Annotated in this window: 204 protein-coding genes and 3 pseudogenes; 114 read left to right on the forward strand and 93 right to left on the reverse strand. The window is 62.3% G+C overall.

Annotated elements, in window-relative coordinates:
* Positions 1-708, forward strand: a pseudogene (locus tag HWY05_RS29035) (RHS repeat protein); the annotation flags it as partial.
* Positions 708-1,223, forward strand: a complete 516-nt coding sequence (locus tag HWY05_RS29040) for a hypothetical protein (RefSeq protein WP_035560366.1) — start codon at positions 708-710, stop codon at positions 1,221-1,223. The pseudogene HWY05_RS29035 and the gene HWY05_RS29040, both read left to right, overlap by 1 nt.
* 93 nt (positions 1,224-1,316) lie before the next feature.
* On the opposite strand, the gene HWY05_RS29045 is transcribed toward HWY05_RS29040, so the two are convergent.
* Positions 1,317-3,479 (reverse strand): phospholipase C, phosphocholine-specific, encoded by a 2,163-nt coding sequence (locus HWY05_RS29045; protein ID WP_035560363.1) that lies wholly within the window; start codon positions 3,477-3,479, stop codon positions 1,317-1,319.
* A gap of 141 nt (positions 3,480-3,620) precedes the next feature.
* Here HWY05_RS29045 and HWY05_RS29050 point away from each other — a divergent pair, with 141 nt between their 5' ends.
* From HWY05_RS29050 to HWY05_RS29075, 6 genes are all read left to right on the forward strand, one after another.
* A complete protein-coding gene (locus tag HWY05_RS29050; protein ID WP_176060481.1) occupies positions 3,621-3,950 on the forward strand; it encodes a hypothetical protein in 330 nt (109 codons plus the stop codon).
* Positions 3,951-4,105: 155 nt separating this feature from the next.
* A complete protein-coding gene (locus tag HWY05_RS29055; RefSeq protein ID WP_176060482.1) occupies positions 4,106-6,115 on the forward strand; it encodes an amylo-alpha-1,6-glucosidase in 2,010 nt (669 codons plus the stop codon).
* 51 nt (positions 6,116-6,166) lie between these two features.
* Complete coding sequence (locus HWY05_RS29060; RefSeq protein WP_035560354.1) at positions 6,167-8,992, forward strand: glucosidase; 2,826 nt, start codon at positions 6,167-6,169, stop codon at positions 8,990-8,992.
* 196 nt (positions 8,993-9,188) lie between these two features.
* The gene (gene zwf / locus HWY05_RS29065) at positions 9,189-10,811 is read left to right on the forward strand and encodes a glucose-6-phosphate dehydrogenase (RefSeq protein WP_176060483.1); all 1,623 of its coding nucleotides are present in this window, start codon (positions 9,189-9,191) and stop codon (positions 10,809-10,811) included.
* Between the two features lie 53 nt (positions 10,812-10,864).
* Positions 10,865-11,665: an ROK family protein gene (locus tag HWY05_RS29070; RefSeq protein WP_035560349.1), complete on the forward strand. Its 801-nt coding sequence runs from the start codon at positions 10,865-10,867 to the stop codon at positions 11,663-11,665.
* A gap of 39 nt (positions 11,666-11,704) precedes the next feature.
* Positions 11,705-12,274 (forward strand): YbhB/YbcL family Raf kinase inhibitor-like protein, encoded by a 570-nt coding sequence (locus HWY05_RS29075; protein WP_035560346.1) that lies wholly within the window; start codon positions 11,705-11,707, stop codon positions 12,272-12,274.
* Between the two features lie 15 nt (positions 12,275-12,289).
* On the opposite strand, the gene HWY05_RS29080 is transcribed toward HWY05_RS29075, so the two are convergent.
* Complete coding sequence (locus HWY05_RS29080) at positions 12,290-13,285, reverse strand: aldo/keto reductase (RefSeq protein ID WP_035560344.1); 996 nt, start codon at positions 13,283-13,285, stop codon at positions 12,290-12,292.
* 454 nt (positions 13,286-13,739) lie between these two features.
* Between HWY05_RS29080 and HWY05_RS29085 the strand changes: the two genes are divergently transcribed.
* The 5 genes from HWY05_RS29085 to HWY05_RS29105 all read left to right on the forward strand — a co-directional run bounded on the left by HWY05_RS29085 (position 13,740) and on the right by HWY05_RS29105 (position 23,118).
* Entirely contained in the window at positions 13,740-15,944 is a 2,205-nt protein-coding gene (locus HWY05_RS29085; protein WP_176060484.1) for a TonB-dependent siderophore receptor, read from the forward strand.
* A 72-nt stretch (positions 15,945-16,016) separates the two neighbouring features.
* Positions 16,017-16,700 carry a Fe2+-dependent dioxygenase gene (locus tag HWY05_RS29090; protein ID WP_035560337.1) on the forward strand — a complete coding sequence of 228 codons (684 nt, stop codon included), beginning with the start codon at positions 16,017-16,019 and terminating at the stop codon, positions 16,698-16,700.
* Entirely contained in the window at positions 16,697-17,419 is a 723-nt protein-coding gene (locus tag HWY05_RS29095; RefSeq protein WP_176060485.1) for a PepSY-associated TM helix domain-containing protein, read from the forward strand. Before HWY05_RS29090 ends, HWY05_RS29095 begins: the two co-directional genes overlap by 4 nt.
* Positions 17,420-17,781: 362 nt before the next feature.
* Positions 17,782-22,680, forward strand: coding sequence for a response regulator (locus HWY05_RS29100; RefSeq protein WP_176060635.1), 4,899 nt, complete (start codon positions 17,782-17,784; stop codon positions 22,678-22,680).
* Between the two features lie 123 nt (positions 22,681-22,803).
* Positions 22,804-23,118 (forward strand): high-potential iron-sulfur protein, encoded by a 315-nt coding sequence (locus tag HWY05_RS29105; RefSeq protein ID WP_035560331.1) that lies wholly within the window; start codon positions 22,804-22,806, stop codon positions 23,116-23,118.
* Between the two features lie 39 nt (positions 23,119-23,157).
* On the opposite strand, the gene HWY05_RS29110 is transcribed toward HWY05_RS29105, so the two are convergent.
* Complete coding sequence (locus tag HWY05_RS29110) at positions 23,158-23,508, reverse strand: DOPA 4,5-dioxygenase family protein (RefSeq protein WP_035560328.1); 351 nt, start codon at positions 23,506-23,508, stop codon at positions 23,158-23,160.
* 38 nt (positions 23,509-23,546) lie between these two features.
* Positions 23,547-24,020: a GNAT family N-acetyltransferase gene (locus tag HWY05_RS29115; RefSeq protein WP_176060486.1), complete on the reverse strand. Its 474-nt coding sequence runs from the start codon at positions 24,018-24,020 to the stop codon at positions 23,547-23,549.
* A gap of 566 nt (positions 24,021-24,586) precedes the next feature.
* Here HWY05_RS29115 and HWY05_RS29120 point away from each other — a divergent pair.
* Both HWY05_RS29120 and HWY05_RS29125 read left to right on the forward strand, forming a co-directional pair.
* Positions 24,587-24,859 (forward strand): DUF1488 domain-containing protein, encoded by a 273-nt coding sequence (locus tag HWY05_RS29120; protein ID WP_035560322.1) that lies wholly within the window; start codon positions 24,587-24,589, stop codon positions 24,857-24,859.
* Between the two features lie 867 nt (positions 24,860-25,726).
* The gene (locus tag HWY05_RS29125) at positions 25,727-26,200 is read left to right on the forward strand and encodes a hypothetical protein (RefSeq protein WP_176060487.1); all 474 of its coding nucleotides are present in this window, start codon (positions 25,727-25,729) and stop codon (positions 26,198-26,200) included.
* Between the two features lie 123 nt (positions 26,201-26,323).
* On the opposite strand, the pseudogene HWY05_RS38475 reads toward HWY05_RS29125, so the two are convergent.
* Positions 26,324-26,569, reverse strand: a pseudogene (locus HWY05_RS38475) (hypothetical protein); the annotation flags it as partial.
* On the opposite strand from HWY05_RS38475, the gene HWY05_RS38480 reads away from it, so the two are divergent.
* On the forward strand, positions 26,514-26,924 hold the full coding sequence (locus tag HWY05_RS38480; RefSeq protein WP_244146738.1) for a hypothetical protein: 411 nt from the start codon (positions 26,514-26,516) through the stop codon (positions 26,922-26,924). The pseudogene HWY05_RS38475 and the gene HWY05_RS38480 overlap by 56 nt on opposite strands.
* Positions 26,925-27,041: 117 nt before the next feature.
* On the opposite strand, the gene HWY05_RS29135 is transcribed toward HWY05_RS38480, so the two are convergent.
* Positions 27,042-30,251 carry an EAL domain-containing protein gene (locus tag HWY05_RS29135; protein WP_176060489.1) on the reverse strand — a complete coding sequence of 1,070 codons (3,210 nt, stop codon included), beginning with the start codon at positions 30,249-30,251 and terminating at the stop codon, positions 27,042-27,044.
* A 217-nt stretch (positions 30,252-30,468) separates the two neighbouring features.
* Positions 30,469-30,747, reverse strand: a complete 279-nt coding sequence (locus tag HWY05_RS29140) for a hypothetical protein (RefSeq protein ID WP_051981084.1) — start codon at positions 30,745-30,747, stop codon at positions 30,469-30,471.
* A gap of 153 nt (positions 30,748-30,900) precedes the next feature.
* Between HWY05_RS29140 and HWY05_RS29145 the strand changes: the two genes are divergently transcribed.
* Together HWY05_RS29145 and HWY05_RS29150 are read left to right on the forward strand one after the other, a co-directional pair.
* A complete protein-coding gene (locus tag HWY05_RS29145) occupies positions 30,901-31,455 on the forward strand; it encodes a fasciclin domain-containing protein (protein ID WP_035560312.1) in 555 nt (184 codons plus the stop codon).
* Positions 31,456-31,677: 222 nt separating this feature from the next.
* Positions 31,678-31,965 (forward strand): hypothetical protein, encoded by a 288-nt coding sequence (locus HWY05_RS29150; protein ID WP_244146727.1) that lies wholly within the window; start codon positions 31,678-31,680, stop codon positions 31,963-31,965.
* Between the two features lie 94 nt (positions 31,966-32,059).
* On the opposite strand, the gene HWY05_RS29155 is transcribed toward HWY05_RS29150, so the two are convergent.
* Positions 32,060-32,770: a lysophospholipid acyltransferase family protein gene (locus tag HWY05_RS29155; RefSeq protein WP_035560307.1), complete on the reverse strand. Its 711-nt coding sequence runs from the start codon at positions 32,768-32,770 to the stop codon at positions 32,060-32,062.
* A 500-nt stretch (positions 32,771-33,270) separates the two neighbouring features.
* Here HWY05_RS29155 and HWY05_RS29160 point away from each other — a divergent pair, with 500 nt between their 5' ends.
* On the forward strand, positions 33,271-33,615 hold the full coding sequence (locus HWY05_RS29160; RefSeq protein ID WP_035560304.1) for a hypothetical protein: 345 nt from the start codon (positions 33,271-33,273) through the stop codon (positions 33,613-33,615).
* Positions 33,616-33,657: 42 nt separating this feature from the next.
* On the opposite strand, the gene HWY05_RS29165 is transcribed toward HWY05_RS29160, so the two are convergent.
* Positions 33,658-33,945 carry a hypothetical protein gene (locus HWY05_RS29165; protein WP_176060490.1) on the reverse strand — a complete coding sequence of 96 codons (288 nt, stop codon included), beginning with the start codon at positions 33,943-33,945 and terminating at the stop codon, positions 33,658-33,660.
* Positions 33,946-33,982: 37 nt separating this feature from the next.
* Positions 33,983-34,912, reverse strand: coding sequence for a LysR substrate-binding domain-containing protein (locus tag HWY05_RS29170; RefSeq protein ID WP_035560297.1), 930 nt, complete (start codon positions 34,910-34,912; stop codon positions 33,983-33,985).
* Positions 34,913-34,993: 81 nt separating this feature from the next.
* Here HWY05_RS29170 and HWY05_RS29175 point away from each other — a divergent pair, with 81 nt between their 5' ends.
* Positions 34,994-35,932, forward strand: coding sequence for a carbon-nitrogen hydrolase family protein (locus HWY05_RS29175; protein WP_176060491.1), 939 nt, complete (start codon positions 34,994-34,996; stop codon positions 35,930-35,932).
* 116 nt (positions 35,933-36,048) lie between these two features.
* Here HWY05_RS29175 and HWY05_RS29180 read toward each other — a convergent pair whose 3' ends face one another.
* Positions 36,049-38,010 carry a carboxypeptidase-like regulatory domain-containing protein gene (locus HWY05_RS29180; protein WP_176060492.1) on the reverse strand — a complete coding sequence of 654 codons (1,962 nt, stop codon included), beginning with the start codon at positions 38,008-38,010 and terminating at the stop codon, positions 36,049-36,051.
* A gap of 410 nt (positions 38,011-38,420) precedes the next feature.
* Between HWY05_RS29180 and HWY05_RS29185 the strand changes: the two genes are divergently transcribed.
* The 4 genes from HWY05_RS29185 (at position 38,421) to HWY05_RS29200 (ending at position 41,068) form a co-directional block, all read left to right on the forward strand.
* Entirely contained in the window at positions 38,421-38,774 is a 354-nt protein-coding gene (locus HWY05_RS29185; protein WP_035560292.1) for a YciI family protein, read from the forward strand.
* A gap of 150 nt (positions 38,775-38,924) precedes the next feature.
* Positions 38,925-39,338, forward strand: coding sequence for a YciI family protein (locus HWY05_RS29190; RefSeq protein WP_035560289.1), 414 nt, complete (start codon positions 38,925-38,927; stop codon positions 39,336-39,338).
* 43 nt (positions 39,339-39,381) lie between these two features.
* Positions 39,382-39,789, forward strand: a complete 408-nt coding sequence (locus tag HWY05_RS29195; protein WP_035560286.1) for a VOC family protein — start codon at positions 39,382-39,384, stop codon at positions 39,787-39,789.
* A gap of 4 nt (positions 39,790-39,793) precedes the next feature.
* Positions 39,794-41,068: an RNA polymerase sigma factor gene (locus HWY05_RS29200; RefSeq protein WP_176060493.1), complete on the forward strand. Its 1,275-nt coding sequence runs from the start codon at positions 39,794-39,796 to the stop codon at positions 41,066-41,068.
* A gap of 45 nt (positions 41,069-41,113) precedes the next feature.
* On the opposite strand, the gene HWY05_RS29205 is transcribed toward HWY05_RS29200, so the two are convergent.
* The 6 genes from HWY05_RS29205 to HWY05_RS29230 all read right to left on the reverse strand — a co-directional run bounded on the left by HWY05_RS29205 (position 41,114) and on the right by HWY05_RS29230 (position 46,037).
* Positions 41,114-41,803 carry a class I SAM-dependent methyltransferase gene (locus tag HWY05_RS29205; protein ID WP_176060494.1) on the reverse strand — a complete coding sequence of 230 codons (690 nt, stop codon included), beginning with the start codon at positions 41,801-41,803 and terminating at the stop codon, positions 41,114-41,116.
* A 225-nt stretch (positions 41,804-42,028) separates the two neighbouring features.
* Positions 42,029-42,607 (reverse strand): DUF4337 domain-containing protein, encoded by a 579-nt coding sequence (locus tag HWY05_RS29210; protein ID WP_035560277.1) that lies wholly within the window; start codon positions 42,605-42,607, stop codon positions 42,029-42,031.
* A 150-nt stretch (positions 42,608-42,757) separates the two neighbouring features.
* Positions 42,758-42,934, reverse strand: coding sequence for a DUF1427 family protein (locus HWY05_RS29215; protein ID WP_035560274.1), 177 nt, complete (start codon positions 42,932-42,934; stop codon positions 42,758-42,760).
* Between the two features lie 67 nt (positions 42,935-43,001).
* Complete coding sequence (locus HWY05_RS29220; protein WP_176060495.1) at positions 43,002-43,967, reverse strand: zinc-binding alcohol dehydrogenase family protein; 966 nt, start codon at positions 43,965-43,967, stop codon at positions 43,002-43,004.
* Positions 43,968-44,156: 189 nt separating this feature from the next.
* Positions 44,157-44,999: a helix-turn-helix transcriptional regulator gene (locus tag HWY05_RS29225; RefSeq protein WP_176060496.1), complete on the reverse strand. Its 843-nt coding sequence runs from the start codon at positions 44,997-44,999 to the stop codon at positions 44,157-44,159.
* 93 nt (positions 45,000-45,092) lie between these two features.
* Positions 45,093-46,037, reverse strand: coding sequence for an AEC family transporter (locus HWY05_RS29230; RefSeq protein WP_176060497.1), 945 nt, complete (start codon positions 46,035-46,037; stop codon positions 45,093-45,095).
* A 123-nt stretch (positions 46,038-46,160) separates the two neighbouring features.
* Here HWY05_RS29230 and HWY05_RS29235 point away from each other — a divergent pair, with 123 nt between their 5' ends.
* Entirely contained in the window at positions 46,161-47,027 is an 867-nt protein-coding gene (locus HWY05_RS29235) for a LysR family transcriptional regulator (RefSeq protein ID WP_035560264.1), read from the forward strand.
* A 9-nt stretch (positions 47,028-47,036) separates the two neighbouring features.
* Here HWY05_RS29235 and HWY05_RS29240 read toward each other — a convergent pair whose 3' ends face one another.
* From HWY05_RS29240 to HWY05_RS29250, 3 genes are read right to left on the reverse strand one after another with little or no spacing between them, the layout of a single operon-like run.
* The gene (locus HWY05_RS29240; RefSeq protein ID WP_176060498.1) at positions 47,037-47,702 is read right to left on the reverse strand and encodes a VC0807 family protein; all 666 of its coding nucleotides are present in this window, start codon (positions 47,700-47,702) and stop codon (positions 47,037-47,039) included.
* A 27-nt stretch (positions 47,703-47,729) separates the two neighbouring features.
* Positions 47,730-48,167, reverse strand: coding sequence for a transcriptional regulator (locus tag HWY05_RS29245; RefSeq protein WP_035560258.1), 438 nt, complete (start codon positions 48,165-48,167; stop codon positions 47,730-47,732).
* The gene (locus tag HWY05_RS29250; RefSeq protein ID WP_176060499.1) at positions 48,133-50,325 is read right to left on the reverse strand and encodes a GNAT family N-acetyltransferase; all 2,193 of its coding nucleotides are present in this window, start codon (positions 50,323-50,325) and stop codon (positions 48,133-48,135) included. Before HWY05_RS29250 ends, HWY05_RS29245 begins: the two co-directional genes overlap by 35 nt.
* Before the next feature lie 315 nt (positions 50,326-50,640).
* On the opposite strand from HWY05_RS29250, the gene HWY05_RS29255 reads away from it, so the two are divergent.
* Positions 50,641-51,174, forward strand: coding sequence for a GNAT family N-acetyltransferase (locus tag HWY05_RS29255; RefSeq protein ID WP_176060500.1), 534 nt, complete (start codon positions 50,641-50,643; stop codon positions 51,172-51,174).
* Here the strand turns inward: HWY05_RS29255 and HWY05_RS29260 are convergent.
* Complete coding sequence (locus HWY05_RS29260; protein WP_176060501.1) at positions 51,171-51,893, reverse strand: GNAT family protein; 723 nt, start codon at positions 51,891-51,893, stop codon at positions 51,171-51,173. The two genes, HWY05_RS29255 and HWY05_RS29260, sit on opposite strands and share 4 nt — an antisense overlap.
* Positions 51,894-52,015: 122 nt before the next feature.
* Between HWY05_RS29260 and HWY05_RS29265 the strand changes: the two genes are divergently transcribed.
* Positions 52,016-53,626, forward strand: coding sequence for a PLP-dependent aminotransferase family protein (locus tag HWY05_RS29265; RefSeq protein ID WP_208459119.1), 1,611 nt, complete (start codon positions 52,016-52,018; stop codon positions 53,624-53,626).
* A gap of 225 nt (positions 53,627-53,851) precedes the next feature.
* Complete coding sequence (locus HWY05_RS29270) at positions 53,852-54,184, forward strand: hypothetical protein (protein ID WP_035563965.1); 333 nt, start codon at positions 53,852-53,854, stop codon at positions 54,182-54,184.
* 105 nt (positions 54,185-54,289) lie between these two features.
* On the opposite strand, the gene HWY05_RS29275 is transcribed toward HWY05_RS29270, so the two are convergent.
* On the reverse strand, positions 54,290-54,775 hold the full coding sequence (locus tag HWY05_RS29275; RefSeq protein ID WP_035560247.1) for a GNAT family N-acetyltransferase: 486 nt from the start codon (positions 54,773-54,775) through the stop codon (positions 54,290-54,292).
* A 370-nt stretch (positions 54,776-55,145) separates the two neighbouring features.
* On the opposite strand from HWY05_RS29275, the gene thrS reads away from it, so the two are divergent.
* Positions 55,146-56,360 (forward strand): threonine--tRNA ligase, encoded by a 1,215-nt coding sequence (thrS, locus tag HWY05_RS29280; RefSeq protein ID WP_176060502.1) that lies wholly within the window; start codon positions 55,146-55,148, stop codon positions 56,358-56,360.
* Positions 56,361-56,573: 213 nt separating this feature from the next.
* On the opposite strand, the gene HWY05_RS29285 is transcribed toward thrS, so the two are convergent.
* The 3 genes from HWY05_RS29285 to HWY05_RS29295 all read right to left on the reverse strand — a co-directional run bounded on the left by HWY05_RS29285 (position 56,574) and on the right by HWY05_RS29295 (position 60,358).
* On the reverse strand, positions 56,574-57,374 hold the full coding sequence (locus HWY05_RS29285) for an SDR family NAD(P)-dependent oxidoreductase (RefSeq protein WP_035560245.1): 801 nt from the start codon (positions 57,372-57,374) through the stop codon (positions 56,574-56,576).
* Between the two features lie 77 nt (positions 57,375-57,451).
* Positions 57,452-59,332: a TRAP transporter large permease subunit gene (locus HWY05_RS29290; protein ID WP_176060503.1), complete on the reverse strand. Its 1,881-nt coding sequence runs from the start codon at positions 59,330-59,332 to the stop codon at positions 57,452-57,454.
* A gap of 6 nt (positions 59,333-59,338) precedes the next feature.
* Positions 59,339-60,358, reverse strand: a complete 1,020-nt coding sequence (locus HWY05_RS29295) for a TRAP transporter substrate-binding protein (protein ID WP_035560242.1) — start codon at positions 60,356-60,358, stop codon at positions 59,339-59,341.
* Between the two features lie 377 nt (positions 60,359-60,735).
* On the opposite strand from HWY05_RS29295, the gene HWY05_RS29300 reads away from it, so the two are divergent.
* Genes HWY05_RS29300 through HWY05_RS29310 form a run of 3 tightly spaced genes read left to right on the forward strand, consistent with a single transcriptional unit; the run spans position 60,736 to position 64,543 of the window.
* Positions 60,736-61,902, forward strand: coding sequence for an acetyl-CoA acetyltransferase (locus HWY05_RS29300; protein ID WP_176060504.1), 1,167 nt, complete (start codon positions 60,736-60,738; stop codon positions 61,900-61,902).
* 40 nt (positions 61,903-61,942) lie between these two features.
* A complete protein-coding gene (locus HWY05_RS29305; protein WP_176060505.1) occupies positions 61,943-63,541 on the forward strand; it encodes an acyl-CoA synthetase in 1,599 nt (532 codons plus the stop codon).
* A gap of 12 nt (positions 63,542-63,553) precedes the next feature.
* Complete coding sequence (locus HWY05_RS29310) at positions 63,554-64,543, forward strand: aldo/keto reductase (RefSeq protein ID WP_176060506.1); 990 nt, start codon at positions 63,554-63,556, stop codon at positions 64,541-64,543.
* Between the two features lie 64 nt (positions 64,544-64,607).
* On the opposite strand, the gene HWY05_RS29315 is transcribed toward HWY05_RS29310, so the two are convergent.
* Positions 64,608-65,333, reverse strand: a complete 726-nt coding sequence (locus tag HWY05_RS29315) for a helix-turn-helix transcriptional regulator (RefSeq protein ID WP_035563959.1) — start codon at positions 65,331-65,333, stop codon at positions 64,608-64,610.
* A gap of 232 nt (positions 65,334-65,565) precedes the next feature.
* Here HWY05_RS29315 and HWY05_RS29320 point away from each other — a divergent pair, with 232 nt between their 5' ends.
* Both HWY05_RS29320 and HWY05_RS29325 read left to right on the forward strand, forming a co-directional pair.
* The gene (locus tag HWY05_RS29320) at positions 65,566-66,471 is read left to right on the forward strand and encodes a DMT family transporter (protein ID WP_176060508.1); all 906 of its coding nucleotides are present in this window, start codon (positions 65,566-65,568) and stop codon (positions 66,469-66,471) included.
* A gap of 9 nt (positions 66,472-66,480) precedes the next feature.
* Complete coding sequence (locus HWY05_RS29325; RefSeq protein ID WP_051981077.1) at positions 66,481-67,416, forward strand: ATP-binding protein; 936 nt, start codon at positions 66,481-66,483, stop codon at positions 67,414-67,416.
* A gap of 210 nt (positions 67,417-67,626) precedes the next feature.
* On the opposite strand, the gene HWY05_RS29330 is transcribed toward HWY05_RS29325, so the two are convergent.
* Positions 67,627-68,766, reverse strand: a complete 1,140-nt coding sequence (locus tag HWY05_RS29330; RefSeq protein WP_035560229.1) for a sigma 54-interacting transcriptional regulator — start codon at positions 68,764-68,766, stop codon at positions 67,627-67,629.
* A 197-nt stretch (positions 68,767-68,963) separates the two neighbouring features.
* Between HWY05_RS29330 and HWY05_RS29335 the strand changes: the two genes are divergently transcribed.
* From HWY05_RS29335 to HWY05_RS29345, 3 genes are all read left to right on the forward strand, one after another.
* The gene (locus tag HWY05_RS29335) at positions 68,964-69,863 is read left to right on the forward strand and encodes a LysR family transcriptional regulator (RefSeq protein WP_035560226.1); all 900 of its coding nucleotides are present in this window, start codon (positions 68,964-68,966) and stop codon (positions 69,861-69,863) included.
* A 171-nt stretch (positions 69,864-70,034) separates the two neighbouring features.
* On the forward strand, positions 70,035-70,559 hold the full coding sequence (locus tag HWY05_RS29340; protein ID WP_051981075.1) for a hypothetical protein: 525 nt from the start codon (positions 70,035-70,037) through the stop codon (positions 70,557-70,559).
* Positions 70,556-70,987, forward strand: coding sequence for a PPC domain-containing DNA-binding protein (locus tag HWY05_RS29345; RefSeq protein WP_035560223.1), 432 nt, complete (start codon positions 70,556-70,558; stop codon positions 70,985-70,987). The genes HWY05_RS29340 and HWY05_RS29345 overlap by 4 nt, the downstream gene beginning before the upstream one ends.
* Positions 70,988-71,022: 35 nt before the next feature.
* Here the strand turns inward: HWY05_RS29345 and HWY05_RS29350 are convergent, their stop codons facing one another.
* From HWY05_RS29350 to HWY05_RS29405, 12 genes are all read right to left on the reverse strand, one after another.
* Positions 71,023-72,222 carry a PLP-dependent aminotransferase family protein gene (locus HWY05_RS29350; protein ID WP_035560220.1) on the reverse strand — a complete coding sequence of 400 codons (1,200 nt, stop codon included), beginning with the start codon at positions 72,220-72,222 and terminating at the stop codon, positions 71,023-71,025.
* Between the two features lie 193 nt (positions 72,223-72,415).
* Positions 72,416-72,904, reverse strand: a complete 489-nt coding sequence (locus HWY05_RS29355; protein ID WP_035560216.1) for an SRPBCC family protein — start codon at positions 72,902-72,904, stop codon at positions 72,416-72,418.
* A 67-nt stretch (positions 72,905-72,971) separates the two neighbouring features.
* Positions 72,972-76,622: an amino acid adenylation domain-containing protein gene (locus HWY05_RS29360; protein ID WP_176060509.1), complete on the reverse strand. Its 3,651-nt coding sequence runs from the start codon at positions 76,620-76,622 to the stop codon at positions 72,972-72,974.
* Between the two features lie 10 nt (positions 76,623-76,632).
* Positions 76,633-77,559 carry a diiron oxygenase gene (locus HWY05_RS29365; RefSeq protein ID WP_035563951.1) on the reverse strand — a complete coding sequence of 309 codons (927 nt, stop codon included), beginning with the start codon at positions 77,557-77,559 and terminating at the stop codon, positions 76,633-76,635.
* Positions 77,560-77,643: 84 nt separating this feature from the next.
* A complete protein-coding gene (locus tag HWY05_RS29370; protein ID WP_035560210.1) occupies positions 77,644-78,426 on the reverse strand; it encodes a DUF3050 domain-containing protein in 783 nt (260 codons plus the stop codon).
* 537 nt (positions 78,427-78,963) lie between these two features.
* The gene (locus HWY05_RS29375) at positions 78,964-80,349 is read right to left on the reverse strand and encodes an amidohydrolase family protein (RefSeq protein ID WP_176060510.1); all 1,386 of its coding nucleotides are present in this window, start codon (positions 80,347-80,349) and stop codon (positions 78,964-78,966) included.
* Positions 80,350-80,438: 89 nt separating this feature from the next.
* A complete protein-coding gene (locus HWY05_RS29380) occupies positions 80,439-81,779 on the reverse strand; it encodes a nucleobase:cation symporter-2 family protein (RefSeq protein WP_035560204.1) in 1,341 nt (446 codons plus the stop codon).
* A gap of 115 nt (positions 81,780-81,894) precedes the next feature.
* Positions 81,895-82,995, reverse strand: coding sequence for a GTP-binding protein (locus tag HWY05_RS29385; RefSeq protein ID WP_176060511.1), 1,101 nt, complete (start codon positions 82,993-82,995; stop codon positions 81,895-81,897).
* A 40-nt stretch (positions 82,996-83,035) separates the two neighbouring features.
* Entirely contained in the window at positions 83,036-83,644 is a 609-nt protein-coding gene (locus HWY05_RS29390) for a UbiX family flavin prenyltransferase (RefSeq protein ID WP_176060512.1), read from the reverse strand.
* On the reverse strand, positions 83,641-85,035 hold the full coding sequence (locus HWY05_RS29395; protein ID WP_176060513.1) for a UbiD family decarboxylase: 1,395 nt from the start codon (positions 85,033-85,035) through the stop codon (positions 83,641-83,643). Before HWY05_RS29395 ends, HWY05_RS29390 begins: the two co-directional genes overlap by 4 nt.
* A 116-nt stretch (positions 85,036-85,151) precedes the next feature.
* Complete coding sequence (locus HWY05_RS29400; RefSeq protein WP_012428924.1) at positions 85,152-86,078, reverse strand: amidohydrolase family protein; 927 nt, start codon at positions 86,076-86,078, stop codon at positions 85,152-85,154.
* Entirely contained in the window at positions 86,078-87,034 is a 957-nt protein-coding gene (locus HWY05_RS29405; RefSeq protein WP_176060638.1) for an amidohydrolase family protein, read from the reverse strand. The genes HWY05_RS29400 and HWY05_RS29405 overlap by 1 nt, the downstream gene beginning before the upstream one ends.
* A 239-nt stretch (positions 87,035-87,273) precedes the next feature.
* Here HWY05_RS29405 and HWY05_RS29410 point away from each other — a divergent pair, with 239 nt between their 5' ends.
* Complete coding sequence (locus HWY05_RS29410) at positions 87,274-88,161, forward strand: LysR substrate-binding domain-containing protein (protein ID WP_176060514.1); 888 nt, start codon at positions 87,274-87,276, stop codon at positions 88,159-88,161.
* Here HWY05_RS29410 and HWY05_RS29415 read toward each other — a convergent pair.
* Complete coding sequence (locus tag HWY05_RS29415) at positions 88,148-89,044, reverse strand: LysR substrate-binding domain-containing protein (RefSeq protein WP_176060515.1); 897 nt, start codon at positions 89,042-89,044, stop codon at positions 88,148-88,150. The genes HWY05_RS29410 and HWY05_RS29415 overlap by 14 nt on opposite strands.
* 140 nt (positions 89,045-89,184) lie before the next feature.
* Here HWY05_RS29415 and HWY05_RS29420 point away from each other — a divergent pair, with 140 nt between their 5' ends.
* The 5 genes from HWY05_RS29420 to HWY05_RS29440 all read left to right on the forward strand — a co-directional run bounded on the left by HWY05_RS29420 (position 89,185) and on the right by HWY05_RS29440 (position 94,316).
* Positions 89,185-89,712, forward strand: coding sequence for a (2Fe-2S)-binding protein (locus HWY05_RS29420; RefSeq protein ID WP_035560188.1), 528 nt, complete (start codon positions 89,185-89,187; stop codon positions 89,710-89,712).
* On the forward strand, positions 89,713-91,986 hold the full coding sequence (locus HWY05_RS29425; protein ID WP_176060516.1) for a molybdopterin cofactor-binding domain-containing protein: 2,274 nt from the start codon (positions 89,713-89,715) through the stop codon (positions 91,984-91,986). It begins immediately after the preceding gene.
* A 96-nt stretch (positions 91,987-92,082) separates the two neighbouring features.
* Positions 92,083-92,649 carry a TetR/AcrR family transcriptional regulator gene (locus tag HWY05_RS29430; RefSeq protein WP_035560182.1) on the forward strand — a complete coding sequence of 189 codons (567 nt, stop codon included), beginning with the start codon at positions 92,083-92,085 and terminating at the stop codon, positions 92,647-92,649.
* Positions 92,650-92,808: 159 nt separating this feature from the next.
* A complete protein-coding gene (locus tag HWY05_RS29435) occupies positions 92,809-93,234 on the forward strand; it encodes an organic hydroperoxide resistance protein (protein WP_035560179.1) in 426 nt (141 codons plus the stop codon).
* Between the two features lie 59 nt (positions 93,235-93,293).
* Entirely contained in the window at positions 93,294-94,316 is a 1,023-nt protein-coding gene (locus tag HWY05_RS29440) for an alpha/beta hydrolase (RefSeq protein WP_035560176.1), read from the forward strand.
* A gap of 57 nt (positions 94,317-94,373) precedes the next feature.
* On the opposite strand, the gene HWY05_RS29445 is transcribed toward HWY05_RS29440, so the two are convergent.
* Positions 94,374-95,657 carry a methyl-accepting chemotaxis protein gene (locus HWY05_RS29445; protein ID WP_279614186.1) on the reverse strand — a complete coding sequence of 428 codons (1,284 nt, stop codon included), beginning with the start codon at positions 95,655-95,657 and terminating at the stop codon, positions 94,374-94,376.
* Here HWY05_RS29445 and HWY05_RS38485 point away from each other — a divergent pair.
* Complete coding sequence (locus HWY05_RS38485) at positions 95,551-95,922, forward strand: hypothetical protein (protein ID WP_244146729.1); 372 nt, start codon at positions 95,551-95,553, stop codon at positions 95,920-95,922. The two genes, HWY05_RS29445 and HWY05_RS38485, sit on opposite strands and share 107 nt — an antisense overlap.
* A gap of 13 nt (positions 95,923-95,935) precedes the next feature.
* Here the strand turns inward: HWY05_RS38485 and HWY05_RS29450 are convergent, their stop codons facing one another.
* Positions 95,936-96,832, reverse strand: a complete 897-nt coding sequence (locus HWY05_RS29450; protein ID WP_035560170.1) for a LysR substrate-binding domain-containing protein — start codon at positions 96,830-96,832, stop codon at positions 95,936-95,938.
* Positions 96,833-96,997: 165 nt separating this feature from the next.
* Between HWY05_RS29450 and HWY05_RS29455 the strand changes: the two genes are divergently transcribed.
* Genes HWY05_RS29455 through HWY05_RS29465 form a run of 3 tightly spaced genes read left to right on the forward strand, consistent with a single transcriptional unit; the run spans position 96,998 to position 98,743 of the window.
* Positions 96,998-97,543 (forward strand): hypothetical protein, encoded by a 546-nt coding sequence (locus HWY05_RS29455; protein ID WP_035560167.1) that lies wholly within the window; start codon positions 96,998-97,000, stop codon positions 97,541-97,543.
* Between the two features lie 7 nt (positions 97,544-97,550).
* Positions 97,551-97,877, forward strand: a complete 327-nt coding sequence (locus HWY05_RS29460; RefSeq protein WP_176060518.1) for a tautomerase family protein — start codon at positions 97,551-97,553, stop codon at positions 97,875-97,877.
* Positions 97,878-97,897: 20 nt separating this feature from the next.
* A complete protein-coding gene (locus HWY05_RS29465) occupies positions 97,898-98,743 on the forward strand; it encodes an MBL fold metallo-hydrolase (protein WP_176060519.1) in 846 nt (281 codons plus the stop codon).
* 60 nt (positions 98,744-98,803) lie between these two features.
* On the opposite strand, the gene HWY05_RS29470 is transcribed toward HWY05_RS29465, so the two are convergent.
* The 3 genes from HWY05_RS29470 to HWY05_RS29480 all read right to left on the reverse strand — a co-directional run bounded on the left by HWY05_RS29470 (position 98,804) and on the right by HWY05_RS29480 (position 102,299).
* Positions 98,804-100,744 (reverse strand): SMP-30/gluconolactonase/LRE family protein, encoded by a 1,941-nt coding sequence (locus tag HWY05_RS29470; protein ID WP_035560159.1) that lies wholly within the window; start codon positions 100,742-100,744, stop codon positions 98,804-98,806.
* Positions 100,745-101,004: 260 nt separating this feature from the next.
* The gene (locus HWY05_RS29475) at positions 101,005-101,505 is read right to left on the reverse strand and encodes a GNAT family N-acetyltransferase (protein ID WP_176060520.1); all 501 of its coding nucleotides are present in this window, start codon (positions 101,503-101,505) and stop codon (positions 101,005-101,007) included.
* A 53-nt stretch (positions 101,506-101,558) separates the two neighbouring features.
* Positions 101,559-102,299 carry a DUF429 domain-containing protein gene (locus HWY05_RS29480; protein ID WP_176060521.1) on the reverse strand — a complete coding sequence of 247 codons (741 nt, stop codon included), beginning with the start codon at positions 102,297-102,299 and terminating at the stop codon, positions 101,559-101,561.
* Positions 102,300-102,390: 91 nt separating this feature from the next.
* Here HWY05_RS29480 and HWY05_RS29485 point away from each other — a divergent pair, with 91 nt between their 5' ends.
* Both HWY05_RS29485 and HWY05_RS29490 read left to right on the forward strand, forming a co-directional pair.
* Positions 102,391-104,568, forward strand: coding sequence for an ATP-binding protein (locus HWY05_RS29485; RefSeq protein ID WP_176060522.1), 2,178 nt, complete (start codon positions 102,391-102,393; stop codon positions 104,566-104,568).
* Between the two features lie 317 nt (positions 104,569-104,885).
* A complete protein-coding gene (locus tag HWY05_RS29490; RefSeq protein WP_176060523.1) occupies positions 104,886-105,983 on the forward strand; it encodes a DUF4919 domain-containing protein in 1,098 nt (365 codons plus the stop codon).
* 33 nt (positions 105,984-106,016) lie between these two features.
* On the opposite strand, the gene HWY05_RS29495 is transcribed toward HWY05_RS29490, so the two are convergent.
* The 3 genes from HWY05_RS29495 to HWY05_RS29505 all read right to left on the reverse strand — a co-directional run bounded on the left by HWY05_RS29495 (position 106,017) and on the right by HWY05_RS29505 (position 108,237).
* Positions 106,017-106,604, reverse strand: a complete 588-nt coding sequence (locus HWY05_RS29495; protein WP_176060524.1) for a septal ring lytic transglycosylase RlpA family protein — start codon at positions 106,602-106,604, stop codon at positions 106,017-106,019.
* 68 nt (positions 106,605-106,672) lie between these two features.
* A complete protein-coding gene (locus HWY05_RS29500; RefSeq protein ID WP_176060525.1) occupies positions 106,673-107,431 on the reverse strand; it encodes an SDR family oxidoreductase in 759 nt (252 codons plus the stop codon).
* Positions 107,432-107,487: 56 nt separating this feature from the next.
* On the reverse strand, positions 107,488-108,237 hold the full coding sequence (locus tag HWY05_RS29505; RefSeq protein WP_035560143.1) for an SDR family oxidoreductase: 750 nt from the start codon (positions 108,235-108,237) through the stop codon (positions 107,488-107,490).
* Between the two features lie 101 nt (positions 108,238-108,338).
* Between HWY05_RS29505 and HWY05_RS29510 the strand changes: the two genes are divergently transcribed.
* The 6 genes from HWY05_RS29510 (at position 108,339) to HWY05_RS29535 (ending at position 114,241) form a co-directional block, all read left to right on the forward strand.
* The gene (locus tag HWY05_RS29510) at positions 108,339-109,256 is read left to right on the forward strand and encodes an AraC family transcriptional regulator (protein WP_176060526.1); all 918 of its coding nucleotides are present in this window, start codon (positions 108,339-108,341) and stop codon (positions 109,254-109,256) included.
* Between the two features lie 209 nt (positions 109,257-109,465).
* A complete protein-coding gene (locus tag HWY05_RS29515) occupies positions 109,466-111,052 on the forward strand; it encodes an FAD-dependent monooxygenase (protein WP_176060527.1) in 1,587 nt (528 codons plus the stop codon).
* Positions 111,053-111,370: 318 nt separating this feature from the next.
* Positions 111,371-112,486: a SpoIIE family protein phosphatase gene (locus HWY05_RS29520; protein ID WP_244146730.1), complete on the forward strand. Its 1,116-nt coding sequence runs from the start codon at positions 111,371-111,373 to the stop codon at positions 112,484-112,486.
* A 14-nt stretch (positions 112,487-112,500) separates the two neighbouring features.
* Positions 112,501-113,064 carry a SiaB family protein kinase gene (locus tag HWY05_RS29525; RefSeq protein WP_035563933.1) on the forward strand — a complete coding sequence of 188 codons (564 nt, stop codon included), beginning with the start codon at positions 112,501-112,503 and terminating at the stop codon, positions 113,062-113,064.
* Positions 113,065-113,084: 20 nt separating this feature from the next.
* Positions 113,085-113,471: a DUF1987 domain-containing protein gene (locus tag HWY05_RS29530; RefSeq protein ID WP_035560132.1), complete on the forward strand. Its 387-nt coding sequence runs from the start codon at positions 113,085-113,087 to the stop codon at positions 113,469-113,471.
* An 11-nt stretch (positions 113,472-113,482) separates the two neighbouring features.
* Positions 113,483-114,241, forward strand: a complete 759-nt coding sequence (locus HWY05_RS29535; protein WP_051981065.1) for a GGDEF domain-containing protein — start codon at positions 113,483-113,485, stop codon at positions 114,239-114,241.
* A gap of 6 nt (positions 114,242-114,247) precedes the next feature.
* Here HWY05_RS29535 and HWY05_RS29540 read toward each other — a convergent pair whose 3' ends face one another.
* A complete protein-coding gene (locus HWY05_RS29540; protein WP_035560131.1) occupies positions 114,248-114,922 on the reverse strand; it encodes a class I SAM-dependent methyltransferase in 675 nt (224 codons plus the stop codon).
* Between the two features lie 85 nt (positions 114,923-115,007).
* On the opposite strand from HWY05_RS29540, the gene HWY05_RS29545 reads away from it, so the two are divergent.
* The gene (locus HWY05_RS29545) at positions 115,008-115,772 is read left to right on the forward strand and encodes an AraC family transcriptional regulator (protein WP_176060529.1); all 765 of its coding nucleotides are present in this window, start codon (positions 115,008-115,010) and stop codon (positions 115,770-115,772) included.
* Between the two features lie 88 nt (positions 115,773-115,860).
* Positions 115,861-116,625, forward strand: a complete 765-nt coding sequence (locus HWY05_RS29550; RefSeq protein ID WP_035560127.1) for a ParA family protein — start codon at positions 115,861-115,863, stop codon at positions 116,623-116,625.
* A gap of 21 nt (positions 116,626-116,646) precedes the next feature.
* On the opposite strand, the gene HWY05_RS29555 is transcribed toward HWY05_RS29550, so the two are convergent.
* From HWY05_RS29555 to HWY05_RS29565, 3 genes are all read right to left on the reverse strand, one after another.
* Entirely contained in the window at positions 116,647-117,750 is a 1,104-nt protein-coding gene (locus tag HWY05_RS29555) for a serine hydrolase (protein WP_176060530.1), read from the reverse strand.
* Between the two features lie 225 nt (positions 117,751-117,975).
* A complete protein-coding gene (locus tag HWY05_RS29560; protein ID WP_176060531.1) occupies positions 117,976-118,767 on the reverse strand; it encodes an alpha/beta hydrolase in 792 nt (263 codons plus the stop codon).
* A gap of 120 nt (positions 118,768-118,887) precedes the next feature.
* Complete coding sequence (locus HWY05_RS29565; protein ID WP_176060532.1) at positions 118,888-119,868, reverse strand: amidohydrolase family protein; 981 nt, start codon at positions 119,866-119,868, stop codon at positions 118,888-118,890.
* 150 nt (positions 119,869-120,018) lie between these two features.
* Here HWY05_RS29565 and HWY05_RS29570 point away from each other — a divergent pair, with 150 nt between their 5' ends.
* Positions 120,019-120,966, forward strand: a complete 948-nt coding sequence (locus HWY05_RS29570; protein WP_176060533.1) for a LysR family transcriptional regulator — start codon at positions 120,019-120,021, stop codon at positions 120,964-120,966.
* A gap of 13 nt (positions 120,967-120,979) precedes the next feature.
* Here the strand turns inward: HWY05_RS29570 and HWY05_RS29575 are convergent, their stop codons facing one another.
* The 14 genes from HWY05_RS29575 to gltP all read right to left on the reverse strand — a co-directional run bounded on the left by HWY05_RS29575 (position 120,980) and on the right by gltP (position 137,588).
* Positions 120,980-123,016, reverse strand: a complete 2,037-nt coding sequence (locus HWY05_RS29575) for a M3 family metallopeptidase (protein WP_176060534.1) — start codon at positions 123,014-123,016, stop codon at positions 120,980-120,982.
* Between the two features lie 109 nt (positions 123,017-123,125).
* The gene (locus HWY05_RS29580; protein ID WP_176060535.1) at positions 123,126-123,959 is read right to left on the reverse strand and encodes an AraC family transcriptional regulator; all 834 of its coding nucleotides are present in this window, start codon (positions 123,957-123,959) and stop codon (positions 123,126-123,128) included.
* Between the two features lie 95 nt (positions 123,960-124,054).
* A complete protein-coding gene (locus tag HWY05_RS29585; protein ID WP_176060536.1) occupies positions 124,055-125,548 on the reverse strand; it encodes a DHA2 family efflux MFS transporter permease subunit in 1,494 nt (497 codons plus the stop codon).
* Between the two features lie 185 nt (positions 125,549-125,733).
* The gene (locus HWY05_RS29590; RefSeq protein ID WP_035560115.1) at positions 125,734-126,411 is read right to left on the reverse strand and encodes a glutathione S-transferase; all 678 of its coding nucleotides are present in this window, start codon (positions 126,409-126,411) and stop codon (positions 125,734-125,736) included.
* A gap of 100 nt (positions 126,412-126,511) precedes the next feature.
* Positions 126,512-128,152, reverse strand: a complete 1,641-nt coding sequence (locus HWY05_RS29595; RefSeq protein WP_176060639.1) for an AMP-binding protein — start codon at positions 128,150-128,152, stop codon at positions 126,512-126,514.
* Between the two features lie 101 nt (positions 128,153-128,253).
* Positions 128,254-128,649: a RidA family protein gene (locus HWY05_RS29600; protein ID WP_035560106.1), complete on the reverse strand. Its 396-nt coding sequence runs from the start codon at positions 128,647-128,649 to the stop codon at positions 128,254-128,256.
* A complete protein-coding gene (locus HWY05_RS29605) occupies positions 128,646-129,089 on the reverse strand; it encodes a thioesterase family protein (protein ID WP_176060537.1) in 444 nt (147 codons plus the stop codon). Before HWY05_RS29605 ends, HWY05_RS29600 begins: the two co-directional genes overlap by 4 nt.
* The gene (locus tag HWY05_RS29610) at positions 129,086-130,294 is read right to left on the reverse strand and encodes an acyl-CoA dehydrogenase family protein (RefSeq protein WP_035560100.1); all 1,209 of its coding nucleotides are present in this window, start codon (positions 130,292-130,294) and stop codon (positions 129,086-129,088) included. Before HWY05_RS29610 ends, HWY05_RS29605 begins: the two co-directional genes overlap by 4 nt.
* A 1-nt stretch (position 130,295) precedes the next feature.
* The gene (locus HWY05_RS29615; RefSeq protein ID WP_176060538.1) at positions 130,296-131,147 is read right to left on the reverse strand and encodes an enoyl-CoA hydratase family protein; all 852 of its coding nucleotides are present in this window, start codon (positions 131,145-131,147) and stop codon (positions 130,296-130,298) included.
* Positions 131,148-131,174: 27 nt separating this feature from the next.
* Positions 131,175-131,732, reverse strand: a complete 558-nt coding sequence (locus tag HWY05_RS29620; RefSeq protein WP_035560094.1) for a MarR family transcriptional regulator — start codon at positions 131,730-131,732, stop codon at positions 131,175-131,177.
* The gene (locus tag HWY05_RS29625; RefSeq protein ID WP_176060539.1) at positions 131,729-132,511 is read right to left on the reverse strand and encodes an SDR family NAD(P)-dependent oxidoreductase; all 783 of its coding nucleotides are present in this window, start codon (positions 132,509-132,511) and stop codon (positions 131,729-131,731) included. Before HWY05_RS29625 ends, HWY05_RS29620 begins: the two co-directional genes overlap by 4 nt.
* The gene (locus HWY05_RS29630; RefSeq protein WP_176060540.1) at positions 132,508-134,880 is read right to left on the reverse strand and encodes a bifunctional salicylyl-CoA 5-hydroxylase/oxidoreductase; all 2,373 of its coding nucleotides are present in this window, start codon (positions 134,878-134,880) and stop codon (positions 132,508-132,510) included. The genes HWY05_RS29625 and HWY05_RS29630 overlap by 4 nt, the downstream gene beginning before the upstream one ends.
* Positions 134,881-134,930: 50 nt before the next feature.
* Positions 134,931-136,232: an aminotransferase class V-fold PLP-dependent enzyme gene (locus tag HWY05_RS29635; RefSeq protein ID WP_176060541.1), complete on the reverse strand. Its 1,302-nt coding sequence runs from the start codon at positions 136,230-136,232 to the stop codon at positions 134,931-134,933.
* A 30-nt stretch (positions 136,233-136,262) separates the two neighbouring features.
* Positions 136,263-137,588, reverse strand: coding sequence for a glutamate/aspartate:proton symporter GltP (gene gltP, locus HWY05_RS29640; RefSeq protein WP_176060542.1), 1,326 nt, complete (start codon positions 137,586-137,588; stop codon positions 136,263-136,265).
* Positions 137,589-137,759: 171 nt separating this feature from the next.
* On the opposite strand from gltP, the gene HWY05_RS29645 reads away from it, so the two are divergent.
* Positions 137,760-138,683, forward strand: coding sequence for a LysR family transcriptional regulator (locus tag HWY05_RS29645; protein WP_176060543.1), 924 nt, complete (start codon positions 137,760-137,762; stop codon positions 138,681-138,683).
* 38 nt (positions 138,684-138,721) lie between these two features.
* Here HWY05_RS29645 and HWY05_RS29650 read toward each other — a convergent pair whose 3' ends face one another.
* The 3 genes from HWY05_RS29650 to HWY05_RS29660 are packed head-to-tail and all read right to left on the reverse strand — an operon-like array spanning position 138,722 to position 144,642.
* The gene (locus tag HWY05_RS29650; protein ID WP_176060544.1) at positions 138,722-139,495 is read right to left on the reverse strand and encodes a FecR domain-containing protein; all 774 of its coding nucleotides are present in this window, start codon (positions 139,493-139,495) and stop codon (positions 138,722-138,724) included.
* A 10-nt stretch (positions 139,496-139,505) separates the two neighbouring features.
* Positions 139,506-143,009, reverse strand: a complete 3,504-nt coding sequence (locus HWY05_RS29655; protein WP_176060545.1) for a filamentous hemagglutinin N-terminal domain-containing protein — start codon at positions 143,007-143,009, stop codon at positions 139,506-139,508.
* A gap of 1 nt (position 143,010) precedes the next feature.
* A complete protein-coding gene (locus HWY05_RS29660; RefSeq protein ID WP_244146731.1) occupies positions 143,011-144,642 on the reverse strand; it encodes a ShlB/FhaC/HecB family hemolysin secretion/activation protein in 1,632 nt (543 codons plus the stop codon).
* Positions 144,643-144,986: 344 nt separating this feature from the next.
* On the opposite strand from HWY05_RS29660, the gene HWY05_RS29665 reads away from it, so the two are divergent.
* The 7 genes from HWY05_RS29665 to HWY05_RS29695 all read left to right on the forward strand — a co-directional run bounded on the left by HWY05_RS29665 (position 144,987) and on the right by HWY05_RS29695 (position 153,023).
* Positions 144,987-145,424 carry a MarR family transcriptional regulator gene (locus tag HWY05_RS29665; protein ID WP_035560073.1) on the forward strand — a complete coding sequence of 146 codons (438 nt, stop codon included), beginning with the start codon at positions 144,987-144,989 and terminating at the stop codon, positions 145,422-145,424.
* Between the two features lie 38 nt (positions 145,425-145,462).
* Positions 145,463-146,965 carry an efflux transporter outer membrane subunit gene (locus HWY05_RS29670; RefSeq protein WP_176060546.1) on the forward strand — a complete coding sequence of 501 codons (1,503 nt, stop codon included), beginning with the start codon at positions 145,463-145,465 and terminating at the stop codon, positions 146,963-146,965.
* A 19-nt stretch (positions 146,966-146,984) separates the two neighbouring features.
* Positions 146,985-148,241 carry an HlyD family efflux transporter periplasmic adaptor subunit gene (locus HWY05_RS29675; protein WP_176060547.1) on the forward strand — a complete coding sequence of 419 codons (1,257 nt, stop codon included), beginning with the start codon at positions 146,985-146,987 and terminating at the stop codon, positions 148,239-148,241.
* Positions 148,242-148,331: 90 nt separating this feature from the next.
* A complete protein-coding gene (locus HWY05_RS29680; protein WP_176060548.1) occupies positions 148,332-149,894 on the forward strand; it encodes a DHA2 family efflux MFS transporter permease subunit in 1,563 nt (520 codons plus the stop codon).
* A 105-nt stretch (positions 149,895-149,999) separates the two neighbouring features.
* Positions 150,000-150,527: a G/U mismatch-specific DNA glycosylase gene (gene mug / locus HWY05_RS29685; protein ID WP_035560065.1), complete on the forward strand. Its 528-nt coding sequence runs from the start codon at positions 150,000-150,002 to the stop codon at positions 150,525-150,527.
* Positions 150,528-150,680: 153 nt separating this feature from the next.
* Positions 150,681-152,168, forward strand: a complete 1,488-nt coding sequence (locus tag HWY05_RS29690) for a SulP family inorganic anion transporter (protein ID WP_035560062.1) — start codon at positions 150,681-150,683, stop codon at positions 152,166-152,168.
* A 99-nt stretch (positions 152,169-152,267) separates the two neighbouring features.
* Positions 152,268-153,023: a glucose 1-dehydrogenase gene (locus HWY05_RS29695; RefSeq protein WP_176060641.1), complete on the forward strand. Its 756-nt coding sequence runs from the start codon at positions 152,268-152,270 to the stop codon at positions 153,021-153,023.
* Positions 153,024-153,030: 7 nt separating this feature from the next.
* Here the strand turns inward: HWY05_RS29695 and HWY05_RS29700 are convergent, their stop codons facing one another.
* Positions 153,031-153,903, reverse strand: a complete 873-nt coding sequence (locus HWY05_RS29700) for a LysR family transcriptional regulator (protein ID WP_035560059.1) — start codon at positions 153,901-153,903, stop codon at positions 153,031-153,033.
* A gap of 193 nt (positions 153,904-154,096) precedes the next feature.
* Here HWY05_RS29700 and HWY05_RS29705 point away from each other — a divergent pair, with 193 nt between their 5' ends.
* From HWY05_RS29705 to HWY05_RS29735, 7 genes are all read left to right on the forward strand, one after another.
* Positions 154,097-155,062, forward strand: coding sequence for a sugar ABC transporter substrate-binding protein (locus HWY05_RS29705; RefSeq protein ID WP_035560056.1), 966 nt, complete (start codon positions 154,097-154,099; stop codon positions 155,060-155,062).
* Positions 155,063-155,131: 69 nt separating this feature from the next.
* Entirely contained in the window at positions 155,132-156,745 is a 1,614-nt protein-coding gene (locus HWY05_RS29710; RefSeq protein ID WP_176060549.1) for a sugar ABC transporter ATP-binding protein, read from the forward strand.
* 2 nt (positions 156,746-156,747) lie between these two features.
* Positions 156,748-157,749, forward strand: a complete 1,002-nt coding sequence (locus HWY05_RS29715; RefSeq protein ID WP_176060550.1) for an ABC transporter permease — start codon at positions 156,748-156,750, stop codon at positions 157,747-157,749.
* 31 nt (positions 157,750-157,780) lie between these two features.
* On the forward strand, positions 157,781-158,719 hold the full coding sequence (rbsK, locus tag HWY05_RS29720; RefSeq protein ID WP_176060551.1) for a ribokinase: 939 nt from the start codon (positions 157,781-157,783) through the stop codon (positions 158,717-158,719).
* A gap of 130 nt (positions 158,720-158,849) precedes the next feature.
* Positions 158,850-159,953, forward strand: coding sequence for a nucleoside hydrolase (locus tag HWY05_RS29725; RefSeq protein ID WP_176060552.1), 1,104 nt, complete (start codon positions 158,850-158,852; stop codon positions 159,951-159,953).
* Positions 159,954-160,197: 244 nt separating this feature from the next.
* The gene (locus HWY05_RS29730) at positions 160,198-161,061 is read left to right on the forward strand and encodes an alpha/beta fold hydrolase (RefSeq protein WP_176060553.1); all 864 of its coding nucleotides are present in this window, start codon (positions 160,198-160,200) and stop codon (positions 161,059-161,061) included.
* Positions 161,062-161,125: 64 nt separating this feature from the next.
* Positions 161,126-161,437: a hypothetical protein gene (locus HWY05_RS29735; protein WP_035560047.1), complete on the forward strand. Its 312-nt coding sequence runs from the start codon at positions 161,126-161,128 to the stop codon at positions 161,435-161,437.
* 170 nt (positions 161,438-161,607) lie between these two features.
* Here the strand turns inward: HWY05_RS29735 and HWY05_RS38490 are convergent.
* Positions 161,608-161,727: pseudogene (locus tag HWY05_RS38490) on the reverse strand (transcriptional repressor); the annotation flags it as partial.
* A gap of 208 nt (positions 161,728-161,935) precedes the next feature.
* On the opposite strand from HWY05_RS38490, the gene HWY05_RS29745 reads away from it, so the two are divergent.
* From HWY05_RS29745 to HWY05_RS29800, 12 genes are all read left to right on the forward strand, one after another.
* Complete coding sequence (locus tag HWY05_RS29745) at positions 161,936-162,598, forward strand: TetR/AcrR family transcriptional regulator (RefSeq protein ID WP_347880823.1); 663 nt, start codon at positions 161,936-161,938, stop codon at positions 162,596-162,598.
* Positions 162,599-162,716: 118 nt separating this feature from the next.
* Positions 162,717-163,118 (forward strand): VOC family protein, encoded by a 402-nt coding sequence (locus HWY05_RS29750; protein WP_035560041.1) that lies wholly within the window; start codon positions 162,717-162,719, stop codon positions 163,116-163,118.
* 61 nt (positions 163,119-163,179) lie between these two features.
* On the forward strand, positions 163,180-164,052 hold the full coding sequence (locus HWY05_RS29755; RefSeq protein WP_176060555.1) for an SDR family oxidoreductase: 873 nt from the start codon (positions 163,180-163,182) through the stop codon (positions 164,050-164,052).
* Between the two features lie 122 nt (positions 164,053-164,174).
* Positions 164,175-164,756, forward strand: a complete 582-nt coding sequence (locus tag HWY05_RS29760; protein ID WP_035560039.1) for a sigma-70 family RNA polymerase sigma factor — start codon at positions 164,175-164,177, stop codon at positions 164,754-164,756.
* Between the two features lie 12 nt (positions 164,757-164,768).
* Positions 164,769-165,080 (forward strand): hypothetical protein, encoded by a 312-nt coding sequence (locus HWY05_RS29765; protein WP_035560036.1) that lies wholly within the window; start codon positions 164,769-164,771, stop codon positions 165,078-165,080.
* A gap of 2 nt (positions 165,081-165,082) precedes the next feature.
* Positions 165,083-165,379, forward strand: coding sequence for a ferredoxin family protein (locus HWY05_RS29770; RefSeq protein ID WP_035560033.1), 297 nt, complete (start codon positions 165,083-165,085; stop codon positions 165,377-165,379).
* Between the two features lie 409 nt (positions 165,380-165,788).
* Positions 165,789-167,723: an EAL domain-containing protein gene (locus HWY05_RS29775; protein ID WP_176060556.1), complete on the forward strand. Its 1,935-nt coding sequence runs from the start codon at positions 165,789-165,791 to the stop codon at positions 167,721-167,723.
* A 70-nt stretch (positions 167,724-167,793) separates the two neighbouring features.
* Positions 167,794-168,213, forward strand: a complete 420-nt coding sequence (locus HWY05_RS29780; RefSeq protein ID WP_035563906.1) for a hypothetical protein — start codon at positions 167,794-167,796, stop codon at positions 168,211-168,213.
* Positions 168,214-168,321: 108 nt separating this feature from the next.
* On the forward strand, positions 168,322-168,546 hold the full coding sequence (locus HWY05_RS29785; RefSeq protein ID WP_176060557.1) for a hypothetical protein: 225 nt from the start codon (positions 168,322-168,324) through the stop codon (positions 168,544-168,546).
* A gap of 403 nt (positions 168,547-168,949) precedes the next feature.
* A complete protein-coding gene (locus HWY05_RS29790; protein ID WP_176060558.1) occupies positions 168,950-170,641 on the forward strand; it encodes a metallophosphoesterase family protein in 1,692 nt (563 codons plus the stop codon).
* 122 nt (positions 170,642-170,763) lie between these two features.
* On the forward strand, positions 170,764-171,204 hold the full coding sequence (locus HWY05_RS29795) for a hypothetical protein (protein ID WP_035560022.1): 441 nt from the start codon (positions 170,764-170,766) through the stop codon (positions 171,202-171,204).
* Between the two features lie 187 nt (positions 171,205-171,391).
* Positions 171,392-171,976 (forward strand): nucleoside 2-deoxyribosyltransferase, encoded by a 585-nt coding sequence (locus HWY05_RS29800; protein WP_176060559.1) that lies wholly within the window; start codon positions 171,392-171,394, stop codon positions 171,974-171,976.
* A 96-nt stretch (positions 171,977-172,072) separates the two neighbouring features.
* On the opposite strand, the gene HWY05_RS29805 is transcribed toward HWY05_RS29800, so the two are convergent.
* Both HWY05_RS29805 and HWY05_RS29810 read right to left on the reverse strand, forming a co-directional pair.
* Complete coding sequence (locus HWY05_RS29805) at positions 172,073-172,630, reverse strand: cupin domain-containing protein (RefSeq protein WP_244146732.1); 558 nt, start codon at positions 172,628-172,630, stop codon at positions 172,073-172,075.
* The gene (locus HWY05_RS29810; RefSeq protein WP_176060560.1) at positions 172,627-173,364 is read right to left on the reverse strand and encodes an NAD-dependent epimerase/dehydratase family protein; all 738 of its coding nucleotides are present in this window, start codon (positions 173,362-173,364) and stop codon (positions 172,627-172,629) included. The genes HWY05_RS29805 and HWY05_RS29810 overlap by 4 nt, the downstream gene beginning before the upstream one ends.
* A 140-nt stretch (positions 173,365-173,504) precedes the next feature.
* Between HWY05_RS29810 and HWY05_RS29815 the strand changes: the two genes are divergently transcribed.
* On the forward strand, positions 173,505-175,058 hold the full coding sequence (locus HWY05_RS29815; RefSeq protein WP_176060561.1) for a PLP-dependent aminotransferase family protein: 1,554 nt from the start codon (positions 173,505-173,507) through the stop codon (positions 175,056-175,058).
* A 19-nt stretch (positions 175,059-175,077) separates the two neighbouring features.
* Here the strand turns inward: HWY05_RS29815 and HWY05_RS29820 are convergent, their stop codons facing one another.
* Positions 175,078-176,160 carry a zinc-binding dehydrogenase gene (locus tag HWY05_RS29820; RefSeq protein WP_176060562.1) on the reverse strand — a complete coding sequence of 361 codons (1,083 nt, stop codon included), beginning with the start codon at positions 176,158-176,160 and terminating at the stop codon, positions 175,078-175,080.
* Between the two features lie 126 nt (positions 176,161-176,286).
* Here HWY05_RS29820 and HWY05_RS29825 point away from each other — a divergent pair, with 126 nt between their 5' ends.
* Together HWY05_RS29825 and HWY05_RS29830 are read left to right on the forward strand one after the other, a co-directional pair.
* Positions 176,287-177,246: an AraC family transcriptional regulator gene (locus tag HWY05_RS29825; RefSeq protein ID WP_176060563.1), complete on the forward strand. Its 960-nt coding sequence runs from the start codon at positions 176,287-176,289 to the stop codon at positions 177,244-177,246.
* 121 nt (positions 177,247-177,367) lie between these two features.
* Positions 177,368-178,261: a DMT family transporter gene (locus HWY05_RS29830; protein ID WP_176060564.1), complete on the forward strand. Its 894-nt coding sequence runs from the start codon at positions 177,368-177,370 to the stop codon at positions 178,259-178,261.
* Here the strand turns inward: HWY05_RS29830 and HWY05_RS29835 are convergent.
* On the reverse strand, positions 178,221-179,201 hold the full coding sequence (locus HWY05_RS29835; RefSeq protein ID WP_176060565.1) for a LysR family transcriptional regulator: 981 nt from the start codon (positions 179,199-179,201) through the stop codon (positions 178,221-178,223). The genes HWY05_RS29830 and HWY05_RS29835 overlap by 41 nt on opposite strands.
* 113 nt (positions 179,202-179,314) lie before the next feature.
* Between HWY05_RS29835 and HWY05_RS29840 the strand changes: the two genes are divergently transcribed.
* Positions 179,315-180,580, forward strand: coding sequence for an MFS transporter (locus HWY05_RS29840; protein ID WP_176060566.1), 1,266 nt, complete (start codon positions 179,315-179,317; stop codon positions 180,578-180,580).
* Positions 180,581-180,623: 43 nt separating this feature from the next.
* On the opposite strand, the gene yfcF is transcribed toward HWY05_RS29840, so the two are convergent.
* The 4 genes from yfcF to HWY05_RS29860 form a co-directional block, all read right to left on the reverse strand.
* The gene (yfcF, locus tag HWY05_RS29845; protein ID WP_176060567.1) at positions 180,624-181,256 is read right to left on the reverse strand and encodes a glutathione transferase; all 633 of its coding nucleotides are present in this window, start codon (positions 181,254-181,256) and stop codon (positions 180,624-180,626) included.
* Positions 181,257-181,286: 30 nt separating this feature from the next.
* On the reverse strand, positions 181,287-181,826 hold the full coding sequence (locus tag HWY05_RS29850) for a DUF3455 domain-containing protein (RefSeq protein ID WP_176060568.1): 540 nt from the start codon (positions 181,824-181,826) through the stop codon (positions 181,287-181,289).
* A 231-nt stretch (positions 181,827-182,057) separates the two neighbouring features.
* Positions 182,058-182,561, reverse strand: coding sequence for an AidA/PixA family protein (locus HWY05_RS29855; protein ID WP_176060569.1), 504 nt, complete (start codon positions 182,559-182,561; stop codon positions 182,058-182,060).
* A 69-nt stretch (positions 182,562-182,630) separates the two neighbouring features.
* Positions 182,631-183,134, reverse strand: a complete 504-nt coding sequence (locus HWY05_RS29860) for an inclusion body family protein (protein WP_035559998.1) — start codon at positions 183,132-183,134, stop codon at positions 182,631-182,633.
* 630 nt (positions 183,135-183,764) lie between these two features.
* Between HWY05_RS29860 and HWY05_RS29865 the strand changes: the two genes are divergently transcribed.
* From HWY05_RS29865 to HWY05_RS29895, 6 genes are all read left to right on the forward strand, one after another.
* A complete protein-coding gene (locus HWY05_RS29865) occupies positions 183,765-184,844 on the forward strand; it encodes a histidine kinase (RefSeq protein WP_035559996.1) in 1,080 nt (359 codons plus the stop codon).
* Positions 184,845-184,850: 6 nt separating this feature from the next.
* Complete coding sequence (locus HWY05_RS29870) at positions 184,851-185,672, forward strand: LytTR family DNA-binding domain-containing protein (RefSeq protein ID WP_176060570.1); 822 nt, start codon at positions 184,851-184,853, stop codon at positions 185,670-185,672.
* 434 nt (positions 185,673-186,106) lie between these two features.
* The gene (locus tag HWY05_RS29880; protein WP_035559992.1) at positions 186,107-186,457 is read left to right on the forward strand and encodes a DUF4148 domain-containing protein; all 351 of its coding nucleotides are present in this window, start codon (positions 186,107-186,109) and stop codon (positions 186,455-186,457) included.
* 347 nt (positions 186,458-186,804) lie between these two features.
* A complete protein-coding gene (locus HWY05_RS29885; protein WP_244146733.1) occupies positions 186,805-188,247 on the forward strand; it encodes a hypothetical protein in 1,443 nt (480 codons plus the stop codon).
* Positions 188,248-188,487: 240 nt separating this feature from the next.
* The gene (locus tag HWY05_RS29890; RefSeq protein WP_176060572.1) at positions 188,488-189,930 is read left to right on the forward strand and encodes a metallophosphoesterase; all 1,443 of its coding nucleotides are present in this window, start codon (positions 188,488-188,490) and stop codon (positions 189,928-189,930) included.
* 83 nt (positions 189,931-190,013) lie between these two features.
* Positions 190,014-191,012: a flippase-like domain-containing protein gene (locus HWY05_RS29895; protein WP_035559987.1), complete on the forward strand. Its 999-nt coding sequence runs from the start codon at positions 190,014-190,016 to the stop codon at positions 191,010-191,012.
* A 49-nt stretch (positions 191,013-191,061) separates the two neighbouring features.
* Here the strand turns inward: HWY05_RS29895 and HWY05_RS29900 are convergent, their stop codons facing one another.
* From HWY05_RS29900 to HWY05_RS29910, 3 genes are all read right to left on the reverse strand, one after another.
* The gene (locus tag HWY05_RS29900) at positions 191,062-191,823 is read right to left on the reverse strand and encodes a glycosyltransferase (RefSeq protein WP_051981047.1); all 762 of its coding nucleotides are present in this window, start codon (positions 191,821-191,823) and stop codon (positions 191,062-191,064) included.
* Between the two features lie 232 nt (positions 191,824-192,055).
* The gene (gene sfnG, locus HWY05_RS29905; RefSeq protein WP_176060573.1) at positions 192,056-193,153 is read right to left on the reverse strand and encodes a dimethylsulfone monooxygenase SfnG; all 1,098 of its coding nucleotides are present in this window, start codon (positions 193,151-193,153) and stop codon (positions 192,056-192,058) included.
* Positions 193,154-193,428: 275 nt separating this feature from the next.
* Positions 193,429-194,607 carry an NAD(P)/FAD-dependent oxidoreductase gene (locus HWY05_RS29910; protein WP_176060574.1) on the reverse strand — a complete coding sequence of 393 codons (1,179 nt, stop codon included), beginning with the start codon at positions 194,605-194,607 and terminating at the stop codon, positions 193,429-193,431.
* 105 nt (positions 194,608-194,712) lie between these two features.
* Between HWY05_RS29910 and HWY05_RS29915 the strand changes: the two genes are divergently transcribed.
* Positions 194,713-195,138, forward strand: coding sequence for a MarR family transcriptional regulator (locus tag HWY05_RS29915; RefSeq protein WP_244146734.1), 426 nt, complete (start codon positions 194,713-194,715; stop codon positions 195,136-195,138).
* Between the two features lie 81 nt (positions 195,139-195,219).
* On the opposite strand, the gene HWY05_RS29920 is transcribed toward HWY05_RS29915, so the two are convergent.
* Positions 195,220-197,535 (reverse strand): hypothetical protein, encoded by a 2,316-nt coding sequence (locus HWY05_RS29920; protein WP_176060576.1) that lies wholly within the window; start codon positions 197,533-197,535, stop codon positions 195,220-195,222.
* A gap of 579 nt (positions 197,536-198,114) precedes the next feature.
* On the opposite strand from HWY05_RS29920, the gene HWY05_RS29925 reads away from it, so the two are divergent.
* The gene (locus HWY05_RS29925) at positions 198,115-198,405 is read left to right on the forward strand and encodes a hypothetical protein (protein ID WP_176060577.1); all 291 of its coding nucleotides are present in this window, start codon (positions 198,115-198,117) and stop codon (positions 198,403-198,405) included.
* Positions 198,406-198,717: 312 nt separating this feature from the next.
* On the opposite strand, the gene HWY05_RS29930 is transcribed toward HWY05_RS29925, so the two are convergent.
* The 3 genes from HWY05_RS29930 to HWY05_RS29940 form a co-directional block, all read right to left on the reverse strand.
* On the reverse strand, positions 198,718-199,569 hold the full coding sequence (locus HWY05_RS29930; protein WP_176060578.1) for a carbohydrate ABC transporter permease: 852 nt from the start codon (positions 199,567-199,569) through the stop codon (positions 198,718-198,720).
* Complete coding sequence (locus HWY05_RS29935) at positions 199,566-200,456, reverse strand: sugar ABC transporter permease (protein ID WP_176060579.1); 891 nt, start codon at positions 200,454-200,456, stop codon at positions 199,566-199,568. The genes HWY05_RS29930 and HWY05_RS29935 overlap by 4 nt, the downstream gene beginning before the upstream one ends.
* A 184-nt stretch (positions 200,457-200,640) precedes the next feature.
* Entirely contained in the window at positions 200,641-201,873 is a 1,233-nt protein-coding gene (locus HWY05_RS29940) for a sugar ABC transporter substrate-binding protein (RefSeq protein WP_035559964.1), read from the reverse strand.
* A gap of 334 nt (positions 201,874-202,207) precedes the next feature.
* Here HWY05_RS29940 and HWY05_RS29945 point away from each other — a divergent pair, with 334 nt between their 5' ends.
* The 6 genes from HWY05_RS29945 (at position 202,208) to HWY05_RS29970 (ending at position 210,142) form a co-directional block, all read left to right on the forward strand.
* Positions 202,208-202,981 carry an SDR family oxidoreductase gene (locus tag HWY05_RS29945; RefSeq protein WP_176060645.1) on the forward strand — a complete coding sequence of 258 codons (774 nt, stop codon included), beginning with the start codon at positions 202,208-202,210 and terminating at the stop codon, positions 202,979-202,981.
* Positions 202,982-203,050: 69 nt separating this feature from the next.
* Positions 203,051-204,133, forward strand: coding sequence for a sn-glycerol-3-phosphate ABC transporter ATP-binding protein UgpC (ugpC, locus tag HWY05_RS29950; RefSeq protein WP_176060580.1), 1,083 nt, complete (start codon positions 203,051-203,053; stop codon positions 204,131-204,133).
* A gap of 195 nt (positions 204,134-204,328) precedes the next feature.
* Positions 204,329-205,192 carry an SIS domain-containing protein gene (locus HWY05_RS29955; RefSeq protein WP_035559958.1) on the forward strand — a complete coding sequence of 288 codons (864 nt, stop codon included), beginning with the start codon at positions 204,329-204,331 and terminating at the stop codon, positions 205,190-205,192.
* A gap of 223 nt (positions 205,193-205,415) precedes the next feature.
* Complete coding sequence (locus tag HWY05_RS29960) at positions 205,416-206,174, forward strand: hypothetical protein (protein ID WP_176060581.1); 759 nt, start codon at positions 205,416-205,418, stop codon at positions 206,172-206,174.
* Positions 206,167-207,414 carry a DUF3142 domain-containing protein gene (locus HWY05_RS29965; RefSeq protein ID WP_176060582.1) on the forward strand — a complete coding sequence of 416 codons (1,248 nt, stop codon included), beginning with the start codon at positions 206,167-206,169 and terminating at the stop codon, positions 207,412-207,414. Before HWY05_RS29960 ends, HWY05_RS29965 begins: the two co-directional genes overlap by 8 nt.
* Positions 207,401-210,142 (forward strand): hypothetical protein, encoded by a 2,742-nt coding sequence (locus HWY05_RS29970; protein WP_176060583.1) that lies wholly within the window; start codon positions 207,401-207,403, stop codon positions 210,140-210,142. Before HWY05_RS29965 ends, HWY05_RS29970 begins: the two co-directional genes overlap by 14 nt.
* A gap of 40 nt (positions 210,143-210,182) precedes the next feature.
* Here the strand turns inward: HWY05_RS29970 and HWY05_RS29975 are convergent, their stop codons facing one another.
* Both HWY05_RS29975 and HWY05_RS29980 read right to left on the reverse strand, forming a co-directional pair.
* Positions 210,183-211,091, reverse strand: coding sequence for a helix-turn-helix domain-containing protein (locus HWY05_RS29975; RefSeq protein WP_176060584.1), 909 nt, complete (start codon positions 211,089-211,091; stop codon positions 210,183-210,185).
* The gene (locus tag HWY05_RS29980; RefSeq protein WP_176060585.1) at positions 211,088-212,002 is read right to left on the reverse strand and encodes an IclR family transcriptional regulator; all 915 of its coding nucleotides are present in this window, start codon (positions 212,000-212,002) and stop codon (positions 211,088-211,090) included. Before HWY05_RS29980 ends, HWY05_RS29975 begins: the two co-directional genes overlap by 4 nt.
* A gap of 259 nt (positions 212,003-212,261) precedes the next feature.
* Between HWY05_RS29980 and HWY05_RS29985 the strand changes: the two genes are divergently transcribed.
* The 5 genes from HWY05_RS29985 (at position 212,262) to HWY05_RS30005 (ending at position 217,712) form a co-directional block, all read left to right on the forward strand.
* Positions 212,262-213,221, forward strand: a complete 960-nt coding sequence (locus tag HWY05_RS29985; protein ID WP_035559951.1) for an MBL fold metallo-hydrolase — start codon at positions 212,262-212,264, stop codon at positions 213,219-213,221.
* Between the two features lie 49 nt (positions 213,222-213,270).
* Complete coding sequence (locus HWY05_RS29990; protein WP_176060586.1) at positions 213,271-215,010, forward strand: FAD-dependent oxidoreductase; 1,740 nt, start codon at positions 213,271-213,273, stop codon at positions 215,008-215,010.
* A gap of 85 nt (positions 215,011-215,095) precedes the next feature.
* Positions 215,096-215,332, forward strand: a complete 237-nt coding sequence (locus HWY05_RS29995; protein WP_035559938.1) for a DUF2783 domain-containing protein — start codon at positions 215,096-215,098, stop codon at positions 215,330-215,332.
* 254 nt (positions 215,333-215,586) lie between these two features.
* On the forward strand, positions 215,587-216,915 hold the full coding sequence (locus HWY05_RS30000) for an MFS transporter (protein WP_035559935.1): 1,329 nt from the start codon (positions 215,587-215,589) through the stop codon (positions 216,913-216,915).
* A 95-nt stretch (positions 216,916-217,010) separates the two neighbouring features.
* Positions 217,011-217,712, forward strand: coding sequence for a 4'-phosphopantetheinyl transferase superfamily protein (locus tag HWY05_RS30005; protein ID WP_176060587.1), 702 nt, complete (start codon positions 217,011-217,013; stop codon positions 217,710-217,712).
* 21 nt (positions 217,713-217,733) lie between these two features.
* Here the strand turns inward: HWY05_RS30005 and HWY05_RS30010 are convergent, their stop codons facing one another.
* The 3 genes from HWY05_RS30010 to HWY05_RS30020 form a co-directional block, all read right to left on the reverse strand.
* Positions 217,734-218,552, reverse strand: a complete 819-nt coding sequence (locus HWY05_RS30010; RefSeq protein WP_176060588.1) for a hypothetical protein — start codon at positions 218,550-218,552, stop codon at positions 217,734-217,736.
* Between the two features lie 11 nt (positions 218,553-218,563).
* On the reverse strand, positions 218,564-219,043 hold the full coding sequence (locus tag HWY05_RS30015; protein ID WP_035559925.1) for a hypothetical protein: 480 nt from the start codon (positions 219,041-219,043) through the stop codon (positions 218,564-218,566).
* Positions 219,044-219,170: 127 nt separating this feature from the next.
* The gene (locus tag HWY05_RS30020) at positions 219,171-219,830 is read right to left on the reverse strand and encodes a nitroreductase (RefSeq protein ID WP_176060589.1); all 660 of its coding nucleotides are present in this window, start codon (positions 219,828-219,830) and stop codon (positions 219,171-219,173) included.
* 284 nt (positions 219,831-220,114) lie between these two features.
* On the opposite strand from HWY05_RS30020, the gene HWY05_RS30025 reads away from it, so the two are divergent.
* Together HWY05_RS30025 and HWY05_RS30030 are read left to right on the forward strand one after the other, a co-directional pair.
* Positions 220,115-221,356, forward strand: coding sequence for a YbfB/YjiJ family MFS transporter (locus HWY05_RS30025; RefSeq protein ID WP_176060590.1), 1,242 nt, complete (start codon positions 220,115-220,117; stop codon positions 221,354-221,356).
* A 147-nt stretch (positions 221,357-221,503) separates the two neighbouring features.
* Positions 221,504-222,490, forward strand: a complete 987-nt coding sequence (locus HWY05_RS30030; RefSeq protein ID WP_176060591.1) for a TauD/TfdA family dioxygenase — start codon at positions 221,504-221,506, stop codon at positions 222,488-222,490.
* 70 nt (positions 222,491-222,560) lie between these two features.
* Here the strand turns inward: HWY05_RS30030 and HWY05_RS30035 are convergent, their stop codons facing one another.
* Both HWY05_RS30035 and HWY05_RS30040 read right to left on the reverse strand, forming a co-directional pair.
* Positions 222,561-223,034 carry an Lrp/AsnC family transcriptional regulator gene (locus tag HWY05_RS30035; RefSeq protein ID WP_035559916.1) on the reverse strand — a complete coding sequence of 158 codons (474 nt, stop codon included), beginning with the start codon at positions 223,032-223,034 and terminating at the stop codon, positions 222,561-222,563.
* Positions 223,035-223,679: 645 nt separating this feature from the next.
* Complete coding sequence (locus tag HWY05_RS30040) at positions 223,680-224,744, reverse strand: LacI family DNA-binding transcriptional regulator (protein WP_176060592.1); 1,065 nt, start codon at positions 224,742-224,744, stop codon at positions 223,680-223,682.
* 216 nt (positions 224,745-224,960) lie between these two features.
* Between HWY05_RS30040 and HWY05_RS30045 the strand changes: the two genes are divergently transcribed.
* From HWY05_RS30045 to HWY05_RS30060, 4 genes are all read left to right on the forward strand, one after another.
* Positions 224,961-225,986, forward strand: coding sequence for a TRAP transporter substrate-binding protein (locus HWY05_RS30045; RefSeq protein WP_176060593.1), 1,026 nt, complete (start codon positions 224,961-224,963; stop codon positions 225,984-225,986).
* A gap of 74 nt (positions 225,987-226,060) precedes the next feature.
* Positions 226,061-227,947, forward strand: coding sequence for a TRAP transporter large permease subunit (locus tag HWY05_RS30050; protein WP_176060594.1), 1,887 nt, complete (start codon positions 226,061-226,063; stop codon positions 227,945-227,947).
* 93 nt (positions 227,948-228,040) lie between these two features.
* Positions 228,041-228,580 carry a VOC family protein gene (locus tag HWY05_RS30055; protein WP_035559908.1) on the forward strand — a complete coding sequence of 180 codons (540 nt, stop codon included), beginning with the start codon at positions 228,041-228,043 and terminating at the stop codon, positions 228,578-228,580.
* On the forward strand, positions 228,577-229,872 hold the full coding sequence (locus HWY05_RS30060; RefSeq protein WP_035559905.1) for a ribulose-bisphosphate carboxylase large subunit family protein: 1,296 nt from the start codon (positions 228,577-228,579) through the stop codon (positions 229,870-229,872). The genes HWY05_RS30055 and HWY05_RS30060 overlap by 4 nt, the downstream gene beginning before the upstream one ends.
* The last annotated feature ends 30 nt before the right edge of the window (positions 229,873-229,902 follow it).

The raw sequence follows: 229,902 nt of genomic DNA on the forward strand, positions 1-229,902 counted from the left end.
CGGGTATTCAAGGCCCGGTGGGGCTACTCGCCGGATGGTGAGGTTGTTTCGCGAGTTGGGACGGTTGCAAGGAATGGCAGCGTTCTCGATCTGAATGACGGTACGGACATTCCGATCAGTAGCGAAGAGACTGACCAGTGGATCGATAACTACAACTATGGCGATTCGCCGGTTGGGCCGCCTGCGAATCTGCAGGGCGTGCGGCAGATGCTGCGGGCTGGAGGTTTTGCGGGGACGGGGATGGTTTGCGGCGATTGCCATTTCTCCGCGGGATTGATCGACGGGGCGGCGCGTGGGATTGCGTTTGTCTGGCGGCTCGCGCAGAACCCGGCGGTTCGATACGGGATCGGACAGGGTGCGAGAAAGGCGGCGGAGAACTGGGAGCGCATCAAGGCGTTGTGCAAGCCCGCTGCGGAGACGGAGGTCGATGGGATTCCGCCGGGTAGGATTACGTCGGAATACGTTGATATTACGGTGGGCTTCAGCAGGCGCAATATTCAGACCGATGTTGGCAAAGCTGAGTTTGAGGCAAACCTTGTCGAGAGCGGCTATGTACAGACGTTGAGTAAAGATGGTAAGACCGATATCTTCACCAAAGGCGATCTCAAGTACACCGTGCGTGAGAATTCGAAGTCCGGTGGACCTACGGCGGAGTACTTCCCTGTCGGTGCACAAAAACCAACCCTAAAAATTCGTTTGGGTAATTGATGAGTAACTTGGACTACATATACGATCGGGAAAAGTTCACGACGCTGTGGAGCCGAGCGACGGCTGGTGTTCAGTCTCTCGTGGGCAAATCTCGTGACGAACTGCTGTACTTCGATCCCATCGACATCGCGACGCAAAAGTTCTTCGAACTTATCCGGACGCTATTGACTTTCGAAGGAAAGACTGAATTCGCAACGGTGATTCTGAAGCCTGATCCTTTCAACTACTTCCACCATCATTTCGGTAAGTACCCAGGCTTCATTCATGGAAGCGAGAACACCGATGACGAGTACTTCAGTTTTTTGATGAAAAATCCGGGTGACAACATCGCAGACGCGCTGGGCGTGAACCACGAACACTACGTGATCATGCCGCTTGTGGGTAACTGGATAGCCTTCGGCGACAGGTCATGGGACACAGGCGTTTTCTACGGGCCGCCTGACATCATGGAATGTGCAAAGGATTTTTATCCCTTCTTTATTGCTCCTCTAGAGCAATTCCAGGTTGAGCCGTAGTCGATAGCAGATAGCCGCAAGAAAAAAGGCGCGAAAAATCCGCGCCTCTCTCATCGACTAAAGGGCTCCGTCCACCCACCAGGAGCCCACCCCTCAAATTCCCACTAAAACCGGCGCCACCGCCGCCGGATCGCTAATACTCGGCCGCCCATTCTCAACGTGCCCTGCCAGACGACGCGAGAAGCTGGCGTCGTCATTACTCGTCACCGTCAGGTCGTACCAGTGATGACTCGAAGCCAGCACCCACGCTTCTTCGATATGCGCCCCAGCCGGCACGAACACCGGACGCGTCCGCGCACCATACGCGTTGTCCGTCACCGTCAACCGCGCAACCCCACCCCCGCTATTGCTGAACTTCAAGAACACGTTCCCATTGGCCACGTCGTACTGCACCTTCACCTCGGGATGCGCCGGCTTCTCATGCCCACCCCAGCCCGCCACCTGCGAAGCTGTCGACGTTTGCGCAACTGCCAACTGCGTGTTCCCCGCAAACTTGCGCACAAAACCATTCGGCCCGAACACTTCGAACGCGTACACACCGCTCGTCGTCGTCAGATCGAAGGTCTCCTTCAGCGACTTACCCGCTTCAACCGTATAACGCCACGGACCATCCGTGCGATTCGTCCCGTAGACGTAGAAATGCGCGCCCTGGTCGCCGGTATTGCCGATCGAAATCTCGAACGTGTTCTGCTTCACGTCCGCATGGCCATTCACATGCAACTCATACGGCAACGCCCGCGCGAAACGAATGCCGCTTTCCTGCGGATCGATTGCACCCGGCGTTGCCGGCACCGTCGGCTTCGGCTGCGTCGCGCACTGGTTGTCCGCAACGCTCTTGTAGTTGCTCGTATCCGGCAACGGCGGCACTTTCGAATCGGGCGTGCGGAAGTCGAACGCGGTCGTCAGATCGCCGCACACCGCACGACGCCACGCCGTGATATTCGGCTCATACACCCCAAAACGCGCTTCAATAAAGCGAATCACCGACGTGTGATCGAACACCTGCGAGCATACAAAACCGCCCTTGCTCCACGGCGACACGATCGTCATCGGCACACGCGGGCCGAGGCCGTACGGCAGGCCATCCGCCGTATAGCTGCCGCCGCGCTGCGGATTGACCACGTTGTGAATCTCGCCGTCGGTGCTGACCGTCGACTGCCCTTGCGCAGGCGTCGTTGCCGGTTGCGGCGGCACGAGGTGATCGAAGAAGCCGTCGTTCTCGTCGTACATGATGAACAGCACGGTCTTGCTCCACACCTCGGGATTCGATGTCAGCGCATCCAGAATCTGCGACGTGTATTCGGCGCCATAGGCCGGCGTATAGCTCGGGTGCTCCGAGTACGCGGCCGGCGGGCACAACCACGACACTTGCGGCAACTGATTCGCCATCACGTCGGCCTTCAGATCGTCGATGGTACGCACGGTTTGCGCGCGCTCATACAACGGCGAACCCGGCTGTGCGTTGATGAAGTTCGTGAAATTCTGCAGGATGTTGGTGCCGTAATTGCCGTTCAACGGATCGGCACCGGTCAACCCTTGCTGATACACCTGCCACGAAATCCCCGCGGCTTGCAGGCGTTCCGGATACGTGGTCCACGACAGCAATTGGTAATTCGGCGGACCGTCGCCATCGACGAAATCGTTGTTGTCGAGCAGCGGGCCGCCCAGTGTGCCGCTCGGGTCGACCATGCCGCTCATCAGATACGCGCGGTTCGGGTGCGTCGGTCCCGGCAGCGAGCAGAAGTACGCGTCGCAAATGGTGAAGGCATCGGCCAGCGCGTAGTGAAACGGAATGTCGCTGCGCAGGTGATAACCCATCGTCATATCGGTCTTGTTGGCGGGCCACTGGTCGTAGCGGCCGCCGTCGATCGCGGCGTGAGTCTTGTACCAGGTGTGATCGAGATCGCCGACGCATTGCGCGCTGGTGGTCGCCGTGTTCAGATGGAACGGCAGCACCGGTTGCGTGGGGTCTTCCTTCGACGGTTGATACCACACCGGCTTGCCGCCCGGCAGCGGAATCGGGAAACGGTCGTTGTAGCCACGCACGCCGCGCAAATGGCCGAAATAGTGGTCGAACGAACGGTTCTCCTGCATGAACACGACGATGTGCTCGATATCGCGGATCGTGCCGGTGCGCGAAAACGCGGGCACGGCCAGCGCATTGCGAATCGACTCGGGCAGCGCGGTCAGCGCGGCAGCAGCGCCGGCGGAGGAAGCGACGGTCTGCAGGAAACGGCGACGGCTAGTTGATGTCATCGAATATCACCTTCTGCGGGGAGGAAGAATAGCGCGTCTGGCGCGCCGGTTGAATCGGGTTAGTTGCTGGTGGCGCTGTCGCCGGGTGCGTAATGCATCACCGGCGCGACCTGCTGGCTGTCGGCGGCGAGACTGGCCTGCATGTTTTGCGCGATCGGATCGGACGCGGCAGCGGCGGCGCTCGTGCTCGCGTTTGCATTTGCATTTGCATTCGCGCCGAGCGTTGAGGATGTGTTGAGGATTGGTGCCGCGGGCAAGGCGGCGCGTTGGGGCGCGTCGCCATTGGCGGCGGTCATGCCTTTGGAAGATGCTGAAGGCGCGGTGTTCGACGCGGAATCGTCGGCACCGCAACCGGTCAATACCCGTACTGCAATTGAAATTACAACGACGCTCGCGAAGCTTTTGTCTCTTCTCATGTCGGCATCCAGTTTCGTGAAAGCGGATGCAGTCTCTATTCCTTTCAAGAAATAATTGTGAAACGTTTGCGAGTGGTAAATCTTGCGTAGTTGCGTTGGATTTTAGAAAGGAAATGGAAAGTGATAAGAAGGACAATGGTCACCGAAGCGCCACATGCCGGCAGTCGAGGCATCCCTAACGATTGACGGCTGTGCGTAACCGATAACTTCATGACACGCATCGAACGACCTTTCGACATCACGCGTTTCGAAGACGAATGGCTGGAGGCGGATGGCTTCGGCGGCTTTGCCTCGGGCACTGTGGGCACGCTGCGCACGCGCCGTTATCACGCGCTGCTGCTGACGGCAACGCGCGCACCGGGCGGGCGAATGGTGCTCGTCAATGGTGTGGAGGCGTGGGTCGAGGCGAATGGACAGCGGTTTCCGCTGAGCATGCAGCGCTATGTGCCCGATGTGATCTATCCGGATCTCACAACGCGTCTTATCGCGTTCGATACATCGCCGTGGCCGACGTGGCGCTTTGAGCTCGATGCGCAGAGGGTGCTGATCGCAGAAGTGTTCGTTAGCAAAACGACGCGCGAAACGGTATTGCGTTGGCGGCTTGAGGACATAGGAGCGGCTTCTGAAGAAATGAATGCACCGACGCTCAAAGTCAGGCCGCTGCTTTCGGGCCGCGACTATCACGCGTTGCATCACGAGAATCCGGCATTCAACTTCAACGCGCAGACCAGCGACGATCGCGCATGCGTCAGTTGGCAACCCTATGGCGACGTGCCGGTGATCCATGCAGCGACAAATGGCGCGTACACGCACGCGCCCGATTGGTATCGCGACTTCTGCTACGTTCGCGAGCAGGAACGCGGTTTGGACTTCAGCGAAGATCTAGCGACGCCGGGCGTGTTCAGCTTCGATCTCGCGAAGGGTGAAGCGGTGCTGATTCTCACCGCGATCGTCGAAAGCGCCGCTAACGCAAGCACACCATCGCAGCAGCAGCCCACATCGAACGCACAACTCACCGCCACCCACGCGACCGAACTTGCCAGCATCGAACAACAACGCCGCGCCGCGCTCGGCACGCGCCTGCAGCGTTCCGCCGACGCCTACGTCGTCGCCCGCAACGAAGGTCGCACGATCCTTGCGGGCTTTCCATGGTTCACCGACTGGGGCCGCGATACGTTCATCGCAATGCGCGGCTTGCTGATCGCGTCGGGCCGTCTCGACGAGGCCGAAGCGATCCTGCTCGAATGGTCCGGCACCTTGTCCGAAGGCATGTTGCCCAATCGCTTCCCCGATTACGGCGACACGCCGGAATACAACTCGGTCGATGCCTCGCTGTGGTTCATCGTCGCCGTCCACGACTATCTGACCACGCAGCACGCCAGCGCTGCCACCGCGCAGCGCCTGCAACAGGCCGTCGAGGCCATCCTCGCAGGCTACACAAAAGGCACGCGCTTCGGCATTCAGGCTTCGGCAGAAGATGGCCTGCTGAGCGCCGGTGTCGCCGGCGTGCAGCTCACGTGGATGGATGCAAAAGTCGGCGACTGGGTGGTGACGCCACGCATCGGCAAACCAGTCGAAGTACACGCGCTCTGGATCAACGCGTTGCGCATTGCAGCAATCTGGAATCCGCAGTGGCAGGCATCCGCCGCCCGAGCGTTGCAAGCGTTTCATGAACGCTTTATCGATCCGTCGACGCAAGGGCTGTTCGACAACATCGACGTCGACCACGTGAACGGCACGGTCGACCACGCGATCCGGCCAAACCAGATTTTTGCGGTAGGCGGACTGCCGTTCCCGTTACTCGAGGGCGCCGCGGCCCGCGCCGTGCTCGATCAGGTCGAAGCGCAGCTGCTCACGCCGCTTGGCTTGCGAACGCTTGCACCGTCCGATCCCGCCTATTGCGGGCACTACGGCGGCCCGCCGCTCGCACGCGATGGCGCCTACCATCAGGGCACGGTTTGGCCATGGCTGCTCGGTCCATTCGTCGAAGCGTGGCTGCGGGTTCACGGCACTGCAACAGAAGCCCGCAGCGAAGCCAGAACGCGCTTTCTCGACCCGCTGGTCGCGCATCTCGATCACGCGGGGCTCGACCATCTATCGGAAATCGCCGACGGCGATGCACCGCATGCGCCGGCCGGCACCCCGTTTCAGGCCTGGTCGCTCGGCGAGTTGCTGCGCATTGACAATCTACTTGCCCGCCTGGAGCCCGTTGGCGTGTAAACCGCGCTACGATGTGTGTCCCGCTGCCAAGCCTGATGCAAGGACGGAGTCATGCCACCGCTGCGCGCTGCGAATCTGCTCGCCACTCTTGAAGGTTCACGCCTGCATTCGGCCGACTGTGCCCACTGGCAGCGCTGGGGGCCGTATCTCAGCGAGCGTCAGTGGGGCACGGTGCGGGAGGATTACAGCCCGGACGGCACCGCGTGGGATTCCTTTCCGCACGACCATGCGCGCAGCCGCGCATACCGTTGGGGCGAAGACGGCATTGCCGGTTTCGGCGACGACAAACTGAGCTGGTGTGTGTCGCTCGCGCTGTGGAACCGCAAGGATCCGATCCTGAAAGAGCGCCTGTTCGGCCTCACCAACGCGCAGGGCAACCATGGCGAGGACGTGAAAGAGTTGTACTTCTACGTCGACGGCACGCCCACGCATTCGTATATGCGGATGCTCTACAAGTACCCGATCGCGGCTTTTCCCTACGACGACCTGGTGCAGGAAAACGGCCGCCGTGGCGCCGACATGCCGGAGTATGAAATTCTCGACACCGGCGTGTTCGACGATTGCTGCTATTTCGATGTGCAGGTCGAATACGCGAAGCACGCGCCCGACGACATCCTGATGCGCGTGACGATCAATAATCGCGCGGACCAGGCCGCTTCGCTCGATGTGCTGCCGCAGATCTGGGCGCGCAATTCGTGGTCGTGGAAAGAGAACAAAGACAAACCGTCGTTGACGGCCGGCACGGATCACAACGGCAACGCGCAACTGGTTGGCCATCAGCATGGCCACGAGCCGATCGTGGTGACGGCCTGGTCGAAAGACGCGCCGCAGGTCGACTGGCTGTTCTGCGAGAACGACACCAACGTCAAGCGCCTGTTCAATATGGACGGCACAGGTCCGTTCAAAGACGGCTTCAACGACTACCTGGTCCATGGCGACGAACAGGCGGTGCGTCGCGACAAAGGCACGAAGGCCGCTGCGCATGCATCGATCGAACTCGGCCCGCACGGGCGCGCGGTGGTGTACATGCGCTGGCGTCCGCAATCGAGTCCCGACGACGTGCTGCTCGATGCCGACGCAGTATTCGCGCACCGCATTGCCGAAGCCGACGAATTCTATGGCGCGCTGCAACACGAAATCGCCGACCCCGACGCGCGTCTCGTGCAGCGTCAGGCGCTCGCCGGCATGCTGTGGTCGAAGCAGTACTACCAGTACGACGTGCAGCGCTGGCTCGACGGCGATCCGCTGCAACCCACCCCGCCCGCGAGCCGCAAAAAAGGCCGCAACACGGACTGGCGGCATCTGTGCAACGCGGACATCGTGTCGATGCCCGACAAGTGGGAGTACCCGTGGTACGCATCGTGGGACCTGGCGTTTCATGCCACCGCGTTCGCACTGATCGATCCCGCGTTTGCCAAACGTCAATTGCTGCTGCTGGTGAAGGACCGCTATCAGCATCCGAACGGTCAGATACCCGCTTACGAATGGGCGTTGGGCGACGCCAATCCGCCGGTCCATGCGTGGGCCGCGTGGCGCGTGTATGAAATCGACCGTGCGCTGACCGGCAAGGCGGATCGCGATTTTCTGGAACTCGTTTTTCACAAGCTGCTGCTGAACTTCTCGTGGTGGGTCAACCGCAAGGACGCCGACGGTCACAATATTTTCCAGGGCGGCTTTCTCGGCCTCGACAACGTCGGCATTTTCGATCGCTCTTCGCCGCTGCCCACCGGCGGTCATATCGATCAGGCCGACGGCACTGCGTGGATGGCCGCGTACGCGCTCGACCTGATGCGTATCGCGCTGGAACTCGCCTATGCGAACCATGTGTTCGTCGACATCGGCGTGAAGTTCTTCGAGCACTTCCTGTATATCGCCGAAGCCGTGAGTTGCGACGACGGCTGCGACACCGGCCTCTGGGACTCGGAAGACGAGTTCTTCTACGACAAGCTGCGCCTGCCCGACGGCAGCAACGTGCCCTTGCGGCTGCGGTCCATCGTTGGGCTGATTCCGCTGTTCGCCGTGCATGTGCTCGAACATCGTCTGCATGGCGGCTTGCCGGGGCTGCGCGAACGTCTGACCTGGTTCCTCGAACATCGGCCCGATCTGGCGCGGCTCGTCTCTCGCTGGAACGAACCCGGCAAGAGCAATGCGCTGCTGCTCTCGCTGTTGCGCGGGCATCGCATGAAAGCGCTGCTGCGCCGCGCGCTCGACGAAAGCGAATTTTTGTCCGATCACGGGGTGCGGGCGCTGTCGCGGGTTCATCGCGACCAGCCGTTCGTGTTCAATCACAACGGCGACAGCTTCACCGTCAAATACCTGCCGGCCGAATCGGACTCGCGCGTGTTCGGCGGCAATTCGAACTGGCGGGGTCCGGTGTGGATGCCGATGAACTATCTGCTGATCGAATCGCTGTACGAATTCCATCGCTATTACGGCGACGATTTTCGTGTGGAGTATCCGACTGGGTCGGGGCAGAAGTTCTCGCTCAGCGAAATCGCCGATGAACTCGCGCGCCGCTGCACGACACTGTTCCTCAAGAACAAAGATGGCGAGCGTCCGGTGATGGGCGCGTATCCGTTGCTGCAGGCCGACCCGCATTCGCGCGATCTGGTGTTGTTCCATGAGTACTTTCATGGCGACAACGGGCGTGGCGTGGGCGCTTCGCATCAGACCGGCTGGACCGGGCTGGTTGCGCTGCTGCTGCAGCCGCGTGCCATGGCTGCATCGGGCAATGTGCCGTTGACCGGCGAGGGCGACCAGGCGCCGATTCCGACCGGGCCCAATGCGCAGGCCGCGACGCCGGCGTGCCCGACGGAGGCTGCGTCTGCTGCAACACCCGAGCCGGCACCCGCACTCGTTACCGCAGTGACCAAATAACGAGCCGAGCAAACCGCGCACTAGCAAGAGTCGCAACGTAGCAAGCCGTGGGCCGCGACGCCCGGCGTGCAGGTTACATAAACCCTACACGCCAGCGTGCGAGCCCGATTGTGGAGTCGTTTTTGAACTGTGTGGCTTCAAGCGTGGTCTTTCATGTACCGCCACGTCCGTTCCATTGGCTTCCTGAGTGAATCCCATGTCGACTACACCGAATACTCCCGCTTCCAATCACCCCGCCACCGCTGCCGAACCGAGCTGCAAAGTCAGCGTGAGTCCGCACGACGCGCCGTCCGTACCCGCGTCGCCGGCCGGCAAGCGGCCCGCACCGCCTTGCACGCTGGTGATCTTCGGCGCCGGCGGCGACCTGACCAAACGACTGCTGATGCCGGCGCTCTACAACCTCGCCGTGGATGGCCTGCTCGACGACGGCATGAAAATCGTCGGCGTGAATCACGGCGAGCGCGAGACGAGCGCCTGGCGCGACGATCTGCACAAGTCGCTCGAACAGTTCGCCGCCGACAAAGCCAGCACCTTCCACGCCGGCAAGCTCGACGACAAAGCGTGGGACTGGGTCGGGCAACGCCTCGAATACATGGCCGGTGAATTCGAGACCGACGACGTCTTTACGAAGCTGAAGCAAAAGCTCGATCAGGCGAAGGGCGGCAACGTGATTTTCTATCTCGCCGTCACCTCGCGTTTCTTCAAACCGATTGTCGAACGCCTCGGCAAAGCGGGTCTGCTGAAAGAAGGCGAGGGCGAAGGCGGATTTTTCCGCCGCATCGTCGTGGAAAAACCGTTCGGCACCGATCTCGCGTCGGCGCGCGATCTGAACGCGCACATCCTTTCGTACGCGGACGAATCGCAGGTGTACCGCATCGATCACTTTCTCGGTAAAGACACCGTGCAGAGCATTCTCGCGGTGCGCTTCGCGAATGCGCTGTTCGAACCGATCTGGCGGCGCGAATACATCGACAGCGTGCAGATCACGGCGGCGGAAACGATCGGCGTGGAAGGGCGCGGCAAGTTCTACGAGCAGACCGGCGCGTTCCGCGACATGCTGCCGAACCACCTGTTCCAGTTGCTCGGCATGGTCGCGATGGAACCGCCCAATTCGTTCGACGCCGAAGCCGTGCGCGACAAGAAGGCCGACATCATGCATGCGATCCAGCCGCTGACCGCCGACGACGTCGTGTTCGGTCAATACGAAAAAGGTCCCCCGGGTGTCGGCTATCGCGAGGAACCGGACGTGGCGCCCGACAGCACGACGGAAACCTACGCGGCCGCGCGTGTGTTCGTCGAGAACTGGCGCTGGGCCGGCGTGCCGTTCTATCTGCGCACCGGCAAGCGGCTGGCCGCGCGGCGCACGGAAATCTCGGTGCAACTGAAGCCGGTGCCGTTCCGGTTGTTCCGCGACACGCCCGTCGACGCGCTCACACCGAACGTGCTGACCTTGCGTATCGATCCGGCGCACGGCACGAGCTTCGACTTCAACGTCAAGACGCCGGGACCGATCATGCAGGTGGGCGCGGTGCAGTCGTCGTTCGACTATGCGGACTTCTTCACCGAGCGCGCGAACGTCGGCTACGAGACCTTGCTCTATGACTGCATGCTCGGCGACGAGACGCTGTTCCAGCGCGCCGACAGCATCGAAACCAGCTGGGCCGCGGTAGAGGACGTGCTGCATCCGAAAGACGGCGGCGCGATGCCGGTGCATGGCTATGCGTCCGGCAGCGAAGGACCGGCGGAGGCGGACGCGCTGCTCGCGCGCGACGGCCACGCATGGCGGCCATTGAAACAGGCTCCAGTCGAAAAGAAGTGATTCCATCACGCGCATCAACATAATCGGGGGACACCGTGGCAACACGCAAAACCGTGGCAACGCGTAAGACGAAGGTGACGAGCAGCACTGAGCGGATTCTGGCGATCGACGTCGGCGGCACCGGTCTGAAGGCCGCGATCATCGACGCCGACGGTCAGATGAAAACCGAACGCGTGCGGGTCGCGACGCCGCATCCGTGTACGCCGGATCAACTGGTGGATGCATTGGCGAAGCTCGCCGGTCCGCTGATCGAACAGGAACCGCCTACGTTGATGTCGATCGGCTTTCCGGGTGTGGTGCGCAACAACCGCATCCTGACCGCGCCGCATTTCGGCGTGGAGGGTTGGCACGACATTCCGCTCGCGGATTCGTTGGCGCAGCGTTTGGGCGGTTTGCCGGTGCGCATGATCAACGACGCCGAGATGCAGGGCTTCGCCGCGATCGAAGGGCACGGCCTCGAATTCGTGCTGACGCTCGGCACGGGCGCGGGCACGGCTATGTTCCGCGACGGCGAGTTGATGCCGCATCTCGAACTGGCCCACCACCCGGTCAGCAAGAAAGGCGTCGCGTACGACGAATACATCGGCGACGCCGCGCGCGACAAGATCGGGAATAAAACGTGGAACCGGCGCGTTAAGAAGGTGATCGGGATTCTCAGCGCGCTCGTGAACTACGACAAGCTGTGGATCGGCGGCGGCAATGCGGCACGCCTCACGTTCGATTTGCCGGCCAACGTGGCGACCGTTTCGAACGACGCGGGTATCGAAGGCGGCGCGCGCCTGTGGCACCCGAAGTCGTTCCGCGAGACGCGGCAATTGCCGGAAGCGACGGCGCGGACGGGCCGATTCAAATGACCTTGAAGCCGTGAACGCATAAAAAAGGGGGAATTCACGATGATCCGCAACGGCCACTTTGACCTCGCACGACGTCTGCTTTCCGTGGGCGTGTGCGCGGCCTTAGCGCTGGCAGCAACCCATGGCCGCGCGGCCGAAGCGTTCGCGGTTTCGTCGCCGGGTCTGGCCGACGGCGGCACGCTGGATTCGAGCCACGCCGCGAGCGCGAACAATTGCGGCGGCGGCAACGTGTCGCCGGCGCTGCAATGGCGTAATGCCCCTGCGGGCACGAAGAGCTACGCGGTGACGATCTTCGATCCGGACGGCGCGAAGGGCCTGGGCATCGTGCATTGGATCGTGTATGGCGTCGCGGCTTCGACCACATCGCTCGGCGTCGGCGGCAGTTCGCCGCCCGGCAGCGTCTCCGGAACGAATCGCACGGGCGGCCCGGGATACTACGGTCCGTGTCCGCCCGTCGGCGAGGTGCCGCATCACTACGTCGCGCAGGTCTACGCGCTCGATCTGGCGCCTGACGCGTTACCCGCCGGGCTGACGCGCGACGCGTTGCTCGCGGCCATGAAGGATCATGTGCTCGCCGCGTCGAGCACCGTGCTGCGCTACGGGCGATAAATCAAATCGCTGCGCCTAGCGCGCCGCGTCGCCCCAGCGGTATTCCACGCTCGCCTCGTCGAGCTGCGTTTTGATCTGCGCGTCGAGCACCAGCTCCGAAGCCGCGAGCGTGTCGCTCAATTGCTCCGCACGGCTCGCGCCGATAATCGCCGACGTGATCTGCGGATTCGCCAACACCCACGCCAACGAAACGCGCGTCAACGATTCGCCGGTCGGCGCCACGATCGCCTGCAGGCGCTCGATCGTGTCGAACTCGCGCTGATGCCAGTAACGCGCCTGATACATCGCGCCGGCCTTGCCGACGGTCTCGGTGAAGCGCCCCGTGGTCGGCGTGGCTTCCAGCTTGTGCTTGCCGGTCAGCAAGCCCCCCGCGAGCGGGTTATACGGCATCACGGCGAGATGCTCTTCGGCGGCCAGCGGCAGCAACTCCCGCTCGATCTGGCGGAATAGCAGGTTGTACCGCGGCTGCACCGAAACGAAACGCGCCACGCGCAACACGTCGGCGCGGCCCAACGCGCGCGCCAGCCGGTACGCGAGGAAATTCGACACACCGACATAACGCGCTTTGCCGGATCGCACGATCACGTCTAGCGCTTCGAGCGTTTCGTCGAGCGGCGTGTTCGCGTCGTCGGAATGGAGCTGATAGAGGTCCACGTAGTCGGTGCCGAGGCGGCGCAGCGACGCGTCGATCGCATCCAGCAGATGTTTGCGCGATGCGCCTTGATCCCACGCCGAGGGCCCCATCTTGCCGACGGCTTTCGTCGCGAGAATGAAGCGGTCGCGCTTGCCCTTCAGCCAGCGCCCGACGATTTCCTCCGTGCGTCCGGCCAGACCCTCGCCGCCACCGAGCGGATACACGTTGGCCGTATCGATGAAGTTCACGCCGGCCTCCGCGGCCGTGTCGAGAATGCGCTGCGAGGCCTCTTCTTCAGTCTGCAGGCCGAAGGTCATCGTGCCGAGACAAAGTCGCGACACGTTCAGCCCTGTGCGGCCGAATTGGCGGTATTGCATGGTCAACTCCGAAGTGAACGGAACAGTGAGGACAGACGGTGTTGCAAAAAGGATAAACCGTGTCGTGATTTCGTGTCGGCGGTCGGGCTGGCAAACTGTTGTCTATTTGAAAGCTGGCTTATACCGAATGCCTTTCAATCGCATTGATCAGCTTTACTCCTGCCTTGTCTAACGTTTACAAACCAGTAATAAAACAAACTCTCTGCAACATTGAAAATTACGTTATCCCTACGTTCGTAACGTGCCGAAATAAACCGATTACACGAAGTAAGAGACGCCGACGTTGATGCAAATTTATGCGTATGGAATGATATCGATTCTCATTTAACCATCAGCCAGCCATCCCGTCGTCTCTGCGTCACTCAGGAGACCGGCAGCCAGCCAAATGCAGCTTTGTCATTGATCGCATGCGAAGACATGCGAATCCGGCAAGTGCACCTCCGACGGGATTTCCATGTTCAACCACACGCCGCTTGCGACCGCGTTAGCGCTAGCCTTTGCCATTCCTTTCGCGACCCCGGCCGTCGCGCAGACTGCCGCGCAAGCCACGACGCAGCCGTCGACCGGCAAAGCCGCAAACGCGAGCGCCCCCACTGCCGCCACCGACAGCGGCACGCTGCCGACCATCGGCGTCGCGGCGCAGGCTGAACAACAGGACTTCCAGGCGGAAAAATCGAATGTCGGCGCGAAGACGCCCACCGCGTTGCGCGACATTCCGCAGACGGTTGCCGTCATCAATAAAGACTTGCTCGCTTCGCAAGGCGCCACGTCGTTCCAGGACGCGCTGCGCAATGCGCCGGGCGTGACGATCGGCGGCGCCGAAGGCGGCCAGATCGGCAACAACATCAACCTGCGCGGCTTCACCGCGCAGAACGATATCTATCTCGACGGCTTCCGCGATCGCAACCAGTACTATCGCGACACCTTCGACCTCGAAGAACTCGAAGTGCTGTACGGTCCGTCGTCGATGTTGTTCGGCCGCGGCTCCACGGGCGGCGTGATCAACCAGGTCAGCAAGAAGGCGAACCTGAAGGATTCGGCGGAAGTCACGGGAATGATCGGCACCGACGACCGCTATCGCAGCACCGTCGACGTGAACCACAAGCTGACCGACACCGCGGCGATTCGCCTGAACGCGTTCGGCCAGAGCCTCGGCTCGACGCGCGACGAGATGAAGAACAAGGACTACGGCATCGCGCCGGAGGTGCGTTTCGGGATCGGCACGCCGACCGAAGTGACGCTGTCCGCGCTGATCCAGCACAACTACGATATGCCCGACTACGGCGTGCAAGCGTTGAACGGCCGTCCGTCGCCGGTGCCGAAGAACACGTTCTACGGCCTGACCACCGACCGCACGATCCAGGACGTGCAGACGTTCACCGCCGCGATCAAGCACAAGTTCTCCGACGCGCTCACGCTGACCAACCAGACGCAGTTCTCGCATTCCCTGACCGACGCGCGCGAAACCGCGCCGCAATCGGTGCTGACAGGTCCGCTTTCCAGCAGCACCGCGCTGGTCAACGGCAATTTCACGAGCTTGTCGCCGTCGCAACTGTTCATCAAGTTGCAAAGCCACGACCGCGTGATCGAGAACCACTCGCTGTACAACGACACCACGGTCGAATACAAATTCGACACCGGCCCGATCAAGCACGACCTGATCGCGGGCGTCGAACTCGGCCACGACAGCTACTCGAATCAGGCCTACACGCGTAACAACCTGCCGGTCGTGACGATGCTGAACCCGGCGTATCTGTCCTCGCCGGCGGGTGTCACCACGACAGTCGGCAACTACGCGAATTCCGGCTCGAATGAAATTGCCGGCTATGTGAACGACACCATTTCGCTCGGTCAGCACTGGAAGGTGATTGGCGGTTTGCGTTGGGATCGCTTCCAGGCGCAGATCCACAACTCAATCAGTCTGCCGGCTTACGCGAGTCAAACCAACTTCTTCACCAGCGTTCGCGCCGGCGTGATTTATCAGCCGACCGACTGGCAGTCGTACTACGTGTCCTACGGCACGTCGTTCGACCCGTCGCTCGAAGCGTTGACTGTCACCAACCTCACGCAGAATCTGGCGCCGGAGTCGACCAAGTCGTATGAAGTGGGCGGCAAGTGGGATCTGCTCGGCGGCAATCTGTCGGTGAATTCGGCGTTCTTCCGCGAGGAAATGACCAACGCCCGCACCCAGGTTTCGCCCACCGAATACGAACTCGACGGCGATATTCGCGTGGACGGTTTCCAGGCCGGCGTCACCGGTCACATCACCGACAAGTGGCAAATCTTCGGCGGCTATACGTACATGGACGCCGTGGTCCTGAAGGCGCTCGACGGGACGCAAGGGCACACGCCGGCCAATACACCGCGCAACACGCTGACGCTCTGGACCACCTACGCGATCACGCCGCATTGGGAAATTGGCGGTGGCCCGACGTATATGTCGCCGCGCTATGCGTCGAACACGAACTATGTTCAGGTGCCGGGCTACACGCGCTGGGATGCAACCGCCGCTTACCATGCGAAGAAATACGACGTGCGCCTGAACCTGCTGAACCTGACCAACAAGCAGTACTACGACGGTCTGATTCAATCGGACGGCGGCCGCTCCGTGCCGGGCATTGGACGTACGCTGCTGGCCACGTTCGACTACCGCTTCTGATGTAAGCCGAACGGTTGCGTTAGGCTTGCCGTTTTCGATCGAAAACGGCAAGCCCACGCCAAGGAAACACTTATGTTGCTGCAGATTCCGAATGTACTGAACGCCGAGCAATTGCGCTTCGTGCGCGAGCGGCTCGATCAGGCTGGCGACGCCTGGGTCGACGGTCGCGCGACCGCCGGCTATCAGGGCGCGCCGGTCAAGCGCAACCAGCAGATCGCCGAGCACACGCCGCTGGCGCGCGAACTCGGCGACGTGATTCTCGCGGCGGTCGAACGGCACCCGCTGTTTATCAGCGCGGTGCTGCCGAACCAGGCGTACCCGCCGCTCTTCAATCGTTACGAGAGCGGCATGACGTTCGGCAGTCACGTCGACGGCGCGGTGCGCGTGTTGCCCAACGGCGTGAAGCTGCGCACCGACGTCTCGGTGACGCTGTTCATTTCCGAGCCCGATGAATACGACGGCGGCGAACTGGTGATCGAAGACACCTACGGCGTGCAGCAGGTGAAGCTGCCGGCCGGCGACATGATCGTTTATCCGGCCACGAGTCTGCATCAGGTGACGCCGGTCACGCGTGGCGCGCGGCTCGCCAGTTTCTTCTGGGTGCAAAGCCTCGTGCGCAGCGACACGCAGCGCGCGTTGCTGTTCGACATGGACACCGCGATTCAACGTCTCAATGCCACCCATGCCGACGATGCCGCGCGCCGCAGCCTCGTCGGCTGTTATCACAACCTGTTGCGTACCTGGAGCGAAACGTGAGCGTACCCGAGGCAATCGACCTTCAACCGGCCACGGGCCTCGACCTTGCCGCGCGCGAGCCGCAGCGGCTCGGCGACAGCGAACTGAAGGCGCGGCAGCAGCGCTCGCGCCGCGCCACCTTCGTCAAATGGCTGCGCAAGGTGCACGGCTGGATCGGTTTGTGGGGCGCGGCGCTGGGGCTGCTGTTCGGCACCACGGGCTTTTTGCTGAATCATCGCGGCGGGCCGTTGAAGGTCTCGACCGGCGAGCCGCAAGTGTCGACGATGCAAGTGCCGTTGCCGCAACCCGTGCCGGAAACGCCGCGCGAGTTGGGCAAATGGCTGAAGCACGAATTGAAGCTGACCGGCACGCCGGGACGCGTGCAGAAAGAGCCGTCGCATCCGGTCGCGTGGGGCGATCGCAGCGTCGTGCAGCCGGAGCACTGGCAGCTCAATTTTGCGTCGCCGCATGAAAATACGTCGGCCGAGTACTGGGTCGGCAACGGCTACGTAACGGTCAGGCGCAGCGACAACACGTTTCTCGCGATGCTGACGAATCTGCACAAGGGCGTCGGCTTGAGCGTCGGCTGGGTACTGCTGATCGATACGCTGGCGGGCAGCATCATTCTGCTGTCGCTGACCGGCGTGCTGCTCTGGACCGAGCTGAACAAACGCAAGACGGTGGGCGCTGTGCTGGTGCTCGGATCGATCGTCGCGGCGGTTTGTGTGGGGCTGCTGTAGGCCTGATTTCACGACGCGGTGGGCAAGGATTCGGTCGGGAAGATCGCCTTGCCCGTGCGTGTTGTTGAAGTACGTTTTACCGGCAATTTGCCGCCAACCCTCCCTCTCTTTCGTCCTTGCGAAGTGTGCCGTCCGGCGGCCCGCGCCGGGACGCAAAAACCCCCGCTGCTTCAGGCGTTAAGGCGCCTCTCGACTTCCTCCGACGGCTCGCGACGTGCGAGAATCGCGCTAGCATAATTGCGCCGTTTTGCACCCGCCGTCCATCGTCTCGGGCACCCGCTCCGCAACGGGGCGCCGCACGATCGTGACACCGCAGTGTCGAGGAGATCACGTTGAAAGAGCCGGACAGTTTCACGTCGGATATGCCGTCGACTTCCCAGGCCGTACCGCCGTTTTTGTCCGGCGGCGGCGAACTCGGCGCGCTCATTCGCGCTTACGACTGGACGCAGACGGCGCTGGGCGCGCCGGAGAACTGGCCGCAAGGGCTCAAGCTCGCGATCCGCATCATGCTGACTTCGCGGCAACCCATCTGGATCGGCTGGGGCGACGAGCTCATCAAGTTTTACAACGACCCGTACAAGTCGATCATTGGCGGCAAGCATCCGGTGGCGCTCGGTCAGCCCGCGCGCGTGGTGTGGCGCGAAATCTGGACCGAGATCGAGCCGTTGCTGAACACCGCGATGACCGGCACCGAAGGCATTTTCGTCGAACAGCAGTTCCTCATCATGGAGCGCAACGGCTTCCCCGAGGAAACCTATTACACGTTCTCCTACAGCCCGATTCCCGGCGACGACGGCGAGCCCGGCGGCATTCTCTGCGCCAATAGCGACGACACGCTGCGCGTGGTCGGCGAACGCCAACTGGCGCTATTGAAGGAACTGGCGGCGGTCAGCCCCGACGGCCGCGACTGGCGCGAGGCGTGCGAACTGAGCGCGCGTGCGTTGAAGTCGAATCAGCAAGACATTCCTTTCGCGTTGCTGTACGCCGCCGAACCCGGCAGCGAGACGGCCACGCTCGTCGCGTCGAGCGGCGTCGAGCCGGGTCATCCGGTGGCGCCTGCATCGCTCAGTCTCGCGAATCAATCGGCGTGGCCCGTCGCCGACGTATTGAAGATCCAGGTTCCGCAAATGGTGCGGGGCTTGACGCAGCACTTCGGCACCGAGGCGCCGCGCGGTCCGTGGCATATCGCGCCCGAGCAGGCCGTGATTTTGCCGGTCTCGCCGGGCAGCGAAACGACACAAGCCGTGGTGCTGATCGCCGGTCTGAACCCTTGCCGCCTGTTCGACGACGCTTACCGCAGCTTTCTGAACCTGACCGCCGGCCAGATCGGCGCGGCGATCGGCTACGCGCAGGCCTATGCAGAAGAGCGGCGGCGCGCGGAGGCGCTGGCCGAAATCGACCGCGCGAAGACCACGTTCTTCTCCAACATCAGTCACGAATTCCGTACGCCGTTGACGCTGATGCTCGGTCCGCTCGAAGAATTGCTCGCCAAACCGCAACGGGAGGCAAGCGCGGCAAACGCAGCGCCCGGCGGCAGCAACGAGATCGACGACCGCGCGCTGATCGAGATCACGCATCGCAACGGCTTGCGTTTGCTGAAGCTGGTTAACGCGCTGCTGGATTTTTCGCGGATCGAGGCGGGGCGCATTCAGAGTCGCCCGCTGCCTACCGATGTCGCCGCCTTCACGGCTGAACTCGCGTCGCTGTTCCAGTCCGCGATCGAGGCGGCTGGCCTGCGGCTCGAGATGGAGATTCCTGCCGCGCCCGTGGTCGTGCAACTCGACCGCGAGATGTGGGAAAAGGTCGTGATGAACCTGCTGTCGAACGCGTACAAGTTCACGTTCTTCGGCACGATCCGGGTGACGGTGCGCGCGATCGAAGGCGAAGGCGTCGCGATCAGCGTGACGGATACCGGCATCGGCATTGCGGAAGAAGAGGTGCCGCGCCTGTTCGAGCGCTTTCACCGCGTGGCGGGCGCGCCGGGCCGTTCGGTCGAAGGCAGCGGCATTGGGCTCGCGATGGTGCAGGAGCTGGTCAAGCTGCATGGCGGCACGGTGCAAGTGGACAGCGTGCTCGGCGAAGGCGCGTGCTTCACGGTCACGCTGCCGCGCGGCGCCGTGCCGGCTCAGGCCGAAGACGAAGCCGTGCATGCCGCGATGAGCCAGCACGCGCGCACGTATGTCGACGCGGCTTTGCGCTGGAGTCCGGAGAACGAAATTCTCGCGGACGCGCCGGTTGCCGCCACCCAGTTTGGTGACACGACAGGTTCCGGCGCGGCGCCGGCGACTGCCGCGCGTCTGCTGGTGGTCGACGACAACGCGGATTTGCGCGAGTACATGAGCCGGATTCTGCGCGCGGCAGGCCACGACGTGCAGCTCGCCGCCGACGGCCAGGCCGCGCTCGACGCCGCGCGCGCGGCGCCGCCGGATCTGGTGCTGTCCGACGTGATGATGCCGCGCCTCGACGGTTTCGGTCTGCTGCGTGAATTGCGTGCCGATCCCGTGTTGCGCGATACGCCGGTGCTGATGCTGTCCGCCCGCGCGGGGGAAGAATCGCGCGTCGACGGTATCGAGCACGGCGCCGACGACTATCTGACCAAGCCGTTTTCCGCCCGTGAATTGCTGGCTCGCGTAGCCGGCAATTTGCAACTGGCCCGCTTGCGTCGCGAGACCGAGATGAAGCTGCGCGAGGAATCGCGCACGCTGGAAATTCTCAATCGCGTGGGCTCGACAGTCGCGGCTGAACTCGATCTGAGCCGCGCGGTGCAGATCGTGACCGACGCGGCCACCGAACTCACCGGCGCCGCGTTCGGCTCGTTTTTCTACAACGTGCTCGACGACCACGGCGGCAGCTACACGCTTGACACGCTGTCCGGCGTGCCGAAAGAAACCTTCGACCGCTTTCCGATGCCGCGCAACACGGCGGTGTTCGCGCCCACGTTCAGCGGCGCGGGGATCGTGCGCGTCGACGACATCACGCAGGACCCGCGCTACGGCCACAACGCGCCGCATAGCGGCACGCCGGAAGGCCATCTGAAGGTGCGCAGCTATCTGGCCGCACCGGTGCAGTCGCGTAGCGGCGAAGTGGTGGGCGGGTTGTTCTTCGGCCACCCGGAGCCCGGCGTGTTCACCGAACGCGCCGAGCGGATCGTCACCGGCATCGCCGCGCAGGCGGCGATTGCAATCGACAACGCGCGTCTCTATCAGGCCGCGCAAACCGAGATCGCCGAGCGCACCAAGGCGCAGGACGCGCTAAGCGATCTGAACGAGACGCTGGAACGCCGCGTGATCGAAACGGTGGCGGACCGCGATCGTCTGTGGGAGTTGAGCGAGGATCTGCTGGTGGTGGCCGATATAGAAGGCCGCTTGCAGCGCGTGAGTCCGTCGTGGAGCACGGCGCTCGGTCACAACAGGCACTGGCTGCTGTCACGCTCGTACGTCGATCTGGTGCATCCGGACGACGTCGACGTCGTCGCCGCGCATCTGGCCGAATTGCGTCGCACCGGCGTGCCGGTGCGCTACGAGAACCGCTTCAAGCGGATCGACGGCACCTGGCGCTGGGTCGCGTGGACGCTCGCGCTCGATCCCGATACCGCACGAATTCACGGCGTGGGTCGCGACGTCACCGCCGACAAGGAAACCACCGAGGCGCTGCGTCACGCCGAAGAAGCGTTGCGCATGGCGCAGAAGATGGAGGCGATCGGCAAGCTCACGGGCGGCGTCGCGCATGACTTCAACAATCTGCTGCAGGTGATCGGCGGCAATCTGCAACTGCTCGCGAAAGACGTCGCGGGCGCGGAGAAAGCCGAGCAACGCGTGCGCAATGCACTGGCGGGCGTGGCGCGTGGCGCTAATCTCTCGTCGCAATTGCTCGCGTTCGGACGGCGTCAGCCGCTCGCGCCGAAGGTCGTTAATCTCGGCCGTTTCGTGCGTGGACTCGACGATATGCTGCGGCGCGCGCTGGGCGACGGCGTCGAGATCGAGACCATCGTGTCGGGCGGCTTGTGGAATACGCTGGTCGATCCTTTCCAGGTCGAAAACGCGCTGCTCAATCTCGCGATCAATGCACGCGACGCGATGAGCGGCCACGGCAAGCTGACGATCGAGGCCGGCAACGCCGCGCTCGACGACGCGTACGCCAAGCGTAACGCCGAGGTCACGCCAGGCCAGTACGTGATGCTCGCGGTCACGGATACCGGCGCGGGGATGTCGGCGGAAATCCGCGAGCGCGTCTTCGAACCGTTCTTCACGACCAAGCCGGAAGGTCAGGGCACCGGTCTGGGCCTGAGCATGGTGTACGGCTTCGTCAAGCAGTCCGGCGGCCACGTGAAGATCTATAGCGAAGAAGGGCACGGCACGACCATTCGCGTTTATCTGCCGCGTGTGCGCCAGGAAGAGGATCTCGAAACCAATATCGACGCGGGCCCGGCAAAGGGCGGTACGGAAACGATCCTGGCGGTCGAGGACGACGAGGAAGTGCGTACCACCGTGGTTGAAATGCTGTCCGATCTCGGCTATCGCGTGCTGAAGGCGAAAGACGCGCAGAGCGCGCTGGCGATCGTCGAAAGCGGCGTGCCGATCGACATGTTGTTCACCGACGTGGTGATGCCCGGCGCGCTGCGCAGCACCGAACTCGCGCGCAAGGCGCGCGAGCGGCTGCCGGCGATCGCGGTGCTGTTCACGTCGGGCTATACGGATAACGCGATCGTGCATTCCGGGCGGCTCGACGAAGGCATCGAATTACTCAGCAAGCCGTACACGCACGAGGCATTGGCGCGCAAAGTCCGCTATGTACTGCAGACGCAGAATCCGCAAGCGGCCGAGATTGCGGAAGCGGAGCGGCATCTTCTGGAGGTCGACCCGCCGCTCGCGGCGGATAGCGCCGACAGTTTTGCGGCGAGCGCGCGGCTGCGGATTTTGCTGGTGGAAGACGACGAGCTGATCCGCGTGAGTACGGCCGAATTGCTGCGCACGTTTGATTTCGACATTCTGGAGGCCGAAGGCGAGCGTGAAGCGAAGCAACTGCTGCGCGACCACGCAATCGACGTGATGCTGACCGATGTGGGGCTGGTGGGCAAATCGGGCGTGGAGCTGGCGCTGGACGTGTGTCGCGAACGGCCCGATCTGCGGGTGATCTTTCTGACCGGTTACGACCTCGTGCTGACGCCGGAACAGCGCAAGGTGTTGCCGCACGCAATGCTGCTGCGCAAGCCCTACGAAATGCTGGATCTGATCGATGCGCTGAAAACGCCGCTGAGCTAGGCGGGTAACGCTGGGGGCCTGCTAGAAGAGCTTGCCAGCGTGCCGCCCTGCCAGCGGAAAAGCGGCGGCTCGCGCTAGAATCGTCGCGCTTGAAGTGAGTCCCCCACTTCCTATCGGATCATCATGAAAACATCGCGCCGCCAATTTCTGTTGAGGCTCAGCGTGGGCGTCGGCTCATCGCTCGTTCTGTCCGGCGTCGCGTTGGCCGACCCCGCGAACACGCTCAGCGAAACCGACCCGAAGGCGCAAGCCGTCGGCTATAAAGCAGACGCCTCGAAGGTCGACAAGGCGAAATATCCCGGCTACGCGGCGGGACAAAATTGCGGCAACTGTTCGCTGTTTCAGGGCAAAGCCACCGATACCTACGGCGGCTGCACGCTGTTCGGCGACAAGCAGGTCGCCGCACGCGGCTGGTGCGATTCGTATTCGAATATGTGACGGGCTTTGGGGCCGCGGTTTTGAGCCGCGGTTTAGCCGTTACCCCAACGCGCTCAATACCAGCTCATGCGAACGGCCGATCCATACCGCCGCGTCGCGATGATCGCTTAACGAATCACCCGTATTCGGGTGCAGGAACACGTCGAGCGCGCCGTGATTCAGCGTGAGCCAGCCGACCAGTTCCGCGAAATGCTCGGGCGCGAACGCGAGTTGGTACGACCACATAGGGTGCGGCCCAACCGGGCGCTCGTGAAAGCGGCCCAATTCCAGCTTGCCGTTCCAGTGCGCTTCCACGATCTCGCGAAAGGCCCACGCGGCGTCGCGGCTGCTCGCGTCGAAATAGATGTGGGCGTGCCAGCTCTCTATGGCTGAGGTGTCGCGAAGGTTCATGACAGGGTCCGTGGTGAGGTTCAGTCTTTATCCGACATTTATTCTGCTTCAGTTTCCGCCGACGCGCGTGGCGCGTATCGCATGTAAAACTGCATCTCATCTTCGCCGTCGATCTCGAAGCCGAGACGATCATACAGGCGCTTCGCCGGATTGCCTTTGAGCACCTTGAGCGTGACGGGCAGCGCATCGGTCTGCGCGATCCGCAAAACCGATTGCAGCGCGCGTTCGCCGATGCCACGCCCTTGCTGCGCCGGCGCGATTTGAACTTGCACGATGACCCACTCGGTGTCGGTGCGATACGCTTTCAGCAAGCCGGCCGGCGCGCCGTCGATGCAAATCACCTGCGCCGCGTCGTAGCGATGCAGCAGGCGCGCGCGATGGGCGGCGTCGTCCGTGGGTTCGCCGGCGCGGCTCAGATGCTCCGTCATCGTGGCTTTGCGCAGTTCGAATAGAAAGGCTTCGTCGGCGTGTGTCGCGGGACGCAAGGTGAGGACGGGTTCTTGAACAGACATGTGGAGAGCGTTGGCGGCGCACACGCCGCAGGTAAGAATGGCTGTGAATTGTCGCGTGTGCTGCGCTTTTTTACCATGCTGCGACGTTTCGGCTTTTCAACTTTCTGCTTCAGCGACGTTGTCGGCGCGATAAGCGTATGGTCGGCGCCGACATCCATCGGCGCGATTTACGGCGCGCGGCATCAGGCGCGGTCGGCATTTGCGGCTCGCGAGGCGGGTCGCACGCTCGGCCGGGCCCGTGTGAGTCGCGCTCGCCGGGTTCAGCACAGACGCTTTGGTGTTTATTGGCATGGGCTTTGCTTTTGCCTAAGCCGCGGATTGGTGTACGCGGGTTCGACACCGCGCGCGCCAAACGTCGAACCACCGACGCACGTCTTCACCCGACACGGATTCATTGACCACGGCATTGCGCGTGGGTGCCGGCGCGTGCGGCGATCGTGGCGACAGAACCGCGCGGATGGGATGAGTCGACATAACGGAACGCCGGGCCTGCGTTTCCATTCAGTTTTATGCGCTGTCATTCGTTCAAGACGGCGAACGGCTTAACGAACATTGCGAGGTGGGCTATGGAGATTATCGAGTTTGAACCCAGTGTCTCGGCAGATGGACGCGCGGTGATTTTCCAGCTTTCGACGCGAGGCCGGGACCTCGAGTGCGCCGTCACACGTGAAGCGTTGGAGCAGCATTTCTGGCTGCAACGCGGCGCGGGTGAGGCGCGCATTCTGAAGACGTTCGCGGACGGCCGTCAACGCATTACCGCAGTCGCGGAAAGAAAGATGCTCGCGCGGCCGGGCGAAAAAGTCCTGCTGACCATCGGCGATTTCGTCGCGCGCGGCTGACGGCTGTCGCGGTTCCGTCTGACGAATTTGCGCTCGAATCGGTGTTTGAATCTGTGTTACGCCGATTCGCCAAATTAGGCCGCCAATTCCCCTCGCTTCGCCCAATTGCATTCGCAACGGCTCACATAAACTGTTTTCCATGGCGCGACAAATCACCGAGCCCATCGACGCGGTCTCCCCCCGCGTTGTTTTGAACCGTACCGTTGATGGCAGTGTGCCGCGGTTGTCGAACGCGGCAGGGCAGTAACGCAGCAGGAAGTCGAAGCAATGGAAAACGGCGCGCAGCAGTGCGATAAGCGCGCGAAGTAGCAGGGGGTTGCGGCCAGGTGGTGTTGAAGGCGAGGGACCCGGCGGCGATTGAGTGGTAGGTCAGTAGCGACGGTTTTTGCAGCAGATGTTCACGTAGTGGCAGTTCCAGCAGTAAATGTTGATGTGATGCAGCAACCGCTTCTGCAGTAGCAGTTGAAGTAGCAACAGCGTTTTAGCTTTGATGGTTAGAGGTCCGCAAGCATCCACGCGCATGTGCGACTGTTCCATCCTGTCCGGCCCTGTTCCTTTGCGGGAACAGGGTTTTTTTTCGTCGACGGCGCGCGGCGTGACTTGTATTCCGCGAGTTCGAACCGATATGCGAGCGTTGAATTAATGCCGCGCCCGGTTGCCGGCAGCGAGCAGGTAGGGCGGCAGGATGCCGCAGCTCAACCCGCCGTTCGGGTGTTTAAGTCTGTCTTAATAGTCGCTTGCCATGATGGCTTCACAGACTCGCATTAAGGGCCTGTCAGGCCGCCGGAAAAATCGGCGGCGTTTGCCACCGGAGAGCACGATCATTCGGTGGCGAAGCCGAGAGTTAGTGATGGAGGTTGAACCGTTATGTCCAATAAGTCGCGAGTCCGCAAGCACCACCAATCGGCCATGTCGCCGCTGCTGCGTGCATTGACCTTCAGCCGCACGGCCCACGAGCCGGTGACGGCGGCGATGCTGATGCAGTGCTATACCGCCCTCGACGCGTTCCGGCGCGGTCAGGGTTCGCGGGATTTGCATCTCACGTTGAGCCGGCATTTGCTGGTGTCGCAAGAGTTGGCGCGGCTCGGCCTCGGCGAAGACCTTATCGCCGAAATTGAAAGCGCCCATGCGGCGATGGTGCGGCTCGACGCCCGCGAACACGAGACGGGTAGCTGGGCGCTCGAAGACAGCGACTACGCGCGTCTCTGCACGGCGCTGGCGATTCTCGACGGGCAACTGTCCGTGGCGTCGTTGAGCGAGATCGCGAGCGCGGAAGCGCGGATGATCGAAGGTCTGATGCGCTCCGCGCAGGTCCAGGCTATCGCGGAAGCCACGCTCTGAAACGATGCCGTGTTGCTGTTGCAGCGTTGTGCGATTGCATCTCGTAGGGCTGACGAAACAGCGGACTGAGTGAATGGTCGCGGTGTCCGAAAGCCCTACGTGGTTCGCGTGAGTCGCGGGCGCTTATTCGTTGACGGGCCGACCGGTCTTCACCGCTTCGACTGCCGCCACGGCGGCCAGCAAACGCTTGGGTGCGGCGGCTTCGAGCATCAACAGTCCGGCACGCAGCAACTCGCTCTTCTTGACGGAGACGCCGGCGTCGAGGCATTTCTGCTTCAGCGAAGCGATTTTTTCATAGTCCGATTTGGGCATCGTGAAGCTGTCGCGCACGACCTTGTCCTTCTTCGCACGCTTCGGTTTGGCTTCGACCGGCGCGGCGATTTTTTCCACCTTCGGCTCAACGGCGCGCTTGGCTTTGGCGGCTTTCTTCGTCGCGGCCGGTTTGGTGTCGGCCGGTTTTTCAGCCGTCGTTACCGGTGAGGCGCTGGCCGTAGCTGCCGCACGTTTTGCTTTGGGCGCCTTCTTTGCCGAAGCCGGCTTGGCCGACTTGGTGCTCGCCGGTTTTTCAGCGGCCGCTACCGGCGCCGCGCTCGCCGAAGCACGCTTGGTCTTCGCGGCCTTTCGTGCTGCAAACGGTTTGGTTGCTGCGGGTTTTGCCGCAACCGAAGCCTCTTCCGGCTCGGCGCTAACCGCGTCTTGCGTGTCCGGATTCTTCGGGAAATGAAAAGCTTTTCTGGTCGGCTTCGCGGTGATCGGTGCGTTCATAGGGCACTCCACGGTAATAATGGTATAAACAGTATATACGGTTATCTGGTGTGTCCCCAAGGCAAAGCGTTACCAGTCAGTCCGCATACTCCCCTTGCTGACTGAGATCGGCCTGGGCCGCCGCGGAGCGCAGCATGCCCGCGATAGCGTCGCCCGAAACCGCGGCGCTGTACAGAAAGCCCTGTCCTTCGCTGCAACCGTGCTCGACCAGAAAGCCGCGCTGCACATCGGTCTCGACGCCTTCGGCAATCACATCGAACTTCAGCGCTTCGGCAATCGCGATCACCGCGAGCGTCAGCGCTTCATATTCCGTCCCTCTGCCGATCTCCTGGACGAACACCTTGTCGATCTTGATCCGGTCCACGCTGAAGCGTTGCAGATAGCTCAGGCTGGAATAGCCGGTGCCGAAGTCGTCGATCGCGATCTTCACGCCGAGCTCGCGCAGATCGTGTAGCACGCGCGCGGCGTCGTCGGCGTTGCGCATCAGCGCGCCTTCCGTTACTTCGAGTTCGAGCATGTCCGCGTCGCAGCCGCTGTCGTGCAACGCGGCGCGCACCACGCCGACCAGATCGGAGCGCTCCAGCTGAACCGGCGAGACATTCACCGACACGCGGATCGGCGGCAGTCCCTGCGCCCGCCATTGGCTCGTCTGCTCGCAGGCGGTTCGCAGCACCCACTCGCCGATCCCTTGAATCAGGCCGGTTTCCTCGGCGATCGGAATGAACACCGCGGGCGAGACCACGCCCAGTTCCGCATCGTGCCAGCGCAGCAGCGCTTCGGCGCCGAAGATGCGTCCCGTCACCATGTCGATTTGCGGCTGGTAGGCGACCTGTAGCGACTTCGTTTTCGCGGCACGACGCAGCCGGGTGGACAGTTGCAGGCGTTCTGCGGCTGCCCGATTCAGTTCGGGCCGGTAAAACTGGTAGCCGTTGCGGCCGCGTGACTTCGCGAGGTACATCGCCGCGTCGGCATTGCGGATCAAGGTGTCGGCGTCCGCGCCGTCTTGCGGGAAGGTGCTGACGCCGACGCTGGCTTCCACGTACAGCTCCCGTTCGCCGACGTAGAACGGTTCCGTCATCGCGGCGATCAGGCGTTCGAGCATGGGCACCAGTTGCTCGCTGCTCGCGCGCGCGGCGACGATGATGAACTCGTCGCCGCCGTAGCGTGCCACCAGGTCGGTGGAGCGCACCAGCCGTTGCAGCCGCCTCGCCACGCTGGCGAGCAAGGTGTCGCCCACCCGGTGACCGAGCGAATCGTTGACCTCCTTGAAGCGATCGAGATCGAGGAACATGACCGAGACCTGACTGCCCGCGTCCGACGCGCGTTTGATCGCTTCACACAGACGCTCGTCGAGTAGCGTGCGATTGGGCAGTTCGGTCAATACATCGTATTTCGCCTGGTGTTCGAGACGAGCCTGATATTCGACGAGCGCGGTGACGTCGCTCATAACGCCCACGTGATGCGTGACCTGCCCCTGCTCGTCGCGCACCGGCGCCACCAGCACGTTGTTCCAGAACCGCTCGCCGTTCTTGCGGAAACAGGCCAGCGTGACGTTGGCCTCGGTGTGATGATCCAGCGCGGCGCGCACCTCGGCCCATTTCTGCGGATCGCCGGTTAGCTGGAACAACGAATCGCAATCCGAGCCGGTCACATCGGCGGACGAGTAACCGGTAATGCGCTCGAACGCCGCATTGGCGAACATCACGACATTGCGCTCGGGGCGGACTTCCGCGATCACGATGCCGTTGATGCTGGCGTCGATGGCGCGGCCCTGCAGGCGCAGCACGAGTTCCGCATTGCGTCGCGCGGTGATGTTGTCATAGGCGATCAGCACGCCGACGATGTTGCCGTTCTGGTCTTTGAGCGGCAGCTTGGTTTCCGAAATCCACACTTCGGAGCCGTTCACTGCAATGGCGCTGCGTTCGAAATGGCGGCGGGTCAATTGGCCGGACATGACGCGGACGTCTTCGTCCTGAGCGACATTGGCGTCGGTGCCCCACAGCAGATCGTGATCGCTGAGTCCGATCAGCGCTTCTCGCGACGGCAACCCTGCGTCGCGCGCGTAAATCTCGTTGCCGCCGACATAGCGATGTTTCGCGTTCTTCCACGCGATGCCTTGCGGAATATGGTCGAGTACGTACTCGAGTGTCTGCTTCGATTCGAACAGTTCGGCGCGCGCCACCAGTTCGAGCGTGACGTCCACCATGACGGCCATCGTGGACGCGCGGCCTTCGAATGCGACGTTCAGGTGATGAACCGCCATCGACTTTTGCTCGCCGGCGCGGGTCTGGTAGTGCCATACACCGGCTGCGCGAGTTTCACCGAAGGTCGCACCGGAATTCGATTCGAAGAACGTCTTGAGGCGGCCGAACTCATCCGCCGAATGGACGTCTTCGAGCGACATGTCGAGCAGTTCCTCTTCCTGATAACCGAAGCTGCGCTGCGCGGCGCCATTGGCCGCGACGAGCCTGAGCGACTCGTTGTCGTAGATCCAGATCGGCAACGGATGTTCGTCGAAGAAGCGCTGATAGCGTGCGCGCGCGGAATCAGCCAGGCGCAACGCAGCACGCAAGCGTCGCGCGATGCGGGCATTCCAGCGCAGCAGCACCAGCAACAACGCCGCGGCCGTGAAGCCGCTGACCAGCAGCGCGTTGGACACCCACTTCGAGTCCGACGACGATTTGCTGACGACGGAATCGAGCGTAGCGTCCGCTTCCATCCGCACATCGACCACATGTTCGAGCACGCTGTAGAAATACGCGTCGATTTCGCTGAGTTCCGGATCGCCGAGGCTGACGCTGCCCGGCCGTTCGTTGACGCGTATCGCCAACGCCTGGCTGTGCTCGCCGAGCTTGCGCATCAGATCGTCGAGCTCGTCCAGCCGTGACAGGCAGTCCTGACTACTATGGCAGCCTGAACGGGCGTCGTTGGTCAGATCGAGCAACGTCGCCATGGGAAAGAAGTACGGCGCGCGCTTATAAAACGCGCGGGTGCCGATCAACGTGTTCAGTTCGCCGTGATCGTCCAGCATGGTCTGCTGAACCTGATCGAGGTCGCGCTTCAGGCGACCCCACTCATGCAGCGTGCCGACGGAATTCTCCTGCTCGTGCGTCTGCCGGCGCGCCAGAAAGGTATTCAGGCCGATCGCGGAGAGAATGAACGCGACGACAATGGCCGTAAAAGCCTTGCCGATGAGATCGCGATGCAATGCCAGCCCGGCAAAGCTGGTGGTGTCGCGTCGTCTCGACGGTCCGCTATGCGTGCGGTTGGGATGCGGCTTTACCATGGATGGCCTCGAGTCCGTCTATCGACGGGATAACGGCCTGCGGAGCGAAGTTCTTGAGTATTACGAAGATTACGAAGAAATACGAAGCGTCGCCCGCGCCGAGGTGAGCGCACGCAAACCGCGCCAGGATGAGCGCGCAAACGTTAACGCGCGCCGTGGCGAAGACGGACGTCATCTTTGCACCGCGCGGATCGGTCCGCGCGGGTCGAGCCCCGGATCAGGCTCGCCAGACCTGTTTCAGTCGCCCGAATTCGGCTGGTCGCGTGTACGACCGGTAGAGCTCGCCGACTGTCCCGAACGCCAGCGCGGGCTTCAGGGTTGCACCGGGCAACGCTTCTTCCAGCCAGACGAACGCGTTCATCTCTCTCTGGGCCGCATGGACCGCCGCGGTGAGCGCCGACAGCGCCCGTTCCGCCGAGTGGCCGCCAAGGTCGACGAAACAGCTCTCAAACGGATGTTTCGCCGGACTTTCGACGTGCAAGGCTGACTTTCGCATGGGCAAATCGATCTCCTACGCAGATTGCCTCACCTGTATAGCAAGCGATTGTGACAAAGCATGACATGCGGCGAGTCGAATCCAATCGCGGCAGATCCCCGTATATGAGTTCGTGCCAGGCAATCAAGCATGGCGACTCAGGGGGAGTAGGCAATGAACTACAAGACTATGTTTGCCGCCGTTGCACTGTCGACTGCCGTATCGGGCGCCTTCGCCGCTAGCGATACGGTCATGGTGGGCGGTCAGGCGATGTATCCGGGCAAGGACATCGTAGACAACGCGGTCAACTCGGCGGATCACACCACGCTGGTTGCCGCGGTCAAAGCCGCGGGGCTGGTCGACACATTGAAGAGCCCGGGCCCGTTCACCGTGTTCGCACCGACGAATGAGGCCTTCGCGGCGTTGCCGGCCGGGACGGTCGATACGCTCGTCAAGCCGGAAAACAAGGCGATGCTCACCAGCATCCTCACGTACCACGTGATTCCGGGCCGCTATGACTTCCGCAAACTCGACGCGGCGATCAAAGCCGGCGGCGGCAAGGCCGAGTTGAAAACAGTCAACGGCGAAGCGCTGACATTCACCGAGAACGGCCCGCACAACATCGTCGTGATGGATGCCGGCGGCCACACAGCGGACATTTCGACCTACGACGTGACCCAGAGCAACGGCGTGATCATGGTGGTCGACAAGGTGTTGATGCCGAAGTGACGAGACAGGCGTCGAGCGCGAAAAAGCCGGATGCCACGAGTGTCATTTTCGGTGCCGCGCCACGACTCAACCGTATGCCCCGAGTCTGGAAGTCGCAACGTCTGTCCTGTCCAGCTTCGAGCAACTGCTTGCGCTTAGCCGCTGTGCAATCAGTCAGCCTTTAGCGGTCTATGAAAAATCGACGCGTACACCTGCACGCGTCGAAATCGCCGGAGAATCATCATGGAAAAGAACACCTTGAAAGTCCTGTTGGCCCGCGTCGCTGCCGTTTCAGTCTGTGCGTGCGCCGCGACATTCGCGCAAGCCGGCGGCAATGGAAATGGCGGCAATGGCAGCGGCGGCGCGCATGGCGCGGCGACCGCCGGTATGACGTATCACGGCGAGCCGGTGAACAGCCCGTGGAGCACCGTGCCGGGCGGCGGCATGAAAAGCGAGATGGGCATGACCGATACCGGCATGTCTGGCATGCCGGCTAACGACACTACGAAGACCGCCAAAGCTGCGCAATGAGTGTCGAACAGAACGCGAACGCCGGGCGCCGCAGATTAATTGCGACCGGCGTCGCGACTGTCGGTGCGCGGTTGATCCAGACTCAAAAAAATCATCACAGCTGTTGCAATTCGTTTTTCATCCACTCGTGAACGGCGCGACTCAAATCCTGTTGCGACATTTCTTGCGATGAGAACGCGGGTCCGACCACCACGCGGATATGTCCGCGCCCGGTAGGCCAGCCTTTCGCCGGCCACACTTTGCCCGCATTCAGCACCACGGGAACTGCCGGCACGCCGGTCGCGCACGCGAGGCGAACGCCGCCCGAGGTCAAGCGCAATGGCGCGTCATGCGCCACACGTGTGCCTTCCGGAAAGATCACGATGACGTCGCCCTTCGCCAGCTTCTCGGCGCTTTCCTGCGTCACCGCCTGATGCGCCTGGCGTGCGGAGCCACGGTTCAGGCTGACCATATCGAGGCCACGCAGCACCCAGCCGAAAAACGGAATGCGCAGCAGGTCTTCTTTGAAAACGAAGCTGACGCGGCGCGGAAAGAGCGCCATGAACGTGAGCGTTTCCCACGTCGATTCATGACGGCACAAGATGATCGCGGGGCCTGCGGGAAGATGTTCAAGCCCTTCGATCGAACATGACACGCCGGGCAGCCAGCGCATCACGAACACCAGCGCACGGCACCATTGTTTGGCGAGCCAGTATCGGCCGGCCCGTCCGACGAACGGAAACAACAGCAGGATGATCATTGAATACAGCGTCCCGCTACCGAGCAGGTAGACAATGAACAGCCATTTAGTGAAAGTTGCGCGCATCGGGATTCGAGTGGGAGGGTGGGCGGTGGAACGATTTCACCGTAACCCGGTGAGACCACGACAGGGGCGATACGTTCGGCCGGTGGGCTGGAGCGGCCGGCCGGAGCTTGAACGCAACATTAACTGATCAATAAAAACGCCCCTCGCGGGGCGTCATGCGTTTATCGATGGGACAAGCCCACGAAGCCAGCCATCATAACAACTCATGCGCCGCTTCCCGCAACCTGCAATACCACCCCCCCCGCTTCTTTCACCTGCTTCTATCATTTATACCGCCTTCATGCTTGAGGAAATCAGCCTGTCGAGTCGGGTTGCCTCCCAGGCGGTATAGACACGTCAACCGGATGGTGAAGCGCGGGGTTGGTATGATTTTGTTGCACGGCTCGGTGGCCCTTGCTCTGTCGGGCCCCGGAAAAAGGGGGTAAATCATGCGCGATTGATTTGCCTGTGTTTGCCCGCATGTGCGGGTTTGCTTAAACGCAATCGACACACCGATAGACATGATCAAACCTGAATTCAACGAGCGCGACAGTGCGCGCCCCGACTTGCTGTGTCTTCTCGTCGCGATTGCGGCGGCGTCCTACGCGCTGACCAACGAATGGCGGGTGGACCATGTCGTGCGGATCTGCCGTCAGTGGCTGCATAAAAACAGCTTGAAGATGGACTGGCTGGACCGGGTGCGGATCGGCCAGCTCGCGTTGAAGATTGCCCGGCAGGACCTGCTTGAGGCCGGGGTCGCCGTTCGGCTGTCCAGCGTGAACGCGCTGTTCACCAGCGAGATGGAACTCAACGAATCGAGCACGATGGTCCAACGGATGATGGCGCTTTGCCACGAAGCGCTGTGAGCGGAGCGCCGCGGCTTCAACTCACGCTCGTCGCCGTGGCTTCTATGTTGCATGTAGCAGCGACTTAGCCTGCTCAAGCAGCGCGAGCGACGCGGGAAACTCGTTGCGTCCCGCCATCGTCAGCGCTGCTTCGGCGGTGCGCAGGAACAACTCGTCATTGGATGCCGATGCCGACGTTGACGTGCGGCTGAGTCCGGCATCGTCGTATCGACGAAAGAACGCGAGCGACTGGAACGCGTCGAACCTGAGGTCCTGCGGTCCCGCTTTAGCGGCGATGTCGGCCGCCGCGCACAGTTGCCGGATGGCAACGAGAAAAGCAGCGTGGTCCATGGTTTCCGTCTCCTTCATCAATGCCAGCGTGTTCGCCTCACGCCAGTTTGACGTGCGCCGGGTCGAAGCATTCCGCTAGCGCGGCTTGAACTTTGGCGACCGCCGTGTCGCGCAGCGCATTGATTCGCCAACCCACCTCGATCGGATATTCCGGTAGCGCCAGCGGGCAGGGCAACAACAGAAGCCCCGTCATACCTGCGATAGCGTGTGCGGCGTGCGTCGGGATCGTGGCAATCGCCTCGCTACCCTTCAGCAGATACGGAAGCCCCGCGAAATGCGTGGTCGATGCCGCCACCCGGCGTTTGCGTCCGACGCTCGCCAGCATCTCGTCGACGATCCCGACCACGCCGCCGGCCGAGACCAGAATGTGATCGCGGTTCGCGAAGTCATCGAGCGAAATCGTGGCGGGGCCGCCCCGCAGGCTGCCTGGGTCGACGAGGCAAGCGTAGCGGCCTTTCCCCAGAACCTGCCGGCTGAGGCCGCGTAACGAGAAGCCTCCCGACGTGATCGCGAGGTCCATCTCCTGATTGGCCAGCGCGTCCGTGACGATCTGGCTGTAGGTCTGGCGAAATATCACGCGCAGACCCGGCGCGCGCTTCGCCATGAGCGCCATGAGTTTGCGGCCGATAGCCAGCTCGAAATCGTCGGACATGCCGATCGCCACCGCTCGACCGGAAAAATCCGTAGGGTTCGGCGAGGCGATCGCGAGACTCTGCCGGAATTTATCGAGCGCCTCGCTCACCAGCGGTTTCAGCTCGCTGGCCCGGGAGGTCGGTGTCAACCCGCGCCCGGTGCGCACGAACATCTGGTCGGAATAGAGGTTACGAAGCCGTCTGAGGGCCGCGCTGACGGCCGACTGCGTCATATCCAGCCGAATGGCCGCCCGGCTCGCGCCGCCCTCCTCGTAGAGCGCCTCGAAGATTTTCAGCAGGTTCAGGTCGACGCCCGAGATATCACTCCGGTTCATATCAGAAAGTTCGAAATGGCGTTCCATTCATTCTATGACGGTCGCAAGATCTGGGACATCCCATTACCGGTTCAATCAATCATGTCCAGGTCGAAAGTCGCCGCGCTGCAAATCGGGTCGTCGCCCAAGGGTAAGCAGGACACCCTCGAGAACATCCTTGCCTATGAGGCTGAGATTCGGGCGACGGGCGCGTCCGTGGTCGTGTTGCCCGAAGCGTTGCTGGGCGGCTACCCGAAAGGCGAGATTTTCGGCACGCGTCTCGGCTATCGCTTGCCCGAAGGACGCGAGGCGTTCGCCGATTACTTCCGCAACGCGATCGATGTGCCCGGCCCCGAGACCGACGAACTCGCCGCCTTCTCCACGCGATGTGACGCGTCCATTGTGATCGGCGTGATCGAGCGGTCCGGCAACACGCTGTACTGCACCGCGCTGTTCTTCGAGCCGGGCGCCGGACTGGTCGCGAAACACCGCAAGCTGATGCCGACCGGCACCGAGCGCCTGATCTGGGGGCAAGGCGACGGCTCGACGCTGCCCGTCGTCGACTCGCGCGTGGGGCGTCTCGGTACCGCGATCTGCTGGGAAAACCACATGCCGCTGCTGCGCACCGCGATGTACGCCAAGGGCGTGCAGATCTGGTGCGCGCCGACGGTCGACGAACGCGAGATCTGGCAATGCTCCATGCGCCACATCGCCCATGAGGGACGCTGTTTCGTGATCAGCGCATGCCAGGTGCAGCCGTCGCCCAAGGCGTTGGGCATCAGCGTGCCCGACTGGGATGACAACCGTCGTTTGATCAATGGCGGCAGCGTGATCGTCGGGCCGCTCGGGGATATTCTTGCCGGACCGTTGCTCGGCGAGACGGGTCTGGTCGTCGCGGAAATCGACACGGACGAACTGATTCGCGCGCGTTACGACTTCGACGTCGTGGGGCATTACTCGCGGCCGGATGTGTTCGCGCTCAGCGTCGATGAGCGGCAGAAACGATCGGTGGAGTTCAACGACGGGCGTCGCGGGTCGTGACGCGCGAACCGGTGAAGCGCGCAATGCGCTGACACCGACAAACGAGAACCCCCCTCGCGGGGCGTTTTAACGTTCGGCAATCAATCGCCCATTCAAGCTGGCGATCACATCACACGCTAGTCGTTATACCGCGTGATGTCGTAATAGCTAATCCCACTCTGCGCACCGCTCAACTGCACGAGCCGTGAATTGCCGGTCTGCAGCGGCGTGAACTGGCAGTTCACGCAAGTCTGCACGCCGAGCGAATTGATCCCGGCGCTGACGGTGGTCTGATACTGGCCGAACGTGGTGTTGTTCGGCGCGCCGACGGAGAAGCCGTCGACGTCGAACGGTCCGGCGGCGGCCATGCCGGTCGTCTGAATCTGCACCGACGTCACCGGATACGCGAGATTCTGACCGTTCACGAGGCTCGACCACGTCACGCTCATCGCGTACTGCGACGCGGCCAGCGAGCCGCCCGGCGTCAGGAATTGCGTCGCGAAGTCCGGCAGCAGCGAGGGCCATGCGACCGTGCCGCCCGCCGTCGCGTTCAGCGGACTGCCCGGGTTGACCACCGACGACTGGCCGAGCAGCGCGCCGTTTTTGTCGTAGAACGTGACCGTGTAAGTGGCAAAGGGCGGCACCGTGCTCGCATCGATCGATTGGGGCGCGTAATAGCCGGTCGACGCAGGCGGCGCGAAGCTCGCCGTCGACGACAGCGATTGCCATGACCAACGGTACAACGACGTGTTGCTGTTGGTCACGGCAGGCGAGACCGGCGCGGCGCTGAGCGGCGTATCCGAGATCCCCAGCAGGCTGTTGCCCACCGCGTTGCGCGGCATCAGCCAGACCGGCGCGGCGAGTCCCGGTCCGGTGACGGACGCCGAATACACCGTCGGATTCAACGCGCTCGGAATTGAAATCGTGAGACCGGACTCGTAGTGATTGACGTCGGCGAGTCGCGTATCGAGGAAGGTGCGGCGCGCGATCTGCGAATTGATCGACACGGCGAATTGCGATTGATTGCCGATCAGATCCCAACCGAGTTGCGTGCCGTTGGCCAGCGTGACCGGCGTCGCGAGCTGTTGCACGAACGTGTACAGCACGCCGCCGATGTTGCCGCTCGCGAGCGTGAACGGCAACTGCACGAACGCCATCTGCTTGCCGTTGCGCGTGAGAAACGCCAGCGTCTTCGGCGAGCCGAACACCGCGCCGGTGAACAGCGCGTCCGGCAGGTTGTGGCCGGTGGCGAGGTCGTTTGACCCGTTCTCCACGAACGCGGCGTCGATCGCCGGCGAACAGGACGTGTTGAGTGTGCCGGACGCGGCGCAGGCCGTGAGCAGCGTGGCGAGCGGCTCCAGATAATTGGCCGCGGCAGGCGGCGCGGCAAGCATGGTCGACAGGCCGGTCTGTTTGTTCAGCAACAAGGTCGTACCCGGCGCCGCGTTCGAAGCCAGCGACAGGCCGCCACTCGGCGCGCTCGCGACTAACACCGAATCGATCACCGCGTCCGCGCCGGTATGGTTCGGCGTGAAGGCGGTGCCGATCGGATCGAAGCCCGCCGCCTGAATGCCGTTCTGCGCGAGGAGGTTCGTCAGGATCGTGTCGAGCGTGATGGTGGCGATCTGCACCTGCTGCAGCGTCACCTGGGCGAGCGCCGCGCTCGCCGTGAGGTCGATCGGGTTGCCCGAGGCGGTCAGCATCGCGGCGATCGCGGTGGTCAGCGTGGTCACGTTGGCGACCGCCGGCGCCGTGCCGTTGGGCAGTCTGGCGAGCACGGAGACGAGCGGCGAGGAGAGCCCGGCGGCGTCGGTGGCGACGATCACGAACGGCGCGGTCAGACCCTTCACGGCGATCGTGTACGCGCCCTGCGCGCCGCTGGTCGTGCTGACCTTCGTGCCGGTCGCGTCGATGAGCGTGACGTTGGCCCCGACGAGCGGACTGCCGGAGGCGACCGTGCCGCTGACCGAACTGGCGGTGACAGTCTGCGTGCCCGACGAGGCGGTGCTGGAACCGCCGCCGCCGCTGCAACCGCTGAGCTGGAAAAAGGCCAAAGCTGCGGCGGCCGCGAGAGCGGTGCGCACTGACGATCGATACATGAGGTTCCCCGATGCTCTGATTATTGGAGTCGTTTGTTTTTGCCGGCCGATTATGCCGATGAGTGCGCCGCTATCCGCCGTGCTGTCGTGTTGTGTAGCCAAACCGAAAGAATCCGATTATCTGCAGTCGCTAAACCATAAACGGCATTTTTGCCGGCCGACTTTAACGAGTTCGGAGAATACTTCAAAGCGTCGTTACCGTGTCGCATGGCAAAAGTAAATCCCTATGCGCTGCGGATATTACGAGTCCTCGTAAAGGCCACGAGCGGCTGCGGTTCCCGTGCCGGATGGGGTTTGCCGGAGTCTTTCACGCTTGTTAGACTGGCTGCCCACACTCGCCGCAAGCGCGACCTTTGCCGCCATCCGCCTGCCGGGCGTTCATGCCGGCGGGGCGATTAATCGGAGACGCCATGTCTTACATGCTGCTCATCGTCGAACCCACCAATCAGCGCGTCGAACGCGGTGAAGCCGCTGGGCGCGAAGTCTACGATCAGATGGTGCGTTACGCCACGAACCTGAAAGAGCGCGGCAAATTGCTGGCGGTCGAATCGCTCACGTCGTTGAACGACGCCGTGCGCGTCCAGGTGCGCGACGGCCAGCCGAAACTGCTCGACGGCCCATTCGCCGAAGCCAAGGAAATGATCGGCGGCTTTTTCCTGCTCAATTGCGACACCCGCGAAGAAGCCGTGGCGATCGCCGAGGCCTGCCCGGCGGCCTCGTGGTGCACGGTTGAGGTCCGCAAGCTCGGGCCGTGCTTCATGTAGGCGATTCGCCTCGCTGCCGTTCTTTGGTTTGGGGTTTTCCCTGGCATGCCGGTTCGGCTGTCGATCCGGTGGCGGGTTACTCGTCGTGTGAGTAAGGAGCCGCCGCCCATTTGCGCGGCTCCGTTTCTCACCACGCACAAGGAGAACGGCATGCGATTCATGATTCTGGTTAAGGCAACGGCTGCCAGCGAAGCCGGCGTGATGCCGGAGGCGTCCCTGATGGCGGCAATGGGCGCCTATCACGAAGAGCTGGCCAAGGCCGGCGTGCTGCTCGACGCCACCGGTCTGCAAGCGAGTTCGAAGGGCTGGCGCGTTCGCTACAGCGGCGGCAAGCGGACCGTGGTCGACGGCCCGTTCGCCGAAACCAAAGAACTGATTGCCGGCTATACGCTGATTCAGGTGCGCTCGCGCGAAGAAGCCATGGAGTGGGCGCGGCGCTATCCGGCGCCGTTCGGCGAACACGCCGACGGTGAAATCGAAGTGCGGCAACTGTTCGAACTCGACGACTTCGAGCCCAACGCGGAACTGGCGCGGCTTCGCGATCTGGAAGCGAACCGGCGCTGAGCGTTTGCCGCCCGTCCGATAACCATGATTCATGGATGCCATCATGCATAAGCAGATTTACGTCAATCTCGCCGTCGACGACCTTGAACGCTCGAAAGCGTTTTTCAGCACCATCGGTTTCAGCTTCGATCCGCAGTTCACCAACGAGCAAGCCGCCTGTCTGATCCTCGGCGAAAACCTCTACGCGATGCTGCTGGTCAAGGCGCTGTTCAAGTCCTTCACGCGCAAGCCGCTGTGCAATCCGAAGGAGAGCACCGAGGCCTTGGTAGGGTTGTCGTGCGAAAGCCGCGGCGAGGTGGATGCCCTCGTGGCGAAGGCACGCGCCGCCGGTGGTGCCGTGCCGCGCGCGCCGCAGGACTATGGCTTCATGTACGGCCACGGTTTCGAAGATATCGACGGACATATCTGGGAGCTGATCTACATGGATCCGAACGGCAAGGCAGCGGGCTGACGCTGTGACGATACCGGCCACCCATCGTGCCATCGAGGCAGTCTGGCGGATCGAATCCGCCAAGGTCATCGCCCACGTCGCCCGGATCGTGCGTGACGTGGGGCTCGCCGAAGAGCTGGCGCAAGACGCGCTGGTGGCCGCGCTCGAGCATTGGCCCGAGGCGGGCGTCCCCGACAATCCGGGAGCGTGGCTAATGGCGACCGCGAAAAACCGTGCGCTCGACCGCTTGCGGCAGGAAACGCTGCATGCGCGCAAGCGTGAAGAACTGGGCCATGACCTCGACGCATTGGAGGCGCATCTCGTGCCGGATTTCGTCGACGCTCTCGATGCCGCCCGTGCCGACGATATCGGCGACGATCTGCTGCGGCTGGTGTTCACCGCGTGTCACCCGGTGCTGTCCACCGACGCCCGCGTCGCGCTCACGCTACGCCTGCTCGGCGGTCTCACCACGGACGAAATCGCGCGTGCGTTCCTGGTGCCCGAGCCGACCGTCGCGCAGCGCATTGTGCGGGCCAAACGCACGCTGACAGCGGCCAAGGTGCCGTTCGAAGTGCCGCAAGCGGACGCGCGCGCGTCGCGGCTCGCGTCGGTGCTGCAGGTGATCTATCTGATCTTCAACGAAGGCTATTCGGCCACGGCCGGCGACGACTGGATGCGCCCGGCGCTCTGCGAGGAAGCGCTGCGACTGGGCCGCGTGCTCAGCGGCCTCGTGCCGGACGAAAGCGAAGTGCATGGCCTGGTCGCGTTGATGGAGATTCAGGCGTCGCGTACTCATGCGCGTACCGATGCACAGGGCCGCCCGGTGTTATTGCTCGATCAGGATCGTAGCCGTTGGGACCCGCTGCTGATTCGTCGCGGGCTGACCGCGCTCGACGCCGCGCACGCGCTGGGCGGCGCGAGCGGCACGTATGCGCTGCAGGCCGCGCTGGCGGCGTGTCACGCTCGCGCCCGCCGTGCGGAAGATACGGACTGGGCGCAGATCGTCGCGTTATACGACGCGTTGGCGCAGGTCGCGCCTTCGCCGGTGGTCGAGTTGAACCGGGCGGTAGCCGTGGGCATGGCGTTCGGTCCGGCGGCGGGGCTGGAGATCGTCGACGCGCTCGCCGCCGATGCCTCGCTCGCGAACTATCAGTGGCTGCCGAGCGTGCGTGGCGATCTGCTGGCGAAACTCGGCCGCGTGAGTGAGGCGCGCGCGGAGTTCGAGCGCGCGGCGGCGATGACGCGCAACGCGCGTGAGCGGGCGTTGTTGCTCGAACGTGCTCGTGGCATGGCGTCTTGAGTGGAGCGCGATGCGCCGCGAGCACGTGCGTTGCGTGCCGCGATGTCACACAGCAACGGCCCGCAGCAGATAGAACTCACGCTGCCCGGTGTCCTGCGGCGGATCGGCTAACGGTTCGAGATAACGGGTGATGCCGATATCGTCGAAGCCCGCTTCCACGCACGCTGCTTCCAACGTTGCCGCATCATGCACGGCGAAGCCGTAATCCGCGAATGGCATTTCAACCGCGGCTTCCGGCGTGATGGCCGCGATCACCAGCGTGCCGTCCACGCGCAGCGCGCGGCGCATGCTCTTCAGACCGGCCGTGAGCTTGGGCCAGAAATACGTGCTGTTGATCGTGATCGCCTTGTCGAACGACGCGGTTGAAAAGGGCATGGCGATGACGTCGGCGGTTTCGAGCGTCACGATACCGTCGCGGACATAGGCCGCATTGCGGCAACGTGCCACGGCGATCATGGTGGGCGAGATATCGACGCCGGTGTAATGCACCCCGGCGGCTTGGTCCAGCACGAACGGAACATGTGCGCCGTTGCCGAGACCCACTTCGAGAATGCGTTCGTTGGCGTGCAGATCGAGCAGTTCGAACGACGCTTCGATGACGGCGCGATTCGAATGCTCCAGCATATCGCCGACCGCGATGCCGATGCTGCCCGCCGGACAGCCGAGTTGCGGCAGCAGAATGCTTTCGTCGAGATGGGCAACGCCCGCGCCGGTTAGCTCAGTGGTTTTGCTCACGGTGATTCCTCCATGACGGATTGCGCCGGACTTCACGATTGCATGGACATTCGCCTCCGCATTCGTGTGTGAATTAATCCGGCATCCTTAATTTATGTCATGAGGTGGGGTGAGCGGGTATCTCTTTAAAGGCCAACTGGTTCTGGAGCAGTAAGGACGTGCGACGCGACACGCTGTCATGCGCGTCGCGCGGCCTTGAAACCGGCCGCGCGACATTTGCGCACGTCAGGCCGACAGAAGCGCCATGGCGCCGGTGATCACGCCCGCCGCCGCAACCACGAACGACAGATTGCGCAGCCATTTCTTGCGGGTCAGCAACGTGATCGCGCACAGCGCGATAGCCACCTGAATCAGCGTGGTGGCTTGCGCCCAGCGATGATGTCCGTGCAACAGCGCTTCGCTTTTGGCGTCGTTGTCCACGACGTCTTTTTCGATCGCCTCGGCCTTCGCGCGGATCGGTTCTTTCTGCGACTTGTATTTGTCGACGTCGGCGAGGAATTTCGTGTGAGCGTCGCTATTGCCGGTGGACAACGCCGCGCCGAGTTCAGCGAGATTCTGTTTCTCGCCCTTGGCCTGGTAGTAGTTCCATTGGTTCGACGCTTCGGTCTTTTTAATCGCGGCTTCGTTCTTGTAGTACAGCGCGAGATTTTCGCTGTTGCCGCTTTGATAGGCGCACAGCGCGCCGATCGTCGCAAGGATCGCCGTCATCACGGCCATACGGCTCGCGAACGGGTCTTCGTCGTGGTGACCGGCGTGTTCCACTGCATGATCGTGCGGACCATGCACTTCAAACTCTTCAGACATCTGATTCTCCGAGGCAATGCTTTCTTGTCGTCTTCGGGCGGCGCGCCGGATGGTAGCGCGCGCTGAGCGCGCACCGTTATGTGGCGCGTGAGCCCGGCGGGCTCAATCTTAGCGTGTGACGCCCGAGGATGGGAAAGGTGCCCAGCGCGATCAATGCAGACCTGCTGCCAGCCAGGTGCGCACGAGCGGAATCACGTGTTCGCCGCCCAGCATGCCGAGCAGTCCGACCAGTGCGATGGTCGGCGGCGCCGGCGACTTCACGTTCATCACGCTGTAGATCAATCCGACCACCACACCGGCGGCCAGTGAGACCAGATACGCTTTCATGTTGGTTGTTCCTGTTATGAGCGACGCGAGCCGGGCGGCTGTCACGCCGCCGCGCTCGCGGCAGCCGTTACATCGTGATGACGACCCGGCCACGTGTGCCGCCGGCCACGGCGGCATAGGCTTCGCGCGCCTGGGCGAGCGGGAAGGTCTGCGCGATGGCCGGGCCGGTCAACTGGCCGCTTTCGAAGCCTTCGACCAAGGCCGTCATCAACGGCGCCGATTCCGCGACGCCGAGTTTGGCGCTATCCACGCCGAGCAGTTGTGTCTCGTTGTGATAGAAGTCGATCAGATCGAACTCGACCCGGCGCTTGCCCGTGCCGCTGATTTCAAGCACCCGGCCGCGACGTTTGACGAGGCTCAGCGCGGTCTCGAATGCCACGCCGCCCACGGTGTCGTACACCACGTCCGCACCTGCGCCGCCGGTCAATGCGCGCACGCGTTCGGCGGCCTGGTCGTCGAACGGCACGTAGTCATCGATCAAACGGCCTGCGGGCGTTTCCGGATCCAGCGGATGACGATCCACCCCAATGACGCGCGCACCGCGCGCCTTCGCGATCTGCACCACCGCACCGCCTACGCCTCCGCCCGCGCCGATCACCGCTATGGTTTCGCCCGCCTGCAGATGCGCATATTCGACGGTGCCCAGCCAAGCGACGACGAAGTTCACACCGATCGCGGAGGCTTCTGCGTGGCTCAGCGTTTTGGGTTTGCGCGACAACGCGGCGAGCGGAATCTTGATGAACTCGGCATGCGTGCCGTCGCGGGTGAAGCCGATATCGCCGCCGGTGCCCCAGACGTCGGCGCCGATCCAGGCCTTCGGGCCGTCCACCACCACGCCGCTGAAGTCGCGCCCCGGCGTGCGCGGCAACACCGTGTGTTCGAAATGGCCGGAGACGTTCTTGACGTCGCTCGGGTTCACCGAGGCGGCCTTGACCTGCACGACCACGTTGTCCGCATCGGCTTGCAAGGCGGGCAGATCGGTGTGTTCGAGTACTTCCGGGTTGCCGAAGGACTTGAATTGAATGGCTTTCATCGCGTGTCGCTCCTGTTGGGTCTCGGGCTGCATGAGCAGCGGATTGAGGCTAGTGTAGATGGCCGGAAGGGCGGTGTCATGACAAACACTTTCGAATTTCGGACAAGACGCGGAGCGAGGGATACGGCATCAGAGGCCGCACGCGGAGTCTTCAATACGCGCGTTGCGCTACGCATTGCGGGCTAGCTTTCAGCGCCGCCCGGATTTCACCTGCTCGGGCTCCGCCGCCGCTACCGAAGCCGCCGTCGCTTCTCCCAGCGTGCCGCCCGGATCGAAGCCGGTAGGCGGCGCGCCCAACTCGCGCCGGAACATGTCGCTGAAGCTGCTCGGCTGGAAACCGAGTTCACGCGCGATGCTGCTCACCGGGCGTCCTTCGGCGAGCCCGGAAACGGCGACCGCCAGTTGCACCTGCCGTCGCCATTCGGCGAAGCCCACACCCAGTTCGCGCGTGAAGAGCCGCGCCAGGGTCCGCACGCTCGCGCCGACCGACGCCGCATGCTGCTCGAAGCTGATCGAGATCGACGGGTTCCCGATCACTGCGCGGCAGAGCGCTTCGAGACGCCGGTCCGACGCGTCGGGCAGCGCGATGCGCAGCGACGAACGCGGCGCGCGTCCCAACTCCAGCACGGCGAGACGATAGGCGGCTTCGAGATAGGCCTCATCGCCTGTTTGCGTGCGCTCGTGTTCCGCGATCGACGTGATCAGCTCGCGCAGCAGACCGTTCACTTCGAACACGTCGCTGCGGCGGCTCAAATGGCCGACATTGCGCTCGTGGAAGTAGAGGTTGCGCATCTCCACGTCGCTCATCATGTGAATGGAATGTGGCGTGCCGCCCGGCAGCCAGACCGCGCGTTGCGGCGGCACGACCAGCGCCTCGCGGCTGACTTCGACCCACATCACGCCCGACACCGCGTACAGCACTTGCGCCCACGTGTGCGAGTGCGGCTCGATGCGCAGCCCGCGCGGGTAGTGGCGCGCGAGCGCGCCGGCGCCGGCGGCGTCGCGGAGTTCAGGAGGGCGGGCTTTGGGCACGGTGGTGGCAGGCGGCTCGGGTCGCGCTTCGCGAATGAGGATCGCGGACCGTGGCGGTCCGTGGCCGAAGCATAGCGCGCGGCGCGGCTTGCGTCAGGTGCGGTGCCCCATCAACAGCAGCAGCGCCGACAGCGTGATCACGGAGCCGGCCGTGGACATCAAAATGGTCCGCGACGTGATGTGCGCCTCGCGCTCGTAGAACTCGGCGAGCATGAACGGGCCGGTGCCGGTGGGCAGCGCAGCCAGCACCACGGCCATTTCGACCAGCGTGGGCGACAGCCCGAAGACCCGCGCCGCGAGCCACCAGGTCAGCGCCGGCTGCGCCACCAGCTTGACGCCGGTCAGCAGCAGCGCAACGCCTCGCGCGCCGCTCTCCGACGGCCGCTTTTCGGCGAGGAACAAGCCGAGGCTCACCAGCGCGCACGGACTCGCCGCGCCGCTCAGCAACTTCAGAAACGTCTCCGCGCTGGCCGGCATGGCGACGTGAAAGCTCGCCAGCAGCATGCCCGCGATCGGCGACACGATCAGCGGATTGCGCGCCAGCGCGCGCAGCACTTTCAGACCCAGCTTGTGCGGCGCGCGTTCGGTCTGCAGGCCGACTTCGATCAGCACGATCGCGAACGCGAACAGCACGCAGGCGACGAGGATCGTGGCGATCGTGGTCGGCGTGAGGCTGGCGGGACCAAATGCGATCAGCGCCAGAGGAAAGCCGATATAGCCCGTGTTCGGATACGACGCCGCGATCGCATCGACGCTGGCATCGGCGAGATGCCTGCCGTTCATCAGACGCAGTGCGAGGATCAGCAGGAACACGGCGACGCACGCAATCGAGAAGGTCGCGACGAAGGCCGGCTGATACAACTGCTGCCAGGTGGCGCGAGCCATCGTATCGAACAGCAGCGCCGGCAGCGCGAGCCAGACCACGAATCGATTCAGCTCCGACGCGGAGTTCGGTCCGAGCACGCCGCGCCGGCGGCAGGCGAAGCCCGCGAAAATCAAACCGAAAACGGGGAGCAGAATTTCGAGGGTGGCTAACATCGGGGCGAACGGCTTTGGAAAAAGGACGATCCGCCAGCGTAGTGGCTTGCGTTGATACAATCCAATACTGTTTTTCGAGTCCGACGATACCTTTTTAGTATCGTCATTTCGGGTAGGCGCATCGTGATCGATTTCAAGCCGCTACGCTACTTCGTGACGCTGGCCGAGACGCGCCATTTTGGCCGAGCCGCGGCGCGTCTGAATCTGTCGCAGCCGCCATTGAGCCGGCAACTGGCGGCGCTGGAGGCGAACCTCGGCGTTGTGCTGATCGAGCGCAGTCCGCGCAGCGTGACGTTGACCGCGGCGGGTGAGCGGTTTTACGCCGACGCGAAGGCGATTCTCGCCTCGCTCGATCAGGCGGTGAACAACGCGCAAGCGGCGGCGCATGGCGACGCCGGCAAGCTCGCGATCGGCTTCACGATGTGCGCGGCGTACAGCGTTGTGCCGGGTTATGCACGGGTGTTCGGCGCGGCGTTTCCCGACGTGGCGTTGAATCTGCGTGAAGTCGTATCGAACGATCTGGCCGCGCAGGTGCTGGCGGGACAGATCGACGCGGCCATCATGTTTCCGAACCTGCCGGACAAAGGGTTGGCCACGCGCACGATCCTGAGCGAACCGTTGTGCGTTGCGCTGTCGCGCGGGCATCCACGGGCGCGTGCCCGGCGGCTGAAGATTGCGCAACTGGCGGGGGAACCGTTCGTGCTCGCTTCGTCGGAAGTCGCGCCGGGTTTGCGTGCCGCGATTCTCGATCATTGCCGGTCGGGCGGTTTCGAACCGGATATCCGCTTCGAGGTGCAGTTGCAGCAGACCGTGCTGAGTCTCGTCGATGAAGGCGTGGGCGTGGCCCTGGTGCCGGCTTCGATGCGCAAGGCGCAACTCGCGGGCGTGGTGTTCCGGCCGTTGGTCGATGCGCCTTTGATCGAGCAGGTGCTGGCGTGGTCGCCGGCGAATCGCAATCCGTGTCTGGCGCGTTTTCTCGAGTTGGCGTGAGCGCGTGATTTATGAATTGGCGAGCGGCGGCGTGGCTGGGGTGACGGCGTTGTCCGCGTAGCGCAGCGCATCTTGCCTGATGCGCCGGCGGCACCAGAAGGTCCACGCCGTTAGCGCGGCATAGACGCCGTAGCGCACCGCTTCCGAAGCCATCACCGAGCGCGGGTCGTTCGGCCATTGCCAGACGATCAGCGTGCGCACCATGTTCTCGCCGATCATGCCGAGGCCCCAGACGAGCGTCATCAGGCGGATATACGCGGCGAGCGTGGGGCGCTCGCGCCAGTGCTTTTCAAAGTTCTCGGCGTCGCGGTGGCCTTCGCGCATCATCGTCGAGCGGGCGAGATAGAACACCAGCGGCCGCCGCAGCGCGAGCGATACGAGAAACAGCGCGCCGATCATGGCTAGCACCATGGGGTCTTCGAGCGCGCGTATTTTTGGGCTGCTGCCGAAAGCGGCAGCGAGAATCGACAGCGCAATCCCCACTAGCACGAGCGCGCTGAGCGCGTCGAAATGACGACGGTGCAGCAGGTCCCAACTCATCCACGCGATCAACGGCAGCGCCGACGCGGCCAGCGCGCCGAGTTGGCCCCAGTGCGGGAACGCGAGCCGGTAGGCGAGCCAGGGTAAGGCGACGTTGATGACGAGGGCGCTGAGGTAGCGCAGGCGGGGGTTCATGATGCGCGGTTGTTTCCGACGGATCGCCTATGAACGTTTGCCTTCGAATGCTCTGAGTAGCGGGCTGTCGGGCGCAATACGAATAAAGAACTGCGGAGGCTGGAATCCCTCCGACGCTTCTCTCAACTCGGTCAGCGAAACGGTGCCGGGAAGGCGCTGCGCATCATGCAATCCCAAGGCGAAGCCCTTGGCAATTCCGTCGAAGTAGTCGAAGAATTCTCGACGCGTGATACCGCACACATCGGCAAACTGCCGCCATAACGCAGCGGGTGCAAGCGAATGTGCACCGCTCACTCTTGCGCAACCGATCACGCGGCCAACGGGCAGCTTGACGTAAATCCAGACGACGGTGCCTGCCTTGACGTTCATCGTGCGGCGCCGCAGTTCGACATGCTTGGTGCCCGCAAATATGTTTTCGGCGTGCCGCTCTTCAAGCGAAATGAGTACGTGTTCGGGATGTTCCATGGGCAAACCCTTCCTCGAGGATTCCTTGAAGCTGTGTGTTATTGATTGCGCGAGTGGTCAGCAGGTTGGTCGGACTGCCGCAGCCGAGGCGCTGCAGTGTCGAAAGTGGTACTGGACGTTCGAGGCGAATGATGTTGTCGAACACGGTCACCGTTTTCGTTTTGGACCGACCGATCGCTTCGAGCCCCGCGGAGTCGAGCACCGACGGATCGAGGTCCGCATTGTCCAACGCCTGCTGGGATTTCAGGTAGGCATGTTGTACGCGCGCGATCGCGACAATGGCGCCAAGCCCCCGGTTCTTCGCTGACTCGTAGAAGAGAATGAGGTTACCACGCTTGAATTGCTTCAGCGTGGCGACGCCGCTGAAATAGTGCCGCTCTTTGTAGAGCTTGGCGCGAGCATGAGGGAGCAGACTCTTCTGAGGAGAATGCGCTAACAGATGATCGGCAAACGCTCGCCGGAGCGGCGTAATGACCGCCGGTCGTCCGGGCAGACAGAAGAGCGCGGGAGAAAGCAAGGTTTCCAATGCCATCAAGGAGATATGTCCGACATTGCCGTCAGGTCTGCCAAGGCGAATCTGTTGATCGATTTCCCAATGCGGCGGTGGCAAAACAGGCAGGCGCACCCGGCTAGCCAGATAAATATCGTCTGCGCGATCGGCCCAATTCGACATCGTAACGATGCCTCCCAATGCAAGCTTGGTCAGCGATGTTTGTCCCGCCAATCCGCCAAAGCCGAGCGTCGAAGCAATTTCACGTAGTTGCGCCTGTTGCGGGGGAAACGCAAGCCTGATTTGCGACGTACTCGCCACGGTGGCTTGCTCGATCAGATGGCTAAGGAGAATGCCGGCGGCGTGCAACGCTCCCGGTTGCGTTTCGTCTACGGCCACGTGCGCGCTGATATCGTTGGGTGTCATGGTCTTGGGCCACGTCAGGTATCCCGCTAGACGGTCGTTTGACCAGACGCCGTACCGATTGCAAATCCGCTCATTCGAATCGACCGCGGCCCACTCCGTGACCACCGCCGATTTGCGCACGCCGAGTCGGGATAAAAGCTGAAGCACTTCCGCTTCATCGGACCGATCGAGGCGGGCGATCGAAAGGGAATCGTTCGCCCCCGTTTCGAATCTCTCCTCTCTGGCGGTTCCCGTGTTCAGATCCTTGAAAGCACCGGGCGAAATAACGTGAATACCGTATTTTTCATTGAGCCTTGCTGCGGCGTTGAGGATGGATCCGTCGTTGGTGACCAGTCCGGCGAGCCTGTGCTGAATGGCCGTGGCTAAATGCCGTAGGTCGGAGATATCGTTCCTGCTGAGCGCGTTGGCGCGATGCCGCTCCGGAAAGACGATGGAGGCGAGCTCTGGCGCCAGTGCGTCCCACTCGTGTGCCAACGGGGTAGGGAATGACGGGAAGATGCGGGCATAGGCCAGCATGGGATCCGTGATGCCGACGCTCGCCGTGCGCGTAAGCTCGGCGGTGATCTCCGTGCTGAGTGCGAATTGACAGGAGCCGGCGCGCTCAAGCCTGAACAGATCCAGGATTTCCTCGTTTCTGCTTCTGCGCGGCCCCAGGTCGAAGAGCACATTGAGGTCCAGAAGGAAAAGCGGAATCTCCGCCATTTGGGTCGAATTGAGCCCGAGCGGATCGGCAGCGCTGACGCCACTAGGGGCAAACAATTGCGGCGTGTCCAGTTCGTGACTGCGGACGAGGATTGTTCGATTTCTTGTCTCGCCACCTTTGACGACGCGCTGAACGTAGAAGCCCTGGTTTTCCCAGAAGCGGTTGGCCTCACTCATATCCTGTCCGACTCGCGCGTACATGGAGATGAAAGCGTGATCTGTCAGGTGTTGCTTGAGGTGACTCAACAGGCGAGCTGCAACGCCACGTTTTCTGAAGGCAGGGACGACGAACATTTGCAGCACGCGCCCTTTTGGATGCCTCGCTTCAAATAGCAGGTGACCCGCATAAAACAAGCCGTCCGCACGCCGCTCGACCGCCACCAGGAGTTGCTCTTTTCGCGCAAAGTCCGCAAAGACACGGGCGGGGAAAAATCCAAGGGCATTTTTATCGCTGTCCGCTGCCTCGATAACGGATGAAACGAATGGCGCAATGTCGCCATGATTATCCAGAATGGATATAAAGGGGTTCTCGACGATCATCGCGATGCCTGGCCTCTCAGCATGTCGCCGCAGGCGTGCCTTTCCCCACGAAGCGGTTTCGCATGGACGGCCGTTGCGGGCTGGTTAGATTGGACGGCCCCTGGAAGACGTGCATGAAGCATGGCAAGGGCAGACGCGCAAATTTACCATCGTTTAGGTAAACGTAATAACGGGACGGGCAGAGAAATATTCGATGCTTGCAAGAGCGCTTGCAAACTATCCGCTTTCCGGTTTTCCGCAGTCCCCGCTAACCCATCGAGCGCCAAATCTGAGAAGATCGAACGTCCGACTTCTGAACTCATCAAGCCGATTCCCATGCCCACCCAACCCACCCTCACCACCGACCGCCTGACCCTGAGCCCGCACACCACCAACGACTTCCTCGACAGCTACGCGATGTGGTCCGATTCCGAGGTGATCCGCTACATCGGCGGCAAGCCGTTCACGCGCGAAGAAGTCTGGGCGCGTCTGCTGCGTTACGCCGGGCATTGGGCGATGCTGGGCTATGGCTACTGGGTGGTGCGGGAAAAGCAGAGCGGCCGGTTTGTCGGCGAAGTCGGGCTGGCCGACTATCACCGTGAGATCGAGCCGTCGTTGCTGGGCACGCCTGAAATTGGCTGGGCGTTGAACCCGGCACTGCATGGCCGCGGTTATGCGACCGAAGCCGTGCGCGCCGCGCTCGATTGGGCCGATGCGCAATGGCCGGACAAGGACACCGTGTGCCTGATTTCGCCGGAAAACACGGCGTCGTTGAGTGTCGCGCGTAAGTGCGGCTACCGCGAACGGTTGCGCACGCCCTACAAAGGCAGTCCGACCATCATCCTGCGCCGCGCACCGAAGGCGGGTTAAGCCGTCCGCTGCTGCGCGATCAGATGCGCCAGCCGTTCGATCTGCTTGCCCTGTGCATCGAAATTGCCGGCGTCGAGCCAGCGTGCATAGCTCGCACGCAGCGCGGGCCATTCACCGTCGAGCACTGAAAACCACGCGGTATCGCGATTGCGCTGGTGATACACGATCGCCTGCCGGAAGATCCCTTCGAACGTGAAGCCGTAACGCAACGCGGCGGCGCGCGACGGCGCGTTCAGCGAGTCGCACTTCCATTCGAAGCGGCGATAACCCAGCACGTCGAAAACCTGCGTCATCACCAGGAACATGGCGTCGGTGGCAATGCGCGTCTGCTTCAGACGCGGCGAATACGTGACATGCCCCACTTCGATCACGCCGTTCACCCGGTCGATCCGCATGAGCGCCAGCGTGCCGACCGCCTTGCCGGTCGCGAGATCGATCACCGTGTGGTGCAGCGGATCCGGCGACGCGGCCATGCGCGTCAAATGCTCGCGATAAGCGGCGAGACTCTCGAACGGACCCACGTTCAGATAGGTCCAGTCGCGCGCATCGGCGGCCGAACTATACGCGTCGTACAGGTCCGCGGCGTGACGTTCCACATCAACCGGTTCGATCCGGCAATAGCGGCCCGTCAGCGGCGCGCGCCCGGGTGCCTCGGCGCCTTTCCAGTCCGGCACGGGCACGCCGATCGGCTGCTCGAACTCGTTGTGTCTGGGTTCCATCGCTGTTCTCCTGTTGTTGCGGCGTCAATGATCGTCGGCGGCTGCCGTTCATCAGGAACGATACGGCAAACGTGGTATGTTCAAAAGATCCACGCGAAACCCATTTCATAGGTCCAGCCGCAATGATGGAAATCATTGGTCCGCTCGCCAATCCGGCTGCGGCGAGTGCCGCCGACAAACCGCCGCCGCTGCAAAGACAGTTGATCGAGCGTTTGCAGCAGGCGATTCTCGCCGGACGGCTGCCGGCGGGCTCGCTGCTGCCTTCGTCGCGTCTGCTGGCGGCGGAAATGGGCGTGTCGCGCAACACGGTGGTGATCGCCTATGAACATCTGGTCGCGACCGGTTACGTGGTCGCTGACAAGAAGGGCACCCGCGTAAGCCCGCTGTCCAGCCCGGCCGCACGCGGCGAGCCGGCGGCGCCGTCCGCTGCGCCCGAGGTGGCTTACGCGGCGCGCGTCGGCCAGTTCGCGGCCACCCGCACGCACGCCGACAACACTTTTCCGATGACGCCCGGCACGCCCGCGCTGGACCGTTTTCCGCTGAGCGCCTGGCGGCGCGCGCTCGAACGGTCGATCGAGCGCGCGTTGCCCTTCACGCTCGGCTACGGCACGCCGGCCGGCGAACCGGGGCTGCGCGACGCGATCGCCGCCCATTTGAGGATCGCGCGCGGTGTGCGCTGCGATGGTTCGCAGGTGGTCATCACCGAGGGCGCGCAGGAGGCGCTGAACCTGTGCGTGCGGCTGCTGACCAATCCCGGCGACGTCGCGTGGGTCGAGGATCCTGGTTATCGCGGCGCGAAGGCCGCCTTCAACGTCGGCGATCTGACCACGTTGCCCATGCCGGTCGACGCCGAAGGCATCGCCGTGCCCGCCGACGCGTGGCGCACGCATCCACCGAAGCTGATCTATACGTCGCCCGCGCATCAGTATCCGACGGGCGCGGTGTTGTCGGTGGCGCGCCGTCTGGAGTTAATCGCGCAGGCGCGCCGCTGCGGCGCGTGGCTGATCGAGGACGACTACGACGGCGAGTTTCGCCACACCGGCGAGCCGATCGCCAGCATGCAGGGGCTCGTCGCCGACGCACCGGTGCTGTACGTCGGCTCATTCAGCAAGACCATGTTCCCGGCGCTGCGCATCGGTTTCGTGGTGCTGCCGCGCGCGATCGTCGAGGAATCGGCGGTGGCGTTGCAGGAGATGCTGCGCGGCGGCCATCGGCTGGAGCAGATGGCGCTGGCGCATTTCATCGAAAGTGGCGAGTTCGGGCGGCATCTGGGGCGGATGCGGCGGGTGTACCGCGAGCGCCAGCAGGCGTTGCGCGACGCGCTCACGGTCCATTTCGCGCCGGCGCAGATTCTGGGCGGCAACTGCGGCATGCATTTGACGCTGCGCTTGCCGCCGACCATCGACGACCGCGCCTTAGCCGCGCGGGCCGTCGCCAGGGGGCTCAATCCGCGCGCGCTGTCCGGGTTCGCGCTGCAGCCCGATGGGCAGACGAATGGGCTCGTGATCGGCTACGGCAGTACGCCGGCGGAGCAACTGGCGGCCGCCGCCCATGTGCTGGCCATGCTGGCGCGCGAGCTGGAGGGTAAGCCAACAAGCGGGGCAACAAGTAGGCCGAGAAGTGGGCCAACAAGCAGCCCAACAAGCAGCCCAACAACCAGCCCAACAACCAGCCCAACAAGCAAGCCAACCAGCAAAGCAAAAAAAGCAATCGCCTCCCAGTCTGACGTGTAAGTTTTTGCGTTTGTCCGCGCGGCCCATGTCGCGCTATCGTGTCGCTTATGCGCGGCGAAATCGACAGACGCAACGTCGACGGATCGCCCCGCAGCTCATGCCCAGCGCGCCGCACTGCAACATCGCGCACCAGGCGGAGCGCGCCCGCCGGGCCGCTGTCGAGCCCGGGCATGAAGAATGCCTTTGTTGTGGTTATCTATGACGATCTATCCGACCGGAGACGACATGAAGGAAATCGAACCGACCCCGTGGTTTGAGCTGGCCGCCCACACACCCGCACGCGAAGGCTGGTATGAGGTGCAATTGACGAGCGGGGACACGGCTTTCGCCAAATTCGGCGAAGGCATCTGGACTGAAAAACCGTTGCTGGTATTTACGCACTGGCGCGGGCTCTCCGCCGATCCATCGAAGGCCGGTGAAGGCGAAACCGAATCGATCGCCGCCGAAGCCACCGCCGCCGAAGGGGTGCGCGCCGCATGGAACGCGTTCTTCCCCGGACTCGGCGAAGAACAGCACAAGCCGCTGGACGCGGTGCCCAACGGTAAAGCGCCTCACTGATACGCAGCGTTGCGCGGCGGCGCTGACCGGCCGCCGCCTTCGCTGACCTTCGCGCGTACTGCTTTCGTTTCTAAATCGGCTTGCGCCGAACGAAGCAGTTCGTGCTTACTCCACACCCTCGGCAAACGCCTTGAGCGCGTCGCCCGCCAGCCGGTAACGCACCCACTCGCTTTGCGCGCTCGCGCCGATCGCTTCATAAAAGCCGATTGCCGGCTCGTTCCAGTCGAGCACACTCCATTCGAAACGCCCGCAGCCGCTTTCGCAGGCAATCTGCGCGAGGTGGCGCAGCATTCGTTTGCCCGCGCCGCTGCCGCGCGCGGCCGGCGACACATACAGGTCTTCCAGATACAGCCCGTGTTTGCCGAGCCACGTGGAATACGAGTGGAAATAGACGCAAAAGCCGATGGGCTCGCCGTCCATTTCGCAGATCAACGCTTTCGCGGTGGCGGTCGCGGAAAACAGGCTCGTTTCGACGTCTTCGACGGAAGCGATGACTTCATGCTCCGCCTTCTCGTACACGGCGAGTTCGGTGATGAAGCGAAGAATCAGCGCGGCGTCGGCTGCGTGTGCGCGGCGAATGTGAATGGTCAAGGTCAGGTGCTCGATCGGTTGAAGGTGGACCGACGTCGCGCGAAGACACGCGCGTTTCGGATCAGACAGATATCGTAGCGTCGATCGGCGTGAATTGACCAGCATTCTCGGCGATTGCGATTGACGCGTCGTCACCCGATCGTTTACTGTCGAGCCATGGACTTCCACTCGATTCCCTTCGCTGCCGTCACCACCACGACGACCACCTTCACAGGCGGGTCGTCGGGAGGTTGCGCACGCTAGCAGCACGAAGCAGTGGCAGACCACCCAAGGCCCCGCCGGAAACGGACGGGGCCTTTGGCATTTCTGGACCTCCGTTTACGGCAACCCTCACCGCGATAAGCGGGTTTCGACTAAACGGAGCGTGACTGTGAACGACATCGATCATCGTGTTTTAGGCAATAAACTCGACCTTTTTCATCAGCAGGAAGAAGGCGTCGGGATGGTTTTCTGGCATCCGCGTGGCTGGGAGTTGTATCGCGTGCTTGAGGAGTATGTGCGCGCCCGCATGCGCCGCGCCGGATTTCGCGAGATTCGTACGCCGCAATTGCTGGCGCGTTTGCTGTGGGAAAAGAGCGGCCATTGGGAGAAGTTCGGCGCGGCGATGTATTCGCTGGCCGACGCGGAAGAAGGGCGCGCGCTGTGTCTGAAACCCATGAGTTGTCCGTGCCACGTGCAGGTGTTCAATCAGCGCGTGCGTTCTTATCGCGAGTTGCCGGTTCGGTATAGCGAGTTTGGCGCGTGTCATCGCGACGAACCGTCAGGCTCGCTCGAAGGCCTGAAGCGCACGCGCGCGTTCGTGCAGGACGACGCGCATGTGTTCTGCGCGGAGTCGCATATCGAGGCGGAAGTGGGGCGTTTCTGCTCGCTGTTGCGCGCGATGTACGCGGACCTCGGTTTTCCCGATTTCAAGGTTGCGCTTGCGACGCGGCCGGCGTCGCGCTCGGGCAGCGAAGCGACGTGGGATCACGCGGAAAGCGCGTTGGCGAATGCCGCGCGTGCGGCGGGCCTGGCGTTCGATCTGCTCGAAGGCGAGGGCGCTTTTTACGGGCCCAAACTGGAGTTTCATCTCACGGACAGCCGCGGGCGAAGCTGGCAATGCGGCACGATCCAGCTCGACTTCGTGTTGCCCGAGCGACTCGACGCGGAGTTCGTCAACGAGCGCAATGAACGCGAGCGGCCGGTGATGATTCATCACGCGGTGCTGGGCAGCATGGAGCGATTCATCGCGATGCTGCTCGAACATCACGAGGGATGGTTGCCTGTGTGGCTCGCGCCGGAGCAGGTCGTCGTCGCCACGATCAGCGACGCGAATACGCCCTACGCGCAGGAGGTTCTGCAAGCGCTCGACGATGTGGATATCAGAGCGCTGGTCGACAGCCGGCCCGAGCGGCTGGAGAAGAAGATCGTCGATGCACGCGAAAAGCAGGTGCCGCTTCTGGTGGTAGTCGGTTCGCGCGACGAGCGTGACCGGACGATCAGCATCCGTCAGCGCGACGGGCAGCAAGCGACGTTGTCGCTGGAGGACGGTGTCGAGCATTTGAGGTTGGCAGCGCTGCCTCCTGCCATGCCGTCCAGACTTTGACGTAACGTTCGCTCAAGGGCGCTGCGATTCGCGCCCTCGAGCGTTCGTCCTCGACTCCGCCATCGAGGATCGCGCCACGGACCGTTCCACCGAAAGCGCGAGCAAGGGCGGCGTCGCGCAATTCACAGGTCCATTGGCTCGGCGGGTTGATTCCGCCGAAGTAACGCCGGCCACCACAGACACGACAGCTGGATGCCGGAGGGCGTTAAGTCCTTAGATCTCCAGCACGCCGGCCGCCATAAAGCCGCCATCCACGGGCACCGTCTGGCCGTTCACATACGACGCCTGCTCGGAGCACAGAAAGCTCACCACTGCGGCGATTTCCTCGGGGACGCCGTAGCGTTTCGCCGGCACGGCACGGGTGTAATTGTCGCGCGCGACTTGCGAATGCAGATCGAGCGTCATTGGCGTGTCGACCGGACCCGGTGCGACGCCGTTCGTGGTGATGCCGTATTCGGCGAGCTCGATCGCCATCTGCCGGGTGAGCCCGACGACCGCCGCCTTCGACGTGCCGTAGGCGGTGCGCCCCGAACTCGCGCGCAAGCCGCTGACGGAAGCGATATTGACGATGCGCCCCCAGCCGTTCCTGCGCATCAGCCGCGCCGCGTGCTGACCGCACAGCATCGGCCCCGTGACGTTGACGTCGAAGACCTTGCGCCAGTGTTCAACGGGATAGTCGAGAAACGGAAACGTCTTCGCGATGCCGGCATTGTTCACCAGGATATCGCAGCGGCCGAACTGGTTTTCGATGATGTCGAACGCCACGTCGATCGACGCGGGCGCCGACACGTCGAGCTGCACCGCATAGGCCTCGTGACCGGCTGCGCACAGCATGCCGGCGAGATCGTTCGCGCCATGCATGTTGATGTCGCCGATGAAAACGATATGCCCGGCTTCCGCGAGCTGCTGCGAGATGGCCGCGCCGATCCCGGCGCCACCGCCAGTCACGAGCGCGACGCGCGGATGGGCGGCGGAGGAATGGCCTGGGCGGAACGTTTCAGTAGTCAGATTCACTGCGGACTCTCGAATGATGGGGAACAGCGTAAAGAAAGAGGCACGAAACAGGTCGGAAAACAGGCGTTAAAACGTACTCACTTCAAAAATCCGATCGACAGCCACGGCACGAACGCGACCACCAGCAGTGCAATGAACAGCGCGCCGAGATAGCCCCATACGCGGCTCACGACCCGGTCCGGCGACACCTTGCCGATTGCGCACGCGGCATAGAAACCCACGCCCATCGGTGGGGCGAACAGGCCGAGTCCCATCGACAGGATCACGACCATCGCGTAATGAACGTCGTGAATGCCGAGCGCCCGCGCCACCGGAAACAGTAGCGGGCCGAACAGCACGATCGCGGGGATGCCTTCCAGCACGCTGCCGAGCACGACGAACAACACGATCGACACGCACAGAAACCCGCGCTGTCCACCCGGCATCTGCTCCATGGCCGCCACCAGCGACGCGGAAAATCCCGATTGCGTGAGCGCCCATGCCATGGCGGTGGCGAGGCCGATGATCAGCAGAATGGCGCCTGACAGACTCGCGGTGTCGAGCAGCAGCGAATACAGACGGCGCCATTCGATGCGGCGCCCGCACAGGTGCAGGAGCACGCCGGCGATCAGCGTGTAAGCGATGCCGATGGTCGATACCTCGGTGGCGGTGGCCGCGCCTTCGATCACCACCGCGCGGATCAGCATCGGCAGGGCGAGGGCGGGCAATGCGATCACAAAGGTGCGCAGGATCGTGCGCATCGGCGCGCGGGTGGTGTTGCTGGGCGGTTCGTGCCGCGCGCGTCGCCAGCAGACGAAACCGATCGCAATCGTCGCGATCACGGCCGGCATGATTCCGCCGACGAAGAGCGCGGTGATCGACACGCCACACACGGCGCCGATCGTGATCAGCACGAGACTCGGCGGTATCGTCTCGGTCATCGCACCGGTCGACGAAAGCAGCGCCACCAGTTCCTCGGGCTTCGCGCCGCGCCGCTGCATTTCGGGGAACAGCGCGGGCGCAATCGCCGCCATGTCGGCGGCTTTCGCGCCGGAGATGCCGGACACCAGGAACATCGCGCCGAGCAGCACGTATTGCAGACCGCCGCGCACATGGCCGAGCAACGCCGCCATGAAATCGATCAGGCAACGGGCGAGCCCGCTCAACTCAAGCAACGCGCCGAGCAGCACGAACAGCGGCACTGACAGCAGCACCAGATTCGCCATTCCCTCGTCCATCCGGCTCACGACGATGCCGAGTGGCGCATGCGTCATCAGCACCAGATAGGCGAGCGTCGCGGTGCCGAAGCTGAATGCGATCGGCACGCCGCCTGCCACGCACAAGCCCACCAGTACGACGAAGAACACGATCAGATTCAGGTTGCCGAGCGCGAGCAGATAAGGTTGCGCGATCCACAACGCGGCGGCGATCGCGCCGGCCGTGAGCAATGCGCCGACGAATTGTCCGGGGCTCACCTCACGCGCAATACGCGCGAGCGCCGCCATCAGCATCAAGACCGCACCGACCGGCAGCGCGGCACAACGCCAGCCGTCCGGCAGTTGCAACGCGGGCGTGCTGACGGGCATCTGCAGATTCATGTGGTCGATGGCCGGCGTGATGATCAGCGCGACGAAGGCGCAGACCGTCAGCGCGCTGACCGCTTCGAGCCAACCACGCCATTTCTCCGGCAAGCGCGTGACGATCGCGGTGAGCCGCATATGCGCGCCGCGATGCAGGGCGAGTACCGCACCCAGCATCGCCAACCAGCTGAACAGGATCGACGCGAGTTCGTCGGACCAGATCAGCGGCTGGTTGAGGCCGTAACGAAAGATCACGCCGCACAACAGAATCATCGTCTCGGCGACCACGAGGCAGGCCGCGACCGCGCCGACCCCGTGCATCACCCAATCGACGGCCGTGGTCACGCCGCGTGCGAGCCAGCCGTCGTTTTCCAGTTTCTTCGTCAAGGTCAGGTGCATGGTGCGTCAGGCCAGTTTGCCGGTGTATTTTTCGAGGGCGGTCCACGCGTCGTCGCCGAACTTCTTGTGCCAGTCGGCGTAAAAGCCCGCCGTGGTTAGCTGGTTGCGGAACGCATTGATATCGACGTCGTTGAATTGCAGGCCTTTCGACTTCAGCTCCGGCATCAGCGAGGCGTTCAACTTCCCGACGTCCACGCGTTCCTGCACGGCCGCGTCGTTGATGGCGTTCTGCACGACGGTCTGCAGATCCTTCGGCAAGCGCGCGAAAGACTGCTTATTGGCGAGGAACCAGAAACCGTCCCACATGTGATTGGTCATCGAGCAGTACTTCTGCACTTCGTAGAGCTTCGCCGCCGTGATGGTGGCGAGCGGATTCTCCTGACCTTCCACCACGCGTGTTTGCAGCGACGAGTACACCTCGGAGAAATTGATGCTGGCCGGCGACGCGCCGAGCGACTGGAACATCGAGGTCCAGATCGGGCTCATCGGCACGCGCAGCTTGATGCCCTTCAGGTCGGCCGGCACGTGGATCGCCTTGGTGCTGGTGGTGGTCTGGCGGTAGCCGTTGTCCCAGATCTTCTCGAAGGCGAACACGGACGTCTTCGCGATCTCCTGGCGCACGCGCGCCCCGAGTGCGCCGTCGAGCGCGCCCCACACCTGGTCGTAGTCCTTGAATGCGAAGCCCACGCCGGTGATCTGTGCGGCCGGCACGAGCGTGCCGAGAATCAGCGGCGACAGCGTGAAGTAATCGATCGCGCCGGAGCGCACCTGCGACAGCATGTCGGTGTCGCTGCCCAACTGGTTGTTCGAGTACACCTGAAAGTCGACCCGTCCCTTGCTTTCCGACGCGATGCGCGCAGAGGCTTCCTTCGCACGGATATTCATCGGATGCGTGGCCGGCAGGTTGTTCGCGTATTTGAGAGTGAATTCGGCAGCGTGCGCGTTGCGGCCGTGCAGGCCGGCGAATGACGCAGCGGCGGCAAGCGAGGCACATTTGAGAAAGTCGCGCCGGGAAGTAACGCTCATCGTCTGTCTCCTGAGTTTTATGTTTGCCGCATCGAAGGCGGGCGTCCAGCTAAAAGCAAATTGAATGCCATTTGCCGCGAGCCGCGCGGGTGGTCGCGTTGGCGCGGCAAGTGCGGGTTATTGCCAGGCCTCGACGCGCGTGCAAGTGTCGAGCGCATGCGACACCTGTCGCAGGGTTTGTGTCGCACTCGCGCGGCGATTCGAATGGGCAGGTTCGCGGGCTTGCGCATGCATGAAATCGCGCATCGTTGCCTGTCCGGCGAGCCTTTGCGAGGCGGCCGCTGTCCCCGCGGCGCGTGGCGCGCTCAGCGATCGGAAGTGGTTGGCTTGGCTCTTGCATAGGGAGCCGCCATCTCTTAGCCAAGGAGCTGTTCGTTATGCAACCGACCATCATCGGATGGAGCCATATCCCGTTTGGCAAGCTCGACGCGCTCGATATCGAACGCATGATTGCGGACACCGCGCGCGACGCGATCGATCACGCCGGTATCGAGGCCGGCCAGATCGATTCGATTCACGTGGGTACCTTCAACGGCGGTTTCGTCTATCAGGACTTTCCGTCGGCGCTGGTCTTCAACGCGATTCCCGAATTGCGTTTCACGTCGACCGTGCGCTGTGAGAACGCGTGCTCGACCGGCTCGGCCGCCGTGTATTCCGCGCTCGATGCGCTGCGCTCGGGGCGCTCTGCCTGTGCGCTGGTGATCGGCTACGAAAAGATGACGAGTCTGCCGACCGCCGAAGTCGGCAAGGTGCTGCAAAAGTGCTCATACGCGAGCGAAGAGGCGGACGTGCCGGGCGGCTTCGCGGGCATTTTCGGCAAGCTCGCGCAAACGTATTTCGATCGCTACGGCGACCAGTCGGACGCACTCGCGGCGATTGCCGCGAAGAACCATCGCAACGGCGTGTCGAATCCTTACGCGCATATGCGGCGCGATTTCGGTTACGACTTTTGCCGCACGCCGTCGGAGAAAAATCCGTTCGTCGCCGGGCCGCTGAAGCGTACCGACTGCTCGATGATTTCCGACGGCGCGGCTGCGCTGATCATCGCGTCGCCGGACATTGCGCGGCGCACCCGTCATGCGGTCGAGTTTCGTGCGACGGTCCAGGTCAGCGACTATCTGCCGCTGTCGCGGCGCGATCCGATTGCGTTCGAGGGCGCACGGCTCGCGTGGAAGCAAGGGCTTGCGCAGGCCGGTATGACGCTCGACGATCTGTCGCTGGTCGAAACGCACGACTGCTTCACGATCGCCGAATTGATCGAATACGAAGCGATGGGTCTCGCCGCGCCGGGCCAGGGCGCGCGGGTGGTTCTCGACGGCGTGACGACGAAGGAAGGCCGTTTGCCGGTCAACGCGTCGGGTGGGCTGAAGGCCAAGGGGCATCCGGTCGGCGCGACCGGCGTGTCGATGCATGTGATGGCGGCGATGCAGGTGAGCGGTCAGGCTGGTGCAATGCAGATTCCGAATGCGCGCACGGCCGGCGTCTTCAACATGGGCGGCGCGGCCGTGACCAACTATTTGAGTATTCTCGAATCACGCCGTTAAGGCGCGGCTCTTCACTTCTCTTTTTCAAAAGCACTTGCGTATGCTCACCACCGTCATGAACCTCGGGAATCTGCTGACCGACGCAGCCCGACGCCACGCCAATCAACCCGGTTTCATCCAGGCCGGGCACCACACGAGCTGGCACGAACTCAACGCGCGCGTCGATGCGCTCGCGCACGGGTTGAGCCGTCTCGGTATCGGCAAAGGCGACAAGATTCTCGTCCATTCGCGCAACAACCTGCCGCTGTTCGAAAGCGCGTGGGTCGCGTTCAAGCTCGGCGCCGTGTGGGTGCCGACCAACTGCCGAGTCACCGCGGCGGAAGCGGCCTATCTCGGCGAATCGAGTGGCGCGAAGGCGATGATTTACGAGGCGGGCTTCGACGCACATGTCGATGCGGTGCGCGCGGCCTCACCCGCTTTGCGGCATGTCATCGCGATCGGCGCACCGCGCGCGGGCGAACTCGCCTACGAGACACTCGCTCGCCAGATCGACGCGCCGCCGTTCGCCGCGGTCGACGTGGACCGTGACGATCCGCTGTGGTTCTTCTATACGTCCGGCACCACCGGCCGCCCCAAGGCCGGTGTGCTCACGCATGGGCAGATGGCGTTCGTGCTGACCAACCACATCGCCGATCTGATGCCCGGTTTGACCCATCGGTCGCGCTCGCTCGTGGTGGCGCCGCTGTCTCACGGCGCGGGTATTCACGCGATGGTCAACGTGGCGCGCGCGGCAGCCAGCGTTCTGCCGGCGTCGGAAAAACTCGACGCGGAAGAAGCATGGGCGCTCGTGCAGGAACATCGGATCGACAATATGTTTACCGTGCCGACCATCGTCAAGATGCTGACCGAGCATGAGTCGGTGGACCGTTACGATCATAGTTCGCTGAAGTATGTGATCTACGCGGGCGCGCCGATGTATCGCGAGGACCAGAAGCACGCGTTGCGCAAACTCGGCAAGGTGCTGGTGCAGTACTACGGGCTCGGCGAAGTAACCGGCAACATCACGGTGCTGCCGCCGTCGCTGCACAGCGCCGACGACCACGCCGCCGACGGCCGCGTCGGCACCTGCGGGTATGCGCGCACCGGCATGGAGATCGGAATTCTCGACGAGGAAGGCCATCGGCTCGCGCCCGGCGCGAGCGGCGAGATTTGCGTGCGCGGGCCGGCGGTGTTCGTCGGCTACGACAACAACCCCGAAGCGAACCAAAAAGCCTTCCGGCACGGCTGGTTCCATACCGGCGATCTGGGGCATCTCGACGACCAGGGCTTCCTGTATATCACCGGCCGCTCGTCGGACATGTACATTTCCGGCGGCTCGAACGTCTACCCGCGCGAAGTCGAAGAGGCGATCCTCACGCACCGGGCGGTGCAGGAAGTCGCGGTGGTCGGCATGCCCGATCCGAAGTGGGGAGAAGTCGGCGTTGCGGTGGTGGTGCGGCGCCAAGGCTGGGGGCTCGAAGAAGACGCGTTGCTCGCGCATCTCGAGCCGCATCTCGCGCGCTACAAGTGGCCGAAACGTTGCGTGTTCTGGGACGCCTTGCCCAAGTCCGCTTACGGCAAGATCGTCAAGAAAGACATCAAGGTTTTGCTGGCCGTGCCGCCAGAGACGGTCGCCGACGAAGCACACCCCATCCACTGAAGAGGAATCGATATGTTGCCACGCCGCAAGCTGGGATCGCAGGGTCTGGAGGTGTCCGCGCTGGGGCTCGGATGCATGGGCATGAGCTTCGCGTACGGTCCCACGGACGACGCCGAATCGCTGCGCACGCTGCATCGCGCGTTCGAACTCGGCTGCGATTTCTACGATACCGCCGAAGTTTACGGCCCATTCGAGAACGAGAAGCTGCTGGCGCGCGCGTTCGGAGGGCGGCGCGAACGCATCCGGATCGCGACCAAATTCGGCTTTCGCATCGACAACGGCAAGATCGCCGGGACCGATAGCCGGCCCGAGCATATCCGCGCAGTGGTCGACGCGAGCCTGAGCCGCTTGCGCACCGACTACGTCGATCTGCTGTATCAACATCGGGTCGATCCGGAGGTGCCGATCGAAGATGTGGCGGGCACTGTCGGCGATCTCGTGAAAGAAGGTAAGGTGCTGTACTTCGGTTTGTCGGAAGCGGGTCCGCGGACGATTCGCCGCGCGCACGCGGTGCATCCGGTGAGTGCGTTGCAAAGCGAGTATTCGCTATGGGAGCGCGATATCGAAGCGCAGATTCTGCCGGCTCTGCGGGAACTGGGCATCGGGCTCGTGCCTTTCGCGCCGCTTGGTCGTGGCTTTCTTACCGGCTCCGCGCGGCGGGCGGAGGAGTTTCCCGAAGGCGATACGCGGCGCACGTCGGATCCGCGCTTGCAAGGTGAGAACTTCGACGCGAACATGCGGCTCGCCGGCGTACTGAAAGCGCTTGCCGTGGAAGCGGGCTGCACGCCCGCGCAGCTCGCGCTCGCGTGGTCGCTTGCGCAGGGCGGCGATATCGTGCCGATTCCGGGCACACGACGCGTGGCGAATCTGGAGCAGAACCTCGCAGCGGGAGCGTTGAGCATCGCCCCGTCGTTGTTGAAGCAACTCGACGAAGCGCTGCCGCGCGGCGCGACGGTCGGGCCACGCTATACGGCCGCAATGGAGCGGATGGTAGACCGTTGAGGTTTCAGGTGGCGTGAGATCGCGTGCCGCCCGCGTCGCGCGTGCGTTGAAGACCAAGGTGGAACTACGCGTAAAACGCGGACGGCACCACGCCGAAATGCCGCTTGAACATGGCCGCGAAGGCACTCTGGCTCGTATAGCCATGGTCCATCGCGACGGCAATGATTTTCTCGCCATGCGCGAGCCGTTTTAGTGCCAGCAGCAGACGCGCCTTCTGGCGCCAGCGGCCGAAGGTAATGCCGGTTTCGCGCTGGAACCAGCGGTGAAATGTTTTCTCCGACACATCCAGCGTGCCTGCCCATGCGCCGATGGTGCGATTGTCGTCGGGGGCGGCGAGCACGCTGTTGCATACCTTGCGCAAGCGCAGATCGGTCGGCCACGGCAGATACAGCGGTAGCAACGGCACAGCGTTCAATTCCGCCAGCAACAACTGCATCAAATGATCGTCGCGCGAACCGGTGGCGTAATCCTGCGGCACGTCGATTGCCGCCAGTATCAACTCGCGCAGCAGCGTGTGAACTTCGACGACGCAACTGCGAGCCGGCAACTGCGTGGCCGCGCCGGGCTCGACGAACACGGTGCGCATCTTCACGTCGCCGCTCATCTGCACCGAATGGTCGACCCCCGGTTCGAGCCACACACCGCGCGTGGGCGGCACGACCCACGAGCCGGTCGCCGATTCGATCAGCATCACGCCTTCGATCGCATACAGCAATTGCGCGCGCCGATGACGGTGCGCCGCAATCAAGGTGCCGTGCGGATACCAGGCAGCCATGGCCGATACCGGCATGGGCGTGCTCTCGAACGGCACATGCGCGCCGGGTGCGGTCGGCGTTTCGGTGCGGCTATCCGCCGGCATGGAAGTGCATGCGTTCATGCGTGGTTTTGTCATTGACCGGATATTTGACCGTTTCGCGACAAGTAAAGACTTTTTGGCGTTAGACAGACCTTACGCGCGGGCGCAAGATTTCGGTTCACTTCGAAGCCCCTTGAATCCCTTTGATAGTCAGCCAGAGCGCGATATGAAGAGATCGTATTTCCTGTTTCCTTTTGTGGCAATCCTGCTGTGGGCCGGCAACGTCATCGTGTCGAAGCTGTCCGCCCATACCATCGACCCGTCGGCGATCACCTTCTACCGTCTATTGCTGGCCGTTGCGCTGATGAGTCTGTTTACGCTGAAGCCGGCCTGGCGCAACCGCGCCGCGATCGTAGCGCAACTGCCCAAGCTCGCCGTGCTCGGTTTTCTCGCCATGGCGCTGTTCCAGAGTCTCTCCTACGAGGCCGCCAAAACCACGACGGCGACCAACATGTCGATCATCACCGCGTTGGTGCCGCTCATGACGATGGTGGCGAGCACGCTGCTGCTCGGCGAGGCCCCGACCACCGGCATGGTGGGCGGCGGCATCCTGTCGCTGGTCGGCGTGGTGTATCTGATCACGCAAGGCAATCCCGCCATGCTGCTCAACAACGGTGCGCATCTCGGCGATCTGCTGATGATTTTCGCTGCGCTCGCGTATGCCCTGTATGGCGTGCTGCTCAAGCGCTGGCATGTCGGGCTGCCGTCGTGGCAATCCACCTACCTGCAGGCGCTGTTCGCGCTGCTGTTCATGCTGCCGATGCTGCTGCGCCTGCCCGCGGCAGAAGCGGTGCCCACGCGTGCGAGCGTGCCGCTGATCCTGTACGCCGGCGTGCTGGCCTCGGTGGTGCTGCCCTACCTGTGGATGCAGGGCGTCAAGCATCTCGGCCCGAATCGCTGCGCGCTGTTCATGAACGTGTTACCGATCGCGACCGCGTTGATCGCCATCGCGATGCTCGGCGAAACCTTGCATATGTACCACGTGCTCGGCGGCGGCACTGCGCTCGTCGGCGTGATCGTCGCGCAAATGTTCAGACGTCCCGCGGCGGAAGTCGCTGCAGTGCAGGAATAAGCCACCATCATGGATATCGATACTGAAGATTCGCTCGAACGGCACGTGGCCGGGCTCTTCAAACGGCTCGACCGGCTCGCCGCGTTGGCCGAAGCGGCGCTCGGCACTGCCTCAAACGACGAACCCGACTGGCGCCATGTCATCGCGTTTCGCTGGCAGCGTGGCGCCGGCCCGTTCGGCGTCGCGCAACTGCATGCGGTCGCCGACCCCGCGCTGATTCCGTTCGAGGAACTGTGCAACGTCGAGCGCCAGGCTGACGTGATCCGGCAGAACACCCGTCAGTTCGTGATGGGCTATCCGGCCAACAACGTTCTCTTGACCGGTGCGCGCGGCACCGGCAAGTCGTCGCTAGTGAAAGCCTGTTTGCATGCGTTCGCACCGGAAGGGCTGCGGCTGATCGAAGTTGGCAAAGAGTCGCTCAACGACCTGCCGGCGATTCTCGACCGCGTGCGGCGCCGGCCTGAGCGTTTCGTCATTTTCTGCGACGACCTGTCGTTCGAATCGGGCGAGACCGGCTACAAAGGACTCAAGACCGTACTTGACGGTTCGGTAGCCGGGCATTCGAGCAACGTGCTGATCTACGCGACGTCGAACCGCCGCCATCTGCTCGCCGAAGACGCGCGCGACAACGAAGGCTATTCGGTCGCGGAGAACGGCGAGTTGCATCCGGGCGACGCAGTGGAAGAGAAGATTTCGTTGTCGGAGCGCTTCGGCATATGGGTGACGTTTTACGCGTTTTCGCAGGACCAGTATCTGGAAGTGGTGGCGCAAAGGCTCGGCATGCTCGGGTTCACGGCTGGGCAAATCGAGGCCGCGCAGCAAGCGGCGTTGCAATGGGCGCTGGCACGCGGTGCGCGCTCGGGCCGCATTGCGACGCAATTCGCGCAAGACTATGCCGGGCGTCTTGCTTGCGCCGAGCGTGAGGCCGTAACCGTTGCGCGCTGATGAATCCGTGCGCCGGCGCGGTACGTGCCTGCGCCGCAGCGCGACGCTGCCGGTTTGAGCGGGCGGAAAGAGCCCGAGGGGTAGTTGAAGCGGGGGCTGTGAGAGGGGGCATGAGACAGGGGCGTCTGCGAAGCCATGACAATACGCGGACGTCCCCATGCCCCTTGCCGCATTCGCGCTATTCACCGGGGCAGTCCATGCCGAATCATGTTAACCGTGATCCGCCATGAGCATGTCGCAACCGACGTCGCGTACGTGCGGAATGCGAAACTGCCTGAGCTTGCGATACAGCGAAGCGCGGCAAATACCGAGTTCGCGCGAAGCCGCCGAAATATTCCAGCGACTCGCGGACAGTGCTCGCAGAATGTTGTCGCGTTCGCTCGGCGGCGCGACCGGTAGGCGCTGCGCTTCGGCATGACTTGCAGCGTAGGACGCGCCGGGCCTGGCATCATGCGACGCAGCGTACGGGTGAGGTGCTGCATGCAAGGCTGCATGAAGCGTCGAACGCAGACCGGTGCGAACCGTTATGCCTTTACCCGACTGCACGTTCGCCGGTAGATCGCCCGCGCGTATCAGGTCGCCGCTCTTTACCGCGCATGCATACTGGATTGCCGTGCGCATCTGGCGCAGGTTGCCAGGCCAGCGGCTATGCAAAAGAATCTCGCGCGCCTCACGGTCCACGTTGGCCTCGAGTGTCATGCCCGGCGCTTCGCCTTCCAAAATCGATTGCAGCAACCACGCGCGGTCGTGCCGTTCGCGCACCGGCGGCAGATGAACGATCCCGACGGCGATCCGGTAGTAGAGGTCTTCGCGGAACGTTCCTGCTTCGACATGTGACTCGATGTTTTGATGCGTTGCGCAGATCAATTGCAAATCGACTGCGATAGGCTCGGCCGAGCCAATCGGCGTCACTTCGCGCTCCGATAGCACGCGTAGCAAGCGGGTCTGCTGCGCGGCGGGCATATCGCCGATTTCGTCGAGGAACAGCGTGCCGCGATGCGCGAGCGCAACCTTGCCCTTCATTCCCGTCGATAGCGCGCCGGAGAATGCGCCGCGGGTATAGCCGAACAGTTCGCTCTCGATCAGGTTTTCAGGAATCGACCCGCAATTCACCGACACCATCGCCGCCTGCCGGCGATTACTGTAGCTGTGCAGTGCACGGGCGAGATACTCCTTGCCGGTGCCGGTTTCTCCGAGAATCAGAATGGGAAGTTGTCGGTCGATTAGCAGGCGGGCGCGCGATAGCGTAGCCAGCATCGTAGGATCATCGCCACATAGTCGGCCAAGAGGCAGCCCCGATGAGCGAGATGAGTCTGCACGGGCGCGGTCCAACGGGTCGTGGGCGGTCATGGCATCTCTCTTTATCTATCTGGTTGGCAGGGTCGGCCCGGCTTGTGACCCGGCGAATCGCACTAGGCTGCCAACGGTTTGTCTCCGAAACCAAGCATAGTGTGATTCATTAATAGTCTCCAATACATTATGATGCGACGACTGATACCGGTTAGGTATCAGTCGGATTCCTATTCGCAGACTTGGGGCAGCCAGGCATGGAACTGAGGCAAATACGCTATTTCGTTGTGCTCGCGGAGACCCTGCACTTCAGACGCGCTGCCGCGCTGCTTCATATTTCGCAGCCGCCGCTGTCGCGTCAGATTGCATTGCTCGAAGCGGAACTCGGCGTCGTGCTGCTGGATCGCACGCGCCGCAGCGTGCGGCTCTCGGCAGCGGGACTGCGTTTCTATCGTGATGCCAAGATGGTGATGGCCACCGTCGACCAGGCGCGCAGCCATGCACGCGCCGCCGACCTCGGCGAAGAGGGCACGCTGATGGCGGGTTTCATGTTCGCCGCCGCGTATAGCATCGTGCCGGTGCTGACACGTGCTTATGCGTCGGCCTTTCCGCGCGTCGAACTGAAACTCAGCGAGAGCATCCCCACTTTGCTGGTGGCCGAAATTCGCGCCGGCAAGGCCGACGTTGGCATCATGTATCCGTCTGATTCGGCGGTCGAGCTGGAGACTCGCACGATCTTCAGCGAGCAACTGGTCGCCGTGCTGCCCGAAGGACACCGGCTCGCCACGCGCGCGGCGATTTCGATCGCCGAGTTGCGCGACGAATGGTTCATCATCTCGCCGCATGCGGCATCGCCCTTCATCTACAACACGATTGTCGAGCACTGCCGGCGTTCCGGGTTTACGCCACGTGTCCGGCTCGAAACCAATTTCCAGCAGACCATTGTCAATCTCGTCGCGCAGCGGCTCGGCGTGGCGCTCGTGCATAGCTCGATGCGCAGCACCCATGCGGATAACGTCAAGTTCATGCCGCTGCTGCATGCGCCTTATGTTGACGTCGCGCTGGTATGGAGTCCCGATACCTTGAATCCGTGTGTTGCGCGCTTTGTCGATATCGCCGCGCAAATGGGGTTGGCCGGTACCAGGCCTGCCGGTTAGAGGTGACTTCTCACTACACCTGTCGCATAGCACGCGACAGATGTCTCGCATGCGACCGCGGCGTTATGCGCGCGGAGGCTTGCCGTGCTTCGCGTCTCAAGCATTGCGCGCCAATGGCATTGAAGTTGCTAAATAGGGATGTCGTAATTACCTACACTTCCTATGACGTCAATGACAGAAGCTTTCCGCCATCCGGGCGCAGCCGCTTACCCGCGGGTGTTGGCCACGGTAGTGCGGGAGCCGCGCGAATTGCGCGTTGAAATACCCAGCGGACGAAACGCCGGCACGGTGCTGCGCGACCTGATGATGCGCCACGGTTTCTGCGGCGCGACTGGCCGCATCTGCAGCGGCACGGCGCGCGCGTTGCAGTACCACGTCGTCATCAAGGCGGCGCAGGGCGAGCGGCCCTACATCTACGGCAGCCCTACCATGGAGAACGACGAAGTCGCGTTGCTGCACGGCGCGGTAACGATCGGTAAGGACCGTGCGGGCTGCGTCGCGCTGCATTGTCACGGCGCGTTCGTCGGCGGAGACAAACGCCTGCACGGCGGCCACGTGATCCTCGATCGCCTCGAAGTGGGTAGAGAACCGCTGGTGCTCCGGCTCTGCGCGTTTTCGCATGGCGGTTTTACGCAGTACATCGACGAGGAAACCCGCTACACACTATTTGGCCCGACGGCGGAGGATGCGGCATGACTTCGCTATCCAACTCATCCGAGGTCAAGCTTGAAACAGGCAGTTACGGACGCACCGTGATTGCGCGCCTGAAGCCGAACGAGGACATCGTCGAATCGCTCGAACGCTTGTGTTCGCAATACGGCATTGGCCGCGCGGTGGTGCGCAGTGCGGTCGGCAGTTTGATCGACGGGCATCTGGCCAGCGGTACGGGCGCTTCGCTGGCCACGCAGATCGTGAAGGGGCCGGGCGTCGAGATCGTCGGGTTGTTCGGCGAAGTCGCGGGCGCCGCGCTGGGGCGAGACGACATGGGTACGACGGAGCTCACCGCCATCCTGTCGGGCACCGATAGCCAGGTGTTTGCCGGGCGCGTGGTGCGCGGCATGAATCTGTCGTTCATCACCGTGGAGGTGACGTTCCAGGAGTGGATCGCGGACACAACCGTCTAGGCAATGGCGGGCGGTGAATAGCCGCCCGCCATGCGTTACGACAGACGCGCCGCCACGATGCGTCCCAACGTTTCGACACCGCAGCGAATCTGCGCCGTCGTCGCAGTGGTGAACGACAGCCGCAACGTATTGTGCTGCGGCTCGGCCGCATAGAACGCGGCGCCCGGCACGAACGCGACGCCGGCCTGCATCGCCGCTTCGAACAGGTCGAAGGCGCTCAGCTGCGACGGTAGCGTGACCCACAGGAACATGCCGCCTTCGGGCCGGCTCCATGTCACGCCCGGCGGCATGTGCATCCCGAGGCTCTCCAGCATCACCGCGCATTGCTCGCGATAACGGGCCTGCAATGCGTGCAGATGCGGCTCGAGAAAGCCCTCGGTGAAGACCTGGTGCGCGATCCGTTGGGTGAGCCCGGCGGTGTGCAGGTCGCTTGCCTGTTTCGCCTGCACGAGTTTGACCATCAGTTCTTCCGGTGCGATCAGGTAGCCTACGCGCAAACCCGGCGCCAGGATCTTTGAAAACGAACCGAGATAGACGACCGCGTCGGGCGCCATTGAATGAATCGACGGCAGTGGACCGCCTTCGTAGACCAGCTCGCCGTACGGATCATCTTCGACCACGAGCAAACCCGTTTCGAGCGACAGGCGTGCAAGTTGCCGGCGCCGTTCGAGCGGCAGCCGCCGTCCCGTCGGATTCTGAAAATTCGGTTGCGTGTACAACAGGCACGCGCCGCGCAATTGAGCCGGCGACAACAACTCGGGAATCAAACCGTCCGCGTCGCTCGCCAGTTGTTCGAAGTTCGGCTCGTATTGCGAGAACGCCTGCACCGCACCGAGATAGGTGGGTGTTTCGACCAGCACGCGGCTACCCTGGTCGATCAGCACGCGCGCCACCAGATCCAGCGCTTGCTGCGAACCGGTGGTGATCAGCACTTGTGACGCTCGCACCGGCGAACCGTTGCGCGTGAAGCGCTCGGCGATCGCTTCACGCAGCGGTGTGTAGCCTTCCGACGGGCCGTATTGCAGTGTGCCGATTGCGTCGGTGCTGAGAATGCGCTGCGTGACTTCGACAATGCGCGCGAGCGGCAGCGCATCGGGTGACGGCAGGCCGCCGGCGAATGAAATCATATCGGCGCGCTCGGTCACCTTGAGCAACTCCCTGAGCGCGGAATGCGTCATCTGCTGTGCACGTCTCGCCAGTTTCCAGCGGCCGACAGGCGGAATGTGTCTATCCATGGCTTCGGGCTCGAGATCGATGATGGGTGGGGCAGGGCAAGCCGGCGGCGCCATGGCCGTCCGTTTCGCGGTGGCCCCGAAACGCTGATCCGGCAGGTTGACGCGCCCTCGCAGCAGGCTTGCGGCGCCGCTGCGAGGGCGTAGTGCGGCTGCGGCTGCGCGGTCGCTTCACCGCTTACCGCAGCGCTCGCGCCTAGTTGAACATCGCGCGCAGGTTGTCCATCGCCATCTTCAGGAAGTCGACCGCGAACTTGTCGAACGCGGGCTGATCCTTCGGGTCGCCTGAGCGTGCTTCGCCGGCGATCCGGTAGGTGGCGGTGCAGGCGTTATCGCCGCGCGGCACGACTTGCATCGACGCCCACATGTTGCCGATGTCGAACGTGGTGTAAATCAGCGTCCACGTCATCGTCATGTTCTGGTCATCGCGCGAATTGAGTTGCTCGACCACCAGATCGCCGCCGGCGAAGAACTTGTTGCGCAACGAGCGCAGTCCAGTCGCCGTACCGGTCATTTCGATACGCTCGAGGCCGGTGACGAAGCGGTTATAGCCGTCGAAGCGACCGACCGTTTCCCACACCTTGCGAGCCGGTGCGTTGAGTTCGGCGATTCCGGCATGGACGGTTGTGCCGAGGTTGTGGATCAACGTGTCGGGGCGCAGTTCGATCCGTACTTTCTGCTGCATGATGCTCTCCTTGAGGGTTGGGGTGACGCCTGGGTGAAGCCGGGATAAAGCGGGGGCAGTGCAAGGGTCAGGCCGATTGCGCGGCATCGTTCGACGCAATCTGTACGTCGGCGAGCTTCCTTTTCGTTGAAGCCGATGCAGAAGCCGGCGGCGGCACGGGCAGGAAGCCGCTCGTCACCAGATAGCCGAAATGCGCATCGAGCAACGCCGCGTCTTTCTCCGGATACGCGAGGCCGAGCCGGTCCAGCGTGGTGGCGGTGACGTGGTGTTCGATTCGCGCCATATCGCCGATGTCCTCCTGCGAGTCGTCGAGGTAGAACGCCACCACGTCGAACAGCGCATTGGATTCGTCGATCGACATCAAGCGGTCGCGCCATACGGCGGGATCTTCGAGCGCGAGCAGGTAGCCGAGGCGCGACAACGTGCCGAGGTAGCCTTCCCACGTCAGCGGTTGTGGGTTCTGGAAGTGAAAGGCTCGCTGTTCGCGCTGCGGATCGATGCTGCAAAGCACGATCGCGCGGGCGAGGAAATCGACGGGGCTGAAATCGAACGCAGTGTCGCCGGCCGGTGCGAAGCCGAGTTGCAGCGAGCCCTTCACGAGCAGCAGCACGCGGTTGCGATCCGGCAGGCACAGCCCACTGCGCGCGACGCCTGTAATGTTGCCGGGCCGTAGAATCGTCGCGTCGATGCCGCGTTGCGCCGCCTCCCAGACCAGATGCTCGGAAACCCATTTCGTCACGTTGTAGCCGTTGTTGACGAACGCGGGCGCGTCGAGCGACGGACCGTCTTCGATCAGCTTGCCGTCGCTGTCGGTCGCGCTCGCCGCCGACAGCGTCGAGACGAAATGCAGCGACTTGTTGCGCCGCTCGCACGCGAGCCGTAGCAACTCGAGCGTCGAAGCCACATTCGCGCGATACAGGAACGGGTAGTCGTACACGTGATTGACGTGCGCGCCGTTGTGATAGATCGCGTCGATACGCTCGGCGAGTTGCTGCCAGGTGTCCTTCGACAAACCAAGGCGGTCTTCGGCAAGGTCTCCGGTGACGACCTTCAGGCGTGGATGACCGGCGAGCGCGGGCAGGCCGTTCGTGCGGAACGCCGTGTCGAGGCGCGCGCGACCCTCTTCGTCGTTCTTCGCACGAATCAGGCACCACACAGTCGCATCGGTTTGCTCGATCAGTTCGGCGGCGATGAAGCTGCCGAGAAAACCGTTCGCGCCGGTCAGCAGCACATTGGCCAGGTTGCGCGGATCGGGCCGTAAGCCGTCGAGCGGCCGGATCTCGTCTGGCAGACGCATGTCGGCGAACACGCGCGGCGGAATCCGGTCGCCCTTCTTGCGATCACGGTCGGTGAGCAGCGACGCCAGCGCTTCGATAGTCGGCCGTTCCATGAAGCGCGCAAGCGGCGCATTGCCGGCCATCTGCCGCTTGACGGCGAGCATCAGGCGCGACACCAGCAGCGAGTGACCGCCGAGATCGAAGAACGAATCGTGACGGCCGATTTCCGGTTCGTCGAGGTCGAGCAGCGTGGCCCACAACGCGCGCAACTGACGCTCGGTCGGGTTCGCGGGTTCGCCGTCGCGCGCTGCCGCAGCGGCGCGTTGCGACGGAATCTGCGCGAGCGCGCCGCGGTCGATCTTGCCGTTGTTGGTGGCCGGCAGCGCGTCGAGCTCAATCGCTTCGTGCGGCAGCATGTAGTCGGGCAATTTAACGGCGAGCGCGGCACGCAAAGCGTCGGCCGTGACGGTTTCGTCGCGCGGTTTGCTGACGAAGATGCGAATCCGTTTGCGTTCGTCGACGACGCACGCGCACTGGCTGAATAGATTCGTGGCGAGCGCGGCGTTTTCGATTTCGCCGAGTTCAACCCGAAAGCCGCGGATCTTCACTTGCGCATCGCGCCGGCCGATGAAATGCAGTGCGCCCTGCTTGTCCCATTGCACGATGTCGCCGGAGCGGTACAGCGTTTCGTTGTGCGCGTTCGGCCACACGCCGTCGGCGCTCGCGTACGGATTCGGCACGAAGCGCTCGCGGCTCAGATCGGCGCGGCGCAGGTAACCGTCGGCAACGCCCGCGCCCGCCACGCACAGCTCGCCTGCTTCGCCGGTGCGCACCGGATGACCGCTTTCGTCGAGCACGTAGCAGCGGACATTCGCGGTCGGGCGACCGATCATGCGGTTGTTGTCGCTGGCTTGCAGCCGCGCGATCGTGACCAGCACCGTGCATTCCGCCGGGCCGAAGATGTTGTGGAACTGACGCGTCGCGCCAAACCGCGCAATGGTCTCCGGAAAGCAGATGTCGCCGCCGGTCAGCAGATGCTTCAGATCGGGCCAGTCGGCGGGTGGCATGACGGCCAGCAGGGCGGGTGGCAGGAATGCATGCGTGAGACGCCGCTCGGCGATCAGGCGGCTCAGATCGTCGAGGGCGTGACGCTGCTCTTCAGTCGGAATCACCAGCGTCGAGCCCGCGAGGAAGGTCGGGAAGATGTCGAGCAGCGACACGTCGAACGCAACCGTGCAGAACTGCAGCACGCGCGAAGCGGCGTTCAACTCGATGTAATCGCGGTACCAGTGGCAGAAGTGCACGATGTTGCGATGCGTGAGCATCACGCCCTTCGGCACGCCGGTCGAACCCGATGTGAAGATCGTGATCGCGCAGCGGCGCAGACGGTCGGGATCCGCTTCGACGGGCCATGCGGCGCGCTGAATATCGACGCCCGCCGCATCGAGTTGCGTGAGGCGCACGATGTTCACCGGCAGACCGTGCAGCGCGGCGGCGTCGAACGTGTCGTCGGTGATCAGGCAATCCGCGTGCGATTGCTCCAGAATCAGCCGCACCCGCTCCGCCGGGAACGACGGATCGAGCGGCAGGTACGCCGCGCCCGAGCCGATCGCACCGAGTATCGCAACGTACAACAGCGACGATTTGCGCAGTCGCACCGCAATCACGCGCGGGATGGGCTCCGCCTCTGCCGCAAGGACCCCGGGCGCCGGCGCCCCGGCTGCCAGTTGACCGGCCAGCTTCATTGCCGCGCCGACGAACGTGCGGTAAGTGACCGTACCGTGTTCATCGTGCAGCGCAATCGCCTCCGGCGTGGCGCGTGCGGTGCGCGACACCATTTCCGGCAGCGACGGATCGAGCTCGAATGGCCGTGCGGTCTGGTTGGTCGCATGCCAGCCCGCCAACGCACGAAGGTCGAGCGTGAGTGCACCGCCCTGGTCCGCGGCGACTAAGGTCGGCAGTACGTTTTCGTTCAACGCATCGCGTCCAAGGAGGCTGACGATTTCAGCGAACAGCTCTTCGGCCGTTGCTTCGATTTCGGCGACCATGTCCGCGCCGCACAGCGTCGGCGTCAGTTCGATCGCACGGCCGGCGATTTGCCGAACGGCGCCAGCGCGGTCCTGCGAGCGCCATTCGATCGATACCGTGGCGGGCGGGAACGTCGTGGACGTCGCGTGAAATTCGAGCGTGCGGCCGGCGTGATAGCGCGCGTCGCCGGCACGCTCGGCTGTACCGCAGCGCACCCGCCATTCGACCGCGAGCGGCGCGGCGGCCGCGTGGGTCGTCCCGGGTTCCGCGATGCCGAGCACCTGCGCCATGTCGAGCAACGGACCCGGCTGCGTGTCGGCCGCCTGCACCATGTGGCCGACGTCGTGCAACAGCGCAAGCAGATTTGCGCCGAGCCGGTTGTTGCCGCTGACGGCAAAAGTTAAGGTTCTCATGCACCGCTCCTCACAGGTACGCGGCAATTGCCGCGCACGTGGGTTCGTGTTCCAGCAATCCCGCCATCTTCAGAAACTTGCGGATATTGACGATCATCGGATGCGTACTGGTGATCGGATAAGCGCCGACCATGTCGTTCGCGATCTGCTCGCGGCTCGCCTGCGGCAGATCGAGTGAAGCGATCAGACGGCGGTCGAATTCGAGCTGCAACTCGTTGGTCAGGTACTCCTTGAGGAAGTACGGCAGGCCGAGGCCGAGCGCGATCCGCGCCGGCTCGCCGATCTGCGACCAGTAGAGCTTGACGAGGTTGATCCAGAACACCGAATGACGGCCTTCGTCGGCAAGGTGATCGGCCATCACGCCTTTGACCGAGCGCTTGAGCGTGGCGTCGCGCGAGAACGCCGCGACCTCGGCGGTCACGGTGTTCTCCGATATCGCGACCGCCAGCAATTCCATACCGGCGGCATACTCAGCCGGCACGTAGGCGATCGCTCGCGGAATCGCACGCGACAACTCGATCTCCTTGTTCTGCTCGATTGGCGCGATGCCCGTGTTGCGCTCGACCTGGTCGAGATAGTCCATCGCGACGTACGCGTGATAGTGCTCGTCGATCACCACCGACATCGCATCGCTCTTGCATGCAAACGGGAAGTCGAACGGAAAGCGGCTCTTGGCGATTGCGAGCGCGGTCCGGTTGACGATCTCCGTTTCGAAGATGATCACGTCGTTGATGTACTTGTAGAAGCTCTGCAACAGGATGTAGTCCTGCACACGCGAACCCGCGTCCACGATGGTGGGGTGCGCGTAGAGCGGCTGACGTTCGATCGGGTAGTAACTGAGCGCGTCGTCTTCGACGATGCGCCGGGGACGCGAGCGGATCGTCGCGCGCTGTTCCCACTGATCCGCGTGACTGACGTAACTCTGGAGTGACATCATGGCCATTGCCTCAGAAGAGTATTTGAACCGGAAGACGCGGACGCCCGGCAGTCGTACTGCCGCCTTGGGCGCCGGCGCCGGAACTCAGGCAGCGATCGCGTCTTTCTGGGCGATCAGATGCGCGTGCAGCCCGTCCCATAGGCGCAGCCTTTCGTCGATCGCGGCAACGCCCGCTTCGAGCGCTTCACGCAACTTGCGTTCGTCTCCGCCGGCGCCCTCGGCGATCATTGCGCGCGCGGCCGGGCCGTGTTCTCCCGAATCCACTTCGATGTGACGGTCGAGGTAGTAACTCAGCAGCGGCACGCTGGCGCGCTCGATCTTCCAGCCGGCGAGCAGCGTGCGGAACATGTCGGGAATCGCGTTTTCGCGACCGTAGAAAAAGTTGCCGAGCACTTGATGCGTCGCGCCTTCATAGCAGGTCGCGAAGGTCGAGCTGACGAAGCGGATCACCGGCGCGGGGGCTTCGACAGTGCTGAGCGCGCTATGAACGCTGGCGCCCTTTGACAGCAAGCCGATCATCCGGTCGATGCGCTCGGTGCTCGCGCCGACATCGCGCATGGCGTGCAGATACAGGTCGAAGTGGCTCATGTGGCCCTTCGGCGTTTCGTCGCATTCCTCGCCGAGCACGATCTCGTTGATCAGCCGTGCGGCGTTCGCATTGCGAGGAGCGATCCACGGCAGCGTGATGGTCGTCAGATCGGCCTGCAGACGTTTGACGAGCGACATGAAATCCCATACGGCGAACACGTGCCACTCCATGAAGGTGCGCAGACCCTGAAGGGTTTCGATCGAGTGAAAGATGGGGTGATGGGCGAGCGCCGCATGTTGTTTTTCGAGCTGCGCTTCGAGTTTCTCAATGCTGTTCACGATAGTCGTCCTCAGTATGTTTCTCAGGTATCGATAAGGAAATACGACAGCGGGGGGCAACCGTCGTCGCGGAATCAATAATGCAAATTCAATGCCAATCGTGAGAGTGCATTTAATAAGGTTTTTTGTTTAAAACCGGGGATTTTTGTGAACAGGTGGTATTTCAGGTGTCGTGTGTTTTAAACACGTGTCGCGGAGATATGCGTGGCGGATTTGTAATTTGCAGATTGGGAAAATAGAGAGATCTTTTTATTTCTATGCTTATGGCATGAATTTAGGCCATAAAGGCATTCAGGAAGAGACTTTGGGGTAATTTTTTTGGAAGACTGATGCGTATTGGATTTATAAAAATCACCCCCTTCGAGGTGATTTTTATAATTTATGCGTGTTGATTATATCTGGATGGGAATTATTTAAATAATTTACCGTCCGGATGGTCGGATCAATATCTGGGAATTTCGATTTTTTATTCGACCGCTATTGGGTCAATTCATAAGACGGTCGTCACTGTGTCGTACGCGTATCTCGGCGCGTTCCTCAATCGGCTAGTAGCCGCTTCACACCCTCCGCGGCGTCATGGCGAAGCGCGTCGAGATCGAGGCCCGGAATCACGCCGTTGTCCACTACCAGGCGGCCGTTCACCACGTTGTAGCGCACGCGTGCCGGCTCGCCCGCCGTCACGGGCGCCACTGCCAGATCGTGAAAGCCGTTGAAGCGCAGATCGCTGACGTCGTAGAGCACGAGGTCCGCCGCCTTGCCCACTTCGAGCGTACCGACCGCGTCGAGACCGAGCACGCCCGCACCGCCCGCGCTGCCCCAATGAATCGTTTCTTCGACCGTGGTCGCCGCCGCGCCTTGGGCCGCGCGATGAACGAGCCACGCGAAATGCGCTTCGTTGGTCATGCTGCCGGATTCGTTCGACGCCACGCCGTCCACGGCCAGCGACATCGGCACGCCGGCCGCGGCCATTTGCGGAGCGGGGGCAATACCGCTGCCGAGCCGCGCATTGCTCACCGGACAATGCGAGCAACCGCTGCCGGTTTCCGCGAGCAGGGCGATCTCGCTGGGCTGCAGATGCACCAGATGCGCGAACCACACATCGGGGCCGAGCCATTCGTGATCGGCGACGAACTCGACCGGTAGCTTGTTGAAGCGCTCCTTGCAGAAGTCGACATAGCGGGTCGTCTCCGATAGATGCGTATGCAACCTCAGGCCCATCCGACGAGCCGCCCGCGCGACTTCCGGCAGCAACTCGGGGGGCAGGGAGAACGTCGGCGTGGTGGGCGCGACGACGACGCGGCGCATCGAAGCATCGCCCGCATCGTGATAGCGCGCCTTCAAACGCTCGATGTCGGCCAACATCTGATCGAGCGTTTCCGGTTTGAGCGCGAGCTTGGAAAAACCGGGGTGATCGCCTGCCGCCTGCAAAGCGCCACCGCGGCACAACACGAAACGCATACCGAACGACGCCGCTTCGTCGAACAGCAGATCGCCGGTTTCGGTGCTGCCTTCCGCGTGATAGAGATAGTGGTGATCGGCGCAGGTCGTCACGCCGGAGAGCAGCAGTTCGGCCATGCCGAGACGTGCGGCGACGCGCGCCAGATCCGGCGTGAAGCGCGCGAGGCGTGGGTACGGCACGGCGGCAAGCCATTCCTGCAAATCCGCATTGATGCCGGACGGCACCGCCTTCAGCAGGTTCTGGAACAGATGGTGGTGGGTATTCACCCAGCCCGGATAGACGACGCAGGACCGTGCGTCGATCACGCGTTCGTCGGCGCGAGGAGTGAGATTTGGCGCGATGGTCTCGATCCGGCCGTTGCGGATTCGCAGATCAACCTGGCCTAAACGCGCGCGGTCTCCGTTCATGCCGCTCATCACGGCGACAGGGTTCTTGATCAGCAACGCTTCAGTTTGCATGCTCATGATTCAATGTCCTTTCAGTTACCGCGAAGCGGCCGCGCGCGTTTTGCCGCGCATGAAACCCGTACGAGCGCCGCGCGGAGGTCGACCGTCTATTCGCGGACCATGTTATGGGCGGGCACGACTTCTTCTTCATGCGCGCCGTTGAGCACCGCGTTCAGCACGACGGAGACAAGGCACGCCAGCACCACGCCGCTGTGCAGAAACGGTTGCGTCCAGTCGGGCATGTGTTTGAAAACCTGCGGCGCCATGACCGGAATCAGCGCCGTGGCGATCGTGAAACCGACGATCAGCACGTTGTAGCGATTGCGCTCGAAGTCCACCTTCGCCAGCGTCTGCACGCCGGCTGCGACCACCACGCCGAACATCGCGATGCCGGCGCCGCCGAGCGCTGCCGACGGCGTCGAGGCCACCACCGCGCCGATCTTCGGCACCAGCGCCACCACGCACATCAGCAGACCGCTGATCGCCACCACCCAACGGCTGCGTACGCCCGTCAGAATGACGAGCCCGACGTTCTCCATGAACGCGATGAACGGAAACGCCGCGAACATGCCCGCAATCGCGCTCGCCAGACCGTTGGCGCGCATGCCTCGCACGACGTCGTCCTCGCTGACTTCCTTATCGACGATATCGCCGATCGCGACGAACAGGCCCATCGATTCGACCATCTGTACGACCATGACAACGATCATCGTCAGCACGGGGACCAGCGAGAACACGGGCGTGCCGAAGTGGAACGGCAGCGGCATCGTGAACCACGGCGCGGCGCCTACGCTCGCGAAGTTGCCCATGCCGAGCGAGCACGCCAGAATGCCGCCCGCGATCAAGCCGATCAGCACCGACAGATTGCGCAGGAACGGTCCGGCGAAGCGGTTGATTCCGAGAATCACGATCGCGACGAACAGCGTGACGCTGAGAAAGGGCAACGCGCCGAACTGCTGCTGCGCGGCCTCGCCGCCGCCCGCCCATTGATACGCGACAGGGAATAACTGCAAGCCGATCACGGTTACGATGCAGCCCGTCACCACAGGCGGAAAAAATCGTCGTAAGCGTCCGACCAATGGCGCGGCGAACATCGTGAAGAGACCCGCGCCGATCACCGCGCCGCATACGCCGGCAAAGCCGACGCCGGGACTCGTGCCGATCGCGATCACCGGGCCGACGCTGCTGAACGCGACGCCTTGCAGAATCGGCAGACGCACGCCGAACTTCCAGAAGCCGACGGTTTGCAGGATCGTCGAGATGCCCGAGCAAAACAGGGCCGTGCTGATCAGCACGGTCGTGTCGGCCGGCGACATCTTCAAGGCCGACGCAACGATTAGCGGCACCGCAATAGCGCCGATATAAGCCACCAGCATGTGCTGCAAACCCAGCGTGATCATCTGGCGCTTCGGCAGGATTCGATCGACGGGGTGTAGGGCGGTGTTCATGGCGTGTCTCCCATGCAAGAGGGTTGCTGCGATTGTGGTTGTCGATCGGCGCGCGAGGTCATGCCGCACGGCGCTGGCCGTGCAGTCGTGGTTCACGCGTCGGTCGGATCTCCCGTCAGGCCGCAACCGGCACGGCAAGACAGGCGTGGAAGCGGTCGGTCAGCGCGGCGCGATCGAGATCGCGGCCGATGAATACGATGCGGCATGAGCGTGGTTCGCTGCCCCACACTTGCGCCGCGCGCAGTTCGATGACGTTGTGCACGCCCTGCAGCACATAGCGGTGCGACTGGCCTTGCACGGCGAGAATGCCTTTCATCCGGAACAGGTTGGCGGCGTCGGCGTCGCGCAGTTCAGCGAGCCAGGTTTGCAGCGCGTCGAGGTCGATGTCGGCGTCGACTTCGATGCCGACCGAGGAGACGCTTTCGTCGTGCTGGTGGTCGGCATGATCCGCGTGCTGGTGGTCGTCATGTTCGTGTTCGTGGTGGTCTGCGTGCGCCTGATGCGTGTCGTGCGCGTGCTCGTCTTCATGCAAACCGTCGGACTCGACCAGAATCTGCGAGAACTCGTTCGCGCCCACGCCGAGAATCCTGTCCAGATCGATTTGCGCGTAGCTCGATTCGACGATCTCCGCCGTCGCGTTGAGTCCGCGAATGCGCTGCGTTAGCGACGCAATATCGTCGGGGCCGACCAGATCCACCTTGTTGATCACGATCCGATCCGCGCACACGATCTGATCGACCGCCTGGTTGTCGCTGCCGTCCAGCACCAGATCGTCCAGATGCGCGGCGATATGCTTCGCGTCGACCATCGTGACGACGGCGTCCAACGTCACCTGCTTCGCAATCGGATCGTCGAGAAAGAAGGTCTGTGCCACGGGATACGGATCCGCAAGCCCGCTCGTTTCGACGATGATGTGATCGAGCCGGTCCGGCCTTTCCACCAGCATCCGCACGATCCGCACCAGATCCTCGCGCACCGCGCCGACGCAGCACACGCAACCATTGGTCATTTCGTAGATCTCTTCGGTCGATTCGAGCACGAGGCCACCGTCTATCCCGATCTCGCCGAACTCGTTTTCGATCACTGCGATCTTGCGGCCGTGCTTTTCGCGCAGGATGTAGTTGAGCAGCGTGGTCTTGCCGGCGCCGAGAAAGCCGGTCAGCACCGTGACGGGGATTTTCTCGATGTCGTTGTGGGTGGTGTGAATGTGATTCATGACTCTTCTCCGTGTCGTCGTTCGTGCTGCGGTTCGGCTATCAGGCGGGTTTCGGTGCGGGTGCGGGTGCGACTGCGGGTGTTTCAACTTCTCGCCAGCGTTTGACGGTGCCCGCTTCGAGACCGAACAGATCCAGCACACGGCCTAGCGTGTGGTCGATCATCTGGTCGAGCGAAGCCGGGCGCGCGTAAAACGCCGGTACGGGTGGCGCGACGATCGCGCCCATTTCGGTGACGCCAGTCATGTTGCGCAGATGGGCCAGCGTGTACGGCGTTTCGCGCGCCAGCAGCACGAGCGGTCGACGTTCCTTCAACGTGACGTCGGCGGCGCGTGAAATCAGTGTCGATGACATGCCGCTGGCGATCTCGGCGAGCGTCTTCATCGAACACGGCGCGACGATCATGCCCATCGAGCGGAATGAGCCGCTGGACATGGCTGCGGCCATGTCGTCGCAACGATAGGTGGCGCTGGCGAGTGCGCTCACGTCGGCGAGCTTGTAGTCGGTTTCGTGCGTCATCGTGAGTAACGCGCTGCGTGAGACCGTCAGATGCGTTTCGATATCGAGCTCACGCAGCAATTGCAGTAGACGCACGCCGTAGATAAACCCGGACGCGCCGCTAATGCCGACTACCAGCCGCCGCGTGCTCATCGTTGTGCTCCGGCGGCGCGAGCCAGGATGTCTACGGCGCGTTGCGCCGCGTGTTCGCTGATCTGCGCGCGGATGCCGTCGAACTGCGAGCCGCGCGTTGCGTCGATCCCCATGCGCGACGTCGTGCCCGCCGCCGACGATGAAGGATCGAGCGGACTGCCCGGCAAGCCGTCGACGATAAACACGTCCTGGTGCGGCTGGAAGTGCGTCGCGATGGCCCACAGCACCTGCGAGTCGTTGGTGATGTCGATATCGCTGTCCACCGCGACGACGTTCTTCAGGTACGGGTCCCAGCCGAGCAGCGCAAGCATGATCTGACGCGCTTCGCCGTCGCGTGTCTGATTCAGTGCGACGTAGCAGTGAAAGTGCGTGCCCGAGTTCGGGTAGTGCAGCGCGGTGACGGACGGAAAGCGCGCCTTCAGCTTTTCGCTCATCTCTGCTTCGCGGGGCAGGCGGGCCAGCGTTAGATGCTCGGCGTAGGGACCGCCGACTACGTCGACGAGCCACGCGTCGTTGCGTCTTATCATCGTGTCGACGCGCAACACATTGTTGGTCGAGCGATCCGACGAATAGCCGGTGAATTCGCCGAACGGGCCTTCTTCGGCATGCGCGTCGGGATCGATCGTGCCTTCCAGCACGAACTCGGCCGATGCAGGCACGCCAATGCCATAGCGCGGCGTGCGCACCAGCTCCAGCGGTGCGCCGAACAGAGCGCCTGCAATGGCGCGCTCATCCGTGCCGAACGGAACGCGCGCGGCGGCGGCCAGCATGAACAACGGATGCGCGCCGATCACCATCGCGACCTTCAACGTGTCGCCGCGTGCTTTGGCGGTTTGCAACATGCGCCAGAGGTGGCCACGCGAATGCAGGCTGGTGGCGAGTGCATTGCGCGCGTGCCGCATCGAGCGGTGATAGCTGAGATTGGCGACGCCGGTGATCGGGTCTTCGGCGACGATCACCGCGTTGGTGATGTACGGGCCGCGGTCGGTGTCGAAGTGACGGATCATCGGCAACTGCGCGAGATCGACGGCGTCGCCTTCTATGACCTGATCGAGAACGGGACCACTGGAAACATATACGGGTGCAACCGGCGCATTGGCACGCTGCTGATACGCATCGAACAAACCGGATGCGTCGATATCGAAGAGCCGCGCAATGCGTGTGCGTGAGGCAAAGAAATTGGTGACGAGGGTTGTGGAAATTCCATCGACGTGGTCGCAGACCAGCATCGGATGTTGTCCACGTGTCGCAAGTTCCGCGACGACGGCCGTCACGTCCTGATCGGCTGAAAGCGGCTGCGTGAGCGTCAATACATCGTCGGGATAGTGCTCGCGATACGCAAGCGCAAAGCGATGGAAATCCTGCGTGGCGCGGAAGAGGTTATCCGCCATAGTGAACTCCGTCCAAAGCGAAAGCTAAAACTTGAGCGATAACGAAAACGAAAGAGGACACCGTGTGCGAGGCAGGAGCGGTGAAAATCGCGCCCGCCTCGCGACGCCGACGAGCCTTAAGCGGGCTGCGTGACGTCGTTCACATACGTGGCTTTCAAACGTTTTTCCGCTTCGGCGAGATCCTTCGGCGGCTTGGTCGGTTCGATGCCGACCAGACGGGCGATGTTGTTGCCCATGTAGTCTTCGAGACCGTCTTCATCCAGATTCATGCCTTGCGGCGCAGGACCGCACAGCATTTCCAGTTCGCGCAGCCACATGCCCGGCTCATTCGGCGGCGAGTCCGTACCGAACACGATCTTGTTGCGCGGCAACTCGCGCGCGAATTCGACGATGCGCGACTGGTAGCACCAACCGGATTCGCAGTACACGTTCGGCGTATCCATCGCCATCCAGAAGGCTTCGAACGAATAGTTGCCACCGGTCTGAATCCCGAAGTGACCGATGATGAAATTCACCATCGGGAATTCGCGGATGATCGGGTAGAACTGCGTCGGGATCGTGTACGGTCCGTCGCCGGTATGAATCAGCACCACCACGCCAAGCTCCGCGCATTTCTTCATGGCGGGACGCAACCAGTCGAGCGCGCGATCCGGCCGGTAGCCGTGCATGTTCGCGTGCAGCTTGAGCATCTTGAAGCCGTACTCCTTCACGTGGAATTCGAGTTCGGCGGCGCCGTTTTCCGGACCCCAACGCGGGTTGTACGTGAAGTTGCCGATAAAACGATCGGGGTACTTCTGCGTGAGTTCGGCGATATACGACATGTAGTCGCGAATGCCTTCGCGGCCGCGCCGATTGCCGTCGCGGTAGCCGGTGTTGCCCGGCGGCGGCTGAATGAAGCCCATGTCGATACGGCGCGGCTTGCCGTTGATGATGTACGGACCGTCCATCATCTTCAGCAGGCGTTCGCCGGTGAACGGCTCGCCGGTATGGCGCCAGGCTTCGTCCACGAGATTGGTGGGGTGCAGATGGGTATCGATGATCATCAGCGGGCTCCTGCGTAGTCGGCCTGGCCGGCGTGTTGCTTCACGGCGCCGGCATGTTGTTTCAGATAGGCTTGCGCTTCCTCGACGCTTCGCGGCGGCGCGCTCGGTTCAAGTCCGATCATGCGGGCGAGGTTGTTGCCGAGGTAATCCTCGAGCGTGTCTTCGTCGAGGTTGAGGCCTTGCGGCGGTTCGTGACACAACACTTCGAGCAGGCGCAACCACATGCCCGGCTCATTCGGCGGCGTGTCGGAACCGTAGAGAATCTTGTGCGTAGGCAGTACTTTCGCGAATTCGACGATTCGCGATTGCAGGCACCAGCTCGATTCGCAATACACGTTCGGCGTATCGAGCGCCATCTGATACGGCTCGAAGCAATACACGCCGCCCGTCTGCACGCCGAAGTGCGCCATGATGAAATTCACCGACGGGAATTCGCGAATCAGCGGATACCACTCGCTCGGAATGCTGTACGGACCGTCGCCGGTGTGCAGCTTCACCAGCAGGCCGAGATCCGCGCACTTACGCAGCGCGGGGCGCAGCCAGTCGAGCGCGCGGTCGGGGCGGTACGCATGCATGTTGGCCTGCAACTGCACCATCTTGAAGCCGTGTTCTTTCGCGTAGAACTCGATCGCTTCCGCGCCGTTCTCGGGACCGCAACGCGGGTTGTAGACGAAGCAGCCGATCAAACGGTCCGGGTACTTCTGAACCATTTCCACGGTGTACGCCATGTAGTCGTCTATCGACTCGCGGCCCGAGCGTTCGCCATCGGTCCACGTATAAATGGTGTTGCCTTGCGGCGGTTGAATAAACGCCTTGTCGATGCGACGAGGTTTGCCGTTGATGAAGTACGGCCCGTCCATCACCTCGATCAGACGCTCGCCGGAAAATGGCTCGCCGTCATGGCGCCACGCGAGGTCGACCAGGTTGGTCGGATAACAGCTGGTGTCGATGATCATGTACTCGATCTCCTTGAGAGGAACTGGTGTATCCAGTTGCCGGATCGCGGGCAGGCGCATCGATGGACTCAGCCCATTGGGCTGACCCATGCGGCCCTTTGCAAGGCGCATTTTTGTGCGCCTTCCCCTCGCCGGCATCGAGTGTCACACTGATGTGCACTGCTGCTTGCGATGCAGTCTCACAAGAGAAAAACGCTCTGTACAATATTTTTTAACCACGATCTTGATACGTTTGCGATATGGACATCCGGCTGTTGCGTTACTTCGCGGTGCTTGCCGACGAACTGCATTTCGGCCGGGCAGCCGCACGCCTGCACATTTCGCAGCCACCTCTCAGTCAGCAGATTCGCATCCTCGAAGAGGAGATGGGCACCGCGTTATTTACGCGTTCGCAGCACCGTGTTGAACTCACCGATGCAGGGAAAACACTTAAGGAGCAGGTGCCGTTGATCTTCGCGCAGTTCGAACGCGCGATCGATCTGACGCGTTGCGCGGGGCGCGGCGAAGTGGGCAGTCTCGAGATCGGCATCATCAGTTCGGCGATGGTCGAACCGATTCCGCGCGCGCTGCGGGTTTTCGCGGAGAAGCATCCGCAAGTGCAATGGACGTTGCACGAGATGACGCCGGCCGCGCAGATTCTCGCGCTGAAGGAGCGGCGTCTCGATGTGTGTTTCTTCCGCGTCTCGCATGAGGACGCGGAGATTCGCAGCGAGGTGGTGATGCGCGAGACGGCCGTGGTGGCATTGCCATTGGGGCATCCGCTCGCCGCGCGTGACGAACTGGCGTTGCGCGAGTTGGAGGCGGAGCGTTTCGTATCGTTCGGGTTGCGGCAGTCGCAGCTTGCGCGCTTCTTACAGGACTGCTGCGTCGAAGCAGGGTTTACGCCGCAAATCGAACAGGAGGTGGTCGAGGTGCATACGCTGTTGTGCCTCGTGCGCGAAGGGCTCGGCGTGGCGTTGCTGCCTTCGTCGACGCGGCAATTGTCCACTGGTGGCGTGGTGTTCGTGCCGGTGGCCGCGCCGCGTCCGGAAGTGTCGCTGCATGCGCGGTATCGCGCCGAGGCGCCGTCGCCGGTGCTGGCGTTGTTTCTTGAGACGGTGCGGGAGGTGGCGGCTAGCGTGAGCTGACCGTTTGCGCGACCAGTTCGCGTATCGCGTCGATCAACGGCGCGACCCGCTCTGCTTTGTCGCGTGGCCAGACGGCGTACAGGTTGTAGTGCGTCGGAATTTCCACCTGCGTGAGTTCGATCAGCGTGCCGTTGCGGATCGCGTCGGCGGCGAGCAGGCCGCGCGCGAGACCCGCGCCCACACCGGCGCTGGCCGCCGCGATCAAACCGGCGGCGTTATCGAAGACGGCGACCGCATCCGGCTCGACAGCGGGCATGCCGGCCGCGGCGAGCCAGGGAATCCATGAGCGTTTCGTGTAGCCGAGCAACGGCAACTCCAGCAATTGCTCGGGCGTGAGCGGCGTGTCGAGGCTGCGCGCCGGCAGCAACGCAGGCGAGCCGACCGCCGTCAACCGGTCGGTGCAGATCAGCGCGTTTTCGAAACCGTCCCATTCTCCATACCCGTACCGCAGCGCGATATCCACGCGCTCGAATGCGCTGCGTTCGTGACGCGGTGTGGACAGCACCGTCAACGACGTGCCGCTCAGCGTGCCGAGCAAGGCGGGCAAACGCGCGACCAGCCAGCTTTGCGCGAGTTCGGGGTCGACGTCGAGCGTGATCGACTGCTTGACCGTGCGCTCCTTGACCGACGACAACGCGCGGTCGATCTGCTCGAAGCCATCCGCCAGCTGGTTCGCGAACAGCACACCCGCGTCGGTCAACACCACGCGGCCGCTTTCGCGCACGAACAGCGGCTGGCCCACGAACTCTTCGAGCGTGCGGATCTGCTGGCTGATCGCGCTGTGCGTGAGCGACAACTGCCGCGCCGCGCTCGAAAAACTGCCGACGCGGGCGGCCTGCAGGAACGCCTGCATCGACTGAAGGGACGGGTAGCGCTTCAACATGGGTGTTAGCCGGACTTACGGGTGATGGAAGAAATCGTCGCTGGCGCTGGGCTTAACGGCTTTCAATAATGGCCGCAAGCACGCGGCCCGTGCGGCCCTCGCACGCACCGCGTCGCACAACGACATTCAGGAGACAGCGCATGATCGAGATCGTGGTCAACGACACGCGGCACTCGCTCGACAATGTACCGGAAGACATGCCCCTGTTGTGGGTGTTGCGCGACCGGCTCAGGTTGACCGGCACGAAGTTCGGCTGTGGCGGGGGTTTTTGCGGCGCGTGTACCGTGCATCTGGAAGGTGAGGCGGTGCGCTCGTGCTTGCTGCCGGCGGTGGCGGTGGCCGGTAAGAACATTACGACGATAGAGGGGTTGTCGAAGGACGGCCGGCATCCGCTGCAACTGGCCTGGGTCGCCGAGGATGTGCCGCAGTGCGGCTACTGTCAGTCCGGCCAGTTGATGCAGGCGGCCGCGTTTCTCAAGGATAAGCCGACCGTCAACGATGAAACCATCTCGACGGCGATGTCGGGGAACATCTGTCGCTGCGGTACGTACTCGCGGATTCGCAAGGCGATCAAGCGAGCGGCGTCGGGCGATCCGGCACTGGCCGAGGTGGTGATGCCTGCATGCGCGGCGGCGTGCGCGGCTCACGCTGCGGCTGAGGAGGCTTGAATGCGCAACGATAAAGATGCGCTGGCAAGCGCGCGCGGCGCAGCGCGACGTCGGTTTATCAAGCAGAGTTCGGCGTTGTTGGCCTCGGGCCTCGCGATTGGTTTCCAGTTGCCCGAAGCGCTGGCTAAAGGCGAGAACGCAAGCGGCGATCCGCAGCCGTTACCCGGCGAATTCGAACCGAATGCGTGGGTCCGCGTGCTGCCCGACGATACGATCAAACTGGTGGTCCACAAGCACGACTCGGGCACCGGCACGCGCACCGCATTGGCTGCGGTGGTAGCGGAAGAGCTGGACGTCGATCCGTTTCGTGTCGATGTGATCACGCCAGAGAATCCGTTTTTTGGCGAATACATTCATCCGCTGTGGAAAGTGTTTTCGACGGGCGGTAGTACCAGCGTGTCGCTCGAATACGATCGCTTGCGACGTGCGGGCGCGACCGCGCGGGCGATGTTGATTGCGTCGGCGGCGAAACAGTGGAATGTGGCGCCGTCGTCGTTGACGACGGACAGCGGCTTCGTGGTCGATCCGGCGAGCGGAAGGCGCGCGAACTATGGTTCGCTGGCGAGCGTCGCCGCGCAATTGCCGGCGCCGAAAGACGTCGCGTTGAAAGATCCGTCCCAGTTCAAATACATCGGCAAATTGCAGAAGAAACGCGGCGCGGCGCAGAAGGCGATGGGCGCGTTTCCGTACAGCATCGACGTGCTGTTGCCGGGTTTGCTCGTGGCGGTGGTCACGCGAGCGCCGGTGATCAACGCGCGTGTGCGTAGCGTGGATGCGAAAGATGCGCTGGCCGTGCCCGGCGTGCGGCAGATCGTGCAGATTCCAGGGCGGCCGGATATTCTCGGCGGCAATCAGGCGGGCGTTGCAGTGTTAGCCGATGATTACTGGTCGGCGCATAAAGGGCAAGCCGCGTTGCGGGTGGAGTGGGACGACAGTCCGCTCGAGACTTTCGACAGCAGCACGCTCGCCGCGCAGCAGGCCAGATGGCTGGACGATCCCGCCGCGCGTGTCGTGCCGACTATTCAGCACGGCGACGCGGGCACCGCATGGCCGCATGGCGCGCGCGTGATCGAGGCGGCGTATTCGATGCCGTATAAAGCGCAGAATCCCTTGGAACCGATCAACGTTACCGCGTGGGCGAAAGACGGTGGCATTGAGTACTGGGGTGGATTGCAAGTGCCTTCGACGGTACGGGAGGCGGCTGAGGTGATCGGCGCTATTCCCGCGGATCGCGTCGTATTGCATGAGCTCGTGTCGGGCGGCAGCTTCGGGTCGCGCGAATCGAAGTACTGGCTCTTCGAAGTGACGTGGCTCGCGCTGAAGGTCGGTAAACCGGTCAAGCTGATGAACAGCCGTGAAGATGAAATGCGCGCGCTTTACTATCATTCGGCGAGTTATCACCGAGGGAAAGCCGTGCTCGATATGCACGGCAATCTGAGCACGCTGCAATTGCGTGCGGTGATGCCGGCTTCGCCGGAACAATGGGAGCCGGGTTACTTCGATCGTCCTGACCGGATGGATTACAGCACCACCGAAGCGATCAGCAAGTATGAGTTCGCTTACGACGCGCCGCATGTCGATATCGGTTGGGTGCGTCATGAAACCGGCGTGCCGACCGGCTGGTATCGCGCGGTGAGTTATATCCCGAACGTGTTCGCGGTTGAGTCGTTCATGGACGAGGCGGCACATGCGGGCAAGCGCGATCCGGTCGATTTTCGGCTCGCGCATATGAAAGACCCGCGACATCAAGCTGTTCTGCGTGAGGCCGCCGCGCGAGCCGGTTGGGGTAAGCCGTTGCCGCCCGGTACGGCGCTCGGTGTGGCGACGAATCAGGCATACAGCAGCTATGTGGCCGTGGTTGCGCGAGTGAAGCGTAACGGGGATAGCGTCGTGATCGACAAGCTCACCTGCGTCGCGGATTGCGGGTTGGCAGTGTCGCCGGGTGGCGTCGAGGAGCAGTTGTACGGCGGGCTGATGTGGGGCGTGGGGCACGCGATGGGCGATCGCATCGATATTCGTCACGGGCAGGTCGAGCAGAAGAACTTCGATACCTATCGCGTGATGCGCATGACGGATATGCCGGAGATCGATATTCAGATCGTGCAAGGCGATCCGGCGAAGCCGGGTGGGGTGGGGGAGTTGTCGAGTCCTTCGGTTGCGCCGGCGGTGGCGAATGCGGTGTTCAGGTTGACGGGTCAGCGGTTGAGGGACACCCCGTTTGATTTGAGCAAGGTGGGCGCTCACGCCACGGTCAAGGTGAAAGCCAGCGCATAGGTCGACCCAGACCGTTTTGAACCCACGAGCGCCCGTGTCACGCACGGGCGAAAAAAACGCTTGACTACCTATCTGCAGGTAGATAAAGTGCAGTCCATGAACACGCCATCGCCCGTACGCTCGCAGATTCTGGACCACGCAGTCACGCTCATCATGCTGCGCGGCTACAACGGTTTCAGCTACCGTGACTTGTCCAACCTGGTTGGAATCAAGACGGCGAGCATCCACTACTACTTTCCGTCGAAAGACGATCTGGTATTGGAAGCGGTCAGTTCGTACAGTGACGAAGTGCTGAGTTCAATGAACGCGATTGGCGACACGTTGCCCGCGGACGCCAAGCTCAGCAAGTACACCAAGCTGTTCGGCAAGACCTTGGGCGACGGCGATCAGATCTGCCTGTGCGGCATGCTCGCAGCTGACATCGAGTCGCTGCCGGACGACATCAGACAGGCAGTGCAGGCCTTTTTCAAGGCTAACGAGCGCTGGCTCACCAAAGTGCTGGTGCAAGGCGTTGAAGAAGGAACGCTGGCGATCAACGGTAAGCCTGAGAACGCCGCACGGGCGCTTTTTGCCGCCTATCAGGGCAGCGTGTTGGCGAGCCGGTTGTTCAAGACCAAGGCCCGGCTTGAAGACGTCGAGACCACGGTCAAGGTTGTCGGGTAATTGCAATGAAAGGAGGTGGCGAGCCACCTCTTTATCTGGCCCGCTTGTCTATCTACATGTAGATAAGTGATGTAGGGGAAGCAATGGATTTCAAGTTTTTGTGTTAGTGCAAATCTATCTAGTAGTAGATTGATAAATCAAACTTTTAGGAGTCTCATCATGTCGATTGAAACCGTTCTCTACCGCGCTCACGCTCACGCCACCGGAGGCCGTGACGGCCGTGCGGTCGTCCCCGAAGGCAAGCTCGACTTCAAGCTCGTCACGCCTCGTGAACTGGGCGGTGCCGGCGGCGAGGGCGCAAATCCCGAGCAGTTGTTCGCCGCGGGTTACAGCGCGTGTTTTCTCGGTGCAATGAAGTTCGTCGCGGCGCGTGACAAGATCGCCCTTCCGAAGGATGTCGCGATTGACGGCAGCGTCGGCATCGGTGCGATTCCGAACGGCTTCGGTATCGAAGTCGAACTGAAGATTTCGCTGCCGGGCATGGAGCGCGAAGCGGCTCAGACGCTCGTCGACAAGGCCCACGTGGTCTGCCCGTATTCGAACGCCACCCGCGGAAATATCGACGTCACGCTCACGCTTGTTTGAGCGGCGAATCCCGTCTTACCTTTAAACGAACTCAACTAATCAACTGGAAGTAGCGAACCATGAAGACCTTCAAGCCCCTCATTCTTGCCGCCGCCGTTCTCGCCGCCAACACGAGTTTCGCCGCTACGACGAGCCCGGCAACGCCCGACGCCGTCACGAGCCAGTTCCTCGCCGCGCTCAACAGCGGAAAAGGGCCGGCAATCAACACGCTCTCGCCGGCGAAGGCCCGCGAGGTACTGGTCGGCGCGCAGAGCGGCGTGAAAGTCGACCTCTCCGGTATCGACGTGTCCAACAAGACGATCGAACAGGACGGCATCAGCGTGCCCATTACCATCGTCAAGCCGCAGGGCGCGACGGGCACGCTGCCGGTCTTCATGTTTTTCCACGGCGGCGGCTGGATTCTCGGTGACTTCCCGACGCACGAGCGACTGGTGCGTGATCTCGTGGTGCAGTCGGGCGCGGTGGCAGTCTTCGTGAACTACACGCCTTCGCCCGAGGCGCGCTATCCGGTCGCAATCAACCAGGCCTATGCTGCTACGAAGTGGGTGGCGGCGCATGGCAGTGAAATCGGTGTGGACGGTAATCGGCTCGCTGTGGTCGGTAACAGCGTGGGCGGCAACATGGCGGCGGTGGTCAGCTTGATGGCGAAGGACAAGCACGGTCCGGACATTCGTTTCCAGGGATTGATGTGGCCCGTCACGGATAACAACTTCAACGATGGGTCGTATAACGCTTTTCCCGAAGGGCACTTCCTGACGCGTCCGATGATGAAGTGGTTCTGGGACGCGTACACGAAGGATCAGAATCAGCGCAACGAGATCTATGCTTCGCCGTTGCGCGCGTCGGTGGATCAGTTGAAGGGACTGCCGCCCGCGTTGATTCAGGTTGCGCAGAATGATGTCTTGCGTGATGAGGGCGAGGCTTACGGCCGCAAACTCGATGCGGCCGGTGATGAAGCGACGACCGTGCGGTATGACGGCACGATCCATGATTTTGGTTTGCTGAATGTGCTGGCGAATGATGCGCCGACGAAGGCCGCTACTCGTCAACTCGCGAATGAGTTGAAGGCGCGGTTGCAATAAGTGTGTGTGCCGCGGCTTGATGGGGGATGTGATCGGGCCGCGGGTGGTTGATTGGGCTTATACCGTTGCCGGCGACTGGACGATGACGCCATACCATCCGAGGCCGCGATAGCTCTCGTAGCCGGGCGTCGCGGCGAACGAAACCGTGCGTCCGTCGGATAGCTGATAGAAGCCGGCCGACCGCCCGTCTGTATTCAGGCGGAACTGCTCGTCGAGCACGCCTTTGTCATCCGAACTGGCGATCACGCGATGCGACGCGTTGACGATCATGCAGCGCGTGCGTCGCCATTCTTCTTCGGTCAGACGCACGCCTTTGACAACCGCCGATGCTTGCGGCGCCCAATCGAAAAAGACCACCAGCGCGCCGAGCGGCTTGCCGTCGACTGCGCCGTTCTCGCGTATCGCGGTGGCGTAGGTGGCAACTTGAGCGTGTTTCAGCAGCGGCAAGGACTCGATGTCCCCAGCAACGAAGTCTGCTCCCGATGGGGTTTTTAGCGCGCTTCGGAACCAGCTTGCGTCGGCGACGTTGCGGCCGTGGACTGCGTAGGTGTCCGGCCGACCATTGGCGACGACGTTGCCTTCGGCGTCGATGATCCATAGGTCGCGGTAGACCGTGTAGCTGTCGAGAATGACCGACAAGCGGTGCGATGCGTGGGCGCGTGTTTCCGGGGTGGCGGTAGCGAGGCAGTTGACCACTGCCGAGTCAGTGGCCCACCAACGGACGTCGCAAGAGCGTTCGTACAGGTTGCGATCGATCACGTCGATCATATTCAGTGCAAGGTCGGCGCAGCGTTGGCCTTCGTGTGAGCGTAGACGCTCGATCATGCTGTCTCCGAGATCGGTCAGCTTGGTCAAGGATCCCGCAAGTTCTCTGTTGAGTACCGTTGTGATTTCACCGATGCGCGCGGATACGTGCTTGACCTGGTTCGCGACGACCGCGAAGCCTCGGCCGGCGTTGCCGGCGCGGGCGGCTTCGATTAGGGCGTTGAGGGCGAGGAAGGTGGTCTCGCGGTTGATGTCGTTGATGTCGGAGATCTTTCCCGTGGCGAGCTTTTTGACGTGGTGAGTCAGTTCGACGATTTCGAGCGGGTTCGACATGGTGGTGGTCCCGGTGGTTGCTGTTTTGTAGTTACATAAAAGCAAGCATCGGGCCGGGTGAGGTTGGTGTTTTGTTGGCGTGACTGCGGTGGAGGCAAACGTTTGGCTGGGCTGGGAGGGTGGGCGGAAGGAATGAATGGGAGCAGTGATGCACTGGATAGGTGCGGTTCTGGTGGTGTCGGTGCGGGTGGTGGGCGTACTTGCCTCGATGATGAAGGCGCGTTGGTTGCGACGGAAGGACACAGAACTGGTCGCCACCCGGTCCGGCGTGCAGCAGTTGCGTGCGCTTGGCATCGATCTGGATTCGGCGCAAAGTGAACGTCGCGTGTTCGCACGTCCATGTGCCGATCTCACGCAACGGCACCCGCATCTGGGCGGCGCACTGGGGACGCATATGCTCAAACTCTACGTTGGTCAAAGCTGGATCGTCCGCTCGCCCAAGTCTCGTCTCGTCAGCGTCACACCAAAGGGAGACGAGATGTTTCGAAAGCTTCTGGCACTTGCTTGATCGTTATGGGACGCTACAAATCGCCAAGCCTCCCGGCTTCATGAAGAATCCATTTCGCAAATACCTGAAGTGGTTCTTCACTCAATTCGATCGCTTCAGGAAGAACGAGGCAAAAGTTCTTGGCAATCGTTTTGCTCTCCGGCCAAGGCGCGACCAAACGGCCTTGTTCAAGCTCTGCCCCGATATAAAGACGCGGCACCAACGCAACACCCAAACCCGCTAGCGCCGCTTCTATGAGCATGGAATGAAGATCGTAACGTGCGCCAACCGCTGAATTAGTCAGCACGATGCCGACCTCTTCTGCGTAAAGCTGCCACGCGTCCGGATTTTGTCTTCTATGAAGGCGCGGCAGTTCATCCAGCGAAACATTCGCATCGGCATCGGCGAGAAGCGCCGGGCTACAGACGGGTACAAGCACCTCTTCCAGCAGAGGATGCAATCGCATACCCGCCCATGCCGGATGCTCAAAATGAATTGCTGCGTCGAAACCACTACCAGCAAGAATGAACGGTTCCATACGTTCCGCGATATGCACGGTAATGTTCGGATGCTGACTCTGAAAGCGTTTCAGCCGTGGGATAAGCCAGCGGGTGGCAAAGGTCGGAATGGCGGCGATATCAATACTTGCGCCGTCGCTGGACTGCCCCATCAGATAAAGGCTGTCCCGTTCCAACCGATCGAGAGTCTCGCGAACCTGCACCGCGTATCGCGTGCCGTTGGGTGCGAGCCGAACCCGATTTCCAACACGCTCGAACAGAGCGACACCTAGAAACACTTCCAATCGACCAATCTGACGACTAATGGCGCCCTCGGTCAGCGCTAATTCCTCGGCCGCGCGGGCGAAGCTGCCGTGTCGAGCCGCGGCCTCAAAAGCCAGGAGCGCGGAATTGCTTGGGATCTTGCGTCGCATTGAATCTCGCCGGTGGGAATGCATTTAACGTCAGCTTGAGTGAATGTCACTGAAGGCTGATTTTATATCGCTATATACAGGGGAAAGCTCAGATTAGCATGACGTTACTGCAATGAACATGAACCGTTTGCTGCAACACGCTCATCCGTCGCGAAGGACAATCTGATGATCTACACCGTGGAATGCAGTTTCTCCGATCCCACCAGCGAAGCCGAGTGGAACGACTTCTACAGCCTCGAAAAACTGCCTGCCCTCATTTCAGTGAGTGGCTTTCACACGTCGCAGCGCTTCAGGTCGTTAAGCGATGGTTGCCCGCTCTACCTGGCCATCCACACGATTGACGGACTCGATGTTCTAGCGGGAGAGGAATATCGCCAGAAAGGCGGCGGCAATTTTGCAAGGTGGCAGCAACACATCACCGACTGGCACCGAAATCTCTATAGCGGTATCAGCCTTGCGCCGGCGGTAAATGCAGATGAACTCCTCGTGCTGTGTGCAAGCGGCCCGGAACCGCTGATCCACATGGGTCTCACACCGTTGGCCATACGAGCCGTTGCGTTGGAGAAGTCTCCGGAACACCGCTGGCTCGCAAGACTGCCTGGGCGAAACGCTCCGCCTGCCGAGAATCTGTCTGAACGCGTCCACCTCTATTCGCCGATGACGGAACAACTGACAAGCTCCCGCCCCGTTTCGACAGAACAGGAAAGATAGATCCGCGATGCCCAATGTCACCTTCTATATGCCCAAGGGGCAAATGCCGTCTGATGAGAGGCTTTCAAAGCTTTCCCGCGACTGCACCGAACTCTGTACGAGTGTTCTCGAAGCGGACCTCAACAACGTTCATGTCATCTACGTGGACGTTCGGCAGGGACACGGACATGCCGCCTTCGCGGAGGTCCAATACCGCCTTGAGACGTTTCGTACGCCCGCAGTCATGAACAGGTTCATGGAAGCCTTGGACGACATCATCTTGCGCAGCACGGGTTTCACTGCACGCATCCGTTGTTTTGGTTATGCCGCCTCGAACATTCACGCACGAAATTAGAAAGTCTCTGGAGAAGTACTGTGTCTACCCTTAACTTTCCAAGTCAGCGAGTCGGGGATTTCACGATCACCGCCATCAGCGACGGCTACCTCACCGCCAGCCTGGACATTCTCTCGAACATCGACTCGTCCGAGGCCTCCAGAATGCAAAGCGATGCAGGGCAGAAGGAGCCGTCTGCTGTGCATATCAACTGCTACCTGGTACGCGGGGCGGGCCGCACCATTCTCATCGATGGTGGGGCTGGAGGCATCAAGCAATGGGGTGGTCGCCTGATAACTAATTTGCAGCTTGCTGGTGTTGAGCCATCCGAGATCGACACCATCCTGCTGACACACGCCCATCCGGATCATGTTGGAGGACTGGTCGACACAGCCGGACACATTACTTTTCCGAATGCGGAGTTGGTTGCTCATCAGCGAGAGGTCGAATTCTGGCAGGACGACGGCAATCTGAGTCGTGCCCGCGAACGTGCCCGCGGTAACTTCCTGATAGCGCGTCAAGTGTTCGACGGTTACCGCGACAAGCTTCGTACTTTCAATGAGGGAGAGGTACTTCCCGGAATCAGCGCAATGTCGCTACCTGGGCACACAGAGGGGCATTCCGGATATCTTCTCGAGTCGCGAGATCAGGGTCTGCTTGTCTGGGGAGATATTGTCCATTTTCCGCACATCCAGATAACACGGCCGGACGTATCGATTGCATTCGATCAAGACCCGACCCAGGCAGCGACCACACGATCACGGCTTCTGGACCGGGTCAGTACAGAGGGACTGTTGATCGCAGGTATGCATTTGGGGGAACTCGGCTTCGCGCGAATCAAGCGAGCGAGCGGCAGCTACGGTCTGCTCTACGAGACCGAAGCTTGACGCCGCGCGCAGAAGTAATGACGAACACCGCAATGCCGTGACAATCAACGAACCACCCCCTCAAGGCGTCCATCGATACACCGTAATGCTTGACCCCTTCACATTGTTCTTCGTGACCACGTACTCGCCTGTCGATCGAAAATACGCCCTGACGCCGTACATCGAATCAATGGCGCTGCTGGTGTCGACGGTACGGGTACTGGTGTTGACCAGCGTGGTGTCCAGGTTGCCTGTACCGAGATTGAAAGCGTCGATGTTCGGCAAAGCTTCTCCGCTCCCGAACCAGTAGCCAACAAATAGATAGTTGCCGACCGCATCAATCGACTTGGCGCCGACGTGCGGGAGGTTAATCACGGGATTGGGCTTAGTGGTGTTGCCCGCACTCCAGCCGTGATATACCTCGATCCGTGTACCTATCGCCGTCCAGTCCGTTCCCCCGACAACGCCTTGCCCGAGAATCATGGTGTCGCTGTCCGCGAGGTAGACGATGCGCGTCAGCGGCTTGACGCTGTCGGGAATGGCAATAGGGATACCGGGTCCCCACGTTGGCTTGCCGCTGGCGTCGAAGCCGATTAGCGGATAGTGGTAGAGGGTCCCGGTCTTGTCGAGGCCAGCCCACACGCCACCCTTGCTGTCGATGCAGAACCCGTCTCTGACCGATGCCGTTGTGTTGAACGCCGGACCGGGGAGGGTGGCGTCCGGTATGGCGATGTAGCCATTCGCCGCGTTGAAGTGGAAGAAGTAGTAGGTGTCAGGGTTCTGGCCCGTCGCCACGAGAATCCGGTTTGCACCGACGCTGGCGAGTAGACCGAAGTGCTCGTCCCGTGAGCGATCGTTGATGTTGATGCGTGGATCGGACGGATAGGCAATTGGATCGACCGTGTTCGCTACGAAGGTTCCCCCGGCGGTGCCGGCGTAGATGTTGGTGCCGCTATAGAAGTAGAGGCCGTCGGTGGCCGGGTCCGGCGCGGCGATTCCCTCGAAGTTGAGAGACTGAAGCTTCCATTGCAGGTGACCGGTACTGCTGTAAGCGTGAATGTCGGTGCCACCGTCGCGGCCGAGGTCCCAGCTTCCGCCCCACGGGTTGTTGAGTACATAAAGGTTGCCGGCGGTGTCTTTGCCGATGCCGACGACGCGAGTGAAGCGCTTGTCGCCGACCTGTCCTTTGATTCCCGTCGTGGTGTCGAGATAGCCGCCTTGAATGCCGAATGTACTGGCCAGCACCGGCGTGCCTGAGAGGTTGTAGCGCTTGATGTTCATGTCAGGGCCCTGGTCCCCGACCACGAGTTGCCCCGACGATGCATCGAAATACAGTGCTGAGGGCTGCGAGCCGGTTGGCATCCGGATCGTGTTCAGCAACGCGCCGGTAGAACTGAACTCGACGATCGAGCCTTCACTCTTCTGGGCGACCCAAACGTTGCCTGCGCCATCCACGGCGAGGGCGCCCGGCCCGGTGATGTTGATGTCCCGCTGCCAGATACCGGCCGTAGTGAAGATCCGAACGCGATTGCCGTAGAAATCGCTGGCATAGAGGAGGGAGCCCGCCGTGGCCAGTCCAGTCACGACGTCGACTCGCGGCAGGTTGTTGAACGCGCTCACCTGAATCAACAGATCGCGAGCCTTGGTGGTGCGGTTATATCGTCCCACCGCACCGGTTCCGTAAGTTCCGCCGGGCTGCAGTGCCACAAAGATCGACGTCGCATTACCCGTGATCGCGCTGCCCTGAAACTCGCCGTGCGCGCCGATCGAGCCGAGGCTCTTGCCGGCCTGGTAGAACGCGACGCCGCCCTCGTACTCGTCCCACATGGAGGCCGTATAGATCACGCCTTCGGGCGCGACCCACATGGAGCGCGCGGTGTTACCCACGTGGGCAGCGAGGGTGCCATAGGTGTTCGCCAGCCAGTCGGTCGTGTTTTCCGCTGGACACGCCGGTGCAACCGTGGCGATCGCTGTGAACGCAGCGATAAGGAGCGCGGCATGAATCCGTTTTTTCTCGACCATGATGGATGCTCTCCGGAATGTGGCGATCGTTCACGAGAATAGTCGGCCAGCCAGATTTCAAATTCGTGATCGGCGACCCACGTAGGAACATAGGTAACTCGTTGTTCCTTTACAAGCTCGCATCTCGACTTTGCATACGGACGGGCATTGCGGTCATGCGCGAAGCGCGATCGTTTCCTGTGGGGCACCTCTTGGGTCATGCATAAGGCATTGTTTCGCGTAGTGCCCAATGCGGTGATCGGCACGCACGCCCCGGACAATTAATTGTCCGGTGTCGGAGGCATAGCCGTCGTCGCTGTGTCGGCTGCACGCCGAATGGCGGGCCGCTCGCCGAGTGTCGATACCGACGTGAAGAACTCGAAAGCCTTCTCGTTCTCACGGGTAATCTGAAAGCCGAGTTTGCGATGGAAAGCGACCGATAGGCGGTTGGTCTTGTAGACGTGGCTTCTGAACTCGGCAATGCCCCGTTCGCGTGCGAGCCTTGCGACTTTCGCAAGCAGCTCCGATACAACCGCGGAGGTTCGGTGCAAAGGATGCGTACTAAACGCGCCCACGAACCAGCAGTTCTCCGACTCAGGTCGAAGCATTGCGTAGGCGACCAGTTTGCCTTCGCGTTGCACTGAGCACACCTCGCTGTTGTTCAGTGACTGTTGCAAGCGCAAGCGTTGCTGATCGGCATCGAAGACATCGCCGGCCAGTTCTGTGTGTTCGCGTAGCGTGAGTAAATCAAGCGCGAGGAGTTCGTCGATGGTTGGCTGCATGTCAGGGTTCCGATCCGTTAGATAGTGAGAGACGATTCAATAAGAGAGCGTTGTCAGTAACGAACGACCATAGGCAAACCCGTTGCGTCCACCACCGTTATTTCCGGCAGCTTGCAAGCGTTCCCTTCGGCAATGCGTTTCGCGCTCCACAGCGCGGCGAATGCATCGACGATATCGTCCAGACTTGCATCACGGGCTACGCGTTCGGCTAGAGCGGCATTCAGCGCCGCGCCGAATTCCGCATCGAGTAACGCCTTTCGTATCTGATGACCTTCCGGCTTATTCTTCGACTCGCTTATCCCACCAGGCGATCCCCCTTGCTCCACGCGGAGTTGCATGAAGGCCAACTCCGGGTGTACTTCAAAGACCCGTGCAGCGTCGACAGTTGACTTTTGCAACGCCATATCGACCTGCGCGATCTTCTTAAGGATGTTGAACGCCTGCTTTGAGATCGCCTGGCCCGTGACCACGCGGTGTCGCCGGCAAGCCTCCTGGTAGAAATTAGTGCCGAGCGTTTGCCGCACGGGCGTATGGAATACCGACGCACTACGCGGCCACTTCAGCGCCGCCTTGGCGGCCACGTCGCATTGCCGTTTTCCATCGGACGAGAGCCCGATGGGAATATCAATTGCTACGATCGCCGGGGCAGGCGCCCAGGTAAGCAGCTCGTCGAACGAAGCGCACACGCGAGTGTGAATTTCCGCCGTCTTGTGATCTCGCTTGACGGCATACCAACCGCCCTTACAGCCGTCCACGCCCACGATGTCCCGCGCCAGCCCATTGTCTCTTGTCATTCACCCATCCTGGTTGTGCGCAAAACGCGCAGGCAATCCCCCCGCATAGCCGACCTATAATGCATCAACGAAACCAACGCCTCCAACCCGAATGACGCCACTTCCAGGAATCGTAAAGCCGATCGAATCCCGGCTACGCGGCGACCCAAGCGTACGCGACGACAACCGTAGCGACAACGACAGCGCCGAGCCGCTAGGCTCGTTGCCCGCCGATCTCAACGACAGCCGCCTGCTGCACGAACTATCGCTTTCCCTGCTCGAACGTCACGATCTGCCGTCGCTCTACGCGAAGGTAGTCGAGACAGCCCGTGTGCTGATGAGCGCGGACTTTGCCAGCCTGCAGATGCTTGACATGTCAGCGGGCGAGCACGAACCCCATCTTCACCTTCTCGCGCACAGCGGTTTTACCGCTCACGCGGCCGACCACTGGCGCACGGTCCTGATCGAATCGACGACCAGTTGCGGCGAATCGTGGGCCACTGGCGAACGCGTGGTGGTCGCCGACATTGAACATCACGCGCCGTTTTGCGACACGGTCGATCTCGACGTGTTTCGCGAGACCGGCATCAAGGCCATGCAGTCTACGCCGCTACGTTCTCGCGACGGCGCCTTCATCGGCATGATCTCCACACACTGGGGCCGTTTCCACGAACCCGACGAACGGCAGTTGGGGCTGATCGACATCATGGCGCGACTGACCGCGGATCTGATCGAGCGTGCGAGGTCGGAAGACGCGCTGCGTCTGAGCGAGGCGCGTCTGCGCGCATTGGTCACCGCCACGTCGTACTCGCTTTACCGCATGAGTCCCGACTGGAAATTAATGCGGGCGCTGGACGGTCGCGGTTTTCTGCGCGATACGACCGACGTCAGCGAAGATTGGGTGCGCAACTATATTCACGCCGAGGATCAACCCAGGCTGCTCGCCGCGATCCAGTTGGCGCTCGACTCGCGCTCGATGTTCGAGCTCGAGCACCGCGTCGCGAAGGTCGATGGCACATGGGGCTGGGCGCACTCGCGCGCGGTGCCGCTGTTCGATGCCGACGGCAAGATCGTCGAGTGGTTCGGCGCAGCCAGCGACGTCACGGCTCGTGTGGAAGCGGAGCACGCGCTCCGTGAGAGCCGCGAAAAGCTGCTCGACGCCGACCGCATGAAAGATCAGTTTCTCGCCACGCTCGCGCATGAGTTGCGCAATCCGCTCGCGCCGGTTCGACACGGCCTGCAGATTCTGCGATGTGCGGGCGCGGCCGAGACTTCGTTGCCGATCCTGGACATGCTCGACCGGCAAGTCGATCACATGGTTCGACTGGTGGACGATCTGATGGAAGTGGCGCGCATCAACAGCGGCGCGTTGCAGTTGTCGCGAACGGAGATCGACGTTGAAGATACCGTGCGTTCGGCGCTCGAACTGAGCCGGCCGTTGCTCGATCGAGGCGGCCATGCCTTGCACGTGCGTTATCCGCCGGAGCGGCTGTACGTCCACGCCGATCAGGTGCGGCTCACGCAGGTGCTGTCGAACCTGCTGAACAACGCCGCGCGGTACACGCCGTCGGGCGGTCGCATCGAACTGGAGATTGGCCGCGACGAGAACCGCGTGGTGATTCGCGTATCGGACAACGGCAACGGACTCGCCGCGACGGATCTACCAAAGTTGTTCCGGTTGTTCGAGCGACTCGACGCGCCTCAAGCTAGCGGCGAGGGCTTGGGTGTTGGCCTGGCGCTCGCGAAACGATTGATGGAACTACAGGGCGGCGATATTGCCGTCGAAAGCCCCGGACGAGGTCTGGGGAGCACATTCACCGTTCATCTGCCGATTGTGGAGAAACCCGTACACGTGAAATCGTCCACCCGAGTGACGGAGCCGATGCGCTTCGATGGTCTTCGCGTTCTTATCGTCGACGACAACGTCGATTCCGCGATGAGCCTCGGCATGCTGCTCGACATGAGCGGCTGCACGACCCGCGTGGTTCATAGCGGCGCTGACGCGCTCGAAGCCGTGAAGGAGTTCGAGCCGCGCGTCGCGGTGCTGGACATCGGCATGCCGGACATGGACGGGATACAACTCGCTCGCGAGTTGCGCGCGCGCACGCAGCTCGCGCAAACGTCATTGGTTGCGCTGACGGGGTGGGGCCAGGCGGACGATCGCGTTAAAACGCGTGAGGCGGGATTCGAGTGTCATCTTGTGAAACCCGTTTCCTTCGAGCAGCTTTGCGAAGTGCTGTGTCAGTGTGTCGGTCATCTGCCGGCGCAGATAACCGACCCGAGTGTGTAATCGAACCCACGTTTCCTTTCATTCGGAAACCATGCGGAAACATACGTCGCGAGCGGGCCGTTCTGTTCGCGACGCATAACGATCATTAACATTCGCTTTCCACGGAACCGCTCGCTGTTATTACATGGCGTAATCTGCGTCATCCAGACATCTCTTGATTTTGCTTGCCCCGAAGGTTACCTTTGCCGCTGGCTCAATATCAGCACACATTTTAACTCGGGGTTGTTATGCGCAGGATGGGGTGGTTAATCAGTCTTCTTTGCATTTCGTTCTGCGGAAATAGCTTCGCTGACACACCGGACTCGATCGCTACGCAATTGCAATCGCAGCGTCAGGCATTTGCACAGGACGAAAAAATCGACCTGGAGGCGCTGTCGAGGGAAATTCAGGCGACGGTTAAAGAGTCGGAGGCCCTCGATCAGGCCGGCAACGACACGGGAGCCATCAGCCGGCTTCGGGTCCTGGAGAAGTACGCACCGCTGCCGCAATTCCCTAGCTACGATGTACAGATGGAATGCGCGAAGCTCTATGCGAAACTGGCAAAGCAAGATGATGCTGAAGCTTGTCGTCAACGTGCTGTTGCGCTGGCGGATATTCTGAAAGAGCGCACCGGAAGTGGTGCAACGCCGGACGACCCAGTTCGGGTTATTACGATCAATGAAGTCACGGAATGGTTACGCTCGCAATCACTACGTATCACTGGCTTGCAGACATACCCCTACCACAACGAAAATCTCCAGGTCGTTTCTTATACCGGGCCGTCGACCGTCGGTAAATCGCCGGTTGCGTATTTTTTGTTGAATTCAAGAATTGTGACGTCACTCAACAAAAAGGCAGGTATCTATGATCCGCTGCCGGTTAGCGCGAAAGACGGGAAATATTACGCCGCTTTGCAGCAGGCGCATGAGGCACGCGTCAGATTTCTAAATGATAAAAGTTTTAACTACGGCGAATTAGCCTACCTGTGCACTAACTCGGAGCGCGACGCGCTTCAGCTCGCGCAGCAAGGTGACATCAACGGAGCGCTTGCGAAGATCCGGGAAGTTGAAAAAATTCGACCTATCCAGGATATACCCATCACGGACTTCATTGCCGCCTATAGCTTCCTGCTGGGCAAATCTGGAGACGTCGAGACTCAAATGAAGATGCGGCTGTATTTGTTCGGTATTAACCAGGATATCGCACACAGCGGCAATGGATTGAGTCAGGACACGGCCGTTCATATTGTCGCTACATCGGAAGAGTATGCGTGGGTCCGCGCCAAGAATCTGCGCGTCACCAGGCAGCAACTGGTGCAAAACGGAGAATCCCGCTACGACTTGCTAGATGCAGTCGACGCGAGCGGGCACAGTCAGACTTTCTATTTTGAAGTCACTCAGGTTTTCAATCGGGAAATCCCTGTCGCGGCTCAGTGACAACTAGACGGTGAGTCCCAAACACCCGGGCGCCTACTTCCCGCCCGGCGTTTGCACTGCCCCCACACCCGGCTTCACGCTACCGTCCGACTGCGGCACTTCAACCGGCTTCACTTCGACGGGCGCGGTGCCGTTCTTTTTCAGGTCGAGCTTATCAGCGGTCTTGGGCGACACATCGACGATCCGGTCCTTGACATAGGGGCCGCGATCCTTGATCACCACCACCGCGCTTGCGCCCGTGTCCAGATTCGTGACCTTGGCCTTGGTGCCGATCGGCAGCGTCTTGCTCGCGGCGACATTGGACTGAGGATTCATCCGCGTGCCGTCGGCCATTTCTTTCGAGTAAAACTTCTTTCCGTAGTAAGAGGCCGTGCCTTTGCGGGCTTTGCCGGAACGATCGAGCGGGGCGTTGTTCGCGGCCTTATGGTTCGCGTGCGTGGTGTCGATGGGGGCCGCCTGTTGCTGCGCAAGCGCGGTACTTAACCCGTAGAAGAGCGCGAGAAGTAGAAGCAGCAGAAACGCTCGAAGCTTTCCTCGTTGGCTGTGCTGTAGACGAGTCAAGTCGGCGTCGACGAAAGGCGTCGATAGCCGACTCGCCGTGGTATGAAGATTCGTTTCCATTGCTACTCCTCCTCAGCCAGACGAAAGCAGCAATGACCTGAGTAGCAAAAGTGACGCCTGACGCTTACTCACCACGGAATCGTCTGGTTCTCCCATCGCGTGAATGTCCCTGTCGGGCCGTCCGCGCCGAGCAGCGCGACACGCACCGCCTCCCGAGCACCTTCTTCGACCGTCTCCGTACCTGCATAACCATTAAGGTTCGTTTTGGTGAAGCCCGGAGAAACGGCGTTGACCTTGATCCCTTCCGGCTCCAGTTCGAGCGCCATGGCCAAGGTCAACGCGTTGAGGGCTGTCTTCGACGCCGGATAGACCGGCCCAAAAATCGCACGGTACGGAAAGGCGGGGTCCGAGTTCGTCGTCAGCGAGCCCACGCCGCTCGACACGTTGACGATCCGGGCCGCCGACGCTCGCCGCAGAAGCGGCAGCATCGCCTGATAAACAGCGAGAACACCGAACACATTGGTGTCCCACACCGCGCGCATTTCATCGAGCGATACGTTACTCGGGCGAGTCGTCCTCGCGTACTCCTCGACGGACTGACCGGGCTGCTTGTTCGTATTCGAAATGGCGGCGTTGTTGATGAGCACGTCGAGGCGGCCCAGTTCCACGCGAATACGTTCCGCCGCAGCCGTGATCGAAGCCTGATCCGTCACGTCGAGTTGAAGCGCGCGGGCGTCCGAGCCGACCTCTCTAGCTGCTACTTCCCCGCGCTCGACATCGCGCGACCCGACCAGCACCGTGAAGCCGTGCGCCGCGAGATCCCTGGCGATCTGAAGGCCGATACCTTGATTAGCCCCAGTGACGAGGGCGATAGGTTTGTCCTGCATGAGAATCTCCTTGTCGTATTGCGCGGCTCGAAACAAGCGAGCCGCGCGCCATTCGGTCAGCGAGCCTCAGCTGCCCACTGTTCGGCATCCGCGCCCGCTGGAATACGCATCGGCGAAGACGGATCGGTCGCTGCGCGCCACACCGCTTCTGCGACGTCCTGCGCGTGGGTGACTGGAGCGGACGCATCTTGCAGTTGCGCGAAGACGCTCTTCACGAGTCCCGCATAAGCCTCGTGTTCGAAACCATGCATATGAGCACGCGCGTTCTCGCCGAAACGCGTGTCGGGCGCACGTCCCGGCAGCACCAGACGCACTCGCACGCCGAACTGTTCGAGCTCCAGCGCCATCGACTCGGTGAAAGCGTTCACCGCCACCTTGCTCGCGCGATACGCGCCGAGCAGCGGCAGCGCCTTCAGCGTCACGCTCGACGTGACATTCACGACGACGCCCGCCCTGCGTTCGCGAAACTGCGGCAGCACCGCTTGCGTCAACGCAATCGTGCCGAAGGTATTGGTCTCGAAGACCTCGCGCACCGTCGCGAGCGGAACGAGTTCGGCCGGTGACGCCGCGCCGAAACCCGCGTTGTTGACCAGCACGTCGATCGGACCGGCGGCCTCGACGGCCTCGCGAATACTGTCCGGATTCGTGACGTCGAGCGCCAGCACGCGCAGGCGCTCCGAAGGCGGCAGCACGTCGGCGCGTGGTGCGCGCATCGTCGCGATGACCTGCCAGTCGCGCGCCAGAAAGTAGCGGGCGATCTCGAGGCCGAAGCCGGAAGAGCAGCCGGTGATTAGCACGGTTTTCATAAAAACTCCGATGATTGGGTTGGGGTGTGCTCCTACGATAGATCGCCAACGCCGTACTCGCTACAATCGACAATCCGAATTTCATTGGCAGGAGTCCGGCGATGATCGATCCCTTGGCTGAAGTCGTGACGCTGCTGCAACCCAGTGCGCGGTTCTCCAAACTCGTCCACAGCGCGAGCCCCTGGCGCATCAGTCGTTCGGATGCGGGCCAGCCTTTCTACTGCGCGATTCTCGAAGGCGGTTGCCGCATCACGATCGACGGACACGCGCCGCTCGAACTGCTATCTGGCGATTTCGTCCTGATTCCGGCGGCGTATGGCGTCGCGATCTCCAGCCTCGAGCCGCCCCCGCCGGGCGTCGAAACGTCGGACCCGGTCGCGCTCGGCAACGGCGAATACCGAATCGGCGCGCCGGACCGCCCGATCGACACGCGCATGATGGCGGGCCATTGCCGCTTCGGCTCGCCGGATGCGTCGTTGCTGGTTTCGCTGCTGCCGCAAATCGTGCATGTTCGCGGCGAACATCGGCTGGCCACGCTGGTGCAACTGGTGCGCGAGGAGTCGCACGAGCAACGGCCCGCGCGCGAGGTCGTGCTGTCGCGGCTGCTGGAAGTGCTGTTGATCGAGGCATTGCGCTCGACGGCGGGAACCAATGCGTCGCCGGGCCTGGTACGCGGACTCGCCGACAGCCGACTCGCGGCGGCGATCCGTGGCATGCACGAACGCCCCACTCACGCGTGGACGGTCGCGGAACTCGCGAAAGAAGCCGCGTTGTCGCGGTCGACTTTTTTCGAGCGCTTCAGCGGCGCGGTCGGCGTCGCGCCGATGGAATATCTGCTCGCGTGGCGCATGGCGCTCGCGAAAGACCTGTTGCGTCGCAACGAAGGCCGCGTCGCCGAAGTGGCGCAGCGTGTCGGTTACAGCTCGGCCAGCACCTTCAGCGTCGCGTTCACGCGGCATGTTGGCCGGCCGCCTGCGCAGTACGCGCGCGAGGAACAGGCGGTGGCGAACGGCGCATAAAACGGGCCTCCGGCTCGGTGCGTCCGCAACGAAACCTGCGCATAGCGCGAAACAAGTCATGCGCCAGGCCCGTAGTTGCCGAGCATTAGGCCTTGCGTTCCGCGCCAAAGATTACCAGGCTGAGGGTACTGTTGTGCGTCCGCGCGGCCGTCCGGTCTTCGATCACGCCCCGCGACGCCGAAGCCGCCAACTTTTACGAGGAACTGACCATGGATCATCGCGTTCCGGTTTTGATCGTCGGCGCCGGGCCGACCGGTTTGACACTGGCGCTGACGCTACGCCATTACGGCATCGCGGTGCGGGTGATCGACAGGCTGGAGAAACCCGCGGACCTGTCGAAAGCGCTCGCGGTGTGGCCGGCGAGCCTGGAACTGTTGAGCGGCCTGGGCGTTGGCGCGGCGTTCGACGAGGCGGCCGTCGCCATGAGCGCGGTGACGTTCGGCGACGGCGCTCGCCGGCTGGCGCGCGTGTCCATGAAAGACGGCATCGACAGCGCGCATCCCGATCCTCTCCTGCTGCCGCAGTCGCGCACCGAAGCGATTCTCACGGCACGCTTCGTCGAGATGGGCGGCGTGATCGAGCGTGGCGTGGAACTGACCGGCCTGAGCGAAACCGCCGATACCGTGACGGCCACGCTAAAACAGGCGGACGGCCGGATCGAGGAAGCGGCCGCATCGTGGCTGGTGGGCGCCGACGGGGCGCGCAGCGCGGTGCGCCATGCCCTCGACATCGCGTTCGAAGGCGATACGGAGCCCGACACGTATCTGCTCGGCGACGTGCGTATCGACGGCGCCGAGCTCGATCAGCACAGCATTCACATCTGGTGGCACGACGGCGGCACGGTCGCGCTGTTTCCGTTCGCGCACGACGTGTGGCGTGTGATCAGCCGCCGCGTCGGCGACGATGCAACGTCGCGAGGCGACGAACCGCCGACTCTCGATGAACTCCAGCAGAAGGTGACGCGCCACGGCCCGCCGAACGCGACACTGTCGTCGCCCGGCTGGCTATCCACGTTTCGAATCAACGAGCGGCTCGCGGCGCGCTACCGCGAGGGGCGCGTGTTTCTCGCTGGCGACGCCGCGCACATTCATAGTCCGGCGGGCGGGCAGGGCATGAACACGGGCATCCAGGACGCGGCGAACCTCGGCTGGAAGCTCGCTTACGTGCTCCAGGGGCGCGGCGAGGCCGCCACGCTGCTGGACAGTTACGAGGCCGAGCGGCGGCCGGTGGCGCGCCATGTGATCGACAACGCGGCGCGACTGCTGCATGTCGGCATGGCGCCGCATCCACTCGCGCGTCTTGCCCGCGACGCGGCCGTGTCCGTACTCGACCACGTGCCGGCGTTGCAGGAACGCTTGCGAACCGAGATGGCCGAGACGGATATCACCTATCACGATGGTCCGCTGGTCGCGCTTGGCGGCGCGTCGGGGCATCCTGCGCGCGGTTTTCCGGGCACGCGCGCGCTCGATCTGTATTGGACTCATGCAACTGACGGACAACGGCGGACGCTATGGCCGCTACTGGATGCACGTCATACGTTGGTCGTGTTTCGCGGCGGTGAGGCGTCGAGTGTCGAAGCCATCGTCGCGCCGTTCGGCGACGCGGTTCAAAGCGTACCGCTCGATCCCGCCGACGATCCGGCAGGCGAAGCGCGCCGGCGCTACCGCTTTGCAGGCGAAGGCGACGGTTGGGTACTGATCAGACCCGACCAGGTGATCGCGCTGCGGGGTACGTCAGCGGATGTGACGTTGCTGGAGCGTTATCTTCGGGATGTTGTCTGCTTACGAAGCCCGTGAGCCAGTAGTCGCCGAGACGCAACGCACGCTCAAATAATCGCAAAAAGCTAATAACAAAGAGGAAAACGTTTGCAACAGGCCTTTCAGCGGATCGGCCTCCCGTTTCACTTTCGAGGATCCTTTCTTTAATGATTGGCCGTAACGAAACTGACATATAGACGCATTAGCGTGCTCATTTCTTGTTCAACGGGTAGGCTCGAAATGCATCCCGCGCTTGCGCAGTTTCGTCGCCCCGGAGTCACCGCAAGCCCGCGTTGCGCCGGCGATTTGTGTCACGAATTTCCCGCTGTCGATGCCGCCGATTCGAATTCCCTTGCCATGGAGATTTTCTATGCGCGGCGCGACATGGGGAGTTTGGCCGTGGTGGAAGGCGATCGTCCGATCGGACTGATTAACCGCGATATTTTCCTGTCGCAAATGAGCAAGCCGTTTCACCGCGAGCTCTACGACAAGAAAAGCTGTATCGCGTTTATGGACAAGGAGCCGCTCATCGTCGACGCCGACATGAGTATCGAGGCACTGACGTTCAAAACGGTCGAGGCGGGCAACAAGGCGCTGTCCGACGGTTTCATCGTGACGCGGCAGGGCCGCTTCGTCGGACTGGCGAGCGGCTTTCAGCTATTGGGCGCGGTGGCCGAAGTGCAGGCGGAAAAGAACCGCCAGATCATGCAGAGCATCGAATATGCGAGCGTGATCCAGCAAGCCATGCTGCGTGCTTCGCGCGACGCGCTGTCGTCCATGCTGGCGGACGCCGCGCTGGTGTGGGAGCCGCGCGACGTGGTGGGCGGCGACTTCTATCATTTCGCGTCGTTTCCCGATGGATGGTTTTGCGCCGTCGCCGACTGTACCGGCCACGGCGTGCCCGGCGCGTTCATGACGCTGCTTGCATCGGCTTCGCTGTCGCAGGCGCTCGAACGGATCGGGCCACGCGACCCAGCCGCGCTGCTGGCGGCGGTCAACCGCAACGTCAAGGGCCTGCTCGGTCAGGAACATGGGGCGGGCGAGTCGCCGCAGTCGAACGACGGCCTCGACGCCGCGTTCTTCTGGTTCGACGCGCAATCGCGGCAACTGCATTTTTCCGGCGCGCGCATTGCGTTGCATGTTTTGCGGCCGGATGCCGAGGCGTTCGACAGCATTGCCGGCGAGCGCATGGGCGTGGGTTATGTAGACAGTCAGGCGGACTACGCGTGGGCGCTGAATACCGTTGAGCTTCCGCCAGGCAGCCTGCTGTTCGTTTCAACCGATGGACTGATCGATCAGATCGGCGGTCCGCGAAAAATCGCTTTTGGGAAGCGTCGCGCGCTCGGCCTCATTGTCGAGAACCGCATTCAACCGTTATCCGCCATCTGCGAAGGTCTGCAGCGCGCTTTGGCCGACTGGCAGGGCGCCCAGGCGCGCCGCGATGACGTCACGCTATTTTTTGCACGCGTTTAGGGTAGTCCATGAACATGTTTGAACTTCTGGAACAGGATGCCGCATTCTTCGAACTCGCTCAGCGGCGCAACCTGATTTTTTATCATAAAGGCTACTTCTCTCACAGCATCGTCGCGGCAATGAGTGAGGTCGTGAAACTGCAACTGGAAGTGGCGGGAGTCAGCGGACCGACCCGGCGCAAATTGTTTTCGTCCTTTATCGAACTCGCGCAGAATATCGTCCACTATTCGTCGGACTCGCTCGTCGAGGGTGGCGTCGAGGGTGGTGCAATTCGCGAGGGCGCGGTGTGCATCAGCACCGAGGGCGAGCGTCATCTCATGCTCTGCATGAATCCGATCGCGACGTCGGCGGTAAGTAATTTGCGCGAAAGGCTCGAGCCGTTGCGCAATATGTCGCTTGAAGAAATCAAGCAGGCGTATAAGCTGACGCTGCGCGCGGATACGCCGGAAGAAAGCAAAGGCGCGGGGCTCGGGTTTCTGACCATGGCGCGCGACGCGAGCGCTCCGCTGGAGTTTGCCTTTTATCCGCGTGTGGATACCCCGGAAACCACGCTGTTTTGCCTCAAGACCATCATCTGACCCAGTGACGAGTACGCGCCATGGATAATCTTTATATTGCGGCTACGACGACGTCGCCGGAAGTCGATTTTCAATTCGATCAGAACATGCTGACGTTCCGGGGCGAGTCGTATCCCGAGAATGCGGCCGCGTTTTACGCCCCGATCATCGAGCAGCTTCGCGCCTACCTGGCGGCTTGTCACGACGCCGTGATCACGGTCGAGGTCACGCTCACGTACTTCAACAGTTCGAGCACGAAAATGCTGTTCAGCGTGTTCGACGCGCTGGATCAGGCGGCTTCGGCGGGCAATCAGGTACTCGTGCGGTGGTTCCGCGACGCCGAAGACGAAACCATTCTCGAATTCGGTGAAGAATTGCAGGCCGATTTCACGGCGATCCAGTTTACCGATTGCCCGGTTGCGACATAAGGACGGTTACGGTGGTGTCAACTTCCTCTTCGGACACACCTTCGAACGACGCTCCGGACCTGTTCCGGAACGAAAGCGAGGCGCTGGAGAAGGCCCGCGCGATTCATGCGAACGCCGACGCGGACGCCGGGCAATCGCGCCTGGCGCTAGCCGAATTGATTGGGCATTTCGAGCGCCTGATGCGCGAAACGCGTCGCCTGATTGGACGCAGCGACCGCGCCGAGCGCGAGATGCATGCGCTGACCCAGCAACTGCAATATCGCGCGACTCACGACGCGTTGACCGACGTTCTGAACCGCAGTGCGGTGATCGAGCGGACCATCAAGGCGTTGCGCGTGGATCGCGCCGTGATGATCCTGCTCGACATCGACGAGTTCAAGAAGGTCAACGACGATTTCGGCCACCCGGTGGGCGACGCGGTGATTCTCGGTATTGTCGATTGCTTGCGGCGTATTGTCGGTGATCGGGGTGTTATCGGCCGGGTTGGCGGCGAAGAGTTTACCGTGCTGTTGCCGGGGCACAATCTCGCCGACGCACTGCAGTTGGCGGAGAAAATGCGCGCGGCGATCGGCAATCATGTGTTCGCGGCACCCGTGAATCGTCGCATTACGGCGAGCTTCGGCGTCAGCGCCAATGCAGCGCGGACTGATTTCGACACCGCATACGGCTTAGCCGATTCCGCTTTGTACAAAGCAAAACGCGGCGGCCGCAATCGCGTGGAGTTTGCCGATCAGCAACTGGCCTCGCTGACGGTGTCGGGCGAGGATTGAATACGCTTAGCCAGAGATCGGGGCAGCGGGAGTTTTGTCGGCGCGCACGATCTCGATGGTGCCGAGCATCGTGCGGAATCGTCCGTCAACGTGAACACCTTTGAATCCCGCCTGCTCCACCATGCCGGGCAATTTGCCGCGGACGTTGTCCTGCGTCGTCCGGAAACCGTCCACTAACTGAATGACGAGAAAAGCCGCGCGCATCAACGGATCCTGCGCGGCGCCCCAGTCGGCGATATGCAATTGTCCGGCCGGCTTCAGCACCCGACGTATTTCAGCCAGCGTGCGCTGTTTGGCGTCGTAGTCCAGGTGATGGAAAAAGAGGCTCGATAGCACGCTGTCGAAATGGCTGTCGGGAAACGGTAGCTGGAACGACATCGCATGCGTGAAGCTCACCGACACCCCGCGTTCCGCCGACTTGCGCCGGGCGCGCGCCAGAATCGCCGGATCGCCGTCGATGCCGTGCATCTCCAGTGCCGGTTCGCGCTGCGCTACCATGCAGCCTAACGTTCCGGTGCCACATCCCACGTCGAGTACTCTTTGTCCCGGTTGCAGCGCGACGCCGTCGAGCAGTGCCGATTTGAACATCCGCTCGCGGGATGTCATCGCAACGACGGGGTCGTATAGCGCAGTCAGGGAAGCGAAGCGCAGCGCGTGGATATAGCCGTTATTGGAAGACATTCATGCACCTCGAGAGCGCGGGTTAAGGATCGAGACGCCAGCATGCGCGCGGTCATGCTCTCAGCACTTGAATAAACTGGCTGATATGTCCGCGACTCCATTCCATCTCTATGTCTGGCCGCAGCGCCTGCTGATGCTGGCGCCCGCTCACGCGTCGGACTCGCATCGGCATCATCTGGCGCAGATCGTGTTCGGCCTCGATGGGCCGGTTGTCTTTGAGTCGCCGCAAAGCGGCGTGCTCCGCGCCGATCTGTTGCTCATTCCGCCCGATGTTCCGCATGCGCATCCCGCGTTCGGAACGTCGGCGGTGTTGTATCTGGAGCCTGAAAGCATCGAGTGGGCGCGCTTTAGCGGCCGTGAAAACGCCGGCCTCGCTGCGTTGCCGTTCGACCCGCGGTTGCGCGCCCTCGCGCGCCATGCCGCTGCCGGCGATACGGTTGCCGCGCAGTCGTTGGTGGACAGTCTGATCGGACAGCCGGCGCACGGCACGTCGACCGAAGATGTGCTCGTCTCGCAGGTTTGCGCGCTGGTTCGCGAGCGTCTCGACGGACCAATTACGTTGGCGGCGCTGGCCGAGGCCGTGCATCGCTCACCGGGCCGGCTCGCGCACCGTTTTCGCGACGCGATCGGCGTGCCTTTGCGACGCTACGTTTTATGGTGCCGCCTACGCGCGGCGGTGGAAGAGGCCATGTGCGGATCGAGCCTGACCCGCGCGGCGCATGTGGCGGGTTTCGCGGACTCGGCGCACCTATCGCGTACGTTTCGCGCGATGTTCGGCATTGCGCCGTCGTTCCTGTTCGAGCGCGGCCGCGTTAGCGTGACGTTTTGCGAAACCGCCGCGGACAGCTAGCCGGAAAATAGCCCCGCGTGCCGCATCCCGACACACACGACTCAGGTATGCTGGGGTCTTCGGGTTAGCTTCCGTGCAAGGGGAGAATATGCGGCGCGTCGTATTCAATCAGAAAGGTGGCGTAGGTAAATCGACGATCGTGTGCAACCTGGCGGCCATCAGCGCCAGCGAAGGTTTGCGCACGCTGGTGATCGACCTGGATGCGCAGGCGAATTCAAGTCAATACCTGCTCGGCGCAAAAACCAGCGAGGCGCATCCCACCGTTGCCGGCTTCTTCGAAACCGCACTGACGTTCAGCTTCAAGCCCGTGGAAATAACGTCGTTCATTCATCCGACGCCGTTCGAGAATCTCGACATCATGCCCGCGCATGCCGACCTGGACGCGTTGCACGGCAAGCTCGAATCGCGCTACAAGATCTACAAGTTGCGTGATGCGCTCAACGAGCTCGACATGTACGACGCGGTTTATATCGACACGCCGCCGGCGCTGAACTTCTATACCCGCTCCGCGCTGATCGCCGTCGAGCGTTGTCTGATTCCGTTCGACTGCGACGACTTCTCCCGTCGCGCGCTGTACACGTTGCTGGAAAACGTGAAGGAGATCCAGCAAGATCACAACGACGCGCTGGAAGTGGAAGGCATCGTCATCAACCAGTTTCAACCGCGTGCGAGCCTGCCGCAGCAACTGGTCGATGAACTCGTCGCCGAGGGCTTGCCGGTGCTGGCTTCGCGGTTGTCTTCGTCGGTGAAGATTCGCGAATCGCATCAGCAGGCGAAGCCCGTCATTCACCTCGATCCGGGGCATAAGCTTTCGCAGGAATATCGCGCGTTGCATCGTGAGCTGAGCGAATAGCGGGAAGCTTTGGCCTTCGCGTTAGTTGGCGGGTTCAGGCCCGATTCCGCTCGCGTTTTGCGCGGACTCGGCCAACCACACCAGCTTCTCCATTTTCAGTTGCCCTATGCGCTTCGACGTAAGCCGCGCATCGATCCGGTTCACCACGACCAGATCGAGCGACGGCACGACGACAGCATATTGCCCCAAGTGACCATCGGCCCAGAAAGTAGGCCTTAGCAGCGCCGCTTTCGGGCCGCGAGGCCGGCTTGCCGGTACGCTCGTCCACCACATGTAGCCGTAACCGCCGGTTGTCGTGTCCGAATACGATTGCGTCGATTCGGCGACCCATTCCGCCGGCACGATCTGCCGGTCGCGCCAACGGCCATCGTGCAGATACAGCAGCGCGAAACGGGCAAGATCGCGGGCGCTCATGTCGATCAGATAGGCGGGATACCGCGTGGCGAGTCCGCCGGACACATCGTGGCCGTCCGATGGCCGGTAATCCTGCATGCCGATGGGGTTCGCGATCTCCGTCTGCAGCGCCTGGAAAATATCCTGACCGCTGGCCTTTGCGTAGATCGCGCCGACCGTGTTGAAGTCCCAGTTGTTGTAGTACCAGAACGTACCCGGTGGATGGCTATAGCGCGGTGGTTTGGCGGCTTGCATTTCCGCCGTTTCGTACACGGACGGGTGATAAACGCCGGAGCGTGCCTCCAGCAGCATGCGCACGGTCGCCTGCTTCTCGGTCGGCGAAAGAGTGGGTTCGTTGTCGTCGACGCCGAGTTGCGCGAGCGTGTCGTCGAGGTGAATTTGGCCGCGTCCGACCGCAATGCCGATCAGTGCGCTCATGAAGCTCTTGCGCGCCGAATAGAGATTGGATCTTCTCGATACGTCGCCCCATTCGGCAACGACTACGCCGTCGTGGACGATCATGCCGGACGTCGAACCTTGCTGTTTCGCGTAGGCGACAGCGCGGTCGATACCGTCTTGCGAGAAACCCTGTGTGGTCGGTGCGGCTCGCGTCCAGTCGGCGCCGGGAAATGTGGATTGCGGGTTGGATGCCTCGGGCGCGGATGCTGACGCCGATGGTTGCTCCGACGCACATGCGCCGAGTATCGATACGAGTCCCGCTGTGACAAGCACGCGAGATACGCCTCCGTGCCGGGTTGTTTTGCTCAGGCCGGACATACTCCCCCTCTCTGACATGGTTTGCCTCGCTGTCGGTTCTATGCCTCTCTTTAACGTCGCAGGATCGAAAATCCGTCGCCATCAAGCTTGAACTAATAACGCGGCCGAACCCAGCCAACGATGAAAAAAAACCCTTCGAGCCTAGGCTCGAAGGGCATCAATGCGCTTTATGCGACGCGCTTAGTTTTTCGCAGCAGCGGCCTTCTCGATCAGCGTCGCGACAACGGCAGGATTCGACTCGTACACCGCATGGCTGCCCGGCGTTTCAACCACCGTGGAGCCGGCACGCTTCGACATCGCGCGCTGGGCATCCGGCGGAATCATCTTGTCGTCCTGGGTGACCAGATACCAGCTCGGCTTGGTGCGCCAGGCCGGCGTGGTGACTTCACCAGCCAACGCCTCCACGCCCCACGGCACCTGGGCGTTCGCGAGGAAGGCGGCGCGTTCAGGCTTCACGTCGCCGGCAAAGGCGGCAGCGAACTTCGTCTTGTCCAACATCAGGAAACCGTTGACCGGCGGCAGGATCGGCGGCGCCGACGCGCCCGGAGCGGGCGTGCCGATCAGCTTCTGAACCGATTCGCCTTGGTCCGGCGCGAACGCCGCGATGTAGACGAGACGCGAGACCTTCGGGTCGTTGCCGGCTTCGGAGATGACAGCGCCGCCGTACGAGTGACCTACCAGGACTACCGGGCCGTCTTGCGCATCCACGACGGCTTTCGTCGCGGCCACGTCGGCGGCGAGCGACGTCGTGGGATTCTGCACGATGCTGACGTTGAAGCCCTTGGCCTTTAGCAGCTTGTAGACAGCCTCCCAACCACCACCGTCGACGAAACCGCCATGAACCAGCACGACATTGTTGACCCGGTCGCCGGCGGCAGCGGCAGGGCCTGACGCCGTGACGCCGAGTGCCAGCGACGTGAGGCCCAGCACGCCGAGAAGGCCGCGCCAGGGGGAGAAAGAATTGGATTGCATCTGATACCTCATAGAGTAAGGATGATGGAAATGCATGCCCGTCGGGCATTACTACGGTGCGAGTTCAATCGCACGCTTGTAGTTCTGTCGGGTGAGTTCCTGCTGTTTTTGGCGCGCGAATCAGGCAAGCCGGAACAAGCGTTTCGCGTTGTCGCGGCCGATCTTTTGCCGGTCGTTGTCGCCGATCTCCGAACGGTCGAACCACGTGCTCGCTTCTTCCATCGTCTCGAACGGGTAGTCGGTCGAAAACAGCACGCGGTCGCCACCGAGTTCGTCGATCGCGTTACGCATGGCGATCGTGCGGAAATTGCCGCTCGTGGTGACGTGAAAATGCCGCTGGAAGTAGTCGATGAAAGGCCGCTGCGCCTTGATGCCCATCGGGTTCTTGCCGGTCGATGAAGCCCAATGGGACGTGCGCCAGATGTTGTTCTGCACGAGTTCGCCCAGATGGCCGAGAATCACTTGCAGCGTCGGGTAAGCGTCGAAGAGGCCGCTGCCTATTAGCCGCAGGGCGTGGACGCCGGTCTCGGGCGAGAACGCCCATGCCGGACCTAACAACCAGGGGTGCCCTTCGTACGCGAGCTGCTGGCTTGGCAACGGATTACGCGGATGCAGATAGAACGGTACGTCGAGCCGCGCCACTTCGCTCCAGAATGGCCAGTATTGCGGCCGGTCGTAGTAGGTTGCGTTGTCGGCGCTGCCGATCTGCGAGAAGCCGTTCACCAGCGCGCCCTTGAAACCCAATTCGGACACGGCGCGCGCCAGCTCGCGAGCGGCGGCTTCGGGGTCTTGCATCGGCAATGCGGCGAACGCGCCGAAGCGGTCCGGGCGGCGCGCTACCTGCTCGGCAAGCAGATCGTTCGCGCGTCGTGCGACGTCGATGGCCTTCTGCTTGTCGGCGATTGCCTGGACAGCCGGCGCGTTCAACGACAACACCGTGTACGCGATGCCGCAGGCGTCCATACGCTCGATGCGCTCGGCCTGAAAGTCGAGTAATTGCCGGCGCCGTTCCGGCCAGATGTCGGCGGTGAAGTAATGCTCGGAATCGCCAATCGTATCCGGCGACGCGAAATGCTCTTCGAGTGCGATCTTGTCCTGCATGAGCCCTCCCAAGATGTTGGCGGTTCTACGTCCGCTGGCGCTTGCGCGCGCGGCGGGTTGAAACCAGCATAGGGCGGGCACGATTCCCTGTTAAATTTTGGTTTTGAATACCATCATTCACGATATCTATATCCGCACACCGACCCAGCGATGAAAGCCGATACCGAGTTGCGTAATGTCGATCTGAATCTTCTGCTCGTGTTCCAGGTGCTATACCGGAACCGGAGTACGACGCGGGCGGCGGAGTCGCTCCATCTGACGCAGCCTTCGGTGAGTAATGCGTTGAAGCGGTTACGCGGATTGTTCGACGACGTCCTGTTCGTAAAGACCGCCGAAGGCATGCAACCCACGCCGCGTGCGGACGAAATCGCGGCGCTCGTCGACGAAGGGTTCGCCTCGCTGCGCCTGGCGATGCAGGCAGGGCGGACGTTCGATCCGGCCACCGCCACGCGCACGTTCCGGCTATACGTCAGCGACCTCGGCCAGGCGATCTTCATTCCGCCGCTGGTCGCGCATTTGCAGCGGGTCGCGCCGAATATCCGGATCGTGACGGCCGACCCGCCGCTCGATGCCGCGCAGCAAATGATGAAGCTCGGCCAGATCGATCTGGCCATCGGCATGTTCACGGGACTGCATGCCGATTTTCATCAGCAAAGGCTGTTTCCGGAAATGTACGCGGCGCTTGTGCGCAAAGATCATCCGACGATCGGCGCCGCCATGTCCGTGGAGGAGTTCTTCGCGGCCGAGCATGTGATCTACACGCCTACGGCAGGAAGTCACGCGCGTTTCGAGGCAGAGCTCAATGCGCTGTCGCCGCATGGCGGCGATACGCGCCGGGTGGCGTTGCAGCTCACGCATTCTTTCGGGCTCGATCGGATCGTTGCGTCCAGCGATCTTGTCGCCTGTATTCCGAGCCGCCTCGCTCGCGTGCTGGCGGGCCGGAACGATGTCCGGCCCGTCACGCTTCCGTTCGATATCACGCCTGCCGATATCGCCCAGTTCTGGCATGAGCGATATCAGCGCGATGAAGGGCACCAGTGGTTGCGTGCGCTCGTTTATGAGCTGTTTTACGACCTTCGGCCTAGCGTGGTGCTTTAAAAGCGTTGACCCACTACGCCAGCAATCCCCGCTTGCGCAACATCGGCGCCGCCTTCGGATCGCGGGCAAGGAACGCGCGGAACGCAGCACGCTGTTCGCGACTATCCCCGGCGCTATAGACATAACGTTGCAGCTTGTCGGCTAACACCGGATCAAAAGCGTCGCCGGCTTCTTCGAATGCGTCGAACGCCTCGGCTTCCAGCACTTCCGCCCACATGTAGACGTAGTAGCCCGCGGCATAGTACGCACCGCCAAAAACATGGCCGAAGTGAGGCAGCCGGTGGCGCATTCCCACTTCGCGCGGCACGCCGAGACGCTCGCACTCGCGCGCTTCAAAGTCGGCAATGTCGATACTCTCCGGGTCTTCGTGAAGATGCAGCGCCATATCGATCAGAACCGACGACGTGTACGCCACTGTCTCAAACCCCTGGTTAAAAGTCTGCGAAGCACGAATACGCTCGATCAGCGCAGCAGGAATCGGCGCACCGGTCGTCACGTGGCGTGCGTGCTTTGCCAGCACTTCCGGCACCGTGGCCCAGTTCTCCATGAGCTGCGACGGCAGTTCGACATAGTCTCGCGGCACGCTGGTGCAGGCCAGCCGTCCATACGTCACATCGGACAACAAGCCATGCAGACCGTGACCGAATTCATGGAACAGCGTACGGACGTCGTCGAAACTGAGCAGCGTGGGGCCGTTGCCGCCGCGCGCGAAATTGTTGTTGTTCACCACGAGCGGAATCGCTCTACCGCCGTTGCGCGTCTGAGTCCGATAGACGCTCATCCATGCACCGCCCTGCTTGTTCGGACGCGCAAAGTTATCGCCGAGGAATACACCAATCAGGTCGTCGCCGCGCCGCACTTCCCACAGACGCACATCCGCGTGATACAGCGGCACGCCGGTCTGCTCGACGAAGCGAACGCCGAACAGGCGGCTGGCGCAATCGAACATCGCATTCAGCATGGCGTCGAGGCTGAAGTACGGCTTCACTTCCGCGTCGTCCAGCGCATAGCGGGCCACGCGCACTTTCTCGGCCAGGTAGTACCAGTCCCACGGTTCGATGTCGGTGGGCTCGCCGAGCGCGGCGGCCTGCGCGACCAGCGCCTGACGTTCCTGCTCGGCGCTCGCTTTGGCCGGTTCCCAAACCTGGCTGAACAGGTCGTACACGGCGGCGGGTTCGCCTGCCATGCGGTCGGTCAGCGCGTACACCGCGTAGTTGTCGTAGCCGAGCAGACGTGCCTGTTCCGCACGCAACAGCAGGATTTCGCGTGCCAGCGGGCGGTTGTCCCGCTCGGGCGTTTCGCCACGGCCGGTCCATGCGCGCCATGCGGCTTCGCGCAAATCGCGACGTGTGGACCACGTGAGAAACGGCTGCACCAGCGAACGCGAAAGCGTAATGACGTAGCCATCGACGCCGCGTTCCTGAGCCGCACTCCGCGCCGACTGCCGAAGAAAATCGGGCAGGCCAGCGAGGTCGGCTTCGGTGGTCAGCGGCAGTTGGTAACTGGATTCATCGGCGAGGACGTTTTGTGCGAAGCCGGTGTACAACTCGGCCAGCCGCTCCGCGATCGCAGCGAAGCGCTCACGGGCGGCGCCTTCCAGCGTAGCGCCCGTGCGGACGAAATCGGTATGCAGCCGTTGCAGCAGGCGTTGCTGTTCTTCGTTCAATTCCAGTGTTGCGGCTTGCTGAGAAACCGCGTTCAATCTGGAAAAGAAGCCGGCATGCATGGAGACCTGGCTGTCGTGCGCGGCGAGCAGCGGCGCCATGTCGCGCTCCACCGCCTGCAACGCCGCCGACGATTCCGACGAGCACAGATTTTCAAAGGCCAGACGCACGCGATTCAGCCCTGCGCCGGCGGCGTCGAACGCGACTGCGGTGTTCTCGAACGTGGGAGCGGCCGGATTGGTGGCCAACGCGTCGATTTCCGCGAGATGCGCCGCGAATACGACGGCGAAGGCCGGCGCAAAGTGTTCCGGTTTGATCTGCGCGAAGGGCGGCAGTTGGTAAGGGGTTTGCCAGTCTTGCAACAGCGGGTTGCTGTGGTCGGTCATCGCGATCTGCCTTGTGGGCGTCAGGGTCCAGGAGCTGACATGATAAGACATTGCCGCCGACGGTAAGCGCAAGGAAAGCGATGCTGAAGTGTTCCACTACCGCTACGAATCAGCTCTTCAACGGCAACCAGATTTCCAACCCACCCATGCCGCTGATTGGATCGAATTTCTCGTCATAGCGCTCGAAATGCGGCGCATCCGCCGGCGTATGTCCTGACGCCGGCAGCCATTGATTCCAGATCGTATTCATGGTGCGGCGAATCGCCGACACATGCTCGCGATGGCTAAACACCGCGTACCGTTGCGCGGGAATCCGCACGCGGCTGAACTCTGCCGGTAAGGCCGAAAAGTCAGTGACTTCGACGCCGCACAGGTAGTCGAAATTGCCGGCTTCGTCGGCGTTGTAACCGACCCCGTAGGCGACGCCGCTCACCTGCCCCGGCACCTTGCCGCCATAAGCGTTGAAGCGCTGCCACTGCGACGGAATCGCGGTGCTGGTATTGCACGTATAGCGCTCGCCCAAACCGGCGACGAGCAGCGGTTCGCCGTCCACAAAGCGCGGCGGTTCCAGATGCGTGAGAAGAGTTTCGTCCATTTTGATCGGCTCCACGAGAGCAAGGTTGTCGAGATGACCTCGCGCGCGCAGCGCGTCGGGCGTGAGCCCGAATTGCTCGCGAAACGCACGCGTGAATGCTTCGTGGGAGCCGTAACCGGCGTCGAGCGCGACCGCTAGTATCTCGGGCGCGCCGCCGGCAAGACGCCGCGCGGCTTCGCTCAGACGACGTGCGCGAACGTAGCGCATGACCGAAAGCCCGGTGGCCGCTTCGAAAGCGCGCGCCATATGGAAGCGCGATACGCAGCCGCAATCGGCAATGTCGTCGAGCGTCAACGCGTCGGCAAAGTGACTTTCGATAAACCAGAGCGCTTTTCCAACCGGGTTCATATCGGCTCTCACATCAGCATGAAGCCAGCTTAGCTAACCGCGGACGGACCCATTTGATCGGGATTGCGCTTTTACGACCGTTCGGATGATCGAACTCAGGAGTTCTGCGCCGCCGCTTTGCTCTCCGGGACAGATGAACGCGCTGACGGCGCGGCATCGTGTCCCGGTGTTGCGTCCGCAGCAGCTTGCTGACCGGGACGCAGCAGCAAACCACCCAGCACACCCGCCGATGCCGCGAAAATCGCGCCGAATAGAAACGCGAGGTGATAGCCGCTGTTGAGCGCCGCGACCGCGCCCTGCGATGCCTGCATCGTGTCGCTGCGTGCGGCGGCGAGACTCGCCAGCACCGCGAGACCCAGCGCGCCACCCATCATGAACGACGTATTGACGATCCCGGACGCCAGACCCGAATCGCTCGGATCGACGTCGCTCATGGCGGCCAGCAGCATGGGATTGAACGCGATGCCGGCGCCGAAGCCGAGCAGGATCATGCCCGGCATCACGTCGATCACGAAACTGCCGCCCACTGGCGCGCGCGCGAACAACGCGAGGCCGCACGCGGCGACCAGCAGGCCGACCGCAAGCGGAATACGCAGGCCGAAGCGCATCACCACCCGCGCCGATAGACCCAGCGAGAAGAAGGCCATGATCAGATTGGCGGGCAGAAAGGCGAGTCCGACCTGCAACGGCCGGTAGCCGAGCACACGTTGCAGATACAGCGCCGAGATGAAGAACCACGCGAACATCGCGGCGGCCCACAACACGCCGACCACGTTCGCGGTCGCGACATTGCGCAAGCGGAACAGCCCGAGCGGCATCAACGGATGCTGGACCCGTGCCTCGATCACGAGGAACACGGCGAGCAGCGCCAGCGCCGCGAACAGCAAGCCGAGCGTCTGCACGGAGGTCCAGCCGGCCTCGTTGCCGTTCACCACCGCATAGACGGCGAGCATCAGCGACGCCGTAACCGACACCGCGCCCGCTACGTCGAGCCGTTCGCCGTGAGCATGACCGCGCGCGGACGGCAGTAACGCGACGCACAGCGCGTAGACCGCAATGCCGATCGGCAGATTGACGAGAAAGATCCAGTGCCAACTCAGCAGATTGGTCAGCAGTCCGCCGAGCAAGACGCCGATACTGCCGCCGCCCGCGCACACGAAGCCGTACACGCCCATGGCTTTGGCGCGCTCGTCGGGTTCGGTGAACAGATTCATGATGAGCGACAGCGACACCGCCGACACGATCGCACCGCCCAAACCCTGCACGGCACGCGCGCAGACCAGCAGCCCCTGCGAGTTCGCCATGCCGCAAGCGAGCGATGCCAGCGTGAACAGCGTAATGCCGCCGAGAAACAGCTTGCGATGGCCGTACAGATCGCCGAGCCGCCCGCCGAGCAGCAGGCAACCGCCGAAGGTCAGCATGTACGCATTGACCACCCAGACCAGCGACGTTTCGCTAAAGCCGAGATCCGCCGCGATGGACGGCAACGCGACGTTCACGATCGTCGTGTCGAGCACGATCATCAGCACGCCGAGGCACAGAACGATCAGCGCCAGCCAGCGTTGCCTGCCGTGGATGGAATGGGTCATGCGGGGAACTCCTGTGCCGCTCCCGACCGGCTTTTTGGGGATGCAACCCGGCCGGTTCGCGCGGATAATGGACTGGCCGCCGCTTAGCGCAAGAAACGCCGGCAACCCGTTGATGACAATAGGAATTTCAGTCTAGCACCCGCCACTTTCGCGCCACAACTACGAGTTTCTGGGTGCTGCGCCGATCAGTCGCCGCCGATGATTTCGTACTTGCCGCCGCGCTCCAGCGCACGCTGGTAAGCCGGCCGCGCGTGAATGCGCTTCAGGAAGCCGGTGATCGCGGGAATCTGGCCTTCCATGCCGCCGCGCGCGGTGGCGGCTTCGAGCGGGAAGCTCATCTGCACGTCGGCGGCGGTGAAGTCGTTGCCGACGAACCAGCCGGTCGCGCTCAACTCTTTATCGATGTAGCCGAGATGCAACTTCAACTGCGGGTCGATAAAGGTCGATTGCAGCGTCGCGGCGATCTTGCGGGCAATCGGCTTCGCGAAGAACGGCATCGGCGCACTGGCAATGCGCAACGCCACCAGCTTCAACAGCAGCGGCGGCATGACCGAGCCTTCCGCATAGTGCAGCCAGTACGTGTAGCGCAGATGCTCGGGCGTGCCCGGCGCCGGCGCAAAGCGGCCCTGGCCATATTTGCCGATCAGATATTCGATGATCGCGCCCGATTCGGCGACGGTCTGGCCGTCGTCGGTAATCACGGGCGATTTGCCGAGCGGATGCACCGCACGCAGTTCGGGCGGCGCCAGCATGGTCTTCGGGTCGCGCTGGTAACGCTTGATCTCGTACGGAACGCCGAGTTCTTCGAGCAGCCACAACACGCGTTGCGAGCGGGAGTTGTTCAGATGATGGACAGTCAGCATGGGTCGAGGAACGGTAGCCAGTGGAGTGTCACATCATAGGGGTGTTGCGCAGAGGCGGGGCTCTAGTTACGCCTCTGGATTCGACGCCGCTGCGTGAGGCTTATGCCATGGACCGCAATTCGAAGCGTTTGAGCTTGCCGGTTTCGGTACGTGGCAGCGCGCCGACGAAGCTGATGACGCGCGGGTATTTATACGGCGCCACGCTGTTTTTCACGAAATCCTGCAACAGGGCGACCAGCTTATCGTCCGGCGCATGACCGGGATTAAGCACCACGAACGCCTTGACGATCTGCCCGCGCGTTTCGTCGGGCACGCCGATCACGCCGCATTCGGCCACCGCCTCGTGTTGCAACAGCACGCTCTCCACTTCGGGACCGGAGATGTTGTAACCGGCGGAGACGATCATGTCGTCGGCGCGCGCCTGGTAGAACACGTAGCCGTCTTCGTCGAGATAGACCGAATCGCCCGGCAGATTCCAGCCGTCACGCACGAACTTCTGTTGCCGGTCGTCGGCGAGATAGCGGCAGCCGGTTGGGCCACGCACCGCGAGTTTGCCGATCGTGCCGGGCGCGACCGGTTGCATGTCGTCGTCGACGGCTTGTACGACGTAGCCCGGCACTGCGCGGCCGATTGCATGCGGGCGGATCGTGTCGCCCTGCGCGGAAATGAAAATGTGGATCAGCTCGGTGCCGCCAATGCCGTCGATCATGTCGATGCCGGTCGCGTCGTGCCACAGACGCCGCGTCGAATCGGGCAAGGCCTCGCCCGCCGAGACGGTTTTCTTGAGCGTCGATATGTCGTGATGCGCGACGAGCGGCGCCATCTGCCGGTAGAACGTCGGCGCGGTGAACATCACGGTCGCATGAAAGCGCTCGACGGTTTGCAGCAGCGTTTCCGGCGTCAGTTTTTCGATCAGCACCGTGGATGCCCCCACGCGCAGCGGGAAGCACAACAGCCCGCCGAGCCCGAACGTGAACGCGAGCGGCGGCGTGCCGCAAAAGATATCGCTCGACGTCGGCTTGAGCACATGACGCGGAAACAGATCGCACATCGCCACGACGTCGCGATGAAAGTGCATGCAGCCCTTCGGCGCGCCGGTCGTGCCGCTGGTGAAGGCGATCAGGCAGACATCGTCGGCGGCGGTATCGCAGGCGGTGAAATCGTCGGGCTTGTTGACCGCCAGCGTGTCGAGTGAATCGGCGGCGTCGTCGTGAAACAGGCGCGTTTGCTTCAGGCCCGCGCAGTAGAACTCGTCCTGCGGATCGGCGCAGCGCGCCAGTTCCTGGGTGAGGCGCGCGTCGCACAACGCCGCGCCGACCTGCGCTTTCTCGATGATCTGCTTCAACTCCTTGGCGCGCAGCAGCGGCATGGTCGGCACTACGACCAGCCCGGCCTTCAGCGCCGCGAGCGCGGTGACCGCCATATGCAGCGTGTTGGGGCCGCGTAGCAACACCCGGTTGCCGGGCTGCAAACCCATTTCATCGACCAGCACGTGCGCGCTGCGATTCACCCGCGCCAGCAATTCGCCGTAAGTCGTGGCGTGCGGCTTGCCGTCCACTTCCGACCAGATCGCCGGATGGTCGGCATGGCCCGCTTCGATGCTTCCGTCGAGCAGCTCGGTCGCGCAGTTCAGCCGCGCGGGGTAGGCCACGTCCGGGTTGTCCAGCAGAAAGACAGGCCATTGATCCTGCGGCGGAAGATTGTCGCGCGCGAAGGTATCGACGTGTGCTGACGGTTCCATCATGGTCTCCGGGGCGGTGAGCCGGCTGAATGCGCTTCGGTGGGCTTGGTGGGCTTTCTCGTGCTGCGTTTGCGTGTTGCTTTCGGAGGCTTCGTACGGCGTTACTGCGGAATCACCGCGGTCGCTTCAATCTCGACCTTGGCTTCGTCTTCGATCAGCGCGACGACCTGCACCGCGCTCATCGCGATGTCGTAGTCGCCGATCAGCTCGCGAAACGCGCGGCCAATGTCTTTCAGCGCCGCGAGGTACTCGCGTTTGTCCGTGACGTACCACGTCATTCGCACCAGATGCTCCGGCTTGCCGCCCGCTTCGTGCAGCACGGCCACCACGTTCTTGAGCGCCTGGATGGCTTGCGCCGCGAAGTCGCTGGTCTGGAAAAGCGCCTGTTCGTCCCAGCCGATCTGACCGGCAATGAACACTTGCGTGCCGGTGGCCGCGACGCCGTTCGCGTAGCCGCGGGGTTTGATCCAACCGGCGGGGAGAAGAGCTTTTTTCATGAGCGATGCGCCTCGATGGAGTCGGGCTGAGGGGCGAACGCCGCGAGCGCGCTCGCGATGTCCGGGGGAATGTCGATAGAAACGTTGCGATCGAGCGAGGTTGTCACCAGCACCTGTTTTGCGCGGAACCGGGTTTCGCCGTTGCAATGGCCGACAATCTCGATGGAGATCGAGCGCCGGCCGATTGCTGCGACATTCAGCGTCAGCGTGATCGTTTCGCCCATCTGGCTCGGCCGCGAAAATTCGCAGTCGAGTTTGACGATCGGCAGGCCGACGCGGCGCTGACTGATCATCTGCGCGTAGTCGACGCGCAGGCCTTCGTTGAACCAGTCTTCGACCAGCGCGTTGGTCATCACCAGATACTGCGGAAAGAACACGATGCCCGCCGGGTCGCAGTGCGAGAAGCGGATACGCACGGGCCTTTCGAAAGACGCGTTCATTTCGTGCTTCCCTTCGCGGCGTCGGCGGCATGCGCCTTCAACAGATCGCGGCCGATGATCAACTGCTGCACCTCGGTCGCGCCTTCGTAAATTCGCAGCGCACGAATCTCGCGATACAGCATCTCGACGGCCGTGCCGCTCTGCACGCCCATGCCGCCGAACAGTTGCACGGCCGCGTCGATTACTTGCTGCGCGCCTTCGCTTGCATGCCACTTCGCCATGGCGGCTTCGCGCGTGACGTTTTCGCCTTGATCGCGCAACCAGGCGGCGCGGTAGACGAGCAGCGCGCTGCTGTCGATCGTCAACGCCATCTGCGCGAGCTTGGCTTGCGTCAGTTGAAAATCGCCGAGCGTCTGGCCGAACATCTTGCGCGATGACGCGCGCGCGAGGCCTTCCGCCATGGCATGACGCGCGAATCCGAGCGACGCGGCCGCCACCGATGTGCGGAAAATATCCAGCGTGCGCATCGCGAGTTTGAAACCCTCGCCAGGCGCGCCGAGCATCTGGCTGCGCGGCACGCGTGCGCCCGCGAAATGCAGGCGCGCGAGCGGATGCGGCGCGATCACGTCGATCCGTTCGGCGATTTCAAGCCCCGGCGTATCCGCATCGACGATAAACGCCGTGATGCCGCGTGCGCCCGGCGCTTCGCCGGTTCTGGCGAACACCACGTAGAAATCGGCGATGCCGCCGTTCGAGATCCACGTCTTGTCGCCGTCGAGCACGTAAGCGTCGCCGTCTTCGCGCGCGGAGAGCGCCATGGCGGCGACGTCCGACCCCGCTTCAGGCTCCGACAACGCGAACGCGGCGAGCGCCGTGCCATTGGCGACGCGCGGCAAGTAACGGGTTTTTTGTTCATGCGTGCCGCCGAGCGAAATGGCGCCCGAACCGAGGCCTTGCATCGCCAATGCGAAGTCCGCGAGACCCGAATGTTTGGCGAGCGTTTCGCGCAGCAGGCAGACGGCGCGTGTGTCGATCGTATCGCCGTGGCCGCCGTAGGCCACGCCGCCCACGCCGTATTTCAGCCAGCCGGCAGCGCCGAGTTCACGCACCAGGTGGCGGCAGGTGGCGTCGACGTCGTCGTGCGATTCATGGCCGAGGTTCGCCTGGCACCACGTTTCGATACCCGTGGCCAGTTCGCGGTGACGCGGCTCGAAGAACGGCCACGCCAACGCGCTATGCAGATCCGTATGGTTATCGGCGCTCAATTCAATCTCCTTCGAACACCGGACGCGATTTCGCGGCAAACGCGCTGTACGCGCGCTCGAAGTCGCGCGTGCTCATGCAGATCGCCTGCGCTTGCGCTTCGGACTCGATTGCTTCGTCGATGCTCATGCTCCATTCCTGGTGCAGCATCTTCTTCGTGATGCCGTGCGCGAAGGTCGGGCCGGCGACCAGATCGGCGGCGAGTTTCCGCGCTTCTTCAAGCAGCGCGGCGGGTTCGCACAGGCGGTTGTAGAACCCCCATGCGTGACCTTCTTCACCGCTTGCCGAGCGACCCGTGAACAGCAATTCGGCGGCGCGCCCCTGACCGATGATGCGCGGCAGGATCGCGCAAGCGCCCATATCGCAGCCGGCCAGGCCGACACGCGAAAACAGAAACGCGAGCTTGCTGCGAGCGGTGCCAAGACGCATATCGGACGACATCGCGAGAATCGCCCCCGCGCCGGCGCAGATACCGTCGACGGCGGCGATGATCGGTTGCGGACAATGACGCATGGCTTTGACGAGGTCGCCGGTCATGCGCGTGAAGAGCAGCAGTTCCGGCATCGGCAGATCGATCAGCGGCGCGATGATGTCGTGCACGTCGCCACCGGAGCAGAAGTTGTCGCCCGCGCCGTGAATCACCACGGCCTTCACGTCCGTCGCGTAGCTCAGTTGGCGGAACAGATCGCGCAACTCCGCATACGATTCGAAGGTCAGCGGGTTCTTGCGTTCGGGGCGGTTCAGCGTGATCGTCGCGACCTTATCGGCGACGTACCAGCCGAAGTGCCGCGCCTCGTAACCGGCGAGCGTCAGGCGGTTGCCGGCTAGCAGCGCGTCGGCGTTGGATCGTGTCATGGGTGTCTCCAGGGTCGGCGGTGCGGTTCAGTCTTTCAGCGTGTCGAGCAAGTGTTGCTTGAGCTTGCCGAGACGTTGATGGGTCCGCGATTTTTCGTCGAGGCTCAGGCCGCCGAACAGTTCGACGACCCACTGTTCGTGCGCGACCGCCATCCGGTCGAACGCTTTACGGCCGGCGGGCGTCAGGCACACGCTGATCGAACGGCGATCGTTCGGATCGTTGTCGCGCGAAACGAGCCCTTCTTTTTCGAGCTGGTCCGTAATGCCGGTGACGTTGCCGCCCGTCACCATCAAACGGCGCGACAGCTCGGTCATCTTCAGGCCTTCGGGATGACGCTCGAGTTGCGCCATCAGATCGAAGCGCGGCAACGTGGTGTCGAATTCGGTCCGCAAGCGCTTGCGCAGTTCAGCCTGCACGAGGTTGGTGGTGGTCAGCATGCGCAGCCACAAACGCAGACCCATGTGGCTATCGGCGCCCGTACTCATTTCGAGGTCCACGACGTTCTCCGCGGGTTTGGCGACGCCTTTGCGCGGCGGTTTCGACTCGCTTGCCGCGGTTTTCTTGAGATTCGTTGACTTGGTCACATGACTTCTCCACCGGAGATGGAAAGGGATTGCCCCGTGATCGCGTCCGAACCGGGCTGGCACAGCCAGAGCACGGCGTCGGCGACTTGTTGCGGACTCACGAAGCGACGTTGTGGATTCGAGCGCAGCAGGGTGTCGCGCGCCTGCTGTTCGGTGCGCGAGGTTTTGCTGGTGATCTGTTCGAGCGAGGCGTGCAGCAGTTCGGTTTCCGTGTAGCCGGGGCAGACGGCGTTCACGGTGATGCCTTTGGTCGCGACTTCGAGCGCGAGCGAGCGGGTCAGGCCGATCACGCCGTGTTTCGCGGCGCAATAGGCGGTCACGTACGCGTAGCCGATTTGTCCCGCGGTACTGGCGACGTTGACGATGCGCCCATGGCCGCGTTCGAGCATGCCGGGCAGCACCGCGCGCGTGCCGAGAAAAACGCCGGTGAGGTTCACGTCGAGCATGCGCTGCCACAGCGCCATGTCGGTGTGTGTGAACGGTGCGGCTTGCGCCTGACCGGCGTTGTTGACGAGGATGTCCACCGCGCCCGCTTGCGCGAACGCATTCGCGACGGATTCTTCCTGCGTGACATCCACGCTGATGCAGGTCACGTCGCCGAGCGCCTGACATTGTTCTTGCTGTGCCGCCAGCCGTTCCGCGTTGCGGCCCATCAGGGTGACGCGCGCGCCGGCGCGCAGCAGCGTTTGCGCTACAGCGGCGCCGATACCGCTGCCGCCGCCGGTCACCACCGCATGTTGTCCGGCGAGCGTTGTCGAGGTGAGCGTGGCCGTATTCACGTGGTGCCCTCAGCGCGTTGCGCACGTTCTTGCGGCGAGAGACCGGCGTTCGCCGCCGCTTGAGCACGCTCGCGTTCCAGATTGCGTTCGAGTTGGGACTTCGCTGCCGTGTATGGCTTCGGCCACATCACATCGAAATAGCCTATTTTTGCGGCCTCGTTCAGCGTCCACGCCGGATTCGCCAGATGCGGGCGCGCTATCGCGCACAGATCGGCACGGCCCGCCGCGATGATGCTGTTGACGTGATCCGCTTCGGAGATCGCGCCGACCGCGATCGTCGCGATGCCGGCTTCGTTACGCACGCGGTCGGCGAACGGCGTCTGGAACATGCGGCCGTAGACCGGTTTTTCCGCTTTGCTGACCTGACCCGACGAGACGTCGATCATGTCGGCGCCGGCGGCCTTGAAGGCGCGGGCGATCTGCACGGCGTCGTCCGGAGTCGTGCCGCCTTCCACCCAATCGTTCGCGGAAATACGCACGGAAATCGGCTTGTCTTGCGGCCACACCGCGCGGATTGCTTTGAAGATTTGCAGCGGATAACGCAGACGGTTCTCAAGCGAGCCGCCGTATTCGTCGGTACGCTGGTTGGTCAGCGGCGACAGGAAACTCGACATAAAGTAGCCGTGCGCGCAGTGCAATTCGAGCCAATCGAAACCGGCTTCGGCGGACATTTGCGTAGCGCGGACGAATTGCGCTTCGATCTCGCGCAGTTCTTCAGGCGAGGCTTCGTGCGAATGCTGACTGACGCCCGGCAGATACTGTTGCGGCGACGCCGAGACGAGCGGCCAGTTGCCGTCGGCGAGCGGTTGATCGATGCCGTCCCACGCGACACGCGTCGAGCCTTTCGCGCCGGAATGGCCGAGCTGAATGCCGATCTTCGCATCCGACTGACCATGCACGAGATCGACGATGCGTTTCCACGCGCTCAGATGGTCGGGCGCATACATGCCGGGACAGGCAGGCGTGATGCGCGCTTCGGGCGACACGCAGGTCATTTCCGTCATGACGAGCGCAGCGCCGCCCATGGCGCGCGCGCCGAGGTGCATCAGATGATAGTCGCCGGCAATACCGTCGACGGCCGAGTATTGCGCCATCGGCGATACGACAACACGGTTTTTCAGCGTCACGCCACGCAGCCTGAAGGGCGTGAACATTGGCGGAACGGAATGCTTTTCGGGCGCGCGTTGTACGCCCGAACGCTGGGCGAGCCAGTCTTCGAATCCCGACAGATACCCCGCGTCGCGTTCACGCAGATTTTCGTGCGAGATGCGCTGCGAGCGCGTGAGCAGCGAATATGCGAACTGTTCCGGCTCGAACGCGGTGTAGCGGTCGACGTGCTCGAACCATTCTGTCGAATTGCGCGCGGCGTTCTGAATCCGCAGGACGTCGATGCTGCGCACGTCGGTGTAGTGCTGCAACGCGGCGGGCAAGTCGCCGGGATGCGCGCCGATACTGTTGGCGAGTTCGATCGAATCTTCGAGCGCGAGCTTGGTGCCCGAGCCGATCGAGAAATGCGCGGTGTGCGCGGCGTCGCCCATCAGCACGACCGGTGTTTGCGAGCCGTCTGCGTTGTGGCGCCAGTGAACCCATTCTTCGTTGACAACACGCGGAAAGCGGATCCATTGCGACGACCCGCGCAAATGCGTGGCGTTCGACAGCAGCGGGTTGCCGTCCAGGTACTTGGCGAACAGCTTTTCGCAGAAGGCGATGCTGTCTTCCTTGCTCATCTCGTCGAGACCGGCGGCGCGCCACACGCGCTCCGGCGTTTCGACGATGAACGTGGAGGTCTGATCGTCGAAGCGATACGCGTGGGCCTGGAACCAGCCGAATTCGGTTTCTTCGAACGCGAAGGTGAAGGCGTCGAACAGTTTTTTGGTGCCGAGCCAGACAAAGCGGCAATCGCGCATGTCGATGGCGGGCTGGTAGGTGGCCGCGTACTTTTGACGGACCGCGCTGTTGGCGCCGTCGCAGGCGACGATCAGGTCGGCTTCGTAGACGGCGTCGTCGGTGACCTGGGTTTCGAACACGAGTTTGACGCCGAGCGCTTCGCAGCGCGCCTGCAGGATATTCAACAGACGCTTACGGCCAATACCGCAGAAGCCGTGACCCGACGAGCGGATCTGCTCGCCGCGGAAGTTGATCTCGATGTCGTCCCAGTGGTTGAACGCGTCGAGGATCGCGTCGGCGCTGGGCGCGTCGGCCGCGCGCAGGTTGCCGAGCGTCTGGTCGGAGAACACGACGCCCCAGCCGAAGGTGTCGTACGGGCGGTTGCGCTCCACGACGATGACTTCATACGCCGGGTTCCGGCCCTTCATCAACAGGCCAAAGTACAACCCGGCTGGGCCGCCGCCAATACAGACGATGCGCATGCTTGTTCTCCAAGGGGATTCCGCCTGGAGATAATTTAGGCCTAGATAGTTTAGATGTCAAGTAAATGTGATGGTGGAGGTAGACGTGCCAGCTCTTCCGTGACCGCGAGGAAGCGAGCGACATCGCGAGGCTCGTGGCAATGTAACGGCGAAATTCGCACCGCGCCTTCCAGGTTAAATGATCTGAGCATACGTCCCGAATAGGGACTGGTCCCGATGCGCTCATACACAATCACGCCGCGTTTCTCGTATTCGCGGACTGCAGCCGTGGGATCGAGGCCGTCGAAGCCGATGCCCACGATAAGATCGCGCTTCGTCAGATCCGCGTGGTCCCAGAACACGTTCACGCCGTCGATTGCTCTGAGTCCGCGCTGCCCCTCCGCACCATCCAGAAGCATCGAGAGCAACGCACGCTCGTGGCTCTCGATGTGCTGCATGCCTTGTGCGAAGAGTTCTCGCCGATCGCCGGAGTCGCTGACCTGCTCGCCGATCCACGCGACGTAGTCGACAATCGCGCTCACTACCGCAAACTGCGCCGGCGCGGGACTGCCGAGTTCCCACACGCCGTTCTCTTTTGCTTCGAGCCGATGATGCGGCAACTCCGCCATTCGCTTTGACAGCCACGCAATGCCTGAACCTCGGCAGCCGAAGAACTTGTACGGTGCGAAGTTGATGCCGTCGACCGGCGTTTTCTGAAGGTCGATCACCGCGTGCGGCGCATGCTGGACGGCATCGACAATGATGAACAAGTCGGGGTTCTTCGCGCGCGCGCCTTCGACGATCGAAGCAATGTCGAACTTCGCACCTGAAATGTTCGAGGCATACATCACACTCAGCAGCGCGGTATCTGCGTCGATGAGTGAAACGATTGCATCGACATCGACACCGCCGGTTGCAGGATTGCTCGGTGCAACGCGCAACTGCTTGCCTGTGCGCTCGCAGTAGAGCTTCATGGCATCGAACGAGGACGGGTGTTCGAGAATCGTCGTGACCGCGTTCGTGCCGGGCGTGTTTTCCATGACTGCGCGCACCATGTCGAACATGGCGGCGGACGCGGTCAGCGACATATAAATGCTACCGCCGCGAGCGTTGAGAATATGACGAATATCCGATTCTCCACGCGTCTGAATGTCCTGAAGGTATCGCGCGCGTTCATGGATGCGCTCGGGACAATCGGGCAGCGCATCGATGCTCGCGAACGCTTCGGATGCGGCTTTGAGCCGAAACGATCCACCGGCGTTGTCGAAGAAAAGACGCTCGCTTTCGTCCACGTCGTGATTGATCCAATGAAAACGCGCTTTGATCTCTTCCATGACGGATGAGGAAAAGAACTGCCCTTGGTTGCTGCTCATGTGACCTGCTCCTTGCATGTTGTTCGATACTCAAGCATCCAGCGACGCTAAATAGGCTTTGCCTTTCTCCGCGTCGTACTGTCCTTCCCACCGGGCGATGACGAGTGGCGCGAGTGCATTGCCGACCACGTTCAACGCAGTACGTCCCATGTCCATGATGCGATCCACACCGGCAATGAACGCGAGTCCTTCAAGGGGGAGCCCGGCGCTGGCGAGCGTTGTCAGGAGGATGACGAACATGAAGCCAGGGACACCCGCCGCACCCTTCGAAGTGACGACCATCGTCAAAACCAGTACGAATTGCTCCTGCAAACCCAGGTGCACACCGTAGAGTTGAGCGACGAACAGCGTACCGATACCCAGATAGATGGATGCGCCGTCGAGATTGAACGTGTATCCCGTCGGGACCACGAAAGTAGTAATGCTTTTGGGTACGCCGAAGTCTTCCATTTTCTGCATCAACTGCGGCAGTACGGTCGCCGAACTGCAAGTCGAGAACGCGATAATCAACTCGTCTTTGATAACCTTGAGCAGCGTGAAGAGGTTGAAGCCGAAAATACGCGCCGTGACGCCCAGCACGAAGACCACGAACAGGATGATCGCGAGATAGGTCACTGCGACCAGCTTGATTAGCGGCAGCAGCGAGCCGAAGCCGAAGCTCGCAACTGTCACCGCAATCAGCGCACACACGCCGATCGGCGCATAACGCATCACCATGGCGGTGACCTTGAACATCGTGTCGCCGATGCCTTTAAACGTGGCGAGTACGGGTCTTCTATATTCCTCCGGCACCGACTGCAAACCAAGTCCAAACAGAACGGAGAAGAAGATCACGGGCAGCAGGTCCCCGCGTCCCATCGACGTAATGATGTTGTCGGGAATGATGTTGAGCAGCAGCGCCATGAAGCCGTGATGTCCCTGCGTTTGCTGCGATGTCTGCTGAAATCGTGCGATGTCGGTATGACCGAGCTGCGACATATCGGTGCCGACGCCGGGCTGCAAAACATTGCCGAGCACAAGGCCGAGCACGATGGCGATCGTCGTGATGACCTCGAAATAGATCAAGGTCTTGAGACCGATTCGCCCGAGCGAACGACCGTCGCCCACGCCGGCGATTCCGACGACCATGCTCGTGAACACGATCGGCACGACGACCATTTTGATAAGACGAATAAAGATGTCTCCGGCCGGCTGCAAAAGACCCGTGACGATGGACTCGCGTTGCTGCGGAAAGTGATTCAACACCATCCCCACGACTATGCCGACGATGAGCCCAATCAGAATCTGCCAGGCAAGCCCAACACGCGGCTTGCGTGCCGTGTGCTCGGCGGGAGCTGTTTCAATAAGGGAATCCATGCGTCCTCCAGAAGCGAACCGACGATGTAGACGGCGCGCCTTCTAGCGAGCGCGGCCTCGATCGAGCGCGGTTGGAAGCTCGATGACCACACCTTAAGTAGTCAAAAGAAGCAAAAAAAGCGATTTTTTTCTATGAGAAACTATCGCTTAAATTCATGGTTCGAGCACGACATGCTGACTTTCAAACAGATGGAAGCGCTTTACTGGATCGTTCAACTCGGTTCGTTCGAAGCCGCCGCGGTCCGTCTTAACACGACGCAATCTGCCGTCTCCAAACGCGTTCAGGAACTTGAACGTGCGTTTGGTCTGGCGATCTTCGACCGCACGTATCGCTCTGCACGTCTTACGGAGAAAGGCTCGGAGTTGCTCGACTACGCGAAGGAGTTTCTGGAGCGTCGCGACCAGGTCGTCGATCGTATGAGTTCGAAAGAATCGCTGGTGCGGCAGATTCGCATTGGTGTAACGGAACTCACGGCGCTCACCTGGCTTCCGCGTCTGATCGCGGCGATTCAGCGGGAGTATCCGAAGGTCCAGGTCGAAGCTGAGGTCGACCTGAACGCAACCTTGCGCGAGCGGCTCGGCGCGGCCACGGTCGACGTGATCATCGTGCCGCAAACGAATGAGGTCGAGCAGTACGCGACTACGCCCGTCGGTCAGGTCGACAACGCGTGGATGTGCGCGGCGAGCCTGGCGCCGAAGAGGAGCGCCATACCGCTCTCGGAGATTGGAAAATTCCCGCTGATCCTGCAAGGCGGATTGTCCGGCACGGGCTACGTCTATAGCCGCTTCCTGCAAGAGCAGGGCGTCGCGTTGCAGAGGGTGTTGGCGAGCAATAGCCTGGTCGCACAGATTGGCCTGACGCTTTCCGGGCTCGGCGTCAGCTATCTGCCCAAGGCGTGCCTGTCGCGCATGCTGGAACGACGCGCACTCGTGGAGGTGCGCACGCGGCCCGCGCTGCCACCCATCAAGTACATCGCGATGCATCGGGGCGACCAGCTACAGTCGCTAAGTTCGGCCGTGGCGAGATTGGCCGCGCAAACGTGCGATTTCAATTCCAACCTTTTCGATCAGGCGGAACATGGGGTGTCAAGCTAGTTGGCGCGAGGGTTCGCTGTCTTTTGCGGGGGTAAGCCTCACTGCACCACACAATCCACACCGCCCGCCGCAGTACCCGTCGCGCCACCCGCCGCCGCCGGCGCGTTCTTGCTGATCGACAGCGGCATCGTGACCGGTACGCCTTGCGACGGCGGCAGCACGATCGGCGGAGTCGTCGAGCTCGCTACATAGCCGAACTGCCCGACCTGAAAGACCTGCTGGCCGCCTGAATTGGCGACCATCACGGCGCCTTGCGACACGTCGACATAAAGACCATTCTGCGGCGTAGCCCCGTTCGGTGTCGGTACGCTGCCGCAATTGCTTTGACAAAAGAGCGCACCGAAGTTGGTGCCGCGTACAGCGATAGTGCCCGTCGGCGTGTCGAAGCTCACCGCATCATGGTTGCGTTTTCCGATCAGCCCGGTGACCGAGCGCAGGCCGCCGCTAATCAGTTGGATCGCAACATGGTCGCTCTCCGGGTGATCCACGTCGTACACGTAACTTTTGACGACCACCTGCGAAGACGGCCGCAAGACCATCTCGCCGTTATCGACAAACTTGACCCGGGTGTACGTGTTCGCCTCGGTGACCAGCGTGTCGCCCTGCGCGATCGACGACTTGATCGCGAGCACCGCGGTGCTGCCGTCGGCGTGTTTCACCGTCAGCACGCCGGACAGGTGGGTCACTGTACCCACGGCCTGCGCATAGGCGACGCTGCCGCAACTCAGCGTGGCCAGCATAAACAGGCATTGCCTCGAGAGCCGGAATATCGTACGGCCATGCCAATGGATTTGCTTGATGGTCTGTTTCATGGCCGGGATGTCAGTTGCAATACATTTTGGTGGCGGCTTTGCTGGTGCTTTGGCTCGAACCTGTCGTCGTGTCGGAGCCGCCGAACGTGCCCGGGTCGCCACCGACCGTCATGGTTTCGGAGGTGGACGTACTGCTGACGTTAGTCGCCTGTGTGGTCGGTACGACCGTCGCGCCGACGGACTGTGTCGACGTCACAGCTTGAACGACGGCATTCGATGTTGGCGTGACCGCTTGCGTAACTGCGGATGCCGCCGTTTGCGACGACGTAGATGTTGGGGGCGTGGCCGGTGACGCGGGGTTCACGGGCGCGACAGGCGTCACGACAGGGGGCGTCACAACCGGCGGCGTTACAACGGGCGGAGTCACAGCCGCCACCGGCACGACCGTGCCACTGGCGTCCGAGATACTAACGCCAGGCGCATACGTCACGCGGCCATTGACCACCGTGAATGTCGCCAACCCAGGCACCGAGGTCGCAACGTTCGCATTGACCGCGATGTTGTTGCCGGCGGACGAACTGATGTTCATTCCCGCGGAGGTGAGCACGCCGTCGAGCGTGAGATTGTCGGTCGGCGCATTGGTGTTGGCGACGGACAGAACGATGCCGCCGGTCGCATTGACACCGCCTACGCCGACGATCATCGCCCCCGTGTTGTTGACGCTGACATTGCCCCCGGCATTCGTGACGCGGCTGACGTTCACCGCGCTGGCGTCCGACGTGTTGAGGTTATCGACGATCGCGATATCGCCGGCACCGGTATTGCTGGCGGAAATACCGGCGATCTGATTGCCTGCAAGCGTCAGCGTCGTGCCGTTGGCGGACGACGTGCTCAACTGTTGCGTGACGTGCAGCGGCGAGGTTTGTTGCGCTACCACGCCGCTTGCTGCGTTCAATGTCAGGTTGCGCGCGGTGATGTCGCCGACCACCAGGTCGCCGGTACTCTGCGTCACCGACATATCGCCGTTGGTCGAGATCGAGCCGCCGTTTTGCGAAAAGCTGCCGCTCACATTGAGTTGTGAACCGCTGCCGCTGCCGACGATGCTCCCGCCGTTGGTCAGCGACAGCGCACCCAGATTCACGACGCCGGTATAACCGAGCACGCCGCCGCCGGCAGCCACGCTGCCATTGCCGCTGATGTCGGTCACGTTCAGCGTGCCGCCTGACAGGTACAGATTCGAGCCGGCGTTGAACGTGATGCTATTGACGGTATCGACACCGTCGTAGGCGCCATGCGCCAGCCGTCCGCCTGCAGCCACGATGACGTTGTCAATGGCGGTCGGGAAGTAACCGGTGGACCAGAAAAAGGTGTTGCCCCACAGACTCTCGGCGGTGCCCGTATAAGTAATGGTCTCCGATCCCGCCATCGCCAGCGACAAACCCGGACCAGCGCTGTCGTAAACCGGCTTGATCATTTCCAGCGCGCCGCTGCTGTCGATCACGTTACCGAGGACATGACGAAATACACCGGGCGCGGTACTGCTGACAGGACCTGAAATAACGGCAAAGGTCGTCCCCAAGGTCGGGACATAGCCACCCAGCAGATTGGTTTGCAGCGTCCCGCCCAGCGAGAGGGACGTCGCGGAATAGACGAGCGTGTCGTAGCTGCTGGCGCTGGCGACGTCGATCAGCAGCGTGCCGCTCGAACTCTGACTGTAGCCGCCGGTGATCGACAGCGAACCGATCGTGCCGTCGCCGCCGGGCGAGACCGTGCCGTTGTTGAGCAGGACGCCTGTGCCGGACGCCACCGAAATCGTGCCGTTGCCGGAGAGTTGTCCGCCGGTGTCGTTGGTGAACGTGCCGAAACCCAGGGTGGCGCTGCTCAGCGCGAGATTGCCGGTATTGATGAGCGTCTCGCCGTTCAGGGCACTGCCCGAGGTGATCGACAGACTGCCCTGATTGTTGACGTTACCGATCGATCCCGTCACGTTGGCGAACGTGGCCGTTCCGGTGTTGACGAACGAACCGGCGCTCAGGGACGCATTATTCAGCGATAACGTACCGCCGCTGCCCAGCACCAGATTGCCGTTGCCGACATTGCCGCTGCCGTCGCTGACGGTCAGCGCCCCGCCGTTGAGGCCCAGCGTGGCATTGCCGATCGTCACGGTGTGGGTGCCGCTTTCCAGGCCGTTGACGTTGGTGTTGAGATTCAGCCCGAGCGTGTTCGACGTGCTGGTGATATTGGCGTTGATGTTGATGTTGCCGTCGGCGTTCAACGTCAGGGACGCCGCGGAGCCGCTGGTTTTGTTGATGGCGGCGCTCACCGTGATGTCGCCGCCGACCGCTGTGCCGTCGGAGCCGGTGGCGAGGACGACGTTGACGCCGCTGTTGAGCACGCTCGCCACCGTGCTCGCCTGGATGGTCGAGCCCGAACCCGCAGAGGTGATCACGTTATCCGAGGTGCTCACATTGTTGTCGCTCCCCGCCACCACATCGAGGGAAAACGGATCGATGTACCACTTGCCGCCCGTGCCGACCGTCGGTAGCTTCACGACGTCGAGCGACTGCTTGCCCGATGTCTCGACGTAGCCACCTTGTCCCGCATGGCCGATCGCGGAGATCATGCCATCGAGATACGCAATCTTGTCCGAATACAACGTGACGTTGCCGCCCTGGGCCGCGCTGTCGGCAGTAATGCTGGAGCTTGCCGTCGTGGTCAGGTTTTGCGAGGCGCGCAGGAAGATCCGGCCACCCTGACTCACCACGCTGCTGGCGTTGAGGGTGCCGCTATTGTTGATCAGGCCGGCAGCCGCGCCGATCGTCCCCGCTTCCGCCGCGATGTTGCCGAGGTTCGTCACGTTGCCGCTGGTGCCGGTCACGTTGACCGTCACACCCGGCGTACCAGTGTCGACCAGTTGCACGGTCTGTCCGGCGGCCAGCAGCACCTCGCCGTTCGGGCTGGTGATCGTGCCGCTGTTCTTGACGTCGGCGCCGATCAGATAGGCGCTGCCTCCGCTGGCCGTCTTGATGACGCCTTGATTCTCGACACTGCCCGCCACGCTGCCGGCATTGAATGTCAGCCGTCCCGCCAGAAAATTGCTATCGCTGATGTTGAGCGTGCTGGCAATGAACCGGGATACGTCGACCACGCCGGACGGGCCGACCAGGATGCCGTTCTGATTGATCAGCGCGACCGTGCCGTTGGACCGGAGCAGGCCGTAGATCTGCGAAGGATCCGAACCGGTCACTCTCGCGAGGAAAGATGAAGTCGCCCCCGGCTGGTTGATGTTGACCACCGCGTTGGCGCCGATGCTGAACGTACCGAAGCTCGCAATCGCCGACCCGCTGCTCTGGTTGATGTTGAGCGTGTTGCCCGCTTGCGTGATCGTGGCGGTGCCGTAGGTTACGGTGCCGCCGGTCGGCAGCGCGTTGGCTGCGGGCGCCGCCGCCATCGACCGGATATTCCACGTCACGAGTATGGCCGCCAGCGCTAGCGCTGTCAGCGAGGGCGTGCGCGAAGCGAGTCGCGATGAGGCGTCGGCGGCCGGCCTGTTCGATTGAGTTCGACTTGTCATATCAGAAGCCCAGGCTCGCGCTGACATCGGCATGGATGTCGCCGCGCTTCTCGGTGAGTGAATGGCCGGCCGCGTCGACTCGCGCAATGTCCAGCCGGAGGCTGACGTTGCGGCCCAGGATGTAGCGCGCGCCGACCCCCATGCTCGACACGTTCAGGTTGGCCGGAATCCCGCTGCTGCCGACATGGCTGTTATGACCATGCCCGTAGTCGACGAAAGCCAGCAGGCGCAGATTGCCGGCGCTGACGAGTTGCGGCGTGTAAAACTCGGCATTGAAGAACACGCCGCTGTCGGCGGTCACCGCGCGCTCGGTGAAGCCGCGCACGGCGTACATGCCGACCAGACCGAACTGCTCCGACGACACCAATGGATTTCTGGTGGCCTGCGCGGAGCTGGCCAGACGCCATTGCCAGTCGTTGGCGAAGCTCCGGGTGATCGACGCGTCGCCGTGCAGGATCATGAAGCCGTCGACGGTATCGCGGCTGCCCGGCGTCAGGTACGAATAGCGATCGGTGCGGCCGTCGGTGTTGGTGTATTGCGAGCCGGTCGCCAGATTGCGCGAGATGCCGAGGTCGTAATCGATGCTTTGCCCAATGCTGCGAGTCTGACCGACATACGTCAGGCTGAGCGGCACCGTGGTGTAGGGCACGCACGACGCGACCGGCGGTGTCGGTCCCGCGGTGCTGATCTCGACCCCGTTGACGTTGCAGGTCGAATCGATTTTCTTGTAGTCGAGACCGACTACCAGCTTGCTGGTGGTCTCGCCACGGCGGGCGAAGAAGTGGTTCCAGCGGAAACCGTAGATGTCGCCTTTGCCGGTGAAGCCAAGCAGCCCGCCGAGCGTCGGCGACGAGCTCGGCGTGTTGATGCTGGACTTGCCGTAGAGAAATTCAAGGCTGTCACCGAGGCGGTACAGTGGAATCCGATAGCCCACGGAGTAGACGTTGACGCGCACGCCGCTCGGGCTATCGGGCGATGTCGTATACGCCAGCGTGCCGACCTGATCGAGACCGAACAGATTGGCGTCCTGAATGGCCACGCCGGTGCGCCAGCGGCCGGTGGAGGCCGCGCCGGAATTGTCGACCGTCGCGAATACGTGCAGCGGATTCTCGTCGGCCACTTTGACTTCGGCGTCGACCGTGCCGGGTTCGTTGCCGCTGCTCAGCGTCACGCCGACCTGCTTGGCCGGATTGTCGTTGCTCAGTTGCACGGCCTCGGAGATGGCGCGCAGGTTCGGCGACTGGCCGCTGCGCAGTGGCGGCAACCCGGCGAGGACATTCTTGTCGCTGAAATGCCGGTTGCCGGTCACGGTGATCTTGCCGATACGGTTTTCAGTCACCTGGATTCTGACGATGCCGCTGGTCAGCTCCTGCTCGGGCACGCTGACCTGCACGGCCGTATAGCCCGCTTTGCGGTAGGCATTTTCCAGCGCTTCGAGCGCGTGCTGAATGTCGCCGTAGACGCGGTGCGGCCCGCTCATCGGTTGCAACAGGTGCTGCACCTCGTCGGCCGGCAGCAGGCTGTTCCCCTCCACCTCGAAACGCGCGATAGTGAAGCCGTCGTCGGCCATGACAGTGGCGGCTGCAGCCATCAATGCCATTCCCGACAGGCATTGCATCAAGCGTCGCTTCATGACTCTTTATGTCCGTTTTTTCCGGACGATAAGCAGGCGCCCGTCGTTGCACGGCAACCATCGTCTCGATCTGTTATAGGGTCCCCCCTGGCCGGCAGGTTCGCTCACTACCGGCTCGGCTACGCGTTGCTGTCGCAACGTCCTAACGCCCCTTCGCTCCAGTTATCGGCAATGCATAACGGGTACTTGATAGCGGCTGATCAAATAATGTGCATTTGGCCGGGTAGCTGTCGCGGATGGCGGGTTGGAATAAAGTCAGAAATCTCGCTTGACAATATCTGACATAACAGATAACGTTCGGTCAATCACTGCGATTCCGCAGTACCCATAGAGGAATCCGCACCATGGGCCACTACTCGAAAGACAGCTTTTCACCAGACCAAAGCGTCGGCTTCGCGATCAACAAGGCGCGCAACATCCTGATCGCCGAAATGGACGCGGCGTTGAAAGACCTCGACATCAACAGCCAGCAAATGGGTGTTCTGCTTGCCATGCATCGCGGCATGGCCACCACGCCGTTCGAGCTCGCCAAACTGCTGGCCATCGACACCGGCCTGATGACGCGCATGCTCGACAAGCTCGAAAGCAAAGGGCTGCTGGCGCGCTCGCGCAGCGTCGAGGATCGTCGGGTGGTCAATCTGAGCCTCACGGACGAAGGCGAGGAAGTGGCGAACCGCATTCCCGAGGTCGCGCCCGTCGTGCTCAACAATCGCCTGAAGCACTTTACGAAAGCCGAGTTCAAGGAACTGCAGCGCCTGCTGTTCAAGTTCGTGGCGGACTGAGCCTCTTTTTTTTGCCCAATTATCTGACAGGTCAGAAAATGTACATGCAATTAAATAGGAAGAACGTGATGTCGGCGGCGAAGCTCGGCCTGACGGCGATCTTTGCGGCGGTGCTGTCGGCGTGTGCGAATTACGCCGGCATTCACAGTGACAAGCAGATGGCCCAGCCGCAAAGTTTTGCGACGCAGCAAAGCCTGCCAGCCGAAGCCGGCCACTGGCCCGCCGTCGATTGGGCCGACCAGTTCGGCGACGCGCAATTGAAGGCGTTGCTCGCTGAAGCGCTGAAGGGCAGTCCGACGCTCGACCAGGCGCGCGCCCGGATCGCCGCCGCCTCGGCCTACACGGAAACGGCGAAGGCGAACACGCTGCCGCAGGTCGGCGCGAGCTACTCGTACACGCGTCAGCAGTATTCGTCGACGGCACTGGTTCCGCCGCCGTACGCCGGGTCGTGGCAGTCGGAGAACCAGGGGCTGCTGAGCGCTTCGTACGATCTCGATCTATGGGGCAAGAATCGCGAAGCGCTGAAGGCGTCGATGTCGCAACTGCAGGCGAGCGAGGCCGACGGCGAAGTCGTCAGGCTCACGCTCGATGCGTCGATTGCCCGTTCATACAACCAGTTGGCGCGTCTTTATGTGCTGCGCGACATCGCGGCGGATGAAATCGGCCAGCGCGAACAGATCGACCGCATCACCGCCGGACGCATCGCGACGGGTCTCGATACCGAGGTCGAGCGCAAGACCGCGCAGGCGAATCTGGCGACGAGCCGCGCGGCGTTGTCCTCGATCGACGGCAGCATCGTCACGACGCGCTATCAACTGGCGGCGCTGCTTGGCGCGGGTCCGGATCGTGGCCTCGCGATCGCGCGTCCTACGCTCGGCATCGGCGATGTCGTGCAACTGCCGGACAACTTGCCGGCCGATCTCGTGAGCCGTCGTCCTGACCTGACGGCCGCGCGTTGGCGCGTCGATGCGATCACGCACGAAGTCAAAGTTGCGAAGGCCGAGTTTTATCCGGACATCAACCTGAGCGTTGCGACGGGTCTGGACGCGTTCGGCTTCGGCCGTTTGTTGACGGCGGCAAGCCGCACGGAGTCGGCGGGCGCCGCGATCCATCTGCCGATTTTCGATGGCGGCGCGTTACGTGCGCAGTTGAAGGGCCGCTACGCCGACTTCGACTATGCCGTCGCCACCTACAACCAGACGCTGGTCACGGCGCTCTCCGAGGTCGCCACGCAACTCGCGCAGGTCCGCTCGACCGACGCGCAACTCGTCGACGCCCAAGCCGCGCAAGACGCCGCGCGCGGCGCCGACCGGCTCGCGATCACGCAATACAAGGCCGGTCTCACGAATCAACTGACGGTGCTCAGCGCGGACGTGAACGCGCTTGCCGCCGATCAGGCCGTCGCCAATCTGAAGATGAACCGCCGCGATCAGCAGATCGCGCTAGCCGTGGCACTGGGCGGCGGCTACACCGACACGAGCGAGAGCAGCGGGAACGGCACGACATCCGTTGCACAAACCAACCCCGTCGCTACCCAATAAGGCGCACAGGAGAACCATCATGAGCGAAATCACCACCGACCGGACGACGGCGGAAGCCACCCAAACCGGTAAGCGCGCCGGCGACGACACGCAAAACCCCGGCAAACGTAAGTTGCTGCTCACGCTGCTCGGCGCGGCGATCGTGATCTCGGCGGCGGGCTACGGCGCGTACTGGTACACGTCGGCGCGCTTCTATCAATCCACCGACGACGCCTACGTCAGCGGCAACCTCGTGCAACTGACGCCGCAAGTGAGCGGCACCGTCATCGCAGTCAACGCCGACGACACGCAGGTCGTGAAGCAGGGCGACCCGGTCGTCATGCTCGACAACGCCGACGCCAAAGTCGCGCTCTCGAACGCCGAAGCCACGCTCGGCCAGACGGTGCGCCAGGTGAGCGGCCTCTACGTGAACAACGATTTCTACGCGGCGACGGTAGCGCAGCGCGAGGCCGACCTGTCACGCGCCAACGACGACCTCAAGCGCCGTCAGGCCGTCGCCGACACCGGCGCGGTGTCGGGTGAAGACATCGCCCATGCCCGTGAAACGGTGAACGCCGCGCAGGCCGCGCTCGACGCCGCGCGCCAGCAGGCCGAAGCCAACCACGCGCTTACCGACCGCACCACGATCGAACAGCATCCGAATGTGCAGGCCGCGGCGTCGAAGGTGCGCGACGCTTACCTGAACTACGCGCGCAATACCTTGCCGGCCCCCGTCACCGGTTACGTCGCGCGCCGCTCGGTGCAGGTCGGCCAGCGCGTGGGACCCGGCACGCCGCTGATGGCGATCGTGCCGCTGAACGGCGTCTGGGTCGACGCCAATTTCAAGGAAGTGCAACTGAAGCACATGCGCATTGGTCAGCCGGTCGAACTGACGGCGGACGCGTACGGCTCGAAGGTCAAATACCACGGTCGGGTAGTGGGCTTTTCGGCCGGCACGGGCGCGGCATTCGCCGTGCTGCCCGCGCAGAACGCCACCGGCAACTGGATCAAGGTCGTGCAACGTCTGCCGGCGCGCATCCAGTTGGACCAGGCCGAACTGAACGCGCATCCGTTGCGGATCGGCCTCTCCATGGACGTGGAAGTCGACACGCACGACGAAACCGGCACGCAGCTCGCCGCTGCCGTCAACACGTCGTATCGCACGGATGTTTTCGCCCAGTACGGCGCGCAGGCCGACGCGGAGATCGCCAGCATCATCGCGCAGAACATGCCGGTAAACCGCACGGTGGCGGCCACAACCACCGCGCGCGGCAAGACGAAACGCAGCGCCGGTTGAGTTCATCACGTCTATTTTTTTATCCAGATATCTGACAAGTCAGACGATGGATAAACAGCAAAACACCCAGAAGCCTGTCAAGGTGATCCAATGAATGCTTCGACGAATTCCGCACCGCTTCCGCCGCTCACGGGCGGCAAGCTGGTTCTTGCAACCCTCGCCGTGGCGCTGGCCACTTTCATGAACGTGCTGGACTCGTCGATCGCGAACGTGGCGGTGCCCACGATCGCCGGCAACATGGGCGTCTCCGTGGATGAGGGCACGTGGGTCATCACGTTGTTTGCCGCGGCGAATGCGATCGCGATTCCGTTGACGGGCTGGCTCACGCAGCGGGTCGGCCAGATCAGGCTGTTCGTGTGGGCGATTCTGCTGTTCGTGCTGTCTTCATGGCTGTGCGGCATCGCGCCGAATCTGCCGACGCTGCTCGCCGCGCGGATCGTGCAGGGCGCGGTGGCCGGTCCGCTGATTCCGCTGTCGCAAGCCATTCTGCTTGGCTCGTATCCGAAGGAACGAAGCTCGACCGCGTTGGCGTTGTGGGCGATGACCGCAACCGTCGGTCCGATTGCCGGCCCGGCGCTCGGCGGCTGGATCACCGACAGCTACTCCTGGTCGTGGATTTTTTACATCAACATTCCGGTCGGTATCTTCGCGGCCGGCGTGACGTGGTTCATCTACCGCACCCGTGAAACGCCGACGAAGCGTCTGCCGATCGACAAGGTCGGTCTGCTGTCGCTCATCGGCTGGGTCGGTTCGTTGCAGATCATGCTCGACAAAGGCAAGGATCTCGACTGGTTCAATTCGCCGGTCATCATCGCGCTGACGGTATTCGCGGTGATCAGCTTCGCGTTCTTCCTCATCTGGGAGTTCACCGAAAAGAATCCGATCATCGACGTCCGCCTGTTCGCGGGGCGCAATTTTCTCGGCGGCACCGTGGCGATTTCCATTGCCTATGCGGTGTTTTTCTCGAACCTCGTGATCCTGCCGCAGTGGATGCAAGGCTTCCTCGACTATCGCTCGGTGGATGCGGGGCTGGCCACCGCGCCGCTCGGCATCTTCGCGGTGCTTCTCGCGCCGGTGATGGCGAAGATCATGCCGAAGTCCGACGCCCGCGTGCTGGCCACGCTTGCATTTGTCGGCTTTGCCGCGGTGTTCTTCATGCGCTCGCACTACACGACCGGTGTGGATACGTGGACGCTCGTTTTGCCCACGTTATTGCAGGGGATTCCCACCGCGCTGTTCTTCGTGCCGCTCACCGCGATCATTCTGTCGGGTCTCGCACCGAACAAGATACCGGCTGCGGCTGGCCTGTCGAACTTCGTGCGGGTGTTTGCCGGCGCGGTGGGGACGTCGCTCGTGAGCACGGGCTGGAACAACCGGACGATCCTGCATCATTCGCAACTCGCCGAGCAAACCAGCGTGAATAACCCGGTGTTCACTCAGGGGCTCGAAGCGTTGCAGACCACGCTGGGGGGCAGTTCGGCTCAGGCGATGGCGTACTTCGAACACGCGTTGAACGCACAGGCCGCGATGCTCGGATTGAACGATATCTTCTGGCTCTCCGGCGTGATTTTCATTGCGATCGTGCCGTTGATCTGGGTGACCAAACCGTCGAAGGATGCCTCAGCGGCGGCGGCCGGTGCGGGCGGGCATTGATTGCGAGCGGGGACTATTGAGGTAAGCTCGGTGGTCGCCCGTTAGCCTATTCGAACGGCATGCATCCCGCCTTGGCGTTCTATTAACCCCCAATACCGACACGCAATGGGACCTGCTGACCTGGACTCGCCCTTATCGCTACCCGATCTGCTCGAACCGGCCTTGTCGCTCGTATTCTGCGGAATCAACCCGGGCATGCGTGCGGCTTCGACGGGGCATCACTTCGAGGGCAGAAACAACCGGTTCTGGCGCGTGCTGCATCTGGCGGGCTTCACGCCCGAACAGATTCGCCCCGAAGACGACCACACGCTGCTTAGCCATGGATACGGCCTCACGACCGTGGTCCCGCGACCGACCGCACGGGCGGCCGAACTGACGCGCTCGGAGATGCAACTTGCCGGTGAGGCCTTTCAACGGAAGATCGAACACTACGCACCAAGGTATGTCGCTTTCCTTGGAAAGATGGCGTTCTCGGCAATCTCCGGCGCACCGAATATCGAATGGGGACTGCAAGCCAAACCATTCGGCGGCGCATACGCATGGGTCTTGCCCAATCCAAGCGGACTGAACCGGGGTTTCAGCCTCGATGCGCTGGTGGCCGCCTATCGCGAAGCGCGCGTTGCGGTGGGCTAGTCGTCGAATGTTGTAAACTCAGCGTCCGCATAAATTTGCTGAGGCGCTCACGCACGGTTTTTCGGATCGTGCGTTCGCGTTTTGAGTCGATGCCCCCGCAACGATCGGCCATGCTTCGCCGCGCCCCGCATTTTCTGGCTTCGATTCCCACAGATGAAGATTGAATCTTTCCACGATCAGTGGTTCTCCCATATCAGGCAGAACGTACTGGCCGGCCTGACGTCCTCGTTCGCACTGGTTCCCGAGTGCATTGCGTTTGCACTGGTCGCTCAGGTCAACCCGCTAATGGGCCTTTACGGGGCCTTCATTATTTGCGCGTTGACGGCGATTTTCGGCGGCCGGCCCGGCATGATCTCCGGCGCGGCCGGGTCGATGGCCGTGGTGATCGTCGCGCTGGTCGTGCAGCACGGTGTGCAGTATTTGCTCGCCACGGTGGTGCTCGGTGGCCTGCTGATGGTGCTGTTCGGCGTGCTACGGCTCGGCAAACTGATTCGCATGGTGCCTCACCCGGTCATGCTCGGCTTCGTCAATGGGCTGGCGATCATCATTGCGATGGCTCAACTGGAGCATTTCAAGGCGGCGACGCCGTCCGGCGTGCAGTGGCTGCACGGCACGCCGCTGGCCGTGATGTGCGCGCTGGTCGTGCTGACGATGCTGATCGTCTATCTGCTGCCGCGCGTCACGAAGGCCGTGCCGCCCGCGCTCGTCGCTATTGTCAGCGTGGGCGTACTGAGCCAGTTGATGCACTTGCCGACGCGCAATCTCGGCGATATGGCGCACATTGCGGGCAGTCTGCCCGTGTTTCATCTGCCGGCCGTTCCATGGAACCTCGAGACGCTGCGCATCGTGTTGCCTTACGCGGTGTTGATGTCGATCGTCGGGCTGCTCGAAACATTGCTCACGTTCAATCTGACCGACGACATCACGGAAACCGTCGGGCAACCCAATCGCGAATGCGTGGCGCTCGGCGTGGCGAACATCGTGTCTGGCGTTCTCGGTGGATTAGGGGGCTGCGCGATGATCGGCCAGACCATGATTAATCTCAGTTCGGGCGGCCGGTCGCGGCTCTCGGGTGCGACGAGCGGCGTGATGATTCTGCTGTTTATCCTGTTTCTGTCGCCGTTGATCGAACGTATTCCGCTCGCCGCGCTGGTGGGCGTGATGTTCGTCGTCGCGCAGCAGACGTTCGCGTGGGGTTCGCTGCGCAGCTTGAGCAAAGTCCCTCGCAATGACGCGCTGGTCGTGGTGGCCGTCACCGTGATCACCGTTTTCACGGATCTGGCGATTGCCGTCCTGTGCGGCATCGTGATCGCCGCGCTCAACTTTGCGTGGCAACATGCGCGCGAGATCCGCACGGACGTCGATGAAACGCACAGCGGCAAGAAGACGTACAGACCGCACGGCACGTTGTTCTTTGCGTCGACGGCGAACTTCGCGGCGTTGTTCACGCCGCAGCACGATCCCTCCGACGTGACGATCGATTGCCGGCATCTCCGTGTCGCGGATCATTCCGCGATCGATGCGTTGGAGACCCTCGCTGAGCGCTACGGAAAATCCGGCAAGGCGCTCAGGTTCGACAACCTCTCCGAGCGGTGTGCCGGCCTGCTGCAACGAGCGGGCGCCGCGATCGAGCATGCGTGATATCGGCGGGCGCGATACGATGGCTACGGTCGTGTGAAGGCCGCGAGCGTCTTCACGACGTAACGTCGACAAGGAGCTGAGTTGAACGCCAATCTGAAGATGTTCGATCTGTCGGGGCGTCGCGCGCTGGTCACCGGTTCGAGTACCGGTATCGGTTTCGCGTTGGCAAAAGGGCTGGCCGGCGCGGGGGCCGAAGTGATTCTGAACGGGCGCAGCGAATCACGCCTGGCGGAAGCGGTCGGCCGGTTGCGCGACGAGGGCGCTAGCGTTCATGCGGCGAGTTTCGACGTGACCTCCGCCGATGAGGTTGAAAAGGCGATTGGCCGCATCGAAAGCGAAATAGGGGCGATCGATATTCTCGTGAACAACGCCGGCATGCAGCGTCGAGCGCCGCTTGAACAGTTTTCCCATACGCAATGGCAAGAGCTGATGAAGACCAACGTCGACAGTGTGTTTCTGGTCGGGCAGGCGGTCGCGCGGCACATGATTGCTCGCAAGCGCGGCAAGATCGTCAATATCTGCTCCGTGCAAAGCGAACTGGGCCGGCCGAACATTGCGGCTTACACGGCGAGCAAAGGCGCGGTGAAGATGCTGACCAAAGGCATGGCGATCGACTGGGGGCAACACGGTATCCAGGTCAATGGCCTGGGGCCGGGCTACTTCAAGACCGAATTGACCGAGGCGCTAGTTAAAGACGAGACCTTCAGCAACTGGCTGATTGGACGCACGCCGTCAAAGCGCTGGGGCGACGTGGAAGACCTGGTGGGGGCGGTGGTGTTTCTGTCGAGTGACGCGTCGAACTTCGTGAACGGCCATATTCTTTACGTGGACGGCGGCGTGACGGCGACGCTGTAGCCCACGCCTAGCGGAAAATCTCCGCAATCAGATTCGCCACGGTCCTGATCCGCTCGCTATCGCGCAGCGCGGGATGCAACACCATCCACACATCCTGATCGAGCGCCTTGATGTGCTTCTCCACGCAAACCAGGTCGCTGGTCGTATCGCCGGCCAGTTGCGCGAGCACACCGAGCCCCGAACCGCCCAGCACGCCATCGAACACGCCCATGCCATAGCTGCTGCGCAGCGACGGCGCCGGCGCGCCGGGCAGTGCTTTCAGCCATTGGGTGGCGGGATGATCGGGCTGCCGGTCGTCGTAGCCGACGAACGACAGCTTGTCCCACTCCTTCTTCACGATCGCCGCTTTGTGACGCAGGTAGTAGTCGCGTGAGCCGAACAGCCCAAAACGGATCCGGCCGATCCGCCGAACATAGAGATCGCCCTCTTCAGGGCATTCCGACCACAGCGCAATGTCCGCTTCGCGCCGCGCCAGGCTATAGGGGCGGCGCGAGGTCAGCACTTCGATCGCGAGTCCGGGCAGCCGGTCCTGAAACGACCCCAGCAGTTTCAGCAGGATGTAGGAAGGCCATTCAACCGCATTGATCCGCACCGTACCGTGGGCGGCCGCGCCGCCATTCACGTCCGCAGCGCGTTCGATCCGGTGGGCCAGGTCCTCCATCTGCTCCGCCCACGCCAGCACGCGGGCGCCGAACGCCGTCATGGTGCACCCTGACGGCACCCGGTCGACCAGCGGCTCGCCCAGCTTTCGTTCGAGTTCGGTGAGCCGGCGCGACAGGGTCGGCGCGCTCAGATCGCAGGCGGTGGCCGCCGCCCGCATGGTTCCTCCACGGGCGATTGCCACCAGAATCCGCAGGTCATCCCAATCGACGTGTTCCATTTTTGAAACGCAAGGTTTTGAAATTTGGCATAGCATAACCCACTTCCCGAGGATAGGATTAGTTTTGCCATGCTTGTCGGATATCACGCGGAAAGCCATGAAGGCTTTTGCAGGCGGCGGCAAGTGCGGCGTTCCTGCACATCACACGACTCAAGGGCTCGCAGTAGAGCGAATGAGCGACACGGAGACACTAATGATTCGCCATTTCCAACCGGCGCGCCGTCGCGCCATCGTAGCCAGCGCAGCTTTCCTCGCAGTGTCGATCCTGCCGATGCAGACGGCATTCGCTCAGGCCACCCACAAGCCGAAGGTCGCGCTGGTCATGAAGTCCTTGGCCAACGAATTCTTCCTGACCATGGAAACCGGCGCGAAGGATTATCAGAAGCAGAATCCCACCAAATTCGACCTCGTCACGAACGGTATCAAGGACGAGACGGACACGGCTAACCAGATTCGCATCGTCGAACAGATGATCGTCTCGAAGGTCGACGCGCTGGTGATCGCGCCGGCCGATTCGAAGGCGCTGGTGCCGGTCCTGAAGAAGGCCGTGGACGCCGGCATCATCGTCGTCAATATCGATAACAAGCTGGACACGGACGTGCTCAAGTCGAAAGACCTGAACATCCCGTTCGTCGGTCCGGATAACGCGAAGGGCGCGCAGAAAGTCGGCGACTACCTCGCGAAGCACCTGAAGTCGGGCGACAACGTCGCCATTATCGAAGGCGTGTCGACCACCACCAATGCGCAGCAACGTAGCGCCGGCTTCAAGCAGGCCATGGCAACGGGCGGCATGAAGGTCGTGTCGCTGCAATCGGGCGAGTGGGAGATCGACAAGGGCAACGCGGTGGCGAGCCAGATCCTCAACGCGAATCCGGACGTCAAGGCCCTGCTGTGCGGCAACGACAACATGGCAATCGGTGCCGTGTCCGCGGTACGCGCAGCCGGCAAGGCGGGCAAGGTGCAGGTGGTGGGTTATGACGACATCAACGCCATCAAGCCGATGCTGGCCGACGGCCGCGTGCTCGCGACCGCCAATCAGTACGCCGCGAAGCAGGCTGTGTTCGGTATCGACACCGCTTTGAAAGCGCTCGCCGAACACAAGAAGCAATCCGAGTTGTCGGGCGTCGTCGAAACGCCGGTCGATCTGGTTACCAAATAAGACTGGCATTGCGCGTGGCGGCTCCGTCGAGCGGCCACGCCGGCTGGTATCTGTCGGTTGATCAATCTGATGTCTACTCCCATCCCCTCCGTCGCCGATGCCGCGCCCGTGTTACGGGTGCATGGCGTCGGTAAGACCTATGCCGAACCCGTGCTGGCCGATGTCTCGCTCGATCTGCACGCGGGCGAAGTGCTGGCGCTGACCGGCGAAAACGGCGCGGGCAAGAGCACGCTGTCCAAAATCGTCGGCGGCCTCGTTACGCCGACTGCCGGTTCGATGTCGCTGGCGGGCGCGGCCTACGCGCCCGCCAGCCGCAAGGAGGCCGAGGCGCTTGGCGTGCGCATGGTCATGCAGGAGCTGAATCTTCTGCCGACTCTCTCGGTGGCCGAGAATCTTTTTCTGAATCGCTTGCCGCGGCGCGGCCCGTTCGGCTGGATCGACCGCGCCAAATTGCGCGAGGACGCGCGCCATGCCATGGCGCAAGTCGGGCTCGACGCAATCGACCCCGACACGCTGGTGAGTACCCTGGGCATCGGGCATCAGCAGATGGTCGAGATCGCGCGCAATCTGATCGGCGATTGCCGCGTGCTGATTCTCGACGAACCGACCGCGATGCTGACCGCCCGCGAAGTGGATCTGCTGTTCGAGCAGGTCGAGCGGCTCAAGGCGAAGGGCGTGGCGCTGGTGTATATCTCGCACCGGCTTGAAGAATTGAAGCGGATCGCGCGGCGTGCCGCCGTATTGCGCGACGGCCGGCTCGTGCATGTCGACGAGATGGCGAATCTCACGACCGATCGCCTTGTCACGCTGATGGTTGGGCGCGATATCGGCGAGCGGATCGACCTCGGCGAGCGGCGTATCGGCGAGGTGGCGTTCAAGGTCAGCGGCATGACCCGCGAACCGGCGGTGCGCGATGTGTCGTTCGAGGTCAAGGCCGGCGAAATTTTCGGCATCAGCGGATTGATCGGCGCGGGGCGCACGGAATTGCTGCGGCTCGTCTACGGCGCGGATCGCGCGGACGCCGGTACGGTGTCGATCGGGCGTCAAGGTGGCGCACCCGTGCCCGTGACGATCACGTCGCCCGCGGATGCCGTGAAGAACGGCATCGCATTGATTACGGAAGACCGCAAAGGCGAGGGGCTGTTACTGAGCCAGCCGATCGCGGCCAACATTTCGCTGGGCCATCTGCGCTCGGTGTCGAGCAAGGGCGTAGTGGACGGCCGTCGCGAGGCGGCGCTCGCCACGCGGCAGATCGACGCCATGCGTATTCGTAGCGCGGGCCCGGCGCAGCCGGTGTCGGAGTTGTCCGGCGGCAATCAGCAGAAGGTGGTGATCGGCCGCTGGCTCGCGCGCGATTGTTCGGTGCTGCTGTTCGACGAACCGACGCGCGGCATCGACGTCGGCGCAAAGTTCGACATCTATGCGTTGATGGGCGCGTTGGCGAGAGAAGGCCGCGCGCTGGTGGTGGTATCGAGCGATCTGCGCGAATTGATGTCGATTTGCGACCGGATCGGCGTGATGTCGGCCGGCCGGATGACGGGGCTGTTCGAACGCGGCGCCTGGACCCAGGACTCGCTGCTGGCCGCGGCGTTCGCAGGCTATGCGAAGCGCGACGACATGCTGCATGCGCCGATCGAACCCGACGCGAAAGCGCCCGACGAAAGAAAATTAGTGGAGTATTGAGCATGACCGCACCAACCAGCCTGCCCACGCTGCAGAGCGAACCCCCGAAGAAAGCGAAGTCGATCGGCACGCGCCTCGGCTTCTCGAACTACCTCGGACTGCTCGGCGCCCTCCTTGGCATGATCGTGCTGTTCTCGCTGCTGAGTTCGCACTTTCTGAGCTACGACACGTTCAGCACGATTGCGAACCAGATTCCCGATCTCGTCGTGATGTCGGTCGGCATGACGTTCGTGCTGATTATCGCGGGCATCGATCTGTCGGTCGGCTCCGTGCTGGCGCTCGGCGCGGCACTGACCAGCGTCGCGGCTTTGCAGTGGCATTGGCCGGCGCTGCCGTCGGCGCTGCTCGGCATGGCCGGCGCAATGCTCACCGGTTGCGTGACCGGCGCGATCACCGTGGCCTGGCGGATTCCGTCGTTCATCGTGTCGCTTGGTGTGCTCGAAGCGGCGCGCGGTGTCGCGTATCAGCTCACGAATTCGCGCACCGCTTATATCGGCGACGCCTTCGATTTTCTGTCGAACCCGATTGCGTTCGGCATTTCGCCGGCGTTCCTGATTGCGATCGCCGTGATGGTGGCCGCCCAGTTTCTGCTGACGCGTACGGTGTTTGGCCGCTACCTGGTCGGCATCGGCACCAATGAAGAAGCGGTGCGTCTCGCGGGCGTCGATCCGCGGCCCTACAAGATTGCCGTGTTCGCGATGATGGGCCTGCTGGCCGGTCTCGCCGCGCTGTTCCAGATTTCCCGGCTCGAAGCCGCGGACCCGAATGCCGGCCAAGGCATCGAGCTGCAGGTGATCGCGGCGGTGGTGATCGGCGGGACGAGTTTGATGGGCGGGCGCGGTTCGGTGACGAGCACCTTTTTCGGCGTGTTGATCATTTCGGTTCTGGCCGCGGGCCTTGCCCAGATCGGCGCGACCGAGCCGACCAAACGCATCATCACGGGGGCCGTCATCGTGGTGGCCGTCGTGCTGGATACTTATCGAAGCCGGCGTCGCGCCGCTTAATTCGACCATTCGCTGAATGGTGAGCAGGAGAATGAACGTGTCAAAAGAGACGAAACAGGGCCGCGTCCTGGTGGTGGGCAGCATCAATACCGATCTGGTCGCGCGCGCGCCGCATCTGCCGCGTCCGGGAGAGACGATCGGCGGGCATGAGTTCTCGCAGGTCGCTGGCGGCAAAGGCGGCAACCAGGCCGTTGCGGCCGCGCGAATGGGCGCGCAGGTGGCCATGGTCGGCTGCGTCGGCAAAGACGCGAATGGGGCCCAGCGGGTCAAGGATCTGGAAACCGAGGGTATCGACTGCAGCGGGATCGAGGTGCATCCGACCCAGCCGACCGGCGTCGCGATGGTGACGGTGTCGGACGACGGGCAGAACACGATCGTCGTGGTGGCGGGCAGCAATGGCGAACTGACGCCTGAAGGCGTCGCTCGCCACGAAGCCGCGATCAAGGCTTGCGACATCGTGGTATGCCAGTTGGAAACGCCGCCGGAGGCCGTTCACGCGACCCTCGCGCTGGCTCGCCGGCTGGGCAAGATCACCGTGCTGAACCCGGCGCCGGCCACCGGTCCGCTGCCCGCGGAATGGCTGCCGCTGGTCGACTATCTCGTGCCGAACGAGGTCGAGGCCGCTATCCTCGCCGGGCTGCCGGTCGAGTCGGAAAGCGGCGCGCGACGGGCCGCGACCGAATTGCAACGCGGCGGGGCGCGCAATGTGATCGTCACGCTGGGCGCGCAGGGCGCCTATCTGCTGGTGGACGGCGGTGAAGGCCAGCATTTTCCCGCGCCGCAGGTCCAGGCCATCGACACGACCGCGGCCGGCGACACCTTTATCGGCGTGTTCGCCGCGCAGCTCGCCGCGCGCCAGCCTCTCGAAGGCGCTATCAGCCTCGCGCAACGCGCGGCATCGATCTCCGTGACGCGCGCCGGTGCGCAGCCGTCCATTCCGAATCGCGCTGAAGTGGATAGCGCAGCCTGACACGGGCGCCTGTTGTGTGATGTGAGGCTGTCCGTACCGCCACCCCCCCCGGGTGGCTCGACGTTGATTTATCGACACCTTCTCCCGATGGTGTTTCTTCGTTAATCACGCTCTAAACTGGACGAAAAACATGAAATCACAATGTCTAGGTATCCTGATGATGTCAACGATGGTGGCCGGCTGCGGAGGTGGCGTAACGGCCAATGATCCGCTGGCCACCGCGCCGAAAATCATCATCGACTCGGACTTCAACACAATGGGCGACGACGGCCAGCTCTTCGCCATGACCACGCAGTTGATGGGGCAAGGCAAGGTCAATCTGCTCGGGCTCACGGTGGTCACCGGCAACGACTGGCTGCTGCAGGAAGAATCGGATGCGTTGAAGGCCGTGGAACGCATGGGCGTGCAGAACGTGGTGGGCGTGTACGGCGGCGCGGACTATCCGCTGCAATACGACGTAGCGGGTATTCGCGCGCAGCAGGCGGCCAATCCGCAGGGCTATTTCGGCGCGTGGAGCCGGCCTGAGCCGACTCAACAGTCGCAACTCGTCCCACCGCCGGACGGCTTCGCGGTGTCGACGAAACTGCAGACGCAAAGCGCCGCGGACTTCATGATCCAGACTATCAAGCGCTATCCGAATCAGGTGACGATTCTCGAAGTCGGTCCGCCGACCAATCTCGCCACCGCCATCATGAAGGCGCCGGAGATCGTGCCGCTGATCAAACAGATCGTCTACATGGGCGGCGCGATGGCGGTGCCGGGCAATGCGAACGCCGTGGCCGAGCTGAACTGGTGGTTCGATCCGCTTGCCGTGCGTACGGTATTGCAGACAACGATTCCGCAGGCCGTCATTCCGCTCGACGTGACGAACACGGTGCCGCTCACGCAAAGCGTGTACGACCAGATTGTCAACAACCCGAACAAGCAGACCGCGGTGACGAAGGCCTATGGCATTGCGAATGCGGGCGCGTTTGCCGACAACACCGATCTGTTCGACACGTTGACGATCGCGTACTTCCTCGATCCGACGTATGCCACGCAAACCAAAAGCGCTTACCTCGATATCGACACCACGAGCAGCGAAAATCAAGGGCATGTGACGGTCTATCCGGATCAGCCTGCGTCCGGCGCTTCGCCGAACAGGATTACGTATGTCACACAGTTCGATAACAACCGGTTCTTCAGTCTCTATGTCGATCTGCTGACGCGCCCGGTGCCGATTACGCTGCCGTGACACGGTGCTGCCAAAGCGGAACAGAAGCCCATTAGCCCTAAAAAGACGAGATCTGCCGACGCATGAAGAAAAAAGCAGTAAGGTAGCGTCGGTGACGACGAACGACCTTGATAGCTTCTCTTCAAACTCGTGCAGATAAAGTCTTTCGAAAGGCGATATGAATAATAAGAACCTGCTCCGCATTGGATTGTTTTTCTGCGCACTAACGCTCGCGCTATGGCGATGTTCCGCCATCGCGGGGGAATTGGATCCGACGGCGACGGACCTGCACGAAACCGTCGTGTCGGTGCCGACGACGGAGAAAAGCTTCTTCGGCATGGGCCAGCGCAAGCTCGTCGCGACGACCTATATGCCCGACGGCGCGGGTCCGTTCCCACTCATCGTTCTCAGTCACGGCAATCCGCCGAATGCCCGAGACCGTGTGAAGGTCGGCCGTTATCGCAAGCTTGCGCAGATTCGCGAGTTCGTACGGATGGGCTTTGCGGTCATCGTGCCGATACGCCGCGGTTATGGCGAGACGGGCGGCACGTTCGCCGAAGACGCCGGCTCGTGCAAGCGGCCCGACTTCCTGGCGGCCGGCAACGCGGCGGCCCAGGATCTGCTGGCCACGATTGCGTTTGCCGACACGTTGCCGCAAATCGACAAAAATCATGTGATCCTGGTGGGACAGTCGGCGGGGGGATTCGCGTCGCTCGCTGCCGCCAGTTATTCTCCGCCCGGCGTTATCGCCGTGGTCAATTTCTCCGGTGGGCGTGGCGGGCGTCCCGCCACCAACCCCGGCGACCCGTGTGGGCCTGACAGAATGGCCGAGACGATTGGGCGCTATGCGTCGACAACGCATGTGCCGGTTTATTGGCACTACGTGCAGAACGACATGTTTTTCGCGCCGGATATCGTCCGCACCTGGTTCAGCGCGTTTCAGGCGGCGGGCGGTCAGGGGCAGTTGGTGATCGAGCAACCGTTTGGCCGGGATGGTCACGGCATGTTTGCCGTCGACCGTGCGATTCCGATCTGGGAGCCGGGCTTCGAGAGCTTTGTTTCTTCGGTGCTGCATACCGCGAACGCAGGAAACGACAGTACGCTGGACGCGGTTAAATCGAAGCAGTAGGCTAGATGTGCTGGATGACGTAGCTTGGTGATGCTGGCCCTAACCGACAACGTGGAGCCGAAACATGCAAGTAAGCACGGAAACGCTCGTTGAGATGCTGCGAGAGGTCGAAGCCGACGACCCGATCGATTACGCGGACCTGCCATTCGGAGAGCAGGAACTCAGGCAGCTTGTGATGAGTTCTCTGGTTGAGCGTCACCACCAGGTCGAAGCCGGCAATATGGCTGTGTCGGACATTCACGCGCTTTACCTGTTGAGCACCGCCAAGCTGGTGCTGGAAAACACGGTGCTTCACGCACGGCTGCTTCTGCTTCAGGGGCAGCGGGTGGATGTGCAGGCGCTGCTGGCGCCGTTCACGCTTAAAGGCAAGCCGTAATCGGAATACTGCCGCGGTTAATTCTGTTGTCAAGAGGGCAGCCACGTAAAGGCGAAGCGAGCCGCTATTCCCGGATCGTCCGCCTGACCGATGCGCTGCCCTTTTTTGCAGTTGACGCACAAACCGACCAACACCAATCGTCGCCCCAACACCGCGAATTCGATTTGCTACGCGACAGCCTGCTGTCGCGCCTCGATTTCAGCATCGAAGAATTCATGAACGCCACCGCACGCATTACAAACGATGTGGTCGTGCGGATTGCCGTCATTCAGTTCATAGACCATGCGGCCGTCACCGAACGCTACATTGGACAGCAACCGCGCGTCACGGAAGTACCTGGCCGATCGCCGACAATCGCTATTAACGCGCCGCCCGATATTGCTTACACTGCGTCTTTAACGCCAATCACTTTTCCATTCCACTCGCCGTATGCCTCGACCGTCCAGTTCGTCGCCGGTTAAACCGCGCAGAGCACCCAGCCAGGCCCGCTCGGAACGCATGGTCGCCACCCTGCTCGAAGCGGCCGCCCAAGTCCTAGAAAGCAAGGGGCTCGAAGGCTTCAATACGAACGCGGTGGCGGAGCGCGCCGGTGTCAGCATTGGCTCGCTGTACCAGTACTTCCCCAGCAAAGACGCGCTCACGTTCGGGCTGATGCAGCGTGAAAGCGAAGGCTTCTATCAGGAGGCGCTGGCGGCACTCGATCACGCCAGTGGACCGGTCGCGCTCGATCATCTGATTGGCGTATCGGTGCGGCAGCAGTTCGCGCGGCCCACGCTCGCGCGCCTGCTCGACGTGGAAGAGAGCCGACCGCACATGCGCGCGGCACTCTCCACCAAGGGTTCGATACGCTCCTTGCTGACGGAAATCCTCGCGCGTGACGGTCTACCGCCGCAAGAGGACACGTTGGTCGCCTCGCGCGATCTGCTGGCAATGATTCGCGGCCTCGTCGACGCGGCGGGCGAACGGGAAGAGACGGACATGGCCGGACTCATTCGCCGCGTGACAGCCGCCGTATTCGGCTACCTCACGATGATGTCGGCCACCGAGACCGCCTCGGCGCGCGATTCTTCCGCTTCGTCCGCCGAAGAGCTGTCGCAATCTCAGGATAAACGCGAGCAAGCCCCGCGCAAAACCTCGCCGCGTGCCCGGAAACGCCCGTAGGACGGGCCTGAGCGGTCGTCGGTACAGCGTCGGGCGACGCGAGTATTGAACGCGAGCTTTTACTCGTAACATTCTCCGTACGGAACGCAACGAGCGATCCGGATCAACGGAGATCGACATGACCCAAAGCACCACCATGAAGCTCAATCACATGAGCTTCCCCTCGTCCGACGTTAGCGCAACGGCGACCTTCTTCGAACAACATCTCGGCTGCACGGTTACCGGGCGGCACGGTAGCTGGATTCTGAAACGCCCCGGTTTCGACATCGTGATCGACGACGCCGGCGACCATCCGGTTGCGTGGCCGCACAACTTTCACATCGGCTTCGAACTGGGCACGCTCGACGACGTTCGCGCGCTTTATGACCGCATGGCCACGGCCGGCGTCGTGATGAAAACCGGCGTGTTCAAACACGAACGCGGCTCGCGGTTTTTCTGTGAAGTGCCCGGCGGCGTACTCGTCGAAATCAATACCCGGTCCGATGCCGACGAAGCGTATCGCGGCACCTTCGACCTTTGACATCTTCAATCGCATTTCCGCCGTACCCGATGGCCGCGCGGACATGCAGGAGTTTCAGCATATGCAAGTATTCGTAACCGGAGCCACCGGATGGGTCGGCTCCGCCGTGGTCCGTGAGTTGCTCGACGCCGGCCACCAGGTGACGGGCCTTGTCCGTTCCGACGACAAAGCGGCCGCGCTGGCCGCGACCGGCGCACGGGTTATTCGCGGCACGCTCGAAGACCTCGACGCGTTGCACAGCGCCGCGTCGGCGGCGGATGCGGTGATTCATACCGCTTTCAACCACGACTTCTCCCGCTTCGTCGAGAACGCCGAGCAGGAGCGCCGCGCGATCGAAGCATTTGGAAGCGCGTTGCAAGGCTCGGACCGTCCGCTTCTCGTGACCTCGGGGCTCGCGCACCTCGCATCAGGCCGTGCCGCGACCGAAGCGGACGTGCCCGACCCGTCTTTTCCCCGCAAGTCGGAGGCCACCGCAAGAGCGCTGGCGGAACGCGGCGTGCGCGCCGCGACGGTCCGGCTCGCACCGTCGGTTCACGGTACGGGCGACCATGGTTTCGTCCCGATGCTGATCCGCATGGCGCGCGAGACGGGCGTGTCCGCCTATCTCGGCGAAGGCCTGAACCGCTGGGGCGGCGTGCATCGGCTGGATGCCGCGCGGGTCTACCGGCTGGCGGTCGAGCAGGGCGTGACCGAATCCGTCTACCACGCAGTCGCGGACGAGGGCGTGTTGTTCAAGGATCTCGCCGAAGTGATTGGACGCCGGCTCGGCGTGCCGGTCGAATCGCGCGGCCGTGAGCACTTCGGGTGGTTCGCGGGTTTCGTCGGCGCGGACATGGCCGGCGCCAGCGCGCGTACGCGCTCGCTGCTCGGCTGGTCGCCGACAGGTCCCGACCTGCTCACCGATATCGATCAGCCCGGCTACTACGCCGTCTGATGACGTGGCGCGGCGGCTCGCACGCCGCTGCGCGCCACACCATTTCCGGCTGCCGTTCGGCAGGCCCCAAAGATTCTTCAAACGGCCCACAATATCCGCGATCCTGAAACGTCTTCAGACGCATGGAACCGCAGCCCACCCCGGACACGATGAAAGACCGAGATAGCGATATCACCGCGACTGTGGTGCGTGAGCGCATGAAGCTCGGGAATTTTATCCGGCGTCGTGTGCGCGATCCCGGCGAGGCCGAGGACATCTTGCAGGACGTCTTCTACGAGTTCGTGCAGGCGTACCGGCTTCCCGCTCCCATTGAGCAGGCGAGCGCGTGGCTGTTTCGCGCGGCGCGCAATCGCATCATCGACCGTTTTCGCAAGAAGAAAGAGCAACCGTTATCGGAACTCATCGACGACGGCGATGAAGCCGATTACGAGTATCGACTCGATCTCGCGCTGCCCGCCCATGACGCAGGTCCCGAAGCGCTGTACGCGCGCGCCGCATTGCTCGAAACCTTGCAGGACGCACTCGACGATTTGCCGCCCAATCAGCGCGACGTATTCATCGCGCACGAACTGGAGGGGCGCGCGTTCAAGGAGTTGGCAGCGGAAACGGGTGTAGCGATCAATACCTTACTTGCGCGCAAACGCTATGCGGTGTTGCATCTGCGCGCCCGCCTGCAAGTGGTTTATGACGAACTGGATCTTTAAAGGAGTCGACGGATGAAATCTCGAATCAAATGTATTGCATTGGTGCCGCTCGTGGTGGTCGGCGTCGCCGTGCTCGGGTGGGCGGTGATGACGTTGTGGAATTGGGTGGTGCCGGCTCTGTTCGTCGGCGCCCGCCTGATCGATTTCTGGCACGCATTGGGTCTGCTGATATTGAGCCGCATTCTGTTCGGCGGCTTTCGCGGACACGGCGGCGGCTGGCGCGAACGGCGGCATTGGCGCAAATGGCAGGCCATGACGCCTGAAGAACGCGAGCAATTCCAGGCGACCTGGCAAACCCGTTTCGGCCGACGCAAAGGAGAATGAGCATGCGCCAGAAAGCGACCGCCGAGTGCAAGCAGGACGCGGGTGTGATCGTGCCCGTGGTCGACCTGCGCCGCTGTGAAGGCAAGGGGGACTGTCTGGAGGTGTGCCCCGAGAACGTGTTCGAGATTCGGCGTATCGACGACGCCGACTACGCGAAGCTCGGCGCAATGAATCGCTTCAAGTTGCGGGTGCATGGAATGAAAGTGGCCTACACGCCGAACGCGGACGCTTGCCGTTCGTGTGGACTTTGCGTGACGGCCTGCCCTGAACGCGCGATCAAGCTAGCCAGAGCGTCATAGCTGGCGTCGCGCAACCGACTTTCCTGTCGATTCACTGTCGATGCACCTCTCCGATAGACGCACCTGGTCATTACGGCCATCGCAGCGTCAGGTTCGCGCCATCTAGAGGGCCTATGCACGGACTCGTGCATGCGCAACCAATTTTTTCGGAATCTTGGAGAACACACAGCCGGCGCCCAGCCGGCTGTTTCTATCGGCGAACACTATCCGCACGCCGGAATAAATTTATTCCAGTGAATCGAATAGGCAGTTGAGCTTGACATCTTTGTCTTCCAGAATGGCCGCTCCGTCACTCACGATCTCGTCGTCCCAATGCGCGGTTCCCCACGCCTGAATCAACCCGATTCATTGTGTTTACGTAATAATCGCGCAGCATACCGATCCACTTACCAACAAAAATGTGCAGGTCATGGCTTTCAGCGAACCAAGGTCTCCATTTTTTAAGTGGGTCGTTTCTTCCGCTCAGAACCTGAGCGCGGACAATCGGCAGGTACTGCTTGCCAATCTGTTCACACGCACCGCGTCGATCATATTCGCGTCGATCTGTGAAATCAGCGTTTGCGCGACGGCGTTCTATCTTTATCCCAATGCGCTCTACGCCGGCTGGGGCGTGGCTGTCGTCGCGCTGCTGATTGCCCGCCTCGCGCTAATCTGGTTGAACTGCACCCGCAGCGCTCGCGGCCAGCCGACTCCTACCTCCGCGTTTCTATTCGCCAGCCTGCTCTGGAGTGCGCTATTCGGATTCGGCACGTTACTGTGCAATATGAGCGGAGACTCAACACTATTTCTGCTGGGAAACGTTTGCGCCGTCGGTGTGATTGGTGGCCTGGCGGGACGCAATGCCGGCACCCCGCGGCTTGTGCTGCTGCAGATTACTTTCATTCTCGGGCTGCTGGGTCTTGGCGCGGCGCTGTCGCCTGGCTCCGGCAAACTCGTCTTGCTGTTTCAGGCGCCATTCTGTGCCGCCGGATTTTTCACGGTGGCGCTGCGCAGCAATCGCGACACGGTCGCCTTGCTGCTTGCGCGTGAAAACAGTCATCGTCTGGCGCGTCAGGACAGTCTCACGGGCTTGCCGAATCGCGCACGGCTCAGCGAGCTGCTGCTGGAGCGCACTGAATTGGGCGCGCTGCGTGAAGATCAACAATTCGCGGTGCTGCTGATCGATCTGGACGGTTTCAAGGCGATCAACGACAGCCTGGGCCATGCAGCGGGTGATCAGATCCTTCAGGAAGCCGCGATCCGCTTGCGCGAAGTACTGCCGAGCGGCGATCTCGTCGGACGCCTGGCGGGCGACGAATTCGTCGCCATTTCAGACGCAACCGGGCAAGCGCGCGACGTGCGTATCCTGGCGGATCGCATCGTCAAAACATTGGCACGGCCGTTCGCTTTGCGTGAGGCGCTGGTGCATATCGGCGCGAGCGTGGGCGTCTCGCTCTATCCGGAGCATGCGCAAACAGGACCGCAATTGCTGATTTGCGCCGACCGCGCGTTGTATTCGGTCAAACGCAGCGGTAAAAGCGCGTTCGCGCTGTTCGATACCGGCAAGCATGCGTCGGACGAGAGCCTGAGCTTGCTGCGCAGCGACCTCGAAGGCGCATTGCAGTCGTATAGCGGCTTGCGCATGGAGTATCAGCCGATTGTCGATCTCAGCAGCGGCGCGGTGTCCGGCCGCGAAGCGTTGATTCGCTGGACGCATCCCACGCGTGGCGAGCTGCCTCCTTCCGCGTTCATTCCCACGGCCGAGCGTACCGGCCTGATTCTCGCCCTGGGCGAATGGGCATTGCTGCAATCTTGCAGGGAAGCCGCGACCTGGCAAGATAAAGTCACAGTCGCCGTGAATGTATCGCCGGTGCAATTGCGGGAAGAATCGTTTGCTTCGAGTGTGGCGGCAATTCTGCGTAAAACGAAGCTGCCGCCCGTGCGATTGAATATCGAAGTCACGGAAACCGTACTGCTGAATGACGACGTCGTCACCCGGCGCAACGTCGCGAGGCTGCGCGCATTGGGTATCGGACTCGCGCTCGACGACTTCGGCACGGGCTTCTCGACCATGTCGACGCTCGTGCGCTTCTCGTTCGACGAGCTGAAGATCGACAGTTCCTTCGTCAAGGAGTCGGTGCATCGTCGCGAATCCGCCGCGGTGGTTCGCGGGATCGTTGCGTTGGCACGCGAAATCGGCATTCCGACCACGGCGGAAGGGATCGAGACGCAGGAACAGTTGGACTTCGTGCGGGTATGCGGTTGCACGCACGCTCAGGGCTTTCTGCTCGGTAAGCCCGTGCGGGGCAGCGAGATTGCGCGAATCGACGAACCGGTTGTCGCTCAGTTAGCGGATAAGGAATGAGCGACGTTTTGCGACCCGCTTGCCGTTCCGCATGCGTACGTTGCACGTTAACGCCGACACCCAGGCAGCCATGGAATCCACGTTGCAATTTCAACTCAGAATAACGGTTGCGTGCGGGCTCGCGGAGGCTTTGCGCACCGACCCAACGTACGCGTCGCACGCTGCGTTGCGTGATGTTCTGCACAAACACAACGCCACGTTGAAGTGTCAGTTCGATGCGTTCGCCGATTACGTCAGCGAGGCGGAGAAACTCGGCACGGAAAACTATCCGCTCTATCAGTGGACCCGCGAGACGATTGAGAATCCGCAGAAGAAGGCGAAATACCTTCAATCGTTCACGGTCTACGTGAACGGCGACGAGGTCTACGGCAAGCTCATTGCGGATGACATGGAGGCCGATCTGTTGAAGCTTGTCAGCGAAGACGGAATCAGTAGCGTCTCCAGGTTCGATACGAATCCTGCCAACAATCCTCAACCGCCGAAGCGATAGTGCGTCGCCGCCGACTTATCCGCCAATCGTCATGTTCAATTGACATTTGACGACAAGCCGCCGAGTTCGTGAGAGGATGCTAATTCACTTTTTTTCGAGGAGAGCGCCATGGGACTCTTGGACGAAGCAGGAAAGATTGCAGGGGCATTCGCCGCTGTTGAAGCAGCAGAAAAAGTGGATCCGGGCGCAGGCTTGCTGACGAAAGGCATCGCGGCTGTAGCCGGTTTCGAAGGCGCCGGTAAGCTGGAAGAAATGGTCGAAAAGAAAGACGACCAGACGCAAGACGCCGCAGCCGACACGCAAGGCACCGACGACACGGCTCCCCAAGCCTGAACGAACGCAGGTCGCCGGAAACATGAGTCCGTATGACGGATTCATGCTTCCGGCGGCTTCGCGATCAACGCATCACTTCGCATTACCTCGCATCACTTCACCCCGCCCTCGTGCGCGTCAAATCCCCTTTCACTTTCGTGACTGCGGCGCCGTAAATGTCGGTCATTCGTAAGCATTATTCGCCTGACATCGAAGCCACCTGTTCTGGCTCGCCATTCTCAATCGCACGCTGATTCACGGTACTTTTCGTATGACTGTTTTCATCCGGCTGTCATAGCTTCACGGCTAGGATCGCGGGTCACCTTCGTGGTGCACATTCAGCCGCATCCTTGCCGCCTACGCAGCCGCATGGTCTCTCCGCGTATTCGCCGGCATCCTTCCACCCCATAGAAAAATACCAGACATGTCGAACAAGAAAATCGCCAGTGCTGTGCCGTCCGAACAGGGCGCTTCCATCGTTTCGCGTCGCGGGTTTTTGAAGTTTGCCGGCGCCTCCAGCCTCGCTACCGCAGCGAGCACGTTCGCGTCGACGGCGCGTGCCGCGAGTAGCACGCCGGACGGCACGCCCGAACAGATCCACCTGACGTGGGGCAACGATCCGTCGAGCGAAGCCACCGTGTCGTGGGCGACGCTTGCGCAAGCGGTGAAGCCGCAAGTGCGTTTCGGCGCCGCGGGTGGCGCGAAGCACACGGTGCACGCTGTGCAAAGCACGTACACCGACGGCATCAACGGCGAAGTGGTGTTCGCGTATCACGCGCGTTTGCGTGACCTGAAGTCCGACATGAGTTACGAATACGAAGTCACCGCCGAGAACGACAGCAACGCGGCGCAGCCTTTCACGGCAAACTTTCGCACCGCGCCGCGCGGCCGCGCGGCGTTTCGCTGGACCAGCTACGGTGACCTCGCGACGCCCAATACCGGTTGGGTTTTGTCGTCGCCGCAAAGCCGTTTCGCGGTGCAAGCGGTCGAGCGTTTCGAGCCGCTGTTCCATCTGCTCAACGGCGACCTTTGCTACGCGAATCTGAACCCGATGCATCAGCCGGATGTATGGCGCGACTTCGGCAACAACTGCCAGACCTCGGCGGCCAATCGTCCGTGGATGCCGTGTCCCGGCAATCACGAACTCGAATTTCACAACGGCGAACAGGGCCTCGCGTCGTACCTCGCGCGCTATACGCTGCCGGACAATCACACGCGTTTTCAGGGGCGCTGGTACAGCTTCCGCGTGAGCTCGGTGCTGTTCATCTCGCTCGATGCGGACGATATCGTCTATCAGGACGCCGCCGCTTTCGTCGCCGGCCCGGCCCCGCTGGTGCCGGTGGCCAGCACCGGCAATCCGCCGATTCAACCGGGCACTTCGTTGTACGTACGCGGCTATAGCGACGGCGAGCAAACCCGCTGGCTTGAACGCGTCCTGCGCCATGCCGCGGAGGACAGCGAAGTCGACTGGATCGTCGTGCAGATGCATCAGGACGCGCTGAGTTCGTCGAAGACCGGCAACGGCTCGGACAAGGGTCTGCGCGAAGCGTGGCTGCCGCTGTTCGATCGCTACGGTGTGGACCTCGTGTTGTGCGGTCACGATCACGATTACGAGCGCAGCTACCCCGTGCGTGGTTGCAATCACAACAAAGGCACCGACATCGCCACGGGCCGTCCGGTCGATACGTTGCAGCCGAAGCCGGTGATGTCGGCGGTGTCGTCCGGTGCGTCGACGTTCGATACGAGCCACGGCACGATTCACCTGATTCTCGGCGGCGGCGGCACCAGCGCGCCGCTGGATGTGTACGGCGTGGACGCCGGCACGGGCATGCCGCAAGCGCGCCTGTTCACGCGGCCGAACCGTCCGGTTCCGGGCACGACGGCGGGCACATTCGTACGCGCCGGCGCGGATGCGGTTGAAGACGCGATCTGGTCCGCGCAGCGCGATACCGGCACGGGCTACGGGATCGCCGTGTTCGATCATGATCCGGGTGAGCACGGCGGCGAGACGACGATCACGATGAACTACTATCACGCGCCCGGCGCGGACCAGACGCCGACGCAAAACTATGAGCTGTTCGAGACGATCGAGTTGAAGAAGAAACGACGCGGATAAGGGCGGCAAAACGGCATAGATCTTTTGTTACACGTCTTACGGACGTGTGTTTAGGCGGTTACAAAAAGCTTTCAAATTGCCGGTTATACTCGGCGCCGTCCTAAACACAAAAGAGCTTTTTTATGCCGAAGAAACTCGTTCAGATGCTTGCTATTGCCGTGCTCAGCGCTGCGGCTTCTTTGCCGGCCATGGCCGGTGACATGAACAACGCCCTTGGCGGCGCGCTCGGTGGTGTCGCCGGCGCTGCCCTGGGCGGTGCGGTCGGCGGCAGTACCGGCGCTATTCTCGGTGGCGCGGTCGGCGGCGGCGCGGGCGGTGCGGTGACGTCGAACCGTCGTGAGCGCACGGGCGCGATTATCGGCGGCGCGCTGGGCGGCGGCGCGGGCACCGCGGCCGGCAATGCGATGGGCGGCCGCAGCGGTGGCCTCGTCGGTGCGGCGTTGGGCGGCGGCGCGGGGTCGGCGCTCGGCGGCAACATGTCGCGCTCCAATTCGTACTCGGACGACTATTCGCGCGGCTATCGGTCGGGCAAGCGGCATCATCGGCATCGTCACTACGATTAATGCGGTGAAGGGAACGCGGCGAGGTTCGCTCAGCGTCCTCGCCTGAGCGACAAATATGAGCGACAGGTGGCCTGATTCAGCATGTTGTTTGTCGGCGCGTTAAGCTCCTGGCAGTGGGACGATTCATGCGGCGAATGCCGCGAAGGCGTCTCGCGATTCAAGGCCACCCTTCAGGAGACGCAAAAAAATGCTACGCGTGTATTGCGCAGGTCCGCTCTTCAACGCGGCCGAACGCGCGGAAATGGATTCGATTGCTCACACGTTGGAAGCCGCCGGTTTCGCGACGTTTCTGCCGCATCGCGATGGTCTGGAATTCGCGCGACTCAAACCGGAACTCGAGAAGTTGGGCGCGTCGGTTGAAGAAGCCGCGCAGATTCTCGATCGCGCGATCTTCAGCCTGGATACGTATCAACTGCTCGAACGCTGCGATGTTGTTGTCGCGAATCTGAATGGCCGTGTTGCCGATGAAGGCACGGTGGTGGAAGCATCGCTCGCCTGGCATGCAGGCAAGCCGTTAGTGCTTTTCAAGGCCGACGCGCGCTCCATGCTCAGCGGTTCCGACAATCCGATGCTCAGCGGACTGGGCGATTTTCGAATCGTCGATCAGGTCGCGGCGCTTCCGCTGGCCATTCGGGAAAGCGTCGAACGAGATCACGCGCGCAGAGTGGAGAGGACGATGGCCGTCGGCGCCGGGATCGCGTCGCTGCGCGAGGGCGGCGACGATATGAGTTCGCTGGCGAAGACTTTGTTTAGCACCTTCAAAAACGCGTAGCGACATTCACGCCGGTGCGTTCCGCCGCTGGCCGATCTGGTGACGTCGACTCCGTGGCCAACCGGCGTATGCCCGCGGCACCCCGCTAGTCGAGTGCTAATCGGGCGGCAACACCAACGCTTCACACCCCGTATCCGTGACAAACGTCGCCAGCAGTTTCGCCGGATGAACCGGATCGGGATTCTCGGCAAACACATGAAGCGTGCCCGGCGGCTCGAACCACGTCTGTCCCACGGCGTAATTGATCGCCGCTCCGCCACCTAGTTGCGAGCGCACCGTTCCTTGCAGCACGACGGCCGTCACCGACCCCGGATGACGATGCGCCGGCGTGAACGCGAGCGGCGGATACTCAACGGTGATCGTCGTGATCGATTTGCCCGGCGCATTGGGTAGCGCCTCGCACGACAACACCTTGATAATCGACGCCGGCCGGCTCGCCGCATTGGCGTTCGCACTCGTATTCGGCGAACCGTTGGACAGCAGCGGACCGCTGCCCTGAGTACCGCCACAAAGCGTAGCGAACCAGTTGAACGCCGAGCGAGGCGCCGCCGGACCGAGCGACAGTACGGCCACGGCGAGCACGGCAAACAGCGCGGGCTTGCCGGCCGTCAGGTTCGCGCGATTCGGCCGACACGACAGCATGCGCGCGTTCATACACGTGCCACCTGACGCAGGCTCGCTTTCCAGCGCAACTCACGTTTTGCTTTCGCGCTGGTGACTTCCGCGTCGTCTTGCGCGATGTTGTACACACCTGCAGCGCCTTGTTGAAGCGCCAGCAAGGCCGCGTACGCAGCAGCCTCGACGTGTAGCGGGCTCGAACCCTTCGGCGCGTCTGCTCCAGTGCCAGGGCCGTAGATCTGTCCATATCGCAGCACCGTGCCATTCAACGACGCGGCTTCCAAAACCTGCTGCTCCAACGCCACGACGCCACGCACGCTGATACCGCGCGCGCCTTCCGCGTCGACGTCGAGCGGCGACGTTTCGTCGTACGGCGTAGCGCCTGGCCGATACGCCCACGCAATACTTTGCGCGATCAACCGGTTGCTGCCGGCCGCGATGGCGGCGGCAATCAGGTTGCGTGTGCCCTCGTCGCGTATCCGCGCGTTGTTCCGCACGGCCTCGGCCATCCGGGCGGGATCGAGTCCCGCAGGCAGATCCGTGAGTTGATGAATCACACTATGCGGCGCGATGGAACGTAGTGCGTCCCGCAGCGCACTCGCGTCGAATACATCGACGACGACCGGCACGACGCCTGCCGCTTCGAGTTGTTTCGCGCGCTCCGCCCGCCGCGTGCTGCCGAAAACCTTGTAGCCCGCCTCGATCAGCAGCGGCGTGAGCGCGGCGCCAATCGCGCCGGTTGCGCCCGCAACAAATATTTTGTGTGCCATTCCTCTTCTCTCCGGTAAGCGATAGCGAACGTCCGCGACGGCATGCCGTGCTTCCGATGAAGAGCAGAATAGGGCTGTTAATGGTCGCCGAAAAGGTCCATTATCGAGAAAATAACTAAGCCAATTTGACGGAGAAACCGGTGCGACGGGCAGAACAGATTGAACTCGCCTTAGCGCCGCGACCCGACGGCGTGTCGCGGCAGCGCTGGCTCTATGACGAACTGCGCGCCGCGATTCTGAGCGGCCGCTTGCCGCCGGGCGCGCGGCTGCCTTCCACTCGCGATCTCGCGGCGCGCTTCGAGCTGTCGCGCGGAACCGTGTTGGGTGCGTTCGCGCAACTCGACGCGGAAGGGTATCTGGCAGGCGCGGTAGGGCGTGGCAGTTTCGTCGCGGCTGAATTGCCGGATCGGCGCATCGACAGTGGCGATCGAGGCGAACCTACGTCGATCAAGAAGCGCGACGGCCGCTCATCGGTACGTGAACGCAAAAGCAACAGCAACAGCAAAAGCAAAGACGACGAGAGCGGCGCGCAGCGACCAGCCGTGGTGCTCTCAAAACGCGGACGCCTGCTCGCCCGCAGCGCCTTCCAACTCAGCGGCCGCTCGATCCCGGCACGCGCTTTCCGCGCGAGCCAGCCGGACCTCGACGCGTTTCCGTTCGATCTCTGGGCGCGCATTGCGGCCAAACGCGCGCGCCGCACTCAACGAGATCTGCTCGGCGATGGCGAAGCACAAGGCTACCGGCCGCTACGCGAAGCGATCGCCGGCTATGTGGGCATGTCGCGCGGCATCGCGTGTTCGGCGGATCACGTCGTGATGCTCGGCAGCGTTCAGCAGGCGATCGATCTCTCCGCGCGTCTGCTGCTCGATCCGGGCGACGCCGCGTGGATCGAAGATCCCGGCTACGTTGGCGCGCGCTTCGTGCTCGAGGCAGCGGGCGCGCGCGTGATCGGCGTGCCGGTCGACCCCAGCGGCCTCGATGTGGAATGGGCCCGCCGACACGCGCCCGACGCGCGCCTCGCATTCGTGACGGCCGGGCGGCAAGCGCCGATGGGGCCACCGCTCGCGCTCGAACGCCGGTTGTCGTTGCTCGAATGGGCGCGTGAACGTGGCGCGCTCATCATCGAAGACGACTACGACAGCGAATACCGTTTCGCGGGCAATCCGCTGGCGGCGTTGAAGAGCCTCGACGACGACGGCCACGTGATCTACTGCGGCACGTTCAGCAAGCTACTGTTTCCCGCGCTGCGAACCGCGTATGCGATCGTGCCCGACCGCCTCGTCGAGCCGTTCGTGGCCGCGTTGTCGTTGACCGCACGGCATGTGCCGCTGGATCAGCAATCGGTGCTGCACGAGTTCATCGCCGATGGCCATTTTGGCCGGCATATCCGGCGCATGCGCGTGCTTTACGGCGAGCGCGCTGAAGCGTTGACGGCCAACGTGACGCGATATCTTGCCGGCTTGCTGGAGGTGCCGCCGATCATTGCCGGACTCGACGCGCCGGCCTTCTTGCCGCGCGACACCGACGACAACGAAGTAGTGCGCCGCGCGGCGCTCGAAGGCATCGAAACGCGGGCGCTGTCGCGCCACGCGGTCGACCGACCAGCGCCGGCGGGGCTGGTCCTTGGGTTTGCGTCGGTCGGCGTCGACGATATCGCGTCAGGGGTGATCGCGTTGGCGCGCGCGCTGTCGTGATGCAAAGCCAGGCCGTGCGTCATTCATCGCGATGGTTCATGACGACGCACTCGAGATTGCCGGCGTTGGCGGCGGCCGCCATCGCCTCAGGCAATGCATTCAACGGATAGACGAGCGGGCGTAGCGGCGCAATGTCGAGCAGTCCGCTGCGGATCAGGTCCAGCAGACGCCGGTAGGCATCGCGTGGATACATGAACTGACCGAGGATCTCCCAGCCGTTCAACATCACTTCGGTGTACGGCACCGGCAACGGCACGTTCATGCTACCCATCACGACAAGGCGGCCGCCTCTCGACAGACTGCGCAGCGCGGCGAGCGTCATGTTCGGATCGCCCGCGTTGCCGACCATGTCGAACGCGAGTTGCGCACCGCCGCCGCAGGCGCGGCGAATCGCGTCGCGGTCCGCATCGACGTCGCCGGTTGCCGCGACTGTCGTGACGCGCCCCGCAGGGGCGAGTTGCGCTACGGCTTCGAGCGCACGCGGATTGCGCCCGAGCGCCACGACGCGTGCCGCGCCCATCGCCAGGGCGACCATGATCGCCGCTGTGCCGTAGGCGCCCGTCGCGCCCGAGACGACCACGGTCTCGCCGGCAGCGAGCCTACCGCGCAACAGTCCACCGAATGGCACGATGCAGCGCGTCGTCATGGCGAGCTGGATGGCGCTCAGTGGCGCCAGGTCGTCCGCGGGCGTCACGGCGCTGGCGGGAAACGACGCGTACTCGGCCAGCGTGCCATCCGGCCAGTCCGACTGCAGCGGGCCCGAGTCGGCACTGATGGCCGTGATGCCGAGCAGCATCTCCGCGGGCGTCGCGACGTTCTCCTGCGCAACGAAATGGGACGACAACACCACCCGCTGACCGGGCTTCAGATGCCAGACGTCCGGGCCCACTGCGTGAACGAAACCGATACCGTTGCCGCCGGGAATGAACGGACGATCCGGCGTTTGATAGATCGGCAGTTTGCCGTCAACGTAGTCTTTCATATACGACAGCAATGACGACGTTTCGACGCGCACCACGACGCCACCCGCGCGCGGTTCGGGAATGGGCAGGTCGATCAGGCTGAGTGTTCCACCGAGACGTTCGAGTTGCCAGGCTTTCATGCGAGTGCTCCTTGATGAAGTTCAGGTAACGACGCGGATGGCGCCGTGAAAGTGAGCTCATGATCGCGCTGGCCTTCGTTGCTGGCTATAATCAAAACGGTCTGATTCTTATTCGATCGTACATTTATGGATGCTCTATCCGACGTACTCTCGATGCTGCGCGTGAGCAGTATCCTGACATCGCGATTCGAGGGACGAGGCGCATGGAGCTTCCGGTTCCCTTCGTATCAGCACATCAAATTCGGCGGCATGCTCGAAGGGCGCTCCTTTCTGTGGATCGAAGGGAGTGCGGAGCCGGTTGTGCTCGAACGCGGCGACTTCTACATGCTCACCGACGGTCAGCCGTTCTATTCCGCCAGCGACCCAAACCGACCCGCGCTCGACGGTCCCACCGCGTTTCAGCCGATTCGCAGCAGCAATGGCGTGGTGCGTTTTCAGGGCGAGGGCGATAACGAAAGCGTTAGTCTCGCGAGCGGTCGCTTCACGTTCGAGAACGACGTCAGCGATCTGTTGCTGCGACACTTGCCGCCGCTGATTCATCTGCGCGCGTCGGACGTCGGCACGCATGCGTTATCGCGTGTGCTCGATCTGCTCAACTGGGAGACGGACGACTTGCATGTCGGTGCGGACGTGGCGCGCAGCGGTCTGGCGGCGCTCGTGCTGGTTCACGTGTTGCGCGCTTATCTGGCGTCGGCGCGCGAGCCCGAAGGTTGGCTCGGCGCGCTGGCCGATCCGAAGATAGGCGGCGCGCTGTCGATGATGCATGCGCAGCCCGGCGAGCGCTGGACGGTGGAGAGTCTGGCGTCGGCGGTCGGGATGTCGCGAACGGCATTCGCGCAGCGGTTTCGGAGTCAGGTGGGGACTGCGCCGGTCGAATATCTCGCGCAGTGGCGTATGACGATCGCGCGTTCCGCGCTCAAGCATTCCGACGAATCGTTGACGGGGATCGCTTCACGAATCGGCTACCAGTCGGATACGGCTTTTAGTATCGCGTTCAAGCGGTACACGGGGGTGAGTCCGGGGAGATTTCGGGTGAATGCGCAGTCGGCGGAGGGGCGGGTGGGAGAGTCGGCGCTGGAACACTAAGAGCTTTTCCGACCTAATAACACGGCAACAATGTATTGGACGCACGCAACGCGCCGCTGCATCCTTCCGGCATGAGTTCGAACCCGTAGGTTGACGGTACGGAACGTGAGGAAGGAAAACAATGACAAACGAGAGACTGGCCGGCATTGGCTATGGATTGATTGCGGCCGTGATCTGGGGAGGGTTTCCAGTCGTGACGCGTCTTGGCGTCACGCATTCGACGCTGGATTCCTATGACATCGTTTTCGTCCGTTTCATCGTTTCCGGCATTCTGCTATTACCGGTATTGCTACGCGGCAAGCTCAACGGACTCGGCCTTGTCCCCGCACTGGTGATGGTCGTCGGCGTGGGCGCGCCTTATATCCTGCTAGTCGCTACTGGGTTGAGCCGCGCGCCGGTCGGCTATTTCGCGCTGACGCCCGGCAGCATGATTGCATTCACGGCCATTCTCGGCAGGTTCGTGATCAAGGACACGCTTTCCACCGCACAGAAAATCGGCATTCTGACCGTATTGTTCGGCATGGGCATGGCCGCGTTCGATGTACTGTCCAACACGGGCGGCGCGTTTTCCATCACGCTATTCGTTTTGGGCGGACTGCTCTGGGCGATCTATAACGTCACCACGAAGCGATATGCCGTCAGCGCAATTCGCGCGACGGCAATCGTATCGGTCGGCTCAGCGCTTTTCTATAGTCCGTTCTATGTGTTGAGCCGGGGTTTATCGCCGCTCCTGCATGCGCCGATCGCCGCCGTCGCTATTCAGGCGGTTTATCAAGGTGTGCTGGTGTCGATACTGGGGCTTTACTTCTTCAGCAAAGCCGTCTCGATCCTGGGACCGGCTATTGGCGCGACGTTCGCCGCGCTGGTGCCGCCCCTCGCCACGATTGAGGCCGCACTACTGTTGAAAGAGCAGCCTCATTCGCTCACGCTGGCTGGTATTGCGGTCGTGACGATAGGGATGGTCGCGAGTCTCGTCAAACGTTGGGATCGCCCGCCACGAGCGGCGTCGGTTTAATGCGTTGCTTTTTGCTTGCCGTACTCGGTGCGGTGTAGTTGGCAGAGAAGTTATCGAGTGCAGCGGGAAGTTCTCTTTCCAGCACGGTCATGATGGTGCGTGTTCTTGACGGAATAGGGCGCGCGCACAGCGCATTCAATTCAAAACCCGGCACGGTATATCGAGGTAGCAGCCGAATCAAACGACCGCTCTCAATTGCCTCGGCGCAGACGGGTTCCTGAAGCACCCCGATACCCGCACCCGCCAACAACAACTCGTAAACCGGCCGCCAATGGCTCACGCTAAGCGCCGGCGAAACCGGCGCGGAGATCAGTGCCTTCTGTTCATCGAACAGCCTCAGCATGCCGTCGCCGAATAGACCCATCACGCGAATGAATGGATGCGCGATCAGTTCATCGGGATGATCCGGCAGGCCGCATCGTTCTAGATAGGCAGGGGCCGCCACCAGTACACGCCGAACATGTCCCAGTGGACGAGCGATAAAACTCCCTTCGCCCAGTTGTCCCAGCCGCAACGAAATATCCACGCCCTCGGTGACGGGGTCGACCATCTGGTCGTTCAGTATCAGATCGATGTTGAGTTGCGGATGCTGCTCACGAATACCCAGCAAAATGCGCGGCAATACGATTTCGCCGAGACCTTGCGGCGCCGCGATACGTAACACGCCACGCAGCGTGGGATCCTGTTGCGACACGGCGGCGCAGGCTTCGTCGGCTGCGTCGATCACCTGCTTGCAGCGTTCGTAAAAGAGCTTGCCCTCATCCGTGCATGAGACGACACGTGTGCTACGGCGAAGCAGTTTGACGCCGAGATGTTGTTCCAGCCGTTCAATACGTTCGCTAACGGCCGGTTGACCAATGGCGAGGTCGCGCGCGGCCCTCGACATATTGCCGCGTTCCACTACCCGCACATAGATTCGCATTGCCGCCAGTAGGTCCATGCGCCGTATCGTATCAGTTCCACCAATAGCTGTTATCGGCTGCGGAGACCTACCGGCAGGGTGAGTGTGAACGTTACCGTTGCGGGCATCGAGTCATTGCCTAAGGAGCGCGAATGTCCCTGTCCAGATCGAAACTCAACCTCAAGCTTCTCGGCCCGTGTCTGCTCGCCATCGCGATCGATGCAATGGGATTCGGCCTCGTCTATCCGATGATGTCGGCGATATTCAACGATCCGCAGGCCGGTATTCTGGCGACCGATGCTACGCCGCAGCTCCGCAACTTTTACCTCGGGCTGGGTTACGGCATTTATCCGTTCTTTATGTTCTTCGGCTCGTCGCTGATGGGCAATTTATCGGATGGGTATGGCCGACGGAAGATCCTGTTGTTGTGCATTGCCGGGCTATCGGCCAGCTACTTTCTCATGGCGCTCGGTGTGTTTCAGGCTAGCGTCTGGTTGCTGCTCGTTGGGCGCGGTTTGAGCGGTCTGATGGCGGGCTGCCAGGGCATTGCGCAAGCGGCGATCACCGACATGAGTACGCCCGACAACAAGGCTTACAACATGAGCATCATGTCGCTGGCGTTTAGCGCCGGTGTGATCGTTGGCCCGGTGCTCGGCGGCGTCACGTCGGATCGAACCATCGCGCCGATATTCAACTATGGAACCCCCTTCCTGCTGGTCGGCGCGCTATCGGCCGCGTGCGCAATCTGGACCGCATGCTCGTATCGCGACACGGCGCAGGCAGTGGGCGCGACCCGCATCGATCTGTTGCTGCCGCTGCGTATCGTCTATCAGGCGGCAATGCACAAAGAGGTGGCGTTTCTGTCGGTCGTCTTCTTTCTGATGCAGGTGGGGTATGGGCTGTATTTGCAGACCATCATGCTGTTGCTGCAAACGAAATTCCACTATTCGAGCTCGCAACTCGGCCTGTTCAGCGGCTTGATCGGTGTGTGCTTCGTTTTGGGTCTGCTGTTCGTCGTGCGGCTCATGCTCCGGGTCTGGGGCGTGGTCGACATTGCAAAGACCGGCTTATTGATCGCCGGCGTGTGTCAGATCCTGTCCGCGCTATTTCCGCAGGAGATCGTGTTGTGGTGTCTCGCCACGCTAGTCGGCTGTTTCGACATGGTGGCGTACACAACGATGTACACCGCTTACTCCGACGCCGTCAGCGAACAACGGCAAGGCTGGGCACTCGGTATTGCCGGATCGGTAATGGCGGTGGCGTGGGTGGTCACCGGGCTGCTGACGAATTTGCTGCCGCTATTCGGAGAGACCGGCCTGCTTCTTGTCGGCGGCGTGAGCTTCGTGATCAGCTTCCTGATGATGAGCGCTTACGGCCGCCGCTCAAGTACGGCGCGCCGTGCGGGCGCCAGCCTTTAATTTCCGCAAGCTCATTGCACGGCGCCGCGCGCGGCTGCCGCCTTTACAGCGGAGGACGCTCCAGTTCCAGCCAGCGCTGCACCGACGGACGTTGCCACTGCCGCGTAGCGTAGTCGGCCAATTTCTCGGGCACTGCGTCGCCGTTCAGCACGAGGCGATTCAGCATCAACGCAAGATCCAGATCGGCAATGCACCACTCGCCGAACAGATTCGGTGAATCGCTGGAGAGCAACGTCTCGGCCAAGGAGAACAACTTTTGAGCGGCGGCATTGGCCGAAGCGGACAGCGGCGCGCCCGGCGCGCGATAGAACACGACCTCCGTGGAGCGCTCCTGTCGGATCGGCATCAGATCACTGCGAAGCCACGCCTGTACCTGGCGCGCTCGCGCTTTGTGAATACGCGCTTGCGGATAGACGGGCGTTTCGGGAAACGCCTCGTCGAGATATTCAGTGATCGCCGACGACTCCGACAGAGCAAAGTCGCCGTGTATCAATGTGGGAACGCGCTGCGTCAATGATTGGGCGGCATAGCCCGCTTCATGATTCGCGTTATTGGCGAGATCGATCGTGGAAAGCTCGAACGGCAAACGCTTCTCGTGAAGCGTTACGAAAACCGACATGGCATAAGGGCTGATAAATTGCGCGTCGGTGTAAAGATGAAGAAGACCTTCTGGCAAAACACTCTCCTTGGGCGTTGAATGGAGCTGTTACCGGTAGAACACGTAGTCGGCAAGATAGGGCGAGCTTCCGATCTGATGCTCCGTCGAACACGATGCTTGTGGCGCCAAGCCGCCGACAGTGTGCAGACGTTGCACGTAGCGGACATCCGCAAGTGTGCCGCTGGTGCCCGTGCCATGCGTTTCAAGCAGCAGTTGGGGAATGCTTGCCGGCGTTTCGCTCGGTTGCTGTGCAAGCACATGACCCACGATTTTGCTGCCGTCTTCCGCTTCCCACGATGGGCCCGCGCCGTGACGAACCGCCGCATGACCACTCGTATCGAACAGCATGGCTTGCGGACTCTTGAACACCCATCCCAGACGATGCTGCGCGTCGAACTCGCACGAATAGTTCTGCACGCCGGCCGCGGCCAATGTCATGGCTCGCGTACCTTGCGGCGGCGTAATGGAAGTATTGGCATTGGAAGAACGGGAGGAAGAACTGACAGGAGCGGACGGTGGTGTCGCGCACGCGGCTAACACAGATAGCATGGCGATTGCCAGGGACGGCTTCAGGAAACGCTGGAACATGGGTCTCACCTTGATGACGGGATGACGTGCAACGCGGAAGGACGGCCTGGCGGAGAAGCGGCCAGGCGAATTCGATAGTCCAGATAGTACGCGATGACAGGATATCCGCGTTGAGCGCGTGCTGTGCCACGAGTCTGCGCGACTCGAGTTCTTCAAGGTCGAGGGGCCGACCGACGGCTGATGACCAGCGTGCCGGTGCGGCTGAATTCTCAATGCCGCGAATGTGCGGCGTTACGTCTCTATGTCGATACCGATCTCCCAGCGGAAATAACCGCGCACCTTCTCATCGTTGCCGACCACGATGAAATCCGCCGCACACGTCGTGCTACCTGTCGCCAGTACTTCGCTGCGCCAGTAATGCCCGCCAATCTGCTGGGTTTTCGGCTGCAGCAGGTCGTCCGGATTCGGTACGGACAGCGTTGCATGGTGTGCCACGGCCTCCAGCGGAGTAATAACGCCCTCATCCGCCAAAGCGAAACGGTAAAAGACAACGCTTTCTTCGGCTCTCAACGACATCGCGCTCTCGCGCAGATGCAACTCATCTCCCGCGCTGAGTCTGGCCGCTATCCGGCTGTCGTTACGACCGATCTGTTGCGCGTCGCCGGCGTTCATCACATAGACGTGCCGGCCGTCGATCGGTGTGGGCGCGTCGGCATCGAGGCTGGCGTCGGGATGCGCTGCGAGCAGCGTAGCGGCGTCGACGATGACGAGTACATCGTCATGCTGACCTGGCATGGGCACTCTCCGGCGTGACAAGAGAAGAAAGCGGGCGATCGCCGTGCAGCAATCGCCCGCCCGTCAGCATCAGTTGTGGATCGAGATAAACGGATCCCACGAGAAGCAGCCGTTGGACTGGCAATTACGGTCGATAATCTGGAAGTTGAAGTGGTAAGTCACGCGGCCCTCCTTCAGCATTTCCGACGACCAGTAATAATTCGCCACCTTCTGGCAAGTCGGCGTGGCCGGCGAGCTCGTGTTCGGCACCGGAATCGAGGCTTCCGCCATGCGCGGCGTCGGCGTCGAGATCAGCTCGTTGCCCACGTTGCCGATGAAGCGATAGAAAATCGCCTGCGTCTCGAAGCCCAGCGAGAGGCTCGTTTCGCGCCACCGGATCAGATCGCCCACCTGTGCCTTGATGTCGAGTTCGCCGCCTGCCTGGCCCGAGATCACGTTGTCCTGATTGGTGATCATATAGACATAGCGCGCATCGATCTGCGTCGGAGCGTTAGGGTTCTTACTGGGGTTCGGGTACTTCTGCAGAATCGTCGCTGTATCGAATGAGACGAGCACATCGGTCACGCGTGACATAGGAACTCCTAATTAATGTAGAGGGTCTTGCCGCAGCACGAACTTGCATCGCACGGCCGCCAGTGCATGAAAATCATGCGTACCGGGACGTTGTCGCGGCAGGGTCCGGGCGAACCGCAGTCGAAATATAGGTCGCACCTGCCGGGCTACGTAGCTGCCAAAATAGAGAGGTACGCGAGAAGCGGAAAAGGCCTATGGGAAATCTCTCGCATATTCAACATAACGGCATCGCCATGTTTGAAACCGATGTTCGCTGGTCCAGAGATTTATCTTTCAGGCGATCACACGATCAGGCGACGACGGCACCCGATAGGCCCGCGAGCGTTTCCATCTTTCGTTTTCGTTACGCGCTGATGCGGCTCAGCGGTTTGAGACCTGCACTTCGCGCCGCGTAGGTTCATTTCGCGACATGCAGGCGCCGTTCGTCGCAACGCGATGGCGTGAGACCGGTATGTTCGCGAAGATGGCGTCACAGCAGGTTTAATCCACAGATAGCGGGACGCCAACATGCCATCGACGAACTTTCCGTGTACCACGCGACGAACAAGATTCGTCGGTATGGCGGGAAATGTGATAAGCATCGACCTGTTATCTGAGTTATTGATCAACCCCCGGATTCGATACTGCGCAATGAACCTACTTCCGACCCCACCCCGATGGCTGCTGCGAACGCTTCGGGTGACGATTCCGACCACCGTCGGCAGCGCGTGGCTGTACAGCACGATCTACGAGGAGTCGTTCATGAAAGATCTGATGTACGCCTTTCTCGTCGTGTCGTTCACTCAGGCGCTGATTGTCGCGGGACGTCACGGGCTGTCCTACTGGCTGCGTAAGCGCTTTCCCGAGAACCTCGACGCGAAGCGGAACTGGCCGGGCTGGGGATTGATGGCGCCGTGGATCGTCGGTTCGCTGATCGTGGGGTACTTTGCGGGCGTCGCTCTCGGCGATCTGCTCACGGGCACGCATCGCGAGCCTCTGATCATCGCGGCGGACACGCGCATGGTTCTTCTCAGCATTGTCGTGGCACTGGTCCCGGCCATCGGCATTAACTACTTTCTTTATGCACGTGCTCGCATGGCTGCCATGGAAACCCGTACACAAGCGGCACTGCGCACAGCGGCGGAAAATCGCCTGAAGTTGCTGGAGTCGCAACTCGAGCCGCATATGTTGTTCAACACGCTGGCTAATCTGCGTGTGCTGATCGGCCACGACGCACCGCGTGCGCAAGGCATGCTCGATCATTTGATCGCTTATTTGCGGGCTACGCTCGAGGCGTCGCGTACCGGACTGCATCCGCTTTCAACCGAATTCGAGCGCATTGCCGACTACCTCGCGTTGATGCAGATCCGGATGGGCTCAAGGCTGCAAATACGGCTTGAACTGCCGGCGGAACTCGCCACGCTGCCATTGCCGCCATTGCTCCTGCAACCGTTGGTCGAAAATGCGATCAAGCACGGGTTGGAGCCGAAGGTGAAAGGTGGCCGGGTCGAAGTAACGGCCATGCTTGAAGGTGGGTTGCTGATACTCACCGTGCGCGACACCGGAGTTGGACTCGACGCGCTGCCGGAGCACGGCGCCCGCTTCGGTCTGCAACAGGTCCGCGAGCGCCTCGAAGCACTCTACGGCCACGCCGGCCACATCGAACTGATTCCCGCAACGGACAAGGAAGGGGGCGCTCTCGTGACCGTCACGCTTCCGTATCAACGGTAAACCATCATGAAGACGACAGCTTTAATTGCGGAAGACGAGGCGTTGCTGGCCGCCAACCTGCAAGCCGAATTGCTCAGGCTGTGGCCTGATCTGGAGATCGTCGCCAGTGTCGGCGACGGCGAAACGGCGACGGAGCAGGCGCTAAGTTTGCAGCCGGATATTCTGTTCCTCGATATCCGCATGCCGGGTATGACGGGTTTGGAGTGCGCCGAGGCGCTGACCGAAGACTGGCCCGACGACGGCAAGCGCTTTCCGCTGATCGTGTTCGTGACCGCCTACGACCAATATGCGCTGCAGGCATTCGAACGCTCGGCCTTTGATTATGTGCTGAAGCCGGTGCAGACCGAGCGCCTCGCCAAAACCTGCGCACGTCTGCAAGAGCGCCTGCAAGACCGCCAACCGCCACAAGCGGCGGTCGCTTCGCTGAATACCGTTGTCGATCAGATGCGCGAACTGCTGGCCGGCGGTCAACCGGGACCGTCGCGCAGAATGCCGGCCGCGGCGCCGCTGCGAGTGATTCAGGCGAGCGCCGGGAATACGATCACGATGGTCCCGATCGACGACATTCTCTTCTTCGAAGCTGCCGATAAATACATTCGTGTCGTGACCGCTGAACGCGAGCATCTGATCCGCGTGTCGTTGCGCGAACTGTTGCCGCAACTCGATCCGCAGCGATTCTGGCAGATCCACCGTGGCGCCGTGGTGCGCTGCGAGGCTATCGAGACCGCCCAGCGGGACGAGGCGGGGAAATTGACGCTAACCCTGCGCGGCAATCCGACCCGGCTGGTTGTTAGTCGCCTGTACACCCACCTGTTCAGGGGAATGTAAGGTTCGGGTCATTTCGTCGGCAAGAAAATAATTGGAATAAGCAGCGATTCGATGTGTTTGCCCTTGTATGGACGGCGGCAAACACAAGCGCCGCGAACGAAGGCACCAGGGCAGAGACGGTGCCTTCGCCTCGCAAGCAGTACGCAGCGGTAAGCGGGCGAGGAGGTATTTTCAAGCACGCAGATAGGACTCTTCAATCTCAAACTAGTTAGGCATACAGATGAAAGCAAAACTCTTTATCGTTCTCGCGCTGGTCTTCGCTGCTTCGGCTGGCGTCATGACGCCAGCTTCCGCGAAGGAAGTCGCCCACACAAAAACGCAGCAGTGTGTCGGCCCCGCAGGTTACTGCACGCCGTACTTCGGTAGCTAACGTATCAACTTCATTCGGGCAATCGTTGCCCTCTAATTCACCAAGTCATAAAGGAAACTGAATCATGAAAAACGTTCTCGTTTGTTTCGCTCTCGCCGCTGGCGCATTGGCTACCCCTGTTCTCAGCTTCGCACAATCGAATGCGCCGGTGACGCGCGCTGAAGTGCGCGCCGACCTGGTACGTGTCGAACAGGCTGGCTACAACCCGTCAACGAGCGACGACGCCACCTACCCCGCCGACATTCAGGCAGCCGAAGCGAAGGTTGCCGCGCAAGACCCGCAGCAAGCGACGCAATCGTCGTATGGCGGTGTGGCTCAGAACGGCAGCTCGTCGTCCGGCCGTCCGGTACATACGACGATGAACGCGGGTTGTGTCGGGCCGGTCAGCTACTGCAATCTGTACTTCGGTAGCTGAATAGTGCGCACACAGGATCCTGCGACGTAGCCCGGATAAGCAACCTGGGTAAGCAGGATCCCACAATGTGTCATTCGCTACGCCGTTACGTAGTTCCAAAGCTTTAATCCAAGTTATCTCGCATAACATTCGTCAGACATATAAAGATCCTGTATCGACTGCCGATATAGCGACTGACAAAGCGGATGTCGGCCGGACGTCCTCTATCCCATACCAGGAAATAAGGCCCGCTCGATATGACCACGTTGTCGCCGTTGAATGCACTGCCAGCACTTACAGTGACGCCGTTATCGAATGCGACCGCTAGCGTGGCCTCCGTGAGCGCGACGGCTTCGCAGGAATCGGTCATGACCTCCGCGTCGACCATCGTGACGATCCCGTCGATGATTGGCGTCGATGCACCTGTGGTCTATACGCCAGAGGGCAAACTCGCGAACGCTGCGTCAACGGTCACATGGGCTCAAAACAGCTCGGATGCCGTGACCTTGGCGATGGCGGGCAATGACATGTCGCAGTCCATTTCCGGTCAGTTCTATGGCTTGGGCAGTGCGCTGCTGGATCGCTTCAAGACGACGGGCAGCGACTTCTCGCAATCGGTCAATGTCGCGTCGACAGGCGGGATCGCTGGCCTGGATCAATCGACACAGGGTCCGCAAGGCGATATCAAACTGACGGTTAAGACCGCAAGCGGCGTCGAAGTGGATATCGCACTGGATAGCGGCGGCGGCACACTCGCGGTCAGCATGCACAGCAGCGGCAAGCTCAGCGATGCCGAGCGCAGCGCATTGGCCAAAATGGCCGATGGTTTTCAGCAGGCTATCAACGGCCTGAGCGCCGTACCGCCCACGATCGACCTTAGTGGTTTGATGGACACGGACCCGTCGGTGTTGTCATCGGTGAAGTTGCAGTTCAATGTCACCAACGACGGGCCAAACAATCTGGCGGTCGATTTCTCTACCAGCAGCACCGCCAGAACCCTGAGTATCTCGGGCGCGGCGGGCAAGATGAACGTCGACGTCGATACCAGCAATTCCGCGCTGTGGGGCTCGGACGCGCAGCGCAGCCAGGCCATTGCAAGCTATCTGAAGCAGATCGACAATGCCACCGCACGCGGTCACGGCAACGCGGCGTTGATGAGCATGTTCAAAGACGCGTTCTCGCAAATGAACAGCAGTGACGGAACACCGTCGCAACAACTCGCCGGCACGGCCTACGCGCCCTGGCTCGCGCAGTCGGACCACGCGATGCTGACAGGCCTCGCCGATTTCAGCGCTTCGGTTACCGAAACGCCGGTGTCGTCGAATCCGTTCCGTTTGGGCGAGGTCGATGCATTCGCGTATCAGCTATCGCAAAGCACCAGCAGCGAAGGCAATTTTCTGAAGGGCACGATCTCGCAAACTCAGCAATCGCATCTGAGCGCGAGCTATCACCAGGCGCTCGCGGGAACCGGTGCGCCGGTGCTCAACACGTCGAAGACCTCGCAGAACTATGACTACATGCAGATCAACGACGACGCCGACAGCACCACCCAGATCGCCACTGAAAAGGGCAAGTTGCTGAGCGCGTCATTGAATCAGTCGTCGAGTCAATCGACGCGTCAATCCGAATACGTGCGGGGCGTTCTGGTTTCCGATGTGACCACACCTTCCAGTTCATCGCAGTCGAAAGATCTGCTGGCGCTGTTGAAGCCGCTATTCGAAAACGGCCAGGCGGAACGAAATAGCGACGCGTGGCAGCAGGCTTTAGCCGGCATCCACAGCATGGTTCTGCTGGGCGCGACGACGTCGTAAATTACGCTTGAAAAATAACGGGCGTGTGTGACAAATTCAAGTCAGTACATGGCCGCCGCGACGAACGCGCATTCCTGCTAACGCGCCGCGCGCTCAACGCTGCCGGTGTTGAATGGTGTGCTCTCCCTTTTTGCCTTCGATCGGACACTTTTCCGACACGCGTGTGTCGTAAGGTTCTACGTTTGCAACGGATATCGTTGCCTGCCAGATTCCCGACCGATCAGTTTGAAAGAGGCGCACATGCCGGCAAAACGCGAGTCGAAGAAGAGCGAAACGAAAGACAGCGGCAAGAAAGCGAAGCGAAAGGAGGCGCGCGAAGGCAAGGCGGCGGCTGCCGTGCCTGTGCCTCAGCCGGGCAATGCCGATGCATCCTCCGTCGCGCTGCGCGATCGCGCGCTGACGCATCCCGTGTTCGCGCAGCCGCAACCGACCGCCGACCCGACTGTGTTCCGCGTTTCTCATCCATCGGACGACGCGGCGTACAAAGAGATTGATAAACTCAACGCCGAGCACAAGCTCTTTCCGCTGCCGTTTCCCGCGCCGCGCGGTGGCGTCGAACCGCAACTGTCGCTCGCCGAGGTGTTTGGCGGTAATACCGGCGCGGTCGATACCGTAACGGCGTCGGGACAGCTCGTCTTTCACGCACTCGGTGATTGCGGCAACACAACGGGACCCGCCACGCAGAATGAAGTCGCCGACAAGATGACGGCCGACTTCGCCGAGCCGAACGCTGCGGAGGTCCCGCAGTTCGCGCTGTTACTCGGCGATGTGGTCTACAGCTTCGGCGAGAGCAAGTACTACTACGATCAGTTTTATGAGCCCTATCGAAACTATCCCGCACCGATTCTGGCATGCGCGGGCAATCACGACGGCATGGTCTCGCCCGAGGCGCATGCAAAGAGTCTCGCGGCATTTCTGCGCAACTTCTGCGCGGAAGACTTCGTTGTGACGCCGGAGGCCGGTGGTCTGTCGCGTACCGCGCAGATTCAGCCCGGCGTGTTCTTTACGTTCGAGGCGCCGTTCGTGCGCGTGCTGGTGATCTACAGCAATACGCTCGAAGACCCGGGTGTGATTTCGGATCCGCACATTGGGCGCAGTCAGCTCGACTACCTCGACGCCGCGCTCAAACGCGTGAAAGCGGAAAAATTCACGGGTGCGTTGTTGATTGCCGATCATCATCCGCCCTATTGCGCGGGCGGCCACGGCTCGAGTACCGCGATGCTGCAACAGATCGATGAGGTCTGTGAAGCCAATGGCGTTTGGCCGCATGCGTTTCTTTCCGGGCATGCGCATAACTATCAGCGCCTCACACGGACCCGTCGCGCGGATGGCACGCAGATTCCCTATATTGTGTGCGGTAACGGGGGCCATGGCCTGATCAAACTGGCGCCGAGTGGCACTGCACCGATTCGCGCGCCGCAGATTTTGCAGGCGGCATCGGCGAAAAACGACGTGGTGGTGCTCGAGAATTACGACGACACCAACTACGGTTATCTGCGGCTCGTCGTTACCGCTTCACAACTGCGCATTGAATACCATTCGGCGTCGGATGGCCTTACCGCGAAAGCGCCGAACGACTACGTCGCGGTCGACCTCGGCGAGCGCAAGATCGCGCATTTCGTCGCGGTGGATATGGGCCGCCCGGGCGCCGCGAAAGCGGCCCGCGCGATGCTGAAGCGCTGAAGCATGGGTGCTCGTAGCCGGCCGCGCCGGATCGCTCGCGTAATAAACGCTATTCATCCAATGGCGTTGCCACGGACGCTCTCTTGACGAAGCCGCTCGCATTCGGTGTGACCGTACTTCTTGCCATAGTGGGCGTCGTGTTTGCGATTGGTGCGCCGTTCCTGCTGGGTGTTCATGCGACGTTGGCCGGACTTCAGTCGGCGTCGACCCGTTTGATCGTTATGCTGGCCGCGAGCGCATTCGTGAGTGCCGCCGCCAAGGCCGGCAAACAGCAGTTGATGCAAACGGCTCTGGGTCTTCGCATACGATTCCGGCGCACGCTCGCCATTACCTTTATTACCGACGCGGCGTTTCTCAGTTCTCCGTTCGGCGCAGCGGGATATGGCGTAAATCTCGGCCTGTTGCAACGCGCTGGCGCTTCGTGGACGCAGGCCACTACCGTAGTGAGTGGCGATCAGGCGCTCGACCTCGCGTTCTTCACCGTCGCGGTGCCCGTTTCGTTCGTGTCGTGCATTGGCCTGATTGCCGGGTTGATTACGCCGAAGTCCTTGCATATCGTGGCGGGCGCATCGATCGGGGCTATTGCGGTGGCCTGCGTAATCTGGACGTGCCGGCGAAAACTCGCGGAGAGTGCGGGCGGCGCGATCAGGCGTGTTGGTATGCCGAGCTGGCCGCCTGCGCGATGGACGGCTTTCGTCGCCAATGTGCGCGATGAATGGCGGCATCTGCTATCGGGGTCGCGCTGGCGGCTCGGTGCCTTGCTTCTTCTGACAACGACGCAATGGCTGCTGCGTTACGGCGCATTGTGGTTCATTCTGCTCGAACAGGGTTATTCGTTGCCGCCGGGTTTCGTCGTGGCCGTTCAGGCGCTGGTTTTGCACGCGGCGCTGTGGACCGGTATTCCGGCCGGTGGAGGTGGCGGCGACCTCGGTCTCGCCGCCGCATTCGGCGCGTGGGTGCCGCATGCCGCGGTTGGGGCGGCACTCATACTGTGGCGTTTCGCGACGCTGTTCTGTCCTCTCGTGCTGGGCGCCATCGGCATGCTTGCCCTGGCGCTGGCACGTGTTAATAGACGGAGTTGAACGTCACGCGGCGTTTCGGAGAAGCGGCATGCCGTAGAGAATCCGCAGACTACTGCGAACTATCCGGCGTTCCTTTCATGCGTGTCGCGAAAGAAGCTCGTCCGTGGCGGATTCGCAGTTGTAGCAATCGAACCGTCTGCGTGATCAATGCGAGCGGATAAACCGCTTTCAGCAGGTCGGCGATCATTCGCCATTCGGCGCGAACACCACGCCAGTAGCCGAGCTTTTCGGTCTTGCGGGCCTGGGTCACATGGGGCCAGTGCGTCACCGCGATTCGCAGACGCCGCTCTATGATCAGGCGGTTCATGAATACTTCGATGCCGAAGCGTGGGAGCGCCTGAATCTGTTCGAGGGCCGCATGCAGCAAGGCCTTTTTAACGACACGTTCCCCTGAAACGAAATCGAGCCCGATAGCGCGAAACAGCGTCAGGCTGTTTTGCCGCAGGCTGATGCTGACATCCGCACGCCCTTTGAGCACGGGCGCCGCCAGTGCGCTGATATGCTCGGCGGCGAGGCCTTTCAGATCGGCATCGAGCAGCATGAGCAGGTCGCCTTGCGCCGCGGCGATACCGTCCACCATTGCCGCGCTCTTGCCGCCATTCACGCCGCGCATGATCAGACGCACAGAGGGAAACTGTTTGACGATATCCGCCGTGCCGTCGTCGGAACCGTCGTCGACGACAATGACTTCGCCCAACGCAGGATGGACCGCGGCCACGGCGAGTACCTTTGCAATCCGTGGCGCTTCGTTATACGCGCAGATGACGCATGAAATGAACTGGGAATTGTAAGGGGACGGGCTGGCTGTCATAGTAGGGCAGAAGCCGCACCTCGATCGCAGTAACGACTGCGTAAGGCGCAATGGAAGGGTTCGCGCCTGAGGGTGGATGATCGCAGGCACGAGCGCTTGAGACGTCGCTCCATCATACGCGAGACCCGGCCGTCTGGTTCACCTGGTTCATGACGCACAGAGGAATACGCTACGCGGGCGTGAAGCCCGCGTGATGTTCTGAAACATAGTCGGCGGTGCGGCCACTACCGCATCAAGCTGCCTTGCGACGAAGCGCGGCTTCTTCGAGTTCGCGCACGAGCGGCAGTACTTTCTGCCCAAAGTACTCGACCTCCTCGATGAAATGCAGGAACCCAGCCAATATGAGGTCAACCCCCACCGCTTTCAGTTCGATAATGCGCTCTGCAATCTGACGCGGTGTGCCGATCAGATTGGTGCGAAAGCCGTCGTTGTACTGCACCAGGTCCTCAAAGGTCGACTTCGCCCAGTTTCCTTCGCCTTCAGGAGATGCACTGCCTGCCTGTCTGGCCGCGTCGCCGAAAGCGTGAACGGCTTCCACGTGCGCGTGGGCGATGATGTCGTCAAGCACAGCGCGCGCTTCTTCCTCGGTATCGCGTGCAATCACGAACGCGTTCACACCAATGCGCACCTTGTGGTCGTTCTTCACCGCCTTCGTCTGTATGTCGTCGATCTGCAGCTTGAGATTCTCAGGCGTATTGCCGTTCGTGAAGTACCAGTCGGAGACGCTCGCCGCGTTATCGCGGGCTGCGCGCGAACTGCCGCCCTGGAAGATCTCCGGATACGGTTTTTGTACTGGTTTCGGACTCAATGTGTAGTTGTTGAAGCGATAGAAGTCACCGCGGTAGGTGAAGTTATCCTGCGTCCAGATACCTTTGAGCGCCTCGATGAATTCGCGTGAGCGACGATAGCGCTCGTCATGTTCCAGCCACGGTTCGCCGATCGCAGTGAACTCACCTTTGAACCAACCGCTGACCACGTTGATGCCGATGCGCCCGTTCGAAATATGATCGATCGTGGCGATCTGCTTCGCGACCACTGCGGGACTCCACGGACCCGGCAGGATCGCGGCGAGTACTTTCAGTTTCGTCGTTGTATGCAGCAAGGCCTGGCTAAACGACACGGATTCGTGCTGGTTGTCGGCGCCGTAGCCCGCTGTAAAACGAATCTGACTCAGCGCGTAGTCGAAGCCGGCGCGCTCGGCGGTTTGCGCGAGCTTCTGGTTGTACTCAACACTCCAGTCGGTGCGCTGTTCGATCGTGCTGACCACCAGACCACCGCTGACGTTCGGCACCCAGTACGCAAATTTCAACTCTTCCTGACGCTCGCTCATGTCGACTCCCTGTTCGTTCGCAAACCGGAGCAGACTCCGGCGGATCATCGCCAAGGTTGGCGACGCACAGGTCGAATCTATGGCAGGGATGCGCCCTGGATCAATCAATTAAATCTGCTATCGATCGATGAAAACGCGTGATTCTCATGCTCGAAAGTACGAGGTCGATGTCGTAGCGGCGCTTTTGCGTCGGACAGCATCGGTCCGCATCATGCATTGCGCAGTCTGCGTATATGGAAAGCGAAAATCGATCTATTGGTGGGCGTGATTGTTGGTCAGTTCATCTGCGATGCCCGCTTGATCGCTTCATCGCGCGCTTCGCTCTCGTGCATTCGAAGATGCCTTAGCGCGTGCGCGAGACCGTCGTGGGACAACTGCACTGCAGCGGCCTCAGCCGAAAAAGTGGCGGGCTCAACGACACGCTCGAACATTTGCGTTTCGTACGCCGACACGGCCGCTTTCCAATCGACACCGTCGCTTAGAGCGCGGGCGAGCTGGGCCGCATCCAGCATCGCGGCGTTCACGCCTTCGCCGCCAAAGGGCGACATCACATGTGCTGCGTCGCCGATCAGCGTCAGACCGCACCGATTCGTCCAGCGGTGTCCAACCGGCAATGCGTAAATCGGCCGCGCTGCGAAGTGGTCGTTGCTCGCATGAATCAACGCGAGAATTTCGTCGGCGAATCCGTCGAACTGGTTGAGCAGGTCGTGTCGTATTGCTGCGGGCGATGAGAAGTCGAATGTTTCGGCCGCCCACTCCTGCGGGACGCGAAAGATCGCATAGACACGAATGTGCGCGTTGCCGTTGCGCTGCGCGATCAGCGCACGGGCATCGCCGAGTGCCTCCATCTTGCCGCGGCCTACCAGCTTCGCGACATCGGGATGACTGGCGTCGACATCGTCGATACCGAATTCGATGAACATCAATCCGCTGTACTGCGGCTTGTAGTGAGACAGCAGTGGCCTCACGCGCGACCACGTGCCGTCCGCACCCACGACCAGATCGGCGCAAACCTCGTGACCATCGGAAAAGCTTAACTGCCACGCGCCTTCGTCGGGTTGGCGCAGCTCGCGCAACTCGCTATTCCAACGCACGCAGCCGGGCGGCAGCGAATCGAGCAAGATACGACGCAGTTCGCTGCGATCGACTTCGGGACGATTGCCGCTCGTCGTATCGGCGCTTTCAAACAGCAGCTCGCCCGTTTTGTCGAATAGGCGCGACCCTTGATCGTCGTACCGCGCAATCCGCTGAAACTCCGCGTCGAGTCCGGCGCGCTGCAGTGCCAGTTGGCCGGACTCGTCGTGCAGATCGAGCGTTCCGCCTTGAGGGCGAACATCCGGGCCGGCCTCACGCTCGAACACGGTCGACGCAATGCCCTGGCAATGCAGAATGCGCGCTAACGTCAAGCCGCCGGGGCCACCGCCGACAATCGCGATACGAGGGAATGCATTCATGAACCGGCTCCGGATATATAATAGGTGCCTATGTAGTTTAAACATAGGCACCTATGTTTCGTCAAGAGGAATGCGATGCCGGTCAGAAAACAGCTTTCCAATCCCATGCCGCTGATCGGTTTGATCAACCGTGGCTTCACGCGCATCTTCGACGCGCAGTTGCGCCAGCTCGGTTTCGCCGTTGGACAGATTCCCGTGCTGAATGCGTTGAAAGGGGGCAAGGCGTTGCCTCAGTCTGAACTGGCAAGGCTCGCGAGAGTGGAGCAGCCCACCATGGCCCAGTTGCTGAGCCGTATGGAGCGCGACGAGATCGTCGATCGGGTTCCCGATCCTGCGGACAAACGCAGCCGGTTGATTTCACTAACGGCCGATGCGGAAAAACGCTTGCCGAAAGCGCGGGCGATTCTGTTTGCGGGAAGTGAAGACGCGTTGTCGGGACTCAGTGATGACGAAGTCACGCAACTGGTTGAACTGCTGGAGAGGGTGAACGCGAATATTGAACGAATGAGCGAGCAGGCGGGAGACGCCTGACTCGCTCTATCGATGCGCCGCCGCGGTGAGCGGCGGCGCGTCCGAGGTCTTCAATGACTGTCGACCTGGTTGTCGGTCAGCTTATTGACCGGTGTATCCGACCGGAACAGTCGAATTGGCCTTGGCGACCGTTGCGTTGCTCGACACGATGTACTGCGGCACTTCGGTGAGCGTCAGCGTGACCTGGCCGTTGGTGTAGGGCAGCGTGGTCATGTTGCCGTAGCCGTCGATGTCCGTCACATTGCCCGACGTGCCGGCGTTGTCCACCGTCAGCTTGTAGCTGGTCGAGTAGCTCTGGCTATATACGCCGGCGCTCGTCGGCCATTGTGCATTGCTGTGCGCCCATGCCGCGGTCACGACCTTGCCGTTGCCGAGTTGCTGGAAAGAGTACGCATACGTGCCTTGCGGCGTGCCGTTCACACGACCCAGCGTATTCGTACCGTCAAGCGCGCGCGTCATCGTCGCGAACACCATGGCTTCCGGCTTCGGCGACAGGTTCGTCGCACCGAATGCGCCTTGTGCGTCGTTCAGGTCGAAGAACGTACCGTAACCGACTTCACCCGGATAGTCCGGACCGTAGAACAGCGTCGTCAGTTGCGCGCCGCCGCCCAGCACGATGATGTGTGCCCGCACGCCCACTGCTGCTTGCGCAAACAACTGGTTCTGCGACGGGACAGTAGGACCGTAGTTAAGGCCCGGATCGTAGCTCACGCCGGCTTCGGTGAAGAAGAGCTTCATATTCGGCTTGCCCGCCTGCATCACTGCGCGCAGTTGCGTCATCTGATTGTCGAGCGCGTTGGCCTGATTCGCCGTGCTCGGGTCCGAATCCTGCAACTCAGGCGGATGCGCCGGATAGGTGCCCGCGTTCCAGTAGCCATGCGTGGCAACCGCGTCGATGTAATTCCACAGACCCAGTGCGCCGTACTTCTGCAGATAGCCGGTGGTACACGTGTCGCAGTTCGACGCGAACGGGTTCGCGGTGCCCATCACGACAGCGTTCGGATCGGTCGAGTGAATGCCTTGATACGCTGCTTTGTACATGGCGACGAAATTCGCGTCGCTATCGGCCCAGCCGAGGCTCGGTTCCCACGTCACCTGATAGTAGTTGCTCTGCTGGTTCGGATAGTTCGCGGCGCGGATCTGGCTCGTGTCGGTGCCGACCTTGGCCATGAAGCCCTGGAACTCGGTCATGTTCGACGGCGCGTAGTAGCTGTCGTTGAACTGGCCGGTCTTCGAATCCCATGCCGGGATGCCGTCGAGACGCACGATACGCATCTGATCCGGATTGGCCTTGTAGAACGGATCGAGGTCGCTCACGCTCGGCGTGTACGTATTCGGACCGTTGGGTTCCATGGCCGATTGCTCGCGATCGTCGATCGTCCACGTAATGCCCAGATCGTGCAATGCGGCGATGTTGCCGTTGAAACCCTGCATGCCGAAGCGATGCTGGTCCTGATGAGCGTAGCTAACCGTGCCCAGTGCCGAGCTCAGGTTCGGCAACACGCCGAACGTTGCGATGCCCGTGGGACGCGTACCACTGCTCGGCAACGTGCCGCCGTTCGAGCGCAGCGTCGCGGTGAGCGCGCCGTAGCCTGACCACGTCGAGGTACACGGAATCGTGCTGGTCTGCACGCCGGATTTAACCGCGAAGCTGCCTTGCGATTTGATCGCGCCGTTCGAGTCCGCGACGGACCAGACGACCGTGTCCGCGCTCGGGACGTTCGTCGTGATCGCGAGCTTGAATGCTGCGTTGTTCTGGAAAATGCGCATGCCGTCGGTGGTCGGCGTGTCGGCGCTGATCACGCCGTTGGCGGTGCCGCCTGCCGCTTGCGTCGGCGTGCTGCACGAAAGCGTGGAGCTGCCCGGTGCCGGCGACGGAGTGGGCGTCGGTGTCGGCGTTGGGGTAGGCGTCGGAGCCGGGGCCGGAGCGGGCGCGGGCGCGGGGGCTGGAGCCGGTGCGGGCGCAGGAGTCGGCGTCGGCGTCGGCGTCGGCGTCGGAGCTGGCGTGGGAGTCGGTGTGGGCGTGGGAGCCGGAGCCGGGGTAGGTGCCGGCGTTGGTGTCGGCGTCGGCGTAGCGGCGACTGCCTTCACCCAGCACGACTTGCCGTAACCATAGGCGGGATCGGTCTGCGAAACCGCGCCGACATAGCAGCCGACGCCATTACTAAAGGTCTTCGGCGCCGTCAGCATGACCGACGGCGAATTAGGCGGTACCGCGCCGAACACCACAGAGCCCGTGCCGAGGAACGAGCAGTTGCCGTTCTCTTGTCCGCACAGCTTGTACTGCTGGCCCGACACAGTGATGGTGCCGCTTTGAGCGGCCTGCGCGCTTTCCGCGCCAAACGATGCCAACACCGTTGCCGAGGCAACGCCTAGAAGTTTCCAATATCTCATCATTGTCCGTGTATCGCTAAAAGCAGGTTTTCCCCGAGGAATCAGCAAGATCGATCAAAGTCGTCCGCGTTGGCGTTATGACTACAGAGAGAGGTCAACCAGAGAACGCGCCGAAACCGCGTTCATTGCTGATGACGCCAGCGCTCGAGCGCGCCGTTGTTATGAGAACGAGAGCCCTTAGACAGCCGTTCGTGCGACGACCTGTCAGGCGATTGAATGCTGAACAATCAATCAAATGTCGGCCGGCGTTTATATTACGGAATACTTACTATTAACTACGAAAGACTCACTTGATAGAGCGCTCTCGCTGGTCACACTTTTGAATAGGCAACGCCACGCATCGAGCGCGGCATGTAGCAGCGCTTCAGCGTACCCATTCGTTGCGTGAAAGCTCAGTCGACTTCCCAGCCGGCGTCCTCCGACTCGCGAACGCGCGACCGGATAAACGACACAATCACTGATGACATGCCGATGACGTGACTCGTAAAACTTTGGCAAGGCTCGCGTTGATACAGCAGCGCGCCGTGAATGTGAAAACAAATTTCTGGTAGGCACGCGCAACGAAGGAAATCAGGAGAGCTGATGTTCCAGCTAAGTCCCATTCCTTCGCAACTGACGGCCTGGCGCCGATACGAACGCAGCGGTGCGACGGTAATTGAGGCGCGCCCAAAGATCAGACGTGACGCTCAACCTCGCGCAACCTGCACCAATGCAATTATTGCCGACACTGGTGTGCTTTCTCGTGCATCTGGTATTACTTACAGATGCTTTCGGCAGAGGAATTATAAACGTTTCACCAGTGCAACGTGGCGGGAATTCGAGACGATAAGTGATAATGCCGAGAATCCGCCGTATGAGGCGGCTTATGACTAACCAGATGCCCCGCAGAGGAAAATCTCTTCCTCACGATCGGCGGGAAAACGTAAATCTTTGATTTGTCAGCAGATTGGGGGTGTTTGACATTCCGTCGAGAAGTGCGCTATTTAATATTATTAATATAAATAGTAGCGTGCTATTTGAATTTATAAAAATAGAATGGGGTGCGAACAGATAATTCGTGTTGCGGTACTTTTTTATTCTATATTTTATTGAATTCGCACCCTAATTTAATTCGAAATTCAGGGTGCGACGGCGTTCAAGTGTAGTCGAGCGGGCGCGTTCGCAATGGCCAGCGCGCCCGCCAATTTACTTCACGGCTCCGAGCGCCAAACCCTTCACCAGGAATCGCTGCAACCACGCAAACACGATCGAAACCGGTAGCGTCGCGCATAAGGTCGCGGCCATCACGAGATGCCATTCGACGACGTACTTGCCCGCCACCATATCGGTCACCTGCACGGTGAGCGTCTTGTTCTCTGGCGAGCGGATCAGCGTATACACCACGGCAAACTCATTCCACGCGTTGATGAACGTGAAGATGGCGGTTACGACGATCGCGGGCACGGCGAGCGGCAGGAAGACCTTGAAGACGGCCTTGGTGCGTCCGCATCCTTCGAGCCACGCCGACTCTTCCAGGTCTCGCGGCACCGTCTGAAAGTACGAGGACAACATCCATACGGCGAAAGCAATATTGAACGCCGCATAAGAGACGATCACGCCGATCTTCGAGTCGACCAGATTGCCGTCGCCATAAGGGATCATCGCGGCGAGGCGGAACAAACCCACCACGAGCAGGATGGGCGACAACATCTGCGTGACGAGCAGGAACTGTCGATACAAACCGCGTCCGCGAAACGGAAATCTGGCTAGCGCATACGCGGCGGGCAAGCTCACGGCCAAAGCGAGCGCGGTCGAGAGCAAGCTGATCACCGTGCTATTGCGTAACGCCACGCCGAAATTCGCCGCTTGCCACATGTCGACGAAATTGCTCCATTGCCAATGAACGGGCAACCAGCGCGCCGGATAAACAAAAATCTCCGTGGCCGGTTTCAATGCCGTGAACAGCATCACGGCAAACGGAAACAACACCACCACAACCAGAGGCGACAGCGCGAGCCAGCACCACAGCGAGCGCTTCATCTTGAGGCTGAGACTCATGACGGATCTCCTTCTTTCGCGGGCTGCAGGCGCAGATAGGCGATCGAGAAAACGAACAGCATGACGAGCATGATCAGCGACACCGCCGCGGCTTCACCGGGACGTCCCAACCGGAAGCCCAACTCATACAGATAAGTGACGAGAATATGCGTGCCGTTGTCGGGCCCGCCTTGCGTCATGACCCAGATGATCGGAAACGAGTTGAACACGTAGATCACATTCAGCAGGATCGTCATGTTGATGAACGGCCGCAGCAACGGCATGGTCAGCTTGCGAAACTGCTGCCACGCGCTCGCTCCGTCCATGCGTGCCGCCTCGTAGATATCGCCAGGCACGGAGGACAACCCGCCCAGCAAAATCGTCACCGTAAAGGGTATCGACACCAGAATGCCGACGGCGATCTCCACCGGAAACGCGAGATCCGGCGTCGCGAGCCAATGGATCGGGCCGCTGATCAACCCCAGCCTTTGCAGTGTGACGTTGATCATGCCGTAATCGTCGTTGAAGGCCCAGCGCCAGACCACGGCGGTCATGGTCAGCGAGACGGACCACGGCAGCATCACGATGGTGCGCGCTATGCCGCGGCCGTAGAAGTCCTGGTTCAGGATCAGCGCGACCGGCACTGAAATGAGTACGGTGCCACCCACCACGCACACGGTCCACACAACGGTTCGTCGCGCGGCCGCGAGAAACGCGGGGTCGTCGAAAATCGTATAAAAGTTCTGTAGGCCGGTGAAATCGCGAATCGCACCGAAACGCGAGACCTCGTGCAGCGATTGCCACACGATGTTGAAAATTGGATAGCTGATGATAAAGAGCGCGAGTACCAGACTCGGCGCAATCAGCAACCAGGGCGCCTGCAGGCGCGAAGAAGCGGAACGGCTCATGCGTGCTCGATCGTAAGACGCGCTTGCGTTCATTCGCGCGCGCGCCGGGATGGGCCGGATAGTGCATTACGACCGAAACGCGCACCGCCTTCACGATGGCGGCGCGCGTTCCGTGTTCAGCAAATCACCTCGAGATCACTCAGCGATCAAAACCGAGCGATCGGAACGAGCGATCAAAGCACGATCAATGACCGAGCGACTTGTTCGCCTGCGTGGCTGCCGCATTCAGCGCGTCAGCCGGTTTCGCCTTGCCGAGGTAGATCGACTGCATTGCATCGGTCACGGCTTTCGCGGTGTCTTCCCAGCCGGTCACGGTCGGTGCGAAGCGCGCCGTCGGCAGCAACGCGACGAACGCTTTCGTATCCGGATCGTTGAACGCCGGATCGGTCGCTTCAGCCTTGGTGGTCGGCAGGAAACCTTCGGTCGTCGAGAACTCGACGCGCGGTTCCTTCGTGAACAGATAGTCGAGGAACTTCCAGGCCGACTTCTTCACCTTCGAGTTCTTGAACATCACGATCGAATCGGTGACGGCGTACGTGGCGTGCGTCGTGCCCATCGGAATCGGATCGATGCCGTACTTCAGGTTCGGCGCGTCTTTCTTGATCTGCTTCGACAGGAACGGCGCGGAGATCACCATCGCGACGCGGCCCTGTTTGAACAGGTTCTGCACATCTTCGCGGCTATAGCCGGTCACGCCGGGTTGCGTGAGACCCTGATCGATCATCGACTTGTACAGCGTGGCCGCCTTGATACCGGCCGGCGAATTGAACGCCGCCTTGCCGTCCTTGCCGACGACGTCGCCGCCATTGGTCCACAGCGCGTAGTAATAGTAGACGTCCGTTTCGATTTCCTTGCCTTGCAGGCCAAAGCCGGCAATGCCCTGCGCCTTCAGTTTCTTCGACGCGTCGATCACGTCGTTCCACGTTTTAGGACCGTCGGGATAGCCGACTTTCGCCAGCAGATCCTTGTTGTAGTACAAAGCGCGCGCGGAAGCCGCGATCGGCAGACCGTACACCTTGCCGTTGATTTCGCCCGGTGCGAGGAACGGACCGATGAAGCGGCTCTTGAAGCTCGCGTCCATGTAACCGTCGAGCGGTTCGGCCACGTCGTCCTTCACGAAGTCGAGCAGCCAGCGCGTGCCGACAATCGCGAGGTCGGCATTGGCGCCGCCGGAAATGTCCGTCTGGAGTTTTTGTTGCAGCGTGTCCCAGTTCACGTCTTCGATCTTGATGGTGGTGCCGGGATTGGCCTTCTCGAAGTTGCGGGCCATTTTTTCGAAGTACGGCGCGGTCGCGTCGCTGTAGTGCGCGACCGTGACGCGGACCGTGTCGGCGTGAGCCGCGACGGCGATACCTGCAAACGCGAGCGCCACGGCAACTTTGCCTAGCGCGAGGGAAGCACGGGCATGCAACGACATTCTCTCTCTCCTGTTGTCGATCGGAATTGGCGCTTGAGCGCCGGCTCCGGTCCCATCCGATGATGGTGGGGTGGTCTGCTGCCGTCGCCGGCCGCTTTGGGTTAAATTGTTTGAAAAAATCCTACATGACGAAAAATAGCTTGTCACGTAGGGTCTGCCATATTCTTTTGCAGCCGGTTTTGTGCATAAGATGCTGTAAAGCAGGGGTATTCTGCGTAACGCGAAGTCACGGATACCCAATCTTCGGGATGACTAGACAACTGGCCGACATCGAGTTTGTAGGAAATTTACATGCTAATGCGGTGCGAATGACCAGTTGATGAGCGAGGCGGACATGAATCGTGTGGTGTTGGTAACGGGCGCTTGCGGCGGTATCGGCAGCGTGTTGTGCAGGCGTTTCGTGGAGCAGGGCGACACCGTGCTGGCGCTTGATATCGACGCAGCCGCGCTTCGGGCATTGACCGCGCAACTCGGCGACGCGCACGTCACGCCGATCGCGGTCGATCTCGGCGACGCCGCCGCGGTGCAGCAAGCGGTGGCGGCCGCAGTCAAGGTGCGCGGTCCGGTGGATGTGCTGGTTGCGAACGCCGGCGCTGCGCAAGGCCTGACGCTTGCCAGCACCGACGCCGCGAGTTGGCAACGCGACATTCATCTGAATCTGAACGGCACGTATCACACGGTGGAAGCGGTGCGGGCGTCGATGATCGAACGCCGGTGCGGCGCGTTGGTGCTGATCGGTTCGGTGAACGGCATGGCCGCGCTCGGGCACCCCGCGTATAGCGCGGCAAAGGCCGGCTTGATCAGCTACACGAAAGCGCTGGCCATGGAACTCGGCCGCTATGGCATTCGCGCCAACATCGTGTGTCCGGGCACGGTGAAGACCCAGGCATGGCAGGCGCGCGTCGACAAGAACCCGCAAGTGTTCGAGGATCTGAAGAAGTGGTACCCGTTGCGCGACTTCGCGACGCCCGACGACATTGCCGACGCCGTGCAGTTTCTCGCGTCGCCGATGGCGCGCGTGATTACCGGCGTCGCGTTGCCGGTGGACGGCGGTCTGATGGCGGGCAATCGTTTGATGGCGGAAGAACTGACGCTAGAACAGATCTGAACACAGCGACACCCGAACAAAAACCCGCAACTCCCGGTCGAGTCAACGAAGCAAGACGATGAGGACAGCATGGCAGCAGTGCAACTAAGCGGCATCTTCAAACGCTATGGCGACACGCAAGTCGTGCACGGCATCGATCTCGACATCGACGACGGCGAGTTCGTCGTGCTGGTCGGTCCGTCGGGCTGCGGCAAGAGCACGTTGATGCGGATGGTGGCCGGCCTCGAAGAGATCAGCGGCGGCGATCTGATGATTGGCGGCACGCGGGCGAACACGCTCGCGCCGCAGCAGCGCAATATTTCGATGGTGTTCCAGAGCTACGCGCTCTATCCGCACTTGTCGGTCTACGAAAACATCGCCTTCGGACCGCGCATTCGCAAGGAATCGTCGGCGAGTTTCAAACCGAGAATCGAAGCCGCCGCGAAGATGCTGAATCTCAGCGGTTATCTGGACCGCTTGCCGCGCGCGCTCTCGGGTGGCCAGCGGCAACGCGTGGCGATGGGCCGCGCGGTGGTGCGCGAGCCGTCGCTGTTTCTGTTCGACGAGCCGCTGTCCAATCTCGACGCCAAGCTGCGCGTGCAGATGCGCACTGAAATCAAGGCGCTGCATCAGCGCCTGAAGAATACGGTGATCTACGTCACGCACGATCAGATCGAGGCGATGACCATGGCCGATCGCATCGTCGTGATGAACGCGGGGCGGATCGAGCAGATGGGCCGTCCGCTGGAGTTGTACGACCGTCCGGCGAATCTGTTCGTCGCGAGCTTCCTCGGCTCGCCGTCGATGAATTTTGCCGAAGGCGTGGTGGCGAGCGGCGCGCAAGGCCAGGGCCTCACGTTGAAGCTGACCGGCGGCGGCCAGATCGTGCTGGAAGGCGCGTCGGCTTCGGCGGCAGTCGGTGCGAAAGTCACGCTCGGCGTGCGCCCCGAACACATCGAGACCATGGCGCAGACGCCGGACGCCACGATGGAAGTCGAAGTGGTCGAGCCGACTGGCGCGGAGACCCACTTGTACGGGAAAATAGGCGGCAGCACGTGGTGCGTGACGACGCGCCAGCGCTCGAAAATCGAGCCTGGCCAACGTATCGCGCTGCGTTTGCCGGCGGAACATATTCATCTGTTCGATACGGAGAGTGGACGCAGGCTGGTCTGAGCCGCGTGTTGCCGTCCGGTTCCGATTCCGGTTCCGGCCGCAACGGCAACCGCGACGCGGATTCATTTAACCCGTACGAAAACGCCGGGACGTCCCACGTTTTCCGCTCCGCAGGACGTCCACCGCCCCGAAGGAAGTCCCCTTCGGCGGCCGGCGCGAAGCGACAGGTCTGAGGGCGCTTTTAAGGAACACCGGGTGTCCGCACCGAACTTGATTCCCCACATTCGCAGCGCGTTGGCGAATTTGCGGCCTGCCGAGCGCAAGGTCGCCGATATGGTGCTGAGCGACGTCGACTTCGCCATGCGCGCGAGCATCACCGAACTCGCGCAGCGCGCCGACGTGTCCGAGCCCTCCGTCACGCGGTTTTGCCGCGCGATCGGGGCGCATGGTCTGCGCGACTTCAAGATGCAACTGGCGCAGAGCGTGGCGGGCGGCATGCCGTACGCGTCGACCGCGGTGGCGCGCGACGACGACGTGCAGACCTTGATGGACAAGGTGGGCGAAGCGGCCATCGACGGCATCACGCATGCCCGCGGCGCGCTGGACCCCGCGGTCGTGGAGAGCGCGATCGCGGCGCTGTCGAGCGCGGGGCGGGTGTTCTTCTTCGGCGTCGGCTCGGGGTCGGGCCTCGTGGCGCAAGACGCGGCGTTGCGCTTTCTGCGGCTCGACATTGCGTCGACTGCTTTTACGGACGGTCATTTGCAGCGTCTTTACGCGGGGCTGATGGAGCCGGGCGATGTGGCATTCGCCATTTCGCATTCGGGCCGCAGCGTCGAAGTGAATGAGAGCATACAGATCGCGAAGGAGCGCGGCGCGACCACCATTGCGCTGACCAACGTCGGTTCGCGGCTGGCGTGGCTAGTCGATATTCCGCTGCTGCTGCGCGTGCCGAGCCCGATCGATCCGAATACGCCGGGCGTGTCGCGGCTCGTGCATCTGTGCATCATGGACGCGCTCGCGATCGGCGTCGCGCTTAAAGCCGGTCCGAAGACGCTTGAGAAGATGCGCCACGCGAAGGCGCGGTTGGCGTCGCATGAACCGGAGGCGACCGGGGATTGATCGTCACGTAGCTGTATTGGAACCTGGCGACGGTCGCCCCGCTTGTTGCGTTTCGCATTAATCCCATTCTCCTGGCTATCGGCGATACCACGCTGAAACGCCCCTATTCACACTCCCGCCTCACCATCGTTTTACAACGGACAGCGCTCGCCCTAAAATCCGCGGCAATAGCTCGATTCGCGAGCGCGCGGCAGAACGTCCAATAAAGCAAACCGGGAGAACAATGAAAAAACTCATCGCCTTAGCCGTGCTGTGCCTGCCCATGTTCGCCCATGCCGACGCCGATACCGATGCCAAGGCGGCTTGCCAGGCCAATCTGAGCCAATGGATGAAAACGCTGCACCCCGGCCGCCAACTCGATAGCGAGCACGCGGCGTGCAAAGTCTGGCCGGCGGACCCGTCGCTGACTCTGGCCGTGCAGCCGATGCCCCAGGCCGGCGCCACCGACGATGAAGCCGTGTACGACGTCGAAGTGCTCGTTGCTGACAGCAAATCCGGTGCGATCGTCGCGCACTTCTACGAACCGTCGGCGATCACGTCGGACGCGGTTCGCTTCAGTTCGATCGATCTCGACACGGCGCGCTATCAGTTGACGCCGCAACTGCGCGCGTTCGGCGTGCGCGTGACGTACGAAGGTTCGTCGCGCGTCAATCCCTACGAAGCGCAGGCGCTGAGCCTGTATGTACAGGACGGCCACACGCTGCGCCGCGTGCTCGACGACATGCTCGTCGCGAACGACTCCGGCGAATGGGATGGCAATTGCGCGGGAACGTTTTCGTCGATCGCGCGTTCGCTCGCCGTCGGTCCGGCCAACGCGTCCGGCTATGCCACGTTGCGCGTCGGCGAAACCTCGAAAGAGCGCGTGAGCAAGCAGACGAGCAGCGATTGCGTGTCGAAGGATGGCGCGCCGAAACGCTCGACCACCACGCTGAACTACAACGGCGCCGCCTACAGCGTGCCGAAAGCCCTGCACTATGAGTGACAGCGGCACATTGCGACACAAGCGACGCACGTTCGCCGTTTTTGTCGTGTTGTCGCTAATCGTTCTGGTCGCTGCGTGTAGCCGTCCGGTCACGCCGTTACCGAACGACGCCTATGTCTGGCAGCGCAAATGGACGCCGTCGGTCAACGCGGCGATCCAGCAGAGCCGTGGCCTGGTGCAGTCGTGGCACGTGCTCGCCGCCGAGAAAGACAGCCGGAACGACTGGACCGCCGTGTCGCCGGACTGGGCGACGCTCGCGGCAACGGGTGTGCCGATCACGGCCGTGGTGCGAATCGACGGCCAACTCGACGATCTGGACAGCTTGCCGGTCGCACGCATTACTCAACTCGCCGACGACTGGAAACAGCACGGTGTGCCACCCGCGGCCATTGAAATCGACCATGACTGCGCGACCTCGAAACTCGCGGCCTACACGCGGTTTCTCGCCGCGCTGCGCGCGCAGCTCGATCCCGCCATCAAACTGACGATCACCGCGTTGCCCACCTGGCTCGACAGCCCCGCGCTCGACGCGCTGCTGACGCAAGCCGACGCCGCCATCCTTCAGGTCCACGCGGTGATGAACCCGGCGCAGGGCCTGTTCGATCCAGCGCAAGCGCGCACGTGGCTGCATGCTTTCGCGCGACGCACGCAGCGGCCATGGCGCGTCGCGTTGCCCACTTACGGCTCGCGCGTGACCTGGGGTGCGGATGGCCGCGTGGCCGGCATTGAAAGCGAACGCCCGATGTTGCTCGCGAACGGTTTCGCGCAAGGCCTGTCGCATGAACTGGTCGCGCAGCCCGGGCAGATGACGGCGTTCGTCGCGCAAATTCAACGCGACGAATTGCGCGGTCTGGCGGGCATCGTCTGGTTCCGCTTGCCCACCGACGCGGACGAGCGCGCGTGGAGTCTGACAACCTGGCGCGCTGTCTTGAGCCGCGCACCGCTGACTTCAGCGATGAGCGTCGACGTCCATCCGAACGCGCAGCAGCCGGGCTTGTTCGACGTGTCGCTAGTGAGCCGCGGCAACGCCGATTCGACGCTGCCGGCGATCGTGCGCACCGACGCCGCTTGCCAGGCCGCGGACGGCATCAACGGTTATGCACTCGATTACGACGCGCGCGGCATGCTGCTGCGTCGCGTACAACCCGGCTTGTTGCGCGCGGGCATGCGCCGCGACATCGGCTGGCTTCGCTGCGGCGAAACCGATCACCACAAGGTCTCCGTTCATGTTGAACCGTAAATATGTCGCATTCGGCGGCGCGTTCGCGCTACTGGCCGGCGCTGTGATCGTCCACGCATGCGGACCGTTTTTTCCGCTGCAATTGCTCGACAATCGCGCGGGCACGTTGTCGGGCACGCCGAACAATTCGTTCGCTTATGAGGTGGCGCGGCTCGTGACGCCGAGCGATCATTTGCTGGCGCCCGAAGCCGTGCGGGTTGCGGCGGGCGCGCAAGCGGTGGATCCGGCGAAGGCGGTGTTGGCCGGTCTGACGCCCGCGCAGATCGCGACACTCGCGACAATGGCCAAAGCCGCCGACGGCGACGCGGCGTATGCGCTAGGAACGGGCGTGCCGGACGCGCAACGTCTCTATGCCGCGGCCGACGTGGACTATACGCACGCGCTGACGGGTTGCGCGAGTACGGCGGTTGCGTCGGCGGCGTCGGCGGCGTCCGGCTCGTCCGCGCCAACGGCCGATGCGCCGGCATCCAGCGCGGCGGCTTCCGGTGCCGACGCTGCGAATCACGCCGCGCCCGACTCAGGCGGTGCGTCGTCGAGCGCCGCGACGACGTCATCCGCCTGCGCCAGCAAAGAATCCCTCCTGACCCGCGCCACGACCCGCCTCGAAGCGGTGCTTGCGCTACCTGGCTCATCCGGCGCGCCGCGCTCGGTCGCAGCGGCAACCGAACTCGCGGCGATAGCCCAGGCGCGAGCCGACAGCTGCACGGATGCCGCCACATGCAAGACCCTCACCGCCGCGTTGCCCGCGGCGTACGCACGCCCGCGCGCACTCGCCGCGAACGGCGCGCCCGACCCGCAGGGCCTCGCGGTCGCCAGTTTCGGCGATGAAGCGCTGACCTATCTGCACAATCCGAAATCGGACATGCAGTGCGATTACCGCAGCTTCCTGAACGACACGCCCTGCGCGGCGGCGATCGCGCCCGCGGACCTGAAGCGGGCCATCGGCCTCTATGCGCAACAGGCGGCGCGCGGCGGCGTGAGCGGCGTGGAGTCGCTGCAATTCATCGCGGCATGGGCGCTGGCCGGCAAGGCAGGCAAGACGCGGGTTGCGTCGCTGATCGACGATCCGGTCGCGCAACGTCTGCTGGTGGCGTATGCGCTCGCGCGCGAAGGCGATATCGTCAACGACCAGCCGGCGAGCGCGTCCGAATACTACGGCGGTTACGACAACAGTTTCGGGCCGACCGGCTATGCCGATGCCGCGCGCGGCGACCACGGCATCAAACCGAATCCGGCGTTGACCTCGTTGGTGGAGGCGATCCGGCAACGCGGCATCGATCATGTAGCGGGCGCCGATCGTCTCGCCGCGCTGGCTTATCGAGTCGGCCGTTACGATTTCGCCGGCATGCTGGCGGCGCGTGAACACAGCGCGCTGGCTAGCTGGGTGAACGCGAAACTCGCGCTGCGCCGGGGCGATACGGCCGCGGCCGTGCAGGCGTACGCGCAGGCTTCGAAGGGTTTTCCGGCCGCCGATTCGAGCGTGGAGCCGGCGGGCGTACGACTGATCAAAGGCGAGCAGGCGGTGTTGACCTTGTCGCGCGGACAGTATGTCGAGGCACTCGGTTATCTGTTCGACGCCGCGTCGCGAAGCGACGATGCGAGTGTGAACGACGGCTCGGTGACCGATATCGCGTACGGCAGCGATATGGCGTACATCGCGGAGCGCGTGCTCACCACGGACGAGTTGAAGCACTTTGTCGATACGCGCGTGCCGACATGGTCCGCCGCGCCGCCGCTGCCGACCGATCCGAACGCGTATTACGCAGCGCGGCCGTCTGCCGGCGACTCGTTGCGTTATCTGCTGGCACGCCGTCTCGTGAGAGATGGCCGTATCGACGAAGCGCTGCCGTATTTTCCCGCCGACGACGACCCGCGTTACAGCGCCTACGACTGGAAAAACGGCCAGACGGTGCGCACGCAACTTCATCTGCGTGAGCTCGCGCACGACTATGGCGCCGCGCTCGACCAGGCGCAGCACGCGTGGACCCGCACGAATCGCGCGCGCGGCTGGTTCGCCGCGGCGACGCTCGCGAAACAGTTCGGCATGGAATTGATGGGCTATGAGCAGGGGCCGGATTATCACGACATCGACGGCGATTTCGAGGGCGGCTCGGGGCGCTCGGGTGTGATCGGCGCGCATGTGGCGCGCGGTTCGGACGCGAACGCGGCCAGCGACGCAGCCGCCGCGTTAGCGAAACAGCCGAACACGCCGAACACGCCGGAAACGCCCGCGACGCGCGCGGAGGACGATCTGGCAGGACCGTTCGTCAACGCCGATGAAAAGCGCCGCTACGCGGCAAGCGAGAGCCAGCCGTTGATGCGCTTTCATTACCGCGAGATTGCTGCTGGGTACATCGCGAAAGCGGCCGACGCATTGCCGGCGCGCTCGCAGGCGTTTGCTGCCGTGTTGTGTCGCGGGACGGACTGGATGCACAACTACGATCCCGAGCGCGCGCAGGGTTTTTACAAGCGCTATGTGAAGGAGGGGGCGTACGTGGACTTCGGCGGGGCGTTTGGCTCGCTGTGCCCGGAGCCGGATTTCAAGGCGGCGGCGACGTTCACTTATACGCAGGCTTGGCGTGACGTGCGGCGTGACGTGCGGCGTGACGCCGGGCGGCATAAGAAGCGCGTTGCGTTGATTGGGGTGCTGGTGCTTGCCGGTGTGATGGGGGCTGGCCGGTGGTGGTATCGGCGGCGGGCGACCGGCCGCAACCGGCCTACGTCTTAACGCATTGCCAAAAGACTGACCTGCAATGAGCCGTCGAGCGTCACGCCCCGCTCGTCGCCGCCATCCACCCAAACCGCCGCGACAGTCTCAGCGTCGCGGCGCGCAAGGTCTGCGCCGGACCACCCGTCAGATCGCTATCGAAGCTGCCGCTCGGTCCCATCAGCGCCAGCACGAGACAGATGCTGCCGGTGTGATCCAGCACCGGTGCGGCCAGCGTATTGATGCCAGGCACAGGTCGGCTCAACGCAGTATCGATACCGTCCGCGCGGATTTGCGCGAGACGCTGCGCGTAGGCTTGAGTCAAAGGCGTTAACGCTGAGGTCGCGCCGGCGTTTGCATCGACCGTCTTCGACACACCCGCTCCAACTCCGCGCGCTTTCGCCGCGAAAATATCCGCCGCGTCCGCCCCCGCCAGCCGCAGATGATCCTGCGCTAGCAGACCGGCGCGCACGTCGTCGGCGACATAAGCGGCGAACACGCGGCCAATCGCCGTATTCACCAGCGACATCACCGTGCCGACCCGCAAGCTCACATGCAGCGGCCGCGCCGATTCCTCCAGACGCACAACGGTTGGCCCCAGCGGCCCCAGCACCGCCATCGCGACGCTCATCGCGGTCGACGCCGCCAGCTCGACCACCTCGGGTTCTGCCTCGCGCGCCGGCGAGAGGCGTTGCAAGCCGATCAACCCGAGTTCCAGCGCGAGCGGCCCGGCCTCGAAACAGCCGGACGCATCGCGCTTGAGCAAACCGATTTTCAGCAGACTCACCAGATGCGGAAACGCTTTGGCCGGCGGCATGCCAGCGGCCGCCGCAAGATCGCGCAAGTTCAGCGGCCGCGCCGCCGAGACCAGCGCCGCCAGCAACTCGCCGGTGCTGTCGAGCGACTGGATGCCGCGCTGCGGTTTGGCATCGGCGGAACCGGCGAGAGAGAGGTCGAGAGAATCGGTCACGTGGCAGAAGAAGCTAACAGGGAAGGCGCAGCGGCGAGTTCAACGCTAATGTCATGAGCCGCGGCGAGCAGCGCGCGGGCGATGGGACCGTCGGCGGCGACATCGATCGCGCCGGTCGAGCCGATCACCGTCAGCGCCAGCGACAAACCGCCGTCGCCATCGAGCACCGGCGCGCTCAAACTGCTGATGCCCGGACTCGGCGCATCCACGCTGCGTGCGAGACCGCGCGCGCGAATCTCGTTCAACGCGGCTTCGAACGCGGCGCTTTCGTCGGGCGGCGTCATCGCACTCACCGTGCCCATCGCGCCCATCGCGCCATTCGTCGCGCCCGTCTGGTTCGCCCACATCGCGTCCAGCACCTCGCGCGGCAGATAAGCGCAAAACACGCGTCCCGTCGACGTCGCCGGTAGCGACATCACCGTGCCTACATGCAAATTGACGTGCAGCGGAAACCCCGCGTGCTCATAGCGGACGATGGTCGGCCCTTGCGGCCCGGCAATACAGATCGCCACGCTGAAGCCGATCGCTTCCGCGAGCGTCGCGACGCGCGGCACGGCGGCGCGAAACGCCGGCTGGTTTTCCAGATGCAGCAAACCGAGCCGCAGCGATAACGGCCCCGGTTCGTAGCGGCCCGACAGGTCGTCGCGCTTGATCAGACCCAGCCGGCTCAAACTCACCAGGTAGGCGTGCGCCTGCCCCGGCGCGAGTTGCGCGGCGGTAGCGAGATCCGACAACGCCAGCGGCGTGCGCGCCTGCGCGAGCGCCAGCAGCACGCGGCCGCCCACTTCCACGCTCTGAATGCCACGCTGCGGCTTGCCGCCTGGCGCGCTGTCGTCGCCGCCCGCGCCTTTGCCCACGGCCGGTTTCGCTGCTTTGCTCACCCTCGCGCCCGTCCGTAAAAAAGGGTCCATGTTAACCGATGGCCTTGCCGAAAGCCTAAGCGACTGCCGCATTGCCCGTCTCCATCTTAGGCGCATGAAGATTTGCGTATAGCGATACATTTCGCTATTGACAAATAAACTCGCGCAGCCATAAGATGCATTCACCCCGACACACCGGCGCAGTCACAGAGTCAAAACGGGGCGAGACAATCCTCCAATACCGTCAGCCCGCGCATTCCGTGCGCAGCCGGCCGTCTCGCCTCACGTCCAACTTTTGAGGGAGACAAGCATGGCAAAGGCATTCGCATCCCAGGCCGATCTGGAAGTCAAGAAAGTCACGTGGACGAAGTTGTCCGAGAACGCCTACGCGTACACCGCGGAAGGCGATCCGAACTCGGGCGTGATCATCGGCGACGACGGCGTGCTGATCGTCGACACCACCGCCACGCCGGCCATGGCGCAAGACCTCATCGCGAAGATCCGCAGCGTTACCGATAAACCGATCAAATACGTCGTGCTGTCGCATTACCACGCGGTGCGTGTGCTCGGCGCGTCGGCGTATTTCGAAGAAGGCGCGCAACAGGTGATCGCGAGCCGCGGCACGTACGAGATGATCGTCGAGCGCGGCGAGGCGGACATGAAGTCGGAAATCGAACGCTTCCCGCGTCTGTTTGCCGGTGTCGAAACAGTGCCGGGCCTGACGTGGCCGACGCTGGTGTTCGAGAAGGAAATGACGCTGTTTCTCGGCAAGCTCGAAGTGCGCATCGCGCATCTCGGCGCCGGGCACACGAAGGGCGACACGGTCGTGTGGCTGCCGTCGCAGAAGGTGCTGTTCTCCGGCGATCTGGTCGAGTACGACGCGGCGTGTTATTGCGGCGACGCCCAACTCGAACAGTGGCCGGCCACGCTCGAAGCGCTGCGCGCGCTGCAGGCCGACAAGCTGGTGCCGGGCCGTGGCCCCGCGCTGACCACGCCGGAAGACGTCAACAAGGGTCTCGACTACACGAAAGACTTCGTCACCACGCTGCTGCAGCAAGGTCGCGAAGCCGTCGAACAGAAACTCGATCTGAAGGCCGCGATGGCGCACACGCGCAAGGCGATGGACCCGAAGTTCGGCCACGTGTTCATCTACGAGCATTGCCTGCCGTTCGACGTGTCGCGCGCATTCGACGAAGCGAGCGGCATTACGCATCCGCGCATCTGGACCGCGCAACGCGACAAGGACATGTGGGACGCGCTGCAAGCCTGATCCCCACCGCGCTATAGCGACGCCGAGAAGAGCAGGACGGAGACATAAGATGAGCATCAACTACCAGACGCTGTCGTTCGACTACCAGCCGTGCCGCGAGCAAAGCGCGCACGGCGGCGCGGAGCAGGCGGCTTATCCGGTGATCGTGGTCGGTGCGGGCCCCGTGGGCCTGGCCACCGCGATCGATATCGCGCAGCAGGGCGTGCCGGTCGTGCTGGTCGACGACGATTGTTCGTTGTCCACCGGCTCGCGGGCAATCTGCTTTTCGAAGCGGTCGCTCGATATTTTCGATCGACTGGGTTGCGGTCAGCGGATGGTGGAGAAGGGCATCAGCTGGAACGTCGGTAAGGTGTTTCTGAAAGACGAACTGGTTTACACGTTCAACCTGCAGCCGGAACCGGGTCACAACCGGCCCGCGTTTATCAATCTGCAGCAGTATTACGTCGAAGGGTTTTTGCTCGAACGTGCGCAGGCATTGCCGAATCTCGAGATCCGCTGGAAGAGCAAAGTGGTCGGCGTGCAGCAGAACGGCGCGCCGGGCACACACGATGCCAGCGTGACGTTGACGGTCGATACACCCAACGGACCGTACCCGTTGCGCGGCCGCTATGTCGTTGCCGCCGACGGCTCGCGCAGCCCCATGCGCACGCTGATGGGACTCGACAGCAAGGGCGTCACGTTCAAGGATCGTTTCCTGATCGCCGATGTGAAGATGGAAGCGGACTTTCCAACCGAGCGCTGGTTCTGGTTCGATCCGCCGTTCCATCCGAACCAATCGGTGTTGCTGCATCGTCAGCCGGACAACGTGTGGCGGATCGATTTCCAGTTGGGCTGGGACGCCGATCCGGTGCTCGAAAAGACCCCGGAGCGGGTGATTCCGCGCGTGCGCGCGTTGCTCGGCGCGGACGCGAAGTTCGAACTGGAATGGGTCAGCGTCTATACGTTTTCGTGTTTGCGCATGGATCGGTTCCGGCACGGCAACGTGCTGTTTGCGGGCGACTCCGCGCACGGCGTCTCGCCGTTCGGCGCACGCGGCGCGAATAGTGGCGTACAGGACGCGGAAAATCTCGCGTGGAAACTGGCGATGGTGCTCGAAGGCAACGCGTCCGACGCGCTGCTCGACACCTACGCGAGCGAACGCGAATTCGCCGCCGATGAAAACATCCGCAACTCCACCCGCTCCACCGATTTCATTACGCCGAAGAGTCCCGTGAGTCGCGTGTTCCGCGATGCGGTGCTGAAGCTCTCGCGGCAGCATCCGTTTGCGCGGCAATTGGCGAATAGTGGGCGCCTGTCGGTGCCGGCGGTGTTGCGCGATTCGCCGCTCAATACCGCGGACGGCGATCGCTTCGAAGGGGCGATGGTGCCGGGCGCGTCGTGCGTCGATGCGCCGGTTCTGGTGGCCGCGCAACCGGCCTGGTTGTTGCAGCAACTCGGTCAGCAGTTCACCGGCGTGTTGTTCTGCGGTGAGCAAGGTGTCGATCAGGCGACGCGCGCCGCGCTGGATGCGCTGAACACCGGGCCGATTCCGTTGAAGCTTGTCGTGGTGACGAGCGGTGATCTGCAGGCGGCTGTTCTGGCCTCCGCGTCGATTTCAGTTTCGCATTCGGCGAGTGTGAAAGTCGCTCACGACGCGGATGGTCATGCGAACGCACGTTATGACGCCAAACCCGGCACGTTCTATCTGATCCGGCCGGACCAGCATGTGTGCGCGCGTTGGCGGCAGCTCGATGCGGACGCGGTAACGCAGGCGCTGAAACGCGCATTGTGCGTCGAAGGGACGGCCTGAAGTCTGGAGCCTGGACCGTTGGCCCAGGCACGCGGCACAGTTGCGACCACGGCAAGGCATCGGCAAAAAATAGCAGGAGACAGACATGACACTGAACACGCAACCGAATCTCACGCGCCCCGACGATTTCTACGAAGCGCTGATCGACATGCATCGCGATCTCGACGAGGCGCAGAGCCAGTCGGCGAATGCGCAACTGATTCTATTGCTCGCCAACCATATCGGCGATCACGCGACGCTACTCGAAGCCGTGCAGCATGCGCGCGACGGGGTAATCGACGTTTCAGCGCGAGACACGCAGGCGCATTCGCTCGCGGCTTAAGCGAGTGGTTTAAGCCAGCGGTTTAAGCCCGCGGCGTTAAAAAGCAGCGTTAGAAAACCGCATTAAAACGCAGCATTAAAAAAGCACCGTTAAAAGCAGCACAAACACGCGCGCGGCCATTCGAGCCGCGCGCCATTCACAGCGGCGACGCGGCGTAACAACGCCGCCTGCCGTCCACGTAGACGACGACAACGCGGCGCTTCAAGACGCCGGACCCGGCGGGTCCGTTGGACCCTCACGTTTGGAGATAATCGATGAGCCAATCCCTCGCCCCCGCGCTCGAGCCGGGCGCCTCCGCTGCCGCGCACGACGACCTGTTATATCGCAAGGTCTCGCTGCGGATCATTCCGTTTCTGTTTCTCTGCTACGTAGTGTCGTTTCTCGACCGCATCAATATCGGCTTCGCGCAATTGCAGATGAAGCACGACCTCGGTTTCAGCGACGCCATGTATGGCCTCGGCGCGGCGGTTTTCTACGTCGGCTATGTGATCTGTGAAGTACCGAGCAATATGCTTCTGGCACGCTTCGGCGCGCGCCGCACGTTCACGCGGATCATGCTGCTGTGGGGCATTGCGTCGGTCGGCATGATGCTGGTGTCGAAGCCGTCGCACTTCTATCTGCTGCGCTTCATGCTCGGCGTGTTCGAAGCGGGGTTCTTTCCCGGCATCGTGTTGTATCTGACGTATTGGTATCCGGCGCGGCGGCGGGCGGCCGTGCTGTCGATCTTTTTCGCGGGCGTCGCGGTGGCGGGCGTGCTCGGCGGTCTCGTATCCGGCTGGATCATGCGCGACATGGGCGGCGTGCTGGGCCTGTTCGGCTGGCAGTGGATGTTCGTGATCGAAGGCGCGCCCGCGATCGTGCTCGGCCTGCTCGCCGCGTTCTATCTGGTGGACGGTCCGCAGCACGCCAGTTGGCTGAGCGCCGACGAAAAAGCGCAACTGATCGCGCAACGCGACGAAGGGCGCCGGGCTTCGTCGGACGCGCATTCGTCGCGCTCGTTTCTGCACGCGTTGCGCAATCCGCGCGTCTATCTGTTCGCGTTCATCTACTTCTCGCTGACCTGCGCCTCGCTAACGCTGAACTTCTGGATGCCGCTGATGATCCGCGACTTCGGCGTGCATGACGTGGTGGCGATCAGTCTGTACACCGTGATTCCCAATGCCATCGGGGCGGTCGGGTTGATTCTGATCGCGCGTCACTCGGATCGCCGCGGCGAACGTCGCCGGCATTTTGCCGTTTGCACGATTGGCGGCGGCGTGGCGCTTTCGCTGCTGACGCTGCATCTGAGCAGCTTTCCCGCGATGCTCGCGATTCTTTCGCTGGCCTCGGTGTTGATCTTCGCGGCGCTGCCGATCTTCTGGACGGTGCCGTCGGGTTATCTGTCCGGCACGGCGGCGGCGGCGGGGATCGCGTTGATCAGCAGCATCGGCATTACGAGCGGCATTGTGAGTCCGTGGGTGATCGGACTGATCAAGACGCACACCGGCAGTATGGATAACGCGCTGTATCTGCTGAGCGGGTTGCTGTTCGTCAGCGGCGTGGCGTTGTTGCTCGGCGTACCGAAGGACATGAAGCGCATCTGAAGGCAGAGGTGGAATCGGGCGTGATATCGGGTAGAGTCGCGAATGGTCTTTTCGTGTTCCTTTTCTACCGTACGTAGATCGTCCGAATCTTTGCGATGCATTCCATCGAACCTGTTCTTTTGCCGCACGACGGTCCGTCCGATATTTCGTTGTGGCGGATCGATTTTGCCTTTGATGCGTCGCTGAGCGACGCGACCGTCTTCGCCTCCCTTAGCGACGACGAGCGTGCCCGTGCCCGCAGATTTCTCCACCATGAGGACACGGTGCGTTTCGCGAGCGTGCGTGCCGCGCTGCGTGAACTGCTCGCGCAACGCCTTGGCATCACCGCTCACGCCATACGTTTTGCTCAGGACGGAAATGGCCGTCCGCATCTGGCGGACTCGGCCCGCTTCGATTTCAACGTATCGCACGCGGGGGCGCATGGCTTGATCGCGATGTCGCCGGTTCGGCGCGTCGGCGTCGATATCGAACAGCAGCGCGATGGATTCGATTGGCGTTCGATTGCAGCGTTGACGCTCGACCCCACCGAAGTGGCATGGCTCGAACGCCGCGATGCGATGCAGCAGACCGCTGCGTTTTACGAAGCCTGGGTGGCGAAGGAAGCGCTCGTCAAGACAACGGGCGCGGGCATCTCGCGTGGTTTGCAGCACCTGACGGTGCTGCCGCGTGAAGGTAGCCAGGTGACGTTAAGCAATCGGATTCCGGACGATATGCGCGAAATCGCCGCACAGTGGATCGCAGCGCCAGACGCCTATTCGGCGTGCGTGGCGTGGTCGACCGCCACCTTCGCGCGATAGAACGCGATAGACGTTGGCCGGCTAGGGGTTGATTTCGCCGATCGCCAGAGACTTCGGCCAACCGAAGGTATGCACTTGCGTAACCGGCTGCGCGAGCGCCACCGCCGCGCGAATCTTGCCGCCCATCGGCAGATCGAACACATGCCAGCGGCCATGCTCCGCGAGGTCGAATGCGCAACTCGCGGTGTTGCTCAACAGCAGATCCATGTCGATATCCACCGGCGCATAACGCAGCGCATTACAGAGGCTGCCATAACGTGCACGCCGGCGCGCGCCTTCCGGCGTCTCGTCGGCACTTGCGCCGGGTGACGGCACGATGACGCTCAAGCCCAGCGTGGCCGATGCAACGCCCACCACGATCCAGATACCGCCGTAAGCGATGTCGATGGTCATGCCGCGGCCGTCATGAGGGTGGCGTGCGCGCAGTTTCTCGTTGCCGTCGTCCTGCAGATCGACGTCGCGTGGCGCGCAGTCGAACAGATTCGCGACGATCCAGCGCACCACCACGCGCGCGCTGACAAAGCGCTTGCGCAACGCGGCGTTCGGATGCAATCGCGCACGTTCGCGCTCGGTCTTCGACAGCCAGCCGTCGCCCTCCTGCACCGGCACCGGCAACCATTCGCAGCGAAATCGCCACAGCTGCAACTCGCCCGCGCGCGGCGCGGTGACGCCACGCGGATAGTGGCGCGTCAGTGAGTGAGAAGAGAAAACGGGCGGTGCGGCAGTGACGATAGCGTGCGCGATTCGGGCGCTGTTCGCCGCGGGTTCGGTCGCACGCGCATCGCTGCCGTCGCGCACGCGCGAGGACGTCGGCGCAGCCAGGTCCAATTCCAGTGACATGGGCTGCGTCCTCAATGCATGTAGGTCACGCGACGCGCTTGCACGTCGAGTTCCATGCCGGCGTCCAGCAGATCGATCGCGAACCAGCGGATCAGCTTCAGCACGCCGCTGACCGCGGGCGAGGGCAGCCACTCGCTCAACATGCGCAACGCGGCGCCGCTATGCGTTTTTTGCAGCAACGCGATGGTCTGCAAAATGACGGCTTCGTCCTTGCCGAGATCGCTGGCGCAACGGCAGCGCATGTCGAGCGGACGATAGGACACGTGCATTAGCGAACGCATCAGCAAATCAAAATGTTCTATGCCGTCCTGTCGCAAGCCGACACCGCTCAGAATGTCGCGCCATTGCACGCCGCCGCGTGCCGATTCGCAGGCCGGCCGCAGCCAGGTGCGAACGGCGCTGAGGACGGTGCGCTCGGGCGCGTCGGTGGTGTCGGTCGGATGATCGTCGATCAGTTCGGGACGGCTGCTGTAGTGAGAGCGAAAGTTCATCGAGGCTCCTGAATGGACACGGTCCATGAGTCGCGCCGGCCGGATTGAGTAGCTGCCGCGTCGCAGGCCAGCGCTTGTCGCTTGCGACGCAAGGGTGATGACGCAACGTATGCGTCAATGGCTTGTATTAGTTTCGGGCTAGTTGCGATGGCAACCATTCACGCACGTGCGCACTACGCGACGGCCGCACCGGTGCCTGACCGGGCGTTTTCGCCGTGCCCACAAAAAGAAAGCCGAGCAGACGCTCGTTCGACGCGAAGCCCAGCGCGTCGTGCAGACGCGTTTCATAGCTGTCCGGTCCCGTGGCCCAGAAACCGCCGTAGCCGAGCGCATGAATCGCGTTGAGCATGTTCATCGTTGCCGCGCCGGCCGCCAGCAGTTGCTCGATTTCCGGCACTTTCGGATGCGCCGTCACGGCCGCGCCGAGTGCGATCACGAGCGGCGCCGCGAAGGCCTTTTGCCGCCGATGCGCGTGCGCGGAGCGCGGTTCCTCGGGCGAACGCGCGCTGGCCAGATCGACCAGCAGGTCGCCGAGCGCACCGCGTGCTTCGCCGCGAATCGTGACGAAGCGCCATGGCCGCAGATTGCCGTGATCGGGCGCGCGCAACGCGGCGTCGAAGATCAGATCGAGTTCGGCGTCGGCCGGGCCGGGTTCGGTGAGCGGCCAATGCGATTGGCGCGACAGCAGCACCTCGAGCGCTGCCGATGCATGGGGCGTGGCGGTGGCGCCGGGTTTCGCGGTCGCGGGAAGTGCGGGTTCGAGGCGGCTGATGTCTAGCGTGGTCATGGCGTGTATTCGACTGAAGGTATGGGCTGAATAATGGGCTAATTATCTCGTAAATGCAAATCATTCGCATTTAGTCTTGGGTGTCAGTGCTGATAGTTGTTGGCCTTGGGCTTGTCCGGTAAGCCGTTCGCGGCCGGAGGTCGAGCCAAACGGAATTGGCTCGACTGATAAAAAGCAACTAACTGTCAGCCCCGCCCGGCGTCCCCGGATATGATGGCGAGGTGCCGTAATCAGCGTTTGCGGCACGACCGGTCTGCAGCATCCTTGCCCACTTCCGCCCGCCCATGCCGACAAAATCACTCGACGCCGCCGTGTCCGCCACGGACTCCGAAGCGGCGCACCGTCTCCCGACCCTGATGCTTGCCGCCGCGCTCTCACTAGGCAGCGCGATCGCGCTGGGACTCGCCCGCTTCGCTTACGCGCTGCTATTGCCGTCGATGAAGCTCGACCTCGGCTGGAGCTTCGCGCAGGCCGGCGCGATGAACACCGCCAACGCGCTGGGCTATCTGCTCGGCGCGCTGGCGTTCCCGCCGCTCGCGCGCCGCTGGTCGTCGGGCGTCCTGTTTGGTGTCGGCTGCGCGGCCACGACGCTGCTCATGGCCGTCAGCGGCCTGCTTGCGGACACGCATTCGCTGCTTGCCTTGCGGGTGATCACCGGCGCGACCAGCGCGGCGATTTTCATCAGCGGCGGCGTGCTGGCGGCGCGTCTGGCGTCGGCGAGACCGCACGACGCCGGTCTCGTGCTCGGTCTGTACTACGGCGGCACGGGATGGGGAATCGTCGCGTCGTCGGTACTGGTGCCGGTGACGATCATCAACGTTGCGCACGGCTGGCAGTTCGCGTGGTTCGCGCTGGCCGTCGCGTGCGCGGCGTTCGCCGCGGTGGCGATTCAGGCGGCGCGCAAGATCGAGCGCGTACATCCCGCCGCCCATCCGGCGACGCGCGCAACCGCTCACGCCGACGCGCCGCGTTGGCCGCGTTTCAGCCTCGCGTTGGCGGGCTATGGCCTGTTCGGTGTCGGTTACATCGGCTATATGACGTTCATCGTGGCGCTGCTGCGCAACGCGGGCATGAGCGCGGTCGTCGTCACGGGGTTTTATCTGCTGCTCGGCGTGGCGACGGTGATGTCGGCGCGCATATGGTCCAGCCTGCTCGACCGAATGCGAGGCGGCCAGGCGCTCGCGGTGCTCAACGCGCTGCTCGCCATCGCGACCTTGCTGCCCGCGCTGTTTACTCAGCCATGGGTGGCGTTCGTGTCCGGCGTGCTGTTCGGCGCGACCTTCCTGTCGGCCGTCGCCTCGACCACCGCATTCGTGCGCCACAACCTGCCCGCGAGCCACTGGGCCAAAGGCATCAGCGCGTTCACGATCGTCTTCGCGTTCGGGCAGATTGTCGGGCCGATGGTGATCGGCTGGGTCTCGGACGGCGCCGGTCTCGCGCGCGGGCTGGTCTATTCCGCGCTACTGCTCGCGGCCGGCGCGGTGCTGGCCGCGTGTCAGAAGCCGTTGCGTGCCACTATCAAATGAGAATCATTATCAGTATCATCGCAAAAATCGATTTACCACCGGGTTGCATTCGCTGAGTCATCCCGGCGTTGCATCGAATCGACCTAGGCACGCGTCGGCCGGTGCGCTTCGCGGCGCGAATCGACTCACTCAATTCAGGAGCCACGTATGTCGAATGACATCCGGGAAGCACCCGCTGAGATCCAGCTCGCCGATACCGCGTTCCAGAGAGGCCGCACGCGTTTGCCGGTCATGAACGCACCCGCCGACGCCAGCGACATTCTCGATCGCGGCTGGCACGCGTCGATCCACGAGCATCTCGCCCGCGACGGCGGTGTGCTGCTGCGCGGTTTCGCCGACATGAGCATCGAACGCTTTCACGAATTCGCCAAGAGCTTTGGCTCGCCACTGCTGTCGTACGAGTTCGGCTCGACGCCGCGCAGCGAAGTGACGAAGGGTGTCTATTCGTCGACCGACTATCCCGCGCATCAGTGGATTCCGCAGCACAACGAGCAGGCGTACACGACGAACTGGCCGATGAAGATCTGGTTCTACTGCGACGTCGCGCCTGGCGATCGCGGCGAAACACCGGTAGCCGACGCGCGCGCCGTATATCAGGGCATCGATCCCGCGCTGCGCGAACGCTTCGCGAATCGCAAGCTGATGTACGTGCGCAACTACGGCGGTGGACTCGATCTGTCGTGGCAGCAGGTCTTCAACACCGAAGACACGGCGGTCGCCGAAGCCTATTGCCGCGCGCATCAGATCGAATGGGAGTGGAAAGAAGACGGCGATCTGCGCACCCGGCAGATTTGCCAGGCGGTCGCGCGGCATCCGCGTACCGGCGAGGACGTGTGGTTCAACCAGGCGCATCTGTTTCATGTGTCGTCGCTGGAAGACGCGACGCTCGAGGCGCTGCTCGACCTCGTCGAAGAAGAAGATTTGCCGCGCAACGTGTACTACGGCGATGGCACGCCGATCGCCGACGCCGAACTCGATAGCGTGCGTGCGGTGTACGACGCGCATCGACTCGATTTCGCGTGGCAACGCGGCGACGTGATGATGCTCGACAACATGCTGCTGACGCATGGCCGAGCGCCGTTTTCGGGGCCTCGGCGAATTGTCGTGGCGATGGCGGAAGCGCACGGCGCGTGAGCGCGGGGCACGGTCACAGCGATCTGCCTAATGCGCTGATGCAGCCGACGAAGCGCGACGCAGCAACCCGCTACACCGCAATCGACGGAATGCTCTTCATGCAGCGCAGCGCGAACATCGAGCGGCTATGCCGGATGCCGGCAATCTTGTAGAGCTTCTCGCGCAGAAAGCGCTCGTAACCCGCGGTGCCGTCCACGGCCACCTTGACCAGATAGTCGTAGTCGCCCGACACCAGATACGCCTCGAGCACTTCCGACAGCGTCGCGAGTTCGGCGCCGAAGCGGGCGAGGGCGTCGTCGTCGTGACGGTCGAGCGTGACCTCCAGCAACACCACATCCGCGAAACCGAGCTTTTGCTGATCGAGCAAAGCGACATAGCCGCGGATGTATCCCTCCGTTTCCAACTGACGCGTGCGATTCCAGCACGCGGTGGTCGACATGCCCACCAGCTCGGCCAGTTCCGCATTGCTCAGACGCGCGTTTTTCTGCAACTCGCGCATGATCTTGCGATCCTGGTTGTCGAGTGGGCGATTTCGGGTTGTCATAGCGTTATCGGAAGTATGTTCTGTTAAATCCTATTCTAGCGGAATATCGTCCTGACATGACGGTTCCGGCGCAGGGCTTTAAGAAGCCTATCCAGCCTGCCTCCGGGTATATTTTCAGGGTGCATTCATGCCCGGGACAACCGCCCGGGCCGCGGGCTTCGCGCCCACGGCCTCGTTTAGCCACAAGCTGTTATCCGGTGTCTCGCTGCCTTCCCAGCAAGAAGGCGGCACGCGGGCGAATTCCGGCGTCAACCGCGCCGGAAGGCGCGCTCGCCGGGCATGGACGCATGTTCCTAACCGAATGCCTGGTGGAGGTGGCATCGACGGCGGTGATCGCGGGACGACGTTTGCGCGCGTGCCGGATGCGCGAAAGGCGACGCCGCAGATCGCGGGCGTCGCCTTTCACGAGTCAGCGCGCCGGGCGCTGAGAGACGTTGCTGAGAATCAGTGAAAAATCAGGTACAGGATGACCAGTACGATCAGCGGGACGCCAAGAAGCCAGCCGAGAAGATAAGGCATGATGTGATCTCCTTTCGTGTTGAAGTTTGAATACGAAGGTGATTGAGCATCCGGCGTGCCTGACCTGATACGACGCTACGTTTGACGCTGCCGGCCTTGCTGGCGGTGCTTCTCCCGGCCGCCAGGTCAAGGTAAGTTCTCCCGCAGAACAATACTGAATTGCACCGGCTTCACGTCGTGCATCGCCTCGCGTTTCTCCCGCACGTTGCGGAAAATCCGCAGACAATTCCCCACCATCGACTGCGGCGTTTGCGTAATCAACGCGTCCATCGTCCCATCGATCAACAACGCGCGCGTATCCGGCGTCAAGCCATGGCCGACGAACAGAATCTTCGGTTCCGAACGCGCTTCGACAATCGCACGCGCGACGCCATCCGATCCGCCGCCGCTGTTATAAATGCCCGCGAGATCGGGATGCTGCTCCAGCAACTTGCGCGTCTGCATATAGTTGCGCTCGCTATCGTCGTGTCCTTCACGCAGTCCGATCACGCGTACCTGAGGAAACGTCGATTCGATCAGATGCAGAAAGCCGATCTCGCGCTCTTCGTGCCCGCGATAGTTGAGACTGCCCGCGAGCATCGCGATCTTGCCGCTCGGTCGCGGCCCCATGAAACGCCCCAGCAATAGCGCCGCGGTGCGCCCGGCCGAGCGGTTGTCGATACCTACATAAGCCAGCCGCCGCGCATTCGATAAATCCGAAATCAACGTGATAGCGGGCACGCCCTGATCCGCGAGCGCATTTACCGCGTCTCGCACTTGCGGATGTTCGAGCGCCATGAACACCACGCCATCCGCGCGCTGTCCGTAATGCAACAGACGGTCGGCCAGTTCCTTCGGATTGAAACTCTCGACGTAGTGCACACGGCATTTCATATCGAGCGCGTTCCACTGATCGTGCGCGAAGTCGATGTAGTCGCCGAGCATGTGCAGGTAGCGATTCGTGCCGGCGGGCAGCAGAAACGCTATTCGCATGGGCTTCGACGCGGTGACGGCGGGCGCATTGGGCGTGAGCAGATAACCGAGTTGCGCGGCCGCTTGCAGCACACGTTGCGCAGTGACGGCGCGCACGTTCTCGCGACCGTTGAGCACACGATCCACCGTGGCGGTAGAGACCCCCGCGGCACGCGCGATATCGGGAATGCGCGCTCGTGCAGCGAGGTTAGCGTCGGCGCCAGGAAGCGGTTCGGACATGGCAGTCCTTCAGGGAGAGGTCAATCAAAAACCATCAAGTTCGCGGTTTGACAGCACTTGCCGCGCACGCCTAGTCTTGCAGCTATCACGCAACGACTGAACGCCGCCGACCCGAAATCAAAGCGTAGTCCGTCATGCCAGTAAAGGTTGCCGTGAACGATGATGGTTTTTGATGGATTCGACCGTCACATCAATTATAAGCAAGGAGACGCTCAAATGACCAACCTCGCGAGACGCACCGTACTGCGCGCCGCAGCCGCCGTACCGCTAGCCAGCGCGCTGGGTTTTCCGGCGATCGTGCGCGCGGCGTCCGGGCCGGAATTCGTGTTCAAGTACGGCAACAATCTGCCGCTCACGCATCCGCTGAACGTGCGCTCGCAGGAGGCCGCCAATCAGATCCGCGAGGCGTCGAAGGGGCGCATGGAGATCCGGATATTCCCTAACAACCAGTTGGGCGGCGACACCGACATGCTCGCGCAGGTGCGCAGCGGCGGCATCGAAATGTTCACGCCGTCGGCGCTGGTGGTGTCGACGCTCGCGCCGTCCGTCGCGATCAATGCCGTCGGCTTTGCCTTCAGCGACTACAACCAGGTGTGGAGCGCGATGGACGGCAAGCTCGGCGCGTACGTGCGCGCGGCGATGCAGAAGGCCGGCCTCGAGTCGTTCGAAAAGATGTGGGACAACGGCTTTCGTCAGACGACCACGAGCACCGGGCCGATCACGAGCGCGCAGAACATGCACGGTCTGAAGATCCGCGTGCCGGTGAGTCCGCTCAGTATCGATATGTTCAAGGGTCTCGGCGCCTCGCCCACCAGCCTGCAATTCAGCGAAGTCTATTCGTCGCTGCAAACGCATATCGTCGATGCGCAGGAAAACCCGCTGCCGATCGTGCAAGTGGCGAAACTCTACGAAGTGCAGAAGTACTGTTCGCTGACCAATCACATGTGGGACGGCTACTGGTTCGTGCTGAATCCGCGCGCGTGGCAACGCTTGCCGAAAGACCTGCAAGGCATTGCGAGCGACGCGTTCAATCAGTCGGCGCTGCGGCAGCGCGAGGACGTGCGCAAGCTCAACGACGCGGCCGTCGCGGATCTGCAAAGCAAGGGTCTCGCGATCAATCGTCCGGCGCCGGATACGTTTCGTGCCGCTTTGCGCCAGGCGGGTTTTTACGCCGAATGGAAAGGCAAATTCGGCGATCAGGCGTGGGACCTGCTCGAACAATCGGTCGGCAAGCTGGCCTGAACGCGCGCGCTGCAAACCGATGAGCACCAAATGAAAAGACGAAGCGCGGCGATCACCCGCGAGGAGGCGCAAGGATGTCGAATCACGCGTTGAACCCAGTGGAAGCGCACGTGCCGTTGCACGCGGCGAGCGCGCCGCGCCGCTGGTTGCGAAGCTTCGATCGCGGTTTGATCGCGCTCGTCGAAGTCTGCGCGGCCGCGCTGCTGGCGATGGAAATCGTCGTCATGCTCGCGGGCGTGGTGTGGCGCTACGTGCTGCATCAGCCGCTGGTCTGGTCGGACGAACTCGCGGGCATCCTGTTTTTGTGGCTCGCCATGCTCGGCGCCGTGCTGGCGTTGCGACGCGGCGAACATATGCGGATGACGGCGCTGGTCAGCCGTTTGACGCCGTCGCGGCGCGCGTTCGTCGATACGCTGGCGATCGCGGCGTCGGTTGCGTTGCTGGCGCTACTGATCGCACCGGCCTATGACTACGCGTCCGGCGAGGCCGCGATCGTGACGCCCGCTTTGCAGATCAGCAACGCGTGGCGCGCGCTCGCGTTGCCCATCGGCGCGGCGCTCATGCTGCTGGTCGGCCTGCTTCGTCTCGCGCAGGTGAGCCGGATGCGCGACGTACTTATCGTGCTCGTCATCGCGGCGGTGCTTGGCGCGGTGGCGGTGTTCGCCGGCCCATGGTTCCAGACCCTGGGCAAGACCAACCTCGTGATCTTTTTCGTCGGCGTCGTGGCGGTCGGGATTTTCTCGGGCGTGCCGATCGGGTTCTCCTTCGCGCTTGCCACCTTCGGCTATCTCGGTCTCTCGACCTTTACGCCGCTCGAAGTGATGGTCGGTCGCATGGACGAGGGCATGTCGCATCTCGTGTTGCTGGCGGTGCCGCTGTTTGTGTTTCTCGGCCTGCTGATCGAAATGACCGGCATGGCGCGCGCGATGATCGAATTCCTCGCGAGCCTCGTCGGTCATGTGCATGGCGGGTTGTCGTTCGTGCTGATCGGCGCGATGTATCTGGTGTCCGGCATCTCCGGTTCGAAAGTGGCGGACATGGCGGCGATTGCGCCGGTGCTGTTCCCCGAGATGAAAAAACGCGGTGCCTCCGAAGGCGATCTGGTCGCGCTGCTCGCTACGACCGGCGCGCAAAGCGAAACCATTCCACCCAGCATCGTGCTGATCACGATCGGCTCGGTCACCGGCTTGTCGATCTCCGCGCTGTTCACGGCGGGCATGCTGCCGGGCGCGGTGCTCGCGCTGATTCTGTGTGCCGTGGTGTGGTGGCGTTACCGCAAGGAAGATCTGAGTGGTGCGCAGCGGTTCACGCGGGCGCAGATCGGGCGGCTGTTCCTCGTGTCGTTGCCGGCGCTGGCCTTGCCGTTCGTGATTCGCATGGCGGTGGTGGAGGGCATCGCGACCGCAACCGAGGTGTCCACCATCGGCATTGCCTATTCGATGCTGGTCGGCGTGCTGATCTATCGCCGGTTCGAATGGCGGCGGCTCGGCCGCATGCTGGTGGACGCCGCCACTTTGTCGGGGGCGATTCTTTTTATCATCGGATGCGCGACCGCCATGGCGTGGGCACTCACGCAATCCGGCTTTTCGCAGGACCTCGCGCAATGGATGGGCGCCATGCCCGGCGGCGCGTATGGTTTTCTCGCGGTGTCGATCGTCGTGTTCGTGATGCTCGGCAGTGTGCTCGAAGGGATACCCGCCATTGTGCTGTTCGGGCCGCTGCTGTTTCCGATCGCGCGGCTCGCCGGGGTCAATGAGGTGCACTACGCGATCGTCGTGATTCTCTCGATGGGCGTGGGCCTGTTTTCACCGCCGTTCGGCGTCGGTTATTACTCGGCGTGCGCAATCAGCAAGGTCAATCCCGACGCGGGCATGGGTCCGATCGCCGGCTATATGGGCGCACTGATCGTCGGGTTGATTCTGGTCGCGGCGATTCCCTGGATATCGATCGGGTTTCTCTAAGTTTTCTCTACACGTTCGACCTACGGGCGCTGCGTCGACAGCCGCGCCGGGGTGTCGCTCGTCTTTTCAATCCTGGCGCTTTGGGAGAGCTATATGAGTCGTTTCTTTGGCGAAATTCGTCAGGCGGGATATGTGGTCCGCGATATCGAAGCCGCAATGGACTACTGGAGCCGCGTGCTCGGCGTTGGCCCGTGGTTCTACAACGAACGCGTGCCCATCGAAAACTACACGTATCGCGGCCAATCTTACGAGGTGCATAACTCCGTCGCGTTGGCGAACTCGGGACCGTTGCAGGTCGAATTGATCCAGACACGTAACGACGCACCGTCGATGTATCGCGACTTTCTCACCGCTGGTCATACGGGCTTGCAGCACAACGCGTATTGGACCACCTCGTTCGACGCGGATCTCGCCCGTCTGCAGGAGCAGGGTTTCAAGGTCGCGATGAGCGGGGAAGTGGGGCGTAACGGCCGGTTCGTTTACTTCGACACGGAAAACCATCCGGGCACCGTGATCGAACTGTCGGAGATCGCCGGGCCGAAAGGCAAACTGTTCGACATGATCTATGCGGCGTCCCGTGACTGGGACGGCAGCGATCCGGTACGCCGTTTTCCCGATCTGGGCACGCTATGAACGCCGCGCCGCAACGGCAGACCGGCGACGATGTACTCGAAGCCGACTATCTGATCGAGACGCCGCTCGATCCCGCGCGCGTCGCCGACGTGATGGCCGGCGAGCAGTCGAGCGGCACCTTCGTGCGCGTGGCCAATGAATCCGACGCGCTGCGCGCGCGCAGTCGCGCGACCGTGCTGCGCATCGAAGAACTCGACGCCGCTCAGCAACCCAGCTTGCCGAATGCCTGGCTCGCGCGCCAGCGCATCAACGGACCGTGGCGGCGTGCGCGCGTCACGCTGTCGTTCCCGCTGGCCAACATCGACGCGAATTTGCCGACGCTGGCCGCGACCGTCGCCGGCAATCTGTACGACCTCGGCGAAGTGACCGGCATGCGCCTGTTGTCGCTGCGTTTGCCGGCCGCCTATCGCGCGCGTTTTGAAATGCCGCGGCATGGCGTGAAGGGCACGCGCGCGCTGACGGAGGTGCGCGACCGACCGCTGATCGGCACGATCGTCAAACCGAACGTCGGCCTGAGCGCGGCGGAAACAGCGGCGCTGGTGCGTGAGCTTTGCGAAGCGGGCGTCGATTTCATCAAGGACGACGAGGTGTGCGCGAACCCGCTGCACGCGCCGCTCGCGGAGCGCGTGCGGGCGGTGATGGCCGAAGTGCGCGGCTATCGCGAGCGCAGCGGCCGGCCGGTCATGGTCGCGTTCAATATCACCGACGACCTCGACGCCATGCGCCGTCACGCCGATCTGGTCGAACAGGAAGGCGGCAGTTGCGTGATGGCGAGCATCAACTGGTGCGGCTTTTCGGCAATCCAGACGCTGCGCCGCGCCACGCCGCTGGTGCTTCACGCGCATCGCAACGGCTACGGCATGATGTCGCGCGATCCGGCGCTCGGCATGTCGTTTCAGGCGTATCAAACCTTGTGGCGTTTGACGGGCGTCGATCACATGCACGTGCACGGCCTGGCCGGTAAATTCGCGCAGAGCGACGCCGAGGTGATCGAGTCAGCACGCGACTGCGCGACGCCGCTCGCGTCCGGCTACGACGACGTGGTGCTGCCGGCGTTTTCATCGGGCCAATGGGCGGGCACCGCGCAGGCGACCTTTGACGCGGTGCGTTCCACCGACCTGCTGTTCATGTCGGGCGGCGGCATTCTCGCGCATCCGGATGGCCCCGCTGCGGGCGTAACGAGCGTGCGCCAGGCGTGGGCCGCAGTGCAGGCGGGCACGCCGTTGCCGGTGTACGCGGAACACATGCCGGAACTGCGACGCGCGTTGCAGTTTTTCGGCGGTCGCGCGTGAGCGGCGCGTCGACACGGATAAGGGCATAAA

The organism is Paraburkholderia sp. BCC1876 (genome assembly GCF_902833695.1).
In the GTDB taxonomy this organism is placed as follows: Bacteria; Pseudomonadota; Gammaproteobacteria; order Burkholderiales; family Burkholderiaceae; genus Paraburkholderia.

What these genes read in the sequence shown, in the direction of transcription:
- HWY05_RS29085 (WP_176060484.1), top strand. Translation starts at nt 13,740, where the DNA reads ATGTTCAACCACACGCCGCTTGCGACCGCGTTAGCGCTAGCCTTTGCC.
- HWY05_RS30030 (WP_176060591.1), top strand. Translation starts at nt 221,504, where the DNA reads ATGTCGAATGACATCCGGGAAGCACCCGCTGAGATCCAGCTCGCCGAT.
- HWY05_RS29125 (WP_176060487.1), top strand. Translation starts at nt 25,727, where the DNA reads ATGTCCAATAAGTCGCGAGTCCGCAAGCACCACCAATCGGCCATGTCG.
- HWY05_RS29310 (WP_176060506.1), top strand. Translation starts at nt 63,554, where the DNA reads ATGTTGCCACGCCGCAAGCTGGGATCGCAGGGTCTGGAGGTGTCCGCG.
- HWY05_RS29400 (WP_012428924.1), bottom strand. Translation starts at nt 86,078, where the DNA reads ATGATCATCGATACCCATCTGCACCCCACCAATCTCGTGGACGAAGCC.
- HWY05_RS29325 (WP_051981077.1), top strand. Translation starts at nt 66,481, where the DNA reads ATGGATATCGATACTGAAGATTCGCTCGAACGGCACGTGGCCGGGCTC.
- HWY05_RS29365 (WP_035563951.1), bottom strand. Translation starts at nt 77,559, where the DNA reads ATGATGTCACTCCAGAGTTACGTCAGTCACGCGGATCAGTGGGAACAG.
- HWY05_RS29375 (WP_176060510.1), bottom strand. Translation starts at nt 80,349, where the DNA reads ATGAGCATGCAAACTGAAGCGTTGCTGATCAAGAACCCTGTCGCCGTG.
- HWY05_RS29880 (WP_035559992.1), top strand. Translation starts at nt 186,107, where the DNA reads ATGAAAAACGTTCTCGTTTGTTTCGCTCTCGCCGCTGGCGCATTGGCT.
- HWY05_RS29435 (WP_035560179.1), top strand. Translation starts at nt 92,809, where the DNA reads ATGTCGATTGAAACCGTTCTCTACCGCGCTCACGCTCACGCCACCGGA.
- sfnG (WP_176060573.1), bottom strand. Translation starts at nt 193,153, where the DNA reads ATGAGCGAGCGTCAGGAAGAGTTGAAATTTGCGTACTGGGTGCCGAAC.
- HWY05_RS29635 (WP_176060541.1), bottom strand. Translation starts at nt 136,232, where the DNA reads ATGAGCAGCAACCAAGGGCAGTTCTTTTCCTCATCCGTCATGGAAGAG.
- HWY05_RS29230 (WP_176060497.1), bottom strand. Translation starts at nt 46,037, where the DNA reads ATGTTAGCCACCCTCGAAATTCTGCTCCCCGTTTTCGGTTTGATTTTC.
- HWY05_RS29525 (WP_035563933.1), top strand. Translation starts at nt 112,501, where the DNA reads ATGTTTGAACTTCTGGAACAGGATGCCGCATTCTTCGAACTCGCTCAG.
- HWY05_RS29945 (WP_176060645.1), top strand. Translation starts at nt 202,208, where the DNA reads ATGAATCGTGTGGTGTTGGTAACGGGCGCTTGCGGCGGTATCGGCAGC.
- HWY05_RS29255 (WP_176060500.1), top strand. Translation starts at nt 50,641, where the DNA reads ATGCCCACCCAACCCACCCTCACCACCGACCGCCTGACCCTGAGCCCG.
- HWY05_RS29315 (WP_035563959.1), bottom strand. Translation starts at nt 65,333, where the DNA reads ATGCCGGTATCGGCCATGGCTGCCTGGTATCCGCACGGCACCTTGATT.
- HWY05_RS29470 (WP_035560159.1), bottom strand. Translation starts at nt 100,744, where the DNA reads ATGGTCGAGAAAAAACGGATTCATGCCGCGCTCCTTATCGCTGCGTTC.
- HWY05_RS29860 (WP_035559998.1), bottom strand. Translation starts at nt 183,134, where the DNA reads ATGTCACGCGTGACCGATGTGCTCGTCTCATTCGATACAGCGACGATT.
- HWY05_RS29965 (WP_176060582.1), top strand. Translation starts at nt 206,167, where the DNA reads ATGAGTGACAGCGGCACATTGCGACACAAGCGACGCACGTTCGCCGTT.
- HWY05_RS29075 (WP_035560346.1), top strand. Translation starts at nt 11,705, where the DNA reads ATGATCCGCAACGGCCACTTTGACCTCGCACGACGTCTGCTTTCCGTG.
- HWY05_RS29190 (WP_035560289.1), top strand. Translation starts at nt 38,925, where the DNA reads ATGCGATTCATGATTCTGGTTAAGGCAACGGCTGCCAGCGAAGCCGGC.
- HWY05_RS29480 (WP_176060521.1), bottom strand. Translation starts at nt 102,299, where the DNA reads ATGACAAGAGACAATGGGCTGGCGCGGGACATCGTGGGCGTGGACGGC.
- HWY05_RS30045 (WP_176060593.1), top strand. Translation starts at nt 224,961, where the DNA reads ATGACCAACCTCGCGAGACGCACCGTACTGCGCGCCGCAGCCGCCGTA.
- rbsK (WP_176060551.1), top strand. Translation starts at nt 157,781, where the DNA reads ATGAACGTGTCAAAAGAGACGAAACAGGGCCGCGTCCTGGTGGTGGGC.
- HWY05_RS30000 (WP_035559935.1), top strand. Translation starts at nt 215,587, where the DNA reads ATGAGCCAATCCCTCGCCCCCGCGCTCGAGCCGGGCGCCTCCGCTGCC.
- HWY05_RS29960 (WP_176060581.1), top strand. Translation starts at nt 205,416, where the DNA reads ATGAAAAAACTCATCGCCTTAGCCGTGCTGTGCCTGCCCATGTTCGCC.
- HWY05_RS29755 (WP_176060555.1), top strand. Translation starts at nt 163,180, where the DNA reads ATGCAAGTATTCGTAACCGGAGCCACCGGATGGGTCGGCTCCGCCGTG.
- HWY05_RS29475 (WP_176060520.1), bottom strand. Translation starts at nt 101,505, where the DNA reads ATGCAGCCAACCATCGACGAACTCCTCGCGCTTGATTTACTCACGCTA.
- HWY05_RS29630 (WP_176060540.1), bottom strand. Translation starts at nt 134,880, where the DNA reads ATGCGCATCGTCTGTATTGGCGGCGGCCCAGCCGGGTTGTACTTTGGC.
- HWY05_RS29420 (WP_035560188.1), top strand. Translation starts at nt 89,185, where the DNA reads ATGATCGAGATCGTGGTCAACGACACGCGGCACTCGCTCGACAATGTA.
- HWY05_RS30010 (WP_176060588.1), bottom strand. Translation starts at nt 218,552, where the DNA reads ATGTCACTGGAATTGGACCTGGCTGCGCCGACGTCCTCGCGCGTGCGC.
- HWY05_RS29585 (WP_176060536.1), bottom strand. Translation starts at nt 125,548, where the DNA reads ATGACCCATTCCATCCACGGCAGGCAACGCTGGCTGGCGCTGATCGTT.
- HWY05_RS29840 (WP_176060566.1), top strand. Translation starts at nt 179,315, where the DNA reads ATGTCCCTGTCCAGATCGAAACTCAACCTCAAGCTTCTCGGCCCGTGT.
- HWY05_RS29060 (WP_035560354.1), top strand. Translation starts at nt 6,167, where the DNA reads ATGCCACCGCTGCGCGCTGCGAATCTGCTCGCCACTCTTGAAGGTTCA.
- HWY05_RS29440 (WP_035560176.1), top strand. Translation starts at nt 93,294, where the DNA reads ATGAAGACCTTCAAGCCCCTCATTCTTGCCGCCGCCGTTCTCGCCGCC.
- HWY05_RS29510 (WP_176060526.1), top strand. Translation starts at nt 108,339, where the DNA reads ATGATCGATCCCTTGGCTGAAGTCGTGACGCTGCTGCAACCCAGTGCG.
- HWY05_RS29115 (WP_176060486.1), bottom strand. Translation starts at nt 24,020, where the DNA reads ATGTCTGTTCAAGAACCCGTCCTCACCTTGCGTCCCGCGACACACGCC.
- HWY05_RS29330 (WP_035560229.1), bottom strand. Translation starts at nt 68,766, where the DNA reads ATGACCGCCCACGACCCGTTGGACCGCGCCCGTGCAGACTCATCTCGC.
- HWY05_RS38485 (WP_244146729.1), top strand. Translation starts at nt 95,551, where the DNA reads ATGGGAGCAGTGATGCACTGGATAGGTGCGGTTCTGGTGGTGTCGGTG.
- HWY05_RS30055 (WP_035559908.1), top strand. Translation starts at nt 228,041, where the DNA reads ATGAGTCGTTTCTTTGGCGAAATTCGTCAGGCGGGATATGTGGTCCGC.
- HWY05_RS29425 (WP_176060516.1), top strand. Translation starts at nt 89,713, where the DNA reads ATGCGCAACGATAAAGATGCGCTGGCAAGCGCGCGCGGCGCAGCGCGA.
- HWY05_RS29120 (WP_035560322.1), top strand. Translation starts at nt 24,587, where the DNA reads ATGGAGATTATCGAGTTTGAACCCAGTGTCTCGGCAGATGGACGCGCG.
- HWY05_RS29735 (WP_035560047.1), top strand. Translation starts at nt 161,126, where the DNA reads ATGCAAGTAAGCACGGAAACGCTCGTTGAGATGCTGCGAGAGGTCGAA.
- HWY05_RS29505 (WP_035560143.1), bottom strand. Translation starts at nt 108,237, where the DNA reads ATGAAAACCGTGCTAATCACCGGCTGCTCTTCCGGCTTCGGCCTCGAG.
- HWY05_RS29760 (WP_035560039.1), top strand. Translation starts at nt 164,175, where the DNA reads ATGGAACCGCAGCCCACCCCGGACACGATGAAAGACCGAGATAGCGAT.
- HWY05_RS29460 (WP_176060518.1), top strand. Translation starts at nt 97,551, where the DNA reads ATGCCCAATGTCACCTTCTATATGCCCAAGGGGCAAATGCCGTCTGAT.
- HWY05_RS29540 (WP_035560131.1), bottom strand. Translation starts at nt 114,922, where the DNA reads ATGTCTTCCAATAACGGCTATATCCACGCGCTGCGCTTCGCTTCCCTG.
- HWY05_RS29135 (WP_176060489.1), bottom strand. Translation starts at nt 30,251, where the DNA reads ATGGTAAAGCCGCATCCCAACCGCACGCATAGCGGACCGTCGAGACGA.
- HWY05_RS30050 (WP_176060594.1), top strand. Translation starts at nt 226,061, where the DNA reads ATGTCGAATCACGCGTTGAACCCAGTGGAAGCGCACGTGCCGTTGCAC.
- HWY05_RS29820 (WP_176060562.1), bottom strand. Translation starts at nt 176,160, where the DNA reads ATGAAAGCCTGGCAACTCGAACGTCTCGGTGGAACACTCAGCCTGATC.
- HWY05_RS29560 (WP_176060531.1), bottom strand. Translation starts at nt 118,767, where the DNA reads ATGCAATCCAATTCTTTCTCCCCCTGGCGCGGCCTTCTCGGCGTGCTG.
- HWY05_RS29675 (WP_176060547.1), top strand. Translation starts at nt 146,985, where the DNA reads ATGAGCGAAATCACCACCGACCGGACGACGGCGGAAGCCACCCAAACC.
- HWY05_RS29345 (WP_035560223.1), top strand. Translation starts at nt 70,556, where the DNA reads ATGACTTCGCTATCCAACTCATCCGAGGTCAAGCTTGAAACAGGCAGT.
- HWY05_RS29900 (WP_051981047.1), bottom strand. Translation starts at nt 191,823, where the DNA reads ATGACAGCCAGCCCGTCCCCTTACAATTCCCAGTTCATTTCATGCGTC.
- HWY05_RS29140 (WP_051981084.1), bottom strand. Translation starts at nt 30,747, where the DNA reads ATGCGAAAGTCAGCCTTGCACGTCGAAAGTCCGGCGAAACATCCGTTT.
- HWY05_RS29360 (WP_176060509.1), bottom strand. Translation starts at nt 76,622, where the DNA reads ATGAGAACCTTAACTTTTGCCGTCAGCGGCAACAACCGGCTCGGCGCA.
- HWY05_RS29100 (WP_176060635.1), top strand. Translation starts at nt 17,782, where the DNA reads ATGCCGTCGACTTCCCAGGCCGTACCGCCGTTTTTGTCCGGCGGCGGC.
- HWY05_RS29485 (WP_176060522.1), top strand. Translation starts at nt 102,391, where the DNA reads ATGACGCCACTTCCAGGAATCGTAAAGCCGATCGAATCCCGGCTACGC.
- HWY05_RS29670 (WP_176060546.1), top strand. Translation starts at nt 145,463, where the DNA reads ATGTACATGCAATTAAATAGGAAGAACGTGATGTCGGCGGCGAAGCTC.
- HWY05_RS29990 (WP_176060586.1), top strand. Translation starts at nt 213,271, where the DNA reads ATGAGCATCAACTACCAGACGCTGTCGTTCGACTACCAGCCGTGCCGC.
- HWY05_RS29160 (WP_035560304.1), top strand. Translation starts at nt 33,271, where the DNA reads ATGATCAAACCTGAATTCAACGAGCGCGACAGTGCGCGCCCCGACTTG.
- HWY05_RS29300 (WP_176060504.1), top strand. Translation starts at nt 60,736, where the DNA reads ATGCAACCGACCATCATCGGATGGAGCCATATCCCGTTTGGCAAGCTC.
- HWY05_RS29210 (WP_035560277.1), bottom strand. Translation starts at nt 42,607, where the DNA reads ATGTCTGAAGAGTTTGAAGTGCATGGTCCGCACGATCATGCAGTGGAA.
- HWY05_RS29795 (WP_035560022.1), top strand. Translation starts at nt 170,764, where the DNA reads ATGCCGAAGAAACTCGTTCAGATGCTTGCTATTGCCGTGCTCAGCGCT.
- HWY05_RS29040 (WP_035560366.1), top strand. Translation starts at nt 708, where the DNA reads ATGAGTAACTTGGACTACATATACGATCGGGAAAAGTTCACGACGCTG.
- HWY05_RS29240 (WP_176060498.1), bottom strand. Translation starts at nt 47,702, where the DNA reads ATGAACCCCCGCCTGCGCTACCTCAGCGCCCTCGTCATCAACGTCGCC.
- HWY05_RS29545 (WP_176060529.1), top strand. Translation starts at nt 115,008, where the DNA reads ATGTCCGCGACTCCATTCCATCTCTATGTCTGGCCGCAGCGCCTGCTG.
- HWY05_RS29415 (WP_176060515.1), bottom strand. Translation starts at nt 89,044, where the DNA reads ATGTTGAAGCGCTACCCGTCCCTTCAGTCGATGCAGGCGTTCCTGCAG.
- HWY05_RS29660 (WP_244146731.1), bottom strand. Translation starts at nt 144,642, where the DNA reads ATGAAGCGACGCTTGATGCAATGCCTGTCGGGAATGGCATTGATGGCT.
- HWY05_RS29910 (WP_176060574.1), bottom strand. Translation starts at nt 194,607, where the DNA reads ATGAATGCATTCCCTCGTATCGCGATTGTCGGCGGTGGCCCCGGCGGC.
- HWY05_RS29580 (WP_176060535.1), bottom strand. Translation starts at nt 123,959, where the DNA reads ATGAACCCGGTTGGAAAAGCGCTCTGGTTTATCGAAAGTCACTTTGCC.
- HWY05_RS29700 (WP_035560059.1), bottom strand. Translation starts at nt 153,903, where the DNA reads ATGGAACACGTCGATTGGGATGACCTGCGGATTCTGGTGGCAATCGCC.
- HWY05_RS29055 (WP_176060482.1), top strand. Translation starts at nt 4,106, where the DNA reads ATGACACGCATCGAACGACCTTTCGACATCACGCGTTTCGAAGACGAA.
- HWY05_RS29430 (WP_035560182.1), top strand. Translation starts at nt 92,083, where the DNA reads ATGAACACGCCATCGCCCGTACGCTCGCAGATTCTGGACCACGCAGTC.
- HWY05_RS30025 (WP_176060590.1), top strand. Translation starts at nt 220,115, where the DNA reads ATGCCGACAAAATCACTCGACGCCGCCGTGTCCGCCACGGACTCCGAA.
- HWY05_RS29655 (WP_176060545.1), bottom strand. Translation starts at nt 143,009, where the DNA reads ATGACAAGTCGAACTCAATCGAACAGGCCGGCCGCCGACGCCTCATCG.
- HWY05_RS29220 (WP_176060495.1), bottom strand. Translation starts at nt 43,967, where the DNA reads ATGAAAGCCATTCAATTCAAGTCCTTCGGCAACCCGGAAGTACTCGAA.
- HWY05_RS29385 (WP_176060511.1), bottom strand. Translation starts at nt 82,995, where the DNA reads ATGAATCACATTCACACCACCCACAACGACATCGAGAAAATCCCCGTC.
- HWY05_RS29985 (WP_035559951.1), top strand. Translation starts at nt 212,262, where the DNA reads ATGGCAAAGGCATTCGCATCCCAGGCCGATCTGGAAGTCAAGAAAGTC.
- HWY05_RS29680 (WP_176060548.1), top strand. Translation starts at nt 148,332, where the DNA reads ATGAATGCTTCGACGAATTCCGCACCGCTTCCGCCGCTCACGGGCGGC.
- HWY05_RS29550 (WP_035560127.1), top strand. Translation starts at nt 115,861, where the DNA reads ATGCGGCGCGTCGTATTCAATCAGAAAGGTGGCGTAGGTAAATCGACG.
- HWY05_RS29600 (WP_035560106.1), bottom strand. Translation starts at nt 128,649, where the DNA reads ATGAAAAAAGCTCTTCTCCCCGCCGGTTGGATCAAACCCCGCGGCTAC.
- HWY05_RS29260 (WP_176060501.1), bottom strand. Translation starts at nt 51,893, where the DNA reads ATGGAACCCAGACACAACGAGTTCGAGCAGCCGATCGGCGTGCCCGTG.
- HWY05_RS29450 (WP_035560170.1), bottom strand. Translation starts at nt 96,832, where the DNA reads ATGCGACGCAAGATCCCAAGCAATTCCGCGCTCCTGGCTTTTGAGGCC.
- HWY05_RS29825 (WP_176060563.1), top strand. Translation starts at nt 176,287, where the DNA reads ATGGATGCTCTATCCGACGTACTCTCGATGCTGCGCGTGAGCAGTATC.
- HWY05_RS30015 (WP_035559925.1), bottom strand. Translation starts at nt 219,043, where the DNA reads ATGAACTTTCGCTCTCACTACAGCAGCCGTCCCGAACTGATCGACGAT.
- HWY05_RS29390 (WP_176060512.1), bottom strand. Translation starts at nt 83,644, where the DNA reads ATGAGCACGCGGCGGCTGGTAGTCGGCATTAGCGGCGCGTCCGGGTTT.
- HWY05_RS30005 (WP_176060587.1), top strand. Translation starts at nt 217,011, where the DNA reads ATGCATTCCATCGAACCTGTTCTTTTGCCGCACGACGGTCCGTCCGAT.
- HWY05_RS29745 (WP_347880823.1), top strand. Translation starts at nt 161,936, where the DNA reads ATGGTCGCCACCCTGCTCGAAGCGGCCGCCCAAGTCCTAGAAAGCAAG.
- HWY05_RS29110 (WP_035560328.1), bottom strand. Translation starts at nt 23,508, where the DNA reads ATGAACCTTCGCGACACCTCAGCCATAGAGAGCTGGCACGCCCACATC.
- HWY05_RS29870 (WP_176060570.1), top strand. Translation starts at nt 184,851, where the DNA reads ATGAAGACGACAGCTTTAATTGCGGAAGACGAGGCGTTGCTGGCCGCC.
- HWY05_RS29710 (WP_176060549.1), top strand. Translation starts at nt 155,132, where the DNA reads ATGTCTACTCCCATCCCCTCCGTCGCCGATGCCGCGCCCGTGTTACGG.
- HWY05_RS29180 (WP_176060492.1), bottom strand. Translation starts at nt 38,010, where the DNA reads ATGTATCGATCGTCAGTGCGCACCGCTCTCGCGGCCGCCGCAGCTTTG.
- HWY05_RS29615 (WP_176060538.1), bottom strand. Translation starts at nt 131,147, where the DNA reads ATGACACGATCCAACGCCGACGCGCTGCTAGCCGGCAACCGCCTGACG.
- HWY05_RS29800 (WP_176060559.1), top strand. Translation starts at nt 171,392, where the DNA reads ATGCTACGCGTGTATTGCGCAGGTCCGCTCTTCAACGCGGCCGAACGC.
- HWY05_RS29455 (WP_035560167.1), top strand. Translation starts at nt 96,998, where the DNA reads ATGATCTACACCGTGGAATGCAGTTTCTCCGATCCCACCAGCGAAGCC.
- HWY05_RS30020 (WP_176060589.1), bottom strand. Translation starts at nt 219,830, where the DNA reads ATGACCACGCTAGACATCAGCCGCCTCGAACCCGCACTTCCCGCGACC.
- gltP (WP_176060542.1), bottom strand. Translation starts at nt 137,588, where the DNA reads ATGGATTCCCTTATTGAAACAGCTCCCGCCGAGCACACGGCACGCAAG.
- HWY05_RS29090 (WP_035560337.1), top strand. Translation starts at nt 16,017, where the DNA reads ATGTTGCTGCAGATTCCGAATGTACTGAACGCCGAGCAATTGCGCTTC.
- HWY05_RS29515 (WP_176060527.1), top strand. Translation starts at nt 109,466, where the DNA reads ATGGATCATCGCGTTCCGGTTTTGATCGTCGGCGCCGGGCCGACCGGT.
- HWY05_RS29265 (WP_208459119.1), top strand. Translation starts at nt 52,016, where the DNA reads ATGATGGAAATCATTGGTCCGCTCGCCAATCCGGCTGCGGCGAGTGCC.
- HWY05_RS29705 (WP_035560056.1), top strand. Translation starts at nt 154,097, where the DNA reads ATGATTCGCCATTTCCAACCGGCGCGCCGTCGCGCCATCGTAGCCAGC.
- HWY05_RS29195 (WP_035560286.1), top strand. Translation starts at nt 39,382, where the DNA reads ATGCATAAGCAGATTTACGTCAATCTCGCCGTCGACGACCTTGAACGC.
- HWY05_RS29605 (WP_176060537.1), bottom strand. Translation starts at nt 129,089, where the DNA reads ATGAACGCGTCTTTCGAAAGGCCCGTGCGTATCCGCTTCTCGCACTGC.
- HWY05_RS29410 (WP_176060514.1), top strand. Translation starts at nt 87,274, where the DNA reads ATGGACATCCGGCTGTTGCGTTACTTCGCGGTGCTTGCCGACGAACTG.
- HWY05_RS29695 (WP_176060641.1), top strand. Translation starts at nt 152,268, where the DNA reads ATGTTCGATCTGTCGGGGCGTCGCGCGCTGGTCACCGGTTCGAGTACC.
- HWY05_RS29665 (WP_035560073.1), top strand. Translation starts at nt 144,987, where the DNA reads ATGGGCCACTACTCGAAAGACAGCTTTTCACCAGACCAAAGCGTCGGC.
- HWY05_RS29805 (WP_244146732.1), bottom strand. Translation starts at nt 172,630, where the DNA reads ATGAACGCGCGCATGCTGTCGTGTCGGCCGAATCGCGCGAACCTGACG.
- HWY05_RS29935 (WP_176060579.1), bottom strand. Translation starts at nt 200,456, where the DNA reads ATGAGCCGTTCCGCTTCTTCGCGCCTGCAGGCGCCCTGGTTGCTGATT.
- HWY05_RS29915 (WP_244146734.1), top strand. Translation starts at nt 194,713, where the DNA reads ATGCCGCTGATCGGTTTGATCAACCGTGGCTTCACGCGCATCTTCGAC.
- HWY05_RS29785 (WP_176060557.1), top strand. Translation starts at nt 168,322, where the DNA reads ATGGGACTCTTGGACGAAGCAGGAAAGATTGCAGGGGCATTCGCCGCT.
- HWY05_RS29920 (WP_176060576.1), bottom strand. Translation starts at nt 197,535, where the DNA reads ATGATGAGATATTGGAAACTTCTAGGCGTTGCCTCGGCAACGGTGTTG.
- HWY05_RS29650 (WP_176060544.1), bottom strand. Translation starts at nt 139,495, where the DNA reads ATGAAACAGACCATCAAGCAAATCCATTGGCATGGCCGTACGATATTC.
- HWY05_RS30060 (WP_035559905.1), top strand. Translation starts at nt 228,577, where the DNA reads ATGAACGCCGCGCCGCAACGGCAGACCGGCGACGATGTACTCGAAGCC.
- HWY05_RS29790 (WP_176060558.1), top strand. Translation starts at nt 168,950, where the DNA reads ATGTCGAACAAGAAAATCGCCAGTGCTGTGCCGTCCGAACAGGGCGCT.
- HWY05_RS29045 (WP_035560363.1), bottom strand. Translation starts at nt 3,479, where the DNA reads ATGACATCAACTAGCCGTCGCCGTTTCCTGCAGACCGTCGCTTCCTCC.
- HWY05_RS29865 (WP_035559996.1), top strand. Translation starts at nt 183,765, where the DNA reads ATGAACCTACTTCCGACCCCACCCCGATGGCTGCTGCGAACGCTTCGG.
- HWY05_RS29350 (WP_035560220.1), bottom strand. Translation starts at nt 72,222, where the DNA reads ATGGATAGACACATTCCGCCTGTCGGCCGCTGGAAACTGGCGAGACGT.
- HWY05_RS29770 (WP_035560033.1), top strand. Translation starts at nt 165,083, where the DNA reads ATGCGCCAGAAAGCGACCGCCGAGTGCAAGCAGGACGCGGGTGTGATC.
- HWY05_RS29305 (WP_176060505.1), top strand. Translation starts at nt 61,943, where the DNA reads ATGCTCACCACCGTCATGAACCTCGGGAATCTGCTGACCGACGCAGCC.
- HWY05_RS29750 (WP_035560041.1), top strand. Translation starts at nt 162,717, where the DNA reads ATGACCCAAAGCACCACCATGAAGCTCAATCACATGAGCTTCCCCTCG.
- HWY05_RS29290 (WP_176060503.1), bottom strand. Translation starts at nt 59,332, where the DNA reads ATGCACCTGACCTTGACGAAGAAACTGGAAAACGACGGCTGGCTCGCA.
- HWY05_RS29925 (WP_176060577.1), top strand. Translation starts at nt 198,115, where the DNA reads ATGTTCCAGCTAAGTCCCATTCCTTCGCAACTGACGGCCTGGCGCCGA.
- HWY05_RS29775 (WP_176060556.1), top strand. Translation starts at nt 165,789, where the DNA reads ATGGCTTTCAGCGAACCAAGGTCTCCATTTTTTAAGTGGGTCGTTTCT.
- HWY05_RS29835 (WP_176060565.1), bottom strand. Translation starts at nt 179,201, where the DNA reads ATGGACCTACTGGCGGCAATGCGAATCTATGTGCGGGTAGTGGAACGC.
- HWY05_RS29930 (WP_176060578.1), bottom strand. Translation starts at nt 199,569, where the DNA reads ATGAGTCTCAGCCTCAAGATGAAGCGCTCGCTGTGGTGCTGGCTCGCG.
- HWY05_RS29080 (WP_035560344.1), bottom strand. Translation starts at nt 13,285, where the DNA reads ATGCAATACCGCCAATTCGGCCGCACAGGGCTGAACGTGTCGCGACTT.
- HWY05_RS29405 (WP_176060638.1), bottom strand. Translation starts at nt 87,034, where the DNA reads ATGATCATCGACACCAGCTGTTATCCGACCAACCTGGTCGACCTCGCG.
- HWY05_RS29590 (WP_035560115.1), bottom strand. Translation starts at nt 126,411, where the DNA reads ATGCTGACTGTCCATCATCTGAACAACTCCCGCTCGCAACGCGTGTTG.
- HWY05_RS29810 (WP_176060560.1), bottom strand. Translation starts at nt 173,364, where the DNA reads ATGGCACACAAAATATTTGTTGCGGGCGCAACCGGCGCGATTGGCGCC.
- HWY05_RS29335 (WP_035560226.1), top strand. Translation starts at nt 68,964, where the DNA reads ATGGAACTGAGGCAAATACGCTATTTCGTTGTGCTCGCGGAGACCCTG.
- HWY05_RS29690 (WP_035560062.1), top strand. Translation starts at nt 150,681, where the DNA reads ATGAAGATTGAATCTTTCCACGATCAGTGGTTCTCCCATATCAGGCAG.
- HWY05_RS29885 (WP_244146733.1), top strand. Translation starts at nt 186,805, where the DNA reads ATGACCTCCGCGTCGACCATCGTGACGATCCCGTCGATGATTGGCGTC.
- HWY05_RS29380 (WP_035560204.1), bottom strand. Translation starts at nt 81,779, where the DNA reads ATGAACACCGCCCTACACCCCGTCGATCGAATCCTGCCGAAGCGCCAG.
- HWY05_RS29715 (WP_176060550.1), top strand. Translation starts at nt 156,748, where the DNA reads ATGACCGCACCAACCAGCCTGCCCACGCTGCAGAGCGAACCCCCGAAG.
- HWY05_RS29995 (WP_035559938.1), top strand. Translation starts at nt 215,096, where the DNA reads ATGACACTGAACACGCAACCGAATCTCACGCGCCCCGACGATTTCTAC.
- HWY05_RS29245 (WP_035560258.1), bottom strand. Translation starts at nt 48,167, where the DNA reads ATGGAACATCCCGAACACGTACTCATTTCGCTTGAAGAGCGGCACGCC.
- HWY05_RS29830 (WP_176060564.1), top strand. Translation starts at nt 177,368, where the DNA reads ATGACAAACGAGAGACTGGCCGGCATTGGCTATGGATTGATTGCGGCC.
- HWY05_RS29980 (WP_176060585.1), bottom strand. Translation starts at nt 212,002, where the DNA reads ATGGACCCTTTTTTACGGACGGGCGCGAGGGTGAGCAAAGCAGCGAAA.
- HWY05_RS29575 (WP_176060534.1), bottom strand. Translation starts at nt 123,016, where the DNA reads ATGACCGACCACAGCAACCCGCTGTTGCAAGACTGGCAAACCCCTTAC.
- HWY05_RS29050 (WP_176060481.1), top strand. Translation starts at nt 3,621, where the DNA reads ATGTTTTGCGCGATCGGATCGGACGCGGCAGCGGCGGCGCTCGTGCTC.
- HWY05_RS29170 (WP_035560297.1), bottom strand. Translation starts at nt 34,912, where the DNA reads ATGAACCGGAGTGATATCTCGGGCGTCGACCTGAACCTGCTGAAAATC.
- HWY05_RS29320 (WP_176060508.1), top strand. Translation starts at nt 65,566, where the DNA reads ATGAAGAGATCGTATTTCCTGTTTCCTTTTGTGGCAATCCTGCTGTGG.
- HWY05_RS30035 (WP_035559916.1), bottom strand. Translation starts at nt 223,034, where the DNA reads ATGACAACCCGAAATCGCCCACTCGACAACCAGGATCGCAAGATCATG.
- HWY05_RS29970 (WP_176060583.1), top strand. Translation starts at nt 207,401, where the DNA reads ATGTTGAACCGTAAATATGTCGCATTCGGCGGCGCGTTCGCGCTACTG.
- HWY05_RS29495 (WP_176060524.1), bottom strand. Translation starts at nt 106,604, where the DNA reads ATGGAAACGAATCTTCATACCACGGCGAGTCGGCTATCGACGCCTTTC.
- HWY05_RS29155 (WP_035560307.1), bottom strand. Translation starts at nt 32,770, where the DNA reads ATGCGCGCAACTTTCACTAAATGGCTGTTCATTGTCTACCTGCTCGGT.
- ugpC (WP_176060580.1), top strand. Translation starts at nt 203,051, where the DNA reads ATGGCAGCAGTGCAACTAAGCGGCATCTTCAAACGCTATGGCGACACG.
- HWY05_RS29850 (WP_176060568.1), bottom strand. Translation starts at nt 181,826, where the DNA reads ATGTTCCAGCGTTTCCTGAAGCCGTCCCTGGCAATCGCCATGCTATCT.
- HWY05_RS29520 (WP_244146730.1), top strand. Translation starts at nt 111,371, where the DNA reads ATGGAGATTTTCTATGCGCGGCGCGACATGGGGAGTTTGGCCGTGGTG.
- HWY05_RS29185 (WP_035560292.1), top strand. Translation starts at nt 38,421, where the DNA reads ATGTCTTACATGCTGCTCATCGTCGAACCCACCAATCAGCGCGTCGAA.
- HWY05_RS29355 (WP_035560216.1), bottom strand. Translation starts at nt 72,904, where the DNA reads ATGCAGCAGAAAGTACGGATCGAACTGCGCCCCGACACGTTGATCCAC.
- HWY05_RS29175 (WP_176060491.1), top strand. Translation starts at nt 34,994, where the DNA reads ATGTCCAGGTCGAAAGTCGCCGCGCTGCAAATCGGGTCGTCGCCCAAG.
- HWY05_RS29595 (WP_176060639.1), bottom strand. Translation starts at nt 128,152, where the DNA reads ATGGAACCGTCAGCACACGTCGATACCTTCGCGCGCGACAATCTTCCG.
- HWY05_RS30040 (WP_176060592.1), bottom strand. Translation starts at nt 224,744, where the DNA reads ATGTCCGAACCGCTTCCTGGCGCCGACGCTAACCTCGCTGCACGAGCG.
- HWY05_RS29340 (WP_051981075.1), top strand. Translation starts at nt 70,035, where the DNA reads ATGACAGAAGCTTTCCGCCATCCGGGCGCAGCCGCTTACCCGCGGGTG.
- zwf (WP_176060483.1), top strand. Translation starts at nt 9,189, where the DNA reads ATGTCGACTACACCGAATACTCCCGCTTCCAATCACCCCGCCACCGCT.
- HWY05_RS29145 (WP_035560312.1), top strand. Translation starts at nt 30,901, where the DNA reads ATGAACTACAAGACTATGTTTGCCGCCGTTGCACTGTCGACTGCCGTA.
- HWY05_RS29270 (WP_035563965.1), top strand. Translation starts at nt 53,852, where the DNA reads ATGAAGGAAATCGAACCGACCCCGTGGTTTGAGCTGGCCGCCCACACA.
- HWY05_RS29940 (WP_035559964.1), bottom strand. Translation starts at nt 201,873, where the DNA reads ATGTCGTTGCATGCCCGTGCTTCCCTCGCGCTAGGCAAAGTTGCCGTG.
- HWY05_RS29500 (WP_176060525.1), bottom strand. Translation starts at nt 107,431, where the DNA reads ATGCAGGACAAACCTATCGCCCTCGTCACTGGGGCTAATCAAGGTATC.
- HWY05_RS29565 (WP_176060532.1), bottom strand. Translation starts at nt 119,868, where the DNA reads ATGCAGGACAAGATCGCACTCGAAGAGCATTTCGCGTCGCCGGATACG.
- HWY05_RS29725 (WP_176060552.1), top strand. Translation starts at nt 158,850, where the DNA reads ATGAAATCACAATGTCTAGGTATCCTGATGATGTCAACGATGGTGGCC.
- HWY05_RS29165 (WP_176060490.1), bottom strand. Translation starts at nt 33,945, where the DNA reads ATGGACCACGCTGCTTTTCTCGTTGCCATCCGGCAACTGTGCGCGGCG.
- HWY05_RS29395 (WP_176060513.1), bottom strand. Translation starts at nt 85,035, where the DNA reads ATGGCGGATAACCTCTTCCGCGCCACGCAGGATTTCCATCGCTTTGCG.
- HWY05_RS29780 (WP_035563906.1), top strand. Translation starts at nt 167,794, where the DNA reads ATGGAATCCACGTTGCAATTTCAACTCAGAATAACGGTTGCGTGCGGG.
- mug (WP_035560065.1), top strand. Translation starts at nt 150,000, where the DNA reads ATGGGACCTGCTGACCTGGACTCGCCCTTATCGCTACCCGATCTGCTC.
- HWY05_RS29295 (WP_035560242.1), bottom strand. Translation starts at nt 60,358, where the DNA reads ATGAGCGTTACTTCCCGGCGCGACTTTCTCAAATGTGCCTCGCTTGCC.
- HWY05_RS29855 (WP_176060569.1), bottom strand. Translation starts at nt 182,561, where the DNA reads ATGCCAGGTCAGCATGACGATGTACTCGTCATCGTCGACGCCGCTACG.
- HWY05_RS29215 (WP_035560274.1), bottom strand. Translation starts at nt 42,934, where the DNA reads ATGAAAGCGTATCTGGTCTCACTGGCCGCCGGTGTGGTGGTCGGATTG.
- HWY05_RS29530 (WP_035560132.1), top strand. Translation starts at nt 113,085, where the DNA reads ATGGATAATCTTTATATTGCGGCTACGACGACGTCGCCGGAAGTCGAT.
- HWY05_RS29890 (WP_176060572.1), top strand. Translation starts at nt 188,488, where the DNA reads ATGCCGGCAAAACGCGAGTCGAAGAAGAGCGAAACGAAAGACAGCGGC.
- HWY05_RS29250 (WP_176060499.1), bottom strand. Translation starts at nt 50,325, where the DNA reads ATGATCGTCGAGAACCCCTTTATATCCATTCTGGATAATCATGGCGAC.
- HWY05_RS29570 (WP_176060533.1), top strand. Translation starts at nt 120,019, where the DNA reads ATGAAAGCCGATACCGAGTTGCGTAATGTCGATCTGAATCTTCTGCTC.
- HWY05_RS29150 (WP_244146727.1), top strand. Translation starts at nt 31,678, where the DNA reads ATGGAAAAGAACACCTTGAAAGTCCTGTTGGCCCGCGTCGCTGCCGTT.
- HWY05_RS29645 (WP_176060543.1), top strand. Translation starts at nt 137,760, where the DNA reads ATGCTGACTTTCAAACAGATGGAAGCGCTTTACTGGATCGTTCAACTC.
- HWY05_RS29105 (WP_035560331.1), top strand. Translation starts at nt 22,804, where the DNA reads ATGAAAACATCGCGCCGCCAATTTCTGTTGAGGCTCAGCGTGGGCGTC.
- HWY05_RS29765 (WP_035560036.1), top strand. Translation starts at nt 164,769, where the DNA reads ATGAAATCTCGAATCAAATGTATTGCATTGGTGCCGCTCGTGGTGGTC.